Raw genomic sequence first — 230686 nt, 5'->3', positions numbered from 1 at the left:
TTTTTCAGCCCTTATGTGATGTCGGTTTATGTTGCGCTAAGTGAAAAGGGGCTGCCTTTCACCATGAAGAGCGTGGACCTGACGAAGGCGGAGCACCGGCAGCAGGCATACGCGAAGGTATCGCTGACGCGTCGCGTGCCGACGCTGGCGGTGGACAACTTCCTGCTGTCGGAATCCTCCGCGATGGCGGAGTATCTGGAGGATCGCTTTCCGGCGCCGGACTATGAGCGTCTCTATCCCCGCGATATTGAAAAACGCGCCAGGGCGCGTGAGATACAGGCGTGGCTGCGCAGCGATTTTATACCCATCCGTCAACAGCGCCCAACGGAAGTGCTGTTTGCCGACGGGCGCTTTGCGCCGCTGGATGAAGCCGCAAGACGCGATGTCGCCAGGCTGATTGAGGCTGTCGACCGCCTGCTGCCCGCAGAGCAGCAAAACCTGTTTGGCGAGTGGTCAATTGCCGATACCGATCTCGCCGTGATGCTAAACCGCCTGGCGTTACACGGCGATCCCTTACCACAGCGCCTGGTCGACTACGCTCATTTTCAGTGGCAGCGTGCCTCGGTACAGCGCTGGCTGGCCGAATCGTTGCGTGTCGACCGCGAATAGCGCACAAATTGGAGATTGCTTCGAACGCGGTTAAACATTAATTTAGTGCGGCTCGCGCCATCAGGCGCGAAGACAAGTGATTCAACTCAGCGCCAGGCGCCAGAACAAAAAAAAGGGTTACGGATGGTGGAGCAAGATCAGGGCACGGAGTGGGTGGACATCGTTAACGACGACAACGAGGTGATTGCACAATCCAGCCGTGCACAGATGCGGGCACAGTGTTTGCGCCATCGCGCAACTTACATCGTGGTTCACGACGGCATGGGTAAAATTCTGGTACAGCGTCGTACTGAAATTAAAGACTTTATGCCGGGTATGCTGGATGCCACGGCGGGTGGCGTGGTGCAGAGCGGCGAAGAGATGCTGGCATCGGCGCGGCGCGAAGCGGAAGAAGAGCTGGGTATTGCGGCGGTGCCGTTTGCTGAGCACGGCCAATTCTATTTTGAAGATGAGCACTGCCGCGTGTGGGGCGGGTTATTCAGCTGCGTCTCCCACGGCCCGTTTTCCATGCAGGAAGAAGAGGTGGATGAAATTTTCTGGATGACGCCGGAAGAGATCACCGCCCGTTGTGATGAGTTTACCGCCGACTCGCTGAAAGCGCTGTCGCTGTGGCTGACGCGCAATAACGAGTCAGGACGGGCTGCGCAAGAGTAACCATTAGCGATGGTGCCACGAGCGCGCACCATCGCTGTTTCACCGCATTCCCCCGTGAATGAGTTAATGTGCCGGTGCTGACTGGCGCATCTTTTCGCCACGGCGGCGCAATATCTCCATCACGATCAGCAGAATCAGCGAGGCCCCGATCATCAGGCTGGCAGCGGCGGCGATGGTGGGGTCAAGGTTTTCGCGGATACCGGCAAACATCTGGATCGGCAGCGTGCGCTGGCTCGGGCTGGCGAGGAACAGCGTCACCACCACTTCGTCGAAAGAGGCCGCGAAGGCAAACAGCGCGCCGGAAAACACCCCGGGAGCAATCAGCGGCAGCGTCACCTTACGAAATACCACCAGCGGCGAAGCCCCAAGGCTGGCAGCGGCACGTGACAGATTAGTATCATAGCTTTTTAACACCGCCACCACGGTGATCACTACAAAGGGCACGCCGAGCAGCGCGTGGGCCAGCACCAGCCCAAGATAGCTGTTAAGCAGTGAGAGCCTGGCGAAAAAGAAGAACATGCCAACAGCAATAATCACCACCGGAGCGACCATCGGCGAGATGATAATTGCCATCACCACCCCTTTGCCTCGAAACTCACCGCGCACCAGCCCCATCGCTGCCAGCACCCCGAGCGCCGTTGCCAGCAGGGTAGCCAGCGGCGCAATCAGCAGACTGTTCCCCAGCGCACCCAGCCACTCCTGCGAATGGAAGAAGGTGTGATACCAGCGCAATGAGAAACCGCTGAGCGGATAGCTGAGAAACGAGCTGGCGTTAAACGACAGCGGCACGATGGTCAGCACCGGTACAATCAGAAACAGTAATACCGCCGCCGCATAGAAGTTAAACAGGCCTTTCCACAGGCGCAGGATCAGAGTGCCTTGTTGTCGCATCATTATCTCCTTAATGGGCTGCCGCTTCGGCAGAGGTACGGGTTACGCGCACATAGACGATATACAGCAGCAGCACGATAACCAGCAGCTGGCTCCCCAGCGCGGCGGCCATTCCCCAGTTCATCGTACTGTTAGTAAAGAAGGCGACGAAATAGCTCACCATCTGGTCATCCGGCCCGCCCAGCAGGGCAGGGGTCACGTAGTAGCCAATCGCCATCATAAACACCAGCAGCGCACCAGCGGCGATACCGGCATAAGTTTGCGGCACGTAGACGCGCCAGAAAGCGACAAACGGATGTGCGCCCAGCGAGACGGCGGCGCGCACATAGCTGGGCGAAATACCTTTCATCACCGCATAAAGCGGCAGCACGATAAACGGCAGCAGAATATGGGTCATGGAGATAAACACACCGATGCGGTTAAACACCAGCGTCAGGGGATGGTCGATGATGCCGATCGCCATCAGGGTGCGATTGATCAGGCCGCCGGATTGCAACAGGACGATCCAACTGGCGGTACGCACGATCAGCGAGGTCCAGAAGGGCAGCAGCACCAGGATCATCAGCAGATTGGCGCGGTTGGAGGGTTGTTTCGCCAGCCACCATGCCAGCGGGTAGCCGATGCCGACACAGAGCAGCGTCACCACCGTTGCCATCCACAGGGTGCGCAGCAGCACATTAACATACAGAGCCTGGTCCGCTGGCAGCGGCCGCTCGACGCCGGTTTTCGCATCCACTTTACGGTCGAACACCGACAGCAGGTAGTAGCTGGTGACCGGACTAGCCACGCGCTTCAGGGTTTGCCAGGTGCTCAGTTCACCCCATAACGGCTGCCCGGCGATCAATGCCGCTTTCACCCCGCTACCGGAGGCGGAAACCAGTCGTGGTGCGGTGACAATCAGGCGGCGGTAGCTGGCGTCTTCATAGCTCAGACGTTTGGCGATAACGGCCAGTCGACCGTCTTTACGGGCGGCGATAAGCTCCTCGCCGAGGACAGCGAACAGCGCCTCGTCCGGCAGGGTTTTGCCCGACCACCGTTGCAGCGCAGCGCTGGTCTGCGGCAGATTGTCATGAAATTCCGGGTTGGCAACGCTTTTACTCAAAATAGAGACGATGGGAAACAGAAAACAGACCACCACGAAGACCAGCAGCGGGGCAATCAGCAGCAGGGAACGCCGGGTTTTTACCCCGTCGGCCTGGCGCAGGCGCTGATGGAGGTCGGGCAATGCCGCCCCGTCAGCCGGTGACACAGGGGATTCCATCACGAGGTTTTGACTCATAGCTGCTTCCTTATCGGTTTGATGGCCGCTATCACCCGGCCAGGGCTACCCTGATGGTGTTTATCTGGCGGCCCAGGCATTGAAGCGCTGTTCCAGATCTTCGCCATGTTCCAGCCAGAAGCTGCTGTTGACCTGCAATGAGACGGCGAGGTTTTCCGGCGCGGTGGGCAGCTTGCTCAGGCGCTGTGGGGAGAGCAATGCGCTGGTGTTGATATTGGTCGGGCCATAGGGAATATTTTCGGCATACACTTTCTGGTTTTCCGCCCGGTTGCTGAAGGCAATAAACTGTTCCGCCAGCGCCTTATGTTTTGAGCCTTTGACGATCGCCCAGTTATCGAGGTCATACAGCGCACCGTCCCAGACAATGTTGAAGTTATGGCCCTCATCCTGCGCTGCGCCGATGCGGCCGTTGTAGGCTGAACTCATCACCACATCGCCGGAAACCAGCCACTGCAACGGCTGTGCGCCCGATTCCCACCACTGGATATTGGGCTTCAGCTGGTCGAGTTTTTTAAATGCGCGTTCGACTCCGGCAGGTGTCGCCAGCACGCTGTAAACCTCTTCGCGTTTAACGCCGTCGGCCAGCAGCGCGATTTCCAGCGTATACTTCGCGCTTTTTCGCAGCGCGCGTTTGCCAGGGAACGTCTTAACATCCCAGAAGTCGGCCCAGCTTTTCGGGCCTGTTTTCAGCTTGCTGGCGTCATAAGTCAGGGCGGTGGACCAGACGAAGATCCCGGCACCGCACTCGCTGACCGCCGCAGGGATAAAATCGGCTTTATTGCCCAGCCTGCTCCAGTCTAGCGGCTCCAGCAGCCCCTCTTCGCAGCCGCGTTGCAGCTCGGGGGTTTCCATCTCCACCAGGTCCCAGCCAACCTGACCGGTTTCAACCATCGCGCGCAAACGTGCCATTTCGCCGTTGTATTCGCCCGCTTCAATGGTGCCTTTGCCTGCTGCCATAAACGGCTTGTAAAACGCCTTCTCCTGGGCGTCTTTATTGGTGCCGCCAAAGGAAATGACCGTCAGACTCTCGGCCTGTGCCTGTAAAGCAAACATGGCAATCGTCGCTGCTGCCAGTGTCTTAATCATACTAACCTCCTGATTAGTTTATATTTATTAATGCAGCTTTCGTGCCATTGTTATGGCATCAGGCGCGTAGCAGTGAATCAAGCAGGTTGAGGGCCGCTTTAAACTGCACCTCGGGGATGGTCAGTGGATAGAGAAAGCGAATGACGTTGCCGTGTACGCCACAGGTCAGCAGAATTAATCCCTGCTCCAGCGCGCGCTGTTGAATGCGGCGCGCAATGGCGGAAGAGGGCTTGCCGGTGGTCGGGTCGTTAAATTCTGCCGCCACCATTGAGCCGCGTGCGCGCACTTCTGCCAGCGCCGCGCAGCCGCTGGAGTTCAGGGTTTCTACCAACTCTGCGCCGAGGCGTAAGGCACGGGCGCACAGCTGCTCCTCTTCAATCACTTCCAGCACCGCTAGCGCGGCGGCGATCGCCAGCGGATTACCGGCGTAAGTGCCCCCCAGTCCGCCAGGCTCAGGCGCATCCATCAGTTCGGCGCGGCCGCTTACCGCAGAAATCGGCAGGCCGCCTCCGAGGCTTTTCGCCATCGTCATCAGGTCGGGGCGGGCATCCGGGTAGTATTCACTGGCAAAAAGTTTGCCGGTACGCGCAAAGCCGGTCTGAATTTCATCGGCAATTAACAGGATACCGTGCTGGTCACAGAGTTTGCGCAGCGCGCTGACGAACGCTTCAGGCGCAATATTAAAGCCGCCTTCGCCCTGAATCGGCTCATAGATAATGGCAGCAACCTGTTGAGGACTGATATCGCATTTGAACAGGGTTTCCAGGCTTTCCAGCGCATCCTCCACGCTGTAACCATGCAGTGCATTCGGGTAGCGCGCGTGAAAAACCGATGCCGGGAAGGGGCCGAAACCGGTTTTGTACGGCGTCACTTTGCCGGTCAGACCCATCGTCAGTAGCGTGCGGCCGTGGAAGGCCCCGCTAAAGGCGATGACCCCAGGACGACCGGTGGCGGCGCGGGCGATTTTCACCGCGTTTTCCACCGCTTCGGCTCCGCTGGAGAAGAACGTGGTCTTACAGGGCCCGTCGATGGGAACCCGTTGGTTAAGCTGTTCGGCGAGACGGATGTAATTCTCGTAAGGGATCACCTGGTAAGCGGTATGGGTGAAACACTCCAGCTGAGCGCTGACCGCCGCCATCACTTTCGGGTGACGATGGCCGGTGTTGAGCACGGCGATACCGGCGGTAAAATCGGTGTACTCGCGTCCCCGCTCATCCCACAGCGTGGCGTTTTCCGCTTTGGTGGCATAGAAATCGCACATCACGCCTACGCCACGCGGGGTGGCATTCAGACGACGTTGGTCTGTTTCACGGTTGTTCATGGCTTATCCCTTATCAACATTCGACGCGTGCGCTACGCCCCGATGCCATCTCAATGATCGGGGATATTCACGCCACGCACTCTCGGCTCTCCTTGCTTTTTAGCCTCTTAGGGGTTTTATAATCCAGAGCCAGTTTTTAAAATTTCAAGGAACCAATTTTGCTAACCTTACTCGGTGACCTGCTCGCGCATCGCCTGGCCCAGAATCTCAACGGTACGCTGGGCAAACGTTTGTATGATGCATTGCAGTGCGCCATCCAGGATGGCTCCATCGCCACCGGTAGCCGCCTACCCGCTTCCCGTGACCTGGCAAAGGATCTGTCGGTATCACGTAATACGGTACTGACCGCCTACGAGCAGCTACAGTCTGAGGGTTATCTGCAAACCCGCACCGGCAGTGGCACCTTCGTCAGTGATCCCCTGCCGGAGAGCGTTCCTGACATCGGCAGCCGGCCGCCAGCCGCTGGCCGGGCGTTTAACTTTGTCCGGTTCTCCAGCCGTGGCTCGCGTCTGCTGGCGCGCAGCGGGGCGGGGCCGCATCAGTGGGGGGCGTTTATGCCCGGCGTGCCGGACGTCAGCCATATGCCGCACGATATCTGGCGCAAAATTCATCTGCGTCTGAGCCGCCGCATGCCGGTGGAGGCGCTAAGCTACTCCGGTCACGGCGGATGCCAGCAGCTACAGCAGGCGCTGGCGGATCATCTGCGCGTAATTCGATCGGTCAACTGCACGCCGGAACAGATCCTGATCACCGCTGGAACCCATCAGTCGCTGGATCTGCTGGCGAAAATGCTCTGCGATCCGGGTGACCGGGCATGGGTTGAGGAGCCTGGCTATTGGGGGATTCGTAACGTGCTGGCGGTCAACGGCGTTGAGCTGCTGCCAACCGAGGTGGACGAACAGGGCCTGACGCTGCCCGATTTACGTGGCGAAGCGCGGCCGCCGCGTTTAATCTGCGTCACGCCTTCGCATCAGTACCCGCTGGGTTCGGTGATGAGCCTGCAACGTCGCCAGCAGCTGCTGGCGCTGGCAAAAAGCGTTGACAGCTGGGTGGTAGAGGATGACTACGACGGCGAGTTTCGCTTTGCCGAAACACCTATCCCGGCGTTGCAGGGGCTGGCACCTGATGCCCCGGTGATCTACCTCGGTACCTTCAGCAAAACCCTTTACCCCGGCCTGCGTCTGAGCTACATGGTGGTGCCTAAGCCGCTGGCGGCGCGTATGAAGATGGCCCATTCAGAGCTGTACCGGGGCGGTAACGGTCTGGAGCAGTTGACCCTGGCCGAGTTTATTCGTGAAGGACATTACGCGGCGCACGTCCGGCGCATGCGCCAGTTGTACAGCCGCCGCCGTGCCGCCCTGGTGCACATTATCCGGGAAAATCTGGGGGAAAGTTTTATTGCTCAGCAGAGTAACGCCGGGCTGCATCTGATCCTGGCGCTGCCCGATAACATTGATGACGTGGCGCTCAGCGCCGAGCTGGAACAGAATGGCGTACTGACGCGCCCGTTGTCGGCCTACTACCTGTTGGGTACCGCGCGGCGCGGGCTGTTACTGGGCTATGCCTGCGTTGACGAGGAGCAGATGGCGGAAAAGTTTGCGCCGATCCTCGCCTGCCTGGCGCGTCGCCTGCAACGTTAGGCGCTGCGCACTACGCTGGTGCAGGTTGCTGAAATTGCCTGATTGTACATGGCTTTTTTGTGATGCATTTTAGTGCATGACTAAAAAGATGATATAAAACAATATCCTGAGAGTTCTCGCCTTCAGGGTTTATTTTTACGAATTTGGTAAATTCCGCTTGTCGAAAGGAAATTTGTTGTGGTAGAGCTAAAAAAGAGCCGCCCGACAGATGCGCCCGGTGTCAGTGATGCACAACGCGTGCCCGGGATATTTTCCCCCGATTGACGAGAGAATGCGATGAGATCACTGGTGAGTTTTAAAAATATTAAAAAGAGCTATGACGGCGAAAAGCTGGTGGTTCGCAATCTGAATCTGGATGTGCAGGAAGGGGAGTTTCTTACCCTGTTAGGGCCTTCCGGGTCTGGAAAAACCACCAGCCTGATGATGCTGGCCGGTTTTGAAACCCCGACCGATGGCGAAATTTTTCTGCGCGACAGGCCGCTGCACATTCTGCCCCCGCACCAGCGCGATATCGGCATGGTGTTTCAGAATTATGCCCTGTTTCCCCATATGACGGTGGCGGAAAACCTCGCGTTTCCGCTCTCTATCCGTCGCATGAGCAAGTTCGACATTAAGCAGCGCGTGGCGCGTATTCTCGATATGGTCAAACTGACCTCGCTGGCCGATCGTTATCCGGCGCAGATGTCCGGCGGCCAGCAGCAGCGCGTGGCGCTGGCACGGGCGCTGGTGTTTGAACCCAAGCTGGTGCTGATGGATGAACCCCTTGGCGCACTGGATAAGCAGCTGCGCGAACATATGCAGCTGGAGATTAAACAGCTGCATGAGCTGCTCGGACTGACCATAGTCTATGTGACGCACGATCAGAGTGAAGCGATGACCCTGTCAGACCGGGTGGCGGTATTCAACGATGGCGTGATCCAACAAATGGACAGTCCGGGCAAGCTCTACGAGCAGCCAGCTAACGCCTTTGTTTCGCAGTTTATCGGCGAAAATAACAGCTTGCTGGCCACGCAAGTTTCTGCGAATGGCGACTATTATCGCGTGCGGCTGGATGACGGCAGTGAGCTGGATGCGCTAAAGGTGCGGCCAAGTTCGCCGGGTAAAAAAATTCAGCTCAGCATTCGCCCGGAACGGATTAATGTCAATGCGCCACTGCAGGGCGATGGGCAGATTAAAGCGCGTATTCAACAGTTTATTTACCTGGGCGATCACGTACGTATGCTGACCGAGGTGGCGGGACAGGGCAACTTTATGGTGAAACTGTCACCGGATAAAATGGACAGCCGCTGGCAGGCGGGCAGTGAAGTGATGCTGTCGTGGCAGCCGCAGTACCTGCGCGCGCTGGATGTGGTGCTGCAATAGATAAAAAAAGCGGGCCTTGTGTCTGGCCCGCGTCAACGCGTTCGGATAAATATCCTGCAGCGGTTGGGCGACGACGTGCATCGCCCGTGAGGGTTTATGCTTCAGCCTGCTTCGACTGAATCGCCGTCAGGGCGATGGTGTAGACGATATCGTCAACCAGCGCACCGCGCGACAGGTCGTTAACCGGTTTGCGCATGCCCTGTAGCATTGGCCCGATGGAGATCAGATCGGCAGAGCGCTGCACCGCTTTGTAGGTGGTGTTACCGGTGTTCAGATCCGGGAAGATAAACACGGTAGCGCGGCCTGCCACCGGTGAATTTGGCGCTTTTGATTTCGCCACGTCGGCCATAATGGCTGCGTCGTACTGCAACGGGCCATCGATAACCAAGTCGGGGCGTTTTTCCTGGGCGATACGCGTGGCTTCACGCACTTTTTCCACGTCGCTACCGGCTCCCGAGTTGCCGGTGGAGTAGGAGATCATCGCCACGCGTGGTTCGATACCAAATGCCAGCGCTGAATCCGCAGACTGAATGGCGATTTCGGCCAGCTGCTCCGGGTTCGGATCTGGGTTGATGGCGCAGTCGCCGTAAACCAGCACCTGTTCAGGCAGCAGCATAAAGAACACCGAGGAGACCAGCGAACTGTTTGGCGCGGTTTTGATCAGCTGCAACGGCGGACGGATGGTATTTGCCGTGGTGTGTACCGCACCGGAGACCAGTCCATCCACTTCGCCGCGCTCCAGCATCATGGTGCCAAGCATCACGTTATCCTCCAGCTGCTCCTGCGCCACCACTTCGGTCATGCCTTTGCTCTTGCGCAGCTCAACCAGACGCGCCACGTAGTTTTCGCGTGCGCTGGCCGGATCGACGATTTCAATACCTTTGCCGAGCTCAACGCCCTGAGCCGCCGCAACGCGCTGGATCTCTTCCGGGTTGCCCAGCAGGATACAGGTGGCGATACCGCGTTCGGCACAGATAGCCGCCGCTTTAACGGTGCGTGGTTCGTCACCTTCCGGCAGTACGATGCGCTTGCCGGCTTTGCGCGCCAGCTCGGTCAGCTGGTAGCGGAATGCCGGTGGGGAGAGGCGACGGCTGCGCTCGGAGGTGGCGGTCAGGGATTCGATCCACTCGGCATCGATGTGGCTGGCCACATACTCCTGAACGCGTTCAATACGCTGGGTATCATCGCTCGGCACTTCCAGGTTGAAGCTTTGCAGGCTGAGTGACGTCTGCCAGGTATTGGTATCCACCCGGAATACCGGCAGGCCGGTCTGGAAGGCGCGTTCGCACAGTTTCTGAATCGGTGCATCAATGGCGTAGCCGCCGGTCAGCAGGATGGCACCAATCTCGACTCCGTTCATCGCGGCCAGGCAGGCAGCGACCAGCACATCAGGGCGATCGGCAGAGGTGACCAGCAGGGAGCCAGGGCGGAAATGTTCCAGCATATTGGGCAGGCTGCGCGCGCAGAAAGTCACCGATTTCACGCGGCGTGTCGCAATTTCACCCTCGTTAATCACGCTGGCGTTCAGGTGGCGGCACATATCGATAGCACGGGTGGCGATCAGCTCAAAGCTCCACGGCACGCAGCCCAGTATCGGCAGCGGGCTGTTGGCGAACAGCTGTTTCGGGTCGATATTGGCCACGTTGGCTTTGCTGGAATCATCGAAAATCTCGGACAGATCGGGACGGGTACGACCCTGTTCGTCGACCGGGGCATTGAGTTTATTAATGATAACGCCGGTAATGCTTTTGTTCTTGCTGCCGCCAAAGCTGGCCTGCGTCAGTTCAATGCGCTCTTTCAGCTGGTCTGCCGAGTCATTACCCAGCGCCGTCACAAAGACGATTTCTGCATTGAGCGTTTTGGCAATTTCATAGTTCAGCGCGGAGGCGAACTGGTGCTTACGCGTAGGCACCAGGCCTTCTACCAATACCACTTCAGCCTCTTTGGTATTTTCATGGTAGCTGGCGATAATCTCTTCCATCAGCACATCCTGCTGATTGGAACCGAGCAGGGACTCGACGCGGCTCATCGCCAGCGGTGTAGCGGCGGGAATGTTGGAGTGCTTGCGGATGATGGTGGTGGTCTGATCCGGGCTGTCGCCACCCGTGCGTGGCTGGGCGATGGGCTTGAACACGCTAAGACGTACGCCTTTACGTTCCATAGCACGAATAACGCCGAGGCTGACGCTGGTCAGGCCGACACTGGTGCCGGTAGGGATCAACATAATAGTTCGGGACACGATAAGTTCTCCTTTAGCCTGGTCATCCGCGCCGCGTGTGGTTCATTCCGATGATACTACCTAAGGATGAACCTCAAGACTGGGGCTGTGCAATCGGGCAGTCATCTTCAGGTGACGCTGTTGCCGATTTCCGCCACGAAAACGCGGTTGGCCAGATAAAACGTGGTGCCAGAAACAGCTCCGCCAGCCTGAGCTGGCGGAGACAAAGTGATTATGCGGTCAGACGGTTGGCGTCCTGAGCGATAACTAACTCTTCATTGGTTGGCAATACCAGCACCGGACGGGTGCCTTCTTTATTGATAAAGCCTGATTTGCCGAAACGGGCGGCGAGGTTGCGCTCGGCATCGACTTCAATACCCAGCAGAGCCAGTTTATTTAGCGTCAGTTCACGCACCATCGAGGAGTTTTCGCCGATACCGCCGGTGAAAATAACCGCATCCAGGCGGCCATCCATCTGTGCGCAGTAGGAGCCGATATATTTGGCCAGGCGGTGGCAATAAACATCCATCGCACGTTTGGCATCGGCTTTGCTGTCGTAGTTATCTTCAACATAGCGGCAGTCGCTGGTCACTTCGGTCAGACCCAGCAGGCCAGACTCTTTGGTCAACATGATATTGATAGCGTCGACGCTCATGCCCAGCGTGTCGTGCAGGAAGAAAATGATGGCCGGGTCGAGATCGCCGCTGCGAGTGCCCATAACCAGACCTTCCAGCGGGGTCAGACCCATTGAGGTGTCCACACATTCGCCGTTACGGATGGCCGAAACGGAGCCGCCATTGCCGAGGTGGCAGGTGATGATATTGAGTTCGGACACGGGCTTGTTGAGGACTTTAGCCGCTTCCTGGGTCACATAGTAATGGCTGGTACCGTGTGCGCCATAGCGACGTACGCCGTGCTCTTTATACAGCTTGTAAGGCAGGGCGTAGAGATAAGACTCTTCCGGCATTGTCTGATGGAACGCGGTGTCAAAAACGGCGACATTTTTATCTGACAGGTGAGGGAAGTTTTTCAGCGCTTCATCGATACCGATCAGGTGCGCCGGGTTATGCAGCGGTGCGAAAGATGAGGCGTCTTTAATGCCCTGGATAACGGACTCGTCGATCACCACTGAGTGAGTCAGCTTTTCGCCACCATGAACGATGCGATGACCGATTGCAGCAATTTGTGCCGACAGTTCTGGTTTTTGTGCCAAAATAGTTGTAACCATGAAGTTCAGTGCTTCGCTGTGTGCAGCACCGGCACCCAGAGCCGCTTCTTGTTTAGCGCCATCCAGTTTCCATTTGATGCGGGCTTCCGGCAGATGGAAGCATTCAGCTAAACCTGACAGGTATTCGTCACCATTCGCTGGATCGATGATGGCAAATTTCAGGGAAGAACTACCGCAGTTCAGAACCAGTACTAACTTACTCGACATGGAAGGTCCTATTTGTTTAAGGTGGCGAAATAAAATTCAATCAGACTTTCAGCTTCGCGCATGAAAGCTGGTACATTAATGTCGGATATCTGGCTTTTAAAAGCCTTGTCCGAAAGCAAAAAATTTTGGAATTATTATGGACAGAATTCTGTCGCTTTATGTGTTTGCACCTTGAGCCAGGCAGCATGCCGCCGCTGTATGGGGTGACAAGTGCGCACAGGATAACCAGGGTCACTCGCAAAAACAAAATATTTTGATTTCTTTAAGGTACAGTTGGTGTGTTGCGTGTTTTTTTTAAAATTTATCTCTGAAGTTGAGGTTTACCATGGCTAATGAATCCGGCTCCGTGGGTTGGTTTAAACTGTTCCAGCATGGGCAACACTATATGAAAACATGGCCTGTCGATAAGCGTCTTGCGCCCATGTTTCCTGAAAACAGAGTGACGCGCGCGACGCGTTTTGCCATCCGCTTTATGCCGCCGCTGGCGGTCTTTTGCCTGAGCTGGCAAATTGCGCTTGGTGGACAGCTGGGTCCTGCTATTGCCACCGCTCTGTTCGCCTGTAGCCTGCCGATGCAGGGGCTGTGGTGGCTGGGGAAACGCTCGGTGACACCACTGCCACCCAGTCTGCTGGGCTGGTTCAGTGAAGTGCGTGAAAAGTTGCAGGCTGCCGGTCAGGCGGTTGCGCCGATTGAAGGTAAACCGACCTACCAGTCGCTGGCAGATGTCCTCAAGCGCGCATTTAAGCAGCTGGATAAAACCTTTCTTGACGATCTTTAAACGCTGTGCGGGTTTTCTTCGCTAACAGCGCTCCGGTGCGCACCATAATGTGCGCATCATCTCTACCAAAAAGGAAGAAACGGTGAAGTGTAAAGGTTTTCTGTTTGATCTGGATGGCACTCTGGTCGACTCCCTTGCGGTGGTTGAGCGTGCCTGGAAAAGCTGGGGTGAGCGCCATGGCATAGCCACTGACGAAGTGCTGAGCTTTATCCACGGCAAGCAGGCCATTACCTCATTGCGCCACTTTATGGCGGGAGCAACTGCTGAGGAGATCCAGCGGGAGTTTGTCGCGCTGGAAGAGCTGGAAGCGGGCGATACCGAGGGCATTCTGGCTCTGCCGGGCGCGCTCCAGCTGCTGGCGACGTTGGATGAATTATCGATTCCCTGGGCTATTGTCACCTCCGGTTCGGTGCCGGTTGCCAGCGCCCGACATGCTGCGGCAGGGTTACCCGCCCCGGCAGTATTTGTCACCGCTGAACGCGTAGAGCGTGGCAAACCGGAACCCGACGCGTATTTACTCGGTGCCCAGCTGCTCGACCTGGAACCCGAAGAGTGCGTGGTGGTGGAAGATGCTGCTGCTGGCATCCTCTCAGGGCTGGCCGCAGGTTGCCATGTGATTGCCGTCAATCCCCCAGCGGATGCTCAACGGCTGGAGGATGTCGATATGGTGCTTGGCTCGCTAGAAGAGTTAATCATTCATAAAAATGCTGATGAAAGCATCAATGTTTACCGCAGACATTAATGCTGTCTGATTCCATATCAACGCCGGGGGGACTCTTCCCGGCGTTGACTATCCCCCCCTCTTTATCTCCATCTTGATGACCTGAACAGATGCCTCGCCCCTGCGGACAGAAGCATCGTTAACACGGAGATACATTTATTTTTCAGTGGGTATAGCTTGGGAAAGGCTCATAAGAAATGACAAAAATTACAAAATACGCCACTAAAGAGTGGCCACCTTGATAATAAAGTTGTAATGGCCGCAAGGTGCTGGAATAGTGTCAGGGATGGTCATAATTATTTGACTAGGGGCAATGACTTCATAGCACCAGGCGTGCTGATATTTTTTTTTAATATGTCTTGTAAATTTTTCTTTGAGAGTGAAGGATCTAGTAAGCAAGGAGTGCTGGATAATCCCAACCGTCCAGGAACAGGATTGCCTTTTATTTCAAGCTGGTATTATCGATGATTCCCGCCAGGCGTGAATTTCGTTGGCCCGATAAAAGATCAACCTGCAGCAATATATTTTCGCGACTCACATAAACGCTGAGGGTTTATTCCTTCTTAGTGTCAATAACCCGTTCCCGCCGTTTAAACCCATTTGAATAAAATGGATGCCCCATGCGTCAGGAGGGCTGCAATCTCCATAAGGAATGCTGGGGCGGGATTAGCCAACGCTGAAAATCATGACATTACCCTGTTATTTTCAATAAAAGCTTCTGCATGGAAAGTGTGGAGGGGTTTTTATTGCATTATCGACTCAGTAATGTAAGGGTTTGTTGTGAATTCGACATTTAATATAAATGGATATTATTAATGCGAGATATTAAACAGGTTTCCGTCGCAAGCGATCGGACTTCTTTGCTCAATGTCACTTCAGAAAGCCTCAAGGAGGATGTTGGCTGCGGCGTTCGGAAACTCACACCGAATATTACCTCTCTATCAAATTTTGCTGATGAAAACAGTTCGCCATGCGTTTTTTCTCCCGGCCAGCCCTTAAAATCAGTGCCCAGTTTTTTGAGCAAATTTCTGCCGTGGAGCGATAAAGATCGTGAATCTTCTGTAGATATTGAATTACAGGAAATTTGCACTACAGGAAGAGAACTGCAACGGCTAGCCGATGGCTATGCCCATGTCCGACCGCAACCTGATTCATGTCTAACCCCAGCTTTTCGCATTAACGGAAAATTAGGATGGTTTTCTGCCGCAGCTTTACTCACGACTGGCATCGGAGCCTTCGCATACAGCCGAGAGCTATTTGGTACAGGTAATCAGGACAGCCCGTTGACTGACCCAACCCATACCCACAGCACATCTGCAATGCGAGGAGTCACTTCGTTGCCAGAGCCTTTACCCATAGCTGCCCCAATCTGGGTACCCAGAGAGAGCACCACCACTAGCGAAATGCCCGACGATGTTAAGATTGTGATGAAGGATTTCTCTTGTATTAAAGAAAGAGAAACCCTGACGGCAGTAGATATCTTTCGCAAGATAGGGAGTACGCTGTTAAGTCCGGTTGAGGAATTAGCCAGAGAGTCCCAGGTTATTAATTATCTGAATAATATAGGACATTGTCCTAATGAAGAAGAGATGAAATTTCTCTCGGAAATTACAAGCAAAGTAGATCAGGTTATCAATGCGGTTATATCTCTCATTCCTGGTGCGATGTCGGTAGTGATTATAAAAAGAGTAGGTGGGAATTTATTCAAAATGTTTGCGGACAATATGGAAGGTAAACCCGTTGATTTTTATAATGCTTATGCATTAAATGATCAGGTCCTGATGATGGCGAAAATGATCGCTGACTTTTCACCCAAGGATGAAAATGGGCAACTTATCAATGATAAATTAGCATTGCCTGAAGATACTTATCTTGAAGATGGTGATATGACTACATGGATTGATACGGCTAAATACATAATAATCAATAAAAAGGGTGATTTTATTGCACGTGGTAACGACGGTGAATTTCCCACTCGTTATTCTAACCAAAAAAAGTCTTGGTATCTGGTGAGGGATAAGAATGATTTGGCATATCTGCCTTTGTCACCATTGCAAGATGCAAACCCAATTATAATCCCTTACCCGGCCATTGCTGATTTTGAAATAGCCGATGCTTTGAAAGATGTCCGGCCACTTGATGCTAACCTTTTCAGCGCGTCACGACCAAATGATAAAGGCATATATAGATGCCCTAAGGAACAAAACAGATCGGCAATGCAGGCTGTTAAGCTTAACGGCATGTTTTATCGTGTCAGTGCGGGGACGACTAAAAAGAGGATGGCTATTTATGAAAAAACAGAGTCAGAAATAATCATGTACGACGGAACATGGTACCTTGCCACTAAGGATAAGCGCGCCGAGGTTAAATCTGTTCCCTGTAGAGTAAAAAGATCGCCCTATTCATTATGTATGAGTTACTCGCAAGATCTGAATGAAGTCCTTACGGCTAATCGTGATTACGCCTCAAGCCCACTGACTTTTAGCTGGTTAAGAAGTGATAAGGATAATCCTGCCATTTTGGTGTCCGAAAATAACAAAAAATATATACAGCATAATGGTGCCGTTTTTAAAATTAAAGTCGTTTCACCTATCAATTCTGATGTCATGGGTAGCAGCGAAATACGTATCTTTGGTAAGAAAAGAACGGGGTTGTTTAAGAGAAAAAATGACTTTTATATCACCAGTGCTTATTTTAGTGAGTTAAAAGGGAATGGTTATCTATATAGTAAGATTGAAAATGTCATGGAAACGCTTTATTTGCCCAGATCGATAGCAGAAGCCTACCAGTCAGTTAAAGATTTCGAACGTGCTAAGGGACAAATCACATCAGAAGAATATGCCAGTATTAGAGCGTACGGCGGGGTAAGTTATCGTGATATAAATGATTTTATCTATAATGGAAGACTAAATGATTATACTGATTCTGAACGTAAAGCCACGGTGATTTCACATATAAAAAATATCCGAACGCTGTTAAAAAAATTACCGAGTATTGATGGTGTAGTATACAGGGGAAGCCAGCTTACTACCCTGGGAGCTAAAGCTTTTTCCGAGCTCAAAGCCGAAGATATTATTTCAAGTCGTAAGTTTATTTCTGCCTCAATGGATCGGGCGGTGGCAAATATTTTCGCAGCCGGACCTAATGCTATTCGTTATACTATCCACGTTAAAAAATCCGCTCATCCTATATTAACTTTTACAGGGAAACTTAGGGAAGCCGAAGTAATAATTGAGGATAATGTCCTGTTCAGGTGTGTTTATGTCTATGGCAGGGACGTTGTTCTGGAAGAAATCGTGAATCCATCTACTCACGACATGAGAAGATTAAAAAATGTCTATATATGATTTTCATATACCATTTTGACTAATGAAACTACGGTGATGAATAATTTAGTTTTTAATAATGGCGATCGGAAGAAGTACTTGGCATCATCTTTATATCGCCCCGGAAGTTTATCTAAATCTATTTTTGACAAACTTTATTGCAACCACATTATCGATAATCTTTTAGCTATTGAAAATCCATGAGGGTAATTTCTAATTTTAAAGGGTTTTAATCATGCCACATATTACATATGCAGCCATAGCTGTTGCTCAAAATTCTGTGCTAACTGCGTCCCAGGAAGAAAGCGGCGGTAGTCATGACTATGCCAGTCGGGGGCTTATCCCAAGTGTTATCTCTGTTTCAGATTCGGCTATTGAAATGACTTCGTCTCCTGTATCGTCTTTCTGTCAATGCAGGAAAAATGTTTTCAAATGGTTTTGTGATTGTAAATCAGAAGAAAAGTTGGCAAAGGATACGCAGTGGCAGGAAGTTCTGCTTAAAGGAAGAGAATTAAAACGGCTTGCAGAAGACGGTGTCCGAATCATGCAGCAACAGGATTCACCGCCTGTTTATAGTTTTAAACTGAACAGGAAATTCATGTGGTTTGCTGGTGCTGCGCTGGTTACTACAGGGCTGGGGACTTTCACATACGGCCGACAGCTATTCGGTGCGGGTCTTTCATCCTCCGACCAGCACAATACCGGCAGCACAGCCGCGATGGGCAGCAGGGAGGCCTTTTTGTCTCCAGAGCCTTTACCCACGGCTGCTCCAATGTTAGCACCCCGAGAGAGCACCACCCACAAAAAGCCGGAGGACATTAAGCGTGTGAAGATGGATTTCTCTTGCATTGAAGAGAGAGAAACCCTGACGGCAGCAGACATTTTACGCAAGATAGGCAATACGCTGTTAAGCCCGGTTGAGGAGTTAGCAAGAGAGTCCCAGGTCATTGATTATATGGATAATATGCGACGTTGTCCCAATGATGAAGAGATAAAATCTCTGTCGGTAATCACCCGTAAAGTGGATCAGGTTGTCAATGCGGTTGTATCTCTGATCCCCGGTGCGATGCCAACGGTGATTGTGCAAAGAATTGGTGGGACCTTATTCAAAATGTTTGCTGACAATCTGAATGGGAAAACCGTCAATGTGCAAAACGTCGTTGAGTTAAATAATCAGGTTCTGATGGTGGCAAAGATGATTGCTGATTTTTCAACAAAAAATATAAATGGTCAGCCGGTGGATAAGCAAGTCGGTCTTCCAGAGCAAACGTATATGAATAAAAACCTCGTGCATATTTATATTAAGGGTGATGAATATCTTTTATCTCATCAGGGGAATAAATATATTGCTACCAGAGGTGAAAAAGAACTGGAGGTCAGCTATTCGAATAAAAATAAGATCTGGTTCCCAGTTGAAGAAACTTTGGCTATAAAAGATACTATCCTGAACAGACATGAGAATCTACCGGGAAAGATGATATCTCACGCTGATGTTATCGATCTTAAAATGGCGCGCACTTTGCAGGATGTCCCGCAACTTAACGCTAAACGTTTTATCCGAACCCAGCCAAATAATAAAGGGATTTATCGATATTCTATATCGGGTAAAAAAAATAATAAAATGGCTGTAAAGCTCAATGGACAATTCTATTGCGTGCGCAAGGGGACGGCACAACCGTATCTGACGCTTGATAGTCGACCGGATATTGAAATAGTTAACTATTACGGTAAATATTATCTTACCAGTCAGGAGGAAGGCGTCGGCGTAGCCTATTCGCCCTGTCGCGTAACAAGATCTCCTGTTTTACCCTGCCTGGCATTTTCTGGAGATGTAGAGAGAATACTCAAAAATAATCTTGATGCAGGGATGAGTCCAGACAAAGTGGGGGAGTTAAGTGCTGGTAAGAAATTCCCTACTATTCTTGTGTCCGGCAACGGGAAAAACTATATCAAGCATAATTCGCTACTGTTCAGGGTAAAAATAGTCCAGGAGGGGTCGGCCCGTTATAACAAGGAGACAGAAGTTCGTATTTTTGCCAGAAGACGCAGTGGTTTTTTAAAGAGAAAAAAAGAATTTTATATTGGTAGCGGCTATTTTAGTCCGGTTGCAGGGGACGGAGTTTTAACCACTAAAATTGAAAGTACTATGGAAGTTTTTAAATTTACCAGGCCAACAGCGGAAGCTTACCATTTACTTCAGGACTTCGATAATAAAAACGGAGGAATAACCTCAGGTGAATATGAAAGTATTCGCGTGTACGGAGGTGCCAGTTATACCACTATCAATGGCTTTCTGTTGGACGATATGCCTGAAGAGTACATCAGTCCCCATATAAGAGAAAGTGCATTTCAGCATGTTACAAACATCAGAAAAATGTTGAAAAAACTGCCGGTCATCCACGGTATGGTTTACCGGGGATGTATACCCGGTAAACAGGGGATGAAGGCATTCGCTGAACTAAAACCCGGTGATATCATTTCAAGTAAAAAGTTTATATCTGCTTCTACTGAGCAGCAGGTTGCCAGAAATTTCGCAGCTGCTGCCAATGGCGTGCGTTATAAAATAGCCGTTGAAAAAGCGGCACACCCGGTCATGCTTTATACGGGTAAACTTACTGAGGCAGAAGTATTGATTGAAGATAATACCATCTTCAGATGCAAGGCCATTAGCTGCAGGGATATCGAACTGGAAGAGGTGGTGAATCCGTCAGGCGATGAATTAGCGAGGTTAAAATATATCTTTATCTAATTTTATCGTTATTCACTTTTGATGCAGGCCTGACCAGCTTATTCATACCAACCCGTTTTTCTGGCCAGCCGTTATAGGGGTGAGTTACAACGATTCCTTACTGATTTCGTCCAGTGACAGGCTGAAGCTGGGAACAAACACCTGCATAAAATAATCCATCTCTGGGCTGTGGCGTTGTGACAGGGTTTTCTCCAAACGTGCCTTTGCCATCAGAAATTCATTGTTACCGGCAGACAGCTCCTCCAGACATTTCAGATAGGCACAAAGCGCATCAGCCTGCTTGACAATGGCCGTCTCCGCCTCGCTGTGCTGATGTTCGTCGATCAGTGGCGCGTAGGCTGAGCGAAGCTCTTCAGGCAGCATCTCAATCAGCTTGTCCCGCGCAATTTTCTCAATTTTTTTGTACTCATGGGCAATCTGCGCATTGTAATACTTTACCGGAGTGGGCAGATCGCCGGTAAGCACCTCGCTGGCGTCATGATAGATCGCCATCAGGGCAATACGTTCTGCATTCAGGCTGCCAGCGAAACGGGCGTTTTTAATCAGCGCCAGCGCATGGGCGACCATAGCGACCTGTAGACTGTGTTCCGAGACATTCTCCGTGCGCACATTGCGCATCAGCGGCCAGCGGTTTATCAGTTTCAGACGGGAGAGGTGAGCAAAGAAGTGGCTGTGGAGCATGGTGAATTTTCCCTTACAGCATAATACGAGGGGCGACGCGAACCGCCCCCGAAGAGAAGCCCTAAAGCTGACGATAGCCGCTCAGGAATCGGCCAAACTTGCCGATAGCCATTTCCAGTTCATCGACACGCGGCAGGGTAACGATACGCACATGGTCGGGCCACGGCCAGTTAAATGCGCTGCCCTGTACCAGCAAGACTTTTTCCTGTAGCAGGAAATCCAGCACCATTTTCTGGTCGTCATGAATGTTGAATTTCTTACTGTCGATTTTAGGGAACATGTACAAAGCGCCATCGGGCTTGACGCAGCTGACGCCTGGGATCTCGTTAATCAGCTCCCATGCGCGGTTGCGCTGCTCGAACAGTCGGCCACCGGGCTGGATAAACTCACTGATGCTTTGATAGCCGCCAAGCGCCGTTTGGATGGCGTGCTGTGCCGGTACGTTAGCGCACAAACGCATGGAAGCCAGCATCTCCAGCCCCTCAATATAGCCTTTGGCATGCTTCTTCGGCCCGTTCAGCACCATCCAGCCCTGACGGAAACCCGCCACGCGGTAGGTTTTCGATAAACCGTTAAAGGTGATGGTAAGCAGGTCCGGTGCCAGAGCGGCAATGGAGTGGTGTTGAGCGGCGTCGTACAGGATCTTGTCGTAAATTTCGTCAGCAAAAATGATCAGATTATGCTGGCGCGCCAGTTCAACAATCTCCAACAGCAGCTCTTTGCTGTAGACAGCGCCGGTTGGGTTATTTGGGTTAATAATCACGATACCACGCGTGCGCGGGGTGATTTTGCTGCGTATATCGTCCAAATCCGGGAACCAACCCGCGGACTCATCGCACAGATAGTGCACCGCTCTACCGCTGGATAGCGAAACGGCCGCTGTCCACAGCGGATAATCAGGGGCGGGTACCAGCATTTCATCGCCGCTATTGAGCAATGCCTGCATGGATTGCAAGATCAGCTCGGATACCCCATTACCGATGTAGATAACTTCTACCGTGATATCGCGCATGCCTCGGGCCTGATAGTGCTGCATGATCGCTTTACGTGCCGAATATAGCCCTTTTGAATCGCAGTATCCCTGGGCGCTTGGCAGATTGCGGATCACATCAACCAGAATTTCGTCAGGGGCTTCGAATCCAAATGGGGCTGGATTACCGATATTCAGCTTGAGGACTTTGTTACCTTCTTCTTCGAGGCGCTTAGCTTCTTTTAACACCGGACCGCGAATGTCGTAACACACGTTGTCCAGCTTGTCGGATTTCTCAATTGGGGTCATTTTTGTTGCCTTAACTGGCGGAACCGCGTTCCTGCCGTGGAAAACTTAACATGGCACAATGTACTCCTCTCCTCACTGGTTTTGAAGGGGAGCAGAGGGCTTCGGAGGGTTTAAGGCGGTTTTTTTCTTCTGCTGGTAACGGGAGGTATCCAGCACACATATCTGAATGACTCTGCTGTTATTTGAGTTTAGTGCGATATTTTGACCTGGTCAGGTATTTTAGGGTGTGACGTACCGATGACGATTCCTGACAAGGCCTGCTGGCTCAGAAAATGATTAATTATCTATATATTAATGCGAATCGAAACTGTCAAGATTAGCTTATTTGTTAGTGCGTTTTACGAGCTGTAGAAGAGACCGACTGACATGAAAGGAGCTGCCCTCTCTCATGATATCTTCTGCTGATAATTGTGTTGAAATGTGACTTATAGATGGTTTTTATGATGCATAGCGCTGTATAGCGTGTGATAGCCTCTGAAATCTTACTTTAGTGAAGAGAATAATCAGGTTTGGGCTTAAAAAGTGAACGGCAGTATGTCAGGATAATGTTCAGAGGACTTGGCACCTGATGCACGAGGCCCTGAAGGAATAAAAATAACATTTTTATTCCGTATATTGATAAGTAAATCTTAATATTTACGCTGCGATCCAGCGTGCTGGCAATTTAATTTTCAATGGTTGTTTTAGACTAACAGCACTGCAACTCATCTCCTGTTGAGTTTTGTCGGTGTGAATTAACTATAACGACGCGGCTTCCTGCAACTTATGGGTTTGTGCGGCGTGCATGAGTGATGTATCAGATGAAGGAATCTTTTCGCAGCAATCTGTTCGGCATCAGTCGAGTAGAGTGACCAGAGTAAAGAATACTTATTTGTCTGCGAGTCAGGTAATGCAACAGAGTAATTTTTTTGATTGCTAAACACTTTAACCATTATGCAATTGTTACAAGTTTATCTCATTGATAAACAGAGTAATAACACCAGGGTAGCTGTTTGTAAAAACTTATAAAAGTGAAGATATAACATGACTAGTGCAAATCGTCCGATACTCAATCTTGACCTTGATCTGCTAAGAACTTTTGTTGCCGTTGCCGATCTGAATACATTTGCCGCGGCTGCGGCAGCGGTGTGCAGAACGCAGTCGGCAGTGAGTCAGCAAATGCAGCGCCTTGAACAATTGGTTGGCAAAGAATTGTTCGCCAGACATGGACGTAATAAATTATTGACTGAACACGGTATTCAGCTGCTTGGCTACGCCAGAAAGATACTTCGCTTCAATGATGAAGCCTGTACCTCACTGATGTACAGCAATATTCAGGGGGTTCTGTCCATTGGTGCCTCTGATGATACATCAGACACGATTTTGCCGTTTATGCTGAACCGGGTGACCTCGCTTTATCCTAAGCTGGCGATCGATGTTCGCGTTCAACGCAATCCGTTCATGATGGAAATGCTCAATCAGGGCGAGGTTGATCTGGTTGTCACCACTTCCAGCCCGATGAATTTCATCTGGCAGGTGCTGCGCACGTCACCCACTCTGTGGTATTGCGCGGCGGATTACATGTTCCAGCGTGGCGAAGCGATTCCTTTAGTTCTGTTGGATGAGCCAAGCCCTTATCGCGATCTGGCGATAGACCATCTTAATCAGGCCGGTATTCCGTGGCGTATCTCATATGTCGCATCGACGCTTGCTGCGGTTCGTGCGGCGGTGAAAGCGGGTCTGGGCGTTACCGCTCGTCCGGTCGAGATGATGAGTCCCGAGCTGCGCGTCATGGGGGCTGCCGAAGGTCTGCCAATGCTGCCAGATACCGAGTACCTGCTGTGCCGCAACCCGGATAGCAACAACGAGCTGGCGCTGACGATTTTCAATGCAATGGAGTCCGGCAACGATCCGTACCACCTGCGTGCGGGTTCTCAGGACGGTTCGGCATTTGCGGATGAAGAAGAGTAATTTTTTTAACGAAAACGAGTATCCTTTTCATTAAAAACTGATTTTTCCCTTTTACTCCATAAAAAAAGCCCTTTGGTCAGCATTTTGACTGAAGGGCTTTTTTATTGATAAAAAACCTATCCGTTTTATGCCTTAATGACTCTAAAAATTTATTCATACCTCAAGCTATTTACCTTGGGCTCAAAAAAAACTTTCCCGGAACTTCCCGCATTCCGTTTTCACCAGAAGGGCATTTTGACGGTCAAAATCTGCCTGTTTTTTTATCATAAACCCTTAAACTGTGTGCTGGATCAAAAAAATAGCTTCTGGAAGGGGAAGGAAAAAAAGATTATTCCTGCCAAAATAGGCCAGAATAAATACCGACATTCTGCAGGGTTTTGCCCGCTACGCTCGTCAACGCATGTTGTGACTGACTCGATTTAGCTCGCTAAAAGCGCATCATGTGTTAATTTAATGTTCTCAATGTAAAATAATGTGCTGATTGTTTTGTCAAAGTTGACAAAAGGTAAGGTAAAGGAGTAAAAACCACATAAAACTACTGGCTTATTGATGAAACCAGTATAAATTGTATGGTTTTTACATTGTTCCCTTGAATCGATGTGGTGTGTGAGCTGCCATTTATTAGAGCAGGACGCGTAGCGCCACTTTTGGTGAGTAAGTCAGAGTATGTCAACAACCACAGAAGTCGTCGCCCATCACTGGGCATTTGCTGTTTTCCTGATCGTCTCAATAGGTCTTTGCTGCCTGATGTTGGCGGGAGCATGGTTTTTAGGCGGAAAAGCCCGTGGAAGGCACACAAATACACCTTTTGAATCCGGTATTGCTTCCGTTGGCACTGCGAAATTGCGTCTGTCCGCCAAGTTCTATCTGGTCGCCATGTTCTTCGTCATCTTCGACGTTGAAGCGCTCTATCTCTATGCATGGTCGACCGCCATCCGCGAAAGCGGCTGGGTTGGCTTTGTCGAAGCCGCTATTTTCATTTTGGTCCTGCTTGCTGGTTTGTTTTATCTGGTTCGCATTGGCGCGCTGGATTGGGCTCCTGCCCGTCGTCAGTTTGACGTCAAACCAACCACCATCTCGCACGCCAACCGTCACAAGCAGTAACAGCGAGGCAAAAACACATGGACTATACGCTCACCCGCATAGACCCGAACGGTGAGAATGACCGTTATCCCCTGCAAAAACAGGAGATTGTTACCGATCCCCTGGAAAAGCACGTTCATCAAAATGTCTATATGGGCAAGTTAGAACATGCTCTGCACGATATGGTGAACTGGGGGCGTAAGAACTCCCTTTGGCCGTTTAACTTCGGTCTTTCCTGCTGCTATGTCGAAATGACCACCTCGTTTACTGCGGTGCACGATGTGGCGCGCTTTGGCTCGGAAGTGATTCGTGCTTCGCCGCGCCAGGCTGACTTTATGGTGGTGGCGGGAACCTGTTTCACCAAGATGGCCCCGGTGATACAGCGCTTGTATGACCAGATGCTGGAACCGAAATGGGTGATCTCAATGGGAGCCTGTGCCAACTCCGGCGGTATGTACGATATCTATTCCGTGGTGCAGGGCGTTGATAAGTTCCTGCCGGTAGACGTCTATATTCCTGGCTGTCCACCGCGCCCCGAAGCCTATATGCAGGCACTGCTGCTATTGCAAGAGTCGATCGGTAAAGAACGACGTCCATTATCATGGGTGGTCAACGATCAGGGCGTCTATCGCGCCAATATGCAGTCCGAGCGCGACAGGAAAAACGCAGAGCGTATTGCCGTGACTAATCTGCGTACCCCTGACGAAATTTAACCCAGCAGTTGATGGATGTGGTCAGAAAAAGCGCAATAAAAACATAACGTAATATGCGCTGACCCCCTTGACGCCAACACTGAGCGCCTGTCCGTCAGGCCAGAATGGTGAACAACTTATGACAGATTTAACCACGCAAGATCTCGCTCAGCCGTTATGGCAAACCCGCGATCACCAGGATGACCCGGCGATCGGCGAGCTGCGTAATCGTTTTGGGCCTGATGCCTTTACCGTGCAAGCAACCCGTACCGGCGTGCCGGTAGTCTGGGTGAAACGTGAGCAGTTGTTAGAGATCGTCGAATTCCTGCGCAAGCTGCCAAAACCCTATGTGATGCTGTATGACCTGCATGGTATGGATGAGCGCCTGCGCACCCATCGTGCCGGGTTACCGGCGGCGGATTTTTCCGTTTTCTACCACTTCATCTCCATTGAGCGTAACCGCGATATCATGCTCAAGGTGGCGCTGTCAGAAAACGATCTGCATGTGCCGACCCTGACGAAAATTTTCCCCAATGCTAACTGGTATGAGCGGGAAACCTGGGAGATGTTTGGTATTAATGTGGTCGGCCACCCGCACCTGACGCGCATTATGATGCCGCAGAGTTGGGAAGGGCACCCGTTACGTAAAGATTATCCGGCGCGCGCCACTGAATTCGATCCTTTCGAGCTGACCAAGCAGAAAGAAGATCTGGAAATGGAATCCCTGACCTTCAAGCCTGAAGACTGGGGCATGAAGCGCTCTACCGCCAATGAGGACTTTATGTTCCTCAACCTCGGCCCTAACCATCCATCGGCGCACGGGGCATTCCGCATTATATTACAGCTGGACGGTGAAGAGATCGTCGACTGCGTGCCGGATATCGGTTATCACCATCGCGGTGCCGAAAAGATGGGTGAGCGCCAGTCCTGGCACAGCTACATTCCCTATACCGACCGTATCGAATACCTCGGCGGCTGCGTCAATGAAATGCCGTACGTGCTGGCGGTAGAGAAGCTGGCCGGCATTAAAGTGCCGGAACGCGTGGATGTGATCCGCGTGATGCTATCAGAGCTGTTCCGTATCAACAGCCACCTGCTGTACATCTCCACCTTTATTCAGGACGTTGGTGCCATGTCACCGGTGTTCTTTGCCTTTACCGATCGCCAGAAAATTTATGATGTGGTGGAAGCCATTACCGGTTTCCGTATGCATCCGGCCTGGTTCCGCATCGGCGGCGTGGCGCATGACCTGCCGAAAGGCTGGGAACGTCTGCTGCGCGAGTTCCTTGACTGGATGCCAAAACGCCTGAAAGCCTATGAGCAAACCGCGCTGAAAAACTCGGTGCTGATTGGCCGTGCCAAAGGGGTTTCTGCCTACAACATGGAAGAAGCGCTGGCATGGGGAACCACCGGTGCCGGGCTACGCGCCACCGGGCTGGATTTTGACGTGCGTAAATGGCGTCCTTACTCCGGCTATGAAAACTTCGACTTTGAAGTGCCGATTGGTGACGGCGTCAGCTGTGCATACAGCCGTGTGATGCTGAAGATGGAAGAGATGCGCCAGAGTATGCGCATCCTGGAACAGTGCCTGAACAATATGCCGGCCGGGCCGTTTAAAGCCGATCATCCGCTGACCACGCCGCCGCCGAAAGAGCGCACGTTGCAGCATATCGAAACCCTGATCACCCACTTCCTACAGGTTTCCTGGGGCCCGGTGATGCCAGCCAACGAATCCTTCCAGATGATTGAGGCGACCAAAGGGATCAATAGCTACTACCTGACCAGCGATGGCAGCACCATGAGCTACCGCACCCGCGTGCGCACGCCCAGCTTCCCGCACCTGCAGCAGATCCCTTCAGTGATCAACGGCAGCCTGGTATCCGACCTGATCGTATACCTCGGTAGTATCGATTTTGTTATGTCAGACGTGGACCGCTAATTATGCACGATCAAAGAATTGCGATCGAAACGATCGATGAATCCGGTGCTTTTGTGCTGAGTGCGGCAGAACGTGACGCCATCGAGCATGAAAAGCATCACTATGAAGACGCGCGTGCTGCCTCGATTGAAGCGCTGAAAATCGTACAGAAGCAGCGCGGCTGGGTACCCGACGGCGCGATTGGCGCCATTGCAGAGGTGCTGGCTATTCCAGCCAGCGATGTGGAAGGGGTGGCAACGTTCTACAGCCAGATCTTCCGCACGCCGGTGGGTCGCCATGTGATCCGCTACTGTGACAGCGTGGTGTGCCATATCACCGGCTATCAGGGCATTCAGACCGCGCTGGAAGCAAACCTCAACATCAAGCCGGGACAAACCACGGCGGATGGGCGCTTCACGCTGCTGCCAACCTGCTGCCTCGGTAACTGCGACAAGGGGCCGACGATGATGGTGGATGAAGATACTCACGTCCATCTGACGCCGGAAAATATCGCCAACTTACTGGAGCAGTATCAATGAGACAGATTGTGCGTACTGCCGAAATGCATCCGCTCACCTGGCGCATGCGTGAAGATAAGCAGCCGGTATTTCTTGAGGAATACCGCAGTAAGAACGGCTATGCCGGGGCGGAGAAAGCGCTGAAAAGCATGGCACCGGATGACATCGTTAGCCTGGTGAAAGACTCTGGCCTGAAGGGGCGCGGCGGTGCCGGTTTCTCCACCGGGCTGAAGTGGAGCCTGATGCCGAAAGATGCGTCGATGAACATCCGTTATCTGCTGTGTAACGCGGATGAGATGGAGCCGGGCACTTACAAAGACCGCCTGCTGATGGAGCAAATGCCGCATCAGCTGGTGGAAGGCATGCTGATCAGCGCCTTTGCCCTGAAGGCTTACCGTGGCTATATCTTCCTGCGCGGTGAATACATTGAGGCCGCCGTTAACTTGCGCCGGGCGATTGCTGAAGCCACCGAAGCGGGTCTGCTGGGCAAAAATATTCTCGGCACCGGCTTTGATTTCGAACTGATCGTGCATACCGGCGCGGGCCGCTATATCTGTGGTGAAGAAACTGCGCTGATTAACTCGCTGGAGGGTCGCCGCGCTAATCCGCGTTCCAAACCGCCTTTCCCTGCATCTGCTGGCGTCTGGGGCAAGCCAACCTGCGTCAACAATGTTGAAACTCTGTCGAACGTGCCCGCTATCCTCGCCAATGGCGTTGACTGGTACAAAGGCATCTCCAACAGCGAAGATGCCGGCACCAAGATGATGGGCTTCTCCGGCCGGGTGAAAAACCCGGGCGTTTGGGAGCTGCCGTTCGGGACGACCGCGCGCGAAATTCTCGAAGAGTATGCCGGTGGCATGCGTGACGGGCTTAAATTCAAGGCGTGGCAGCCGGGCGGGGCGGGGACTGACTTCCTCACCGAACAACACCTCGATCTGCCTATGGAATTTGCCAGCATCGGTAAAGCCGGTAGCCGTTTGGGAACCGCGCTGGCGATGGCGGTAGACCACGAGATCAATATGGTGTCGCTGGTGCGCAACCTGGAAGAGTTCTTTTCCCGTGAATCCTGCGGCTGGTGTACCCCATGTCGTGATGGCCTGCCGTGGAGCGTGAAAATTCTGCGCGCGCTGGAACAAAAGCAGGGGCAGCCGGGGGATATCGAAACCTTGCTACAGCTCTGCCGCCAGCTTGGCCCGGGCAAAACCTTCTGTGCACATGCGCCGGGTGCCGTAGAGCCACTGCAAAGCGCCATTAAATACTTCCGCGAAGAGTTTGAAGCGGGTATGGCACCCCAGGTATACAGCAACGCACACGCGATTAGCGGCATCCAGCCCAACCTGTTAAAGGCGCGCTGGTAAGCAAAGTTTAACGCTCGTGCCAGCACGAGCCTTATGGAAGCATGTTCACTATGGCTACAATCCATGTAGACGGTAAAGAATATGATGTTGATGGTGCCGACAACCTGTTACAGGCCTGTCTGTCCCTCGGCCTCGATATTCCTTATTTCTGCTGGCATCCGGCGCTCGGTAGCGTCGGTGCCTGCCGCCAGTGTGCGGTAAAGCAATTTCAAAATGCCGAAGATACCCGTGGTCGCCTGGTTATGTCCTGCATGACTCCGGCGTCTGACGGCACCTTTATTTCGATTGATGACGGCGAAGCGAAAGAGTTCCGCGAAAGCGTGGTGGAGTGGTTGATGACCAACCATCCGCACGACTGCCCGGTGTGTGAAGAGGGCGGTAACTGTCATTTGCAGGATATGACGGTGATGACCGGTCACAGCTTCCGCCGTTACCGTTTCACCAAGCGTACCCACCGTAATCAGGATCTGGGGCCGTTCATTTCCCATGAGATGAACCGCTGCATCGCCTGCTACCGCTGCGTGCGTTACTACAAAGATTATGCCGACGGCACCGATCTCGGCGTCTACGGTGCCCATGATAACGTCTACTTTGGTCGTACCGAAGATGGCGTACTGGAAAGTGAGTTTTCCGGCAACCTGGTAGAAATCTGCCCGACCGGCGTATTTACCGATAAAACCCACTCCGAACGCTACAACCGCAAGTGGGATATGCAGTTTGCCCCCAGCATCTGCCAGCAGTGCAGCATCGGTTGTAACACCAGCCCGGGGGAGCGCTATGGCGAACTGCGCCGTATCGAAAACCGCTATAACGGCACGGTTAACCACTATTTCCTCTGTGACCGTGGCCGCTTTGGCTATGGCTACGTTAACCTTAAAGATCGTCCACGCCAGCCGATGCAGCGCCGTGGCGACGACTGGATCGCGCTGAACGCTGACCAGGCGATGCAGGGGGCGGCCGACGTGCTGCGTCAGGCGAAGAAGGTGATTGGTATTGGTTCACCGCGCGCCAGCGTGGAGAGCAACTTTGCGCTGCGCCAGCTGGTGGGCGCAGAAAACTTCTCTACCGGTATCGCGGCTGGCGAGCAGGCGCGGCTGGAGCTGATGCTACAGGTGCTGCGCGACGGCGGTATTCATACCCCGGCGCTGCGTGAAATCGAAAGCTATGATGCGGTGCTGGTGCTGGGTGAAGATCTGACCCAGACCGGTGCGCGCGTGGCGCTGTCGGTGCGCCAGGCGGTAAAAGGCAAAGCGCGTGAGATGGCGGCGGCACAGAAGGTGGCCGACTGGCAGATCGCGGCGATCCTGAATATTGGTCAGAACGCCAAGTATCCGCTGTTTGTCACCAACGTTGATGAAACCCGGCTCGATGATATCGCCGCCTGGAGCTACCGCGCGCCGGTGGAAGACCAGGCGCGTCTCGGCTTTGCCATTGCCCATGAGCTGGACGCCAGCGCACCGGCGGTGAGCGACCTTGATAAAGCGCTGGCCGCTAAAATTGACGTCATCGTTCAGGCGCTGGCCGGGGCGAGAAAACCGTTGATTATCTCCGGCACCCATGCGGGTAGCGAGGCGATGATTCAGGCGGCGGCCAATGTGGCTAAAGCGCTGAAAGGTCGCGGAGCCGATGTGGGGATCACCCTGCTGGCGGCAGCGACCAACAGCGTTGGCCTGGGGCTGATCGGTGGGCATTCCCTGGATACGGCGCTGGCCGAACTGACCAGCGGTACCGCCGATGCGGCGATTATCCTCGAAAACGATCTTTATCGTCACCTGCCAAAAGCCACCGTCGATGCGGCGCTGAGCAACACGCAAAACGTGATTGTGCTCGACCATCAGCGCACCGCGACCACGGAAAAAGCCGGCCTGATCCTCTCCAGCGCCAGCTTTGCTGAAAGTGATGGCACGGTGGTCAGCCAGGAAGGTCGCGCCCAGCGTTTCTTCCAGGTTTACGATCCGGCTTACTACGACGAAAAAGTCCAGATGCTGGAAAGCTGGCGCTGGCTGCACTCGCTTCAAAGCACCATCAACAGCCGCGAAGTGGACTGGAGCCAGCTCGATCATGTGATTGATGCCTGCATCGTGGCCCTGCCACAGCTGGCGGGGATCAAGCAGGCCGCGCCGGATGCCAGCTTCCGCATTCGTGGTCAGAAGCTGTCACGCTCTCCGCACCGCGCCAGTGGACGCACGGCGATGCGCGCCAATATCAGCGTGCACGAGCCGCGCCAGCCGCAGGACAAAGACAGCATGTTTGCTTTCTCTATGGAAGGGAACAACCAGCCGGGCGCGGCCCGCTCACAGATCCCGTTTGCCTGGGCGCCAGGCTGGAACTCACCGCAGGCATGGAACAAGTTCCAGGCCGAAGTCGGCGGCCAGCTGCGCAACGGCGATCCGGGCGTGCGCCTGATCGAAGCGGGTAGCGCGCAGCTGAGCTGGTTTGAAAATATTCCCGCTGCTTTTGCGGGGGCGAATAACAGCTGGCGCGTAGCGCCGTATTTCCATCTGTTTGGCAGTGAAGAGATGACCCAGCGCTCCCCGGTGATCCAGCAGCGTATGCCAGATGCTTACCTGATGGTGAACCCGCAAGATGCGGCGAAACTCGGCGTTAACGCGGGGACGACCCTGGCGTTTAACTGTCAGGGTGAAACCCTGCGTCTGCCGGTTCGCTTTTCCAGCACGCTACAGGCAGGGCAGGTGGGTTTACCGCTCGGTCTGCCCGGTATTCCGCCGTTCCTGTCCGGGGCAAATGTTGACAATCTGCAGGAGGCGGCACAATGAGCTGGCTGACACCGGAAGTTATCGACGTCATTATCGCCGTGGTTAAAGCCTTAGTGATCCTGTTTGTGGTGGTCGGTTGCGGTGCGTTTATGAGCTTCGGCGAACGCCGTCTGCTTGGCCTGTTCCAGAACCGTTACGGGCCTAACCGTGTCGGCTGGGGCGGTTCGTTACAGCTGGTCGCCGACATGATCAAGATGTTCTTTAAAGAGGACTGGATCCCGCCATTTACCGACCGCGTTATCTTTACCCTGGCACCGATGATTGCCTTTACCTCGCTGCTGCTGGCGATGGCAATCGTACCGGTCACCTCCACCTGGATGGGCGCTGACCTGAATATCGGCCTGCTGTTCTTCCTGATGATGGCGGGGTTGGCGGTGTATGCGGTGCTGTTTGCCGGCTGGTCGAGCAACAACAAGTACTCGCTGCTCGGCGCGATGCGCGCCTCGGCACAGACTCTGAGCTACGAAGTGTTCCTCGGTCTGTCGCTGATGGGCGTGGTGGCGCAGGCGGGTTCGTTCAATATGGTTGATATTGTTAACAGCCAGGCGCACCTGTGGAACGTGATCCCGCAGTTCTTAGGCTTCCTCACCTTCTGCATCGCTGGAGTGGCGGTGTGTCACCGCCATCCGTTCGACCAGCCGGAAGCCGAGCAGGAACTGGCCGATGGTTACCACATTGAATATGCCGGCATGAAGTTTGGCCTGTTCTTTGTCGGTGAATATGTTGGCATCGTCACGGTTTCCGCACTGATCGTCACGCTGTTCTTCGGCGGCTGGCAGGGGCCGTGGCTGCCACCGATTATCTGGTTCGCGCTGAAAACAGCCTTCTTTATGATGATGTTTATTCTGATCCGTGCTGCGTTACCGCGCCCGCGCTATGACCAGGTGATGTCGTTCGGCTGGAAAGTTTGTCTGCCGTTGACGCTGCTGAATCTGCTGGCGACTGCCGCAGTGATTCTCTACACGGCGCAGTAAGGGGTTAAGAACATGACGTTAAAAGACATTGTCGTTGGATTTGGTACCACGGTTCGCAGTATCTGGCTGATAGGTATGAACGCCTTCGCCAAACGCGAAACCCTGATGTACCCGGAAGAGCCGGTCTATCTGCCGCCGCGTTATCGTGGGCGCATTGTGCTGACGCGTGACCCGGACGGCCAGGAACGCTGCGTGGCCTGTAACCTTTGCGCGGTGGCCTGCCCGGTGGGCTGCATCTCCTTGCAGAAAGCCGAGACGACTGACGGCCGCTGGTACCCGGAATTCTTCCGCATTAACTTCTCGCGCTGCATTTTCTGTGGCCTGTGTGAAGAGGCTTGCCCGACCACTGCGATTCAGCTTACCCCGGACTTTGAGCTGGGTGAGTTTAAGCGTCAGGATCTGGTGTATGAAAAAGAAAACCTGCTGATTTCCGGCCCGGGTAAATACCCGGAATACAATTTTTACCGGATGGCGGGTATGGCGATCGACGGCAAAGATAAAGGCGACGCTGAAAACGAAGCCAAACCCATCGACGTCAAGGGCTTGTTACCTTAAGGAGCCAGGCATGGAATTTGCGTTTTATCTTTGCGGACTGGTCGCGGTGCTGGCGACATTGCGCGTTATCACCCATACCAATCCGGTACATGCGTTGCTGTACCTGATCATCTCATTGCTGGCGGTGTCCGGGGTGTTCTTCTCACTCGGGGCCTATTTTGCCGGTGCGCTGGAAATTATCGTCTATGCCGGTGCCATCATGGTGCTGTTTGTCTTCGTGGTGATGATGCTGAATCTCGGCGGTGCCGAAGTGCAGCAGGAGAAAGACTGGCTGAAACCGGGCATGTGGATTGGCCCGGGGCTGCTGTCTCTGCTGCTGCTGCTCACCATCGTCTATGCCATTCTGTCGATCAACGATCAGGGCATTGACGGCACCATGATTGACGGCAAACAGGTTGGTATCAGCCTGTTCGGGCCTTACGTGCTGGCGGTCGAACTGGCTTCGATGCTGCTGCTGGCCGGGCTGGTGGTGGCGTTCCACATTGGGCGCGAACAGCGTGCCGGTGAGGTTCTGGCTAACCGTCCAGCGGATGCGGCGAAAAGTAAGAAGGAGGAGCGGGCATGATCCCTTTGCAGCATGGACTTATTCTGGCGGCCATCCTGTTTGTCCTCGGGCTGACGGGCGTGATGATCCGCCGCAATCTGCTGTTTATGTTGATTGGTCTGGAAATCATGATTAACGCCGCCGCGCTGGCGTTCGTGGTGGCGGGCAGCTACTGGGGGCAGGCCGACGGTCAGGTGATGTTTATCCTGGCGATCAGCCTCGCCGCGGCAGAGGCCAGTATTGGCCTGGCGCTGCTGTTGCAGCTGCATCGTCGCAGTCAGAACCTCAACATTGATAAAGTGAGCGAGATGCGCGGATGAACCTTCTCTATTTAACCATTCTGTTTCCGCTGATCGGCTTTTTATTACTGGCGTTTTCACGCGGTCGCTGGTCAGAAAACCTGTCTGCCGCCGTCGGCATGGGCTCGGTGGGGCTGGCAGCGCTGGTCACGGCGTATGCCGGGCTTGACTTCTTTCATAACGGGCAACAGGTGTTTAACCAGGCGCTGTGGACCTGGATGCATGTGGGCAATTTCAGGATTGACGTCAACCTGACGCTCGACGGCCTGTCGTTGACCATGCTGTCGGTGGTGACCGGCGTTGGCTTCTTGATCCATATGTTCGCCTCTTGGTATATGCGCGGCGAGGAGGGCTATTCCCGCTTCTTCGCCTATACCAACCTGTTTATCGCCAGCATGGTGGTTCTGGTGCTGGCCGATAACCTGATGCTGATGTATCTCGGCTGGGAAGGCGTCGGTCTTTGCTCTTACCTGTTGATCGGTTTCTACTACAGCCATCCGGCCAACGGTGCGGCGGCGATGAAAGCCTTTATCATCACCCGCGTCGGTGACGTGTTCCTCGCACTGGCGTTGTTTATCCTCTACAACGAGCTGGGAACGCTGAACTTCCGCGAAATGATGGCGCTGGCTCCGGCACACTTCGCTGCCGATAATCATATGCTGCAATGGGCCACCCTGATGCTATTAGGCGGTGCGGTCGGTAAATCTGCCCAGCTGCCGTTGCAGACCTGGCTGGCCGATGCGATGGCGGGTCCAACCCCGGTCTCCGCATTGATCCACGCCGCGACGATGGTGACCGCCGGTGTCTATCTGATTGCCCGTACTCACGGCCTGTTCCTGATGACGCCGGAAGTGCTGCATCTGGTGGGGATTGTCGGCGCGGTGACGCTGGTGCTGGCAGGCTTTGCGGCGCTGGTGCAAACCGATATCAAGCGCGTGCTGGCTTACTCAACCATGAGCCAGATCGGCTATATGTTCCTCGCGCTTGGCGTGCAGGCCTGGGATGCGGCGATCTTCCATCTGATGACCCATGCCTTCTTTAAGGCACTGCTGTTCCTCTCTTCCGGTTCGGTGATCCTCGCCTGCCACCACGAGCAGAACATCTTCAAAATGGGCGGACTGCGTAAGAGCATCCCGTTGGTGTATGTCTGCTTCCTGGTCGGCGGCGCGGCGCTGTCGGCGCTGCCGATGATCACCGCAGGCTTCTTCAGTAAGGATGAGATCCTTGCCGGGGCGCTGGCCAACGGCCATCTGAACCTGATGATTGCCGGGCTGGCCGGGGCGTTTATGACCTCCCTGTACACCTTCCGCATGATCTTTATTGCTTTCCACGGTAAAGAACAAATTCATGCGCATGCCGGCAAGGGCATCACCCATCATCTGCCGCTGCTGGTGCTGTTAATTCTCTCGACCTTTATCGGTGCCATGATCGTGCCGCCGCTGCGTGGCGTACTGCCGGAGACCAGCGAACTGGCGCACGGCAGCGTGCTGACGCTGGAAATCGCCTCTGGCGTGGTGGCGATTGTCGGTATTCTGCTGGCGGCCGCGCTGTGGCTGGGCAAACGCACGCTGGTGACTGCTGTGGCTAACAGCGCGCCGGGGCGTTTCTTCTCCACCTGGTGGTTTGCCGCCTGGGGCTTTGACTGGCTGTACGACAAAGTCTTTGTTAAGCCATACCTGTTTGTGGCCCGGCTGCTGTCGCGCGATCCGTTGAATTCCCTGATGAATATCCCGGCTCTGCTGGCACGCGGTGGTAACAAAGGGCTGGCGTTCAGCGAAAACGGCTATCTGCGCTGGTATCTCGCCTCAATGAGCATCGGTGCCGTCGTGGTGCTGGCGCTGCTGATGGTGATGTAAAGGTGAGTGAGTGGGGTGGCATATTGTTGCCGCACCGGAAAGAAAAAATCGAAAATTTCTCCTGAATGATGGGCGTTATCGGCGAAGGGAGTTTGTTTCCGAGCCGCTTAGCAAGCGGAGCATACTTGAGTATGTGAGCATTGCGAGCACTGCCGGGAAGCAAAATACCGAGCAAGATAGCCCAAACAAAGGACACAATAGGGAACAAATTGCCATGTTACTACCTTGGCTTATTATACTACCCTTCGTCGGCGGCCTGCTGTGCTGGCAGTTGGAGCGTTTTGGCACGAAACTGCCGCGCTGGATTGCCCTGATCGCAATGGGACTGACGTTGGCGCTCTCGTTGCAGCTATGGCTACAGGGCGGCTATTCACTGTCACAGGCCGAAGGCGGCCCGCAGTGGCAGGCTGAGTTCTCCGTGCCGTGGATCCCGCGTTTCGGCATTGCTTTCCATCTGGCGCTTGATGGCCTGTCGTTACTGATGGTGGTGCTCACCGGCCTGCTGGGCGTGATGGCGATCCTCTGTTCGTGGAACGAAATCGAGAAGTGGCAGGGCTTTTTCCATCTTAACCTGCTGTGGATCCTCGGCGGCGTGATCGGCGTGTTCCTTGCCATCGACCTGTTCCTGTTCTTCTTCTTCTGGGAGATGATGCTGGTGCCGATGTACTTCCTGATCGCGCTATGGGGCCATAAAGCCTCCGACGGGAAGACGCGTATTACCGCCGCAACCAAGTTCTTTATCTACACCCAGGCCAGCGGTCTGGTGATGCTGATCGCCATTCTGGCGCTGGTGTTTGTGCACTATAACGCCACCGGCGTGTGGACCTTCAGCTATGAACAGCTGCTGAAAACCCCGATGTCGCACGGCGTTGAATACCTGCTGATGCTTGGCTTCTTTATCGCCTTTGCGGTGAAAATGCCGGTGGTGCCGCTGCATGGCTGGCTGCCGGACGCGCACAGTCAGGCGCCGACCGCTGGTTCAGTTGACCTGGCCGGTATTCTGTTGAAAACAGCCGCCTATGGCCTGCTGCGTTTTGCGCTGCCGCTGTTCCCTAACGCCTCCGCCGAGTTTGCCCCGATTGCCATGTGGCTGGGCATTATCGGTATTTTCTACGGCGCGTGGATGGCGTTCTCGCAGTACGATATCAAGCGTCTGATTGCCTACACCTCGATTTCCCATATGGGCTTTGTGCTGATTGCTATCTACACCGGCAGCCAGCTGGCGTACCAAGGGGCGGTGATCCAGATGATCGCACACGGTCTTTCGGCTGCGGCACTGTTTATCCTGTGTGGTCAGCTGTATGAACGTTTGCATACCCGTGATATGCGTCAGATGGGTGGCCTGTGGTCACGCATCAAATGGCTGCCTGGTCTGTCGCTGTTCTTCGCGGTAGCCAACCTGGGGATGCCGGGCACCGGTAACTTCGTCGGTGAGTTTATGATCCTGACCGGCAGTTTCCACAGCGTCCCGATGATTATCATCATTGCCACCTTTGGTCTGGTATTTGCCTCGGTTTACTCGCTGGTAATGATGCAACGGGCTTACTACGGCCCGGCAAAATCAGAAACGCCGCTGCGCGGCATGTCAGCGCGTGAGTTCCTGATGATCATGGTGCTGGTGGTGCTGCTGGTGCTGCTGGGGGTTTATCCGCAGCCGATTCTGGATACCTCTCACGCTGCGATGAGCAATATTCAGCAGTGGTTTACTGCTTCAATTTCAACTACAAGGCCGTAATTCGCCATGACAATAACTCCTCAACAATTGATCGCGCTTCTGCCGCTGCTGATCGTCGGATTGACGGTGGTAGTTGTGATGCTGTCCATTGCGTGGCGACGCAACCACTTCGTCAACGCCACGCTTGCCGTCGTCGGTCTTAACCTGGCGCTGTTTTCTCTCTATTTTGTCGGTCAGGCTGGGCCAATGGACGTCACCCCGCTGCTGCGGGTTGATGCATACTCGATGTTCTATACCGGGCTGGTCATCCTGGCAAGCCTTGCGACCTGTACCTTTGCCTATCCGTGGCTGGCAACCTACCCGGATAACCGCGAAGAGTTCTACCTGCTGGTGTTGATTGCGGCACTGGGCGGCGTGGTGCTGGCCAGTGCCACTCATCTGGCGTCGCTGTTTATCGGGATTGAGCTAATTTCGCTGCCGCTGTTCGGCCTGGTGGGCTATGCCTTCCAGCAGAAGCGCTCGCTGGAAGCGGCGATCAAGTACACCATTCTGTCCGCCGCCGCCTCTTCCTTCCTGCTGTTTGGTATGGCGCTGGTGTATGCAGACTCCGGTAACCTGGGCTTTATGGCGCTCGGCCGCAACCTGAATGACGGTTTGATCCACCAGCCGCTGCTGCTGGCCGGTCTGGGTCTGATGATTGTCGGCTTCGGCTTTAAGCTGTCGCTGGTGCCGTTCCACCTGTGGACGCCAGATGTTTACCAAGGGGCGCCTGCCCCGGTCTCCACCTTCCTCGCTACCGCCAGCAAAATCGCTATTTTCGGCGTGCTGATGCGTCTGTTTATGTACGCGCCAATGGCCAACAGTGAAGGGGTGCGTACCGTACTGGGTATTATCGCCGTGGCATCGATGCTGTTCGGCAACCTGATGGCCATCTCGCAGAGTAACATCAAGCGCCTGCTGGGCTATTCGTCCATTGCCCATCTTGGCTATCTGCTGGTGGCGCTGATTGCGGTGCAATCCCATCAGCTGTCGCTGGAGACGGTCGGTGTTTATCTGGCAGGTTACCTGTTCAGCAGTCTCGGTGCTTTCGGCGTGGTTAGCCTGATGTCCAGCCCGTACCGTGGCCCGGATGCTGAATCGCTTTACTCCTATCGCGGTCTGTTCTGGCATCGCCCAATCCTTGCGGCGGTAATGACGGTGATGATGCTTTCACTGGCGGGGATCCCGATGACGCTGGGCTTTATCGGTAAGTTCTATGTGATTGCGGTCGGCGTCAGTGCGCATCTGTGGTGGCTGACCGGGGCGGTGGTGCTGGGCAGCGCCATTGGCCTTTACTACTACCTGCGTATGACCGTCAGCCTATATCTGTCGCCACCTGAGCTGATGCAGCGCGACTCCCCGGCGAACTGGGCATTTACTGCCGGTGGCGTGGTGGTGCTGATCTCGGCAATCCTGGTGCTGATACTGGGGGTATACCCGCAGCCGCTGATCTCGCTGGTTAATCTGGCACAGCCATTGCTTTAAGCTAAAAGCTTTTACCAAGCGTCATTAATCGGGCTCCCAGGAGCCCGATTTTTTTCGCGTTTACCGGAGATTTATTGTCGATTAATTCGCCGTGTTTAAGCATGCGTTAAGTTTTAAGGCGTATTTTAGGGGAAATTTATAACGGTTAGTAAACGACATCGCAAAGCCCGCCGGATGCTGGAACGAAATCTTATGGTCACACTCTTCAGGTAAGAGATGGCCTTAATGATTTTTATGCTCTGCGATGCTGGAGGATCCCCTTGCTGAGATTGTTACTGTTGTTAGTGGGTGCCCGGGAGCTGAAATCGCGTTGGGTGCTGCTGGTGGTGTTGGGTTTTATATGGACAAGTTTTGGGGTGGCCATACTGACAGATATTGCATCGGACGGGACACTGTCATTCCCACTGCATATTTTGACCTGTGTGCTGCTGATAGAAGGCGTAGTGGAGCTGGTCACCGCATTTATTTCACCACAGCCATCGAGCCGGATGAACCTGGCTCGCAGCGGCTGTTTTATCGCCATTGCGCTGGTGGTATTTGGCTATCACGGTGATAACAACCTGCTGTCGCTGCTTTTTGCGACCGTTCTCCTGCTGGATGGTCTGTTCCGCATTATTTCGACCTGCCTGATACGCTGCCGCCTGTATGGCAAAAAGATCGGGTTTGGGCTGCTGCAACTGTTGCTAAGTTTGATGATCTTTTGCAACTGGCCGTGTCATCACCATATTGTGATCGTCGGCTGTTTTGCCGCAATGATGATGCATTCCGGCCTGTCGCTGCTGATATTTGCCCTACAGGTCTGGCTGCTGCCTGCAAACACGTCGGTAACCACTTTACCGATGTTTACCTCACACGGGCTGCGTCATCCTCATGGTACAGCCTACGTGCACCCGCCGTTTCCCCATGCAGAGCCAGAAGTGGCGATGCAGATTCTGGTCTGGACGCCGGTTGGCTCGGCGGTGGTGAAAGAGCGCCGTCTGGTTGTTGATCGCTACCTTGCCGCCATTGATGTTGAGCGCAATGTTTCCACGGGGCATACTGCGCTGGAGCTGCCTGACCAGTTATATATCAGCCACTACCCGCTGAATGATATTGACCGTGACTTTAGTAAGTTTCGCTCAATGGTGCGTGCCGGAGAAGAATACGATGTTGCTGGTCGCTTTGTCATGTCGTTACAGCAGGAGATCGATGAGTGGTGTAGCCCGGACAGACGGCTCACGCTACGCCACTATAATGCTGAAGCACTGCGTAATTACTGGCAGGTTTACTCCCCGGACAGTCGCTATAACCTGACATCGCGTAACTGTTCTACCACGGTAATCCAGGCATTAGATGTGGCGACAGAGGGCGCGCTGGGTGCGCGTGGTGTGGGTGTATTGGGGCTACTCGTTAACCCTGACTTCTGGCTGCTGTGGTTGGTGCGCAGCCGTGCCGAAGGCATGACATGGACGCCCGGTCTGCTGATGGATTATGTCTCTTTGCTGCAAAAAGTGCTGCAACCGACTCCCAGCCGCAGCTGGCGCAGGCGTATGCAAAATGCGTTGGCGCAGCGACGCCTTAGCCTGTTGGCGCTTCAGTTGCACAAAAAAGGGGTACGAACGCGCCGCTCTCTACTCTGAAACCAAACAGATGAACCCCACTGCAATCGATTCTGGAGGGCCATGCTGTTTATGGCTTGGGCGCACGGTCGATGGCGTTAAAACGGGCAGAGCAGGGTGACAGCACGCTGCCGGTTTGGTGTTAATGCCGGGTTGCAGCCGCTGGGGTGAAATAAACGCAGCTGTTGAAAAAACCGGCTGGAGCCATGAGGCCCCTGCCGGTGAGCATTGATTTATCCGGCGGTCATCACCCGATCATCAACATATTTGCGCTTATCCGGCGGCGGCGGGAAATATTGATACAGCCATGTTTCACTCAGCGTCTCATCCTTAGTGCGCAGGAACAGGCGCATATCCACCGGATGGATGGCATCGCTGTCAGGATACCAGTCAAACAGGATACGGTAGCCGTCAATCGGTTCAACGTAGAGGATCTCCACCTGCTTAATGGTACCTGATGACACGTTGATCACCGGCTCGATGCCTTTCGACGCGGCGGCTTTCAAATCTGCCCCGACGAAGTCCACCGCGAAACGGCGCGACCAGACGGCAGGGTAGTTTTCTCCGGGCGCCCAGCCTTCCGGGAATCCCCCCATGCCAGAGCGGGTTGCGTTAACGCGCGCCAGCCCGCTGCGAACAGGCGGCAGGCCGCTCCAGTAGAGCTTGTAGGAGAAACTGTGTTCGCTACCGGCTTTAATTGCCTGTGCAGGCTGCCAGCAGCAGACGATATTATCCAGGGTTTCTCCGGTGGTCGGGATCTCCATCAGGTTAATTGCCCCTTTACCCCACTGACCCACCGGCTCAACCCACAGGCTTGGACGTTTATTGTACCAGCCAATCACATCCTGGTAGCTGTCAAAGTCATGATTAAGCTGGAGCATGCCAAACCCGCGTGGATTTTCATCCTGATAGGCGTTATACGTCAGGCGCTGCGGGTTATTGAGCGGACGGCAGATCCATTCACCCTTTCCTGTCCACATCGCCAGACGATCCGAGTCGTGTATCTGTGGGTGGATGGTATCGCACATGCGGCGCTCAACGGTGCCACAGCTGAACATGGTGGTCATCGGTGCAATGCCTAGCTGCTGGATATCTTTACGGGCATAGATATGATTTTCCACCTCCATCACCACGCGTTTTTCTTCGCAGTGAATGGTGAATTTAAATGCGCCGGTGCAGCTTGGGCCATCCAGCAGGGTATAAACGACAAAGGTCGACTCATCCGCTTTTGGCGTTTCAAACCAGAAAGCGGTGAAGTCCGGGAACTCTTCTTTGCCATTGCTGAAGGTATCGATGGACACACCACGCGCAGACAGGCCGTACTGGAAGGTGTCATCTACCGCACGGAAGTAGCTGGCTCCGAGGAAAGAGACGATATCACGCTTGGCGAGTTCCGGTTTCTTAAACGCGCGGAATCCGGCAAAGCCGAGATCGGTTTTGCCTTCCAGCTGTTTGGTATCCACTTTGGCATCGTTGTAGTTGAACAGCTGCGGGCGGAAGTGGATCTCACGCGCCTCGCGGCTCTCCCCATCAACGGAGAACATACGGATACGGCGTTTGAAGCCCATGCCAACGTGGAAGAACTGAACATCAAGCTGGCGATTGTCGATGCCATTCCACAATGAGTGGTTAGCATCATACTGGATTTCGTTATAGGCCTGTGGGGTCAGCCTTGCCAGGGTTTCTGGTAACGGAGCGGGCATACCGCCCCAGGGTTTGCCCGCCATACTGGCGGCCAGGGTTTTAAAGCACGTCAAAATCAAATCGCTTTGCGCTGCCGTCGGCAATCCCGTCTTCAGCCCAGGCGGCCTGGGAAAATAACGTGGAAAGACCGGACATCCCACTTAAGGTCGCGAATGCCATTGACGCTTTCATAAACATTCTTCGATTCATGCCGGAAATCATTTCCTCTGGTAGAACGGAGTTTGAGTGGTCGTTACACCTTTCATCTCTCAGGTGGCTGGCTGGTTAGCCTTATCCGGAACCGGCTTATCGCCGCGATCCTGCACCCTGAAATCTGTCAGCATATTCCTATTCGCTCAACCGGATTTATCCCGGTTACAGGGAGTTACGACATTAAGCCTGATGAATAATTCGGTTCAGCCAAAATTTATCAGATTATTCTAATCCGCGCAGAAATTTCGACGGGAGATCCGGCAGCCTGTGGGCATTCTCCAGCGACCGCAGGCTGATTTTTGTTGGGGTTTACAGCCAATTGCTGGCCTTTGTCAGGCAGAACAGCAAAAGTTGTCTATAGTTAGTCGACATATCTTTATTTGCCCACGGAGGAACTAAATGGCTACGAAGACTGAATCACAAGATACCCGCCTTGATGACGATCTGGCCCTGCTGGCAGAAACGCTGGAGTCGGTACTGAAATCGTCTGGCGACTCGGCTGATGAGAAGTACGTTGAGCTGAAAGCGAAAGCGGAAAAGTCCCTTAACGAAGTCAAATCCCGCCTTGGCAGCGCTTCGGATTCATACTATGCCCGAGCCAAAGAAGTTGCATGTTGTGCGGATGATTATATTCACGACAAGCCGTGGCACGGTGTAGGCGTTGGCGCGACGTTGGGTCTGGTTGTCGGCCTGCTGCTGGCGCGTCGTTAATTCGGTTCGCGATAAGAAATGCCCTTGCGGGTCAAAACCGGTCTTAGCTGACCGGTTTTTTTTTGCATCCCGTGATGTCTGTCATGCGGTGGCTGGTGCAGCAATCAGAACTCTTTTTGCCCACCCAGCTCAATCACCCTGTTAGGGGGGATCATAAACTGTGCGTGGGCGCGTAACGCATTACGCTGAAGGAAATGAAAGATACCGCCGCTGAGGCGGGCCAGGCCCTTTCTTTTTTTCATGACCAGCGTGTCGTGCGAGGTGAAGAAGGAGGCTTCATTAAGCGTACATCCGAATCCTTCCAGCCCACAGAGGTGCAGAATATCCTGCATGGAAGGGACTTCCTGCCAGCCGTATGAGGCGATTATCTGCCAGAAAGAGGGTGACAGCTGGCGGATAACCAGACGTTGCTGATTGTGCACCCTTGGCGTGTCGCAGGTTCTGATATGCAGTAGAACAACACGTTCATGCAGTACCCGGTTGTGTTTCAGGTTGTGCAGCAGCGCCTGTGGAATTTCATGTTCATTCCTTGTCAGGAAGATGGCCGTGCCGGCAACGCGTTTTGGCGGTAATTTCTCTAAAGAGCTGACCATCGCCAGAAGGCCATCGGCGTTATTGCCCAGGCGTCGGATTAGCTTCGAACGCTCGGCGCTCCAGATAGACATCAACACCAGCATCATCAGCGCCATCAGAACGGGAACCCATCCGCCGGACAGCAGTTTATGCAGGTTAGCGCTGAAGAGCGGAACATCGATCGCCAGCATACCGAGGATAAAGGGTACCGAGGCGATAAAAGGCCACTTCCAGTTTTTCACCGCTACCACCCCAGCCAGGCAGGACGTCAACACCATTGTCCCCGTGACCACAATACCGTAAGCCGACGACAGGGCGGAAGAGTGTTGGAAAGTCAGAATGACGGCCGTCACAGCGGCAAACAGCAGCCAGTTCACTACCGGAATATAGATCTGGCCGGATTCTGTCGCGGAGGTAAATACAATGCGTACCGGAGGCAGAAAGCCCTGGCGTATTGCCTGCTGGGTCAGGGTGTAAATTCCGGTAATGATCGACTGGGCGGCAATCACGGTTGCCAGCGTTGACAGGATAATTAACGGGATCTGCGCCCAGTTCGGTGCCAGCAAATAGAAGGGGTTTTTAGCGGTAGCATGATCGGCCATTACCAAAGCACCCTGGCCAAAGTAATTCAATACCAGCGCTGGCATCGCCAGTACCAGCCAGGCGAGTCTGATTGGGCGCTTGCCGAGGTGCCCCATATCTGCGTATAGCGCTTCGGCACCGGTAACTGCCAGTACCACCATCCCCAACGCGGCGAGAGAGAGTGCCTTGTTGCTCAGCAGAAATTGCAGTGCATATGCAGGATTGAGCGCCTGTAATATGGCGGGATTGATCAGTATGCCTCTGATACCCATCGCGGCCAACGTGATAAACCAGACAATCATGATCGGCCCGAATACCCGGCTGACCTTCTCCGTTCCGTGCTTCTGGATGATAAACAGCAGGGCCAGGATGATAACCGACAGCGGAACGATATAGCGATCCAGAGTCGGAGCAACGATCTCTATGCCTTCAACGGCGGAAAGCACAGAGATAGCGGGGGTGATAATGCCGTCACCATAAAAGAAGGCACCGCCGGTCAACCCGGCGAGCACGATAACGCGCGCGGCCCGTGCACCCACTTTCTGTCTGGCAAGTGACATCAGAGTGAGAATTCCGCCTTCGCCGTCATGGTCTGCACGCATCACAAAACAGACGTATTTTATGGTTACGATAAGCGTAAGTCCCCAGAAGATCAGGGAGAGAAATCCTTTAATCGCCACTTCATTAATGCCGCCGGCCGGCAGAATGGAGAGACATTCTTTCAGCGTGTAAAGCGGGCTGGTTCCAATATCACCAAATACGATGCCCGCCGCCGCCAGCATGGCCGCAGGTAGGGGTTTTTTTTCCGAAGTTTTCATTTATCGATCTTATTTGCGATTAAGTATGACGACATTTGCCTCTCAACGGGCGTTGACTGTACGCCAGATTGCTGCCGAAAAATCAGCTATCCGCGTTCAGAGCAGGGCCGTGAAATGCTGTAAGAGCATTCATAAGTACAATATTATTTACCTAATTTATAGACGGATGGCGTGATTTTTACGACATTTTTATACCGGTTGCTGTCTGAATAACGGTACTGATAATTGCGGTGGGATTACGTGGGAGGGCTATGACAGCTTACTTTAACGGCGTATGCAGAACGCTGAAAGCAGCCAGGTGCCGCAGATCACGAGAGTGGCGCAGTTGTCATTTTCCGGTCATAAATCGCGGCGAAATGTGAAAATGACGTTGTGTTTCTTACATGTGCTTCATACAGTGTGAAAACTTGCCTATACCCGGAGATAAAAATGATAAGAGTGGAAATGCTCGCGACCGGCGATGAAGTGCTGCACGGGCAGATCGTCGATACCAATGCGGCTTGGCTGGCCGCGCTGCTGATGGAACAAGGTCTGGCAATGACGCGTCGTCAGACGGTGGGTGACAGCCTGGAAGAGCTGGTCGCGGTACTGACCGAGCGCAGCGAAATGGCTGATGTCCTGATCGTCAACGGCGGTCTGGGGCCAACCAGTGACGATTTGAGTGCGCTGGCGGCAGCAACGGCCGCAGGTGTGCCGCTGGAAATTCAACCTGAGTGGCTGAGCAAAATGGAGGCATTTTTTGCCAGCCGTGGCAAAGTCATGGCGGCCAGCAACCGCAAGCAGGCTGAAATTCCACGGGGGGCCGAGATGATCGATAACCCGGTTGGCACCGCCTGTGGCTTTGCCATGCAGTTAAATCGTTGCTGGATATTCTTTACGCCAGGCGTGCCGTCCGAATATAAGCTGATGGTAACAGAGCAAATCCTGCCGCGTCTTAAAGCCCGTTTTACGCTGCCGCAACCCCCGCTCTGTTTACGCATGACCACTTTCGGTCGTGGCGAGAGTGACCTGGCATCAGCCATTGAAACGCTACCGCTGCCGGAGGGCGTGGTGATGGGCTATCGCGCTTCCATGCCCATCATCGAGCTGAAGCTGAATGGCCCGGCGGAAAAGCACGCGCAAATGGAACAGTTTTGGCAGCAGGTGCGTGAAATCGCTGGCGACAGCGTCATTTTTGAAGGGTTGGAGACCTTACCTGAACAGCTGGCGCGGCGCTTAAAAGAACACAAGCTATCGCTGTCGGTCAGTGAGCAGTTCAGCGCCGGGCTGCTACAGTGGCAGCTCAATGCCGCCGGAGCCAGGCTGGTTGCGGGCAATGTCCTGCCAGCACAGGGGGAGACGCTCGGCTTACTGGCGGCGCGCAGTCAGCAACTTGCCTCCAAGCATCATGCCCATCTGGCGCTGGTTGTCGGAGCCATGGAAGACGAGCGTTTAGGCTTTGCGCTGCATACGCCGGAAGGCACTTTTGCGCAAAAAGTGAAATTTAGCGTTAATCGTCACGGACTGAAAGCACGTCAGGATATGGTGGCGATGCTGGCAATGAATATGCTGCGCCGCTGGCTTAATGGTCAGACGGTGACCGGCGGGCACGGCTGGATTGAGGTAGTGGAAACCTTGTAATACCTAAGGTTTTAACGAGGCAGTTTATGGCCAGGTGAGCGCGCTTGCCCAGGCTGGCTCTTAAAGCTCGATCTCAATATCACCACTGGCCAGACAGCAGCAGGGTAGAATTTCACCCGGTTGCACAAAGGCCAGCGGTGTTGCGCTGTAGCTGACTTCACCCTTCAGCAGGCGGGTGCGGCAGGAGCCACAATAGCCTTCACGGCACTGGTATTCCACACACACGCTGTGCGCCTCCAGAGCGGCAAGCAGGGAAGGGTGTTGGTCATGGCATTCAAGCTGCGTACCGGAAGCACGCAGCGTAATGGTCGAACGTGCCACTGTTACAGCTGGAAATCGCTGAGGTCATCAGCGTTCACTTCGGAGTCAATCTGCCCGACCAGGTAAGAACTGACCTCCACTTCCTGTGGGGCGACCTGCACGTTATCTGAAACCAGCCAGGAGTTAATCCACGGGATGGGGTTCGAGCGCGTTTTGAACGGCAGATCCAGGCCCACGGCATTCATGCGGATATTGGTAATATATTCAATGTACTGACACAGAATGTCTTTATTCAGGCCAATCATCGAACCGCCGCTGAACAGGTATTCTGCCCACTCTTTTTCCTGCTCGGCCGCCAGCACAAACAGGTCATAACACTCCTGACGACACTCTTTGGCGATTTCGGCCATCTCCGGGTCATCTGTGCCGCTGCGCAACAGGTTCAGCATATGCTGAGTGCCGGTCAGATGCAGAGCCTCATCGCGCGCGATGAGCTTAATGATTTTTGCGTTACCTTCCATCAACTCGCGCTCGGCAAAGGCAAAGGAGCAGGCGAAACTGACATAAAAGCGGATCGCTTCCAGCGCATTCACGCTCATCAGGCAGATATAGAGCTGCTTTTTCAGCGCGCGCAGATTAACGGTGATGGTTTTGCCATTGACCTGATGCGTTCCTTCACCCAGCAGATGCCAGTAGCTGGTCATTTCAATCAGATCGTCGTAGTAGCCGGAGATATCTTTTGCGCGCGACAGGATCTGTTCGTTAGTGACGATATCGTCAAACACCAGCGCCGGATCGTTCACGATATTGCGGATGATATGGGTATATGAACGTGAGTGAATGGTTTCTGAGAACGCCCAGGTTTCAATCCACGTTTCCAGTTCAGGAATGGAGATCAGCGGCAGCAGCGCCACGTTCGGGCTGCGCCCCTGAATGGAGTCCAGCAGCGTCTGATATTTCAGGTTACTGATAAAAATGTGTTTTTCGTGTTCCGGCAGCGCCTGATAGTCAATGCGATCGCGGGATACGTCAACCTCTTCCGGACGCCAGAAAAAGGAGAGCTGCTTTTCGATCAGTTTTTCGAAGATGTCATATTTTTGCTGGTCGAAGCGCGCGACGTTAACCGGCTGTCCGAAGAACATCGGCTCCAGCAACTGGTCATTTTTATTCTGCGAAAAGGTTGTGTAGGCCATGATTCATTCCAAAAAACGGGGGGCAAACGCGTCTGCCCCCGGGGATAAAGGTTAGATTTTGCAGGCACCGCTTTCGCAGCCGTCATCCTGAATGGACGGTGCGAGGTCGTCCTGTGAATCTTCTGCTCCGTCACGGGTGTTCTGGTAGTAGAGCGTTTTGACACCAAATTTATAGGCGGTCAGCAAATCTTTCAGTAGTTGTTTCATCGGCACGCGACCGTTAGCGAAGCGGGTCGGATCGTAGTTGGTGTTCGACGAAATGGCCTGGTCGACAAACTTCTGCATAACGCCAACCAGCTGCAAATAGCCGTCATTATTTGGCATATCCCACAGCAGCTCATAGCTATCTTTCAGGCGCTCATATTCCGGCACCACCTGACGCAGGATACCGTCTTTCGATGCTTTAATGCTGATATGACCGCGCGGCGGTTCAATGCCGTTGGTGGCGTTAGAAATCTGTGAAGACGTTTCAGAAGGCATCAGCGCCGACAGAGTCGAGTTACGCAGGCCGTGAGTTTTCACAGACTCGCGCAGACCTTCCCAGTCGAGCAGTAGCGGGGTATTACAGATAGTATCCAGATCTTTTTTGTAGGTATCGATTGGCATTATGCCCTGCGCGTAGGTGGTCTCTGCAAACCACGGGCAGGCACCCTGCTCAATAGCCAGTTCGTTGGATGCTCTGAGCAACCAGTACTGAATGGCTTCAAAGGTCTGATGCGTCAGATTGTTGGCACTGCCGTCAGAGTAACGCACGCCATGCTTAGCCAGATAATAGGCGAAGTTGATCACGCCGATACCCAAGGTACGACGTCCCATCGCACCGCGTTTAGCCGCCGGGATAGGATAATCCTGGTAGTCAAGCAGCGCATCCAGAGCACGAACTGCCAGCGTTGCCAGCTCCTGCAAATCGTCCAGGCTTTCAATCGCGCCGAGGTTGAATGCCGACAGGGTACAAAGCGCAATTTCGCCGCTTTCGTCGTTAACATCCTGCATCGGCTTGGTCGGCAACGCAATTTCCAGGCACAGGTTAGACTGGCGCACCGGCGCGATAGCCGGGTCAAACGGGCTGTGAGTATTGCAGTGGTCAACGTTTTGAATATAGATACGACCGGTCGAAGCCCGTTCCTGCATCATCAGTGAGAACAGATCGACGGCCTTCACGCGCTGTTTACGAATGCTGTCATCTTTCTCATATTTCGTATACAGGCGTTCAAACTCATCCTGATTAGCGAAGAAAGCATCATACAGGCCCGGTACATCTGACGGGCTGAAAAGGGTGATATCTTCGCCCTTCAGCAGGCGCTGATACATCAGCTTGTTAATCTGTACCCCGTAGTCCATATGGCGTACGCGGTTACCTTCGACACCACGGTTGTTCTTCAGTACCAGCAGGCTTTCCACTTCCATATGCCACATTGGGTAGAACAGCGTAGCCGCACCACCGCGAACGCCGCCCTGAGAGCAGGACTTTACCGCCGTCTGGAAGTGCTTGTAGAACGGAATACAGCCGGTATGGAATGCTTCACCGCCACGGATCGGGCTGCCCAGGGCGCGAATACGGCCAGCGTTAATGCCAATGCCGGCACGCTGGGAAACGTACTTCACAATGGCGCTGGAAGTGGCATTGATGGAGTCCAGGCTGTCGCCGCACTCAATCAGAACACAGGAGCTGAACTGACGCGTAGGGGTACGAACGCCGGACATAATCGGCGTTGGCAACGAAATTTTGAAGGTTGAAATCGCGTCATAGAAGCGTTTAACGTAGTCCAGACGAGTGGCGCGCGGATAGCCTGAGAACAGGCAGGCAGCCACCAGGATATACAGGAACTGTGCGCTTTCGTAGATATCACCGCTAACACGGTTCTGCGCCAGATATTTTCCTTCCAGCTGCTTCACGGCAGCATACGAGAAGTTCATATCGCGCCAGTGGTCAATAAAGCCGTCCATCTGCTCAAACTCTTCGGCGCTGTAGTCCGTCAGAAGATGAGCATCGTATTTACCCATTTCGACCATGCGCGTCACCTGGTCAATAAGCTTCGGTGGCTCAAACTGGCCATAGGCTTTTTTGCGCAGATGGAAAATGGCCAGGCGTGCGGCCATGTATTGATAATCAGGTGCATCGCGTGAGATCAGGTCAGCGGCTGACTTGATGATGGTTTCATGGATATCAGAAGTGCGGATACCTTCGTAGAACTGGATATGGGAACGCAGTTCAACCTGGGAGACGGAGACATTTTGCAGACCTTCGGCAGCCCAGTCGAGAACACGGTGGATTTTATCGAGATCGATACGTTCGGTGCGGCCATCGCGTTTGGTTACAAGCAGACTCTGATTCATGTCGCGTTTTACCTGTCCTTAACAAATAATCCCCACGCTTATGCACAGGTAGCTCTTTGTGAGTAACTCTGTGGATAAACACTACATATAGGGGGTGATAGAAGTTTCAACAACAATATAATGAGTATTCTAGTAACTTCTGCGCGGTTAACAAGGCTTGATTTTCGCAGAAAAATGGGAGTGCCTGACTGGCTTTTTTCCTAAGTCCTCGTTTCTCAAGGCCCTGGGTAATTGTCAATGGGTAAAGATTTTTTTTAGTTTTTTGACCAGTAGCAGGTTTCTTGTCCAGCCAGCCAATTAAGGGCTTTTTGTTAGCGGAAAATACGTGTAATAAAACGCCACTACATGACCAGAAGCATAAAAAATTGGGCCAGGACGGATCGTGGTGGGCGGCGTCAGTCGAAAGCGATGCAATATAAGCCCGACGTTAAGAGGGGCTTAAAGTACCAAGAATCAAAGCTGCATCCGCTTGTGCCAGGGCAAACTAGTCAGTGATGGTGCGGTGAGTATGTACCATATAGTTGACGTCGACGCCGGGTGCCAGCTTGAAACGGTTGGTCAGTGGATTATAGTGCAGGCCAATGATATGACGTTCACGCAGCGGCGTTTCATCCACCCAGTTGAGCAGTTCGCCCGGACGAATAAACTTTTTAATGTCATGAGTGCCGCGTGGCACCATACGCAGTATGTATTCAGCACCAATAATCGCCATCAGCCAGGATTTGCTGTTGCGGTTGAGGGTGGAGAAAAACACCTCGCCGCCGGGTTTGACCAGCTTGGCACAAGCATGAACCACAGAGCGGGGATCGGGAACGTGTTCCAGCATTTCCATACAGGTGACCACGTCATATTGCCCGGCAAACTGCCCGGCATGTTCTTCTACCGTTTGCTGGACATAATCGATGTTCACGCCGCTTTCCAGCGCGTGCAGACGCGCCACCTGCAACGGCTCCGCACCCATATCCAGCCCGGTCACGTTTGCACCTTCACGCGCCATGCTTTCCGAAAGAATGCCGCCGCCGCAGCCGACATCCAGCACCTTTTTGCCAAACAGACCATTGGCATGTTGCGCAATCCATCCGAGACGCAGCGGATTAATTCTGTGCAGCGGCTTAAATTCACCTTCCAGATCCCACCAGCGCGAAGCGACCGCTTCAAATTTGGCGATTTCACCCCGATCAACGTTATGTGTGTCTGTGTTTTGTTCTGCTTTCATTAGGACAGGACTCCAGCCAAAGTTTGCTGCAGTATACATCGTTACCTGCCACGATGGGCAGCGCTTCGGCATACGCGTCTTACAGAAAGCGATTAAGCGCTTACAGCAACGCTTTCCATTCACCACCAGGACGCAGTGTGATATACTTTCGCACCCTTGAATCCGGGATTAAATAGTAAGGAAAGCGCGTCCATGAGCGACCTCGCCCGCGAAATTACACCGGTCAATATCGAAGAAGAGTTGAAGAACTCCTATCTGGATTATGCAATGTCGGTCATCGTTGGCCGTGCGCTGCCAGATGTCCGTGATGGCTTAAAGCCGGTTCACCGCCGTGTGCTTTACGCTATGAACGTGCTCGGTAACGACTGGAACAAAGCTTATAAAAAATCCGCCCGTGTCGTCGGCGATGTCATCGGTAAATATCACCCTCACGGCGACAGCGCCGTCTATGACACCATCGTACGTATGGCGCAGCCATTCTCACTGCGCTATATGCTGGTCGATGGGCAGGGCAACTTCGGCTCCGTCGACGGCGACTCTGCGGCAGCGATGCGTTACACCGAAGTGCGCATGTCAAAGATCGCTCACGAACTGCTGGCGGATCTGGAAAAAGAGACCGTTGATTTTGTGCCCAACTATGATGGCACTGAACAGATCCCAGAAGTGATGCCGACCCGCATCCCGAACCTGTTAATCAACGGTTCTTCGGGCATTGCTGTGGGGATGGCCACCAACATTCCTCCTCACAATATCACCGAGGTGATCAACGGTTGCCTGGCCTACATTGACGACGAGAATATTACCGTCGAAGGCCTGATGGAGCACATCCCTGGCCCGGACTTCCCGACTGCGGCTATCATCAATGGCCGTCGCGGCATTGAGGAAGCCTACCGTACCGGACGCGGTAAGATTTATATCCGCGCCCGTGGCGAAGTCGAAGTGGATGCCAAAACCGGCCGCGAAACCATCATCGTGCACGAAATACCTTATCAGGTGAACAAAGCACGCCTGATTGAGAAAATGGCCGAGCTGGTGAAAGAGAAACGTCTGGAAGGCATCAGCGCCCTGCGTGATGAGTCCGATAAAGACGGTATGCGCATCGTGATTGAAGTGAAACGCGATGCGGTGGGTGAGGTAGTGCTGAACAACCTTTACTCGCTGACGCAGCTACAAACCTCTTTCGGCATCAATATGGTGGCACTGCATCAGGGCCAGCCAAAAATCATGCCGCTGAAGGATATTCTCGAAGCCTTCGTGCGTCACCGTCGGGAAGTGATTACCCGTCGTACCATTTTCGAACTGCGCAAAGCGCGCGACCGTGCTCATATCCTTGAGGCGCTGGCCGTGGCGCTGGCTAACATCGACCCGATTATCGAGTTGATCCGTGCAGCCCCGACACCGGCAGAAGCGAAAGCGGGGCTGATTTCCCGCCCGTGGGCGCTGGGTAATGTTTCTGCCATGCTGGAGCGTGCGGGTGATAACGCCGCTCGTCCGGAGTGGCTGGAAGAGCAGTATGGTATCCGCGACGGTCAGTACCATCTGACCGAGCAGCAGGCTCAGGCGATCCTCGATTTACGCCTGCAAAAACTGACCGGGCTTGAGCACGAAAAACTGCTTGATGAGTATAAAGATCTGCTGGCGCAGATTGCTGAACTGCTGCGTATTCTCGGTAGCTCAGAGCGTCTGATGGAAGTGATCCGTGAAGAGCTGGAGCTGATCCGCGATCAGTTCGGCGACAAGCGCCGTACCGAAATCACCGCCAATAGTGCCGATATCAACATCGAAGACCTGATCAACCAGGAAGATGTGGTGGTCACCCTGTCGCACCAGGGCTACGTTAAGTATCAGCCATTGTCTGATTACGAAGCGCAGCGCCGTGGCGGTAAAGGAAAATCGGCGGCGCGTATTAAAGAAGAAGACTTTATTGATCGCCTGCTGGTGGCCAACACTCACGATACGATTCTGTGCTTCTCAAGCCGGGGTCGTCTGTACTGGATGAAGGTTTACCAGCTGCCGGAAGCCAGTCGTGGTGCGCGTGGACGTCCAATCGTCAACCTGCTACCGCTGGAAGCCAATGAACGTATTACCGCTATTCTGCCGGTGCGTGAATATGCCGAAGGCTGGAATATCTTTATGGCCACCGCCAGCGGAACCGTGAAGAAAACCGCACTGACCGAGTTCAGCCGTCCACGCAGCGCCGGTATTATCGCCGTCAATCTGCGTGATGATGATGAACTGATCGGCGTGTCGCTGACTAACGGTAGCGATGAGGCGATGCTGTTCTCTGCCGCCGGTAAAGTGGTGCGATTCGCGGAGAGCGCGGTGCGTGCGATGGGCCGTACCGCCTCCGGCGTTCGTGGCATCAAGCTGGCTGAAGGCGACCGCGTGGTATCACTGATCGTGCCGCGAGATGATGGCGCTATCATGACCGTGACCCAGAACGGCTACGGCAAACGTACGGCTAACGCCGAATACCCGACCAAGTCGCGCGCGACCCAGGGGGTTATCTCGATCAAGGTGACCGAGCGTAACGGGCCGGTCATCGGTGCGGTACAGGTGGTCGACGGCGATCAGATTATGATGATCACTGATGCCGGTACGCTGGTACGTACCCGCGTGTCCGAGGTCAGTGTCGTGGGGCGTAATACCCAGGGCGTTATCCTGATCCGCACTGCCGAAGATGAAAACGTGGTGGGCCTGCAACGTGTGGCAGAGCCGGTTGCCGAGGAAGAACTCGACGCCATCGATGGCAGCCTTGCTGAAGGGGACGAAGATATTGCCCCGGAAGTGGACAGCGATGATGAAGCGGCAGAACCCGATGACGAATAATCGCTAAACGTCAGTCTGTAAAATAAAGCCGGTTTGCCTGAATCGGCTTAGTCCGCTGACAAACCCCGTGTTTTTACATGGGGTTTGTCTTTTGTAGCGGCCTGAAGTCACGATAGCAATATTTTCAGTGCCACTTCGTTACCCATTTTCCTGTCCTTACATGCCCACATGCCGCCAGAGCAAGCCTTCACGAACGTTGTCAGGCTAAAAAATAGCGCCAGCAGCGCTATCAGATTGATGACATAGGCAGATCAAATCATAATCTCGCCCATTAAATGATAATTATTATCATTTAATGGGGTTGTTTGTTAATATGCCGCCCGTTATAAATAGAAAGACATCAATATTAACAGCTATTGAAGGCTACCTCCGGGCAAAAGATATGCGTAAACAATTGTTTTTTATATCTTTGATAGTGCTAGCCAACTTGGGCCTCTGCGCCTGCAACCAAAGCACTCATACTCTCGCGTACGGTCAGGCCGCCATAACTTATGGGCAAATCATTGATTTGCATAGCGGGCAAATGCTAACCGATCGGCAACTGCTGGTTAAGCTCGCCAGCGCTCCCCGACTTATCGTCGGAGAAAAACACGATAATGCCGAACATCATCAGATTGAACTCTGGCTAATCCAAAATCTGTCGCTGGAACGTCCGCAGGGCAGCGTGTTACTGGAGATGCTGACAGCGAGCCAGCAACCACGCGTCACTCAGGTAAAAAACTGGCTGAAAGAGGACCCGCTAGTACGGGATAGCCGTATTCAGGAACGCCTTAGCTGGCAAAAAGGCTGGCCGTGGGCAATGTACGGAGGTGTCGTCAGCGGGGTATTGCGCGCGTCTTACCCTTTGCTGAATGCTAATATCAATCGTGACCAGGTCATGAGTCTTTATAAAAACCCTCGTTTCCCGGAAGGAAAAAACTCCACCGCGCCAGCAGTACATGCTGCGCTGAAGGAGACTATTGTTGTCATGCACGAAGGTAATATCGAAGGCCAACAGTTGACTTCGATGCTGGCAATTCAGCAACAGCGTGACCGCTATATGGCGCAACAGTTGCTCAGTGCGCCCCCTCCCGCGCTGCTGATTGCTGGCGGTTACCATGCGTCCAAAAGCATCGGTGTTCCTTTGCATATGAAGGATCTCTCTCCTTCATCAAAGCCGGTCGTGCTGATGCTGGCAGAGAAAGGCATGAACATCACTGTGCAACAGGCTGATTACCTGTGGTTTATCGCCCCGGCCACAGAAAAACGGTAAACCGGAGATGACAGAGATTCTTTACGCACCTCAGGCTGGCGGAAGCAGCGTCTGGTTTAACGTTTCTCTGCTCCTGCATGGCCTGATGTTTTTGGCGTTTGGCAAGCGACCGACGTGCAGCCTGTCTTACAGCCTGCGCCCGCCGTCATGCTGCAATGGTCGAACAATACCGTGGTGCCATTATCACCAGTGCCGCTTCCTGTCGGCATTGCACAACAGGGATCTGCGGCCACCGAAGAAAAGCAGCAGACCAAAGACAAGCAACAACAACCGTCGCCGGAGGCGGCGGGCATTTTGCTTTCTGGATAATCCGTTTAACCCTGTTCAAAATTCGGGTATCTTCTTCTCAAAGATCAGGTCATCATTAATTTTAACCTGACGATGGTCAAGAAAAATTAAAACTTTCCCATAACCATCAACATCAGCCCAATGTCTGTAGAATTGATTAACAGTATAATTTATCATGCCCCATGCAGGATCATAGAGTTGCACTATGCCCTTATCAATACCATTAAAAACAACAAAGTGGTCTTTACCAAATCGGTTCAGATACAGAACGGCAGGAGAGTGAATTCTGCTCAGTTGAACCAGGGTTATTTTCACGCCGGAAGTTTTTATAGAAAAAATTTTGGCCAGCCTTGCCAGATCCAGAAAGGAATACTCTGTCTTTACTCCTGCTGTTAATATAAGTTCATCTTCAGAGATTTCTTTATTGTAGTGCTCGGAAAAGATATAAACTAGCGAAGCCAGCCCGCAGGTATTATCACTGACTTGCTTTTTAACTTTCCCAAAGCGCATTTCCACCCAGGTGTTATTTGCATAAGATTGACTAATAGAGAGGAGCATAACAATCACCCATCCTCTGAAAGCTCTTCTCAAACTCTCCCTCCATTTCAATTCCATCAGCTTATCATTCGGGTAACAGTACTGATAAGCGAAATCATCGGCAGAAGAAAAACAATCTCACGCGCTCGAGGGAATTGATGTACTTTTATCCTGAAAATGAAAAGTAATATATTAATGATGACGGCGGACAGAGTATAGATCGTTGAGAAGTTATTGAAACTCAAAGACCAGCAGAACATAAAAATCATAAATGCTGTCGAGAAAATCGCGAAGTTCCGCTTCTTCTCAAATATTTTTCTGCCGGTGATGATATACAGAACCACTAATGCAATACTTAATATTATATTCATGGTTTCGAAATCGCATGGCATGTCTGGCATTCCGAATTTCCACCACCACCCAGCATTGCCTGTGTCGCGCCATATGCACTCAAGCCAAAAGCTGATGCTGCAACAGGTCCCGTGAAAGTATTTAGCCCTCCTGCGACAAAACCACCGACTCCTTGCGCTATGACTTCTGAAGTGTTTGGAGAATTATTGGGTGCGGATGCATAGGCGTTAGCAATCGCAGTACCTGCCCCTGCAGCAGCTTGACCAGCGATCACAAGAGCAGGTCCTACCTTACCTTTTGTATCAGCCATTTCCTCCCGATCCATGACTCTGAACTCATCGTAGTTGAGATGCGAGAGACGATTCTGTTGCTGATTAAGCTTCTCGCTTTTTATCGCATAAGCAACTATTGATACCGGAGTGATTAAAAAAACAGAAGTCACTGCAAACATCATTCTAAAATTCATAATCATTTCCCTATATTTTATAACTCAAACCTACAGATATTACGGAACTTTTATTTCCTCCAACCCCACCTTTATGGCTGATATTTCCGGCTAAATCTTTCATTAGATTAACATTGACTCCAACCAGCATTGAGGTATTGCTGCCCCATTCATTATCATCACCATAAGCTGTTCTTGCATTGATGAAATCTTTTGACAGGCCCCAATTAAGGCTCACTTCTGGATTCACTGCAAAAATAACCTTACCTGTGGTTGTACAGGCGGTAAAATCATTAGAAAACCTCTCTTTTGATATGCCATCCAGATACCCCATTGAAAAACTTAACACAAGAGGATCATAAATCCAGTTAAGTGATGCGCCCAATACATAGCTTCCGACGCTGCCATCTTTAGCATTAACACCGCCAAAAAAAACGGTGTAATCAGACAGTCTATAGAGTTGGTAACTTAACCCAACGCCCAAGCCGTTAAATTTATACTCCGACTGGCTGGAGCTGGAATTATTTTGAGTGGAGTACTTTGTATTTATCCACTGACCATTAAGCGTTGCAGATAAACTAAGATGAGAAGTCACCCCGTACATACCCGACAGATATGCTGATGCACCATTATTTTCCTTTCTATAAGGAGCATTCGTTCGGTCCAGAATGTATTGACCCGGGCTTATCTGATTGATGTGGTATCCGGGCTGGCTGCCTTCACTGCTACTATTGAGAATATTTACCCCAGAGCTCACGGTCCATTTTTGACGTTCAGGTAGGAAATCTTCTATTTTCAAGATTGACTTTGGTGAGTCACTGGCGCTGGGTTTAGTTTCAGCCAATATGGTAGCCGGGCTTAAAACGATGAGACATAGTAAATAGTTAAAGCGACACATAAAATCCCTGTCTTGATAATTACTTCCTTTAGTAAAGGATAATTACTAAAAATTCTATGTCAATAAACTGTTACTAAACTCTTCACGACAACTCGGCGTTAGCAGACTGTCACCATCCGTGGTTAGGAGATTGAATCGAGTCTTTTGAGATTCTAGTGGTCAGGCAAATCTGGCCACGACTTTAGGATTTTCCCATAATAATCGTTCTGAAAATATCACATAGTATTTGCGCCTAAATACCGGGGGCAGGTGTTCTATGGAGAAAAGCATCGGGCGATAGGTGGCATATTAAGAAAGCTGGGTGAGTGGAAAAATGTGAAGATTCTGGGGGCGGAATGTTGTGCGGATCACATTCATATGCTTTTGGAAATCCGGCCCAAAACAGGCGCATATGAAACCTCCGGCTATGCCGGAGGATATTTTTTGTTGGTGCTGACCCGTCCTGAATCGCCTCCTTTAGCCTTCTGTTAATGGCCCGGTGGCGTTGCCGCCATTGAGTTGTGCCATATAAACCTTCTGATGGCAGCGACCGTCTGTTGATGAATAGCTTCACGCTGTGACCGGGGCGTTTGGCAAATAAACGCTTCACCTTCCTGTGCCAGGATTTTCTCTGCATCCGGCTGGCACAGGGGGAGAAAATCGAAATGGCCCGCCTGTGGCAGCGAAAGCCTGGGTAAAGGCAACCGGTTCACGCCCAGATTGATAGGCGGCTGGTCATGGATATAGTAGCCAGCAGCGATCGTCAATACAGGAATGTGTATTCCCCGCAGGCTGACGGGGGTGAACGCGTAGCTCATACCTGGATCGATTGCGACAACAAAACTCACGCGCGGATCGGTAAAGTCGCCGGCCAGATCGGCAGCATCCCATTTTTCCGGCGGCAGATGACCGCGCCGATAAAACGTGCAGTCGGGCATTTGAGGCATCATGCGGCAGTAGTTAACCAAACGCTGTTTGGTTATCTGCCCTCCTGCCAGCGCCAATACGCTGTATCCCCCTTTTGAGTGGCCTATTGCACCGACTGTTCGTGGGTCGATAGCTTTCCGCCATTTCTCATCCTGCAAAAAATGCGTTAACAGAAATGAAAGATCGCGTGTCTGAAGGGTGATACGGGTATCAGGTCTGGAATCACCGGTTGTACTGCCGGGGTGGTTAGCGGCGATCACAATCGCCCCGCTGGCAGCCAGAGGAACCGCCAGCCACGCCAGGCTGGTATTATTGCCGCCGCTGCCGTGACTGAGCAGTATCAGGGGAAATTTACCTTGCGCCACTGGCGCATCGGCCAGCGCGTTAAATCCCTCAAAGACGTGATTATCCCCCTCTCTGTGTGGACGCGCTTCGCTGCTGCTGGGGTAGAAGAGACGTACCTTCAGCTTACGCTGCTGTGGGTTATCTTGCAGGATGAGCTGCTGGCTCCCTACTGAATACCCCCAGCCTGGTAAAGCGATCAATAGCAGTATCAGGGCAAAAAGATGACGCATTTTATTCACTCCTCACAGATAAAAAGCGTAGTATCAGCGCATTATCTGCTGCTGGCGTCCTCGATCGCGATACAGTCCCATGTTAATACCCATCAATTTTTTACTCAGCCTTGTCTGTCTCCTGTTGCTGGCACAAAGACGTGATGCAGGCAGGGTGTTTCAAATACTGCTGTTGTTGTGTCTGCTTCATACTCTGGTTGCCGGAATGGCGATGCTGTCCGCGCAGCCTGTATGGCACAAGCTGCAACCTATTACCGCTTGCACGCTGCCGCTGATATGTCGGGTTGCGCTTTGCCAGGCGCAGGGGCAGCCGATACGCTACGGTTGGAGTTTGACAAGTCTGGGAATGATGATTGTCAGCGTGCTGTTACTACCGCAGTTGATTGACTGGTTACTGCCCGCAATCTGGCTTGGTTGCGCTGGCGCAATGCAGCTGCAACTTCGTTCTGGCAGAGAGAGCTTTCACCAAGTGGCCTTACAGCACGGCGACTTGACGTTGAGGGGCTGGCAAGTCACTGTGCTGCTGCTGATTGGAATAGCCGTATTGGATGTCATCGCCACGCTGCTGATCGCCTTCACTCACGGTAACGGACTACCCGTTCTGCTGCTGCTGGGAAATGTGCTGGTCTGTGCCGTACTGTCGCTGGCTTTATCGCTGACGCCGATAAAGCCGCTGATGGAACCGATAGCGGAAAAAAAACGGCAGGTGACACGACATCAGGCAGGCGAGCAAGAGCAAGAAAACGTGATGGTGAAGGTAGAGGCGTTAATGCGCGGAGGCTTATATCGCGAGCCTGACCTCAGCCTGGCTCGACTGGCGCGTAAAGCAGGGACCCCGGGACGGCAAATCTCGGCGGCCGTTAATGCGTTGAACCAGCAGAATGTTTCACAGTATGTTAATGGCTGGCGCATTCGGGAAGCTTGTGAACAGCTACGCTGCGGTCAGCAATCGGTGATCGAGGTAATGGAAAGCGTTGGCTTTCAGACAAAATCTAACTTTAACCGCGAGTTCCGCCGCGTCACGGGCAAAACACCTTCACAGTGGCGTCAGGCGACAGAGGAGGAGTGAAATCAGGATAATCCTGGCGGGGAACGGTCGGGATAACTGGCTTTTTCCGCAGCCTGGCGCTACTGTATCGGCACATATTTTTTCTTTTGTCCGCTATGGCTGCCAGTGGGTTACGCTTGAAATATCCTGTCTCTTTCCGCACGACGTTAAAGATCTCCCGCTATCTGTTCCGCGCACTGGCGCTGATGCTATGGACGCTGGGAGCGTTACTGGCCGCATTTTATATTCTCAGTGTGTTACGTGAAAGAGAAACTCAGGTTCGGCATGATTTCGCCACCAGCTACCAGCAGGCTGAATGGTATGTTCGCCACTCGTATGATGTGATGCGTGAGTTAAAATTTATTGCTGAAAACCATCTGAATACATCAGGCGACAGCGTCATTCAGTCAGACAGTGAACAGCATACGGGCACTCTGTTACAGCCACAGTTCAGCAAGTTTTACCCCTCATCTGACTGTAACTACATGCGTAACACGTTACATAACTCTCTGGGATCATTCAGTTATTTTCTCAACTATTGGAGAGATAACTTCGCTACGGCCGCCCGACTGAACAGGGTTTTCTTTATAGGCGGGGAAAATCAATGCCTGGCAAACTTCGATCTGGTGCCCACGCCTGCTGAACATAACCGGATGATGAAAGTATTGCGTGAGCGGATCTCCGCCTATCGCAATGGGACTGAAGAAGAGCGCAAGAATAACCTTTCCTGGATTGCTCCTGCGGTGCAGCCCGGTGTCGGATACTACTATATGATTATCCCGGTCTACGTGACGGATAAGGTCACTGCGCTAATGGGTATCGAGCAGAATATTCGTATAGACGATCTCATGGCGGCAGGCGGGCTGCCTATGACGATAACGCTGCTGGATCAGAATAACAGGCGCGTACTCACTTCAGAGCGGGGAGAGGCGCAATTTTCAACAGACGATCTGCCTGATGAACCCGCGTGGTTTGGTTATATTTCGGGTTACAGTCGGTTGATTATGAAAAAGAACCTGCCATCCTCCTCACTCAGCGTGGTGTATACCGTCGCCACCAGTGCGATAATTGAGCGGCTAAAAATGCTGATCGTTAACGCCATTTTACTTAACCTGATTAGCGCCATCATCCTGTTCACTTTTGCCCGACTGTTTGAGCGGCGAATGTTTCTGCCTGCGGAAGATAACGCTTATCGCCTGGAAGAGCAGGAGCAGTTCAATCGAAAAATCGTGGCGTCTGCGCCGGTCGGGATCTGTATTCTGCGCACCAGCGATGGAACCAATATACTCAGCAACGAGTTGGCGCATAACTATCTGACCTTACTGACCCAGGAAGACAGGCTGCGTTTGACCGAGATGATCTGCGGTCAGCAGGTCAATTTTGTCGACGTACTGACCGGAAGCAATACCAACCTGCAAATCAGCTTTGTGCATTCCCGCTACCGCAATGAAAATGTGGCGATTTGCGTGTTGGTTGACGTCAGCGCTCGTGTGAAAATGGAACAGTCCCTGCATGAGATTGCTAAAGAGGCAGAACAGGCCAGTCAGTCTAAATCGATGTTTCTGGCGACCGTCAGCCATGAGTTACGCACCCCGTTATACGGGATTATTGGTAACCTTGATTTATTACAAACAAAAGCGCTGCCTGCTGGAGCTGAGTCGCTGGTGACGGCGATGAACAACTCTTCCAGCCTGCTGCTGAAGATTATTAGCGATATTCTCGACTTCTCCAAAATTGAGTCGGAGCAGCTTCAGATAGAGCCGCGTGAGTTTTCCCCTCGCGAAGTCATTGCTCATATCACCGCAAATTACCTGGCTATGGTCGTCAAAAAGCGCCTGACGTTGTGGTGTTTTATCGACAGTGATGTGCCGGTGTTACTGGATGGAGACCCGATGCGGTTGCAGCAGGTTATTTCAAACCTGCTGAATAACGCCATCAAATTTACCCACACTGGCGGCATTATTCTGCAGGTCTATGTCAAAGGCGATTACCTGGCTTTCCGCGTGCGCGACAGCGGGGTAGGGATACCGGCGAAGGAACTGACGCGTCTGTTTGATCCCTTCGTTCAGGTTGGCAGCGGCGTGCAGCGTCATTTTCAGGGAACCGGACTGGGGCTGGCGATCTGCGAAAAGCTGATGAATATGATGGATGGGGACATTGAGGTGGACTCTGAACCGGGTATGGGCAGTCAGTTTATTGTCCGTATTCCGCTGTATAACAGTCAGGTGATGAAGCTGGAACCTTGTGATGGACTCCAGGGCAAGCAGTGTTGGCTGCAGTTGCGTAATGAGACCTTAGCCACTTTTCTTATCAGACTACTGCATGAACATGGCATGCAGGTTCAGCACTATGAAGGTGAGGCAGCGGCTGACGATATCATGATTACCGATCATGAGTTTCAACCGCCGGAGATCGTGCGGGCGGTGATTCGTTTCGACGGGCGTCATAATGACGCACCCAGAGAGCTGGCGACCGGGCGCTGGATCTGTGCAACCACTACCCCTAACGAACTGCCTCTGTTACTGGGACGCATCTATCGCGTTGAGGTTGCGGTGCCGCAAGGTACGCCAGCGTTAATGACTAAGGTCGGGGAAAACGTCAATAACGACGATATCCTGATTCTGGTGGTAGACGATCATCCAATCAACCGCATGCTGCTGTCCGATCAGCTTGGATCGCTGGGCTATCGGGTGAAAACCGCTCAGGATGGCGTTGATGCCCTCAACGTCATTAGTCGCAATGAGATAGATATTGTGCTGACAGACGTCAACATGCCGAACATGGATGGCTATCGCCTTACCCAGCGTCTGCGGGAACTGGGGCAAACTTTCCCCGTCATTGGCGTTACGGCCAATGCGCTAGCAGAAGAGAAACAACGCTGTATGGAAGCGGGCATGGATAATTGTCTGTCCAAACCGGTCACGATGGACACATTGCAGCAGGCACTCTCCTTTTATGCTGGACGGATAAGAAAGAGCCGGAAGAGCGTTTGACGCCAGCGCAGCGGATTGATGGTTAAGTGTCAATCCGCCGGTTAACGGCGGAATATCGTCAAAAAAGGGCCGAACATTTACGCTGTTCGGCCCTGAGAGAGAAGAGGGACAGGTTTTTGACCGGGTTGCCGCGAAAAATTAACGCGAACCAGACCTTATTTTTCTACGGGCGTCATGCTGACCGATGACAGGTAGTTAAGCAGAGCAATATCGTTATCTACACCTAATTTCATCATCGCTGACTTTTTTTGGCTGCTAATGGTTTTAATACTGCGGTTGAGTTTCTTGGCTATTTCGGTGACCAGGAAGCCTTCGGCAAACAGACGCAATACTTCGCTCTCTTTCGGTGACAGACGTTTATCGCCGTAGCCACCCGCGCTGATTTTCTCCAACAGTTTCGCTACGCTGTCCGGGGTATACTTCTTACCTTTCTGCAGGGCAGCCAGGGCCTTAGGCAGGTCGGTTGGCGCGCCCTGTTTTAGAACGATACCTTCGATGTCGAGATCCAGCACGGCGCTCAGAATAGCTGGGTTATTATTCATGGTCAGAACAATAATCGACAAATCGGGGTAATGGCGCTTGATATATTTGATTAGCGTGATGCCGTCGCCATATTTTTCGCCAGGCATTGAGAGGTCAGTGACCAGAACATTAGCGTCAAGTTTGGACAGGCTGTTAATTAATGCCGTCGAATCTTCAAACTCGCCAACCACGTTGACCCACTCAATTTGTTCGAGTGACTTACGAATGCCGAACAGAACAATAGGATGGTCGTCGGCAATAATGACATTCAGATTATTCATATTATTGGTTACCTTGCTGCAGGAGATCTTTGACGTAAGTGTCAACTTCACTGGTGGTATTTTTAATGTTAGCTTCATCACGATGTTGAATGTGACGCTCTAATGTTTCACAAAGCTGTTTACCCGGTGATAAATTCAACATGGCAAACACGCCTTTCAGCCGATGTGCGGTCTGCGCCAGCGTACTATAATCTCTGTTTGCCGTTTCATTATACAGTCTCTTGATATCATCTGGTACTGTCTCTATAAAAAGCTGCAGGTAGCCGCTGGCGAACAGCTGAGCCGTGTCCTGCTGCTCAGCGCCATCGTCAGCCAGCTCGTCCTGCGCCAGCTGTTGTTCGATCAGCATCAGTAACGCATCCTGCATCGCGCTACTGATATTGAAATTTACCCGGTACTGGTTGCCGGCTATTGGGGTAAAACCGGGGTCATCATCCGTGACCAGCAGTGACCAGGATGTTAGATGTTCGGGTTCGTCAGTAATGAGAACATCGTGTTGTTGGCCAGAGAAGCGTTCATCTGGCGTGATGCAGCTGGCTCCCCAGTTTTCTAACTGGCGAACGACGATTTTACGCACGTCCTCAACGGTAATATCAATCAGTGCATTCACCCCTTCTAGCAGCTTCTCTTCATGTCCTGGCTGTGGTTCAGGCGGAGCATGAAGTTCAATACTGTAGCGCGTGCCAATGTCCTGGAGAGCGCTAATGTCCAGGTGTCCTCCCAACTGTTTACACAGCTGTTTACACAGGAAAAAGGCCATTCCCGATGCCTGACCGTAGCGATCCTGATGAGTCTCACCAAGAAATGGAAATTCTGTATTGGCCATTTCATCTGCGGACAGTCCCGCCCCGGTATCAACAATCTCAATGGATAGCCTGTCCTTGCTATCTTTCGGTGAAGTGACGGTGAGACTGATACGCCCCCAGGTGGTGGTGGTGACGGCATAGTGCAACAAAGTAGAGAGAATTTTTGCTAAGGCCCTGCGATCGCTAAAACGCACCTCATCGCTGTTAAGATGATTGGCAATCGTTAGCGACAATCCTTTACGCCGCATCATCGGCAGGATTTCACCCACCAGCTCATCCAGCAGGGACTGTAGCTTGAACGGGCAGGCGTCCGGTGCCCAATCAAGGGTTTCCAGCTGGTTAAGCAAAACGATATCGTCGACCAGACGGCTCAGGGCCTGGGAAGCTTCCAGGGATGCATTAACTTGCTCAAGATCGTGCTCATTGCCAAGTCGCTGCAAACTGGCAATAACACCGTGTAACGGGCGCTGTAACGCCTGGCCGAGATTCTGTAACAGTTGCTGGCGCGCCTGGTGATTTTTATCTAACACCTGCTGTGCTTTATGCAGTTTTTTGTTTACCAATAATTCACGATCCTGATCGCGCATCATAAACAGCTGGGTATGAGGTGACAGTTCGCTGCGCGCATGTCGGATTTCATACACCTCGTTATTCACCGTAGCTTGCAAAACGCCCTGATGCTGATCGGACATATTAATGATTTTTTGCAGGTTAAGATGTGGCAGCAGATGGTCGGCAATTTTATTACTAATAATAGTGCGGTTATTGACAAAATCGTACACCAGTAGCCCGAGTGGTAATCTGCCGACGATTTCTTCGTTTAGCAGACGCGCCGCTTCCAGTTCGACACTCAGATTTTCACTTGGGCGTAAAGATTGCTGGCGCAACAGTATTAACCCCGCCAGTGACAGCAACAGCAGTCCGAGATTAGCCAGCAGTGGCCAAAGCAAATTATGCAGGGTATCCACCACCAGACCGGTGATCGGCACCCGATAGATGAGTTGAAGTGGGGTGCCGGGCAGGGTGGCCGTCACCGCGATATCTGGATTCATCCAGGTGACATAGGTACTGCTTCCCTGATCATCGCTCTCTGTAGGGGGCGGGGTCGCATCCTGCTTTAGCTGGAAATTATCCAGCGGCATATTGCGCTGAATGATGTCATTCACCGGGAGGTCAAAAGCGACAACGGTAGCCAGATGACCCGGCTGATTGAAGGTGGTGCGTACGGTAAAATAGCGATCGTTTTGCCAGGTAAAGCGGCGTAACGGTGAAAAACTTTCGCGCTCATCCAGCGCATTGGCCATCTGCAACATCTCCGCGCGCCGTGCCTCAACGATATTGCTGATGGCATTGTCTTTATCGCGTGCGGTCATATCTTTCAGCGGAAGGGTAGAAATCAGGATCAGGCTATTATCCTGACCATTGAGAAAGTACATTGACCAGGTGCTGTTTTCCGCGCCCCACAGGGTATCGAGATAACTGGACATGCGGCTTGTCATATCCAGTGCAGTTCTCTCATGTGGGCCAAAAATCAGCGCCTCAGTTTTCCGCCGGGTTTTTTCCACATAATAGATATCCGGCTGCAACGGCATTTCCTGTAGATTGCTGGGCGCTGTATTGCCGGCAGCATCGGCAGCCAGATTCTCATATATCTGCCAGGCGGCTAAACGATAGGTATCAATGCGTTTCTGCATGGCATGAGAAATATCTTCCATCGCGAAGCGCTTTTCCGTCAACCAGGCGTTAACCGCGTTATGGATCATAAACCCGGTGGCTAGCAGCAGCACCAGGATAAACACCACAAAAAAGCGTGTGACATTGCCGGAAGTTAGCGGAAATTTATATGGCAACATGCAGTAAAACCCCAATTACCTTGTAAACAGCCGGGCGCAGGTCGCCATAACTGAAAGCAGCCTCGCCGTGGCTCTGTACGCCAGGATGATGCTGGAAAAAAGTGAGATAAATCCGGCCAAAAGCAGGGCACTCAGAATACCCTTATCTACTGGGGTTGTAATGTGCGAAATGACGAAATCTGACGATATCTTCTCCGGCCGCCTCGCCGTATTCAACCATATGGGGATAAGGTGGGTGGCACTTTGCGGAGCAAGATTTTTGGCATAAAGTCCCTGAGTGTTCCGTGAGACCATGCCAATAGCCACGGTGGGGAACACCGTGCGAATTGCATGCCGGATTGTCGGTAAGTCTATGAAGCAGACCTGCACGTCCATTTTGCTCATGTTATCCCTGTTGCATTTCGTGTAAACAGTGCCAACTTCTATCACAAGTACGACCAGTTAATAAAGTAAATCCCGAAGTTGAAGAGTGGTTAGCGCAATTTTGCAAGATATTCGAGCTTAATAACCTAAATAATCCTGAATGTTTATCAGAATATTCCTTTAAATAAAATTTCCTCTCTGTTTTCTTAACATAAAATTGACAGTAATATTCTGTAAGTCACTTATAAAAAACAGTTTTTTTCATTAATGATTTCAAAAGATGATGGACGGTGCGCTCCGGGGAGCAGAGGCCTTACACAGACGAGTTCCCGCTTGGGGTGAAGCAATAATATCCGGATTATCCCGTGAGTCTCTGGGAGTGATGGTGTCATTAAACGGCGTAAAAGCGACGTCAGTCCCGATCTTTGGTCAAGCTGTCGGGCTTTGCCAGGAGGCAATTCATGATCCGCACATGACGAAATATCATCCGCTTCTGTCTTAATAAAGATCAGTGCTTTCCCTGTCATAATTTAATGACTGTTGTTGATAATTGTCGTTGTTTAACGATAAACAGGCAAAAAAACGCCAGGCATAATGCCTGGCGGGAATACTAAGTCTTGCGGTTCATTCCGTGAAATGAAGATAATAATAAAAATGATGATAGCGTGTGGATAATACCTTTTAGTTAGGAATGATTTTTATCATTCAGTGCGTATGATCTTACGTTTAACTAACAATATGAATTTAGTGGTTTTTATTATTTCTTATCATTGCGTGCCTTAATTGGTTTTTTGCATTCCAGTCGGAGGTTTCCTGTAACTACACATGTGGAAATATATTGTCGCTTCACTGAAACACTTTTGGGAAATTAGTAGCATTTTCCTGATGGATTATTACCCTTCTCACCTTACTATAGCACTAAGTGCTTAATTTTGATGTTTAGCACGCGGTGGCAATATAAAACTAATAATTCAGAGGTATTAAAATGAAACTTCGTGCTCTTTCCCTGATGGTTCCGGCACTACTGGCCGCTGGCTCAGCGGGTGCGGCTGAAATTTATAATAAAGACGGAAACAAGCTCGACCTGTTTGGTAAAGTGGATGGTCTGCACTATTTTTCCAACAGTTCTGATTCAGACGGTGACCAGTCGTATATGCGTCTGGGTTTCAAAGGCGAAACGCAGATTTCTGACCAGTTAACCGGTTACGGCCAGTGGGAGTATCAGGCGGCGTTAAACACGGCAGAAGCCCAGGGTACGGCTAACAGCTTCACGCGTGTTGGTTTTGCCGGGCTGAAGTTCGGCGATGCGGGTTCCTTTGATTATGGACGTAATTACGGCGTGCTGTACGACATCGGGGCCTGGACTGACGTGCTGCCGGAGTTTGGTGGGGATACCTATGGCGCTGACAACTATATGTTCCAGCGTGGTAACGGCCTGGCAACCTACCGTAATAACAATTTCTTTGGTCTGGTTGATGGCTTGAATTTTGCCATTCAGTATCAGGGCAAGAATGATAGCAACGCTGAAACTGCCGGTAACCGCAGTGCGGTTGCGCAGAATGGTGACGGCTATGGTCTTTCTGCCTCTTACGATTTTGGGGCGGGTTTCAGCGCAGGAGCGGCAATGTTTTCATCCGACCGGACTGATAGCCAGAACCGGGGGACGTTGTTAGGTCAGGGTGACAAAGCAGAAGCCTATTCCGGTGGTCTGAAATATGATGCAAACAATATCTACCTGGCTGCCATGTACACCCAGTCTTATAACGCAACGCGGTTCGGCAGCAGCGATAACCTGGCCGCCTACGGTTTTGCGGATAAAGCGCAAAACTGGGAGCTGGTAGCGCAGTACCAGTTCGACTTTGGCCTGCGTCCTTCTCTGGCCTACGTCACTTCGCGCGGTACTGATATTCAGAACTGGGGAACCCAGAACCTGAAGCAGTATGTCGACGTGGGTGCAACGTATTACTTCAACAAAAATATGTCTGCCTACGTTGATTACCAGATCAACCTGCTGGACAAAAATGACTTCACCGAAGCGGCCGGTATCAATACCGATAATGTGGTGGCAACCGGTCTGGTTTATCAGTTCTAAGCTGCGCTGATACATCAGTAGAAGTGACAAAACGCCCGCTGCATTACAGCGGGCGTTTTGTCATCAAACCCTTTCTTTATCTTATGCCTGGAAACCACCCGCCGTTTTTTTTGCAGGCTTTTGCGCCGTCATCGATAAATAGCTACCTTCAAGGCCGACTCCGCCTAGCGTAAAGGATGAGAAACGTAGTAGTCGCAGCCGTTTCAGGTTCGCTTTCAACAGATTTTTACCATACATCGCTCAATCCCCCATTAATCACTGTAACAGGAGAGAAGCATGAAACGTGCCAGGTGAAAAAAGAGCTGATTGAGGGGATTGTCAGGTGACTTGTGGCACATTATTGCGTCAGTCAGGTGCAGTATGCGTCAAAGTGGTGCCGGAAGGCGTTAATACCGGGCCAGCCGATAAGAGCAGCCCGGCGCTAGCGCTGATAGGGGCCGTGCAGCTTTTTCATACGGGCCTGCTTGTAATGCTTATAGCCCGCAAAGATAATCGCTGCCGCGAATATGGTCAGCAACGCGCAGTAAATCATTTTGGCTCTCCTGTAATGTGCTTCTGCATGTCCCCCATTCTGGTGAGCAAATAAGTGGAGATCAAGGTGCTGGATCCCGTTTTTTTCGCCGGTACAGCTCGGCTCGTACCAATTTTTAATCAAGGTTGCAGATAAAAAATGAACAATATTTGGCGGTACTTTACAGGTTTCATCGTGGTTTGCCTGCTGGCAGCCTGTGACGATCATCAGCTTCCGACAGGATCTGAAGGAATGGTGTTGCAAGGTCACACTATGGGAACAATCTGGCGGGTAAGTCTGGCGGGAGTCGATCCGGCAAGGCAAAAAACGCTGCAAAATGCGATCCAGCAGCGTCTTGATAACGACGATTATCAGTTGTCCACCTGGAAAAGTGACTCGGTTCTGTCACGTTTTAATCAATATCGTGGCAGCGAACCACAGCCCGTCAGCGCGGAGATGGCCGATGTCGTTACCCAGTCGTTGCGTATCGGCCAGCAGACCGGCGGTGCAATGGATATTACCATTGGACCGCTGGTGAATCTGTGGGGATTCGGCCCGGATAAGCAGCCGCTGAAAACCCCGACACAGCCGCAGATTGATGCCGCACGCAAGATAACCGGTTTGTCCCATTTGCAGGTGGTCAATCGTGCAGGCCAGTCATATCTGCAAAAGGATCTGCCGGAGCTGTACGTTGACCTCTCCACCGTAGGCGAGGGGTTTGCCACCGACCACCTTGCACGGCTGATGGAGCAGGAAGGCGTTAATCACTATCTTGTCTCGGTCGGCGGCGCGGTGTTAACTCGGGGGCAAAATGCGCAGGGCAAGGCCTGGCAGGTTGCGATCCAGAAACCCACCGATCGTGAAAATGCGGTACAGGCCATCGTTGATTTACAGGGACACGGTATCAGCACCTCCGGCAGCTATCGCAACTACTATGAACTGGACGGCAAACGCATTTCTCACGTCATTGACCCGGTAACAGGGCGGCCGATTCAGCATAATCTGGTCTCTGCCACAGTGATCGCCACTACCGCACTCGAGGCCGACGGCTGGGATACCGGGCTGATGGTATTAGGCCCGGAAAAGGCCAAAGCGCTGGCGCTGCGTGAAAAGCTGGCGGTCTATCTGATTTATAAGCAGGGTGATACATTTACCAGCTGGATGTCGCCTCAGTTTGCCGCCTTCATTCAGCCCACTTCCCCGTAAGGATAGTTAAGGAGTCAATATGCTCGATCTGTTTGCGGAAGACGAACCCTGGCAGGAGCCGCTGGCAGAGGGTGCGCTGATCCTGCGCCGCCGTGCGCGCGATATCACGCGGCAGCTGATGGCACAGGTCGAACAGATTGCCGCCCGCAATCCGTTTTACCACCGTATCACGCCGGGAGGACATCGTATGTCGGTGGCGATGACCCACTGCGGCGATTTGGGCTGGTCTACCGATTCACGCGGTTACCAATACAGTGTGCAGGATGAGTCCAGCGACCATCGCTGGCCAGCGATGCCGCAAACATTTCGCCAGCTGGCGGAAGAATGCGCCCACGAAGCGGGATTCAGTGGTTTTAACCCTGATGCCTGCCTGATTAATCGCTATGAACCCGGCGCGAAACTCACTCTGCATCAGGATAAAGACGAGCGCGATCTGCGTCAGCCGATTGTCTCGGTATCGCTTGGGCTGCCTGCGATATTTTTATTCGGCGGGTTTGAACGGGGCGATGCCACACAACGTGTGCTGTTAGAACATGGCGATGTGGTGGTGTGGGGAGGGCCATCGCGTCTGCGCTATCACGGTATTCTGCCGCTTAAAGCGGGAATTCATCCATTGACCGGGGCATTTCGCTTCAATCTGACTTTTCGCCGTGCGCACTAGCACACGGCGGCAGGGATCGCGGATGAGAATTGTTATTGATCTCATGTCAGTTGTAATTACACTGCGGGTTGCTACCTACCTGCCGGAATGTCCTGATGGATCTGCTTCACATCGTTTATAAACAGTATCGCTGGCCGTTTATTCTGGTCATCGTGCTGAGTCTGCTCAGTGCCGCGCTCGGCATTGGCCTGATCGCCTTTATCAATCGCGAACTGATCGTTACCCTTGATGCCTCACTGATGGTGTTGCCGCAGTTTCTCGGATTACTGCTACTGCTGCTGGCAGTCACGCTTGGCGCACAGCTTGCCCTGACTCTGCTCGGGCATCATTTTGTCTATCGCCTGCGTGGCGAATTTATTAAACGCATCCTTGATACCCGGATCGAGCGCATTGAACAGATTGGCAGCGCCAGCCTGCTGGCGGCACTGACCAGCGACGTGCGCACGATAACTTTTGCCTTTGTGCGCCTGCCCGAGCTGATTCAGGGAATTATCCTGACCGTTGCTTCGGCGGCTTATCTGGGCTGGCTGTCACCGAAAATGCTGATGGTGACTGCCATATGGGTGGCGCTCACGATTATCGGCGGCTGGCTGCTGGTGGCACGCGTCTATCGGCATATGGCGACGCTGCGCGATACTGAAGATCGCCTTTATGCTGATTTCCAGACCATCATTGAAGGGCGCAAAGAGCTGGCGCTGAATCGCCAGCGCGCGCAGCAGATCTTTGACAACGTATATGGTGAAGATGCGAAAACGTACCGTCATCACATCGTGCGCGCCGACACCTTTCATCTCAGCGCGGTGAACTGGTCGAACATCATGATGCTGGGGGCCATCGGGTTGGCTTTCTGGCTGGCAAACGGTCTCGGCTGGGCGGATACCGCCGTGGCGGCCACTTACTCCCTGACCCTGCTTTTTTTGCGTACCCCGATGCTGTCGGCGGTGGGGGCATTGCCCACGTTGTTGAGTGCCCAGGTGGCGTTTAACAAACTCAATACGCTTAAGCTGGCTGATTACAAGGCTGATTTCCCTCAGGCTGCTGCGGCGAAAAACTGGCAAACCCTGGAGCTGCGCAATTTGTCGTTTCACTACGGTGAGGACGGTTTTAAGGTCGGGCCGATTAACATGACGCTAAATCGCGGCGAACTGGTGTTTCTGATTGGCGGCAACGGCAGCGGCAAGTCGACGCTGGCGATGCTGCTTACCGGGCTTTATCAGCCGGTATCTGGTGACATCCTGCTTGATGGGCAGGTCGTGCATCACTCATCAATGGATAGCTATCGTCGGCTGTTTTCGGCGGTTTTCACCGACGTGCATCTGTTTGACCGCCTGACCGACGATGACGGACAGCCCGCCGATCCGGTGCTGGTGCGGAGCTGGCTGGAACGCCTGCACATGCAGAATAAAATTGAACTGGAGGGCAACCGCGTCCTGAACCTCAATTTATCCAAAGGTCAGACCAAGCGGCTGGCGCTGCTGCTGGCTATCGCCGGCCAGCGCGATATTCTGCTGCTGGATGAGTGGGCAGCGGATCAGGACCCGCATTTTCGGCGCATCTTCTACCGCGAGCTGCTGCCGTGGCTACGCGAGATGGGCAAAACGGTCTTTGCCATCAGCCATGACGACCACTATTTTCTGCATGCCGATCGGCTGCTGGAGATGCGGGCCGGGGTTCTGACTGAATTGACCGGCATTGAGCGTGAGCAGGCGACGCTGGATGCGGTGCAACGTACCGAGACGGCCGGTAAATGAGGCGGTTCCGGGGGATTGTCCCCCGGGTAGCTATTTCTTACAGGACTTTGGCGAGAAAACGGCGGGTACGCGGATGCTGCGGATCGTTCAATACCTTGCGCGCGCTGCCCTGTTCAACGATTTGACCTTCAACCATAAATACTACCCGGTCGGCCACTTCGCGGGCGAACCCTATTTCGTGCGTCACCACCACCAGCGTCGTACCTGAACGTGCCAGCTGCCTGATGCTATCCAACACTTCCCCAACCAGCTCCGGATCGAGCGCTGAAGTCGGCTCATCAAACAGGATAACCTTAGGATTAAGCGCCAGCGCACGGGCAATAGCCACACGCTGCTGCTGCCCGCCGGACAGATGGCGCGGCCAGGCATGGGCCTTATGGCCTAATCCGACCGATTCCAGCAGCTGCCCTGCACGCGCCTCGGCGGCGGCACGCGTCATGCGCCGGTGTGCCAGCGGTGCTTCAATGATATTTTCCAGTACCGTCAGGTGGGGAAACAGATTGAAGTTTTGAAAGACATATCCCACATCGGCGCGCTGTTTAAGAATCGCTTTCTCTTTCAACTCGTAAAGTTTATCCCCTTTGAGGCGGTAACCAATGTAATCACCGTCAATACGAATAAGGCCCTGATCAACGCGCTCCAGATGATTAATGGCGCGCAGCAGCGTAGATTTCCCCGAACCCGATGGGCCGAGGATCACCGTGACTGAACCGGGCGCTACCTCCAGTGAAACATTATCCAGCGCCTTAAAACGACCGTAGCTTTTGCTCACGCCGGTAATCGAAATATGGCCGGGTAGTGGTGCACGGTTCAGATCGATAGCTTCAGACATGATTAGCTCCTGATTGGGGTGATGGCACCACGCTGTGGTGAAACAGACCGTTGACTGCCGGATTGACGCGTGGTGCCCCGCGCAAGCCAGCGTTCGACATAGTGCTGAATCACGGACAGCAGGGTAGTGATCAGCAAATACCAGATGGCGGCGACCATCAGCAGCGGGATCACCTGTTGTGTGCGGTTGTAAACCATCTGGATGGTGTAAAACAGTTCCGGCATCGCCAGCACGTATACCATTGCGGTACCTTTTGCCAGACTGATAATTTCGTTAAAAGCACTGGGAATAATTGCGCGTAGCGCCTGTGGCAGGATAATACGCAGGATGCGGCGCGATGACGGCAGTCCGAGGGCGGCGGCGGCTTCAAACTGTCCGTGATCGACCCCAGTGATGCCACCCCGCACGATCTCGGCGGTGTAGGCCGCCTGCACCAGCGTCAGCCCTGTGACGGCGGTGCTGAACTGACCGAGTACGTCGATGGTGTTAAAGGTCGCCAGGGTTAACGGGGTAAAGGGAATGCCCAGTGACAGCCGATCGTAGAGATAAGAGAAGTTGTAGAGAATAATCAGCACCACGATCAGCGGCAGCGAGCGAAACAGCCAGATATAGCTGAACGCCAGTCCGGACAGCAGCCACGACGGAGAGAGTCGGGCCAGTGCCAGTATCACGCCAAGCAACACGCTAAGCACGCTGGCTATCAGCGTCAGCAGCAGGGTCTGGCCCAGCCCGGACAGGATAGCTGGCGCAAAGAACCAGTGGGTAAATACCGACCACTCCCAGCGTGGGTTAAACGCGACCGACTGCACCACGGCGGCAAGAATAAATAGCGCGATGGCCGCACCGACCAGCCGCAGCGGGTAGCGTGCGGGCACCACGCGCAAGGTTTCATTGGGTTTCATTGGCGGCTCCGGTCGTGACGGTTTGATACAGCGATTTCGTAAAGCGCAGACGACCATCGAACGGCGGCTTGCTGTACTCTTCCGTATCGCGCGCGGTGTCGAACTGGGGCTGATAGCCGTATGACAGATATAATCGTACCGCTTCCGGCTGGCGGAAGCCGGTGGTCAGGTAGATATGGCGATAGCCAGCGCGTTGCGCCCGCTGTTCCAGCTCCACCAGCACCTTCTGCGCCAGCCCCTGTCTGCGCAGGTCGCTGCGCGTCCAGATCCGTTTCAGCTCTGCGGTCTGTGCATCAAATGCCTTGTAAGCGCCCATTGCAATAATTTCTCCGTCCCGTTCCAGCACCACAAACATCCCCTGTGGCGGCAAATACCATTCGGTCAGTTCAATTTCAGCATCCCGTGCGAAGAAGTCGCCATAGCGCGCGCTGTATTCGCCAAACAGCCCGGCAATAATCGGCTCCAGCTCAGGCGCTTCCGGGGAGAGCTGGCGGAAATTTTCCTGGCTCATATCTATCTCCGTCTCCATCAATCGCCCAGCCCGGCCGGGTTAATTTCAGAATGATCGAGGCGCTCAATGCCTTCCCCCCAGCGGTTTAGCACCGTATCGTATTCGCCTCCTTTCATCACACCGTTCAGCGCGGCGTTAACCGCCGTCACTAGCCCGCTGTCTTTCTTCAGCGTCACGGCAATATGTGCCGCCTTTGGCCAGCCTCCGTCCACGGTGCCTACCCGCTTAGTCTTGCCGGTCAGTGCCGCTTTCCAGGCACCAATCACGTTGGGGCCAAAATAGGCATCGGCGCGGCCGGACTGTAGCGCCAGCGTTTGCGCAGCATCGTCTTTAACGTAACTGGGAATAAACGGCTTCAGCCCTTTCTTCTGATTTTGCTCATCCCACGCCAGCAGGATTGCTTCCTGATTAGTGCCGGAACCGACAATAATCCGCAGGCCGGCTATATCTTCAGCTTTGGCTATCGCGGCGATCTTGCTGTCAGACTTGACGTAGAAACCGAGGGAGTCACGGCGATAGGTGGCGAAGTCGAATTTCTCTTTGCGCGCTTTAGTCACCGTGACGTTGGTGATGGCCGCGTCATATTTACCGGAACTGACGCCAAGCGGCCAGTCTTCCCATGAAGTCGGCACTACGTTCAATTGCAGGCCAAGGCTGTCTGCCACCAGACGGGCAATATCGACTTCGCTGCCCAGCAGGGTTTTGTTGTCATCGGAAAATAGCGTCAGCGGTGGGGAGTTAAGGGCGGCAACGGCGACGGTAAATTTACCCGGCACCGCCAGATTGAGGTTTTTTGGCAGCAGGGCCACGGCCTGTGGGTTGAGCGGGGCGTGAACGGGGGCGCTGTTGGCCTCCACGCTGATGCCGGTGCCGTTTATCTTCACGGTCTCTGCGTTTGCCATTGTTGCGATCAACAATGAGGTGGCCAGCAGGGCGAGTAATGGCGATGATTTTTTCATAGTGACCTACGCTGAGATAAGTGAACAGGCAAATGAGCAGGGCAGCGGTGCTGTCCGTCAGGCGATATCGTGCAGTGCGGCTTCCGCCAGCTGGCTGAAATAGTGCGCTGCCGGGTAGAGCAGGGCTTCATCCGGGTTAAATCCGGGATGGTGCAGCCCAAACTCGCTGGCGCTGCCGATGCTGACGAAGGCGCCCGGGGTGTGATGCAGATAAAATGCAAAATCCTCGCCCCCCATTTGCAGCTCGGCGTGCTGAACCTCATAGTCCTGGCGTGCTGCCACCCCCTTGCTGAACTCTGCCCAGCGTTCGCTGTTGATCAGGGCAGGCGGGCCGGGATGCCAGCTCAGCTCAGCGCGCGCACCCAGGCCGCTGGCGATGCCCGTTATCAGTTGACGCAGACGCTGCGGCAGCTCGCTGCGGATCTCTGTGTTATAGGTGCGCACCGTCCCTTCCAGCAGCACCTTTTGCGGCAGCACGTTCCAGGTATTGCCACCTTCAATACGCGTGACGCTGACCACTACCGTTTCCAGCGGGCTGTAGCTGCGGCTGACTAACGTCTGAAGTGCGCCAACAATCTGGCTGGCGATAACAATGGCATCAATGCCTTCCTGTGGACGTGCGGCGTGTGCGCCTTTGCCGATGACCTCAATAGCAAAACGGTCGACGTTGGCATAGAACGGGCCGCCGCGTGTGGCAAAAGTGCCCACGGGAAGCTCCGGGGCGTTATGCATGCCGAAAATGGCGCTAACGTCCTTGAGAGCGCCTGCCTCGATCAGGGTTTTGGCCCCGCCGAAGCGCTCTTCTGCCGGTTGAAACAGCAGACGAACGCGCCCAGGCAAGGTTTTCTCACGTGCTTTCAACAACCGCGCCGCGCCAAGCATCACCGATGTATGCAGGTCATGACCGCAGGCATGCATCACCCCCTGATGCTGCGAGCGGAACGCCACCGCAGCCACTTCCTCAATCGGCAGGGCATCGATATCCGCACGCAGAGCGATAAGGGGTTCACCCTGACCGATCTCGGCCACCACGCCGGTGGTGAGATCCCAGGGCAGTGGGGTGATGTCGGCTTCATTCAGCCAGCTTTTGATACGTGCGGTGGTAGCAAATTCCTGATGGGACAGCTCGGGAAACTGATGCAGTTCACGACGCCAGGCAATCAGCTGCTGTTCAAGAGAATGGCTCATGGTGATGGACTCCTTACGCGGCGACGCGCAGACGGTTGGCCAGTAACTGCAAGGATTTAAGACGCGGCGTGCCGCTGGCGATTGGCGTATCGATGATGAATTCCTCCACGCCAAAGCGTTGGTGAAGCCGCTCCAGCTCGTCATGTACCTGTACGGCAGTCCCTTTCAGCACGGTGGCCTCGCGCGGTTCAATGCGATACTCAGTGGCATCAGACTGGCGGACATAAGCCTCTGCCTGGGCGAGGCTACCGACGGTAACGCTTTGGTCATGAGCGATGTGCACGCGATAGTGCTGCAAATCCGCTGCCAGCAGTGCCGCCTGTTCCGCCGTATCAGCGACAATCACCTGTACGGCCAGCAGCGCACTCTGACCACCGCTGTGAGAGCGAAAGAGATCCAACGCTCGCGCCATCTCCTGCCTGTCACCGTTAATATGTGCGGCAAAGACAAACTGCCAGCCATGATCTGCCGCCAGGCGGGCGCTCGCTTCGCTGGCACCGAGCAGAAAACGGCTGGCGGGAAGGGGGGGAAGTGGCGTTGCCAGTAGCCGATCTTCACGCTGTTCAGTCGACGGCGCGGGATTAAGCCAGCCGCCCAACGCCGCCAGCTGGCTGGCAAAATCGCCTTTTTCCTCCGCGTGGACGCCAGCCTGTAACGCCTTTGTCGACAGCGGCAGGCCGCCGGGTGCTTTGCCAACGCCAAGATCAACACGGCCTGGGGCCAGCGCGGCCAGCAGATTGAAGTTTTCGGCCACTTTATAGGGACTGTAGTGCTGTAACATCACGCCGCCGGAGCCAACGCGGATGCGGCGTGTATGCGCCAGAATCCAGGCGATTAACACCTCAGGTGACGGGCTGGCCAGCGCCGGACTGTTGTGATGTTCAGCCAGCCAGAAGCGGTGATATCCCTGCTCCTCTGCCCGTTGCGCCAGCGTCAGCGTTCGTGCCAGCGCCGCCGCCGCGTCTTCGCCCTCAGCCAGCGGGCTTTTATCCAGCAAGCTCAATCGGTAGGCCATCATGTCTCCTTAACAGGTTCAGATGCTGGCAATTATTGGCGGCGGGAGCTACGGCTGTAAAACAACATATCCGGCTTAAATCAGTCGCTAAATGGGATTGTGCGCTATTGCCAGAAAGCGGCAAAGGCTGTGCAAAATGCGTATTTCATCCGGGGGGAGAATTCGGGTTAACTGGAGGTTCACTCTACAGAGGAGCACACGGATGAACGGTATTTGGCTGCACTTTATGCGTTATTTTCAGGCACCTTCTGGCATGGCGACTCTGGACAGCTGTCGCATCGTCGAGGCGCTGATACCAATGGCGGAGCTATACGGCGGAGATTTGCAACAGCTATGGGTCAACGACCCACGTGTTGAGGATGAAACCCACTGATTCAGCGCGGCTGCGGTTCGACGACCCAGGTCAAAACCCGGTCGGATTGCAGCACGGCCCTGCCTGCAAACACCCTGCCAGCCTGCATTTCAGCGGAAAACGTCTGCGTTAAACGTAGGCTGACCTGCCGCATATCGCCACTGCAATCCACCACTTCAGCCGCACTGAAATCCATAAACTGCTTCAGGTGCGGATAGAGCGCCTTGTACAGACTCTCCTTTAAGGAAAAAACTATCGTCAGTGCGGTATTAAACGGTATCGAGCATTGCTCCAGCCGCTCTCTTTCTTGCTGATTAATCAGCATAGTTTGCGTTTCATTGGCGACTGACTGCGCCATCATTTGTTCACAGTCAATTCCCAGCAGCAGATGGCGATCGCGCGTCAGCAAAGCGCATACCTGCTGCTGGGTGTGTGACAGTGAGCCGCTTATTCCCTGTGGCCAGATGGGTGCGCGATCCGCAGCATTACCCAGCACAAAACCGTCAATGCCAAAGCTGGCCAACGCCTGTTGCAGGCTGTAACGGCTGGCCAGATATTCCGCTCGGCGCTTACTGACCGCGCGGTCCAGATGCACAGGCATGGGGATCTCAAGCGTACTGAATAGCGACGGCGTGAAATGCTCGGCATCAAAACGCACATCGAGCAGTTTTACGGACGGGTAGCCATCAAGCGGTTGCAGGGAGGCATAAGTGATAAACGGCGGCAGCAAAGGAATAATCGGGACGGACATAGCGACTTACCGGCGATGAAAAGAGAAATAGTTAAGCAGGTTAGCGGGCATCGTGTCAAAACGGATGTAGGAACTCTAAAAAGCTGAGCGGTTTCCCACTCAACTTTTTACTACGATTAAATCAGCATTTAATATTACTGAACTTTATAACCAATGTATTATTGATGTCGTACAGGTTGTAATCTTTAGTCGAAGAGAATGGCTTGCTGCCGCACAGTTGAGAAACTCTGTCACCTTCAATGAAGTTATATTTCAGATTCAGACCGTAATGATTTAGAAGTTCTGCACCCCAAAGCCAGTCGTAATTCAGATAAACAGGAATAAGTCTCGATAGTAATGGAAGTTTACTTTGAGCAAGAACTGATTGTTTTGATTCTGGCATCCTCCCTATAATGTTAACGAGTTCAAATTCTTTATTATAGTGAGCGACATCTGAGTAGATTGAAGATGAAATAAGAGTGTCTGTCATTTGTTGAGCTGATGACGAATTTGAAAATGAGTAGCTATAACATAAACACAGCCATATCATCGGAAGCGCTAAAATGCTCTGGACTATTTTGTTTTTTATTGAACTGAAAGTTAAAAATGCCATAAAAAACATGGTGCCGCCGAATGATATTAAGACTCTGGGCGAAAAAACTGGCTGTTTTAACATCAATAAATGAATGAAAGAGAAAGTGAAAACTAGAATGGGTGAAAGAGCTACGATTATTATTGCCAAGAGGTTTTTTTTAATTCCATCAGTCACTTGAGAGTGAATGAGTTTAGCTATGGTCACAAAAGATATGACGGAGTAAGCAATCCATATCAGTTTCGGCATGCTGGCAATAAATGATTCAAAGTACCATAAGATATTTTCAAAGTTCGACTTGAATATCGTTAATGATTCTCTGGTCAAAGACAATGTTTCAGAGTGAGTTATATTATACTCACCATTTACAAATCGTGATGATACGAATTTTTTATATAAAAAGAAACCTAGTAATAGAGATATTGCTCGCTGCAATAACAATAATAAGACTTCGCCATTACCTGCTCTCGCTTTTTTTTTCACAATCTCAAAAACTGTTAGGATCATAAACAAGCCTATTGAGGCTTGGTAAAGAGAAAGAGAACAAACAATCAATATTATTGAAATAAGTATCGTTGAGTTACTTCTTGTATTAAGACAAAAAGGTACGATCAACGCAGCAAGACTCACGGACATGGGGAGTGAGTCAAATTTATAAGAAAGGTTTTCAATATAAAAAGGGCTAGCAATAAAAAAGAAAACACAGCACGATACTGCTACGGGTGATAAACTATTTAAGTTTTTCCTTGAGTAACAAAAAAGTACGGCTAGCAACATAAGTATACTGATTATTTGATTTAATGGAGATATGTCTAATAACACACCACCAAAACTCATAAACAACATAATAGCATCAGCTAAAGGCCGACCATTTGCACTCCACCCACTGGACCCGTAAAGCATCCTCCCCAAATCATCTATGTATGGCCTGTCAAGCATAACTATTGGTAGGCAGTATAGTAAAACCGCAATTAATGAGAGGGAAATAATATAATAATCCCTTCTCTCAAAGTTTATCTTTAACATAGTAAATACCCTGTTTTTTGACTTGACTTTTTCCATTTCTTAAATATTCACCTGCTTTACTTGCTAATTTGAGAGTTTTCAATAGTGGGCATAATTTATCTAAGTAAATTATGTGATTATTATAGCAGGTGTCCTGGTTTCAGAACACCCGTAACCGATCTATGCCAGCTGTCAGCGCAGAAACCACAAACAGTACCCAAAGGTTATATATCTACCTGTTATTGTCAGAAATATCCCGAAGGCAATAATAAGGAGTGATGTCGATTTTTGAAGTTTTCGTCAATTCAAATTTTTTATTCTCGTCACTTTTGGTGTAGATCCCAATGGCCATTTAATGTTGCTCAATTGAGCATGGAAAGCGGAGTATTTTGCCAGCCGGACGTTTTCCATCAATAACTCGATGACTGACGAATATCAAGGTGAGACCATTACGCCGCATATCAATTTTCACACTTCTGATTAAATCAGTATATAAAGATTATTACATTGCATTGAACGGCTGACTTTGCGCGTCATTGGCATCTACCCTGCATCAAAATGTAGAACGGCCGGATGCGCCTCGGGCTTGTAGCCCGGCGTGAGTCATCAACGGCAGCAGCAGAGGATTGTCGTAACGGACATAGCCGATCGTCCGTAATGAAAAGAGAAACGGTTAAGCAGGTTAGCGGACAGAGATCAAAAAAAACGCTTGATTTCAGTCATTGGGTGGGATGGTGAAACCCTTCAACGACACGACAAAATGTCGATCGCTCTTAGAGATGGTTGCCCCACGCTGGCACCATTGGCAGGCAAGACGAAAGAAGTCGTCGCTGTTGATATCATAAGCCAGCGCCACTTTGTTGATACCTGAAGAAAGCAGTTCTTGCGCATCTTTTAAGTTTTTAGCTTTGATGACTGCCATTGGGAGGGTTCCATATTGAGGTAGCCGACAAAGCATAGTCGTTGCGTATGATAGTGGTATGACAGATTAGTGGCAGAGGATAGTGTGAAACAACTGCCCCTCCGTAAGGGGGCAGTCATTGGTCTGATATGCCGGTGACGTCGCTGGGGTATTCACCTTTGTTCACGGACGGCATGACATAGGCTAAGCCTGGCTGATAGCTAACTCCGTCGTGGCCCCGGCAAGTGCGGTAATCCGTTGATAATTATTTTCGCGCAGATCTTGCGCAGTCGCCAGCCATGATCCCCCGACGCAAACGACATTAGGCAGCGCCAGATAATGACCGGCGTTTTGCGGCGTGATGCCGCCGGTCGGGCAAAATCTGACGGAGGGAAACGGGGAAGCCAGCGCTTTAAGCGCCTGTGTGCCACCATTCGCCTCGGCCGGGAAAAATTTGAATTCGTTAAGCCCGGCATCTTTGCCCATCATCAGCTCTGAAACGGTACTGATCCCGGGGATGAAGGGAACATCAGAACCACTGGCGTAGTTCAGCAGCGAGTCGGTCAGGCCCGGACTGATAATGAATTTTGCGCCTGCCGCTTCGGCTTCATTGAACTGCTGAATATTCGTCACCGTCCCGGCCCCGATCATCGCTTCCGGGACTTCTTTCGCTATCCTGGATATGGCTTCCAGTGCACATGCCGTCCGCAGGGTCACTTCCAGTACACGCACGCCACCTTGCAGAAGCGCCCTTGCTAAAGGGACGGCCTGCTCGGCATTATCAATCACCAAAACAGGGATCACCGGGCCCGTTTGTAAAACCTGTAGTGCGCTCAATTGAGAATTGTTCATGATATTCCTTGCAAGGTGGTTATTCAGGCATAGCGGTTAAGGGAACAATCGCCCCCGGATATTGGATAACCCGGCTTGCCAGGCGATGACCCTGTTGGGCCGAGGCGATAACCGTATAGCCCCGCAGGCGGGCAGCGATATACCCGGCGCATGGGTACTCCATGTTATCGGTTTGTTTTGATAACGATGATTTATTTCATTTCTATGCTCAGGTTAATATAAAAATTAACGATATTGAGCAAGATAAACGTTCCTAAAATGGAATCATTATGGACAACTACTGGGACAGGAACAGACATTCAAATTACTTTCTGACAATGGGAAGCCTTGAGGCCAGTCAGTTAGTGGATGTGGCTACATCACTCTCGCAGTTTTATCTTAAGGATGCCCTTATGAGGGTGAGGTTTCAGGATGAAGTGAGTGAGTGTAGTGACACAGTAAATATGGCTACCTGAACAGAAGTGTGATATTAACCGCGATTAGTGGACATGCGGCTAACTAAGTAAACTCTCGGCCAGAAGTGACTCATATCACAAAATCAGCATCAATTAGCAAGAAGCCCCACAAGCAGCATATGCCTGAATTTCGGTATGAAGCTCTGAAACTGGCAGAGCGGATTAGTGCCGCTGCCGCTGCCCGTGAACTCAGCCCGTACGACTCAAACAGTATGCCGATCCGAAATTGGCGGCATGCAATAAATCGTTTTATCATCGGTTCCGCCGACCGCATGAGCAACCGCCTTTAATTCTTTAGCAGTTACACAGGATGATGGACAGGCCGCGTGAAGTATCAGATTCGCATAATTTTATACTAATGCCGTATAAAATAGGCTCCGACTAAAACAGTCTTATTTTGTCCGACAGTTTGATCCAGTATTCAGACACCACCATGCAGCTTGTCAGCAACGCGATACACGAGATACGCGGCGAAAAATCCTCTGCTTTTACACAGTCATTTCACATCACCCAAATCCCAGACATAAAAAAACCAACCGCTAAGGGTTGGTTTTTAAGGGATTTTTTGGTCGGCACGAGAGGATTTGAACCTCCGACCCCCGACACCCCATGACGGTGCGCTACCAAGCTGCGCTACGTGCCGACAGATGCCACTATCTTACTCAACCAGAGGCGGAATGCAAGCCGCTAACGCGTTGACTGCTTTAGATTTATACAGCTAATTTGCGATAAAGCGCTTTTCGTCTGTTAACACCTGTAGCAGCAGCGCGAGTTGGGGTTTACGATCCTTCAGCAGATTGCCCTGCAAATCCCACGCGGAATAGTTGCCGTTATTATCCAGCGCCAGCGTCTCTTCTGGCGTGGTGATCAGTAATTGACTGGTTCTGCTGGTCACCCAGTTACGATGGCGTTGAGCGGCAAACAAATCTTCGCCCTGTGAGTAGTCAGCCGCTGATGTACTGACATGCAACAGGCGCTGCATCAGGGTAGTCATAATGTCCTGATGGTCAGTGAGTTTACTCACCGTTTGTGCCGGGGTCGCTGGCCAGTGCACCACCAGCGGAACCTGTAGCATCGCGCGATTGCCATCATGAGCATCACCATCCAGTACCACTCCATGCTGCGCCGTAATCACTACCACGGTATTTGCCAGCAGGCCTTTTTGCTCCAGCGTATTGAGCACATTCTGTATCTGCTCATCGACGTCAGCCGCAGCACGCTGGTAGCGGCGTGCATCGGGTTGCCGTGCCTTACCGTTAGCGTCGGAGGTCGACAGGGACAGATAAGAGAACCAGGGAGCGGCCTCGTTATTATGCCCGTTCAGCCAGTGCTGCCACTGAAGCGTCGTTGCCGCATTAGACTGGATATGACCCGCAGGCAGTGAGAAATCTGACAGCAGGGCCTGGCGATAGAGAGGAGAAGAAAATCCGTCGCTGGCAAACAGACCAAACTGATAGCCACGTTGCCCAAGTGCATTAATCAGCGCCGACGGCGTGCGCGAAGAGAGAACGCCGTCCATATAGCTTGGCGAAATACCGTAAAACAGACCGAACAAGCCGGTATCATCGCTGGTTCCGGCACTAAAGTGCTGGCTGAAGCGTACATTGCTTTCGGCAAAGCGCGTCAAATTGGGTAAGGTTTGCGTCATCGAGCTTTGATTAAGGCCATCAACCGTAATCACCAACAAATTGTTACGTGTGGCGCTATCGCTGAAGGTAAGCGGACTGAGCGGGTAAGCAACCGACAGCGCCTCCGGGCTACCCTGTTGTACCAGCCGACGCTGATATTCCTGCGCATCCAGTAGACCGTGCTTCTCAAGGAAGCGTCGGGCAGTCATGGGGTAGGAGAGGGGCAGATTGGAGCGTTGCATGGTAATTGGCCGGTAGAAGTTAGCATCCGCCCAGATATACATCAGATGGCTGGCAAAGAAGGCGCTGATAAACAGTCCGGCTAGCGGTTTGCCAAAGCTACGGCGGTTCAGGCTGCGTAACTTCTGCCAGCTCCAGGTGGCAAACAGCATCTCAACGAGGAAAATAACCGGCACGCTGATAAACATCAGCTGCCAGTCGCGCGCCATCTCGCTCTGGTCGGGGTTAACCACCAGTTCCCATACCACCGGATTAAGATGGAGGTGAAAACGGTCGAAGACAGCACTGTCGACCAGAATAAGCGTTAATCCTGTCGTGGCTATAATGGCTGACAGGAAGCGCAGCAGTCGTTGTGACATCACCACGAAGGTGAGGGGGAATACGATCAGCAGATAGGCGGCAAAGACGATAAAACTGAAGTGCCCGATCCAGCTGCTGAAGGAATAGATACGTCCGGCCAGCGAAGCTGGCCAGTCTGAAATAAACAGGTAGCGACTACCCAGAATAACGGCAAAGATGATATTAAACAGGGCGAACCAGTGCCCCCAGCCGATCATCTGGGAGACTTTTTCACGGTAGCGCTGTTGGTTAGTTACCATAATGGAATCAGTATCATCTCATCAGTGGGATGGGTCATCGCGCACCGAGGCCTGTAGCGCGTCGGCAAACGAGCGCGCCATTGCCTGGCGTTGAGCCGGCGCAACGCTGGTGTTAAGTAAGTTGGTCACCATATTTCCCAGAACCATCAGGGAAAGATCGGTAGGGGTCTGGTTTTTCTCCAGGACCTGAACCATTTCTGCGAGGATCTTCTCCACGCGTTCGTTGCTGTAGCGGGATGATTGTGCCATGAGGTCAATTTTACTAAGGTTTAAAAGGCGCTATCTTACCGTAAGAGCGCGCTTTTTTCTGCTTTTTTATCGTAATCAGCCACGAATGAATCGCGCACTGTTGTTGCAGTTGATCGTAAAGACGCACAGTGTTTGAATACGCGCCTGTGCCTAAAGGAGAGTTTACCATGAGTCTGGATATCGATCAGATTGCCCTTCATCAGATGATTAAGCACGATGAACAATCGCTGGAGCTGGTTCTGCGCGACTCATTGCTGCCGTCTAACCCAACCGTCACGGCGATGATGGAAGAGCTGCATCGTGTTTACAGCGCCAAAAGCAAAGCCTATGGCCTGTTCAATGAAGAGAGCGAGCTGGCCGATGCGTTGCGCAACTGCCGCAAAGGTGAGGATGATTTCCTTGCTTTCAGCCGCGCTGCCAGCGCGCGTTTACGCGACGAGTTGGGAAAATACCCCTTCGCCGAGGGCGGGGTAGTGCTGTTTGGTCATTATCGCTATCTGGCGGTTGAGTATTTGTTGATTGCGGTGTTGAGTAGCCAGAACAGTATGCGCGTTAACGAAGAGCTGGATATCAGCAGCACGCATTATCTCGATATCAACCATGCGGATATCGTTGCGCGCATCGATCTGACTGAATGGGAAACCAACCCGGACTCGACGCGTTATCTGACCTTCCTGCGCGGGCGCGTAGGGCGCAAAGTCGCCGATTTCTTTATGGATTTTCTCGGTGCCAGCGTAGGACTGGACACGAAAGCGCAAAACCGTGGCCTGCTACAGGCGGTTGATGATTACTGTGCACAAGCCAGCCTGGATAAAAATGAGCGGCAGGATTACCGTCAGCAGGTTTACAGCTACTGTAATGAGCAGTTGCAGGCGGGTGAAGAGATCGAAATGCAGGATCTTTCGAACGAGCTGGCGCCGCTGGGCGAGAAAACCTTTCAGGCGTTTACCCAGGAGCAGGGCTATGAGCTGGAAGAGAGTTTCCCGGCAGATCGCAGTACGCTGCGCCAGCTGACGAAATTCGCCGGCAGCGGTGGCGGTCTGACGCTGAACTTTGACGCGCTGCTGTTAGGCGAACGTATCTTCTGGGATCCGGCTACGGATACCTTAACCATCAAGGGGACTCCACCAAATCTGCGCGACCAGTTACAGCGCCGCACCGGCGCGAAATAAGTGACGTATCTCTGGCGAAGCCCGACTCGCTGAATATGACGCAAAAAAAACGCCGCATTAAGCGGCGTTTTTTCACATCAGTAACGGTCGGGCGATTAAGCGCGAACGAAGTCGATGTGGTGCAGTTTTGGCTTGAACGGATGACGCTGTACAGCCTGCACTTTTACTTTGGTTTCTTTACCATCTACAACCAGAGTCAGCACTTCTTCGTAGAAACCAGGCTTAGATTGCAGGTTCATTACGGAGTCGTGGTCCAGTTCGATAGCAACAGCTGCTTCGTTCCCGCCATAGATGATAGCCGGGAATTTGTTAGCTGTACGCAGGCGGCGGCTCGCACCCTTGCCCTGCTCTTTACGGGTTTCAACATTAATAGTGAACATTTTAAGTCTCTTCAAGTTTTATTCCTGCTACAGGCGACCCAGCAGCAGGTAGTATTGTTCAGCTTTTGCATAGCAAAAGCGGGCGGCATTATAACGATGTTTGCCGCAGCGGGCAACGTATTAACGTTAGCGCAGCTCATTTGCCCGGCGGTAACGGCCCTGGTAGTCAAAGACTTTTTCGCGCACTGCCCAGAAATGACGCTGTTTGCGCGCGACAATAAAGTCGGGATGGCGCAGGAGCGGCTGGAGTGCGACGATATCCGCTGCGTTTTTCCAGCCGAGCGGCAGACCGGGCGCGCGCTGATGCGGGCGCAGGAAAAGCTGCTCAAATGCGGTGCGTTGCGCGGGGGTTTTCAGGCGGAAGCGCTCGCTGACTTCGGTCGCGTCCTCGTCATAGTAGCGTGCCTTCAGCCATTCACCATGTTCGTCACTGCCGCTCTCCAGCACCATTGCCGCGCAGCGTAGCACCAGCGCATCTTTCAGCTTCAGCGCCGCTTTCAGCATATCGTCCGGGTCAACCAAGATGGCGTTACACTCACGACAGCGGCGTGCGGCAATGTCATTCTCGGCGTTGCAGTGTGGGCAGTTTTTGAAGCGAAAACGGTAATCGCACTGTTCACGCTGGCCCTCATCATCTTCCAATACCCCCTGACAGCGACGGCCAAAATGTTCAAGTATGGTGCCGTCATGGGTGGTTTTACCCCAGAAGGTGTTGGCAAAGCCGCAGCCGGGGCAAAACACCTGCACCGGCTGGTTATCGCTCTTGCCCTTAGGTGCGCCCACTTCCGGCGTGAACAAATCGTGAGGATTACCTGCGTAGTCGAGGATCAGGCAGTCGCTTTTTCCCGGACTCAGGCGCAGCCCACGTCCAACAATCTGCTGATACAGACTGACCGATTCGGTAGGGCGTAATATGGCGATCAGATCAACGTGCGGCGCATCAAAGCCGGTGGTCAGCACCGCAACGTTGACCATATAGAGCAGTTCGCGTGCTTTGAAGGCGTTAATCAGCGCATCGCGCTCGGCGGCGGGCGTGGCAGCAGAGATCAGCGCCTTACTGCCCGGTAGCAGGCCGAGGATCTCGCGTGCATGCTCTACCGTTGCGGCGAAGATCATCACGCCTTCACGATGCTGCGCGAATTCAACAATCTGCTGAATGATATGTGGCGTAATACGCTGCTGCTGTTTCAACTCGTGGTTGAGATCGGCCTCACTGAACAGCCCGTTTTCCTGTGCCTGTAACCGGCTGAAATCGTACTGCACCACCGGCATATCCAGCCGTTCTGGCGGTACCAGAAAGCCATGTTTAATCATGTAGCGCAGAGGCAGTTCGTAAATGCAGTCGCGGAACAGGGCGTTTTCAGCGCCTCTCACCATGCCGTGATAGTGAAATTGATAAATCCAGCCTTTGCCCAGTCGGTAAGGCGTGGCGGTCAGGCCTAGCAGGCGTAGCGCAGGGTTATGCTGGCGGAGCCTGCTGATAATTTGCTGATACTGGCTGTCGTCTGAATCACTGATGCGATGGCATTCATCGACAATCAGCAATGAAAACGATGAGTTGAACAGCTCAAGGTTACGCGCCACCGACTGCACGCTGCCAAAAACCACTTTCGCCTGGCTCTCTTTGCGCTGTAGTCCAGCGGCGAAGATGTCTGCCTCCAGCCCGTACGCGAGGTATTTGGCATGGTTCTGCGCCACCAGCTCCTTGACGTGGGCCAGTACCAGTACGCGGCCACGCGCGACGCGCGCCAGTTCGGCAATCACCAGACTTTTTCCCGCACCGGTGGGCAAAACAATAACGGCGGGTTGGGTGAAGCGGCGAAAGTGGCTGATGGTGGCATCCACCGCTTCCTGCTGATAGGGGCGTAGAGTAAATGACATGAATACTCAAAAAAAAACCAACGATAGCTTATTATGCCATGAAAGCACCAGTAAGTGCGTTTTCCCCTAGGGTCTTCCAGGATGCTGCGGCTATAATGCCGTTTCCATTCAGGATGAGCGCTATGTGTCCCATCATCCTATGTTTGGTGTCAGTTTTTACTTCAAACCAATTACAGGCAGTGCAGAGTTAATGCGACTTGATAAATTTCTATCCCAGCAGCTGGAATTCAGCCGTGCCATCGCCGCGCGCGAACTACGCGCAAAAAAAGTCACCGTCGATGGTGAGGTGGTGCGCGATGGCTCATATAAATTAAGCGCCGACAGCGCGGTAGAATATGACGGTAACGCGCTGCAACAGCAGTTGGGGCCGCGCTACTTTATGCTTAACAAGCCGGTGGGTTACGTCTGTTCAACTGACGATCCGGATCATCCAACGATACTGTACTTCCTGGAAGAGCCGAGTGCCTACCGGCTTCACGCAGCCGGTCGTCTGGACATCGATACCACCGGACTGGTGCTGATGACCGACGATGGTCAGTGGTCGCACCGTATTACCTCCCCGCGCCATCACTGCGAGAAAACCTATCTGGTCACGCTGGAATCGCCTGTTGGTGACGATACCGCGCAGCAGTTTGCCGACGGCGTTCAGCTGCATAATGAAAAAACGCTGACCAAACCGGCAGCGCTGGAAGTGATCGAACCGAATCTGGTGCGCCTGACCATCAGCGAAGGGCGCTATCACCAAGTAAAACGAATGTTTGCCGCAGTAGGAAATCGCGTGGTGGCGCTGCACCGTGAACGTATCGGTGCCATTCGGCTCGATGCCGGGATGCAGCCAGGCGAATATCGCCCGTTAAGCGATGAAGAAATTGCCAGCGTTGGGCTGGTGCGCTAAAAAAGCAGGGGCGAATGACTGAAGTGGCAAAGGAAAAGAACTCTTCCACTGGGCTGGTGGTGATCCTTGGTCTGCTGGCGATGTTAATGCCGCTGTCAATCGATATGTATCTGCCGGCTTTACCGCAGATCGCGCGGGAGTTCTCGGTGTCTGCGGGCAGCGTCCAGATGACGCTGAACCTGTATATCCTCGGCTTTTCCCTCGGGCAGTTGATTTATGGCCCGCTGGCCGACAGCTTTGGCCGCAAGCCGGTCATTGCGCTGGGTAGCTTTCTGTTCGCCATCGCGGCGGCTGCCTGCGCCCTGGCGCAAACCATCGACCAGCTGATCCATATGCGCTTTCTGCACGGCCTGTCGGCAGCGGCGGGTAGCGTGGTGATCAGCGCTCTGATGCGCGACAGCTACTCGAAGGAAGAGTTTTCCCGCATGATGTCCTTTGTGCTGCTGGTCACCACCGTCGCACCGCTGTTGGCCCCGATTGTTGGCGGCTGGGTGCTACTGATCTGGAGCTGGCACGCTATTTTCTGGATTATCTCTGCGGCGGCGATTATTACCACGCTGCTGGTGGTGACTCAGATTAAAGAGACGTTGCCAAAGGAAAAACGACAAAAGTTCAGCTTGCGCACCACTCTGCATAATTTCCTCTCGCTGTTTCGTCATAAGCGGGTATTCAGCTACATGCTGGCGAGCGGCTTCTCCTTTGCCGGACTGTTTGCTTTTATTAATAGCGGGCCGTTTGTTTATATTGAGCTGAACCACATCTCCCCGCAGGATTTTGGTTACTATTTTGCCCTGAATATCGTGTTTTTATTCCTGATGACGCTGCTCAATAGCCGTTGCGTGCGCCGTTTCGGCCCGGTAGTGATGTGCCGTTTGGGTCTGCTGATACAGTTTGGCATGGGCATCTGGCTGGTGGTGGTCAGTGCGCTGAACCTCGGTTTTCTTCCGCTGGTGTTTGGCGTGGCGCTGTTTATTGGCTGTGTGGCGATGGTATCCTCAAACGCGATGGCGGTGATTCTGGAAGAGTTCCCGCATATGGCAGGTACGGCGTCGTCACTGGCAGGTACCCTACGTTTTGGCGTTGGGGCACTGGTCGGCGCGATACTGTCCACTATCGACTTTATCAGCGCCTGGCCGATGATCGGCGCTATCTTTATCTGCTCCACGCTATCGATATGTCTATTTTTGTATGCTTCTCGTCCGGTTACTACTCCATCGGCGTAAGCTGCCCAATCCTGACTCTCACATAAAAGCACCCGTATATATCGCCTTTCGCCTGGATTTTAACCAGAATACGCGCGTAATTACTCCGGAATGTTAATTTTCTGTATGCGACAGCCTGCAAAAAAGTAGCTCATTTGCAGCATTTATGGTTGTTATCCTCAGCCGTTCGCGGTAAGAATACCCAATTAATGAGATATATCTCACAAATAAACAGCTTCAGGCTACTTTTATTCGCTGAACAGGTAAAAGAAAAAATAAAAAATCGTTGCCGGTCAGTTGGTTAAATTCTTTTACCTAATTGACGATTTACCTTGTGAATCATTTGTGAAATTATTGTTTAAAATTTGCTCTGGGGGAACTATGTTAAATACGCTGCAAAATTCAGTGGTACATCGTTTACCGCAAAGTTATCGTTGGTGTACTGGCCATGTGGGCCTGGCCCTTGAGCCTCTGGCGCTCAACCGGCTGAACAGTGATGACGATCTTATTGGCTTGCGTTTGCTTAGTCACAATGGTGCGGGTGCATGGGAGATCATGCAGAAAATTGAAGCAACGCTGGCAGAAATCCAGCTGATGTGTTCAGTGGTCGAATGGGAAGGGGAGCCTTGCCTGTTTGTTCATCGCGCCGATGAAAGCGCGACCACCTGCCGTCTGAAGAATTTTGGTGTGGGTATTGCCGAACCGTTCTTATCTGAGCGTCCGGCCCGGTTATGACCAGGCCAGTGCCAGTAGCTCTTGTGTGTAGCGCTGGCTGGCCGCATTAAATATCGTTTCGCTCCGCCCCTGCTCCACCACTTCCCCCTGACGTAGCACGACAACCTGATGACACAATGAGCGAACCACCTGCAGGTCGTGGCTGATAAGTATATAGGCCAACCTGTGTTGCTGCTGGAGTTTTTTCAGCAGGGCCAGGATCTGTTTCTGCACAGTGCGGTCAAGGGATGAGGTGGGTTCATCCAGAATAATTAACTGCGGCTGTAGAATGAGCGCCCTGGCAATGGCAATACGCTGTCGCTGCCCCCCGGAGAACTCAGAGGGATAGCGCTGTCGTGTTGCCGGATCGAGTCCGACTTCTTCCATAGCGGTAATCACCTGCGCTTCACGCTCGGCGGCATTCAGCTGCGGATGGTGCACCTGTAGGCCCTCGGCGATAATCTGCAACGCGTTCAGACGGGGATTAAGCGCAGAATTAGGATCCTGAAACACCACCTGGATCTGTCGACGCACGGGCAGCAGTTGTTTTCGGCCCCACAGGTGCAGCGGTGAGTCATTGAACCAGATCTCACCCTGTGAGCGGATAAGGCGCAGCAGTGCCAGGCCGGTGGTACTTTTACCGGAACCGGATTCACCCACCAGCCCGAGGCTTTCCCCCGGGTGCAGCGTAAAACTGAGTGATTTAAGCGCATGATGGAAGCCCACGGTGCGTTTCATCAGCCCTTGCCTGATGGGAAAAGCGACCTGCAAGTTTTCAACGCGTAGCAGGGGCGCTGCCTGCTCGTCAGCCGGATCGGGATAACCTTCCGGCTCGGAATTCAACAGCTGTCGGGTCCAGCTATGCTGCGGGGCGCTGAACAGCAGCCGGGTGGCATTTTGTTCCACCGCCCGGCCGTGGCGCATAACGGTAACGTTATCGGCGATTTTGCGCACGATATTCAGGTTATGAGTGATAAATAGCAGCCCCATATTCAGCTCCTGCTTCAGCTCTTTGAGCAGGGTGAGGATCTGTGCCTGCACGGTAACATCCAGCGCGGTGGTGGGTTCATCGGCAATCAGCAGGTCAGGCTGTGTCAGCAAGGCCATGGCAATCATCACGCGCTGCCGTTCTCCGCCGGAGAGTTGATGTGGATAATCATTCAGGCGTTTTGCTGCCTGACGGATGCCAACCCGCTCCAGGCAGTTCAGCATCTCACCGCGCGCCGCTTCACGCCGCATTCCACGATGCAGAGACAGTACTTCATACAGCTGCTTCTCAATATTGTGCAGCGGATTCAGTGACACCATCGGTTCCTGGAAGATCATCGCCATGCGATTGCCACGTAGCCCGCGCAGAGTGCGCTCATCGGCGTGCAGCACGCTCTGCCCGGCGAACAAAATATCACCTTGCGGATAAACCACCGGAGGCGTTGGCAGCAGGCGCATTACCGACAGGGCGGTCACGCTTTTACCACTACCAGACTCACCGACCAGTGCAAGCGTTTCTCCGGCATCCACCGACAGTGACAGCCCGTCAACCACCTGGCGCTGCTCTCCCTGTTGGCGGAAAGCGATGCTAAGATCCTGAATAGTCAGAAGTGCCATATCAATTCACCTTGCTCGGGTCAAAGGCGTCGCGTACCGCTTCACCAATAAAGATTAACAGCGACAGCAGGATCGCCAGCGTGAAGAAAGCGCTCAGACCCAGCCAGGGTGCCTGTAGATTATTTTTGCCCTGTAGTAGTAGCTCACCGAGTGAAGGTGAACCCAGCGGCAGCCCAAAGCCAAGAAAGTCCAGCGACGTCAGGGTGGTGATGGAACCGCAAAGAATAAACGGCAGATACGTCAGGGTGGCTACCATTGCATTCGGCAACATATGGCGGGAAATAATGCGCCAGTCACTCACGCCCATCGCCTGTGCGGCGCGAATATAATCAAAATTGCGCGTGCGCAGAAATTCGGCGCGCACCACGCCGACCAGGCTCATCCAACCAAAGAGCAGGGTGATGGCCAACAGCCACCAGAAACCGGGCTGGATCACGCTGGAAAGCAGGATAATTAAGAATAGCGTCGGCGTGCCTGACCACACCTCAATAAAACGCTGCCCCCACAGATCCACACGGCCACCAAAGTAGCCCTGCACCGCCCCGGCAAAGACACCAATCACGCTGGAGGAGAGGGTTAGCATCAGGCCGAACAGCAGTGAGATACGCGTACCGTAAAGAATACGCGCCAGCACATCGCCCCCGTTATCGTCGGTACCCAGCCAGTTTTGTGTGGAAGGCGGGGAAGGGAAGGCGGTGCGGGTAGCAAAGTTAATCGTGTCATCGCTGAAGCGGATGGGGGCCCAGATAGCCCACCCGTTCTGTGCGAGACGCGATTGTAGCCAGGGGTCCTGATAATCCGCAGGCGTTGCCAGCGGGCCGCCGAAGTCACTCTCCTGATAGTTCACCAGCAGTGGGAACCAGGTGCTCCCCTGATAGCGCATCACCAGCGGTTTGTCATTGGCCAGAAGCTCTGCGCCGAGGCAGAGAATAAACAGCACGGCAAAGATCCACAGGGACCAGTAACCGCGACGGTTATGTTTAAATCGCGCCCAGCGCGCCTGATTAATCGGGTTTAAACGGCTCATTGACGGCCCTCAAAATCAATGCGGGGATCGACCAGCGTATAAGTCATGTCGCTCAGGATATTCAGCAGCAGACCCACCAGGGTGAAAATATACAGCGTGGCGAACATGACCGGATAATCGCGCTGAATAGTGGCGTCGTAACCCAGTAATCCCAAGCCGTTCAGTGAGAATATCACTTCGATCAGTAGCGAGCCGCTGAAAAACATGCTGATAAAGGTGGCCGGGAAACCGGCGATCACCAGCAGCATGGCGTTACGAAAGACGTGACGATAGAGGATTTTCTTTTCGTCCAGCCCTTTGGCGCGTGCGGTCACCACGTACTGTTTACGCACTTCATCCATAAACGAATTCTTAGTCAACATCGTCAAGGTGGCAAAGCCGCCGATGGTGGTGGCCAGCACCGGCAGGCAGATATGCCACAGATAGTCGGTTATTTTGCCGTACCAGGGTAGGCTGTCGAATTGCGGGGAGGTCAATCCGCGCAGGGGGAACCAGTCCAGATAGCTGCTGCCAGCAAATATCACGATCAAGATATTGGCGAACAGGAATGCCGGGATCGCGTAGCCGATAATAATCAGCGTGCTGCTCCAGATATCAAAGGCGCTGCCGTTACGTACCGCTTTTTTGATCCCCAACGGGATGGAAACCAGGTAAATAATCAGCGTGCTCCACAGCCCCAGTGAAACCGACACCGGCAGGCTTTCTTTGATCAGCTGGATGACTGAACTGCTGCGAAACAGGCTGTCGCCAAAGTCAAAACGCAGGTAATTCCACAGCATAGTAAAGTAGCGCTCATGCAGCGGTTTATCGAAGCCATAGCGTTTGGTTATCTCAGCAATCACTTCCGGGTCAAGCCCGCGCGATCCCCGGTACTGGCTGTCGCCCTGCTGGGCGTTCAGGGCGCTACGACCGTGCGCCGGACTTTCGCCGCCACTGCCCGCTAGCCCGGTATTTTGACCGAACTGGATGTTGGCCAGCGCCTGGTCTACCGGCCCTCCGGGCGCGACCTGCACAATAAAAAAGTTAATGGTAATAATTGCCCACAGCGTTGGAATGACCAGTAATAAGCGACGAATTAAATAAGCACCCACAGTCAGTCTCCTTTACGACGTTGCGCCGACAACCGTGCGGCTTTATTGACATCAAACCACCAGTTATCAATACCTTGTGCATAGGTTGGCCGTATATCCGGCATGGAAAACTTATTCCAGTAGGCGTAGCGATCGTTAGCGGTGTACCACAGCGGGATCATATAGTTATTCCACAACAGCACGCGGTCAAGAACCCGGCCAAGCGTCAATAACGCGTTTTTATCACCCTGATGCTGAGCGATTTGCTCGATCAGATTATCGACCAGTGGACTGGATACGCCTGGGGTATTCCACGTCGAATTAATATAGGCCGATGCCCAGACAATCTTTAAGTTAGTATCGGGGGTGGCGAAAGGGAGATAACGCGTTGGTGTCATATCGAAGTCGCGTTTGCGCAGGCGCGCCAGATACTGTGAGCTGTCCACCTGACGCAGATCCATCGTGATGCCGATGCGTGCGAGATTATGCTGGAAGGGAAGCACCCACGAAGTGCTGCCCCCACTGGGCAACAACAGTTCGAAGCGAAATGGCTGACCGCTTTTCAGATTAACCAGCCGCTGATTTTTCAGCGCCCATCCTGCCTGTTTCAACAGATCCAGCGCCTGTAGCAGCTTTTCACGATCGTAGCCTGAACCCTCAGTCTTAGGCGGCTGATAAATTTTGTCGAGCACTTCCGCCGGATACTGACCTTTTAACGGCGCCAGAACGGCCAGCTCTTTCGCATCGGGATAATCGCGCGCCGCATATTCTGTATTCTGAAAATAGCTGTCCACGCGTTTATAGGCGTTATAAAAGAGCGCTTTGTTCATCCACTCGAAATCAAACAGCAATGAGAACGCTTCACGCACGCGTCTGTCGGTAAACTGGTTTTTTTGGATATTAAACGCCAGCCATCGAGTATCTGTGGCAACGGAGTTGGGCTGCTCGGCTTTGACGATATGCCCGTTAGCGAAATTGCTGCCGGTATACTGGGTGGCCCATTTTTTGGTGGAACCTTCGCTGCGGTAATCGAAGGCTCCCGTCTTAAATGCTTCAAAGGCAACGTTATCATCGAGATAGTAGTCGTAGCGGATGCTGTCAAAGTTATAGCGGCCTTTATTCACCGGGAGGTTGGCCGCCCAATAGTTCTTTACACGCGTATAGGTGATTGACTGTCCCATTTTCCAGGCGCTAATCCGCCAGGGCCCACTTGATGGTGGGGGAGCAGACAGTGGGTCTGCAAGATTATGGTCCTTCCAAAAACTTTGCGGATATACCGACGAGGAGAGCAGCGACAGTATCATGTCACGATCGGAGCTCGGCAGATCAAAACGCACTATCCGTGGAGAGACCGTTTTAGCCGTCACGCCTTTATAGTTCACGCGGAACTGAGGGACGCCCTGAGTCATGAACATATTAAAGGTGAAGGTGACATCTTCAGCGGTAATCGGAGATCCGTCGTGAAAGCGGGCCTGCGAATTAAGGGTGATTTCTACCCAGCGATAGTTGTCCGGGTAACGGGCAGATGTCGCGATCAGCGGATACAAGCTACCTGTCTCATCATCAGATGAGACAAACAGACGGTCATACAGCATGTCCGTACCGATGCCGGGGTTACCGCGCATTGCCGCACGGTTAAAGTTATCGAAAGTCCCTATTGCGGAGAGCGTCACCGCGCCGCCTTTAGGTGCCGCCGGATTGGTATAATCAAAGTGGGTGAACCCAGTCTGGTATTTTGGCGTACCAAGCTGGGTAAAGCTGTCGCTTTGAATGATTTTTTCCGCCCGGGAACCGCTGGCGGACAGAATGAGTAAGATAAGAGCTGCAATACGCACGGTCATGGTCTGACGGCTCCAGGCATTGACGAATTCGCGTTAAGGGCCAGCCGATAACATTGCGCTGGCGAGTAGATGATCTTAAAAGTTATTTACCTGATTTGACAGAGATGATGGCCCTCTGTCTGCACAGCATGCAGAAGCTGCCTGTGACTCACTGAAGTATTTAGCGAGCTGTGGGACGCTGAGGGGGCGGCTGTAAAAGTATCCTTGCAGATGGGTGACACCGCGATTAATTAACCATTGTGCCTGCGCACTGGTTTCGACCCCCTCCGCAACGGTTTTCAATTTCAGCTCTTTCGCCAACGTAAGTACCGTTTCAAGCACCGGAGAAGTCACCGTCTTCATACCTATACTCTGTACGAAACCGCGATCTATCTTGAGATAATCAAAATGAAACTTTTCCAGATAGAGCAGGGCGCTATGACCGGTCCCAAAGTCATCAATGGCAATTTTGATATTTTGTTCATGTATCCAGTCAAACATTTCATCGGCGTTGCTTTCCGAAACCATACTACGTTCAGTAATTTCAAAAACATACTCAAAATGGCCGACGGGCATCATTGCCAGCCATTGACACACGTCTTTACGAAAGTCTGGGTTGAGCAGGTGAATGGGCGAGAGATTAAGCCCTAATTTAGTCCCGACTGGCACCACCTTGCACAGCTGATGAGCATCACGGGCAATCAGGGTAAACAGATGGCGTGTGAGAGGCACAATCAAGTTTTGCCCTTCAGCATAGCTGATAAATGCATCGGCTGGCACACGACCCTCGGTTGGATGAACCCAGCGCAACAGGGCTTCAAGCCCGTATGCCGTACCGCTGCTGGTTGCGATAATAGGCTGGTATTCGATGTGAAACTCTCCGCGTCTGATCCCCTGAATAATTTCTTTACCCGGGCGCAGTTGCAGCCTGAAAATCAGGTAGCAGCCGCAGGCAATCACAATTCCTAGCAACAGGCCGGCCAGTATAATGATATGCAGGTCGCGCTTAGTCAGTATGTCACCGTAAAAGTACAGCGTCATTGGATAACCGGGGATCGCAATACGCCGTAGCGGATTTGGCGGCAGCGCGCGGATGCTCATCACCTGTTCATTCCATGTCGTGATGGCTCTATCCCCGGTCACTATGGCCATACCGGTATTTTCGCCTTGCCGCGACGCCAGCAGCAGGTACGGAGTCATATTTAAATTAAGGGTAGTCAGGATCCCGCTGTCGGGCACGTTAGTGTTTTTCAGCCACAAAACCATAGCCGGTTTACCTCGCAGCATCGGCGTGCCGTAAACCAGACGAATATCCATCGCTTTATTGTCATTGGTAAAAGGGGATATTTGATGGATATCCACGTTCATCGGGCCGGTTGCCGAAGAGCAGAAAGCAATGTTGTTATTGACCAGCAGAATGTAGCGGATATTGGGAGTCGATGCCGCCTGTTCAGCCAGATTGTCACGTACCTGGTCGCAGTGGACAAAAGTGCCCGCTTGTAAAGGGAGCAGGATTTGTTTGAGTTCATCCATTATATGAATGACGTAACTTTGAGTCTGGCTAATCAGTTGGTTTTGAGCTTCGCTGCGTTGATGACAGGTGACGACGATGGAGATGAAGATAAAAAGGAGAAATGAGATAAAGCTAATAATCGCGCTCAGCAACACAACTCTGCGCTGCTGGGTGCTAAACCGTCTGACGGTGCTAGATAATAGCATATCGTTATCTCTCTCGTTTTAGCCTGTATCGGAGCAAACTGCTTTCGCGAGCGTCAGTTAACGAGGATATAACGGCGAGAGGGGTTTGTCTCTAACTTATTGAAATATTTCAACACCTTTAATCTTCTCTTACATAAGGAATATCCGGTGTGATGAGGAGAAGGTAAATCGTGCCGTCAGACGAATGCGCGGCGTGGGGAGTGACAAAACAACAAAAATCTATAAATTAAACGCTGCCGAAGGCAGCGTTTATTATCTCTGTTTCACCGAACTCAAGGGGCTTAAATCAACTTTGCGTTCGGCTCAGTACCCGGCGAGCTTCACGAAAACGGCTTTTCCAATAAGAGTCATTCAGATTGGAGATCATCACGCCGCTGCTGGTAGACGCGTGAACAAAGTTGTCATTAGTAAGATAAATACCAATATGACGCCCGGTGGAACCTGCATGGAACACCACTAAATCACCGGGGCGCAGCTTAGTGCGCTGGATACTTTTGCCGGTATCCTTCTGCTGCGAGGTCGAGCGAGGCAGTTCAAGACCGAACTGGTCGCGGAAAGTGGTTTGGACAAATGCAGAACAGTCAATGCCACGCTTACTGGTGCCGCCGAGACGATAACGTACACCTTTCCAGCTGGCATATTGATCCATCAGGCGGGATTTAATATCCACGTTCTGAACCATTTGTTCGAACTCATCCTGAGACGCTTGCAGTAAAAAACCATTTTGGCTTTTAACTGCATGAGTATCAGTTTGTACGTTATGTCCGCTGTTCGAACTACATGCTGACAACAGTGCTGCTAATGCAACGGCGGGGAGAGCCCGCAGGATATATCTCAGAACAGGTTGAGACGTGACCATTGTGTGTGTGATCCCTTGAAGTCCTTAACGACGGAGTCGCTAGAAAGGTGCGAAACAAAACGAGATTAAATGAGTACATAGTGGTTAGACAATTCGGAAAGCGTTAAAAAGTGTTAATAGGCACAATTCAAAATGTAAGTTACCGAAATAATTTAACGCCTATTGTCTCACCGAATTCGAGGTTACCCGATTACAGGCCACATGGCGAGAGCTTTTAAGTACTTTCTTAGAGGTTTTTTCCGTGAGATCGCCATGAATTAATTGGTGATAACAGCCCAGGAAGCAGTGCGCTCTGTTTGGCCCGAGCAAATTTGTTGCGGTGATGACCAATCCCGGAAAAATCAGTCTGTTAAGGAAGACCGGTGGTTAGGTACTGGGCAGACCATATATTACCTCTGACAGACGGGGGCTGCGTTTGACGTAGATGAAGGTAAAGGTGACAGCGGGCGGTAAACACAATTGTGCCTGCTGTCGTTAGTTTATTGCACCGGTTTATATTTCCCCGGTAAATGGCGATATAGCCAGTTCACCAGATAATCACTGGCCGGGGTTAGCAACCACCAGCTCATACCAACTAACGCAATTGAGACGGAACCCACGGCAATATCGGTGAACCAGTGTGCACCAATCATCACGCGCGGCATGGCAAAGACCAGCACAATGAGCGCCGCGACGGCAAATGCGCCACGAGTGAAATAGCGCAGCATAAAGCTGGCGAAAACAATCAGCATTAATCCGTGGTCGCCGGGGAAGCTGTCAGCGGAAGAATCTTTGGTGGGAATGCCGGTGAGCTGTGCAACGTGGTTCACCTGCGGGAAAACCAGGGTAGGGCTGGGGTGTGAAACCGGGATCAGATGGCCGAGTTGGTTTAAACCAACGGCGCTGATAAGCATGGTGATGCCGATGGCGAACATCCTGCGGCGTCCTTCTGGCGTTTCTCTTTGCCAGAACCAAAGATAGAGCCCCCCCATTGCCAGCAGCGAAACGCCGTCGAAGGCTCGGAAATTGGTGATTGCCACCAGCCACAGCAGCGTCTGGCTGGTGAGGATGTGTTGGTTAAACCAATAGAAGAGTGTTTTATCAATGATAAACCACTGTCCATGCTCGGTCGGCAGGTACCAGGAAAAAAACAGCACTAAGCCGAGCACATTTAGCAGCAGGATCAGTAATAAGCGTTTAAAAGTCATATCTGTAAGGGATCTTCATAACAAGCGGCAAGTGAATAATGCGCGGGATTATAAACTAAGAATGCACTGAGGATTTGGCAAAACACTTCATTTTCTCTGGCGTGCGTTGGGTTGTTTAAATTGCCTTGCCTGGGGCTTATCGTTGGCCTGCAACATAAGCCCTCGCGACCTTTTCTGCCCGCTTGCGCAACGTATGGGCAGTAGTCTGGTGTTTAAAGTTGTGCTTTCTAGCGCCGATAATCAGTGGCGCTACAGGCTCGTTGTAGTGAAAAAGTCCGGCTGGGTTTCAGTGCTAAGATAAGTTGTTACAGGACAATTATTCTTATCCGCTCTGACATCAGTACAGATTTATCTATCACTGGTTTGAAAAAAATGGGGTTAGCATGAAGAACATATTAGCGGCTTTGGCCATCATGTTATTCGCCTCATGGACGAGCATATCACTGGCGGGGAGTCGCCAAACAGGAAATTCTTCCGGAACGATTACCTTTGTAGGAGCCGTGGTCGAAACGCTTTGTGACACGGATATACAGCAGAAACAAGTAGATGTTTCCTGTACTAAGGCCGGTCAGCAAAATATAAAAACGTTGGCACTGGACAACACGTTATGGCAAAACTTGCCTAATAATGTCGGCAATGCGCGAATATCCTGGCTGGATGACCAGCATCGGCGCGGTACGGTCACTATCAACTATCAATAATACCTTGCGGATTATCCGGACGTATTCTGGCACCATCGCATGATGGCGCCTTTACTCTTCACTAGTCAGCGCGGCTCATATAACGACGTTCCGGAATATGAATGCGGATTTTATCCCCGTTACTGAGATATTCAGGCACCTGTATCACCAGCCCGGTGCTCATGGCGGCGGGTTTGGTGCGTGCGCTGGCTGAAGCCCCTTTTATCCCTGGAGTCGTTTCAACAATGACCATATCTACCGTCTGGGGCAGTTCCAGTGCCAGAATTTGTCCATCCATCGTTAAAACCTGAATCCCCGGAATGCCCCCTTCTGGCAGGAACAGCAGTTCATCTTCAATCTGCTCACGCTTGAAGTTATACGGCGTATAGTCCTCATCATCCATAAACACGTACTCGTCACCATCAATGTAAGAGAAGGTCACCTGACGGCGGCTGAGAGAAATGGTGTCGATGATCTCGTCGCCTTTAAAACGCTCTTCGACCTTCAGCCCGGTTCGAATATCGGTAAAGCGCATTTTGTACAGCGTAGACGCGCCTCTGGCGCTCGGACTTTGAACGTCAATATCTTTCACTAACAGCAACTTGCCGTTAAGGTTGACGGCCATGCCCTTTTTAATTTCGTTAGCTCTTGGCATAAAACAGGTCTCGCGGGTAGATAAGGGAACAATCCATCGCGACACGTTACTCGCGCACGCGTCGCCAGGCAAGATCTGCCTGCGTTAGCCAAGGGAGAAGAGGCGTTGCCCGGTGCTTATAAGCATAGTATTCGACACGGTGGCCTGCTATTGTCGCGCTTTGCTGACGGGAGAACGCGATGGAGTGTCGAGCCGCATGTGGGGCCTGTTGTACGGCTCCGTCTATTTCATCACCTATACCGGGTATGCCGCACGGCAAACCGGCGAATACGCCATGTATACAGCTGGACGCTCAGCGACGCTGCATGATTTTTGGCTCCCCGCTGCGGCCAAAAGTGTGTGCCGGATTACAACCCCACCAGGAAATGTGTGGTCGAAACCGCGAGCAGGCGATGATATTTTTGTTGGATCTGGAAGCGCAAACGGCTCCCCAGGCCGGTATGTGAATCTTCATCATCATCATCATTATTATTTCGCTCAGCGGATGGACTTCAGCATCTGCTTCAGCTAATGCTCTCACCGACGCATTTTTCCGAAAACCTGAGACAAAGTGTGCTGGCTGTCAAAAATCTGCTATGCCGTTTGCGGTAAAACTTGCAACGGATCTGTGAACCATCACAAAATCATTGAAACGTTTCAGCGCTGTCTCTTCAGGTTGTTACTGTGGCGGTTGCGCTTTTTTTCTCAAATAAGCTGAAACGATTCAAATCAGCAACAGGGAGAACTATGTTCCAACTAGAACTCAATGCCATCAAGCCTGGAGCACGGGCTGGCGACAAACAGGATGCGATTCGTCAAGTCGCTGCGGCATTAACCGCAGCCGGGAACGTTGGCGCAGGCTACGTAGAAGGCATGCTGGCGCGCGAGCAGCAAACGTCAACCTACCTGGGTAATGGCATTGCTATTCCGCACGGCACAACCGATACCCGCGATCTGGTGCTGAAAACCGGCGTACAGGTTTTCCAGTTCCCGCAGGGGATCGCCTGGGGTGAAGACCAGACGGCCTATGTGGTGATCGGTATCGCGGCAAAATCTGACGAGCACCTGGCGCTTCTGCGTCAGCTGACGCATGTGCTAAGCGATGACAGCGTGGCGGAGCAGCTTAAAAATACCGATTCAGCTGAAACTCTGCGCAGCATCCTGATGGGTGAAAAGCTGGCCGCTGAATTCAAGTTTGATACTTCGCTGATTGCTACCGAGGTTGCCGCCAACGATCTGATGACCTTACAGGCGCTTAACGCCGGACGCCTGCAACACACGGGTGCGGTAGATGCCTCTTTCGTGACGGGCGTTATTTCAGGCAAACCGCTCAATCTCGGCCAGGGTATCTGGCTGAGCGACAACCCGGATGGCAACCTGACCAGCGCGGTTGCGGTCAGTCGTGCGGCTAAACCCTTCGATGCAGAAGGTGAAACGGCAGCCCTGCTGATCACGGTTTCCGTTGCCGATGACCAGCCTTTAACCGTATTAAACTATTTAAGCGATCTGCTGATTAAACAGCAGGCCGACCGCCTGTTAAGTGCAGACGCAGCCGGTATTCTGGCATTACTGACCAGCGAAGTGTCCGAACAGGCTGACGTGGTGACCGAAGAGTTCACCATCCGTAACGAGCACGGTCTGCATGCCCGTCCGGGCACCGCATTGGTCAGTGTGATCAAGCAGTTTAACTGTGAGGTCAGCGTGATTAACCTCGATGGCAGCGGTAAACCGGCCAACGGTCGCAGCCTGATGAAGGTGGTGGCGCTCGGCGTGAAAAAAGGCCATCGTCTGCGCTTTACCGCCAGCGGTGAAGATGCACGTCGTGCGCTGGATGCGGTCGGTGAAGCCATCACCGCAGGTCTGGGCGAGGGGGCAGCATGAGCAGACGTGTAGCCACTATCACCCTTAATCCTGCCTATGACCTGGTGGGATATACCCCGGAAATCGAGCGCGGCGAAGTCAACCTGGTGAAAACCACCGGGCTACATGCGGCAGGAAAGGGAATTAACGTCGCCAAAGTGCTGAAAGATTTGGGAATTGATGTCACCGTTGGCGGCTTCCTCGGCAAAGAAAACCAGGACGGTTTTCAGCTGCTGTTCAGCGAGTTGGGTATCGCCAATCGTTTCCAGGTGGTGGAAGGACGCACCCGTATCAACGTCAAACTGACCGAGCAGGACGGTGATGTGACCGATCTGAACTTCTCCGGATTTGAAGTGACGGCGCAGGACTGGGAACGTTTTACCACCGACTCACTGACCTGGCTTGGCCAGTTCGACATGGTTTGCGTCAGCGGTAGCCTACCGGCAGGGGTGGAACCCGAAGCCTTTACCGAGTGGATGGCCCAGCTGCGCAGCCACTGCCCGTGCATTATTTTCGACAGCAGCCGCGAGGCGTTGGTTGCCGGACTGAAGGCCGCACCGTGGCTGGTTAAACCTAACCGTCGTGAATTGGAAATCTGGGCAGGGCGAAAATTACCGACTTTACAGGATGTGATCGCCGCCGCTCATGCGCTGCGTGAGCAGGGCATCGCACATGTGGTGATTTCACTTGGAGCCGAAGGGGCGCTATGGGTGAATGCCTCCGGCGAATGGATGGCGAAGCCACCAGCCTGTGAGGTGGTGAGTACCGTTGGGGCGGGTGATTCTATGGTAGGCGGTCTGATTTACGGACTGCTTATGCGCGAATCCAGCGAGCACACGCTGCGCCTTGCTACCGCAGTGGCGGCGCTGGCCGTCAGCCAGAGCAATGTGGGCGTGACCGATCGCACACAGCTGGCCGCGATGATGGCGCGTGTCGATTTACATCCTATTAACCACTGACAGCAGGAGACGCATAATGAAAACGCTGCTGATAATTGATTCTTCACTGGGACTGGCTACCGGCTATCTGGCCAAAAAAATGACTGCGGCAGCAGCAGCCAGCGGCAACATCACTCTGACCGAAAACCCGGCAGAAGCCGATCTGGCGATCGTTGCAGGTAAAAATATTCCGGCCGACGCTGCGCTCAACGGTAAAGCTGTCTACCTCGCGGACGTCGCGCAGCTGCTGCGTCAACCGGCGCAGGTGCTGGCGCAAGCGCAAACCGATGCCCAAACTTATAGCGCACCACCTGCTGCTGCCGTTGCCCCAACAGCCGCAGAAAGTGGGCCAAAACGTGTATTAGCGGTGACCGCCTGCCCAACCGGCGTGGCGCACACCTTTATGGCGGCTGAAGCCATTAACACCGAGGCGAAAAAACGCGGCTGGTGGGTTAAGGTGGAAACCCGTGGTTCAGTCGGTGCCGGTAATGTCATCACCGCTGAAGAGGTGGCGGCGGCCGATCTGGTGATTGTCGCTGCGGATATTGAAGTGGATCTGGCGAAGTTTGCCGGAAAGCCGATGTACCGCACCTCAACCGGCCTGGCGCTGAAGAAAACCGTGCAGGAGCTGGACAAGGCGGTGGCGGAAGCCAAGCCCTGGCAGCCCCAGGGGGGGGAGCAGAGCGCTCAGCCAGAGAAGAAGGAGAAAGCAGGGGCCTACCGTCACCTGCTGACCGGCGTTTCTTACATGCTGCCGATGGTGGTGGCGGGTGGTTTGATTACCGCCCTGTCATTTGCTTTTGGTATCACCGCCTTTAAAGAGCCCGGCACGCTGGCTGCCGCACTGATGCAGATTGGCGGCGGCACTGCCCTGGCGCTGATGGTGCCAGTACTAGCCGGATTTATTGCTTTCTCCATTGCCGACCGTCCTGGTCTGGCACCGGGCCTGGTCGGCGGAATGTTGGCGACCAGTATTAATGCTGGTTTTCTTGGCGGGATTATCGCCGGTTTTATTGCCGGTTATGCCGCGAAATTCCTCAGTTCGAAACTGAAGCTGCCGACCAGTATGGAAGCGCTGAAGCCCATCCTGATCATCCCGCTGATTTCCAGCCTGGTCACTGGATTGCTGATGATCTACGTGGTGGGTAAACCGGTTGCTGGCATCATGTCTGGTCTGACAGCCTGGTTGGCGAATATGGGAACGGCCAATGCCGTGGTGCTGGGCGCAATCCTCGGCGGCATGATGTGTCTGGACATGGGCGGGCCGCTGAACAAAGTCGCGTATGCTTTCGGCGTGGGGCTGCTCAGTTCGCAAACCTATGCGCCAATGGCGGCGATTATGGCAGCGGGTATGGTTCCACCGTTGGCGATGGGTGTGGCAACGGTGGTCGCGCGTAGCAAATTCAGTAAAAGTCAGCAGGAAGGCGGCAAGGCGGCGCTGGTGCTGGGGATGTGCTTTATCTCTGAAGGCGCCATCCCGTTTGCTGCCCGTGATCCAATGCGTGTCCTTCCATGCTGCGTGATTGGTGGTGCAGTGACGGGAGCCATCTCAATGACTATCGGCGCCAAGCTGATGGCACCACACGGTGGCCTGTTCGTGTTGCTGATCCCCGGCGCAATCACGCCGGTGGTGGGTTACCTGCTGGCGATTATCGCCGGTACGCTGGTGGCAGGACTGTCTTATGCGCTGCTGAAACGTCCTGAAGCGGAACTGGCTCAGGCTTGATGACAGCGTTAAAAAAGGGCTGTCTGTGTAAAGTCCATCCTTAATACAGGCATAAGCCCGATCGGGACGGAGCGAATAAACGCTCCGTCCTTTGTTATTTCTGTTCTGACTTCAACCACGCAATCTCATCTTTCCAGATATCCGGATTGATCGTTTCCAGAATCAACGGGATACCGTCAAAGCGGTTATCTTTCATCAGCCAACTAAATGCTGCTTTACCGATATTGCCTTCGCCCAGACTGTGGTGTCGGTCGACACGACTGTTAAATTCACTTTTAGCATCGTTAAGATGCATACCGCGCAGGTATTGGAAACCCACGATGCGCTCGAATTCGGCAAAGGTATTAACGCACGCCTCTTCGCTACGCAGATCATAACCTCCGGCGAAGGCGTGGCAGGTATCAATACACACGCCAACGCGAGATTTATCCTCAACGCCATCAATAATCGCCGCCAGATGCTCAAAGCTAAATCCGAGATTGCTGCCCTGACCGGCGGTGTTTTCAATCACTGCGGTGACGCCAGCGGTTTTATCCAGCACCCTATTGATCGACTCGGCGATGCGCTTCAGGCACTCATCTTCCGTAATCTGCTGCAAATGACTGCCCGGATGGAAATTGAGCAGCGTCAGGCCGAGCTGCTGGCAACGGTTCATCTCATCAAGAAACGCGTCGCGTGATTTTTCCAGCGCCTCAGCCTCCGGATGGCCCAGATTAATCAGAAAGCTGTCATGGGGCAGGATCTGCGCCGGAGTATAGCGGTATTTTTCACAGGCAAGGCGAAAGGCGGAAATCACTTCATCAGTGAGCGGAGCCGCGCGCCACTGGCGCTGGTTCTTAGTAAATAGGGCGAAAGCCGTTGCTTCCAACTCTGAGGCGCGTTCTACCGCCCGATCCACGCCGCCCGCTGCGCTGACGTGGGCACCGATATATTTCATGCCGTTCTCCTGTTAATGACCTGCTTAATGGCAGGCAGGTCATGATAACCGGAAAGAGGGGGAAATTATGCCATCAAATGCTGTACCAGCAGATTGATTGCCCCGCCACCAACCATGAGCCAGATAAACAGGAACAGCCCCAGCAGCAGCGGTTTAATACCGGCACGTTTCAGCGCGTTGATACGCGTGGTGAGCCCCAGCGCAGCCATCGCGGTTGCCAACAGCAGATTATCCAGCTGATTAATCTGTGCGATCCAGCGCGCTGGCAGCAGATGCAGTGAGTTAAATAAGGTGACGCCGATAAACAAAAGGGCAAACCACGGGAAGGCAATCGGGCCGCTGCGGCCGGGGCCATCGCTGCGCTGTACCCGTGCCGCCAGCAGTAGCAGGAAGGGGGCCAGCAGCATCACGCGCAGCAGTTTGGCAATCACCGCAGAGTTCTCCACATCGGGGCCAACCGCGTGCCCTGCGGCGACCACTTGTGCCACTTCATGCATCGTTGATCCAATATACACACCATATTCACTGGCGCTCACCATCGGTAACAGATGACTGACCAGAGGCCACATCAGCGGATAGATAAATATCGCCAGCGTGCCAAAAATCACCACGGTAGCGATAGCCACCGCCACCTTGGCCGTATCGGCTTTGATCATCGGTTCGGTCGCAAGAATGGCGGCGGCGCCGCAGATGCTGCTACCGGCACCAATCAGCCAGCTGGTATCGCGGTCGAGCCCAAGCAGGCGTTGACCGAGCCAGCAGGCGAGAATAAAGGTCGAACCCAGCGTCAGGACATCGATAATCACGCCGCTTATCCCGACATCGGTAAGCTGCTGTATCGTCAGGCGAAAGCCATACAGCACGATACCGGTGCGTAACAGCTGCTGTTTCGCCAGCTGCGTCCCGCTGTCACAGTGCGATGCCAGACGTGAATAAAAGATGTTACCAATGATGATGCCGCCAATAATCGCCAGCGTTAACGATCCCAGCCCCAGTGCGGCAACGCGTGGCAGATTGCCAAGTGAGGTGGCCAGCGCGGCGATAGCCACAGCCAGCACCAGGCCGGGTAGGTGGCGGGCGGGATTCTGTGTGGGCAGGGCCGTTGTCGTTAAGCTCATGATGCTTCTCCTGTAGCAATACCCTCATCATGAGCGCCGCTGGCTTAAAAGAGAAATTGATTATATATTTATAACCAACCACTCTAAGCGATATAGCGGCGTACGCAGCGGCAGACGATAAAAGGACAGGCAATGCACATTACTTTGCGCCAGCTGGAAGTGTTCAGCGAAGTGCTGAAAAATGGCTCAACCACTCAGGCGTCACAGGTGCTGGCGTTATCACAGTCTGCGGTCAGCGCAGCGCTGGCGGATCTGGAAAGCCAGCTCGGCGTGCAGCTATTTGACCGGGTAGGCAAACGACTGGTGATTAATGAACATGGTCGTTTGCTCTACCCACGGGCAGTGGCGCTGTTGGAGCAGGCGCTGGAAATTGAGCAGCTGTTCCGTGAAGACAATGGTGCGCTGCGCCTCTCGGCCAGCAGCACCATTGGTAACTACCTGCTGCCGGGCATGATTGCCCGCTACCGTCGTGATTATCCCAGTCTGCCGCTCGAACTGAATGTAGGCAACAGTCAGGAGGTGATCGCCGCCGTCGCCGATTTCCGCGTCGATATCGGTCTGATTGAGGGGCCTTGTCACCGGCCGGAGCTGGTCAGTGAGCCTTGGCTGGAAGATGAACTGGTGGTTTTTGCCGCGCCGGGAGCCGATATTCTCAGCCATCCGCCTTCGCTACAAAGCCTGGCCGCTGCGCCGTGGATCCTGCGTGAACAGGGGTCAGGTACGCGTGAAATTGTGGATTATCTGCTGCTGTCGCATCTGCCCCAGTTTACGCTGGCGCTGGAGTTAGGGAATTCAGAGGCGATCAAAAACGCGGTACGCCACGGGATGGGCATCAGCTGCCTGTCGCGCCGGGCGATTGCCGAACAGCTGGCGCTGGGGACGCTGGTTGAAGTGGCTATCCCGTTACCTGAACTGAAACGCACGTTGTACCGCATTCACCATCGTCAAAAACATATATCCAAAGCCCTCAGCCGCTTTCTTAGCTATTGCACGCAAGAGACGAATTAGTCCGCATTGTGGCGATGAATTTCCGCAGCGGCAGCTGGAACTTCTAATAATCGTCAGCCGATCATGAAGCAAACTTATAAAACGGTGTTAGCGCTATACCACCGGCGGTAGGTTGCTATAATCGCGCCTCATTTTGCTAGAGCGCAGCGTTAAAACATGGATCATGACACGAAAACGACACAACAGCCTGGATTAAGGCGTGAGCTGAAAGCTCGTCATTTAACGATGATCGCCATCGGCGGTTCAATTGGTACCGGTCTTTTTGTCGCCTCTGGCGCAACCATTTCACAGGCAGGGCCGGGCGGCGCGTTGCTGTCGTACGCACTGATCGGCCTGATGGTCTACTTTCTGATGACCAGCCTCGGTGAGCTGGCGGCGTTTATGCCGGTCTCCGGCTCTTTTGCCACCTACGGGGCTAAATACGTCGAAGAAGGATTTGGCTTCGCGCTAGGCTGGAACTACTGGTACAACTGGGCGGTGACTATCGCTGTTGACCTGGTGGCATCGCAGCTGGTGATGAACTGGTGGTTCCCGGATACCCCCGGCTGGATCTGGAGCGCTCTGTTCCTCTCACTGATCTTCCTGCTGAATTACATCTCGGTGAAAGGTTTCGGTGAAGCAGAATACTGGTTCTCGCTGATTAAAGTGGTCACGGTTGTGGTGTTTATCGTTGTTGGCGTGATGATGATCGCAGGCATCCTGCGCGGCGCCGAAAGTGCCGGCTGGCAAAACTGGCAGATCGGCGATGCGCCGTTCTCCGGCGGCTTTTCCGCTATGATCGGTGTGGCGATGATCGTCGGCTTCTCGTTCCAGGGGACTGAACTGATTGGTATCGCCGCCGGTGAATCTAAAGACCCGGCGAAAAATATTCCACGCGCGGTTCGTCAGGTGTTCTGGCGCATTTTGCTGTTCTACGTGTTCGCCATTCTGGTGATCAGTCTGATTATCCCCTATACCGATCCCAGCCTGCTGCGTACCGATATTAAAGATATCAGCGTCAGTCCGTTTACGCTGGTATTCCAGCACGCTGGCCTGCTGTCAGCGGCGGCGGTGATGAATGCGGTTATCCTGACGGCGGTTCTGTCGGCGGGTAACTCGGGTATGTACGCCTCTACGCGTATGCTTTACACCCTGGCCTCCGAGGGCAAAGCCCCGCGTATTTTCGCCAGGCTGTCAAAAGGCGGCGTGCCGCGCAACGCACTGTATGCTACTACCGTGGTTGCGGGCCTGTGCTTCCTGACCTCGATGTTTGGCAATCAGACCGTTTATCTGTGGTTGCTGAACACCTCGGGAATGACCGGGTTTATCGCCTGGCTGGGCATTGCCATCAGTCATTACCGCTTTCGCAAAGGTTATATGATGCAGGGGGGCGATCTGTCTGGACTGCCTTACCGTTCCGGTTTCTTCCCGTTCGGGCCTGTCTTCGCCTTTGTGCTCTGCCTGATGATTACCCTCGGACAGAATTACCAGGCATTCCTTGCCGATCGCATTGACTGGTACGGCGTGGCCGCCACTTACATCGGTATTCCGCTGTTCCTGCTGATCTGGCTGGGTTTCCGACTGTCGCGCAAAAGCCGTTTTGTGAAATACGGTGAGATGGAGTTCCCGACGTCAAACCCGTAGCAGACTGACAACGTAAAAAAAAAGGCGCCTATTAAGCGCCTTTTTTTTGCTGCATGATTCAATATGACAAATAGCACTGATAAGTATTATCATTTGCCCTCTTTTCACCATTATTCACCAGGCTGAACAGGTATTGATAATGAGTTTAACTGACCAGGTTGTACAGCAGTCAGGCAATGTGCCGCCGCAGGGAGTGATGGGACGCTACCATGCGTTACTGCGCCACCGTGTACTGTTGATGGCCGTGTTGATCGCGGCGATTGTGGCTTCACTGGTGCTCGACTTTACTCTCGGCCCTTCCGGGCTGTCTTTACACACGCTATGGCAGACGCTGCTGTCGCCAGAAACGTCGGACCCTGGTACACGGGTGATCGTCTGGGATATTCGTCTGCCCTATGCGCTGATGGCGGTGGTGGTCGGCCTGGGCCTCGGCCTTGCGGGGGCAGAAATGCAGACCATCCTCAATAACCCTCTCGCCAGTCCCTTTACCCTCGGCGTCTCTTCCGCTGCGGCTTTCGGCGCGGCGCTGGCGATTGTGCTTGGGATCGGTATTCCGGGCATTCCCGATCAGTGGTTTATTTCGGCTAACGCCTTTGTTTTTGCGCTGTTGGCCGCGTTGATGCTGGATGCGGTCACGCGCTGGACTCAGGTGTCCACCTCCGGCGTGGTGCTGTTTGGTATTGCACTGGTATTTACCTTCAACGCGCTGGTGTCGATGATGCAGTTTATCGCTAACGAAGATACCTTGCAGGGGCTGGTTTTCTGGACAATGGGCAGCCTGGCGCGTGCATCATGGGAGAAGCTGGCGGTGCTGTGCGGCGCACTGCTGCTGTTGGTGCCGTTCTCAATGATGAGCGCCTGGAAGCTGACCGCGCTGCGTCTGGGTGAAGATCGCGCCGTCAGTTTTGGTATTGACGTGCGCCGTCTGCGCCTGGTGACGCTGCTGCGTATCAGTATTATCTCTGCCCTGGCGGTAGCATTTGTTGGGCCGATTGGCTTTATCGGCCTGGTTGCACCGCATATCGCGCGTATGATTTTCGGTGAAGATCACCGCTTCTATCTGCCAGCCAGCGCGTTGACGGGCGCGCTGGTGTTATCTATGGCCTCGGTGGTGTCAAAAAATCTGATCCCCGGCGTCATCATTCCGGTTGGCATTGTCACCTCACTGGTCGGCGTGCCGTTCTTTCTGAGCATTATCATGCGCCATCGGGGGAGTGTCTGATGCAGGGGCTGAAAATCAGCGGCTTTAAAGCCGGTTATACGAAGCGTCAGGTGATCGACAACCTCAATGTTGAGCGACTACCGCGTGGTAAAATCACCGTGCTGCTGGGGCCGAACGGCTGCGGTAAATCGACGCTGCTGCGTTCTCTGGCCGGGCTGAATCAGGCGCAAGGCGAGCTGTGGCTCAACGGCGAAGAGCTGACGGCGTTGCCGTTTGCCCGTCGGGCTTCACGCGTGGTGTACCTGCCGCAGTCTTTACCTGCCGGGGTGCATCTGCATGTGTTGGAGTCAATTATCGTGGCGCAGCGAGCCAGCGGCGGGCGCAGCAGCGCGGCCAGCGAAGCCGAAGTGATGGCGCTGTTGCAACAGCTGGGCATCGCGCACCTGGCGCTAAGCTATCTTGATCAGCTTTCTGGCGGGCAGAAGCAGCTGGTCGGCCTGGCGCAGTCGCTGATCCGTCGCCCGGAACTGCTGTTACTTGATGAGCCCTTGAGCGCGCTCGATTTGAACTATCAGTTTCATGTGATGGATTTGGTACGGCGCGAAACGCGTCTGCGCAATATTGTTACCGTGGTGGTGGTACACGATATCAATATCGCGTTGCGCCACGCGGAGCATGTGCTGATGCTGCAAAACGGTGAGCTAATCGCCGATGGTCGGCCAGAAGAGGTGATCACGCCTGAAAGCCTTGCGCGGGTATATGGTGTACAAGGGCGCATTGAACGCTGTTCGCAGGGGGTTCCGCAGGTGTTAATTGATGGGTTGGTGGCGGCTCCGGCGTTTTAGCGTCGGGCTTTTTTTGGGTTATAGCACCTCACGGTCGGTGAAATTAAGCGTATTAAGAGTGTTTAATTTCATCAAGTTACAGTCTCCTTTATAAACTGTTTACTCCTTATTGACGATGTAAACTGGAAAGAAATGAAGAAGAAACTGTTATATACCATGATGGCTCTCTGTTCGGCTAACGCAGCAGCCACCGTCGACTTCTATGCTGGAGAAGGGGTTGATTATAGTGCGGTAGTGGTAAAATTTAGCGAAAAGGGCATGAGAGCGCTGAATCTGAATGATGTGCAGCCTGACAATAATAAAAATATTCGTCTGAGCAACAGCTATGGCATGCAGCTGCATATGAATAAGCTGTTTGACGATGTTCCCCGCTCTTCACGGCTCGGTGTTAACAGCAACAAAAACGGGCTGAATCGGTATTTTGAAATAAAATTGCCGGAAAATCAGAAGCGGAATATTGATTATATTAATGACATTATCAATTCCATCGAAAAAGAGCATGATGTTGAGGCGGTTTATCCGGACTCCAAACCTGTACCCCTTGATCATTTTTCCGATGAAAACGGAGTGACAGGGCGCTTATCCGCGACCGGTGAGGCACCCCCGCAGGGGGCTGATGCAGCAATTCCCTCCTTTGTTGACCTGCAATACTATATGAAAGCACCGGACGACAAAGGAACCGGTTACGCGCTGGGCGGGATCAATGCGGATGCGGCCCACAAAAAATATCCCAGCAGCGCGGGTAAAGGCATCACCGTGCTTTCTACTGAAATCAATCGCTGGGATCATGACCACCTTGACCTTCCCAAACCCATATTCTCATTGACCCACTCTCCAGAGATAATCAGCGCGCACGACACCCAGTCAGTCGGCATTATGGCGGGCAAAGATAATGGTTTTGGTGTTACCGGCATTGCCAACCAGGCCAGCTTTGCCTATTCCGATTCGCCTAATGAACTGTTTGTTAAGGCGATTAAACGGCTAAAGCCGGGAGATGTGGTACAGCTCGGTATCCATTTACGCATTACCAGCATGCCGGGCTGTACCAATAGTTGTTATGCCCCTGTGGAGTATAATCGGTCCTGGTTTGATGCGATAAAAACGGCAACTGATAGTGGTATCCACGTTATTGCTGCGGCGGGAAATGGCAATATCGATCTCGATCATCCGAGTTTTAAAGGGAAGTTCGACCGCAATAAGCGTGATTCAGGCTCTATCCTTGCCGGAGCGGTGGATGCGAAAACGGGTAAGAGGTCCTGGTTTAGTGATTATGGCTCTGCGGTAAGCAGTGCTTCCTGGGGCGACTACGTGACCACCACTTATGCTAATGGAGCGGGTGCTGATTTGTGGAACGCCCCTAATGCGCAATATACCGATAGCTTCTCCGGCACCTCTTCAGCCAACCCGATTATTGCCGGCGCGGTGGCGGGTTTATCGGGAATAGCGAAACAACATGGCATAACGGTATCCCCGAAAGAGATGCGTGAACTGTTAACGGAAACCGGCACACCGCTGAGCAGCCCTGGCAAGTACATTGGTACGCAGCCTGATATGCTGAGAGCGGCAGAAAAACTGTTGGGTGCTGAAACACCTGTGGAAGACGTGGTTGTGTCCGATTTGAAGGCAGGCACCATCTCAGAACAGTCATCAACCCTGAGTTTTAAAGTTAAAGCGACGGGGAAACTGAAGCTGGATGCTAAAGTCGTTGACAGTAAGGGTGTAAAAAAAGGCTCGGCAAATAAACAGCTCAACGATAACAGTATGAGCATCAAGATCCCGCTCTCATCCGTTACTCCGGGTGAATATTCCCTGCACTATACGGCAACCAATACCCAGGGTGCGCTGATTAAGCAGGGCAAGTTGACGTTTACGCTAAACGGCGGCACGACGGCTCCGAAATGGGATGCCAAAAAGACCTATGACAAGGCCTGTACCGAAGTGAGCTGGGAAGGCAAGGTATGGCTAAACGGCTGGTGGGTGAATGGGACGAAGCCTGGCAGTGAGGGTGAGTGGGGCGCATGGCGTGTAAAGGGCGCAAAAAACATGCACGCGGGTTGCTAAACGGTCGACAAGATATGGCGGCTATTGAGCGGTAAACTGCTCAGATAGCCGCTAAAACCCGATCGGACATCACCTGTGTCTGAGTTGTTTATTTCTGCAACGGAGAGTTCAAACTCATGTGTCATTCCAGAAGGAGGAATGACACATGTCTTCGCGTAATGGGTTACGACACCAACAGATGCCGGGCATGGAAGCGCAGGTGATCTTCGATAAAACTGGCGATAAAGAAGTAACTATGGTCATAACCTGGCTGTATACGCAAGGTTAGCGGATAGCCCAGTTCGTGCGCCGTTGCCTCCAGCTGTTCAGGCCGGAGCTGATCGGCAAGGAACTGATCGCTGTCCCCCTGGTCGACCAACATCGGAAGTACCGCACCGCCGTTACGCATCAGCCAGCAACTGTCATACTGCTGCCAGGCGCTGATATCCTCACCCAGATAGGCGCTAAAGGCCTTTTTTCCCCACGGAACCTCCATCGGATTCACGATCGGCGCAAAAGCGGACACCGAGCTAAATTTTCCCGGATTGCGCAGCGCCAGCATTAACGCGCCATGCCCACCCATCGAATGCCCCATCATCGCCTGACGATCGCTGATGTTGAAGTTCCCGGCGATCAGCGCCGGAAGTTCGCTGTTGATGTAATCGTACATGCGAAAATGACTGGCCCACGGCGTTTCGCTGGCATTGAGATAGAAGCTCGCCCCTTGCCCTAGATCGTAACCGTCGTCATCAGCAACCTGTTCTCCCCGTGGACCGGTATCCGGCATCACCAGCACCAGCCCCAGTTCTGCCGCTACGCGCTGCGCCCCGGACTTGACGCTGAAGTTTTCATCGCTACAGGTCAGCCCGGCAAGGAACCAGACCACCGGCGGCGGCGTACTGCTTTTCGGGCCGGGTAAAAAGATGCTGAAGGTCATCGCGCAGTTCATGCTGGCGGAATGATGGCGATAACGCTGCTGCCAGCCACCAAACAGGCGATGTTCTTCTAAAAGCTCCAGTGAAGATGACATCCTTTTCTTCCTTATGATTTCGCGAAATGCACCACGGTACGGATAGATTTACCTTCATGCATCAGATCAAAGGCTTCGTTGATCTCTTCCAGCGGCAGATTGTGGGTAATAAAGTCGTTTAGCTGGAACTCTCCCCCCATGTAACGCTCAACCAGACCCGGCAGCTGCGTGCGGCCCTTTACGCCGCCAAAGGCGGAACCGCGCCATACCCGGCCGGTGACCAGCTGAAACGGACGGGTGGCGATCTCTTCGCCCGCGCCGGCCACGCCGATGATGACCGATTCGCCCCAGCCCTTGTGGCAGCACTCCAGCGCAGACCGCATCACGTTGACGTTACCGATGCACTCGAAGGAGAAATCAACGCCGCCGTCGGTCATCTCAACGATGACATCCTGAATCGGCTTGTCGAAGTCTTTGGGGTTAATCAGGTCGGTGGCCCCGAGCTTACGCGCCAGATCGTACTTGCTGGTATTGATATCAATACCGATGATGCGTCCGGCCTTCGCCATTTTCGCGCCAATAATCGCCGACAGGCCGATACCGCCCAGGCCGAAGATGGCAACGGTATCCCCTTCCTTCACTTTGGCGGTATTCAGTACCGCCCCCATGCCGGTGGTGACGCCACAGCCCAGCAGGCACACTTCTTCCAGCGGCGCTTCTTTGCTGATTTTCGCCAGTGATATTTCCGGCACCACGGTGTATTCAGAAAAGGTTGAGGTGCCCATATAGTGGTAAATCGGCTGGCCGTCTTTGAAGAAGCGGGTGGTGCCGTCCGGCATCAGGCCCTTACCCTGAGTGGTGCGGATGGCCTGGCACAGGTTAGTTTTGCCGGAAAGGCAGAATTTACACTGGCGGCATTCCGGGGTGTACAGCGGAATAACATGGTCACCGACCGCCACGCTGGTGACGCCTTCACCCACGGCTTCCACCACGCCGCCGCCTTCATGGCCGAGCACCGCCGGGAACACGCCCTCCGGGTCTTTACCGGAAAGGGTATAGGCATCGGTATGGCACACGCCGGTAGCCACGATGCGCACCAACACTTCACCTTTCTGCGGCGGCATCAGATCCAGTTCTTCAATTTTCAGTGGTTCACCGGCAGCCCATGCTACGGCGGCACGCGTTTTAATCATCTGCATATGTTGCTCCTGTCAGGGACTCCGCGCCGGGATTAATCGGTCTGGAGCAGAAAGTGTGGTTAAGCGTCACCCGGATTGAGGAAAAGCGCCTCTAATCGTCAGGATTAGCCTCAAATTGTTCAATAATCAGGTATTTCAGCGCTTCAATATTGGCGGTGAAGGCATCGCGCCGCCATATCAGCAGGGTATCGGTATCACGGATGGCGGGCGGCAGCGAGTGCTGGCGCACGCGCTCGTGCCCCGGCAACTGCGCCAAAACCGCAGCGGGCAGCAGCGCCAGCCCGCCACCGCTGGCGACGCAGGCGAGCATCGCATGATAGGACTGGATCTCCATCACATTGCCCGGCTGGACGCCGGCGGCACGAAACCAGTTTTCGAAACGAACGCGGTAGGAACAGCTGGGACGGAAGGCAAACAGGGTGCTGCCCGCAGCCTCTGCCGGACGACTGATGGCGCTGTGATCCAGACTTGAGATCAGCACCATCTCCTCGTGAAACGCCACGCAGCCGTTAAGTTCCTCAACGTTGATCGGGCCATCTACCAGCGCGGCGGCGAGGGTTCCGACGCGTACCCGTTCAATTAATTCGCCTGATGTGCCGGTAACCAGCGCCAGGGTAACCGCCGGATAGCGCTGATGAAACTCGGCCAGCAGCAAAGGCAGGCGCGTGGCCGCCGTGCTCTCCATTGAGCCTAAGGCGAAGTGTCCGCCTGGCTGACCCGCGTGGGTCATATTCAGCGCTTCTTCACTGAGTACCAGAATGCGCTGCGCATAACAGAGGAAGTTGTGCCCCATCGGCGACAGTCGCAGCCGCTGTTTTTCGCGAATAAACAGGTCGCAACCCAGCTCTTCTTCCAGCTGTCGCAGGCGGGTGGTGAGGTTTGAGGGCACGCGATGCAGCTGCTGTGCCGCTCGCGCCATCGAGCCGCAGTCAGCCACCGCACAGAACATTTTTAGCTGGGTCAGATCCATGTATTCACTTATCGTAATCAACTTGTTTAGTATTATTCACTTTTCGTCATTCTATCCTTAGTGCATTCTGATGGCAAACGCTAATCCAGTCGGGAGTAATTATGGCAGTTCGTGTGGCGTTCAGCGCTTTTCTGGCGCTGGTGGTGGCAATGGGGATAGGGCGCTTTGCGTTTACCCCACAGGTGCCGTTAATGATAGCAGAGCACCAGCTGTCGCTGACCAGCGCGGCGGTGGTAGCGGCATGTAATTACCTGGGTTATTTGTGCGGTTCGTTTAACGCCATGCGCGCGACCCGACGCGTGGAGTGGCGTTTACGCGCTGGCGTCTGGGGGGCGGTTGTGCTGACGTTGCTGTCAGCGGTTCTCTCTGCACCCTGGCAGCACGCGCTGGTGCGCTTCCTGATTGGCTGGGCCAGCGGCTGGGCGATGGTGCTGATCGCCGCCTGGAGCAACGAACAGCTGCTCCGGCACCAGCGACCGGGGCTGAGCGCGGCGGTATTTGCCGGGCCAGGCACCGGCATATTCATCAGCGGCATACTGGCGGTGGTGCTGCACGGCTATCAGGCGAGCGCGGGCTGGGCGTGGGCTGCCTATGGCGGGCTGGCTCTGCTGTTGGTACTGCTGATTGCGCGCGCCTTGCCGCGCACCGGAGAGCTGCACCGCCCGGACACGCCAGCGCCGCCATTGCGCCTGACCAGCGGGCTGAAGCGGCTGGTGTGGAGCTACAGCCTGGCCGGATTTGGCTATATCCTGCCTGCCACTTTTTTATCGCAGATGGCTACCACGCGTTTTCCCGGCGTGATAAGCCAGTTTGTCTGGCCGGTATTCGGCGCGGCGGCGGTGCTGGGTATCGTCATCGGCATTGTGACACGGCGTTTCGGCCAGGCAAATCGACGGCTGGCACTGGTACTGTGGCTCCAGGCGATGGGCGTCTTTGCCGCTGATATCGTTCCCGGCATTGGCGGTCTGCTGCTGGGGGCCGGGCTGGTTGGCGGCGGTTTTCTCTGCGTGGTACAGCTGTCGTTGCAGTATGGTCGCGAGCTGGCACCGCAGCACGCCCGCTATCTTGCCGGTCTATTGACCACCGGCTATGCGCTTGGTCAGCTGGCGGGGCCACTGCTGTCTGCCATCTCAACCTCTTTAACCCAGCGGCTGGAACCAGCGCTGTATGTCGCCGGGGGCGCTTTGCTGATTGCCGGTATGCTGGTGTGGCGGCGTGCGGCGGTGACTGAATGACGCCGTTTCATTGTCGATTATAGGGATTCGCTGGATTACGCGCTGAATGTGTTCCAAAATAGCGCTCACGAAATTTCGCCGGGACTGTCACCGTAACCTCAATTTTACGCGACAGACCCGCTACTGCCGGAGAAGATTAAACACATGGCAACGTTGAGTCAGGAAGCCACACTCGTTCATCAGGCACTGGTTGCCCGTGGTCTGGAAACCCCGCTGCGCGCGCCGGTACGTGAAATGGATGATGATACCCGTAAACAGCTGATTGCCGGACATATGACCGAAATCATGCAGCTGCTGAATCTCGATCTGGAAGATGATAGCCTGGCGGAGACACCGCAGCGTATTGCCAAAATGTACGTCAATGAAGTGTTTTCCGGCCTGGACTATGCCAACTTCCCGAAAATCACCGTGATCGAAAATAAGATGAAGGTTGATGAGATGGTGACGGTGCGTGATATCACGCTGACCAGCACCTGTGAGCATCACTTTGTGATTATTGATGGTCAGGCCACCGTGGCCTATATCCCGAAAGACAAGGTGATTGGCCTGTCTAAAATCAACCGCATCGTGCAGTTCTTCTCGTCGCGCCCGCAGGTGCAGGAGAGACTGACGCAGCAGATCCTCGTGGCGTTGCAAACGCTGCTCGGCACCAGCAATGTGGCGGTTTCGATTGATGCGGTGCACTACTGCGTGAAAGCGCGTGGTATTCGTGATGCGACCAGTGCCACGACAACCACTTCACTGGGCGGACTGTTTAAGTCCAGTCAGAATACCCGTCAGGAGTTTCTGCGCTCGGTGCGCCATCGTTAATTGACGCTCTGTCGCCAGCGGGCGTTTTCTTCCAGGCGCCCGTGAATAACCGTAAACAGGGCGCTGAAACAGACACATCGCCCCCTGCGTGGAACCTGCTATGCCCCGTATTCTTCCGTTGGATTTTGTGCGTGGAGTGGCGATCCTCGGCATTCTGTTGCTCAATATTACCGCCTTTGGTCTACCGAAAGCCGCCTATCTCAATCCTGCCTGGCATGGCATGCCTTCCTCCGGTGATTTTTGGGTGTGGGCCACGCTGGATCTGCTGGCGCAGGCCAAGTTCCTGACGCTGTTTGCCATCCTGTTTGGTGCCGGGCTGCAAATGCTGCTGCCGAGGGGGAAGCGCTGGATACAGTCGCGTCTCTCCTGGCTAGTGATTTTCGGTTTTCTGCACGCGCTCTTACTGTGGGAAGGCGATATCCTGCTGGCCTGGGGGCTAACTGGTCTGATTGCATGGCGCATGATCCGTGATGTTCCCGGCAGCCGACAGCTGTTTCACACCGGCGTGATGCTTTATCTGGTTGGCTGCGCGGTACTGGTGGTGCTCGGGTTAGCGTCCGGATCGCACGCCAGCAGCTCCTGGCTGCCGAATGTGGCCGAGGTGCAGTACGAAACCTTCTGGCGGACAAACGGCGGCTGGGAAGCCATAACCAATCGGCTGGGTATGTTGGGATCGACGCTGATGGCGCTGGCGGTGCAGTATGGCTGGCAGCTGGCGGGATTAATGCTGCTGGGTGCGGCCCTGATGCGCACGGGCTGGCTACGTGGCGACTGGAGCCTGCAACACTACCGCCGTCGCGGCGTGTTGCTTATCCTTACCGGAATAGTGATCGAAATCCCCTCCATTGTTTTGCAGTGGTACAGCCAATGGGATTTCCGCTGGGCCGGTTTTTTCCTACAGTTACCGCGTGAAGTCAGTGCACCGTTCCAGGCGCTGGGCTATGCCGCGCTGTGCTTTGGCTGGTGGCCTCAATTACAGCGTCTGCGTCTTACCTCGGCCATCAGTGCCGTCGGGCGCATGGCGCTAAGCAATTATCTGTTACAGACGCTTATCTGCACCATGCTGTTTAATCACTTCGCGTTGTTCAATCACTTTAACCGACTGCAGCTGCTGGCGCTGGTGCCCGCGATCTGGCTAGTGAACGTGCTGTTTTCTGTCTTCTGGCTGCGTTTTTTCCGTCAGGGGCCGGTGGAATGGCTATGGCGTCGTTTAACCGCATTTGGCCTTAGTGCTGAGGACAGGCCGCCAGGAAGATGATTTGGCTCACAAAGCGTTAAAATGATGATGTAACCGCTTTCATCGTTGTGATGTTTCTCACGCAGTCTGCCGTCAATGCCTGACAAAATAGGCGGCAGAATATCCTTATGTCAGGAACAACCATGCACAATCCATCTATCGGCGGCGACCGGCCATGTTGACGATACGCGATGTGGCCCGCGAGGCGGGCGTCTCTGTTGCCACCGTCTCGCGGGTGCTGAACAACAGCGCGGCCGTTTCCGCCGATACACGCGCTATGGTGATGAAAACTATCGAACGTTTGGACTACCGTCCTGATGCCAACGCGCAGGCGCTGGCTAACCGCCTCAGTGACACCATCGGCGTGGTGGTGATGGATGTCTCCGATCCCTTCTTTGGTGCGCTGGTCAAGGCGGTGGACACCGTTGCCCAGTCGCTGCAAAAACAGGTGCTGATTATTAACTCATGGCATCATGCCGATAAAGAGCGACACGCCATCGAAGTGCTGATCCGTCAGCGCTGTCATGCCCTGATTGTGCATGCAAAAGCTCTGTGCGATCGGGAACTTGCCGCACTGATGCAGCAGGTGCCGGGCATGGTGTTGATCAATCGGGTCGTGCCGGGTTTCGCCCACCGCTGTGTCAGCCTTGATAACGTCAGCGGTGCGTTGATGGCGATGCGCATGCTGTTACAACATGGTCATCAGCGCATTGCCTATCTCGGTTCCATCCATCAGATTGAAGACAACGTACAGCGGCGCGCCGGCTGGCATCAGGCGCTGAGCGAGCAGGGCATTACTCCGGCTGAAAGCTGGTGTGCCGAGGGCGAGCCTGATTTACAGGGGGGTGAGCAGGCGATGGTGGAGCTGCTGGGGCGCAATCTGCAACTGACGGCGGTCTTTGCCTATAACGACAGTATGGCGGCCGGTGCGCTGGCGGCGCTGAAAGATAACGGTATTGCGGTGCCGCAGCAGCTTTCACTGGTGGGATTCGACGATATTCCCTTTGCGCGCTATACCGATCCGCAGCTCAGTACGGTGCGTTATCCGATTGTATCGATGGCAAAACTGGCCAGTGAACTGGCATTGAAGGCCGCAGCCGGGCAGCTCAATCTCCATGAGCAGCACTGTTTCATGCCTACCCTCGTCAGGCGACATTCGGTAGCGACACGACAAACTGTGGCGGTGGTCACTAACCCGGGTGATTCTGCACTGTAACCGCTTTCAATCTGTGAGTAAATTCACAGTTAATTAACATTCATTTATCTAAGATGGCAGCGTTCAACAGGTACGCAAACACCATCGAATGGTGAAACTGGCGCATCTCACGCTCTTCGTGCCACCTGTGAAATATTTTTACACTCTACACATGGCAAGCATTGCCCGGTCAATATGGGCGGATCAACCGCTGCTGAAAACGTGTCATCTATTGGTCTTTATTAACCCGCATCCTGTCGCCTTTTTTGATCGACTGGCTGCGTGAAGTCATACCCTACAAAAACCGGAGATAATATGAATAAGAAGGTTTTCACGCTCAGTTTCCTGTTGGTCAGTATGATGTCAGGCGCGGCGGCTCAGGCCGCAGATACGCGCATTGGCGTCACCATCTATAAATATGACGACAACTTTATGTCAGTGGTGCGCAAGGATATTGAGAAAGAAGCGAAAAACAGCCCGGGCGTCCAGCTGCTGATGAATGACTCGCAGAACAGCCAGTCGACGCAAAATGACCAGGTAGACGTGCTGTTAGCAAAAGGGGTGAAGGCGCTGGCGATCAATCTTGTCGATCCGGCTGCGGCAGCGGTGGTGATTGCTAAAGCGAAAGCGAACGATGTCCCGGTGGTATTTTTCAATAAAGAACCCAGCGCCAAAGCGCTGGCAAGTTACGACAAGGCCTATTACGTCGGGACGGATTCTAAAGAGTCAGGCGTGAAGCAGGGCGAGCTGATAGAGAAACACTGGAAGGCTAACCCGGCATGGGATTTGAATAAAGACGGTCAGATGCAGTTCGTACTGCTGAAGGGCGAACCGGGCCATCCTGATGCAGAAGCGCGAACCAAATACGTGATTGAGACGCTGAACAAAGATGGCGTGAAAACTCAGCAGCTTCATCTGGATACCGCCATGTGGGATACCGCCCAAGCGAAAGACAAGATGGACGCATGGCTGTCGGGGCCAAACGGTAACAAAATCGAAGCGATTATCGCCAATAACGACGCGATGGCGATGGGTGCTGTCGAGGCGTTGAAAGCGCATAACCGATCTTCCGTACCGGTATTCGGCGTTGATGCGCTGCCCGAAGCGCTGGCGATGGTGAAATCTGGTGCAATGGCCGGAACGGTACTGAACGATGCGAATAATCAGGCAAAAGCGACCCTGGATATGGCCAAAAACCTGGCGGCAGGCAAACCGGCTACCGAAGGAACTCAGTATAAACTGGATGGCAAAGTGGTGCGCGTTGCCTACATCCCGGTAGATAAAGACAACCTGTCTCAGCTGCCGCAATAAGCCTTTCCTGATGCGGCCAGCCAGCCGCATCAGCCTAATCAGCCAGGTAAAAATATGGGCAGTAATAGCGTGCAAGCAGATCGCGAATATTTACTGGAGATGACCGCTGTCTGTAAGTCATTCCCCGGGGTTAAAGCGCTTGATAATGTCAATTTAAACGTTCGTCCTCATACTATTCATGCTCTTATGGGAGAGAACGGTGCCGGTAAATCAACGTTGCTAAAATGCCTGTTTGGTATTTACGGTAAAGACAGCGGCAGCATTATATTCCAGGGTAAAGAAGTGGATTATAAAAGCGCCAAAGAGGCGCTGGAAAATGGTGTGTCGATGGTGCATCAGGAGTTAAACCTGGTACTTCAGCGTAGCGTTATGGACAATATGTGGCTCGGACGCTATCCGAAAAAAGGGCTATTTGTCGATCAGGATAAAATGTATCGCGAAACTAAAGCCATTTTCGACGAGCTGGATATAGATATTGATCCACGTGAAAAAGTGGTCACTCTGTCGGTTTCGCAAATGCAGATGGTCGAAATTGCTAAAGCGTTTTCCTACGATGCCAAAATTGTCATTATGGATGAGCCGACCTCCTCACTGTCGGAAAAAGAGGTCAATCATCTTTTTACGATTATTCGTAAACTGAAGGATCGTGGCTGCGGTATTATTTACATCTCCCACAAAATGGAAGAGATATTTCAGCTTTGCGACGAGATCACCATTTTGCGCGACGGCCAGTGGATCACGACTCAACCCCTTGATGGGCTGGATATGGACAAAATCATCGCCATGATGGTGGGACGTTCGCTTAATCAGCGTTTTCCCGATAAAACCAACGTGCCCGGTGAAACCATTCTTGAGGTGCGTAACCTGACCTCGCTGCGCCAGCCGTCGATACGAGACGTCTCTTTCGATCTCCGTCAGGGGGAAATTCTTGGCATTGCCGGGCTGGTTGGGGCAAAACGTACCGATATTGTCGAGACCCTGTTTGGCATTCGTGAGAAGTCTGCTGGCACTATCCGCCTGCACGGTAAGGCGATTAACAATCACAGTGCCAATGAAGCCATTAATCATGGCTTTGCTCTGGTGACCGAAGAGCGTCGCTCAACCGGAATTTATGCTTATCTGGATATTGGCTTCAACTCGCTAATTTCTAATATTGCAAAATATAAAAACCGTCTCGGGCTGCTGGATAATGGCCGTATGAAGAGTGATACCCAATGGGTCATTGACGCGATGCGGGTAAAAACGCCGGGGCATTATACGGCCATTGGTTCGTTATCGGGCGGTAATCAGCAAAAAGTTATCATTGGCCGCTGGCTACTTACCCAGCCGGAAATTCTGATGCTGGATGAACCGACGCGCGGAATTGACGTGGGGGCGAAATTTGAAATTTATCAGCTTATTTCGGAGCTGGCGAAGAAAGGTAAGGGCATTGTGATTATCTCCTCTGAAATGCCAGAGTTATTGGGTATTACTGACAGGATCCTGGTGATGAGTAATGGCCTGGTGGCAGGGATTGTCGAGACAAAAACAACGACGCAAAATGAAATATTGCGTTTGGCTTCATTGCACCTTTAATCATTCACGGGTTGTTGACTATGAAAGCGGTAAATAAAAAAAGCGCGCTCACCTGGCTTAAAGAGGGTGGGATTTACGTGGTGCTGCTGGTATTACTGGCCATCATTATTATCCAGGACCCCACATTTTTAAGTTTAATGAACCTGAGTAATATTCTGACTCAATCCTCGGTACGCGTGATCATTGCGCTCGGCGTGGCCGGACTGATTGTGACCCAGGGAACCGACCTGTCTGCCGGGCGTCAGGTTGGTCTGGCCGCCGTGGTGGCCGCCACGCTGTTACAGTCGATGGATAACGCCAACAAGGTCTTTCCGCAGCTGGAAACGCTGCCTATTGCGCTGGTTGTGGTGATCGTCTGTGCTATCGGCGCGCTGATTGGGCTAATTAACGGCCTGATTATTGCCTACCTGAAGGTGACGCCGTTTATCACCACGCTGGGCACCATGATTATCGTTTACGGGGTTAACTCTCTCTATTACGATCATGTGGGTGCATCACCGGTCGCTGGTTTTGACGAGAAGTTTTCCACCTTTGCTCAGGGGTTCTTGCGCTTCGGTGACTTCAAACTCTCCTATATCACCTTCTACGCGCTGATTGCCGTGTTTATGGTGTGGATCCTGTGGAACAAAACGCGCTTTGGTAAAAACATCTTTGCCATCGGCGGCAACCCGGAGGCCGCACGCGTCTCTGGCGTTAACGTGCCCTTTAACCTGATTCTGGTATACGCGCTGTCCGGGGTGTTCTACGCCTTCGGCGGCATGTTGGAAGCGGGGCGTATCGGTTCGGCCACCAACAATCTTGGCTTTATGTATGAACTGGATGCGATTGCTGCTTGCGTGGTCGGCGGCGTATCCTTTGCTGGCGGCGTCGGAACGGTGGCTGGCGTGGTGACCGGGGTAATTATCTTTACGGTGATCAACTACGGTTTGACTTATATCGGCGTCAACCCTTACTGGCAGTACATTATTAAAGGCGGCATTATTATCTTCGCCGTCGCGCTGGACTCACTGAAATACGCACGTAAGAAATAGTGATGTTAAGTGTTTATGCTGTGCCAGAGGCTGACCATCGCGTCAGCCTTTTTACTTCTTCTGCTGCGACTCCAGCAGCTGCTCCGCGCTGACTGCCGGGTAACTTTGCGCATCCTCCGGCACTTCGTGGCGGGCTGGGATCGGCACCAGCGGGCCGAGGAAACGCGGCTCGCGCTTCATCACGTACAGGTCGACCAGCGCCCCGAGACGCGCAGCCACTTCGCGCAGCCGTACACTCATCATATTTTTTGGCGACGGCACCGCGTAGCACTGGGCCTGAATTCCCATATGCAGCGCGATCAATAATGCGCGTTCGCAGTGGAAACGCTGGGTGATAATAATAAAATCGTTAGTATCAAAAACTTTGCGCGTGCGCACGATAGAATCGAGCGTACGAAAACCGGCATAGTCGAGCACGATATCAGAAGGTTCCACGCCAGCGGCGATCAGGTCGCGGCGCATGGTCATCGGCTCGTTGTAGCTCTGTTGGGCATTGTCGCCGCTTAGCAGCAGGTAATTCACCTTTCCGCTGTTATAGGCGTTCAGCGCACCCTGCATACGGTAAAGGTAATACTGATTGATCACCCCGGTGCGATAAAACTTGGCGGTTCCCAGTACCACGCCAACCTGACGATGCGGCAGCGCTTTGAGATCGTCATATACGTAGGGTGCAGTTTTCCAGCTGATCCAGCGATCGAGGCCGAGTGCGGTCGCTGCTATCAAAGTAATAATGATAATCAGACCATAAATCAGGCGCTTCATCATAATGAATGACACTCGGGTTGGCAGGAAAACAGGACTAAGGCTACTTGAGGCCGGGAGGTGAAGCAAGCCACAGTGTGCCAGGTGAGGGTTTTCCAGGCAAATATCCCCTTTATTGCCAGCAATAAAGGGGATAACCACTATCAGATCGACGTACGACGATAGTTACGGTACTGCGGCAGCCAGAAGTTGTCGGCAATGGCCTTCGACAGGACATCCTCAGAGCTTACGACCGCCACGCCAGCCAGCTGGGCAGCTTTACCTACTGCCATTGCGATCACTTTCGATACGCCCTGAATATCTTTAACTTCCGGTAGCACCGGGCCTTCACCGTCGTTCACCAGCGGTGAGCAGTCTGCCAGCGCACGGCTGGCCGCCATCAGCATGCTGTCGGTGACGCGGCTGGCTCCGGAAGCAATGACGCCGAGGCCAATGCCGGGGAAGATATAGGAGTTATTGCACTGGGCGATAGGATAAGTTTTGTCTTTCCAGCTTACCGGAGAGAACGGGCTACCGGTTGCCACCAGCGCGCAGCCATCGGTCCAGGCCATGATGTCCTGTGGTGTGGCTTCCACCCGCGAGGTTGGGTTGGATAGCGGCATGATGATAGGGCGCGTACAGTGCTTGTGCATCTCGCGCACGATCTCTTCACTAAACAGCCCCGGCTGACCGGATACGCCGATCATAATGTCAGGTTTAGCGTTACGTACCACGTCCAGCAGCGAGAGTGAGTCGCTGGTGCTGTCCCAGTCTGACAGGCGCTCACTTTTTTGCACCAGCCTGCTTTGGAAGTTCAGCAGATTAGGCAGCTTGTCGGTCAGCAAGCCAAAGCGATCGACCATAAATACCCGTGCGCGCGCTTCCTCGTCGCTCAGACCTTCTGATTTCATCTGGGCGATGATCTGCTCGGCGATACCGCAACCGGCGGAACCTGCTCCGAGGAATACCACCTTTTGTTCGCACAGTTTGCTGCCTGCGGCGCGGCTTGCGGCGATCAACGTCCCCAGCGTTACGGCGGCGGTACCCTGAATATCATCATTAAAGCAGCACACCTCGTCACGGTAACGCTCAAGCAGCGGCATGGCGTTTTTCTGCGCGAAGTCTTCAAACTGCAACAGCACGTTTGGCCAGCGGCTCTTCACCGCGTGGATAAATTCATTAACGAAACGATCATACTCTTCGCCGGTGATACGCGGGTGACGCCAGCCCATGTACAGCGGATCGTTCAGCAGCTGCTGGTTATTGGTACCCACATCAAGTACCACTGGCAGGGTATATGCCGGGCTGATGCCGCCACAGGCGGTGTACAGGGAGAGTTTGCCAATTGGGATGCCCATGCCGCCAATGCCCTGATCGCCGAGACCGAGGATACGCTCGCCGTCGGTCACCACGATCACTTTGACGTTTTGCTTGGTGGCATTCTGCAACATATCTTCGATGTTGGCGCGATTCGGATAGGAGATAAACAGACCGCGTGCGCGGCGGTAAATCTCTGAAAAGTGTTCGCACGCCGCACCCACGGTCGGGGTGTAGATAATTGGCATCATCTCTTCAAGATGATTGTCCAGCAGGCGATAGAACAGGGTTTCGTTGGTGTCCTGGATATTGCGCAGGTAGACGTGTTTATCGTTATTGTTTTTAAAGTCCTGGAACTGACGCCACGCGCGTTCTGCCTGTTCCTCAATGCTTTCTACCGTTTCTGGCAGCAGACCGTTGAGGTTAAAATCATTACGCTCCTCAATGGAGAAGGCGCTGCCTTTATTCAGCAGAGGAAATTCCAGCAAGATAGGGCCGGCATAGGGGATATACAGCGATCGTTTACTTTCGTATTCGAGTTCCATGTCATTCTTACTCTTTCAGGATCGGGATGTTGTGGCGCCAATCCTAAAATAATTCATCCGAAAGTACAGCTTTTGTTAACAGCTGATAACAAAAGCGCTCCTTTTTTTTCCTTAAAACATGTTTACGACGTTTTCATTAGCGGGATGGTGGTGAAGTCGTGGCATCCCAGCGCGGCAAGGGTTGTGGCACTGGCGCTTTGCTGGCTTAACTTTGCCCCTGATGCTTCGGCCAGCACCGCCCTTTGGATGTTACTCACATCTTCTCCGGCCAGATTGAGTAAATTCAAAGCGCTCTGCAACGGCGGCAGGCTGGGGTTAAAGGCGGCATTCTCCGCATAGCGCCCGGAAAAGATCGCTCCGCTGCGGGTTTGCAGCGCGATGCCGGAGCACGCGCCACTGTAAGGAGCATGGCAGCGGTTGGCGGCAGCCAGCGCCGCCTGCTCCAGTTTATCGCCCCAGGGCGCGATCCCGTGGTCGACATCGTCCATCAGCAGGGCGGTGATGGCCAGGTCGCGTGGCCCGAAGGAGTCTGGCAGATAGTGACCTAAAGTGGCGCTGTCCCGGCCCGGTAGCTCAATGGTCAGATCGGTGCCGCTGTTCAGCTCGTTCATAAATTGACGGCAGTGGCCGCACGGCGTGTAGTTAACGGTGATGCTTGCCAGCGCGTTCTCCCCGCGCAGCCAGGCGTGTGTCACTGCACTCTGCTCGGCGTGAACCGTTTGCTGCATCGTGGTGCCGACAAACTCCATATTGGCCCCAAACCACAGCGTGCCGCTTTTGCCTCGGGCGATGGCACCAACGTTAAAATCAGACAGCGGCGCGACGGCGCAGGCTGCTGCCAGCGGCAGCAGAGCAAAGGCCAGCTTGCTGTCATCAAGGCCGCACTGCTGTTTTAAAGCGCCAGCCTGTTGCGCGCTGATAAACCCGGCAAAATCAGTAGCGGATAATATCGGGCGCATAGCGTGTTGTAACAGGGGAGAAAGTGTGGCAAATACCGTCTGAAAACGCGGGTGCATAGTGGGCCTCGTGCGCTAAATGCAAGCCCATATCAACGGGCGGCAGCCAGTTATATGTGATCTAAGTCTCTTCATCAATGCAATATGTGAAACACAACGCCAAAATGAGAGACTTATCGCAAGTTTTAACCGTAAAACTTTAGCAGTAGCGGGAAAATAAACGGTGCCAGCAGTGAGGTGATAATTCCACACAGCACCAGTGCCAGAGAGCTGAACGCCCCTTCCTGATAATCAACCTCGGCAGCACGGGCGGTGCCGAGCGCGTGTGAAGCGCTGCCCATCGCCAGCCCACGCGCAGATTTGCTGCGTACCCGCAACAGATTAAGCAGCATATGGCCGAATACCGCGCCCAGCACGCCCGCTATCAGCACGCAGATGGCGCTGATGGCAGGTATGCCGCCGAGCGTGGCGGAGACCGCCATCGCAATGGGGGTGGTCACTGATTTGGGTAACAGGGTGGCGGCAATTTGTGGCGACGCGCCCAGCCATAATGCGATGGCAGTACCGGAAAGCATCGCCGTCAGGCTGCCTATAAAACAGATGCTGATAATCGATTTCCAGCGCGCACGGATCTGGTGCATTTGCTCGTAAAGCGGCAGCGCCAGCGCCACGACCGCCGGTTGCAGAAGTTGGTTAAGCAACGCGCTGCCCTGGAAATAGCGGGCATAGGGCATTTGCAGCAGCAGTAACAGCGGGATAATCACCGCCACCGCAATCAGCAACGGATTGCAGATGGAGATCCTGACCCTGGCTGCCAGTTTGCGCGCGGCCAAAAAAACCAGCACGGTTAACGGCAGTGACCACCAGATATCACTCATCTTTGCCTCCCCGGCGTATGTTATGACGATTGTCCAAACGTTGCGCCATCACGCCGGTGGTTATCAGTACGACCAGCGTGCCGACGGTGCAGGAAATCACAATCGGAGCAAACTGAGCGCTGAGGATATCCGTATGGTCCATGATGCCAACGCTGATGGGAACAAACAGCAGCGCCATATAGCGGATAAGCAGATGGCAGCCCGGCTTGACCCAGCTTAGAGGGAGAAGATTGGCACTGAGCAGGATAAACAGCAGCAGCATGCCGATAATGCTGCCGGGGATAGCGATGGGCAGCAGGCCCGCAATGCTGCGACCGGCGTACAGACAGAGCCAGATGATTAAAAAGGCGCGCAGATATTGCCAGATAACGTGCAGTACGGAACGCATGTCAACTCCAGAGCCTGTCAGGGGCGGCGCTGTTGCAGCCGCCCCGGTACACAATCGATTACTTAACCTGCTGTCCTGGCTGTGCGCCGCTGTCCGGGCTGAGCAGGAAAATATCTTTCCCGCCAGGCCCTGCCGCCATCACCATGCCTTCTGAAAGGCCGAAGCGCATTTTACGTGGAGCCAGATTAGCGACCATCATCGTCAGACGGCCCACCAGCAGCGTCGGATCGGGGTAGGCGGCGCGAATGCCGGAGAAGACAGTGCGTTTTTCGCCGCCAATATCCAGCGTCAGGCGCAGCAGCTTGTCAGAACCTTCAACTAATTCGGCATTTTCGATCAGCGCAATGCGCATATCCACTTTGGCGAAGTCGTCGAAGCTGATGGTCTCCTGCAACGGATCGTCTGCCAGCGGGCCGGTCACGGCCGGTTGGGCGGCGGCGGCATCTTCCTTCGAGGCGGCGATCAGGCCGTTTACCTTATCCATCTCAATACGGCTGTACAGCGCTTTAAACGCGGCGATATTGTGATCCAGCAGCGGCTGTTCAATGCCGTCCCAGGTCAGCGGCTGATTAAGGAACGCTTCAGCGCGTTCGGCGAGGGATGGCATCACCGGCTTCAGCCAGGTCATCAACACGCGGAACAGGTTGATACCCATTGAGCAGATAGCCTGTAGGTCAGCGTCACGGCCTTCCTGTTTTGCCACCACCCACGGGGCCTGTTCATCCACGTAGCGGTTAGCGGCATCGGCTAACGCCATGATTTCGCGTACTGCGCGGCTGAACTCACGGCTGGCCCAAGCTTGCGCGATGCTGTTGGATGCATCGACAAAGGTCTGATACAGCGCCGGATCGGCGAGTTCAGCAGACAGCTGTCCTGCAAAGCGTTTGTTGATAAAACCGGCGTTGCGCGAGGCCAGGTTCACCACCTTGTTCACGATATCGGCATTCACGCGCTGCACGAAATCTTCCAGATTCAGGTCGATATCGTCGATGCGCGAAGAGAGCTTGGCGGCATAGTAGTAGCGCAGGCTGTCGGCGTCGAGATGCTGTAACCAGGTGCTGGCCTTAATAAAGGTGCCGCGTGATTTCGACATTTTTGCACCGTTAACCGTGACATAGCCATGCACAAACAGGTTAGTCGGCTTACGGAACTGGCTGCCTTCCAGCATCGCTGGCCAGAACAGGCTGTGGAAGTAGACGATATCTTTACCGATAAAGTGGTAAAGCTCGGCGTCCGAATCCTTCTGCCAGAAGGCATCAAAGTCGATATCACCGCGCTTATCACACAGATTCTTAAAGGAACCCATATAGCCGATTGGCGCATCCAGCCAGACGTAGAAATATTTACCCGGTGCGTCTGGGATTTCGAAACCGAAATAGGGCGCGTCGCGCGAGATATCCCACTGTTGCAGGCCGGAGTCGAACCACTCCTGCATTTTATTGGCTACCTGCTCCTGCAATGCGCCGGAACGGGTCCAAGCCTGGAGCATGGCGCTGAATTCTGGCAGGTCGAAGAAGAAGTGTTCTGAATCACGCAGCACCGGGGTGGCGCCGGACACCACCGACTTTGGATCGATTAGCTCGGTCGGGCTGTAGGTGGCAGAACAGACCTCACAGTTATCGCCGTACTGGTCCGGTGATTTACAGTTCGGGCAGGTGCCTTTAACAAAACGGTCCGGCAGGAACATGCCCTTTTCCGGATCGTAGAGTTGAGAAATGGTGCGGTTCTTGATAAACCCATTCTCTTTCAGTCGGGTATAGATAAGCTCGGACAGTTCACGGTTCTCTTCGCTGTGCGTAGAGTGGTAGTTGTCATAGCTGATATTAAATCCGGCAAAGTCGGTCTGATGTTCCTGACTCATGTCCGCAATCATCTGCTCCGGTGCAATCCCCATCTGCTGGGCTTTCAGCATGATCGGGGTGCCGTGTGCGTCATCAGCACAGATGAAGTAAACCTGGTTGCCGCGCATGCGCTGGTAACGGACCCAAATATCTGCCTGGATATGCTCGAGCATGTGGCCGAGATGAATGGAGCCATTAGCGTACGGCAGGGCGCACGTTACCAATATTTTTTTCGCGACTTGAGTCATAGTAAGACTTAGCTCATACCTGTTAAAAAAGGGCTTTAGATGGTAACCGATTGCCTGTCCCTGCGTAAACAAGGGGTTCAATTGGCGGTGGATTTTTCCTTACGGCTACGTGAGAGCAAGCCAGATCTGATATGCTTAACCGCAGAGTCGCAGCTGAACAACCCGTGAGAGCAAGGAAACCCGATGACGTTATCCTCCCGGCATCCCCATACACCTGAAGCGCTTCGCGCTATCGTTATCAATGTGCTGGCCACATTTGAACACGCCAGCCTGCAGCATAATCTCACTACGCTAAAAGCCTTGCGCCATTGTGCGCTGATCGACAACCGCCTGCATATCGAACTGAGTATGCCGTTTGTCTGGCAAAGCCCGTTTGAACAGTTGAAAGAGACGGTCAGTGCCGAGCTACTGCGTCTGACGGGCGCGACAGAGATTAGCTGGCGCTTAACGTTGAATGTGGCAACGCTACAGCGGGCAAAACACCGTCCCGGCGTTAACGGAGTGAAAAATATCATTGCCGTCAGCTCCGGCAAAGGGGGAGTGGGCAAATCCACCACCGCCGTCAATTTAGCGCTGGCGCTGGCTGCTGAAGGGGCGAAGGTTGGCCTGCTGGATGCGGATATTTACGGCCCGTCGATCCCGGATATGTTAGGCACGGACGATCTGCGCCCGACCTCGCCGGACGGCACCCATATGGCACCGATTATCGCACACGGGCTGGCGACGAACTCCATTGGCTATCTGGTGACGGAAGATAACGCGATGGTCTGGCGCGGCCCGATGGCCAGTAAAGCCTTGATGCAGCTACTGAATGAGACCTTATGGCCGGAACTGGACTACCTGGTGCTGGATATGCCGCCGGGAACCGGAGATATCCAGCTGACGCTGGCGCAAAACGTGCCGGTGACCGGGGCGCTGGTGGTCACCACGCCGCAGGACATTGCGCTGATTGATGCGCGCAAGGGCATGGTGATGTTTGAGAAGGTCAGCGTGCCGGTGCTTGGAGTGGTGGAGAATATGAGCATGCATATTTGCAGCCAGTGCGGTCACCATGAATCGATATTTGGCAGCGGCGGTGCGGAAAAACTGGCGCAGCAATATCACACCCGTCTGCTGAGTCAACTGCCGTTGCATATCAGCCTGCGAGAAGACCTGGATGACGGCGAACCAACGGTCATTCGCCGCCCGGATAGCGAATTTACCGGGTTGTATCGGCAGCTGGCGATTAACGTTGCGGCCCAGCTTTACTGGCAGGGTGAGGTGATTCCGGAAGATATTGCCTTCCGCGCACTCTAAACGACGTTTTCACGCGGCCTGCCGATGTTTATCTTCACGGCCGCTAAACCAGGCGTACCCTTCGCTGTTGAAAACCGTCCACCATTGAGTAGTCGTAATCAATCTTTCCGGCGTCGAACAGCTGACTGAGCAGAGTAAAATCATTATCTGGCGTCACGTTGCAGCGATGATTGAGCAGGGTATCCTGAATGGTAAATGTGCTATCGCCGCGAGCAATACGCTGCAAATATTGCAGCATTTCCCAAGCGGTTTTACTGACCCCGGCCTGCTCATTAGGCGCTCTGTTCATCTTCAACACTTCCTTCTTTTTAAATCGACGAGCTATTAAAGCACATAGTGCATCAACAGATATTCGCCCTGATCGCTTTGCCCCTGAGCCACAACGCGCCAGCCATGCTTTTTATAAAAACTTTGTGCACGCAAATTCTCCGTCTGACACTTCAGTGCGCCCGTCGAGGTAAAGCTATTTTGCACCGCCTGTAGCAGCGCACTGCCAGCACCGCTGCCCTGATAATCGGGGTCGATAAACAGGCTGTGCAGGAAATTATCATTCTCCAGCACGGCGGCAAACCCAACGCGGTGGCCTTTTTCCTCTGCCACCAGTATCCGTTCACCCAGCGTGACGCGATCAAAGTCCTCCAGCTGCCATTCGCTATCATCGCGCCATGTCCAGTTGGCTTTGCGCGCAGCGAGAAACAGCGTGCGCAGAAACGGGCGATCGGTTTCAGTAAAAGGGCGGATTTCCAAAGCGGTACTCCTGTCAACAATACGCCGTATGGCAACGGCGCAAAGTTTATCGCAAAACCGGCTAAGCCGAAGAAGAAAATAGCGTGCGATCGTGAGAGAGTTTATTTTAGCGCCGCGCAGCGGGGGAGATCGGAGCCGCTGCGGGGAAGCACTGCCGCCGCCGACATAGGGTGCAGTGATGATGTCATTCGCTATCAAAGCTCAACCCAACGGTTAACAATCGCTGGTGCTGAGGGATGTCGATGCGCATTGTTATCAAATTCTGCTGCTTCATCAGCCAAATGTCCTGGTCAGCACGTTGAAATCACTCTGGCTATAAGAGGCTGTGTAGCGCCCATGTCATATCTCGCGCAACCCTTTTTTGTGTTTATCTTTATTATTTAATTAACTGCAACATAGCTGATGTTATTTCGCTTAACAGGACAGGTTAATGACCACAAACAGCCGTTTTTACTACTAACAGCTTACTTTTAGTAAAGAATCGGTTTTTGTTATGGCTATTTATGCTATTTAATTAAGTTTTCCGTCAGTCGTGAGTAATATATTCTTGCCGTTGCATCTTGGAGGGGGATAGACTGCCGGCTAAAATGCTTTCCTCTGATTAATTTTCCTCGTTGTTAATCAAATCCCTTTATTGGCAATCTCGTCAAACTAAAGAGAGCGGGTTTCCCCGCTCTTGCATTACTTACGTTCTTTGTTGGCTTGAGAAAGAACAGAGCCTGCAAGCTTTTTCGTTAATTCGTCAGAGTTTGGGTCATGAAGTGCAGCCGATGCTTTATGTTCCATCGCGCCGCTGGTCTGATTTGCAGAACCTGACTGTGATAATGCAGAACCCGCCAGAGCCTTCTGTAAATCAGACGCATTAGGGTCGTGAAGAGTTTTAGCTGCCACTGAAGCCAGACTACCACTCGTTTTCTTTGAATTATGACTCATGATAAAATCCTTTTAGATGTGAATGCATTTATACACGCAGTAAATTTCATTGAAATTCATTAAATGTCTGCATGCAGTCGTTATGCTAAATATATAATTAATCAATGGCAATGTGCTTTTATGTCGAATATATATCCACTGGCAGTGAATATATCTGGATGTGCTGCCACCTGTGATAAACTACCGGATTAAAATTCCTTTAATTTATCTCTTTGCTAAATAAGGCTTGTTTTTATGGTGAGTAGTATCTTGCTGGTTTTGGATTGGAATAAAATGAGCAGCAGGCACTGTGGTATTTTCAAATAATCCCTGTCGACAATCGATAGCGCTTTCCTGTTTAACTTAATGCCTCTTGAGGAGAGATAATGTTGGTAAATTAGCCCGGTTCATGAGGTCGTACCTTGAACAAAGAATGAAAGTCACCTCAATAACGGGCTCAATATGAACTTTAGGATAAGTATGCTTTATGCATTTAATAAGTTCTGGTAACACCTCATTGCAGTCAGTTCCGTAACTCCTGACTTTAGCTGGCTTAACAGGGTTTTTGGGGCACTGATAGCGTCAAGCATCGCATTGCTTCGCGCACGATTTCCTCACAATATTTAACGACTTCTCTCCCTTTCTCCGTAAGTCGGGCGAATGCTTGCCATAGTCCAGCCACTTCCCTATGCTGATGTGGTTAAAAGCGTGACCAATGACTCGGGGTGCCGTTTCTGAACAAGAATCGGCTGAGAATCACCCGTTGAACCTGAACTGGATAATGCCAGCGGAGGGAAGTCAGATGCCCCAGCTGGCATCGCCTTCTTGAACGCCGGTTGGGAGCTAAAATGATCCAACCTCAAGCCTTTAGCCACGTCGAAGTGGCCCACTCACTGACCCTGTTTCGCCAGCAGTCATCCTCGATCCACCGTATGGCCAATAATGTGGTGCAGACCTTCACGCAGAAAACGGGGGCTTGGCGATGAAACGCATCAATGCCATGACCATTGCCGGAACCGATCCAAGCGGTGGAGCCGGAATTCAGGCCGATCTGAAAGCCTTCTCCGCGCTGGCGGCCTACGGCACCAGCGTGATAACCGCCCTGGTGGCGCAGAACACCACCGGCGTGCAGTCAGTCAGGCGCATTGATGCGGATTTCGTCGGGGCGCAGCTGGATTCGGTGCTGTCAGACGTGCGTATCGACACGATTAAAATTGGCATGCTGGCGGACAGTGACATTGTTGAGGTGGTCGCGCAGCGGTTGAAAAATGCCAGCGCGCCCTGGGTGGTATTGGATACGGTGATGTTGGCGAAAAGCGGCGACGCGCTACTCAACCCCAAAGCCATTGGCATGTTGCGCACACGGCTACTGCCGCAGGTCTCCTTGATAACGCCGAATTTACCAGAAGCGGCGGCGCTACTCGATTGCGCCCCGGCGGGCGATGAAACAGCCATGCGTGAACAGGGCAGGGCGCTGCTGGCGCTGGGTTGCCGTGCGGTGCTGATGAAAGGCGGTCATCTTAGCCAGTCGGAAAGCCCTGACTGGCTGTTTACGGCTGAAGGTGAGCAGCGCTTTAGCGCGCCTCGCATCGCCACGCGCAATACGCACGGCACCGGCTGTTCGCTGTCTGCGGCGCTGGCGGCGCTGCGCCCGCGTTATGCTAACTGGGCTGACACCGTGCAGGCAGCGAAAGGGTGGTTACAGGGCGCACTGGCGCAGGCGGATTCACTGGAGGTTGGCCACGGACAGGGGCCGGTGCATCATTTTTACCAATGGTGGTAATTTGTCTGTCAGATAAGCCAGCAGCGCAGCCGCAGGCTTATCCTTGTATCTGATTAAGCCAGCAGTTCGCAGGATGGCGGCAAGCGGCACTCCAGCGCGTCCGGCAGCACCTCAATATGGAATTCTTTGCCGCTCAGCGGTTCGCCGTCGAGATTAAATGTCATCTCATGGGGCGCACGGATGGTCAGCCACGGTAAAGAGGCGGTAACCAGATTCGGGTTTTTGTCCTCAGCGCTGGTCAGTTTGTGCATCAGCGTGGGCAACAGGTCTTGTGACGGGGCGATACTTAACTCCAGTTTACCGTCGTTGATCAGCGCGGTCGGACACAGGAGCTGACCGCCTCCGGCCTGGCGGCCATTACCAATGCCAATGACCAGTGCATCTCCCTGCCAGTGGAAATCAGGGCCTTCCAGCGTACAGCTGTCCGCTTTCAGGGTATCCATGCGCGTCAGACCGTGAATCAGATAGGAGATGCCACCGAGAGCCGATTTCAGCTTTTCCGGCGTTTCGCTGGTGATCCGCGTGCCGAATCCGCCGGTCGCCATATTAATAAAGTAGCGATCCTGGTTAACCCGGGCGAGATCAATCGGCGTTGCTTTGCCGAGTATGGCCAGGCGCAGGGCGTTCTCCATCTCCATCGGAATGCCGCAGCTGCTGGCGAAATCGTTGGCGGTACCCAGCGGTACCAGTCCCAGCACCGGACGATGTGCTGGCGTGATACCCGCCAGCGCGGTGGCTATCTCATTAATAGTGCCATCGCCACCGGCAGCAATCACCGTGGTGGCGTTCAGTTTTACCGCCTCATGGACGTAGCGTTCGCCATCGCCATGTTCCCACGTAACGCGTACTTCCAGCTTAAATCCCTCTTCACGCAGAGTGGAAATGGCCTGGCGCAGTTCTTCGTTACCGGCACTTTTGCCGTTCAAAATCGCCAGCGTGACTGAATCTGTTTCCATTTTTTTTCCCTGAAGGCATCACAGTTTGCATCAATCTATAGCATAACTTGTCGCAGATGAGTAACCCAGGGGGATAAAGTGGAAAGTTTTCTGAAAAGGGATGCATAGTTGCCGATGGTTTAACTGGCGTTATAAAAAGAAGCGACCCGCAGGGAGGAGCCATGTGGGTCGAATAGGTTAAGACCATTATTCATCCTGCATGTCTTTGCCGACACGAATGAGAACAGATGGTTATGCCGTTTGAATTTAATCGTTTGGAGCCAGAAGATTTTGGCAGTAAACACAATCTGTTACTGTGATCGTATTCTAAAATTAATCACCTTATGAAAGTTTTTTTGCGGCCGTTGCCCGGGTCTGGCGTGTATCGTCCCCTGAAAGGTTACGTATCAGGAGTGCCCAGCTCAAATCAACCTCTTCCGGCAGCAGCAGCCATACCAGATGACCATTCCCGGGGGCCACTTCTGTCTGTTGCGCTTTACCGTTCTCCATTCGATCCAGTATAAAACGGATATTCCCCGTCGGCGTCATCAGTTCCAGACTGTCACCGACGCTAAATTTATTTTTTACGTCCACCTGTGCCAGCGGGCCACGGCGCAGGCCGGTGAATTCCCCGACAAACTGCTGGCGTTCAGAAACGGAATAGCCGCTCTCGTAGTTCTGGTGGCTGTCATGCGTATGGCGGCGCAAAAAACCTTCGGTATAGCCACGGTGGGCCAGTCCTTCCAGCGTGGTTGACAGGTCGGGGTCAAACGGTTTTCCTGCGGCGGCATCGTCGATGGCTCGGCGATAAACCTGAGCGGTGCGCGCGCAGTAATAGTGAGATTTTGTTCGCCCTTCAATCTTCAATGAATGGATGCCCATTTGCGTCAGGCGCTCGACGTGGGCGACGGCACGCAGATCCTTTGAGTTCATGATATAGGTGCCGTGTTGGTCTTCAAAAGCGGTCATATATTCGCCTGGCCGCATCGCTTCCTCGAGCATAAATACGCTGTCGGTGGGTTGGCCGACGCCGAGAGTGGGGTCAACCTGCTGCACCGCGATCGGCTGCTGGCGGTGTACAATATTTCCGATCTCGTCCTCCTTGCCTTCCTGAACGCGATATTCCCAGCGGCAGGCATTGGTACAGGTCCCCTGATTGGGATCGCGCTTGTTGATATAGCCGGAGAGCAGACAGCGGCCGGAGTAAGCCATGCACAGCGCGCCGTGGACAAAAATCTCCAGCTCCATCTCCGGCACCTGCTGGCGAATTTCGGCAATCTCTTCCAGCGACAGCTCGCGTGACAGGATCACCCGGCTCAGCCCCATCTGCTGCCAGAACTTCACCGTTGCCCAGTTAACCGTATTAGCCTGCACCGAGAGATGAATCGCCATCTGTGGAAAAGCCTCGCGCACCAGCATAATCAGGCCGGGATCGGACATGATCAGCGCATCGGGCTGCATGGCGACCACCGGCTCCAGGTCGCGGAGAAAGGTTTTCAGCTTGGCGTTATGCGGCGCAATATTAACCACCACATAGAATTTTTTACCGAGCGCGTGTGCTTCGTTGATCCCGATCGCCAGGTTCTGATGGTTGAATTCGTTATTGCGCACGCGCAGGCTGTAGCGAGGCTGACCGGCATACACGGCGTCTGCGCCATACGCGAACGCGTAACGCATATTTTTCAGTGTCCCGGCCGGAGAAAGCAGTTCCGGTTTAAACATAATCTCTCAGTCTGATATCAGGTCAGAAACGGTGATGATGGACAGGCGTCGCAACGAAATGGGATACGGCCGTGACCGGCAAGCCATTTCCGTGCGCCTGCCTGTCCGAATGCGCGGAATTGTAGAGCGGTGGTTAAGTGGAAAAGTTGATCTAAATCAAACGACAGCTATCTGATTCCCAGCGATAGCCGATGCCGTAGACCGCGCGGATAAACGGTTGTTCGGCGTCCAGCGACTCCAGCTTACGGCGCAAATTTTTAATATGGCTGTCAATGGTGCGGTCGGTCACGACCCGATAGTCATCATACAGATGGTTTAGCAGCTGTTCGCGGGAAAACACTTTGCCGGGCTGTTGTGACAGCGTTTTCAGCAAACGAAACTCGGCCGGAGTCAGATCGAGCGGTTTATCATCCCAGCTGGCCTTGAAACATGTTTCATCGATCATCAGCGGCGAAACCGCGTGCGGTTCTTGCGGACCACGCTGGCAGCGTTTGAGGATAGTTTTCACCCGTGCCACCATTTCACGCGGGCTGAAGGGTTTGCAGATATAGTCATCCGCGCCGATCTCCAACCCGAGCAGTCGGTCAATCTCTTCGATTTTCGCGGTAACCATGACCACCGGGAGCTCGGAAAAGCCGCGCAGCTCGCGGCACACTGACAGCCCGTCTAGCCCCGGCAGCATCAGATCCAGCAGCACCAAATCCGGCGTGTGCTGCTTGACCCAATCCACCGCCTCATCACCGCGCAGCAGGTGATGAGTGCGGTAATTAGCCGCCTGCAAATAGTCAATCATCAGCTGACCAAGTTTCGGCTCGTCTTCGACGATCAAAATTAGCGGGGTGGTGGGAGCCTGGTTCATATCATCAGCCTGGGTCAGTGGATTTTATTCGGCAAGTGTATCGTAATTCTCACGCCTCCGGCGGCGGCGTGATCGGCGACGATGGTGCCGTCATGGGCTTCGACAATATTCTGACAGATAGCCAACCCGAGCCCCGAGCCGCCGCTGGCGCGGTTGCGTGAAGCGTCCGCCCGGTAGAAACGGTCAAAAATATGTTCCCGCTGCGGGTCGCTGATCCCTGGCGCACTGTCATCAAAGTGCAGTAGGTTGCCATTGGAACATGACAACAGCGTAATATGCAGAGTGCCGCCGGGATCGGTATAGCGCAGGCTGTTTTCGAACAAATTGGTAAACAGCTGGATCAGGCGGTCCGGGTCGCCAAACTGCACGGCTTTTGGCGGTAGGCTAAGTGTCAGGGTTAACGGATGCTGAACAAAACGCGCGTGAAAACTGCCCGATACCAGCTCCAGCAGCGGGACGAGATCGGTCTGGCTTTTACGATAGGCGAGCGCACCTTCATCCGATAAGGACAGCTGATGCACATCATCAACCAGCTTAGTTAAGGTTGCGACCTCGCCCTGTAAGGAAATAATCGACTGTGGGGTGAGTTTGCGTACGCCGTCCTGGATTGCCTCCAGCTCGCCGCGCAGAATGGCCAGTGGGGTACGCAGCTCGTGGGAAATATCGGCCATAAAGGCGCGCCTCATACTTTCATTTTTTTCCAGCGTGCTGGCCAGGCGGTTAAAGTCCTGCGCCAGTCTGCCCAGTTCGTCACGGCTGGAAGCTTCAACCCGGCTGGTGAAATCGCCTCTGGCAAGATGATGGGTCCCCTCGACCAGTCGTTTGACCGGAGCCAGCAGCCCGCGAGACATTAGCCAGGTGACCAGCGCCGCCAGCAGCATCGTCAGGCCGACAATCATCCAGCTGGTGCGTCTTTGCTGCTGGTCAAAGTTAATATCGGCGCTGCGCGTCAGCCGTTCCGCAGGGGAGCCGATCACCCAGCCCACCACCGTGCCATCACGGCTGGTAATACTTCGTCGTGAGCCTTCCGGCGGCAGCGGCGTGCGCGGCCCGATCATCACAGTGGATTGCAGATCGATAACCCAGAATGGCGTGCGCCAACCGTGGGGCGGCAGCTGTGAGTTAGCGTCTGGATTCTGCTCCAGCGAGTGCAAAATGTTATAGACCAGCTTGTTGTTATTCCGCAGGAAATCCCAGCTTCCGTGCTGCTGGTATTCGTCGCTCAGTGCATCGGCAAGCAAAATCAGCCGCTGCTCGTTGCCGTGTTTAATATAGTCAACAAAGCCGTGCTCGAAACTAAGCCGTACCCCCCAGTGCATGGTAATCAGCACCAGCATGCAGGTAGATAAGATGCCGGCGAACAGCTTGGCGGTGATGCCGATACGTAATTTTGCCAACATTAATGCTTACTCCCACTCGTCATCAGCGCATTAGCGGCGGTATCTGCCGGGCGATGATATGCGCGATACAGAACCCGGCAGCCATGCGCTTAGCTTTTTTCCTCTATGGGCTGCCAGCGCGGTTTACGTCGCAGTTTATCCATATACAGATAGACTACCGGCGTGGTGAACAGCGTCAGCAGTTGGCTCATCACCAGCCCACCGACAATGGTAATACCCAGCGGCTGGCGCAGTTCAGCACCGTCGCCGCTGCCGATCACCAACGGCAGGGCACCAAGCAGAGCCGCCAGCGTGGTCATGATAATCGGACGGAAGCGCAGCAGGCTGGCCTGGAAAATGGCCTCGCGTGCCGTCATATCACCCTGGCGTTGCGCCTGAAGGGCGAAATCGACCATCATGATGGCGTTCTTCTTCACGATGCCGATCAGCAGCAGAATGCCAATCAGTGCAATCAGGCTGAACGGTGCGTCAAACAGCTCCAGCGCCAGCAGCGCACCCACGCCTGCCGAGGGCAGGGTGGAGAGGATAGTCAGCGGATGGACGTAGCTCTCATACAGGATACCCAGCACGATATAGACCGTGGCGATCGCCGCGAGGATCAGCCACAGCTGGCTGCTCTGCGTCTTTTCGAATACCGCCGCCGTGCCGGAAAAGCTGCCGCGCACGCTGGCAGGCACGCCAAGTGAGGTGACGCTGCGTTCAATGGCGGCTGAAGCCTGAGATAGCGAGACCCCTTCCGGCAGGTTAAACGAGATGGTCGATGCGGCCGATAAGCCTTCGTGCTCGACCGACAGCGGGGCGTTAGCCGGTTGCCATTTGGCAAAAGCCGACAGCGGTATCGAGTGACCTTCATTATTAATCACGTACATCTGATTCAGAGCGCTGATATCCTGGCTGTAGCGCGGGTCCACTCCCATCACCACCTTGTACTGATTAAGCGGCTGATAGATGGTAGAAATCTGGCGCTGACCAAAGGCGTTGTTCAGCAGGCCATTGACGTCGGCGACATCAATGCCTAGCCGTGCCATGCTGGTGCGGTCATAGGTCAGAGCCATCTCGGAACCTTTATCCTGCTGGTCAGAGTTGACGTCTACCAGCTCGGGAAGGGTGGAGAAAGCGCGGCGGATTTTCGGCTCCCACTGGCGCAAATCGTCCAGGCTGTCGGAGAGCAGCGAGTACTGATAGCCCGCATTGGACTGGCGCGCGCCGATACGAATATCCTGCACCGCCATCAGCCAGAGGCTGGCACCCGGCTCTTTCGCCAGCTTTTCTCGCAGACGGGAAATGACCTGCTGCGCGTTATCGCTGCGTTCGGATAGGGGTTTCAGCGCAATAAACATCGATCCGCTGTTGGTATCCCCTCCGCCGGTAAAGCCCACCACGCTCCCCACCGCCGGATCGTTACGAACGATGCGCATAAAGGTTTCCAGCTTGCCGCGCATCGCCTGGAAAGAGATGCTCTGGTCGGCCTGAATAAAGCCCATCAGGCGTCCGGTATCCTGTTCCGGCATAAAGGTTTTTGGAATAGAAACATAGAGATATACCGTCAGCCCGAGGGTGGCAACAAAGGCCAGCAGACCCCAGCGGGCATGATCCAGCACCCAGTGCAGCCCACGGCCATAGCCCTGCTGGAGTGCCATCAGTATCCGGCCAAAGCCACGCAGGCGCTGCTGCTGGTGCGGCGCTTTGCTGCGCAACAGCCTGGCGCACATCATCGGCGTCAGCGTCAGTGAAATCACCAGTGAGATAGCAATCGCTACCGACAGCGTAATGGCAAACTCTTTGAAAAAGCGCCCGATTAGCCCGTCCAGCAGCAGCAGCGGAAGAAATACCGCCACCAGCGAGATGCTCATGGAGATCACCGTGAAGCCCACTTCACGTACACCCTGCTGCGCCGCCTGCAGAGGTTTCATGCCCGCTTCGACGTGGCGCGAGATATTTTCCAGTACCACAATCGCATCATCGACGACAAAGCCGGTCGCCACGGTCAGCGCCATCAGCGAGAGGTTATTGAGGCTGAATCCGCACAGGTACATGGCGGCAAACGTGCCGATCAGCGAAACCGGCACCGCAACGGCCGGGATAAGCGTGGCGCGGCCTGAGCGCAGAAAGGCGAACACCACCAGCACAACCAGCCCGACGGAAATTGCCAGCGATTGCTCCACCTCATGCAGCGAAGCGCGAATGGTTCGTGAGCTGTCCTGGGCGATGTCCAACTGGATGGCCGCCGGAATGGTTTTACGCAGTTCAGGCACTTCACCGCGTATACGGTCGACGGTATCGATGATATTAGCCTGCGGCGATTTGCGAATAACCAACAGGACTGCCGGACGGGCATTGGACATCCCGGCGTTGCGCACATCCTGTACCGAATCGGTGACGGTCGCCACATCCTGCAAGCGTACCGCCGCGCCGTTGCGATAATGGATCACTAACGGCCGATATTCGGCGGCGGTATGCAGCTCATCATTGGTTTTTAGCCACCAGCGCAGCTGATGATCCTCCACGGCACCCTGCGGTTTACGCACGTTGGCATCAGCGATAGCGGTGCGCACGGCATCCAGCGAAACGCCCTGATTAAACAGCGCCTGCGGATTAAGATCGACGCGCACCGCAGGCAGTGAACTGCCCCCTACGGTGACATCGCCGACGCCGTCGATCTGCGCCAGCCGTTGCGCCAGCTGCGTAGAAGCATAGTCATAAAGCTGTCCGGGGGAATGCGTATCCGAAGTCAGCGTCATAATCATAATGGGTGCATCGGACGGATTGACCTTGCGATAGCTAGGGCGACTCGGCATACCGCTGGGCAGCAGGCTCTGGGCGGCGTTGATCGCTCCCTGAACATCGCGCGCTGCACCGTTGATATCGCGATCGAAGTCAAACAGCAGGATCACATGAGTGCTACCCAGCGAACTGCTGGACGTCATTTCACTGACGCCAGCAATACGCCCCAGCGCTCGCTCCAGCGGCGTGGCCACCGAGGAGGCCATGATCTCCGGCGAAGCGCCGGGCAGCGAGGCGGTGACGACGATCACCGGATAATCCACCTGCGGCAGCGGTGCAACCGGCAGCAGGCGAAAGCCGAGGAACCCGGCCAGCACAATCGCCAGCGTTAGCAGCCAGGTGGCCACCGGGCGATGAATAAACAGCGAGAAAAAAGTCACTCAGCCTCCCGCGCGACCGGTCGACGGCGGATGGCATGAGCCAGGCGATCGAACAGCAGATAAATCACCGGCGTGGTAAACAGCGTCAGTATCTGACTGACCACCAGTCCGCCAACCATTGCGGTGCCAAGTGGACGACGTAGCTCGGCACCGACGCCTTGGCTCAGCATCAACGGCAGTGCGCCAAACAGTGCCGCCAGGGTGGTCATCAGAATCGGACGGAAGCGCAGCAGGCAGGCCTGATAAATGGCTTCATACGGCGTCATCCCCTGTTCACGCTCGGCGGCCAGCGCGAAGTCAATCATCATGATGGCGTTCTTCTTCACGATGCCAATCAGCAAAATAATGCCGATAATGGCGATCACGTCCAGCTCGCTGCCGCTTATCATCAGCGCCAGCAGGGCACCGACGCCAGCGGTGGGTAAAGTAGAAAGAATAGTGACCGGATGAATAAAGCTTTCATACAGCACGCCGAGCACAATATACATCGCCACAATAGCGGCAACGATCAGCCACACAGTATTGGAAAGCGCTGCCTGAAAGGCGAGGGTGCTGCCCTGGAACTGGGTGATGATATCCGCAGGCATCGCCAGCTCCTGCTGCGCCGTGCTGATGGCATTCACCGCCTGTTCCAGCGAATAGTTGTCGCTCACGTTAAATGAAAAGCTGGTGGACGGAAACTGGTCGAGGTGATTAATGCTCAATGCGCCATGACGCTGTTCGACGCTGGCAATGGCTCCGAGCGGAACGCTACCGCCGTCGCTGCTCTTCAGGCGGATGCTCTGTAGCGCCGCCAGCCCAGGCGTGGCCGCCGTATCGTGCTCCAGTACCACGCGATACTGGTTAGCTTGGGTATAAATGGTCGATACCAGCCGTTGACCGAACGCGTTGTAAAGCGCGTTGTCCACGTCGGCCAGTGAAATACCGAGGCGGCTGGCATTGTCACGGTCAACGCGAATATAGGCTTCCAGCCCCTGATCCTGCCAGTCGCTACTGACGTCGCGTATTTCAGGCAAGGCGTGCAGCGAGGTCAGCAACTTAGGCACCCACAGGCTGAGGGCATCAAGCGAACCTGCCTGTAAGGTGAACTGGTACTGGGTGCGGCTGGCCTGGGTATCAATGGTCAGATCCTGCACCGGTTGCAGATAGAGCGTGACGCCAGGCAGCTGTGCAACCTGCTGTTGCAGGCGGGCTATCACCTCAGGGATACGGTCGGCGCGTTCGTCCAGCGGCTTCAGATTGATTTGCAGTCGGCCGCTATTGATCGCCTGGTTGCTGCCGTCGACGCCAACAAAGGAGGCCAGGCTTTGTACCGCCGGATCTTTCATAATCACCGAGGCCACCGCTTGCTGGCGCTGCGCCATACTGGCGTATGAAACCGATTGTGGAGCCTGTACCGTCCCCTGAATAATGCCGTTATCCTGCAACGGGAAGAAGCCTTTTGGGATCGCAACCCACAGCAACACGGCGATCGCCATCGTGCTGAGCGCCACGCCGAGCGTCAGCCAGGGATGGTTCAGCACCCGTTGCAACAGGCGACCATAGCCAGCAATGATGCGATCAAACAGCGCTTCGCTGGCGCGCGAGAAACGATTTTTCTGACGCAGAGACTCGGCGTTCAACAGTCGCGCACACATCATCGGCGTCAGCGTCAGGGAGACAACGGCCGAGATCAGGATGGCCACGGCAAGGGTGAGAGCAAATTCACGGAACAGGCGGCCAACGATATCGCCCATAAACAGCAGCGGGATCAGCACCGCAATCAGTGAGAAGGTGAGGGATATAATGGTGAAACCGATTTCACCCGCCCCTTTTAGCGCCGCCGTCAGCGGCTTTTCGCCTTTTTCAATATAGCGCGAGATATTTTCCACCACCACGATGGCGTCATCGACGACGAAACCTGTGGCAATAGTCAGTGCCATCAGCGTCAGGTTGTTAATTGAGAAGCCGAGAAAATACATTGCGGCAAAGGTGCCGATCAGCGACAGAGGCACCGCTACGGCTGGGATCAGGGTGGCCGCCGCGTTGCGCAGAAACAGATAGATAATCATCACCACCAGCGCCAGCGCCAGGAGCAGCTCGAACTGCACGTCATCTACCGAGGCGCGGATATTGGTGGTGCGGTCGCTCAACAGCTGAACGTCTACTGATTTCGGCAGCGAGGCGGTCAGTGACGGCAGCATGCGGCGAATATTATCGGCGGTTTCAATAATATTGGCTCCCGGCTGGCGTTGCACGTTCAGCACGATGGCCGGCTGGCGGTTGGCCCAGGCCCCGAGCCAGCTGTTTTCTGCCCCCTGTTCCACCGTTGCCACGTCGCCGAGACGAACCGGTGCGCCGTTTTGATAGCTGATAATCAGCTGGCGGTAGCCTTCGACGGTTTTGATCTGATCGTTGGCAGAGAGAGTAATCGAGCGGTCGGGGCCATCAAGGCTGCCTTTCGCCGAATTGACGTTGGCACTGCTAATCGCGCTGCGCACCGTTTCGCTGGTGATGCCCAGCGCGGCCAGCGCCTGTGCGTTAAGTTTCACCCGCACCGCCGGGCGTTGCCCGCCGGAAAGGGTGACCAGACCGACGCCGGAGACCTGGGAAATTTTTTGCGCCACGCGGGTTTCTACCATATCGGTAACCTGCGTCATCGGCATACTGGTGGTGGTGACGGCCAGGGTCATAATCGGCGGATCGGCCGGGTTCACCTTGCTGTAAACCGGCGGGTTAGGCAGATCGGCGGGCAGCAGGTTAGTGGCGGCGTTAATCGCCGCCTGCACTTCCTGCTCGGCAACATCCAGCGGTAATGCCAGCTGGAATTGCAGGTTGACCACCGAAGCGCCCCCCGAGCTTTGTGAGGCCATCTGTTTCAGACCGGACATCTGCCCGAACTGGCGTTCCAGCGGGGCGGTAATTGCCGAGGTCACTACGTCCGGGCTGGCACCCGGATAGAGCGTGACCACCTGGATGGTGGGATAGTCCACTTCCGGCAGGGCGGAAACCGGCAGGGCGCGATAGCCCATGATCCCGGCCAGTAAAATGGCGATCATCAACAGTGTGGTGGCGACCGGGCGCAAAATAAACTGGCGGGATGGCCCGCCGCCGGGCGTTGGAGGCATGACCTGCATCAGTCGCTGGCTCCTTTCGCGGGTTGGATAATTTTGCCGGAGGTGAGCGGCGTGGCCTGCGCGGGCACCACTTCCACCTTCGCACCATCGGTCAGGCGGTCAATACCGTCGGTCACCACTTTCTCACCGGCTTCCAGACCGGCACCGATCACCACTTTTTCGCTATCCTGGAGGCCGGGCGCCACGATTTTTTTGCTGACCTTATCATCGCTGTTAATCACCCAAACAAAGCTGCCTTCGTTGCCCATCTGCAATGCGGCTGCCGGGATAACAATGGCATTTTCCAGCGTGCCAATCTTCAGCCGGGCGTTAACAAACTGGTTGGGAAACAGGCTGTCGTCCTGATTATCAAAGCGCGCTTTCAGCTTGACGGTACCGGTGGTGCTGTCTATCTGGTTGTCCATGCTGAGCAACATGCCCTGCGTCAGCAAGGTTTTGTTACTGCGATCCCAGGCTTCTACCGGCAGCTTGCCGTTTTTTTGCGCGCTAAGGATGCTGGCAATATTGCTTTCCGGCAGGCTGAAGACCAGATCGATAGGATGAGTCTGGGCAATCACCACAATGCCGTTGGTATCGCCGCTGCTGACATAGTTGCCGACATCGACCTGCTTCAGGCCAACCCGGCCCGCTATCGGGGCTGTGACGCGGCTGTAGCTAAGATTGAGTTTGGCGCTCGCCACGCTGCCTTCATCAGCCTTAATCGTTCCCAGCGTTTCACTTACGCTTGCGCGCTGGGTGTCCAGCTCTTGGGCGGATACCAGATGGGTTTGCGCCAGCTTTTCATAGCGTGCAAGGTCGCGGCGTGCATTGGCCAGCGTTGCCCGATCTTTTGCCAGCTGTCCCTCGGCCTGCATCAATGCCACCTCATACGGGCGCGGGTCGATCTCCGCCAGTAACTGTCCGGCTTCAACCTCTTCGCCTTCGCTAAAATGCAGAGCAATCAGGTCGCCATCGACCCGGCTGCGGAGCGTCACGGTATTGGCAGCGGTGACGGTGCCCAGCCCGGAGAGATACTGCGGCACGCTTTGACGCACGGCATTAGCCGCCTGCACCGGCGGCAGGGCATCGCCTCGACGGTTTTTTGCACCCTGCTGGCCGTGTGCCGTTGAGGACGTACTATGGCTGTGCCACACGTAAATTGCGGCAACGGCCAATACGGTGACGATCGTCAGGGCAATAAGCGGAAATCGGCGGGGTATATTCATGCTGTGTTTTCTCTCCGTGAAACGAAAGCGAAGTCCGGGCGGGACAAACCAGTATCCCGAATCGAAGTAGAATAGCGAATTTCAGGCGCTGAAAAATGAAAAAATTAAGAATATCGGGTTAGTTAGCGACTGTCGCGCAGAGAAAATTCAAGTTCTGCAAATAGTTTGCTACAAATTGTCCAACATACTCATCGATATTTGCCAGACTTATCAACTGCGCTATCGACTGCTAATCAGGAGAATCATGATGAGTCATTCAGAACTACGTCAACTGGGTCGTTCCGCCATTCGGGTACCCAGGTTGACCTTTGGTGGCAATGTGTTTGGCTGGACTATCGACGAAAAAACGTCGTTTTCCCTGCTCGACGCGCTGCTGGAAAAAGGGTTGAATTTTATCGACACGGCTGATGTCTATTCGCGCTGGGCGCCGGGCAATGAAGGGGGCGAGTCAGAAACGATAATCGGTAACTGGTTAAAGCACAGCGGTAAGCGCGATAAGATTGTCCTCGCCACCAAAGTCGGTATGGATTTGGGTAACGGTAAAACCGGACTGGCGGCGAAATACATTCGTCAGGCGGTGGAAGCGTCACTCAAGCGCCTGCAAACTGACTATATCGACCTGTACCAGGCGCACCGTGACGATGAAGATACGCCGTTGCAGGAGTCTTTAAGCGCGTTTGATGCGCTGATTAAAGAGGGTAAAGTGCGCGCTATCGGCGCTTCTAACTACTCGGCTGCGCGCCTGACAGAGGCGCTGAAGCTCAGTGCCGATAGTGGGCTGGCGCGTTATGAAACTTTGCAGCCTGAATATAATCTCTACGATCGAGCCGGTTATGAGAGTGGTCTGGAGCAGGTGGCACGGGAACATGGGCTGGGGGTGATTAACTACTACTCCCTCGCCAGCGGTTTCCTGAGCGGTAAATATCGCAGTAAAGAGGATGCCGCGAAGAGTGCCCGTGGTCAGGGGGTGGTCGATAAATACCTGAATGAACGCGGGCTGAAAATTGTTGATGCGTTAGTGCAGGTAGCCGAAGCGCATCACGCATCGCCGACCCAGGTTGCGCTGGCATGGCAGATTGCGCGTCCGGGGATCACCGCGCCTATCGTTAGCGCCACCTCGCTGGCCCAGGTGGATGAGCTGGCGAAGGCGACCGGGCTGAAACTGAATGATGACGAGCTGCGTCTACTGTCGGAAGTGAGTCGCTATTAAATGGCTTTGGGCGGCCGCAGTGAAGGCCGCCCGTGCAGCATCATCTGAACATCACCTGTGCCCAGCGCGCCAGACCGGCGGTCACCGATCCGAAGTCGTCGCCGCTGGCTAACGGAATATCCGGCAGCTGCTGTTGCAGCGCCGCACGCAGCACCGGAGATTTGGCGCTGCCACCGGTCAGGTAAACGACATCCGGACGGGTGCCGCTGGTGTTCAACGCCAGAGTCACCTGCTCCTGGATACGCTCCAGAGGCTGGCTGATAGCCGCCTCAAGCCCCGCGACGCGAATACCGGTTTCCAGCCCACTATCGATAAAGTCCAGCCTGGTCAGCACCTCGTCACGTTGTGACAGGGCGATTTTGCTCTCTTCTGCCGAGCGTACCAGGCGGTAGCCGAGACGTTGTTGCCATACTTTCAGCAGTCGCTGCACTTTCTGCGGTTCGGCGGCATCGCGGATCAAATCCTGTAACAGTTTGCGCGACGCGGTGGCATAGAAGTCGCTTTGTGCCGGAACATCGTTGATCGCCACGGCATTCCACCACGGCAGGGCCGGTAGCCCGGTGCCTTTGACCGTTTCACCGCCGAGACCGAGCAGCGGCATCAGCTCCTTAAACGCCAGCATGATATCCAAATCGTTACCGCCGACGCGGCAGCCGCTGTGCCCAAGCAGGCTGTCGGCGCGGTCAACTTTGTCCTGCCACTGCGGGCCCATCAGCAACATGGAACAGTCGGTGGTTCCGCCGCCGATATCGACCACCAGTACGCGGGTCTCTTTATTCAGCGTCGCTTCAAACTCTAGCCCCGCCGCTACCGGCTCGAACTGGAAAATGACTTCCTTAAAACCGGCACGGTTGGCGGCGCGTGCCAGAATGCCTTCCGCCTGGCGGTTGGCCTCATCGCCTCCCAGCCCCTGGAAGTTGACCGGGCGACCAATCACCGCCTGGGTGACGTTTTGGCGTAGAGTACTTTCTGCCGTCTGACGAATATGCAGCATCATGGCGCAGACCAGGTCTTCAAAAAAGGCCACCTGCTGTGGCTTCAGGCCGCTGGCACCAAGGAAGGATTTAGGTGATTTAACAAACCACACCTCTTCCGGGTCATCCATATACTGTGCCAGTGAATCCAGACCAAATTTGACGCTGCCCGGCAGGACGTCAATATCTTCTTCACGGTTGAAGGCCAGAGCGCGGCGCAGCAGCGCCTGATTTTCTGCCTGCGGAGTCGGCACCTGATGGTGGCGGAACAGCCATTCACTCACCGCATCGCGCGTTGGCGCACACAGCATAGAAGGTAACCAGGGCGAGTTCTGCTCTAACGGTAGCAGCCTGGGTGCACCGTTTTCCATGATGGCAATGGAGCAGTTTGCCGTACCGTAGTCGAAACCGATAAACATCGTTTCCTCCGCTGAGTGTGAAAAAAGGGGAGGACTTTAGCTTGAGAGCGCAAGCGGCGCAAGCTGCAGCACCCGGTTTGCGCGATAAGCGCGGCAAAATCCACCGGTTAGCGCAATGATGCCTGGCGAGAAAGGAGAGGAGCGTGACGATTAATGGGGGCTGTCAGGAGGATGGCTTTTGCCAGGGACAGCCCGTTGGTGGACGCCAGCCTTGAGCTGCTGGCGGCATTAATACACGCAGAGCTGACCACGCCCGCTGTGTTTGGCTTGATAACAGGCACGATCTGCCTGTGCCATCAGTTCGGTGATGCTGGCGTTATCGGCGCTGATATGTGTCAGTCCGGCACTGGCACCGATACGATGTTCACGGCCTTCCCACAAGAAATGATAGCTGTTCACCGCATCGACAACAGAGCCGACAATCTTACAGCCCTCTTCTGGGGAGCACTCCGGCAGCAGTACCCCAAACTCATCTCCCCCGAGACGCGCGAGGACATCATTAGCGCGTAGCATCTGCTGCATGATGTGTGAAATTTCGCACAGCAGTCGGTCGCCGGCCGCATGTCCGGCGCTATCGTTCACCGCTTTAAAACGGTCAAGGTCAATAAATACCAGCATATGCTGTTGCTGCTGTTCAACGCTTGATTTGACCAGCAGTTTCAACTGACGCTCAAAGTTGACGCGGTTGGGCAGGCGGGTCAGCATATCGTGGGACGCGTTGTAACTCAGGCGTCTCATCATTTCACGCGCTTCGCTGACGTCCTGAATGACCATCACGCTGCCGATATTTTCCCCCGTCAGGGTTTTCAACGGCGAAAGGCTGTAGTTGACGGCAAACTGATTGCCGGAACGGTTATGCAGCACCAGCCCGGCATCAAGGTCATCCGATTTTTTTTGCTGGGCGAGATTGCAGCTAAACAGGTTCTCGGCCGCCGAACTTGAGCTGCCGTGGGTAATACGCAGAATGTCGTTTAGCGATTTACCTGAAGCCTGATGTTGCAGCCAGCCGCTCATTTTTTCCGCCACCGGGTTCATAAAAGTCACGCGCATCTTTTCATCGGTGCTGATTACCGCCTCACCGATGGCATCAAGCGTAATATGTATTCGCTCTTTTTCCTGGTACAGCGCATCGGTCAGTAGCCGCACCGCAGAAATATCCTGATTGATGCCGAGTATGCGTTCAACCTGGCCTTTTTCATCGCACAGGATATTAGACTGGCTGCGAATATGGCGCACGCCGCTTCCGATCTGTATGCGGAATTCAACATCTACCGACGTGGCATTCTTTATCGCATTATTGAAGGTGTTAATCGCCCTCTCCCGATCGGCCGGGTGCAGTTTGTCGACCCAGCCCTGATAGGTTGCCTGTGAATCTATCGGCAGCTGATAGATTTGCAGCATGCGTTCATCCCAGCTCATGATCCCGGTTGATATATCCCACTCCCATACGCCGATACCCCCGGCTACGTTGGCGAGAGTGATACGCTCCATCAGCCGTTTGTTGATATTTTCGCTGCGCTTTAGCTCAGTAATATCTTTGATCTGCGCGATAAAATAGAGCGGTTGCTGCTCACTGTCGCGAACCAGCGATACGGCCAGCAGTGTCCAGACGGTTTCTCCATCCCTACGGTTATAGCGTTTTTCCAGACTGTAGGTCTCAATCTCTCCGGCCAGCAAAGCGCGCGCTTGCGCCACTCCTTTATCCAAATCGTCCGGATGGCTAAGCTGTTGGGCCGTAAGTCCGCAGAGTTCCTCGGGGGTGTAGCCAAACAGTTTCGCCAGCGACTGGTTTACCTTTATCCACTGCCCGCTGGTGGATACCAGCGCCATACCAATGGCCGAGTATTCCATCGCGTGGCGGAAACGGGTTTCACTTTCAGAAATATGTTTGCGCTCTTCGCGAAATGAGTGCATCACCAGCGTCATCATATGGCTGGGGATCAGCGCTAACAGGAACGGCACCCAAGGCATGGCGATGAGCTGCTGTAAGCTGGAAGTATCATGGGCGATCAGCTGAAAAGCCAGCATCAATGACATCATTGAGATGGTGGCCAGATAGACAACGAAGGCTTCAAAGCGCGGCAGGCGCACCGCGCTGTAAAATAAAATCACCACTACAAAGGTAAACGGCGAAGGGGCATAGCGCAGCGTCAGCCAGCAGAGAGTCAGCGTGGCCATTAACGTCAGCAGTGTTTCCAAAAGGACACTCTGGCGCAGATGACGACGGACATAATCCGTCTGCCACAGCAGACCGACCGGGCCCAATGCCAACATGCCAATCACTTCAGATACGCACCAGGTGGCATAAAAATGTAGCGCAGCGTGACCGGTTAATTTTAATAGCCAGCACGCAATAACCCCGCCGAGCAGCGAGGTAAAAAGGCCGGTGACCATCACCATTTTAACCCAGCTAAGCAGTGAGTTAAGTGGGGCATCAGGTTCCAGCAGTAAACGCAGCAGCGCGCCACCTAGCAGCGCCTGCATCAGGTTGATCAGCGGAAAGACCAGGCTATAAAATGACACGCCGTTAAAGAAAATATTTGCGCCGATCAGACCCAGTACGCAGCCAGCCAGCAGAACGGGTAGGGCGCGCGCGGGATGGCGGAACACAACGACGGTCATCAGCGCGGTGGAAAACCACAGCGGGGAGATCTGCCCACTGACTTTAATCAGCTCAAGGCAGTAACAGGTGAGCACAAAGCTTAAACACGCAAACAGCAGCGCATTAAACCACTGTGGGCGCCATTGTTGTACCAGCCTTACATTTTCTATCGTCATCGCACTCCGGCACAGTACTAGTCTGGGCACAATCTGAAACACTCTCGCCATGCTAGCATAAGAAATAAATGCCACAGCGGCAAAATCTCAACGATCCGCTGTTCAGAAGATAAATTTAATGTTTGGGTTCAGCAGAGTGTGTACTTACTGGCGTAGTTTAAGCAATTGTTCACGCGTCCATGCGTGCTCAATACCGGCAATTTTTGCCGAAAGCTGTTGAAGAAATTGCTGAGTGGTGGCAATTCGTCCCTGGCCAATCAGCAGGATGGGGATTAAAAAAATAAGACAAAACTGTCGTGGGGAAAAAACGGGCGGGATCCGGTGGCGCTGACTTACCAGGAAGAAGCTGCTTAGCGTATAGCCGAGCAACAGCCCGCTGATGACTTCGCTGTTTGAATGATAGTGAAGCACCAGACGTGAAGTACCAACGCACAGGGGAATCAGATAGCCGATGATAACAGCAACATTGCGCCACTGACTGGACAGTCGGCCGCTCATTAACCATAACATCACCGGCCACAGGGTCGCGGACATGGCGCTATGGCCACTGAAACCGGTGAAGTTGAAGCTGGCGCTGCCAATACCAAATCCCATAAAGGCAATTTTCGACAGACTGACGATGGCGCCGGTTGCGCAGAATGTCAGAATCCAGTAACCGGCGCTGCGTTTATCATCGCTTTTGCAGAGAAGTGCTAGCGCTATGATCAGGGCGGTGGGGATCAGCAACATGCTGTCGCCAAAGTAAGTGAGGAAGTGGATAATATGCCAGAACACTCTAATTCCTTATAGCTGTTTTCTGCCGCCCAGTTTAGCGGTCAAAGCCTTCGCTACCTAAGGGTAAAGTCCGAAAAGACGGCAGGCGCTTTTTTCTGGCATCAGAAGGGGTTACTCCTTATAATTGCGCCGCTATGCCCTTCATATTTCACTCTGCGGTGTGTTGGTTACCTTCATTTTTCCGGTCACCTGACTTAACAATGTTCATGTGAACTGGCCTGATGAGGCCACTCTGTATCTTGAAATCGACAGGGCATACTTACCCTTTATACTGTCTCAGAATCAGGTCTTTAAAATATGGCTGACAAGTCGCATCAGTGCGTCATCGTAGGTATCGCAGGCGCATCCGCCTCGGGAAAAAGTCTTATTGCCAGTACGCTTTATCGTGAAGTTCGCGAGCGTGTCGGTGATGAAAATATTGGTGTGATCCCCGAGGATGCCTATTATAAAGATCAGAGTCATCTGACCATGGAAGAGCGGGTCAAAACCAATTACGACCACCCAAGCGCGATGGATCACAGTCTGCTCCTACAGCATCTGCAAATGTTGAAAGCCGGGAAGGCTATCGACCTGCCGGTTTACAGCTATGTTGAGCATACCCGCACCCAGCAAACCATTCGGCTTGAACCCAAGAAAGTCATCATCCTCGAAGGGATCCTGTTACTGACTGATGCCCGGTTGCGCCAGGAAATGAATTTCTCTATCTTCGTCGATACGCCACTCGATATCTGCCTGATGCGCCGTATGAAGCGTGATGTCAACGAGCGCGGGCGCTCGATGGATTCTGTGATGGCGCAATACCAGAAAACGGTGCGGCCGATGTTCCTGCAATTTATCGAACCTTCCAAACAATACGCCGATATTATCGTGCCGCGCGGTGGTAAAAATCGTATTGCCATTGATATTCTGAAAGCGAAAATTAATCAGTTCTTCGAATAATCGAAGCGCAAGCCGGAGTTCCTGAATGAGATTATGTGACCGCGACATAGAAGCCTGGCTCGACAATGGCAAGCTGGGTATCGATCCGCGCCCGCCCGTAGAGCGTATTAATGGCGCGACCGTTGATGTGCGTCTGGGTAACCAGTTTCGTACGTTCCGTGGCCATACTGCCGCTTTTATCGATTTGAGTGGCCCTAAAGCTGAGGTCAGCGCTGCGTTAGATCGCGTGATGAGCGATGAGATTGTGCTGCCGGAGGGCGATGCGTTCTTTCTGCATCCGGGCGAACTGGCGCTGGCAGTGACCCTTGAATCTGTGACGCTGCCTGACGATCTGGTCGGCTGGCTGGATGGGCGCTCCTCTCTGGCCCGTCTTGGCCTGATGGTTCATGTTACCGCCCACCGTATCGATCCTGGCTGGCAGGGGCGCATCGTGCTGGAGTTCTATAATTCAGGTAAGCTGCCGCTGGCACTGCGTCCCGGTATGTTGATTGGCGCGCTAAGCTTTGAACCGCTCTCTGGCCCAGCAGCCCGCCCTTATAACAGCCGACAGGATGCCAAGTACAAAGGCCAGCAGGGCGCGGTTGCCAGTCGTATTGATAAGGACTAAACGAGCGCATGTGGAATCGGTGAGTTAAGATTGCAGAAGGTGGCAGCTTGGTGCAACCCCTGTTGTTTAGCCTGATGAGGGGCAGCCGTCCCTCATCAGTGGCAAGATGAAGAGTTAAGGAGCAGGCATGAAAAGGTTTATTACCACACTTGCGATACTTCTGGTGGTGGTGGTTTCCGGAATGACCGCGCTGGTGATGCTGGTGAATCCAAACGATTTTCGCGCCTATATGGTTCAGCAGGTGGAGCAGCGTAGCGGCTATCGTCTGGCGCTCAACGGCGATCTGAGATGGCACGTCTGGCCTCAGCTTAGCATCCTGTCTGGCCCGGTCACCGTGACGGCTCCTGGTGCGCAACAGCCGGTGGTGAGTGCTGCCAATATGCGCCTTGACGTCAACCTTTTGCCGCTGCTCTCGCATCAGCTCTCGGTAAAACAGATCATGCTGAAAGGGGCGGTCATTCGCCTGACGCAGGACAGTGAAAGCCAGCCTGCTGCCGATGCACCTGTGGGCCCCCCCGGTAGCCGTTCCTCTTCGCCTGCGGATGATGTGGCGCGTGGCTGGAAATTCGATATTTCCCATCTGCGTGTTGCGGACAGTCTGCTGGTGTGGCAACAACGCAACGGTGAACAGCTTAATCTACGCGATCTGAATCTGGCGCTTGACCAAACCCAGCCGCGTCAGGTGCATATTGAAATCAGCAGCCGCGTCAGCCGCGATCAGCGCGAGCTACAGTTAAATGCAAGCAGCGATCTGGATATCACTAACTATCCACAGCAGGTCAATGCATTAATCCAGTCCCTTGATTATCAGCTCAAGGGGGTTGGTTTACCCCCCGCCGGGATTCAGGGCAAGGCACAAATGAAAGCGCATTGGGATAACCTGGCGCAGCGTTTCAGCCTTGACGATATTCTCCTCAGTGCCAACGATAGCCAGCTTAGTGGAACCTTGTCAGGAACGCTTGGAGAGCGGCCACACCTGCTGGCAAATTTGCGTGCCCACAGTCTCGATCTTGATTCTTTGTTCGGCCTGGGAGGCATTGGCGATAATGTCCCGAATGCTGGCGGACAGCGCAGCGGCTTCGCGCCGGTGATCGCCAGCGTACCGGTGACGGATAATGCCCATAGTCTGCTTAATGCGCTGGATGGACAACTGACGCTGGCAGTGGAGCAACTTCGCTGGCGAAAAATGCAAATGAATAATGTGCAATTGCATGCTGCGAGCCAACAGGGTTTGCTCACCGTGGATACCCTCAATGGAACGGGAGAGGGCGGAAGTTTCTCTCTGCCGGGTACGGTGGATGTGCGCAGTGCGCAGACCAAAGTGACCCTGGCCCCGGAACTGAAGCAGATTGCGATGACTCCGTTATTGAAAGGATTTGAGCTACCGGAGGCCGTCAGTGGCTCACTGTCACTGCGGGGACATTTTAGCGGATTTGGCCTGAATCTTGCCGCATTCAAGCATCAGTGGCAGGGACAGGCTGAACTGAGTCTTGATAATGCGCAGTATGCAGGATTGAATCTGATGCAAATGGTTCAGCGGGCCGTTGAAAACAGCAGTGATAAGGTGCATGGAAAGGGCGGCGATGGCACGCCAAACCCACAACGTTTACAGGGCAGCGCGACGCTGAACAATGGCGTTGTTTCCTTTGTCCGGCTTGATGCCAGTTCGGCGTTGCTTAACTACAGTGCCAGCGGCAGCATTGATTTAGTCAAGCGAGAGCTGGATGTGCTGTTTGGTGTCACCATCACCGGGGGCTGGAGCGGTGACAGCGCGTTGGTAGAGCGTTTGCAGCAACTTCCAGTGCCTTTGAGGGTCTATGGGCCGTGGTCGGCGGTAAATTACAATCTTAAAGTGGACCAGCTGTTGCGTCAGCAGTTGCGCGATGAAGTGCGGCAGCGGCTGGATAAATGGACGAAAAGTCATCCAGACAAAGCCAACAACGACGTTAAAAAGTTGATAGGCGATTTGTGATGCTGGGCGGCCGTCAATCGATGACGGCCGCCGTGATGTTGCTTACCTTTGCGATGGGATGCGGCCACGCGCATTATGCGATTTCACAGCGAAGCCTGAAGCGGTTGCGGAATAATCTTCACCTTCTGTACTCTATGACTGGCAACCTGTAGCGTGCGGAACAGATAGCCCCCAACCTCTATCTCCTCGCCTTCCAGCGGCACATGTTGCAGTTGCTCCATCAATAATCCTGCCACCGTGTGATAGTCACGCTTCTTGTCCAGTTGCAGCGGCAAATACATCATCAGATCTTCCAGCGGCATATGACCATTTGCGATCCAGCTGCCGTCGTCATGCTGTTGGATATCATGGCGTGGATCGGTTTTCTCACTCTCATTAGGCAGGTAACCTGCAATCGTTTCCATGACATCACTCAGGGTAACAACGCCCTCTACCGAGCCAAACTCATCGACAACAAAAGCAAAATGGGTGCGTGCGTGCCGAAATTGCTCCAGCGCAGGCAGCAGAGACAGTTTTTCAGGAAAGATCGGCGGCTGGCGTACCAGCGTGCGCAGGTCGATAGGGTTGCCACCTAGCGCCTGTTTAAGCAGGTCAATCACGTTTACCACCCCCAGCGGTTCATCGCTGTTTTCAGTAATCAGCATGCGCGTATGCTGATTAACGTCCAGCTGCGCCATAATTTTCTCCGGCGAGTCAGCCAGATCGATATGTTGAATATCGTGGCGAGTGGTCATGATGCTATTTACGCTTCGCTGGCTCATTGCCAGTACGCGAGCGATCATCATACGTTCCTGCTTATTGAAAATGGCCTTACGCCCGCCTTTGTCGGCGACCAGTGAGGAGGTTTCTGCATCAAAGTCCGCCTGGTCATGGTGCCCACGCAAAAGCCGCAGCACGGCTTGCGCCGTTCGTTTCCGCAGCGATAATTGCGCCGACAAATAGCGGCGACGATTAAATCGGGCCAGCTGATTAAGTGCTTCGATAATCACAGAGAAACCGATCGCTGCGTACAGATACCCTTTAGGGACGGCATAACCAAAGCCGTCAGCCACCAGGCTAAATCCAATCATCAACAGAAAGCTCAGGCACAAAATAATAATGGTTGGATGAGCGTTAACGAAAGTAGTTAACGGCTTGCTGGCTGAGAGCATCAGTAAAATGGCGATGATAACTGCTGCCATCATGACTGCCAGCTGGTCAACCATGCCAACGGCGGTGATCACGGAGTCGAGTGAGAATACCGCATCAAGCACCACGATTTGCGCAACCACCGGCCAGAAGCGGGCACCGTCCTTTTGTGAACTGTCTTCCGCATCTTTACCTTCAAGGCGCTCATTCAACTCCATAGTGGCCTTAAAAAGCAGAAACAAGCCACCCATCAGCATGATCATGTCGCGTGCGCTAAAAGCATGTTCGCCCAGGCTAAACAGCGGCGCAGTCAGTGACGATAGCCAGGATACGCCAGCCAGCAGCAGCAGCCTCATGACTAATGCCAGTAACAAACCGGTTATACGCGCGCGGTCACGCAGGACTGGGGGCAGTTTTTCCGCCAATATGGCGATGAAGACCAGGTTGTCCATGCCTAGCACCAGTTCCAGCACCACTAAAGTGACCAGACCGGCCCAAATTGAAGGATCGACAAACCATTCGAGCATTATTCCACCTTAGAGATATTTTTTATAAACCAGGACAGATATGGCACTTTCACCCAATAATTGAGCGTATCTCAAATGCAATTAACCTGTTAACAGAGGCAAGAAACAGGGTTGGCGTCGCGCGAGTCATTCTTACGTAATTTGTCATTTTTTCACCATTACTGGTCTGTTTGTTAATAGGAATAATCGCATCTTATCGAATTTATTTATGCGTGATGCCTATTTTAAAATGAAATAATAGTGAGAAAAATCTTAATTTGGTAAAGCGAAAGTGAATAATAAGATGTGCTCACACGGCAGGGGAGTAGTCTTATTCCTAAAAGGAGTAGCAAGGGCAGTGAGGCTCTTGTAAAGGGACCATTTATAACTAGTATAGCAACGTATTAGTGAATGTCTGCGTTGATATTACATTTAACGCAGAACAGTGGGGGGAATGTCGATTTTTGTGAGGAAGCACTCAATCCACTAATAAATGTTAGCGGCTGGCGTCAGAGATGATGGGCTTATAACGGTAAGCGGCAACATTTACAGCGTATTGGTAGCTACAAGCCAGGGGCGGTAGCGTGTCCTGATGAGGATACTCAGGATAAACCCGTGGATCCTGCGCGTTTAAGTTGATTATATGGCCAAGTTTTGTGGTTGCAGTGCCAGCGATGATGACCTTTTAGCCGTATTCCCTGGATAAGGCCCCTGTGTAATAACGAACGATGTGTATGAAATATCCCTCACCACCGCTTCGATACCAATAAATCACAGGCTCCCTGAGATAAAATTAAGAGTTAACTATGCGCGAAATTGAATTCACCTTTAAAGGGTTGTTAATAAGATTATCATTGGCCCTGTCAGACCTCATCTTTTTCAATGCAGCGCTGGCACTCGCCATTGTGCTGGTGAATGGATTTTCAGGTGATATTCTGGCAGATATTCCAGCACGCGAATTAAACTTAAAAATAGTGACACACATGGTGCTGTCGCTGGTCTGTGTTGGATGGTTCTGGGTAAGGTTACGTCACTACACTTATCGAAAGCCCTTTTGGTTCGAGCTTAAAGAAGTATTCAGAACAATCTTAATATTTTCTATTGTGGATCTCTCTGTCAGTGCATTATCAAAATGGGAGCTTTCTCGCTGGATCTGGATGCTTACCTGGCTACTGGCGATGGCGATGGTTCCAGCGGGACGTTCCTTTGTGAAACGGATGCTGAATCGTAAAAAGCTGTGGAAGAGGCAGTCAATCATCATTGGCAGCGGCAAAAATGCCCAGGAAGCTTGGCAGGCGCTACAAAGCGAAGAGATGATGGGTTTCGATGTGGTCGCCTTCTATGACGTTGACGCCAGCCAGACCGCTCTTGAACTGTTCGGCATTCCCGTCTTGAAAGAGGAAACGCAGCTGTGGTCGATGGTAGATAGCGACACGCAGTTTATCGTGGCGGTCGAGTATGAGCAGAGCCAGTCGCGTGACTGGTGGTTAAAAAATCTCGCCAAGCACCATTGCCGCTCGGTTTCGGTCATTCCTTCTTTGCGCGGCGTCCCCCTGTATGGCACGGATATGGCCTATATCTTTAGCCATGAAGTGATGATCCTGCGCGTGAACAATAATCTTGCCAAACACAGTTCACGCTTTCTTAAACGTATCTTTGATCTTGTTGGCGCGCTGGGGATTATCACCATGCTGCTGCCAGTCTTAGTCGTATTGATTTTTATGGTTTCACGCGACGGCGGCGCGCCAATTTATGGTCATGAGCGCGTCGGGCGTGATGGTCGTAAATTTAAGTGTCTGAAATTCCGCTCAATGGTGGTGAATTCAAAAGAGGTACTGGAAGAAGTGCTGCGTAACGATCCGGTTGCTCGCGCTGAGTGGGATGAAGACTTCAAGCTTAAAAACGATCCGCGTATTACCCGAATCGGTCATTTTATTCGTAAAACCAGCCTTGATGAACTTCCGCAGTTGTGGAACGTGGTTCGCGGAGAGATGAGTCTGGTCGGGCCAAGACCGGTGATAGAAGCCGAGCTTGAACGCTATGCGGGTGATGTTGATTACTATTTTATGGCTAAGCCAGGAATGACCGGATTGTGGCAGGTAAGTGGGCGCAATGATGTGAGTTATGAAACCCGCGTTTACTTCGACTCATGGTACGTAAAGAACTGGTCACTGTGGAACGATATCGCCATTTTGTTCAAAACGATCGGTGTGGTTCTGAAACGTGATGGCGCTTACTAATCAACGAGAGAGCGAAGGACAATGATAAAGAGTCACCAAGCCTGATTTGATCAACTGACGACTTCCAGGCGCATACAGCGGCGGCCTAGCCTCTGTCATTCACATTACTGATAGCGATGAACCAGATGATTCTAATCAAAACTAAATTGATACCTCTGATGGTATCGGCGGCACTTCTGTCCGGCTGTACCATTGTGCCAGGTAACCATCTTTCGACAACGGGTAAAGATGTTGTCGAGCAGCAGGACAGCGATTTTGACATCGATAAATATGTCAATGTTTTCCCGTTGACCCCGAGCCTGGTCGAGCGCATGAGGCCTAAGCCGGTCGTGGCTCAGGCTAACGCCTCTTTGCAACGTGAACTGCAAAATTATGAATATCGCATTGGCGTGGGCGACGTATTGACGGTAACGGTCTGGGACCATCCCGAATTAACGACGCCAGCGGGGCAATACCGCAGCGCCAGTGATACGGGTAACTGGGTTCATTCTGACGGCACCATCTTCTATCCCTATATCGGTAGAGTGCGCGTATCGGGTCATACCGTTCAGCAAGTTCGCGATGAAATTTCCGGTCGCCTGGCGAAGTACGTGGAAAGCCCACAGGTTGATGTCAGCGTTGCCTCGTTTAAATCGCAAAAAACCTACGTGACCGGTGAAGTCACGACTTCAGGCCAGCAGTCGATCACCAACGTTCCCCTGACTATCCTTGATGCGATTAACGCGGCTGGCGGCCTGACCGCCACCGCAGACTGGCGCAATGTGGTACTGACGCATGACGGACGTGAACAGCCAGTCTCTCTCCAGGCGCTAATGCAAAATGGTGACCTGTCACAAAATCATCTTTTATACCCTGGTGATATTCTCTACGTACCGCGCAATGACGATCTCAAAGTGTTCGTCATGGGAGAAGTCAAGCAGCAGGCGACGCTGAAAATGGACCGCAGTGGGATGACGCTTTCAGAAGCGCTGGGCAGTGCACAGGGAATGGATCAAAGTGTAGCGGATGCCACCGGCGTTTTCGTTATTCGTCCTGTTAAGGGGACAAACCGCAGTAAAATTGCCAACATCTATCAGCTTAATACCAAAGATGCTGCCGCAATGGTGATGGGAACCGAATTCCGTTTAGAACCTTATGACATTGTTTATGTCACCTCCACGCCACTCACCCGTTGGAATCGCGTGATTTCGCAGCTGGTCCCAACCATTAGCGGTGTCTACGATGCGACACGTAACGTACAGACCATTCATAACTGGTAAACGGCGGCAGAATTTATGATCAATTCAATCTTAGTGGTGTGTATCGGCAATATCTGCCGCTCTCCTACCGGTGAGCGGCTGCTGAAGTCAGCATTACCAGAGAAGAAGATCGCTTCAGCCGGATTGAAGGCGATGGTAGGAAGCCCGGCGGATGATACGGCCAGCGGTGTGGCTGATGCACACGGGCTGTCGCTGGAGAAGCACGTGGCACAACAACTCACTGCGGATATGTGTCGGGACAACGATCTTATTCTGGTGATGGAAAAAAAACATATCGACCTTGTTTGTCGTATTAATCCGTCAGTACGTGGCAAAACCATGCTGTTTGGACACTGGATCAATCAGCAAGAGATTGCGGATCCCTACAAAAAAAGCCGGGATGCCTTTGAGGCCGTGTACGGAGTTCTTGAAACCGCTGCCCAGAAATGGGTCAACGCATTAAGCCGATAGTTGGGATTTTCAATGAAAACAGAAATTAAGCAACCGTCAGCGAACGGTGGCGAGGCGCTCAGATTCGAACTGGCGCACCTTGTGGGACAGCTTCTTGATCATCGCTGGATGATTCTGGCGGTGACGATACTGTTTACGTTGATGGGTACGCTATACAGTTTGTTTGCTACGCCGATTTACAGTGCGGACGCGATGGTGCAGGTTGAGCAGAAAAATGCCAACACGGTACTGAATGACATATCGCAAATGATGCCAAACGCACAGCCCGCTTCTGCCGCCGAAATTGAAATTATTACCTCGCGTATGGTTCTCGGGAAAACGGTGGGCGACCTGGGCCTCGACGTGATGGTACAGCAGGATCATTTCCCGCTGATAGGGGCTGGTCTATCGCGTATTTTGGGTCAAAAAGCGCAGCAGATAGCCGTTTCACGTCTTAAAGTGCCGAGTTTCTGGGACAAGCGTGAACTGAGCATTGAAGTCGACGGGCCGGATAGCTACATCGTCAGTAAAGAGGGTAACGAGCTATTCAAAGGGAAAGTGGGCCAGTTCGAGCAGCACGGTGATGTCACCCTACTGGTTAGTCATATTGAGGCTGAAGCGGGCACTCACTTCACCGTCAGCAAGCTAAGCACTTTGCAGGCGATTAAAATGATCGGCAACAATCTGGTTGTGGCCGATATGGGTAAAGATACCGGCGTTTTAGGATTGACCCTCAGTGGTGAGGACCCGGTGCAAATCAGTCGGGTACTGGATCAGGTTATCAACAACTATCTCTACCAGAACATCGCGCGCAAATCTGAAGAAGCTGAGAAAAGCATCCAGTTTCTTGCTCAACAGCTGCCGGAAGTACGCGGTAATCTGGATCATGCGGAAGATAAACTGAATACCTTCCGCCGTCAGCATGATTCGGTCGATATGTCACTGGAGGCTAAATCTGCTCTCGATTCAGCCGTCAGTATTCAAACGCAGCTGAATGAGTTGACCTTCCGTGAAGCGGAAGTTTCACAGTTATTTAAAAAGGATCATCCCACCTACCGCGCGCTGCTGGAAAAACGTGGGACTCTGGAAAACCAGCAGAAACAGCTGAATGGTAAAATCAGCCAGATGCCGCAAACCCAGCAGGAAATTGTTCGTTTAACGCGTGATGTGCAGGCAGGGCAAGAGATATATATGCAGCTGTTGAGTCGTCAGCAGGAGCTAAATATCAGCAAGGCCAGCACGGTTGGTGATGTGCGTATCATCGATCATGCTGAAACCGCTCCCAAGCCCGTTGCACCGAAAAAAATATTAATTGCCGCTATCAGTTTGATTGCAGGCCTGATGGTTTCTGTCGGACTCGTCCTCTTGAAAGCGCTCTTCCATCATGGGATTGATAATCCAGAACAGCTGGAAGAGCTGGGTCTGAGCGTCTATGCCAGCGTGCCGCTTTCTGAGTGGCAGCGCAAAAAAGATCGCGAAGCGCTTCTAAAACGAAAACTCCGTGCCAAAATTGACCCGCATAACCGACTGCTGGCATTGGGCAACCCGACTGACCTGTCCATTGAAGCGATTCGTAGTCTGCGAACCAGTTTGCACTTTGCGATGATGGACGCGCCAAATAACATTCTGATGATCACCGGCGCCAGCCCGGGGATTGGTAAGACCTTTATCTGTGCCAACCTGGCGACGCTGGTGGCGAAAACCGGTGAAAAGGTTCTGTTTATCGATGGTGATATGCGACGTGGCTACACGCATGAGCTGCTTGGCGCGGAGAGCAAAACCGGCTTGTCGGACATTCTGTCAGCGAAACTCCCGTTCAGCAGAGACCTGGTGCAGCGCGGAGAGTACGGTTTTGATTTTATCGCGCGTGGTCAGGTACCGCCCAATCCCTCTGAACTGTTGATGAACACCCGCATGAATGAGTTGGTCGAGTGGGCCAGTCAGAATTACGACCTGGTACTGATTGATACACCACCGGTACTGGCGGTTACAGATGCCTCGATTATCGGCAAGTTGGCGGGGACTTCACTGATGGTGGCGCGCTTTGAAAGCAACACCGTTAAGGAAGTTGAAATCAGTTACAAACGCTTTATTCAGAACGGCATCGAAATTAAAGGGGTTATCCTTAATGCCGTCGTGCGTAAGTCAGCCAATGGTTATGGCTATGGTTATGACTACTACGACTACAGCTACCAGCAGGGTGAGAAAAGCTAATTGCCGTGCGGAACCTTTTACAGCCTGTTGAAAGGTTCCGCTGTTCTGGCAAGGGTCAGTTTGTGAATGTTTAATAAGGTGCCTGGTAATGAAGGATATTTCCTTTTCCATTGTCATACCTGCATATAATGCATCAGAATCAATTGTCACCACACTTGATTGTCTGAAAGAGCAAAGCTACAAAAAATTTGATGTCATTATTGTCGATGACAAATCTGACGATGCGGAAAAGCTTGCCCAAGTCGTGAAGAGTGAACGCTACAGCGGGTTGAACATTAATCTCGTCCTGTCGGAGAGAAAGCTAAATGGCGCAGGTGCCAGAAACCGGGGCATCGATCTGGCCACCGGAGACTATGTCTGTTTTCTCGACGCCGACGATGAATGGCATAAAGATAAACTGCAACAGAACCTGGCGCTGATTGAACAGCTGGAAGGTCAGGGCGAGCGGCGTTTTATTATTTATAGCCAGGTCAACATCATTCAGGATGGCAGCTTCCTTAAAGTGATGCCGCTAAAGCCAGTCGGTGAAGATGAATCGGTAGCCGAATATCTTTTTGGCTGCTACGGGTTTATCCAGACCAGCACGATAGTACTGAAACGCGAAGATGCGGCAGAAATTAAATTTGATGAGCGATTTATCCGCCATCAGGATTACGATTTATGTATTCGCGCCGACAAAGCAGGATTTAAGTTTGTGATGATTGCTCAGCCACTGGCAAATTATCATATGGTTACTCGGTTTGGTTCTCAGCATAAAGGTGAATCGGTTAAGTACTCTCTGTTCTGGCTGGACGCAATGAAGCCGTATCTCACCCGACGCGACGTTCATACCTACAAAGCCTATAAGTTACCGCTGCGCTATAAGATGGACGGTAAATCATTGCAGGCCAGCCTCAGCTTTGCCCGCTACTTTTTCTTGACTCATAAAGATAACCGCACCGACTTCCTTAAACGCCTCAAGAATAAATTAAGGGCGCGTTTGGGCGGAAAGTAGCGGTCGCAGCAGGGTAATAACGGGTAAATATATGGCTATATATTGGATAGTTAGCTACAGCATTCTCCTTTTTTGTTTTTTCGAACTGGCGATGATTAATCAGTCCGGTGAAGTTAAAACGAAACTTTTAATTAACTATTTCTGCCTGATAGCGGTGTTTGCGCTCATTTTGTTCGCCGGAATGAGAGGGCCAAATTCCGGCATGGATGATTCGCAGTATATTGGTTTTTTCCATGATTTCTCCCGTCAGAGCGGGATGGCTGGCTATCAGGCGATAGCGGATATTTACCGATATGAGAATTTTTTCATGCTGCTGGCCTGGTTAGCATCGTGCTTCACCCATGAGAGCTACTTCTTTTTGCTGTTTATCAGCTTTATCGCGGTGTCGACCAATGCCTGGGTTTATAAAAAATATTCGCCGTTGATCCTGTGCTCTCTATGCCTTTATTCTGCGCACCTGTTTATCAACAAGGATATGAATCAGATTCGCTTCGGGTTATGTAGTGCGTTTGCGATTGCCTTTATTTGTAGTTTGGTGGCGCGCAATTATTTACTCGCTTTGCTTTTTGTCATCCTGAGTACCCAATCTCACTCCACTGGCTACACCATTGTGATGATCCTTCCCTTCTTTTTTATCAGGGAGCGCAAATACTTACCCCTTTTGCTGGTTATTGCCTCTCTTCCGTTAGGCATTATCGGTGGCAAAAAACTATTCCTTGACTCGCTCGGAATAGTCCCCGTATTAGGGGAGCGTGCGGCAAGCTACAGCGGTACTAACTTTGATACATCTTCTCCAGTATTTGGATTGGCAAACCTGAAAAATATTGCGTTTATTGCTGCTTTCACGCTCTATTACTTCCGCAACGGCATCATGAAGGAAGATCGTTTTGTCTATATTCTCCTCGCTGCTTACAGCATCGGGGCGGCGGTCCGCATAACGTTTTCCGATTTCAGTATTTTTGGTGGCCGAGTAGGTAACCTTTTTCTCCATACGGAACCGCTGCTATTTGCCTTCCTGATGATACGTATACGTAATTTATTGCTGAACTTCTTTATGCTATTTTCCATTACGACCTATTATCTTGCATATAATACGGTGCTTTCAGCTCAGTCGATTATGGGGTACAACATTGCCCCCTTATTCAAAATCTTTGGCTGACCCTGGCATATCTATTTGCATGACATATAGAGCAATACTGCCAGCCTGATGCAGGCTTTACAAATTGAGCGCTGCCTCTCTTCCTGCTGACGTTGTTTCAGTGCTTTTATGCCTGGCAAGTGATTTACCTGTCGTTCGGGCTGAAATTATTAACAGGATGCTTACATGTACAAGTTGTTAATCCTTATCGATGGCATTTCCAATAGTGGTGGTACTGACCGGGTGGCCAGTACCCTGGCGAGTTTATTGAGTCATCATGATTATGACGTCACGCTGTTTTCATTAACGCCTGGCGATCCTTACTATCCTGTTGATGATAAAGTTACTATTTGCTATCCGAAAACCTCGGTGCGTGTATTAAAGCTGTTTGAGTTTATCCGTTATACTAAAAATACACGCCCCGACGGCGTGATGATTATCTCAATGGGTAAGCTGTCTGTTCAGGCACTGCTGCTGTTGACGTTATTTCGTGTTAAATCAAAGCTAATTTGTTGCGATCACGTTTCGGTTGAAACGTTCAGTGCTGCCGTGCGGAAGCTGAAGGTATTCTGTTATGGCTTGGCGGACAAAGTGGCGGTACTTACCGAGCACGATAAAAATTATCTTACCTCAGAGTTTGCGGTAAAAAATGTGCATGTTGTGAGGAATATTTCACCTTTCCATCATGAAAACAGCCTTAACCACTTTGATGACGTTTTCGGCCACAAGCAGAAAAGAGTACTGGCAATAGGTCGCTTAACGTACCAAAAAAACTTTGGTCGTCTGCTCGATATTTGGAGAAATGTGCATAAGCAGGGGTGGAAGTTACTGATTGTTGGTGATGGTGAAGAGAAAGGCGCACTGCTGGAAAAAATAAAAAAATATCACCTTGAAGAGAGTGTGGAAATAATAGGATCAAGCAAAAATATCAGTGAATACTATCGTTCGGCCGGAGTCATTGCTATGACGTCACGCTACGAAGGTTTGCCGATGGTATTAATTGAAGCTAAGAATTATGCGTTACCTGCGATAGCTTTCGACTGTAAAACAGGGCCTGCAGAGATCATTAAAGATGATGGCTTTGTCATTAATTATGACAGTGATAATGCCTTTACCGAACGGTTAAATCAGCTTATTGATGATGATGCACTCAGAATGACCTTCGCTCAGGCCGCCTGGCGCAATGCTGCCGAATATGGCCCTGAATTAATATTAAAAAAATGGAATGAAATCCTGAACTAAAAAGAAGGTGATATGTTTTCAGTACTTATTTCACTCTACAATAAAGAGACACCAGAAAATCTCGAGCAATGCCTTGAGAGCTTATATCAACAAACGTTGCCTGCTGATGAAATTGTCCTGGTCTATGATGGCCCGGTTAACGAGTCTTTAAAGGCGGTTGTGACCCAATGGGCTGTTTTATTGCCGCTGGTGACGGTTGCGCTGGAGAAAAACGTGGGGCTCGGTAAGGCATTAAATGCCGGGCTGGCGTGTTGTTCACACAATCTCGTGGCGCGCATGGATACAGATGATATCTGCCTGCCCGAGCGCTTTGAGAAACAAATCTCCTATATGCAATCGCATCCTGACATCGTTTTGTCAGGTGCCGCCGTCATTGAATTTGATGAGTATGGCAAAGAGCGCCTGAAGCGCCTGCCTCTTGGCAATAATGACATTCATCAATTCGCCAAAATGAAAAACCCTTTCAACCATATGTGTGTCGTATTCCGTAAGGATAAAGTGATTGCTGCCGGAAGCTATCAGCATCATCTGTTTATGGAAGATTACAACCTTTGGTTGCGTATGATGTCGCTCGGCTACCCGGTGGCTAATTTGCCTGACATTCTGATGAAGGTCCGTGCAGGCAGCGAAATGGTGAATAAAAGGCGCGGTTGGGTTTATATCAAAAGTGAGATCCAGCTTTACCGCCTGAAAAGAAAGCTTCATCAAATCGGATTTATCCGTGGTGTGCTTTATTTTTTGATTCGTACCATGACGCGTTTAATGCCGGCAAAAGTGATGCAGTTTCTTTATGAAAAAGACCGCAAATAATAAAAATTAATCAGGCGGCATAGATAAGAGATAACTCTGGGTGAATGAACAATGAAACCACGACGTAATCACGGGAATTTTTATGAAACGCAGAGAGTTAATACGAACGGCATTTTCAACTATCGTCGCCACGGCGGCGCTCGGTTCTATTCCTGCTCGGGCGCGAAGCGAAGACCTGAATGCATTGACGCTTAAAAATGTGCCAGCAGATGCTATTCCTAAAACGGATGTTCCAATATTTTCACCTGATGATGTCTTTACCATGCCTGAACAGTTCTGGCGTGATTTCAAAGGTAAACTTTACATTGGTAAAGTGGGGAGCGATCCAACCCAGCCGCAAAATGGGGTTGATGTCTTTGTCAAAAATGCCAATGGCAGCGTTGCTCTACTCGCCCAACCGATTGTTCTGAATAGTGAGACATTGAAAACCTTTGTCATGGCCAAAGGCGCGCTGTGGTCAGAAAGTGAATATTCTATGGCGCTGCATAATGATAATGACGAACAGCTTTTCTACGTTCCTGACGTCAAAAACAATGGCGTTTCAGAGTTTAGCCGCCGCCTGTCTCAACCCGGTGGATACCAGTTAATTGGTGAGATTTCCTCTTTTGCCTCCCTGCGTCAAACGCGTCCCCTGTTCTCGGGAGCAAAAGTTCGTCTTAAAGGCTGGCATGAGGGTTCCGAAGTAGGAGGCGGTGCCTTTATTGGCGAACTGACTGCGGCAGATGACGATGGCGGCTATATTGCCTCCTCGGGGCAAAATTTCCACTGGCGGCGCGTGAGCGATGATATGAATCGCATCACTCTGTTTGATTTCGGTGCCGTAGCTGATGGAAAAACAGACTCTCTTCCGGCCGTGATAGCGATGTATCACTGGGCGCAGAACAATAACCAAAAGCTGTCAATCCAGTTTCCTGCCGGACGCTTTTTCATTTCATCCTTTGATATTTCGGCTAAATATATTCGTTTTCTGCGCCTGGCAGGCGCGCCGGTGAATTTTGGCTATTTTCCTGCGACCACGTTGCTCTCAGACGGTAAATCAGATTTCCTGTTTAAGGTGAATGCCCGCTGGGTTGAGCTAAGCAATATCAGTTTTGAAGGCCAGATCGAACATTCTGCAAACGGCCAGGGATTCTTTCATAATACCTGTCCGGCAGGGCAATATTTCCGTGGATCTTGTCTGCGATTTATCGGCGTTGGTGGTGTTTCTCTGAGTCTGATCGATACGCTCGATTGTAAAATCGATCAATGGTACGCCAATAAATGTACCGGAGATGTTATTCGGGGCACATGGTCATTCACTAAAAAAGGGAACTGGGACCATAATACGGCCATTGAGTTATCCAATTTCAACGTGCAGCACTGTCGTCAGGGTAAAGTGCTTAATTTACCCCGCTGTACCCAGTCTATTATCCACAACGGCTGGATTGAGCATTGTGAATATCCCGGGGATCTCTCTAACGGCCAGTGGATTGTTGATGCCCTGAGTCTTGAAGCTTGTAAGAATCCACTGATAGCCCATTGTTCACGTCTGAATATGCGCCAGACCAATTTACAGTCCGGCAGTTGGATTGATAATTCATTAGGTGAAGATGAGTGGCTGAGTGCTTACGAGCGCGGCTCAACGCGCGTGGAGTCGTATGGTATCGCCGTTGATGGCAGCATGAATTACAACTATCTGACTTCGCGTTTCCGCATAGAAAATCACACTGGGCAAGAAAAGTGGTTTGAGCTGGGTAATATTCATACTCCCGATGTCGGGGATAGCTGGGAAATCGACCTTTTCGGTCAGTCGCAGTTCAGTAATGGCTCAGGCACAAAGGCGTTAATGAACATGACTGGCGATCGCCATACCGGGGGTAAGGCGATCATCAGTCTACAGCGTAAAGTACATGGTTTTGAAGCCAGCTGGTGTGTCGAAGGCAGCAGCCCCATCTCCGATGTGGTTTATACCACCGTGCAGGACAGCGACACGCGGGTATTTGTCAAACTTGCGGCATGGTTAGGTTCTGCGGGCGTGATGATGAAAACCACCGCGAAGGATCGTTTCGCCACGGGACAATGTGCGCGTTTTGACAGCCTGATGAAGCTTGCTGAACCGCCAAAAGGGGAAAAAGTCCATTCGGCTGTACGCCGCTTCTCTCTTCATAACGGATTGGCAGGTATTGGTGCTAACGAGCAGGGTGATTTACTGGTTAAATCGCGCCATCTTGATGCCTCTAAGGTCGAAACCTCCGTGGCCCAGGGATATATTTCACTGGTTATTAACGGCCAGCAGGTTGCAGTACCCTATTTTGCACTAAAACAGAATACCTGATGCATAGCGGATTGACTCCGCCACATTGATGCGCGGGTAAGCAACGCGTTGCGCGCTGGCTTATCCGTTATTTTCGGATAACTCCATGCCGCTATTGGTTTATTATCGAAAAAAATATTTTAAGATTACAAAAAACCGTGGGGTGTTATGAAGATTTTGTTGGTTGGCAATCACACATGCGGAAACCGTGGTGATGGTGCTATTTTACGTGGAATAATTGATTCCCTTTACCTCGCAAATAACGATATTCATATCGATGTAGTCAGTCGCTTTCCAACCTGCTCCAGCTATCTGCTGCAACAGGATATTCTACCCGATGAGCTGTTTCTTGAAACCAAAAAATCGAACACGCTGATAACGAAAGTTAAGCGTCGTCTGATGCCAAAAATTATGATGGCGCATATTCGCGGTAGCGGTTTTTTTAAAAATTTCGCCATACCGGAATATTTGCAGAAGTTTACCGATAAATTAAAGCAGTATGATGCGGTTATTCAAGTCGGAGGTTCTTTCTTCGTTGATCTCTACGGCCCATTACAATTTGAACACTCGCTTTGTGCCCTACTGGCGAAAAAACCCGTTTATATGATTGGTCACAGCGTGGGGCCGTTCCAGAAGGAAAGATTTAACAAGATCGCTAACTTTGTTTTTTCTCGCGTTAATAGTCTGGTGCTGCGTGAAAGTGTCAGTCTTGAAATGATGGAAAAAGCGGGTATCACTACGCAAAAAGTGATCTCAGGGGCCGATACGGCTTTCCTGGTACGCTCACGCACGCTGGAGACGCCAGGCCACAACCTGATCCATTGGCAGAAACAGATAGCCGCAACAAAAACCATCGCCATTACGGTTCGCGAACTTGCCCCGTTCGACAAGCGCCTGGGCGTGACGCAGCAGGAATATGAAATAGCTTTTGGTCAGGTAATTAATGCCATGATCGACAAGGGTTATCAGGTGGTTGCCCTGTCGACCTGTACCGGCATTGATAGCTATCACAGAGATGACCGCATGGTAGCAATAACCCTGCGTGATCACGTAAAAGATAAAGATAAGTATCGCGTCATTATGGATGAGTTTAACGACCTTGAACTCGGTATCCTGCTGGGTGAGTGCCATTTGACCATTGGTACGCGTTTGCATTCGGCCATCATATCGATGAATTTTGGTACCCCGGCCGTGGCGATCAATTACGAGCACAAATCTTTAGGCGTAATGAAACAGCTTGGTCTGCCTGAGATGGCAAGTGATGTACAAAGCCTGATGGATGGCAGCATCATTAGCAAGGTTAACGGCGTACTGGATAACTACGAGGCTGTAGAGCAGCAGGTTGCACGGGCGGTGGAGCAGGAAAGGGTCCTCGGCAATAAAATCACAGCAGACTTTATCAAAAGTTTAGGGTGATCCAATGAAACTCACATTCTTCACCATGCAGTTTCCTGTCTCTTCTGAAACATTTGTGCTGAACCAGGTGACACATTTTATTGATATCGGCTATGACGTTGAGATTATAGCCGTTTTTCCTGGCGATTTGGTTAACCGTCATGCCGCTTTTGATCATTATAATCTGGCCGCCAAAACGCATTATCTGCTGCCAGATGATAAGGCTGGCAAGGTCGGTAAGCTGGCCCAACGTCTGAAAATCATATTGCCGAAAATCTTCAAACCCGACACGCTGAAATCATTCAATATCGGGCGTTATGGCGACCAATCCAGCAAGCTGCTGCTCCCGGCAATTGTGGCCGCCAACAAAAAGCCTTTTTTAGCAGATATTTTTCTTGTCCATTTTGGTTATGCCGGTGCTTTGGCTAATAAGCTGCGTGAGCTGAACGTGCTGAAGGGCAAACAGGTGACGGTATTTCACGGTGCCGACATTTCACGTCGCCATATTCTGGAAGAGCACAGGGAGGACTATCCCAGGCTTTTCGCTCAAAACGAACTGCTGTTACCGATCAGCCGTCTGTGGGAGCACAAACTGATAGCCCTGGGCTGCCCGGCGGAGAAAATTAACGTCACGCGCATGGGTATTGAGCCAGAGAAATTTAATCTCAAGCTACGCGAAGTGCTGCATCAGCCGCTGCGCATTCTCTCCGTAGCGCGCCTGACCGAAAAGAAAGGGTTAGCTGTGGCCATTGAGGCCTGCAAAATTTTGAAAGAGCAGGGCGGGAATTTTGAGTACACCATCGTAGGTTACGGCGATCTTGAGGAGCAGCTGAAGACCGCAATCGTCGACGGCCATCTTGAAGACTGCGTCAGCCTGGTGGGATTTAAGCCGCAGGAAGAGATTAAACGCTATCTGGATGAGGCAGATATTTTCCTTCTGCCGTCACTCACTGCGGCCGATGGAGATATGGAAGGCATCCCGGTGGCACTGATGGAAGCGATGGCCGTTGGGTTGCCGGTTGTATCAACCCGACACAGCGGTATACCCGAACTGATTGAACACAATGTATCGGGCTGGCTGGCTCCTGAAGGCGATGCACCGGCTCTGGCGGCTATTTTGCTGCAGCTGTCACGCGGGGAAGCTGACGTTGCCCCGGTCGTGCAGGCGGCACGCGCAAAGGTGGAAACCGAATTTAATCAGCATATCGCGTATCGTCAGCTGGCAGAAATTTTGGAGCGCATAGCGTGAGTAGCTTAAAAAACCAGGCCATCTGGCTGTTCGGGGCTACCTGCTTTGCTGCCGTACTACAGGTTGTTCAGCTTGGCGTGCTGGCACGCAAACTGGAAGCACACGAGTTAGGTATTCTTGCCATCATTAACGCTATTCTTGCGGTGGCAATGGTACTGCAGGATATGGGAATGAGCAGTTATATTGTGCATCGGCAGAATATAACCCGCAAAGAGCAGAGCACCATATACTGGGTAAACGTTTTACTCAGCCTTTTGACCGGCCTGCTGCTGGTCGCTATTGCCTGGCCAATCTCCTGGTTTTATCACCTTCCGCAGCTTGCCGGGCTGATTATGCTGACCAGCCTCAACTTTCTGGTACTCGGTTCGCTATCGCAATATCAGGCGCACTTTATTAAAGCCAAACGGATGATATTGTTGGCGAAAATTGAGATGGTGACCAAGTTTATTGCCTTTGCGTTCACGGTCATATTGCTTTATTACTCTTCGCTCAGCGTTGCGGCGGTCATTCTCGGTCTTTTCGCCAATGCGGCTATGCGCATCGGGTGCATGATCTGGTTCGGGGAGAAATCGTGGCGGCCCACGTTCGAATTTGATAAAGCCACGTTTTACAGCTCGCTCAAATATGGCATTTATCAGCTGGGTTCGCAGACCATCAATCAGCTGCGTACGCAGGCGGACTCACTGATCGTCGGCAAAGTGATGGGTGCAGAATTGCTCGGGGTTTATTCACTGGCCAAAGAGCTGATACTTCAGCCGCTCAAGCTGGTGACACCAGTGATTAATCGACTGGCCCTGCCGCGTTTCGCCGAGAAGCAACACGATCCTGTTCGGCTACAGCAGCTGTTTCTCAAGGGCACGTTTGTCATTATGCTGTTTAGCGCAGTCATGTACCTGGCGATCGGCATTCTTTCGCCGGTGATTGTACGCGTGCTTTATGGGCCGGGGCACGCAGCGGTAGGGCAACTGATCCCGCTCATGTTACTGTTTGGCATGTTGCGGCCAATGGGAGGCCTGACCGGCGCGATCTCGCAGGCGAATGGTCGTACTAATGTCGAATTTTACTGGAACGTTGTGGCGAGTGTCATTGTCGTCATGGTGCTGGCTACGGTGTGGATCTGGCCTGATGTCAGGTATGTCGCCTTAACGTTGTCCATTTCTCAGGTACTAATATCCACCTTTGCACATCCGTTCTTTATCAAACCGGTGATAGGAATCCGATTCTTGCCTTATGCACGCCAGTGGATTTCAGTTTCCGCGATGTTTGTCGGGATTATTGCGGTGGTTAGTCACTATAACTTATTTATTATGCCCGAATGGTTTAGCCGCTGGCTCTAGACAGAGATGACTAAAAAGGGTCACCTTCGGGTGGCCTTTTTTATGATTAAACCCCTCTGTATTTTTTTCAGATTAAGATTATACTTGCGAATCATCTCTTTAATGCATAATGAATGTGTGTTTTCTACATCATTCATATGGAAAAATTATGACCAAGCTTAAAGCAGTTATCCCCGTTGCGGGTCTCGGAATGCATATGCTCCCTGCAACAAAAGCTATTCCTAAAGAGATGCTGCCCGTAGTCGATAAGCCTATGATTCAGTACATCATTGATGAGTGCGTGGCAGCGGGTATTAAGGAAATTGTTCTGGTCACCCACGCCTCCAAGAATGCGGTTGAAAACCATTTTGATACTTCTTACGAACTTGAAGCACTGCTTGAAGCTCGCGTTAAACGCTCTCTTTTGAGTGAAGTAAAATCCATCTGCCCGCCGGGTGTGACCATTATGAACGTGCGACAGCCGCAGCCGCAGGGGCTGGCTAATGCTCTGCTGTGCGCTCGTCCTATGCTGCATGATGAGGCGTTTGTAGTGGTACTGCCGGACGTGCTGCTGGATAATGCCAGCGCCGACCCATTGCGCTACAACCTGGCGGCAATGGTCGCCCGCTTTGAGGAAACTGGCCGTAGTCAGGTGCTGGCGCATCATATGCCGGATGCCGATCTCTCCGAGTATTCAGTGATTACCACTGAAGAAGCGCTGGACTTCCCGGGCAAAGTCAGTCCGATTATCGATTTCGTTGAGAAGCCAGATAGCCCACAGTCGTTAAACTCCGATCTCGCCGCAGTAGGGCGCTATGTGCTTTCTGCCGATATCTGGCCGGAGCTGGAAAAATTGGAGCCTGGGGCATGGGGACGTTATCAATTAACGGACGCTATTGCCAATTTGAATAAGAAAACGCCTGTGGATGCCCATCTGCTCAGCGGCGACAGCTTTGATTGCGGTCGTAAACTGGGTTATATGAAAGCTTTCGTCACCTGGGGGCTGCGTAACCATACCCAGGGACGTGAGTTTCGTGAAGAAATTCAAAAGATTCTGGCAAAGTGAACGCAATTTGACGATGGTCGCGCCGCTTGTGTGATCTGAAGGAGTTAACATGTCTATTTTAGTTACCGGCGGAGCCGGTTATATCGGTTCCCATACCGTTCTAGCTCTACTTGAGCGCGGTGATGAAGTTGTGGTGCTGGATAACCTGAGCAATGCATCAAGCGAGTCGATCGCCCGTGTGGAAAAGCTCGCCGGCAGGTCGGCAGCTTTTTATGAAGGAGACATCCTCGATCGCGCCTGTTTACGTAAAGTCTTCAAGGCTCATGACATTAGCGCTGTGATCCACTTTGCCGGACTCAAGGCGGTAGGGGAGTCCAGCCGTAAGCCACTGGAGTATTATCAGAATAATGTGTCGGGTACGCTGGTGCTGCTGGAAGAGATGCGCAGTGCCGGAGTTAATCAATTTATCTTTAGCTCCTCTGCAACCGTCTACGGTGCTGATGCCCCTGTGCCTTATGTTGAGACGACGCCGATCGGTGGCACAACCAGCCCATACGGCACGTCCAAACTGATGGTTGAGCAGATTTTAAGTGATTATGCGAAAGCCACTCCCGAATTCAAAACGATTGCGTTACGCTATTTCAACCCGGTCGGCGCGCATGAATCTGGACTGATTGGTGAAGATCCCAACGGTATTCCTAATAATCTGCTGCCGTATATTGCACAGGTCGCCATCGGTCGTCTCGAAAAACTGGGTATCTTCGGCGATGACTACCCGACGAAAGATGGTACTGGCGTACGTGATTATATCCATGTGATGGATTTGGCTGAAGGTCATCTGAAAGCGCTGGATCATCTCTCTGCCATTGAAGGTTACAAAGCCTACAACCTTGGTGCTGGCGAAGGTTACTCAGTGCTGGAAATGGTGACGGCGTTCGAGAAGGCATCCGGCCGCAAAGTGCCATATCAGATCTCACCACGTCGTAACGGCGATCTGGCGGCTTTCTGGGCCGATGCATCGCTTGCCGATAAAGAGCTGAACTGGCGCGTGACTCGTGGGATTGATGAAATGATGCGTGATACGTGGAACTGGCAGAGTAAGAATCCACAAGGCTACAGCTAAATCGGAGTCTTTATGCATGCAAGACCCAGCGGTAGCTGGGTTTTTTTGTTATTGAACCAGATAGATAAAGTGACTTGGCTGAAATTAAAAAAACATTTTGTTACTACTGCATCAACGATTACATCAGACTAAAGCTGCCGAGGGATTTTACCCAGTTAGATTTATCGATGATGCCGTCGTCGCACCATTTTAGTTAGTTTTAAGAAAGTGCGAATGTTATAGTACCTGTCAGAAAAATTCATGCTTGCATACGCCAGCATGCAGCTGTTTATAACAGACAACTTCGGATGCATTCAGCACGCTGAGAGCTGTAACTCAGGGGCGGTAGCGTGTCTTTTTCTACCCATAATCACGACTTATCTGCTTCAGGAATCTGTGTGTCTTCAGATAAAACACACTAGCAGGAGAGTCTTGATTGCCAGTGTTACTGACATCCCTGGTTCAGCAATTGAATGCTATATCATCAATAATATTGATGAGGCACCCCCGGGTGTCAATGGATTAATCTGCATGGGCAATCTGGGATGACTGTGAACGGTCAGTGCGAGTCCCCGCATAGCTTTTCCAAACCTGATAATTGTGATTTAGATGAGTGTTTGTTAAATATTTACTAATGGCATAAGTTACTTCTACAAGATCTAATATGCAATGACGATTTATTCCCCCTTTATGTTGGCTGGAAATCGGTCGATTTCTAGTGTAATAAATCTAAAAACGTATGGTTGGGACGTACTTCGTGACTATAGTTGAGTAAAGAAAATTTATATTAATGAGTGTCAGCAATCTGACAATCATCAGATTTTTTTAAATTTATGTGATTTTTAATCTGTGCATTTTCCGAAAGTAATTTATCAACGAGAATTGTATGAAGCTTAGTATAGGTTATATTTATGATCTGGTAACGGTCATAACTCAAAAAGAACTCAAGGTCAGATATAAAAGTAGCTTCTTTGGTTATCTGTGGTCTATAGCAAACCCTTTATTATTCGCTATGATTTATTTTTTTATATTCAAACTTGTCATGCGAGTACAAATACCAAACTATACAGTTTTCATCATCACTGGTTTATTTCCCTGGCAGTGGTTTGCCAGCTCGGCCGGAAACTCACTTTTTTCTTTCCTGTCGAATGCTCAAATCATAAAAAAGACAGTATTCCCACGCTCAGTAATACCATTTAGTAATGTGTTAATGGAGTGTCTACACTTCCTTTGTACAATACCCGTTATTATAGTTTTTCTTTATGTCTATGACATGCGTCCCTCTCTGGTTTGGCTTTGGGGTATCCCATTGATAGGACTGGCACAAATTATATTGATGTTTGGTATCTCTTTAATGTTTTCGACACTCAATCTCTTTTTCCGTGATTTGGAGAGGTTTGTGACTTTGGGTATCATGCTGTTGTTTTATTGTACGCCGATTTTATATTCTGCGGAGATGATCCCGCAGCAATATAGTTGGTTAGTTGAATATAACCCCTTCGCATCGATGATAATGAGTTGGCGTGAGTTGTTTATGCAAAACACACTTAACTATACCTTAGTGGGAGAGCTCTATGCCTATTCTGCAATTTTCCTACTTATCGGTAGCTTCATATTTAACAAGCTTAAACACAGATTCGCAGAGATTTTATAATGAGTGTAGTGATCGAATTTGCTAACGTAACCAAGAAATATCCCCTTTATCATCATATAGGATCTGGCATCAAAGAACTTCTGTTTAACCCTCGCAGAGCGTTGAGTTTATTGAGTGGACGGACCTACCTGGCTATAGAAAATATCAATTTCAAGATTGAAAAAGGTGAATCTGTTGCTTTGATCGGCAGAAACGGGGCGGGGAAAAGTACTTCGCTTGGGTTGGTTGCTGGTGTAATGAAACCGACAACGGGAGAAGTTAACGTTGTGGGACGCGTGGCATCGATGTTAGAGCTTGGTGGTGGGTTTCATCCCGAGCTAACCGGGAGAGAAAATATTCTTCTGAATGCAACCCTTTTGGGATTACGACGTAAAGAGCTAAAATCTCGTCTTAACAAAATTATAGAATTCTCTGAGCTGGGTGAATTCATTGATGAGCCAATACGTGTATATTCAAGTGGTATGCTGGCTAAACTTGGTTTTTCAGTTATTTCGCAGGTTGATCCTGAGATTTTAATTATCGATGAAGTCATGGCTGTCGGTGACCTTGCGTTTCAAAGGAAATGTATTAAGACCATTAACGAATTTAAAAGCAAAGGCGTTACCATTCTTTTTGTTAGTCACAACTTATCCGACGTAGAAAAAGTGTGTGATCGAGTCATATGGATCGAAAATCACCATTTAAAAATGATCGGCAATTCGCACGAAGTTATTAATGCCTACAAAGTTGCAATGTCTTAAAAGATCATCAAGAGTATATGCAAAAATGAATATTTCCATCTATACTTCCCATCATAAACCTAGTGCCTTTCTGAGTTCTTCAGTAATTAAACCGCTTCATGTAGGTAAAGCCAATTCTTTTGATGAGATATGTTGCCAAGGGGATAATACTGGAGATAATATTTCATTCAAAAATCCCTTTTACTGTGAGTTGACTGCACATTATTGGGTGTGGAAGAACACTGAAATATCAGATTATGTCGGTTTTATGCATTACAGAAGACATTTCAACTTTTCTGAAGATCAATATAAAGATGAAGATATATGGGGCGTAGTCAACTGCCCCGAAATAAATACTGATTATGAAAACGAATTTGGTCTAGATGAAGAGTCGATAAGAAAGTGCATCGGTGATGCTGACTTGCTTGTACCCAAAAAGTGGTCTGTTAAAGCAGCTGGCAACTCAAATAACTATGAGCATTATAAACTTTCTGATCATCTGCACATTGAAGACTATCAAAACGTACTTAATATTTTAATAAAAAAATATCCAGAGTACAAAATTGCCACAACTGAATTTAATAATGCGCATAATGGTTACTACACCAATATGTTTGTTATGAAGAAAGAACTCTTTATCGAATATTCGGAATGGTTGTTTTCTATCCTAAGCGAACTTGAAGGGCATTTAGCCTTCAAGAACTATTCGCAACAAGAGAAAAGGGTCTTTGGTCATTTATCTGAAAGGCTTTTTAATATTTTTATTATTAAAAAGACAAGTGAATCAGAAATAAAACTAAAAGAGTTACAGCGTACATTTATCCAAAAAGAAACTTTTAATAGCTATATTACAGCTCGATACGAAAAAAACTTGGTTCCCGTTGTTATTTGTTCTGACGATAATTTTTCGATAGCATCAGGTGGATTGATCAAATCAATAATTAATCATTCTAGCAATGAAAAAAATTACGATATTGTTATTTTAGATAGTGGGATTTCTAATAAAAACAAATCCCGTATGCTGTCATTGATTAAAGATAAAAATAATTTTAGCATTCGCTTTTTTAGCATCCATGCATTTGATGAGCTGAAAGGTGCTTATATCAGGCCACCTTTTACCTTGGCAACATACTCCAGGCTGTTTATTCCTCGTCTTTTCAGAAATTTCGATAAGGTATTGTTTATCGATGCTGATACAGTAGTGGAGAGTGATCTTGCTGAACTAATGGATATTTCAGTCGGCAATAATTTTGTAGCTGCTGTACAGGATATTGTTATGGAAGGCTTTGTAAAGTTCGGCAATATCGCAGAGTCTGATGCTGGTATTCAAACGGCAGATGAATATCTCAAGACTACGCTTGCGCTCAGCAAACCAGAGGAGTATTTCCAGGCCGGAATTATGGTTTTCAATATTGCAGAGATGAATAAAGAGGACATTTTTGGGAGGCTAATGAGCGAGTTAAAGGGGAGAAGCTTCTGGTTCCTTGATCAGGATATTATGAACAAGGTTTTCCACGGGCGCGTTCACTTCCTACCTATGGAGTGGAATGTCTATCATGGTAACGGGCATACAGAGACCTTCTATCCAAATCTCACATTCTCTACCTACAGTCGTTATCTGCAAGCTCGTAAAAATCCCAAAATGATTCATTTTGCAGGGGAAAACAAACCTTGGAAAACCGATAAAGTTGACTATTACGATAACTTTATAAAAAATATTCAGGGTACACCTTGGGAGCTGGAGGTCTACTCCAGATTACTCCAACTCTCTACGCCGACTGCCTCGACACAAGCGGATACTATCAAGGTTGAACTATTCCAGACAACGATAAAAAGAAAACTGCTGCCGTATTTAGATAAAGTTGCACCACGAGGTACGCAGCGCCGAAGCGATATAGCACGTATATACTATAAAATTAGACGTAATTTTTTAGGTTAGGATCTAAAATGAATAAAAATATATTAATCGTGGGTGCAGGTTTTTCTGGTGTAGTTATCGCACGCAAACTTGCCGAGTCTGGGCACAAAATTCGCATTATCGATCGTCGTGATCACATTGCTGGTAATTGTTATGATGCTCGAGACGAAGAAACGAGTGTTATGGTGCATACTTATGGCCCACATATTTTTCATACTGATAACAAGGAAGTATGGGACTTTGTGAGTCAATTCTCGGTAATGATGCCTTATACTAATAGAGTAAAAGCAACATATAATGGGAAAGTTTTTTCTTTACCTATAAATTTGCATACCATCAACCAGTTTTTCAACAAAACATTTAGCCCTGATCAAGCAAAAGAATTCATTGAAAGTAAAGGGGATAGCACGATTAAATCTCCTGTGACGTTCGAACAACAGGCACTTAGATTTGTTGGTAAAGAGTTATATGAAGCCTTCTTCAAGGGATACACCATAAAACAGTGGGGGATGGAACCAGCTGAACTACCGGCATCCATTTTAAAACGTTTGCCTGTTCGCTTTAATTATGACGATAACTATTTTAATCATAAGTATCAGGGGATGCCTCAAAGCGGGTATACAACAATGGTTGAAAATATCGCGGATCATCCTAATGTAACAATTGAACTCAATGTTGATTACAATAATGAAGAGCGAAGCTCATACGACCATGTTTTTTATAGTGGTGCGCTAGATGAATTTTACCAGAATAAATTTGGCCGATTGGGCTATCGAACTTTGGATTTTGAACGCTTTAAATATGATGGTGATTATCAGGGTTGTGCCGTGATGAATTACTGTGAACAAGATGTTCCATTCACACGTATTACAGAGCACAAGTATTTTTCTCCTTGGGAAAGTCATGACCAATCTATTTGCTATAAAGAATTTAGTCGTGCTTGTGAAGATGGTGACATTCCTTACTACCCCATCCGTCAGCCGGGAGAGATGAAGCTGCTACATAAATATCTCGGTCTGGCTGAAAAAGAAGAAAATATTACTTTTATAGGTCGTCTAGGAACTTATCGTTACCTCGACATGGATGTGACTATTGCTGAGGCGTTACAGACAGCTGAAAAATATTTGCATTCGCTGCGAAATCAAGAGAGCAAAATGCCCGTATTTACGGTGAATGTCAGATGAGATCGGTAGCTTTGATTGTTACTTTTAACCGCCTTGAAAAACTGAAACTTTGCTGGGCTTCTACGGCCCAGCAGTCGTTTGACGATATTGTGATAGTCAACAATACGTCAACCGACGGGACAAAAGAGTGGTTAGATTCGATCGTCGACTCAAGACTGCATCGGTTGCATCTTATGTCAAACTCCGGTGGTGCCGGTGGGTTTAAACAGGGGGCGGCGTTTATAAGAGACAATATCAAAGCAGATTGGGTGTTCATCTATGATGATGATGCCTATCCCCAGGATAATATTGTCGAAAATTTCACTGATGAAGCCGAGTCAACCAAGTTTGATGCATATGCGACAAAGGTTGTTGATGCAGCAGGTGCAGTTTGTAAAATGAACTTACCATGGAAGAAATATCCAACCACTTTCATTGATAATATTTCCTATCTTAGAGAACCCTCTTTATATTGTGTAAATGGACAGTTTGCAGAAGATATTATATCTTTCTCATTCGTTGGGTTGATCATTAAAAGAGATCTTTTATCAAAAACGACGGATTTTATACATGATGATCTCTTTATCTATTATGATGATGTCTATTATGCGCATCATCTTAAAATCAGTGGTGCTCGTATGCGCTACCTGCCAGGAATAAATTTCATACACGATATAAATCAAAATTCTAAAACTATCAGCCCAGTATGGAAAGTATATTACCTCACTAGAAACCTACTGCTAGCAAAGTCATATTTCGGCGCTGAATCTCCTTATTCCTCATGTTTTGTTTCTATGCGCCTTCTTAAATATATTGCTATTTCCATTAAACAGTCCACTCCTCTAAGATATACTAAGTACGTTATCAAGGGCTTGATCGATGGGTGTGTCATGAGAACGGGGCGACGGCATTAGGCGGTGTTTTCATGCGTATAATTTGCTATTTTGTCAATTCAGACTGGTATTTTGATTTACATTGGTTAGAGAGAGCGTTATCTGCTAAGGATGATGGCTATGAGATTCACGTTATCTGTAATTTTGATGATGAATCTGTTTTTGATAAATTCAAAACCTTAGGTTTTCAGTGCCATAAGCTAAATGTCCGTTCGCAGTCTCTTAATCCATTACAATTTTTAAGAAGCATTTTTAATTTTTCGTCTATTTTGAAAGAAATAGAACCTGACATATTACATTGCATTACAGTTAAACCTATTATTATTGGTGGTCTGTATGCTTTCTTCAAAAATAAATCCATTGTCCTTAGTTTTGTAGGATTAGGGCGACTTTTTGATTCAAGTAGTTTTCTTTTTAATCTTTTAAAAAAAATAACCACCTTTATTTATAAAATTATACTTAAAAACCCCAGGGCGTTACTCGTTTTCGAGCATAAACTTGATAGAGATAAGCTGCTGGAGCTTAGTAACGCTTCTTTGTCGCAAACGGTCGTTATCGATGGAGCTGGTGTCAATACAGATTTATTTTGTTATCACCCTGAACCTCTCAATGATGTTCCTATTGTTTTATTTGCCAGCCGATTGATATGGTCTAAAGGCCTTTATGATTTAATCCAGGTAAAACTTAAACTCAGGGAGCAGGGTACCAACTTCAGAATACTTGTAGCTGGTATTACTGTGAAGGGTGATAAAGATGCCATCCCCGAGTCCCTCGTTCAGGAATGGGCTGCAAAAGGCTGGATCGAATGGTTAGGCAGGTCTGGTGATGTTGCTCAACTAATCCGTGAAGCAAACCTCGTGGTTCTCCCTTCTGTTTATAATGAAGGTATTCCGAGAATACTTCTTGAATCATGTGCGATTGGCCGTGCCTGTATTTGTTATGACAGTGGTGGTTGCAGAAGTCTTATTACCGACGACGAAAATGGTTTTTTAGTGGGTAAAAAAGATATTTGCTCTCTTGCGGAACGTATTCATTATCTCCTTAAGCGTCCTTTAACCAGAGCAGAAATGGGCAAGCGGGGGGCAAAGATTATTACCGAGAGGTTTTCTTCTGAAATCGTTATTGCAAGTACGCTTGCTGTCTATAAACGACTGACAGCAAGCCGGAAATAATGCTTCATCCTTTAACCACATCTCCCTTTCAATTTTTATTCCCAATTCAAAATTTATTTAACGTAAAGTCCTTTTTATCACTTTAAGTATGTTCTCCGATGCATTATCAATATGCAGTAGTTTATTTAAGGTTGCTTTACGTTTTTCTTCATGGGTATCTTCCGATCTCACTATCAGATTTTGGAACGTTTCCTTCACACCATCAAAGTCCATTACCCTGTAAACACCGCTAGCAATTATTTCACCAATTTCTAAAAACGGCAGGTGATCCTCTCTTTCTAGAAATACCACGGGTTTATTCAACAGTTGGTATTCCAGCAACCAACTTATGCCATCTATAATGAGTGCGTCTGAAGCTTTGAAAATCTCACTGTAAGTATTATTTTGAAAAATTGCTGTATTTGGCAACTCATCCCATTCTTTGAGGAAAAGATCGGTGCTTTGTCTGACATGTTCATATTTCTCGCTTTGTAATATTGTTAGCAAAGCAGGGTGTGGGCTAAAAACAACATCAATATCAGGGTTACTTTTAGCCCACTCAAGCATTTTTGGGTAAAGTGTCAAAAATGTACCGAAATTAGACCATTTGTCATCAATGCTGTGATGCGCTCCCCATAGGACGCGGTAATTCTTTCTCCCATCCGGCCAGTGAATAGGCCAGTTACCCTCTGATGAAAGTAACTTCTCTACTTTAGGATGACCGGTTATGAAGATACGGTCTTCGTTTATCCCAGAGTTTTCCTTAAACGAATCATATGCATATTTATTCGCCACGAATAGCATAGAGCAGTGCTGATGGAAAGGGCTGTTTTCAATATTGGGATCGACATTCGCCAAGAAGTTCATTATTTCGTAGGGGACGAAGGCAAGATTAGAGAATTTTAATTCTTCTGTGGAGAATGCAGGAGGAATATCAGGGTCCCATTGTGACTGTCTGAAAATAACGTCTGGTTTGAGCGCTTTGATAATCTCAAGATCTTCGTATGAGTTTTCTGATTTGAGCCGGATATGTTTTATATTTTCGCTAGTCAAATAATTATTAACAGCTTCTTCCCCAGTAAAGCTCACTTCGCCAGGAAATTTTTTATTGATACTCATAACGACAGGTTCAAAGTCATCATCATTCAGCATAGCATGATACACCGGGCTAAGGCTGTCCCATGCGCTGATATTATGTACCAAAAAAAGGCAAGATACCCTATCTCTAACAGCATTTACTTTTTGAGATAGCGTTTCAACTTGCTGCGTCATCATCGAATGTTGATCTTTCAATTGAATATTTTGTTCATTAATTGTACTAATGATGCGTTGATAGTTTTTGTCGCATATGAGTTCATTTTTTTTATTTATCTCATCTTTTTGATAGTCAATGTATATCTTTAGCTTTTCTAATCTATGAAATATTTCATCATGCTTTTGCATGATCTCCTCTTGCTTCTGCAAACTCATATCCTGCCTTCTGTAAAAGTAAGGATATAAAAAAGACTTTATTCTTTTTATTAGCATTTTATTTCCTTTTGTAACGGATTTCTTTTCATTAAAACTGGTTTCGCATAGGATTTATCAGTATTTCTTTCAAGTCAATCATTTCGGCCTGAAACAGAACAACTTGTCAAATAATTGGGATTATGCTTAAGACTTTTCGTGGACTTTAATTTATTATTGGTTGTTTTTTGTCCATCCTTGACCGTTTCAGTTCTATCTCGCCTTTTAATACTTTTTTCTACCTATCCCATCTATCGCTTTATGCATGTGTTCTATTTAAGTTATTATCAAAACATCCATATGTGAGGTGTATCACACCTCGCTCACACTTCCTGACAGGAGTATGTAATGTCCAAGCAACAGATCGGCGTTGTAGGTATGGCGGTAATGGGCCGTAATCTGGCTCTCAACATTGAGAGCCGCGGCTACTCAGTCTCTATCTTCAACCGCTCACGCGAAAAAACCGATGAAGTCGTCGCAGAGAATTCCGGTAAGAAGCTGGTACCACATTACACCGTTGAAGAGTTTGTTAGCTCTCTGGAAAAACCACGCCGTATCCTGCTGATGGTGCAGGCGGGTGAAGCGACCGACAAAACAATTGCATCTCTGACCCCCCATCTTGATAAAGGCGATATCCTGATTGATGGGGGTAATACCTTCTATAAAGATACCATTCGTCGTAACCGCGAGCTGTCTGCGCAGGGCTTCAATTTCATCGGTACCGGTGTTTCCGGTGGCGAAGAGGGCGCACTGAAAGGCCCTTCAATCATGCCTGGCGGTCAGAAAGAAGCTTACCAGCTGGTTGCGCCAATCCTAACCGAGATTGCGGCCGTTGCAGAAGGTGAGCCGTGCGTCGCTTATATGGGACCGGACGGTGCGGGTCACTATGTTAAAATGGTGCACAATGGCATTGAATACGGCGATATGCAGCTGATTGCTGAAGCCTATTCTCTGTTGAAAGGCGCGCTGAACCTGAGCAATGAAGATCTGGCTAAGACCTTCAGCGAGTGGAACGAAGGCGAGCTGAGCAGCTATCTGATTGACATCACCAAAGATATCTTCACCAAGAAAGACGAAGAGGGTAACTACCTGGTTGATGTGATTCTGGATGAAGCGGCGAACAAAGGCACCGGTAAGTGGACCAGCCAGAGCTCGTTGGATCTTGGCGAACCGCTGTCACTGATCACTGAATCCGTGTTTGCCCGTTACCTCTCCTCGTTGAAAACCCAGCGCGTTGCGGCTTCTAAGGTGCTGTCCGGCCCTTCAGTGCAGACCTTCAGCGGTGATAAAGCCGAGTTCGTCGAGAAAGTGCGTCGTGCGCTCTATCTTGGCAAAATCGTTTCTTACGCTCAGGGCTTCTCACAGTTGAAAGCCGCCTCAACTGAGAACAACTGGGATCTCAACTACGGCGAAATCGCCAAGATTTTCCGTGCCGGTTGTATCATCCGTGCTCAGTTCCTGCAGAAAATCACCGATGCTTACGAAGATAATGCCGAGATTGCGAACCTGCTGTTGGCTCCTTACTTCAAAAACATCGCCGATGAGTACCAGCAGGCGCTGCGTGACGTGGTGGCTTATGCGGTGCAGAACGGTATCCCGACGCCGACCTTCTCTGCGGCTATCGCGTACTATGACAGCTACCGTTCAGCGGTACTGCCTGCGAACCTGATTCAGGCGCAGCGCGACTACTTCGGTGCTCACACCTACAAGCGCACCGACAAAGACGGCGTGTTCCACACGGAATGGCTGGATTAATTTCTGCTGCATGACATACAAAAGGCTTCCTTCGGGAAGCCTTTTTTGCGTCAGGGCACCAGTAAGTTTCCGCTTCTGCTGGCCTCATTCCCTGCCAGCCTGCTCACCAGCATCCCCGCCGTGGCGAATCGTACCCAGTGGCGTGCATACAGCCTGCCGCCAAATTCTGCCACCAGCGGCGTCATCCGATCGTCGATCGGGTCGAGAATATCAGCCACCACTTCTCCGGGATTGATCCATTCTCCTATATCACGACGATGGAGTATCACTCCGGCATGGGGAGCGCTAAGGTATTCGCAACCTGCCAGCGGAACGGCTGGGTTTAATAGCGGTGGAAGAGGAGCAGGGGGAATGGACAGATAGCCAGCCTGTGCCAATGAGTGAATAATCGCATCTGCATCCTGCTCTGCCTGCTGATGGCTTACATCTCGTACTCCGCGCAGCTCCAGTGTAACCGGCTGAAGCCCCTGAGGCAGCGGGAAACTTGCGCCCAGTTCATGCTGTAGAACGTTCCAGGGTTCTCGGCAGGCTTCGTCAAAGGGTTCACCGCCAGAGACGTCAGCGATTAGCTGTACCTCACTGCCCAGATAACGCGCCAGCGGTTCAATCGCCGGCCAGGCCTGCGGTGTGGTGTAGAGGTGCGTTAGCGCCTCCCAGTCACAGTGAAGGTCAATCATCAGATCGGCCTGGCACGCCATCTCCATCAGGATGTAACGCTGCGACTGGAGTTCAGTGGTTGCACACTGTCGGGTAAACCAGTCGCTGATGGCCCGGCGGATAATCCGCAGATTATGCTGCACGTCCTGCGTCAGCAGTGGAGCCACGGTATCGGCCAGCGGCTGGCCGATCGCCGGGAACTGGCGGTTAAAATCCTGCCCGGAAGCCGTATCAAAACGTCCAAGATGGGTGCCGTGCCAATGCTGGCCGAGAGCAATCGGATTCGCCACCGGCACCAGGGTGATTTGAGAACAGACACGATCTGCGGCTTCCAGTGCCCTTAATTTATTTTTCAGATACCAAGCGACCGCCATGCCGGGCAGTTCATCGCCGTGCAGTGCGGCCTGGATGTAAACCTGACGTGAAGATTCTGGACCAAAATGATAGCTGGTGATCTCTCGTCGGGTGCCCGGCGAAGCGCTCAACAAAGGATGATGGCGTTGTTGCATGATGGACTCACCGTCTGCAAAGGGAGAACGGCCGTACCGACAGGTACGGCCGGGAAGTTACTGCTTAATGGAAATATCCGTGGCGAAATATTTCTTCTGGATACGATCAAAGGTGCCGTTCTTCTTGATATCGACAAAGGCGTTATCAAGTGCGGATTTTAGCTCTTCATCCCCCTTGCGCAGGCCAATTGCCGTGCCCGGTCCAATAATCGGATCTTCTACTATCGGGCCAGCCAGTTCGAAGTCCTGCCCCTGTGGGCGTTTCAGGAAGCCAATTGCTGCCTGGGCCGCATCGGTAAATACCACGTCGAGGCGGCCTGAAACCAGATCGTTTTCGACCAGGGCCTGGTCGCCATACGCGACCACGTTAACGCCGTGCGGCTGCCATTTTGCCAGCGCGTAGCGTTCTTGTACCGTACCCTGCTGCACACCCACGTTTTTGCCTTTCAGCGATGCTGCGGTGGGCAGCAGGCCGGAGCCTTTACGCGCGATCAGCTGGGTGTGAGTATCGTACAGCGGCACGGTAAAGTTAATCTGCTTCAGGCGCTCTTCGGTAATGCCCATATCGGAGAGGATCGCGTCAAATTTGCGCGCTTTAAGCGCCGGGATCATGCCATCAAACTGGCTTTCCACCCAGACGCATTTAGCCTGCATCTGCGTGCACAACGCATTGCCGAGGTCGATATCAAATCCGACCAGCTCGCCCTTAGGCGTTTTAGATTCAAACGGTGGATAGGTCGGGTCCACGGCGAAACGCACCTGTTCAATTTTTGCCTGGGCAGCCAGACTACAGCCTGCCATCAGCGCCAGCGCGGCCAGCTTACAGAAAGTTGCCAGATTATTTTTTTTCATTAGTCCCTTCATTTTATTATTTCAACGAGTGCAAAAAGTTACCTTCTCCAGGTGGGGATGTGAAGTGGCAAAGCGCTAGCGGGTAAAATCAACCAGTCGTGGCGTGCTGATACGCCGGTAATCGTCAGTATCGAGTATCATCGATTTTTCCAGCAGTCCGGCATTGAACGCCAGTTCCTGATAGCGGCTGAACAGGCTGGGATCGGCCACCAGCAACAGATGAGGATGAAAACTGAAAGGGGGGATAGCACCAAACACGCAGCCGGTTAAGTTATCGACTTCAGCCGGGCTGGCCAGCGAGGCTCGGGTACCGCCCAGCGCCTGGGCCAGCTGGGCAAGATTAGCCTGCTTATCAGCCGGCAGTACCGCCAGCACATGCTGTTTCACCCCGTTTCCCTTGACATGGCACACCAACGCTTTCGCTCCCTGACCCAGCTCGGTGCCACGGATTGCCGCCACCTCGTCACATTTTCCCGTGGCTTGATGTTCCATCACCTGATAACGCGCCTGATGCTGGTCGAGCAGGGCGGTCAGTTTTTCAAATGTGCTCATGGTGGCTCCTGAATGCAAAAAGGCCGGATAACCGGCCTGAGATAAGTGACGTTGGCTATTTATGGCGCTGACGCAGATTATCGATCACCGCCGACAGATTCAGGTTTTGATCCTGTAACAGCACCAGAAGATGATAGACCAGATCGGCGGCTTCATTGGTGAGCTCCTCGCGGTCGTTAACCGTGGCTGCCAGCGCGGTTTCTACCCCTTCTTCGCCCACTTTCTGCGCGATGCGCTTGGTCCCGCTGGCATACAGGCGGGCGGTGTAGGAACTCTCCGGATCGGCATGCTTACGCTCTGCCAGAATCTGTTCCAGTTGATAGAGGAACGTCCAGTCGGCTGCCGCCGGTGAGAAGCAGCTCGACGTGCCGAGATGGCAGGTTGCACCCGCCGGTTGCGCCAGTATTAGCAGCGTATCGTTGTCACAGTCCGGGGTGATACTGACCACATGCAAAAAATGTTGCGAGGTTTCTCCCTTAGTCCACAGACGCTGTTTGGTGCGCGACCAGAAAGTGACCTTACCGCTGGTCAGCGTGGTGGTCAGCGCCTGCTGATTCATATAGCCGTGCATCAATACTTCGCCAGAAACGGCGTGTTGCACAATGGCCGGCATCATGCCGTCAGTTTTTTCCCAGTCCAGCTGGGACAGCTGTTGTTCTGTTAACACACGCGGATCTCCACACCTTTTTCAATGAGGAACTTTTTCAGTTCGCCAATATTCACTATCTGCTTATGAAATACCGAAGCGGCCAGTGCACCGTCGACGTCTGCATCACGGAAGGCTTCATGGAAATGTTCCATCGTGCCTGCTCCGCCGGAAGCAATCAGCGGCACTTTACAGGCGGCGCGAACTTTTTGCAGCTGTATCAGGTCATAACCATTGCGCACGCCGTCCTGATTCATCATATTCAGTACGATTTCACCGGCACCGCGCTGCTGGACTTCCCTGACCCAGTCGAGGGTTTCCCAGCTGGTGACGCGGGTGCGGTGCTCATCGCCAGTGTACTGGTTAACATGATATTTATCGCTGTCGCTGTCATACCAGGTATCAATGCCAACCACAATGCACTGCACGCCAAAGCGGTCCGCCAGGCGGGTAATCAGCTCCGGGTTGGCCAGCGCCGGGGAGTTAATTGAAATTTTGTCCGCGCCATATGAGAGAAGTAGCGCAGCGTCCTCAACGGATTTAATGCCACCCGCTACGCAGAAGGGAATATCGATCACCTCTGCTACCCGCGAGATCCAGCTTTTGTCCACCACACGGCCGTCCGACGACGCGGTGATATCATAAAACACCAACTCATCAGCCCCTTCCTCAGCATAACGCTGCGCCAGCGGCACGATATCGCCAATGATTTCGTGGTTGCGGAACTGCACGCCTTTCACTACCTGACCATCACGTACGTCAAGGCAGGGGATTATCCGTTTTGCCAGCATGAAATCGCCTCCGATACGGTGAATTTATTTTCAAGCAGGGCGCGACCGACGATCACCCCCTGCGCACCGCTGCCGCGCAGGGCGCTAATGTCTTCCAGTGAGCCAATGCCGCCGGAAGACTGGAAAGCAATCTGCGGATAACGTTCCGACACTTCGCGATACAGATTGACGTTGGAACCCGCCAGCGTGCCATCGCGTGAGATATCGGTGCACAGCACATGCTTCAGGCCATAGGGCAGGAACTGCTCGATGGCCTCTTCCAGCGTGATGCCAGCGGCCTCCTGCCAGCCGCTGATCGCCACTTCTTTGCGATTCGCGGCGTCGATACGCACATCCAGCGCCAGCACAATGGCATCTGCGCCGTACTGTCTGAACCACTGCTGCACGTCCTCAGGCTGTTTCACGGCGGTAGAGCCAACCACCACGCGCGTTGCACCCGCCTGTAGCAGGGCATCCACATCGTTCTGATGACGAATACCGCCACCGACCTGTACTGGAACGTTCACGCCAGCCAGCAGTCGGGACAGCAGAGGGATCTGACGTGCTGCCGGATCTTTCGCGCCGGTCAAATCGACCAGGTGCAGGACTTGCGCGCCCTGGTCCTGATAATCCTGTAAGCGCGGCAGGGCATCGCTGCCGTAGTCGCGCTGCTGGCCGTAATCGCCCTGATGCAGGCGTACCACTTTGCCATCAATCAAATCTAACGCCGGGATAATCATCCGCTTACATCTCCAGAAAGTTTTTCAGCAGCTGCGCTCCGGCGGCACCGGAACGCTCAGGGTGAAACTGCACGCCGAAGAAATTGTCTTTATGCACGGCGGCGGTAAATGGCTCACCGTAATTGCATTGGGCAATGGTGAACTCATTAACCGGCATCGCAAAGCTGTGCACGAAGTAGAACCAGGCGCCGTCTTCAATGCCGCGAAACAGGTGGTTGCCAGCCTGCGCAGTGATCTGGTTCCAGCCCATATGCGGCAGTGGCAGACCATGATCGGTCATACGCTGAACCGGCTGGTCGATAATATTGAGCGTTGGCACGCCGCCGCTTTCGTCACTGACGCTGCCCAGCAGCTGCATCCCCAGGCAGATACCCAATACCGGCTGGGTACAGGCTTTGATCAGGTCAACAAGTTCGCGCTCACGCAGCTGGTCCATCGCCGCCTGTGCGGTGCCCACTCCCGGTAAAAAAAGCTTATCGGCATTGAGCACGACATCCGCTTCTTTGCTCACCACGGGCTGATAGCCAAGCCGCTGAACCGCCCATTTCACCGACGACAGATTGGCACAGCCGGTATCAAGGATGACGATATCCATCACAGCACTCCTTTCGAGCTGGGTAAGGTATTGCCTTCAACGCGGATCGCCTGACGCAGCGTACGGCCAAAGGCTTTGAACAGGCTTTCTACCCGGTGATGATCGTTTTTGCCTTTGGTGCGCAGATGCAGGGTACTGGCCATGGTGTAAGAGAGTGAGCGGAAGAAATGTTCAACCATTTCGGTACTCAGGTCACCCACACGCTGATAGCTGAACTCGGCTTTATATTCGAGGTGCGGACGACCGGAGATATCCAGCGCGCACCGCGCCAGGCATTCGTCCATCGGCAGGACAAAGCCGAAACGGCCAATACCGCGCTTATCACCCAACGCCTTGAGCAGCGCTTCGCCCAGCGCCAGGCCGGTGTCTTCAACGGTGTGATGATCGTCAATATAGAGATCGCCTTTTACGTCGATATTCATGCGGAAAGCGCCGTGAGTGCATATCTGGTCAAGCATATGGTCGAAGAACCCGACCCCGGTATTAATTTTGCTCTCACCTTCACGGTCCAGCCAAACTTCGACTTTAATCTGCGTCTCTTTGGTGCTGCGTTCCACCAGCGCGTAGCGGTCGCGCCGGGTCAGCTGCTCTTCGATCGCGGCCCAGTTAAGCCCTTCTCTGGCGTACAACAGGCCGTTAATGCCCATATTGCTTGCCAGCTGCACGTCAGTGGTTCGGTCGCCAATCACATAGCTGTTAGCGCAGTCCAGCGCGCCTTCTGCCAGCCATGCTGTAACCATTTTTGTTTTTGGCTTGCGGCACGCGCAGTCATCTTCCGGCGTGTGCGGGCAGATCAGCACATCGCTGAAGATGACGCCCTGGGAGCTGAAAATCTGCATCATCAGCTGATGCGGGCCGTCAAAGTCTTCCTGTGGGAAGCTGCTGGTACCCAGACCATCCTGATTAGTGATCATCACCAGCTCGAAGCCTGCTTTTTGCAATGACAGCAGGGCGGGGATCACTCCTGGCTCGAAGGCCAGCTTATCTAACCTGTCCACCTGAAAATCTTGCGGTGGTTCCGAAATAAGCGTGCCATCGCGATCGATAAAAAGGACTTTCTGACTCATGCTTGCTCCTGAGGTACACGGAAACCGGGTAATGATTTTAATGCCGCAATGGTGCGCTCGCACTCATCACGCGTGCCGATAGAGATGCGCAGGCAGCCTGCCAGGCCCGGCTGTTTGTTCTGGTCACGCAAAATAATGCCCTGTTGCCACAAGGTTTTAAATACCCGGCTGGAGTCGGTGAAGCGCGCCAGAATATAGTTTGTCTCACTGTTGTACACCTGCTCAACGCAGGCACAGTCTCGCAGGTTGGCAATCAGCCATTCTCGGGTAGCAATCAGTTCACTGACGTGCTGGCGCATCAGGGCAATCCCCTCATCGCTGAGCGCCTGTCCGGCGATATCCGCAACCGGCGTGGAGAGAGGATAAGGTGCGATGACTTTCATCAGTAATGCGATCACCTCGGCGTTGGCAAGGGTAAAGCCGCAGCGCAGACCGGCGAGCGCAAAGGCTTTGGACAGCGTGCGCAGTATCACCAGATGCGGATAATCTTTTAACCAGCCTGCGAGAGAGGCCTGCGGGCAAAATTCAATATAGGCTTCATCGGCCACCACCAGCGCTTTACCGCGCGTCATCTCCAACAGCTGGCGCAGATCGTCGCGATCGATCAGGTTGCCGGTCGGGTTATTCGGGCTACAGACATAGACCAGCTTGACGCCGTCCAGCCGGTCGGCAATGGCTGGCAGGTTGAGCTGCCAGTTATCACCGGCTGCTACCGTACGGTACTCGATGCCGATCGTTTCTGCGCTGACGCTGTACATGCCGTAGGTGGGCGGACAGAACAACACGGCATCTTTACCCGGTTCGCAGAAGGCGCGCATCAGTAACTCGATACCCTCATCGGCTCCGCGACTGACCAGCACCCGATCTGCTGCCAGACCGGCGTAGGCGGCATACCGTGCGATTACCTGCTTTGGCTGGCATTCCGGGTAGCGATTCAGCGTCTGCTGGCTTAGCTCAAACGGCACCGCCAACGGATACTCATTGGCGTTCAGCCATACGTCACCGTTGCCGCCGAGTCTGCGTGCCGACTGGTAGGGCGTCAGCGCACGCACATTGGCCCGCGCCAGGTTTTCGATGCTGTTGCTCATGGCTTCTCCTTCAGGGCGGCAACGCGTAGCGTCACGGCATTTTTGTGTGCAGTGAGCTGTTCGGCGGCGGCCAGGGTTTCAATCGTTGCCGCCAGCCCCATAAAGCCTTGCGGGGTCAGTTCCTGCACCGTCATCCTTTTCTGGAAGTCGGCCAGCCCGAGGCTGGAACAGGTGGAAGTATAGCCGTAGGTGGGCAGGACGTGATTGGTGCCCGAAGCGTAATCACCGGCAGATTCCGGTGACCAGTCACCGAGAAACACCGATCCGGCGCTGGTGATGCTATCAACCAGATCACGCGCCTGACGGGTCTGAATAATCAGATGTTCAGGCCCGTAGCGGTTGCTAATCTCCACGCACTGTTGCAAATCGCGGGTGACAATCAGGCGGCTGCTGGCAAGTGCCTGAGCGGCAGTAGCCGCACGCGGCAGTTCAGCCAGCTGGCGCTGTATGGCTTGCGCGACATCGCTGGCAACTTTTGCGGATGGCGTTAGCAGGATCACCTGTGAGTCGGGGCCGTGTTCCGCCTGCGACAACAAATCAGAGGCGACGAAATCCGCAGTGGCGCCTTCGTCAGCAATTACCAGCACTTCCGAAGGCCCCGCTGGCATATCGATTGCCGCGCCGTCAAGGCGTTGACTGACCTGGCGCTTCGCTTCGGTCACCCATGCATTGCCCGGCCCGAAAATTTTGTCCACTTTAGGCACCGACTCGGTGCCGAGGGCGAGGGCGGCAATCGCCTGAGCACCGCCAACCTGGAACACTTCTTTCACGCCACACAGCTGGGCAGCATAGAGAATTTCATCGGCAATCGGCGGCGGCGAACAGAGCACGACACGACCACATCCGGCGATGCGTGCCGGTGTCGCCAACATTAATACCGTTGAGAACAGCGGGGCAGAACCACCGGGGATGTATAATCCCACGGACGCGACCGGGCGGGTGAGCTGCTGGCAGCGCACGCCCGGCTGGGTCTCGATATCGACCGCAGGCAACCGTTGGGCAAGGTGGAACTTATCAATATTGGCGACCGCCACGGCCATCGCCTGTTTGATCTCATCGTCCAGCCTCTCAGCCGCTTCGGCAATTTGCTGCTCGCTGATACGCAGCGCGCCAACCTGCACGTTATCGAAAGCGGCGCTGTAGTCACGCAGTGCCTGGTCGCCTTCGGCCTTTACCTTGTCGAGAATGCCACGCACGGTGGCGCTGATGCTGGCAGAAGCTTCAACTGCCGGGCGTGTCAGTAGCGCCTGCTGCTGCTGCGGGCTGCACTCCGTCCAGACTATCGGGGTCATTGCGGTCGCCATCGTCTTACTCCATCATCTTCTCAATAGGCAGCACCAGAATGGAGCTGGCACCCAGCGCCTTGAGTTTTTCCATGGTTTCCCAGAACAGCGTCTCGCTGCTGACCATGTGCATAGCGACGCGGCTCTTGTCACCGGCCAGCGGCAGCACGGTAGGACGTTCTGCACCCGGCAGCAGGGTGATGATCTCTTCCAGACGTTCGCTGGGGGCGTGCAGCATGATGTATTTGGATTCACGCGCCTGAATAACCCCCTGGATACGCGTCAACAGCTTGTCAATCAGCAGCTGCTTATTCGCCGGCATTTCGCCATCACGCTGGATCAGACAGGCTTTCGAACGATAAATCACCTCCACTTCGCGCAGGCCGTTGGCTTCCAGCGTGGCACCGGTCGAGACCAGATCACAGATGGCGTCGGCCAGCCCGGCACGCGGTGCGACCTCAACGGAACCGTTCAGCAGGCAGGACTTGAAGCTGACACGCTGTTCATCAAGATACTTTTTCAGCAGGTGCGGATACGAGGTGGCAATGCGCGCATTTTGTAAACACTGTGGGCCGCTGTATTCATCGTCTACGGACATTGCCAGCGACAGGCGGCAGCCGCCAAAATCGAGGCGACGCAGCGTCTGGTAGCGCGGGTCTTCGCCTTGGGCGCGGCGGGTCAGCAGTTCTTCTTCCAGCACGTTTTCACCGATAATCCCCAGATCAACCACGCCGTCCATGACCAGCCCCGGAATATCGTCATCGCGCACCCGTAAAATATCAATCGGCATGTTTTCAGCAAAGGCGATAAGACGCTGCTGTTGGAGGTTGATCTTGATACCGCAGCGTGCGAGCAATTCGCGTGACTCATCGCTTAAACGGCCTGATTTCTGCATAGCTATGCGTAAACGGGTATTATCTAACATCGGTGGTCAATCCTCTTTTCCTGTCTGCGTTTATCGTTATAAGCCAGCGTTGTTCATCTATCAGGGCCAAAAAAAAGCCCCCGGAAGGCGATCTTCCGGGGGCTGAGTTTGCGTTCTGCACCGCTGGAAGATCCTGAACGTCTTCCAGCACACATCGCCTGAAAGACTAGCCAGGGTGATGGTGGTGATGATGGTTGAACTGAACGCGTGTCATAAAATTCTCTTGGATGAATGGATATTCATATCGTAAGAAATAACCTAACCGGGTTGAGCGTGGCGCGCAACCCTTTTTTGTCAATGTTGAAAGATTCTCTTATCAACGGGCGGTTGTCTCTGGTCTGAGCCTGACGTAGCCTTGAAAGATTAACGGCTGTATTGACGGGAGCTAAAGCATGAAACGAGTCGCCATTGTTGGACTGGGATGGTTGGGAATGCCGCTGGCGATGTCGCTAACGGCGGCAGGGTGGCGGGTCACCGGCAGTAAAACCAGCCGGGATGGGGTCGATGCGGCGAGAATGAGCGGCATCGACGGATATTTACTCAATCTGACGCCGGAACTGGAATGTGAGGCTGAAGATCTTGAGGCGTTACTTGACGTGGATGCGCTGGTGATAACCTTACCTGCCAGCCGTACTGCCACAGGGGGAGGGAACTACCTGAGTGCCGTGCAGCAGCTGGTGGACAGTGCGCTGGCGTATCACATACCGCGTATGATCTTCACCAGTTCGACATCAGTATACGGTGACCACTCCGGCAATACCTGTGAGAGCACGCCGCTGGCACCGGTCAGCGTGGCGGGACGCACATTAGAGGAGCTGGAGTGCTGGCTGCATAATCTGCCTGGCACAGCGGTTGATATTCTGCGCCTGTCCGGTCTGGTTGGCCCTAAACGCCATCCGGGACGCTTCCTTGCCGGTAAAACCGATCTGGCTAACGGGTTTCAGGGCGTGAACCTGGTGCATCTTGACGATGTGATCGCTGCAATAACCCTGTTGTTGCAGACGCCGGAGGGGGGGCATATCTATAACCTGAGCGCTCCACAACATCCGGCGCGCAATCAGTTCTATCCGCAGGTGGCTAATCAGCTGGGGCTGACGCCGCCGACCTTCCTCGCCGATGACAGCCAAAATCAGGGTAAGCTCATCGACGGCAGCAAAATTTGTCGTGAGCTGGGATTTGCCTATCGCTATCCGGATCCGGCGCGGATGCCGCTGTCGTGAAAGCATGTCATTAGATACTCAAACAGACCCTCTACCCAGTTCGCCGTGTAGCGAAGAGCGAAGCTCTGGTCGCACGGCGAATGCATTATCTGGCTTGCATTCTTGTGCCAATGCTAATGCCAATGAAACCCCCGGCGTCAAGATATTCTCCTTTTTGACCGCATATGACCTGAGTTATTTCGATAAATAAATTATCTTTTCTCATTCCCCCTGCTGCTTACGCTAACTGTCTGACATCTCTTTTATTAATTGTCTTTAAATAAGATTTGATGCGTTAATTATTTATATTGTGAGGTTAGCATAAGAGAGAAATAAAAATAACGCCCTGTTATGAATTAAATATCGAAAAAAATTCGTTGTTACATTTTAAAAAAAATAAAATAAAAAATGGCTTGAAGCGACCGGGATATTGCTCTAGTTTTGATTTAAACACTTTAGGAGTGATCCTATTCAATCCGGGATCTAGTCGTTTTATCAGTGCCTTTACGTATAATTAGAGTGCTCTTTTTGCATGGTTTACTTAATGCTCTGACTTCCTTTTTTAGACAGGAGGCGTGTCTGTCATTATCTTTTTTTTAGTAGCAGCGATAGAAAAATTATAATTTATTCATTTGTCTCGATGAGATAGATTTTTACATCTTTAGCCTACGAAGACATATCTTTTTTTGGGAGAGCGAGTGAGCTACCCGAAGAAGATGAATGAAATTTCACGTATTTTAATTAGACGGGCAAGCACATGGCATATTTAAACGAGATATCCCCTAAGGAAGAGACGGGAGATGGCATTTATAGTAACACCACGGGAACGCTTATGATGAATTTAAAACGTTCAGGTTTAGTTGATGTGGACGTTTTAGCGCAAGAAATGGATAGTCTTCGTCATAAGCAAATTGCGGCCGGTATATTCAGTTTTGACACCTTTACCTGTAGCGGAAGTGACGCATTAACAACGGTAGCGACGGAGTTGGGTGAAGCATCCAGGGAGTGTTCCGTATGGTCAACAAATTTATATCTTGGTCTGAACAGACACCCGAAAGTCATAGAGAGCGTGGTTGAAGCCGTTCGCCATTTTGGTACGGGGTGCGGCACTTCTGCTGTCTCAGGTGGCATGAATATTCTGCATCGAAAAATTGAAAATAAAATCAGTCAATGGTTGGGTAAAGAAGCCACGATGTTATTCCCCACGGGCTACACGGCCAATATGGGAACGCTTGCAGCACTATGCGCAAAAGACGATCACATTATTATTGACGATGAAAGCCATGCATCAATCAGGGACGGGATCAAACTGTCATCAGCGCGAAAATGGATCTCCTTTGCTCATAACTCGATAGAAGACCTGAAAAGAAAACTTGAGTTCTCAAAAGAAAATTGTCGGGGAAAAGTGGTCGTTGTGGTCGAGTCAGCCTACTCAATGAGCGGTGATATCTGCCCTCTGGCAGAAATTGTCAAATTGAAAGAACGTTTCGACTTTTTGCTTTTTGTTGATGAAGCACACTCATTCGGTATTTACGGCGATGGCGGGCGTGGTTTGTGTTACCGCGAGAGCGTAACAGATAAAGTTGATTTCATTACGTCTACGTTTTCAAAAGCAACCGCCTCTTTAGGCGGCTTCGTCGCCATGTCCCGGCGCTATAGTTCCTATTTTCAGTGGAGTGCAAATGCGTATGCGTTTCAGGCTTGCTTCACTCCCCCGGATGCAGCGGCGGTGCTCGCTTCACTAGAGATCATTGAGACCAATCCTGATGTGATTAGCGTGCTGCATCAAAAGAAAGCCTATATGCGCGAGCGCTTAATTAAGTCAGGGTTTGATTTAAGAAATAGCGAAACGCCGATAATACCGATCTATATTAATGACACGAAGAAATTACTTAATATATGTTTTGAACTCTACAAAAGAGGCATTTTCTCTGTGCCTGTCTCCTATCCTATGGTGCCTGAAAACGACGGCCGCATACGATTTATTGTCAATGCGCGGCATACATACCAACAGATTGACGATACGGTCGATAACCTTGCGCAGCTGGCAAAAAAGTACGATTTATTCTGAATAACACCCACACAAGAAGGCCATTAAGATGGAAAATTTCGATGCCATTATTATCGGTGCCAGCGTGGCAGGATCATCGGCAGCTGCCCACCTCGCATCACAGGGTCACCACGTGTTAGTGATAGATCAAAGTGTTTTTCCTCGTGACAGATTATCCACTCATTTTTTGTGGCCGAGGGGCGTGTCCTATTTAAACCGGCTTGGCGTTGCTGGCGAGATATTAAAGAAAACCCCGAATTATCGTAGGATGAATATCTATATTGAGGGGGTTAAGTTGTCAGGTTCTATCCCCCTAGACGACATACGGAAAAGATTTCTGAAGGTTCACAATGACTGTCATCACGCTACAGATATCTATTGTGGCCCCAGAAGACTGCTGCTGGATTATGAATTACTCAAGGCGGCGGAGTTGGCAGGCGCTGAAATCAGACAGAATGTGAAGTTTTCATCTCTGCTGACTGAGAATGGTGCCGTCACGGGCATCAGTGCCACTACGGGAAATGGCAATACCTTCCAGGCAAAAGCGAAAATTGTTATTGGTGCTGATGGTCGTCACTCCTCATTTGCTGATGCGGTACAAGCGGAAGTTTACGATCGACGCGAAGATTCTACCTTCGCTTTTTTTGGCTACTACTCCGGGCTAAATAAAGAAGAGCTGACAATCAGTAATCGGGGCAGGCTGGGATCGGCGATCTTCCCTACGTCTGACGGCACGCATATGGCGTTAGCCTACGGGCCGGCCAGTTGGTGGAAAGATTTCAGTCGCCATGCCGAAAATAATTTCTTTAAAACATTCGATTTTTGCGATGAGGAAACCGCTGCCCTGATCCGTGAAGGTAAAAGGGAAAAATCCTTTAAAGGATGCGAGAAAATGGTGGCTTTTCAAAGGAAAAGCATTGGTCCGGGGTGGGCTTTAATCGGCGATGCTGGCAGCTTCAAGGACCAGGTGACGGCGATGGGCATGACTCATGCGCTGCGTGATTCTGAATTAATTAGCGGATACCTGGGCCGCGCTTTATCCGGGCTCATGTCGGTTAACAGAGCCTTAGAAGAGTATGAGCATGCACGGGCAAATGATTATGAAAATTATTTTAATTTTGTTTGCGATGTCGCCAGATTACCCATCCGCAGTGAGGATGATATTCAGCATATAACGAATATCAGTCAGTCTCAGGAAGATACGAACCACTTTTTATCGCAGTTTGGCGACACCAGACCGCTAAATGAAAGTCAGGGGACTGGAGATAAAGCAGGAGCGGTCACAAAGGTTGCAGGCTATGACGTTCAACGTGATGGTTATCTTTACTCTCTTTATGGCTGAAAGATAGCGGGTTTGTTAGCCGCGTTTACGCGGGTATGGGTAAGCCCGTTAACGTTCAGTATTGTTTACTTTCCGTACCATAAAGAATTTTCTTATCATGGCCCGTATGACTTGCCACTGTGCCTTTGTATGGTGCAGAATACGGCCCCTGCAATAGCCCTTTATACTTCAAGCTGCATGCGCGTTTGCCGCTTTACGGCAATTTGAGTTAATGGGTTTATAGATTAAACAACCGATGCTGGTTACACCGGCAGCGGTTTTTTTGTCTTTTGCACGCGGTATTAACTTCGTCTTTTAAGAGGCCGGTCCAGAACCGGATAGATAAACGCTTTTAAATACACAGTAATGTGTTTATTGAGGATACAAACATGGGGCTACACTATCTCACTCCGGCTGGCGCTGGAATCCGCCAGCGCGACGACTACGGCGCCGTGGCAGGGAATACCTTTACTCCTGCCCGCACACTCCTTAATCCTCTTTCGAAAAGCTATCGCATTACGCGAAGTTTCCCTGTGGATCAACCCAGAAAGGTTGACGCTATGGGGAGGCTGAATCATGGCGCATAATACCGCAACCCCAGCCGCACAGCCGCGTGCAAAATTGAAAAAAACACTGACGTTATTACCCGTTGTTATGATGGGATTGGCTTATATGCAGCCAATGACGCTGTTTGATACCTTCGGCATCGTTTCTGGCCTGACTGACGGCCACGTTGCCACCGCATACGCATTTGCGCTGATTGCTATTCTGTTCACCGCGCTGAGTTATGGTCAGCTGGTACGCCGCTTCCCTTCAGCGGGATCGGCGTATACCTACGCACAGAAAGCGATCAGCCCGCACGTCGGTTTTATGGTCGGCTGGTCTTCGCTACTTGATTATCTGTTTATGCCGATGATCAACATTCTGCTGGCGAAAATATATTGGGAAGCGCTGGTACCCGGTGTCCCTTCGTGGATCTTTGTGGTGTTGCTGGTGGGCTTTATGACCCTCTCTAACCTCAAAGGCATCAAAACCGTGGCCAACTTCAACAGCGTCATTGTTGTGCTTCAGGTGGTGGTGATGGTTTCCATCATGGGAATGGTAGTTTGGGGCGTGGCGCACGGTGTAGGACAAGGCACCTTAGTCAGCAGTAAGCCGTTCTGGTCGGAAAATGCCCATGTGGTGCCGATGATTACCGGGGCAACCATACTCTGCTTCTCTTTCCTCGGGTTTGACGGTATCAGTTCTCTGTCGGAAGAGACCAAAGATGCTGAGCGGGTGATCCCGAAAGCCATCTTCCTGACTGCATTGATTGGCGGCCTAATCTTTATCGTGGTGTCTTATTTCCTGCAACTGTACTTCCCGGACATCTCGCGCTTTAAAGATCCGGACGCGTCGCAGCCGGAAATCATGCTGTATGTGGCGGGCAAAGCCTTCCAGTTCGGCATTCTGATTTTCTCCTGCGTGACGGTACTGGCTTCCGGTATGGCGGCACATGCGGGCGTATCACGGTTAATGTATGTGATGGGCCGCGATGGCGTGTTCCCAGTGCGTTTCTTCGGCTATATCCACCCTAAGTGGCGTACCCCGGCGTTAAACGTGCTGCTGGTTGGCGTGATCGCGCTGTCATCAATCAGCTTCGACCTGGTGACCGCCACGGCGCTGATTAACTTTGGTGCGCTGGTGGCGTTCACCTTCGTGAATCTGTCGGTGATTTCTCAATTCTGGATCCGCGAGCGCCGTAATAAAACGCTGAAGGATAACTTCACCTTCCTGGTGCTGCCGCTATTGGGTGCCCTGACCGTGGGTGCTCTGTGGGTGAATCTGGAGGAGAGTTCAATGGTACTTGGGCTGGTATGGGCGGCTATTGGCCTGCTGTATCTGACTTTCGTCACCCGCAGCTTCCGTAATCCGGTTCCGCAGTGCAGTGAAGATATGATGTAAAAAAACGGGGCAACCACCATTAAGGGTTGCCCCTATTATTCATGCTGCGCGTGGATAACCCGCTATGACACCAGTTCCTGCATATAGGCAAACAGCGCTTTGAGCTGCCCCTGCTTAGCCTGATCCCCCTCGTACTGATTAAACAGCATCTCCAGTTCCTGCACGTACCCTTGCACACGTTCGGGGTTCAGCATCTCGCGCCGGTGCTGCAACCAGCTGTGCTGTTCCGCATCGTTTAGTGTGCCGGGAAAGTTGCGTGCCCGGAAGCGGAACAGCAGTTTTTCGATGCGCGCATCGTTAAAGGTGAGATCCAGCGCCGGCAGGTTCTCTACCGCCGTCTGGCGCACAATATTCATCGCGTTGCGGTCAGCATCGCTAAAGAAACCGTTGTAGAGCTGGGCATCCACATCGTCTGATGAGATAAAGGGCTGCGCGTCGGCAAACAGCGTCACCACTTTTTCACGTACTTCGGGATGCTGGCGCAGCAGGGCGAGATTATCAAGGCAGTGCTGACGATCGATGCCGATACGTTCGGCATCTTCCGGGCGCAGGGTATTAGCCGGTGCGACCACCGGGCATTTATTGATATGCACCAGCTTGAGCGGCACCGGGGAAGCCCCATCCAGATCTTCACGGCGTGTGTAAAGCCGCTCTCGTAGCGCGTCAGCGTCCAGTTCCAATAGCGGGGCCATATCGCCACCGAGATCGCAGGTTATCAGCGCGTTACGGTTATCCGGGTGCCACGCCAGCGGCGCGATCCAGCTGGTATTCCCCCTTGCTGCACCGAACATGCCGGAGATATGTACCAGCGGTTTCATCTGCGGGATATCAATCAGCGCGCTGATTTTCTGCTTATTGCGGTGAGCGTAGAGGAAATCATACAGGCGCGGCTGTTTCTCCTTCACGAGTTTTGCCATAGCGATAGTGGCATACACGTCTGACATCGCATCATGGGCATTCTCATGAGCTACGCCGTTCGCCTTAGTCAGATGTTCAAGACGGAAACTGGGGAAGCCGTCATCATTTTCGGGCCAAATGATACCCTCCGGGCGCAGCGCGTAGCAGGCGCGCATGACATCCAGCAGATCCCAGCGGCTGTTTCCGTGTTGCCAGCTCCAGGCGTAAGGATCGTAAAAGTTACGGTAGAAAAGATTGCGGCTGACTTCATCGTCAAAACGCACGTTGTTATAGCCCACCACACAGGTATTCGGTGCGCTGAACAGTTGATGAATACGTTGGGTAAATTCCGCCTCGTTAACCCCGCGAGCACGGGCAATCTGCGGGGTAATACCGGTTACCATCACTGCCTCAGGCTGCGGCAAATAGTCATCTGCCGGGCGGCAGTAAAACACTTCCGGCTCGCCGATAAGGTTAAAATCCATGTCGGTACGGATAGCGGCGAACTGCGCAGGGCGGTCGAGAGACGGGCTTATACCGAATGTCTCGTAGTCGTGGAACAGGAAAGTGGGCTGGGCTGGCTTATCTTTCACGGTATAGGGTTGCCTGTGGTTGATGTTATAGGTTTCTTTTCAGGTTTTATTCTAGGCAGCAGCGATGTTGCTTCTGTTTTTTCCGGCATGTTAGCGGACGCTTCCCCGATCGCGGGTGAATGGCGTCAATCAGCACATAATCTATGAATACGGTTTGTGCCTGCGACCCGATGACATGTTCGTGACTGAGGTTATGGTAAACCATATTCACCCTGGACTGAAATATCGGATGCGTCAGGCATGGCGGGAAGTTGTTTGCATTTTGTTCAGTGGATCGAGAGTAGACTAACGGCGATTTTCACATAAAGGGATTTACATCATGAAGTTATCGATCCTCATGCTATTCACTTTTTTTCTATCCGGCTGTACCCGTACTTATCCCGGCGAGGTAAAGATTGAGCGTAGCCCTGTCTGCCAAGGGTTTGGCTGCAAAAAGGGGCCGGGAACGTTCCCCAATAATGCCGCCACGCACAAGCCAACAAAAGATGAGAAGATCCGCGTCCGGCAGGGGCTGCCACCGAACTTTGGGTCAGAGGACATCACAATAAGCGCTCCCATCCATTTTTAGCTGGCAGCATAAGCGCGAGTGGCGGGCAGGCCGCTTATCTTCAGCACATTCACCTTTCTGATTATGCTCATTACCTGAAATTTTATATTTTCTTGCAATTTAGTTACACAATGCAGCAACAGATCCCGTACAACATGCGCACTTTTCACCTGTACCTGGAGGATCTCCTGTTGAAGAAGTGCCTGCCCACACGTTTTACTTTGCTGATTGCCCTGTGCGGAGCCGCCCATGCCGCCGATCTCACCCCTGTTAACGGCCTGTCCTTGCCGATGACGCCTCCTGCCATTGATGCTGCTTCCTGGGTGCTTATGGATGCGACCACCGGGCAGATCCTCACCTCCGGTCAACCTGACGAGCGCCGTAACCCGGCCAGCCTGACCAAGCTGATGACCGGATATGTGGTCGATCGGGCCATCGATCAAAAACGTATCACCCGTGACGATATGGTGACGGTAGGTAAGGATGCCTGGGCTGCCGGAAATCCGCTGTTTAAAGGCTCTTCACTGATGTTCCTCAAACCTGGTGAAAAGGTTTCCGTGCGCGATCTCAGCCGTGGCGTCATTATTGATTCGGGTAACGATGCCTGCGTGGCACTGGCAGATTATGTTGCAGGCAGCCAGAATAACTTTGTCACCATGATGAATCACTACGTGGAAAAATTGGCATTGAGCAATACCCATTTTGAGACCGTACATGGCCTCGATGCCCCGGGGCAGTTCACCACCGCGCGTGATTTAGCAATCTTATCCCGTGCCATCATCAGCGGCGAACCTGACTTCTATCAGATGTACAGTGAAAAATCCCTTACCTGGAACGGTATCACCCAGCAGAATCGCAACGGCCTGCTGTGGGACAAAGAGCTTCATGTCGACGGCCTGAAAACCGGCCATACCGAAAGCGCGGGCTTCAACATTATCGCCTCAAGTCTGGACGGTCAGCGTCGTCTGATTGCGGTGGTCATGGGCGGCAAAAGCCCCAAAGGGCGCGAAGAGCAGGCGCACAAGCTGCTGGTATGGGGACAACGTCATTTCGATACCGTGCAGCTGTTCCATGCGGGTAAAGAGATCGGCCACGAAAATGTCTGGTATGGTAATCCGCACCGTATTGCTTTAGGCAGCGATAAAGATCTCTTTTTTACGCTACCGCGTGATGAGGTGCAGCACGTCAAGGCCAAATACGTTATTGAGCGTAAAGATCTGGAAGCCCCCATCAAGCTGCATGAGCAGGTCGGCGTTATCCAGTTGATGCAGGGAGATAAACAGCTTGCCAGCTATCCTCTGGTTGCTTTGCAGTCGGTGGCGGAAGCGGGATTAATTACGCGCATAACAGACTACATCAAGTTGAAGTTTTAAAACTCAGCGGCAGGAACAGGTTAAGCCAGGTCTATTTTTCTGCTTATCGCGCCGGGATTAAGCACAAAGCTCACACAGAAATTGACTTCATCGCCTGTTCCCCGCACCTGCTTAGGGTATGATGTCGCGCTATTCACTCCATTCTGCTTTCGGAGCCACTCTTGCGACTGGATATGCCGCTGACCGCTTTTCAATTCAGCCTTTACCGTCATTACCGCATTGTGCACGGCGTGCGTATCGCGCTGGCATTTATTCTGACTTTTCTGCTGGTGCGGCTGCTGGAGATCCCGGAAGGCAGCTGGCCGCTGATCACGCTGGTGGTGGTGATGGGGCCTGTTTCTTCCTGGGGCAACGTTTTTCCGCGTGCGTTACAACGTATTGGCGGCACGCTATTCGGCTCGATAGCCGGGTTGATTGCTATCCGGCTGGAGCTTTACTCACTACCCTTTATGCTGGTGTGGTGTGCAATAGTGATGTTTATCAGCGGCTTTCTCACCCTCGGGAAACATCCGTATATGGCGCTGTTGATTGGCATCACCCTCGGCGTTGTCTGCGGCGGCGTGCCCGGAGATATGACCACCGCTCTCTGGCGTGGTGGGGATGTGATACTGGGCTCGTTGCTGGCACTGCTGTTCACCAGCATTTGGCCGCAAAAAGCCTATACCCACTGGCGTATTCAGTTTTCTGACATGCTGCTGGAAACAGCGCGCGTTTATCGTGCCGGATTATCGCCTAATCTGGTGGAAAAACCGCGCCTTGCACGTCCACTCCATCGCCTGCTGGGTAATGTGATTAAAATGCGAGCCCTGATCGACCCCTCCAGCAAAGAGACCCGCACGCCACGCTCCGTTTTTGAAGCGATCCAGACGCTGAATCGCAATCTGGTTTGTACCCTTGAGCTGCAACTCAATGCGTGGTGGGCATCACGTCAAAGCCATCTGATTATGCTCAATGCTCCGGCACTACGCCGGGCGCAGCAGATGACGGAAAGCACCCTGCGTGCTCTGTCCCTGGCGGTGGTGGAGGGGAGTGGCGATAACATCGCGGCCCATAGCGCTGAATTAGCGGAAATCAGTCGAGAACTGAGGCTGCTGATTGCCGAATCAAACAGTCATGAACGGGTAGAAACGCCGATACATGGCTACGTCTGGCTGAGTCTGGAAATGGCCCGCCAGCTGGAAAGATTGTCCGATCTCACCCGTCTCGCGTTGCGAAAATAGAATGATTCAGCAACAACTTACTGCGATAAAGTCGGCTTCAGGGTAAGATAGGAACTATCCGGTTATGCAAGTTAAAATTGCCATCGGCGGCGGTGCGCCGCTAAGCTGATAGCCACGACAATGATGCCTGTAAGTGCAGGCCAAAATGAAAGGTGTCTTCATGGAAAATGCAAAGCAATCATTCCACGACGTGCTTGAGTTCGTACGTCTGTTCCGTCGTAAGAACAAACTGCAGCGTGAAATTCACGATAACGAAAAGAAAATCCGTGACAACCAGAAGCGTGTGCTGCTGCTTGATAACCTGAGTGAGTACATCAAGCCGGGTATGAGCATTGAGGCTATCCAGGAAATCATTACCAGTATGCGCAGCGATTATGAAGATCGTGTTGATGAATACATCATCAAAGTAGCCGATCTGTCAAAAGAACGCCGCGATTTGTCGAAAAAACTGAAAACGTTGGGCGAAGTAAAGGGGTAGTTGACCTCTAGCTGGGACCCTCTGCTAACCGCGTAAAGCCGGGCTGGAAACAGCCCGGCTTTTTCATGTCTTCTGTCCCTGTGAAAAATCCGTAAAGTAGGGCGTTACGGCCGATCATGATGCAGGGGAAATGCTATAAAAAAGATAAATATCAGCACGATAAAATTATTCAGCTTTTTAAGCCGCAATTTGAAACATAAAAGACTTTGCATAATGATAGCGGCTTTACCATGATAAAAATTGCCCCTTTTCTTGGTGATAACTGGACTCATCTTGCAAAAATTCAGCTTTTCTGTCGCGCAGGCAGTCAAAGGTAGTGCGTGGTATCCGAAAAGGCGTTCCTGGCGGGTATTATTCTGGCGTGAAATTACGCCGCTGGCAGTGCCGATATTTTTTGAGAACCTGTGCGTCCTTTTGATGGGGGTCTTAAGCACTTTTCTTGTCAGCTGGATCGGAAAAGAGGCGATGGCCGGAGTCGGCCTGGCAGACAGCTTTAATATGGTGGTGATCTCCTTTTTTGCCGCTATTGACCTGGGAACCACGGTGGTGGTGGCTTTCAGTCTCGGCAAGCTCAACCGGGAGCGTGCGGTTGCGGCAGCGCGACAGTCGCTGATTATTATGACCGGATTCGCCGTCGTTCTGGCGTTGGCGATTGAATTTATCGGCCCGCAAATCATCGACCTGGTGGCGGGTCAGGCAGAGCCGCAGGTAAAAGAGCTGGCACTCTCTTATCTACAGGTCACCGCCTGGAGCTATCCGGCTGCGGCCATTGCGCTTATCGGCTGTGGCGCTTTGCGTGGAGCCGGTAATACCAAAATCCCGATGTTGATTAACGGCGGGATGAATATCCTGAATATCGCCATCAGCAGCGTGCTGATCTATGGCTGTTTTTCGTGGCACGGGCTGGGTTTTGTCGGTGCAGGTCTGGGATTAACCCTCTCACGTTATATCGGCGCTGCGGCGGTGCTTTATGTGCTGGTCATCGGCTTTGTTCCGGTGCTGAAAATCTCGCTAAAAAGTTATTTCACCCGGCTGAATATCGGCATCCTGCGCGAAGTCCTCGGTATTGGTGTCCCGGCGAGTATTGAATCGGTGCTGTTTAACGGTGGCAAATTACTGACCCAGGTGTTTGTAGCCGGTATGGGTACCGACGTGATCGCGGGTAATTTTATTGCTTTCTCCATTGCGTCACTGATTAACCTGCCGGGGAACGCGCTGGGATCGACGGCGACGATTATTGTCGGCACGCGACTTGGCCGTGGTCAGCTGGGACAGCCAGAACGGCTATTGCGTTATATCTTCTGGCTGTCGAGCATCGTGGTATTCACTCTTGCGCTGTTGACCGTTCCACTCGCCGGGACGCTGGCGCGGTTTTACACTCAGGATGAATCGGTTGTTCACGTAGTGAAAATGTTGGTATGGCTAAACGCCGCTTTTATGCCGTTCTGGGCCGCATCCTGGGTGCTGCCTGCCGGACTAAAAGGCGCACGCGATGCGCGTTTTACCATGTGGATATCACTGCTTAGTATGTGGGGAGGGCGAATTGTTGCCGGTTATCTATTGGGTATTGTGCTCGGGTTCGGCGTGATAGGCATTTGGCTGGGAATGGTGCTGGACTGGATGATACGTGGTCTTTTCTTCTACCGACGTATGGACAGTGGGCGCTGGCTATGGAAGTACCGACCGCAGGTGCAAGAGGTTAACGCAAAAAATAATCAGGATTGATTGGCGGGGATCCGTCAGTTTGCTTGCGATTAAGATATATCATAGATATATTTTAATCATCGTAACAGTGATTTCCACTGTTAAACCTGATAGCAAGGAGATGGATGTTGAACAGCCTGACGCAAGCCCACCGAGCGCCACAGCGCATTCGTAACCCGCTGCGCTTTCGCCAGCTAACGGTCAATGGAAAAACCAAAGTGGCCGACAGCTTCTGGCGCATTGATTTTAGCGGCGCAGACCTTGCCGGGTTTATCTCTCCCGGCTTCGACGATCATATTAAAGTCTTCTTTCCGGCCCCGGACAGTGGCCAGCTGATTATGCCTGAGGTGACAGAAGACGGAGTGGTGTGGCCAGAGGGCGCACGCCCGGTTTCTCGCGACTATACGCCGTTGTTCTTTAATGGCGAGGCCCAAACCCTGACTCTGGACTTCTATATTCACGACGGCGGCGTGGCCAGCAACTGGGCGGCGCAGGCACAGGTGGGGGATGCGTTGGCAATAGGAGGCCCGCGTGGTTCACTGGTGGTTCCTGAAAATTATGCCTTCCAGCTGTATGTGTGTGACGAAAGCGGACTGCCTGCCTTTAAGCGCAGGCAGCAAACGATGAGCGGTCCGCAACTAAAACTGTATGCCTGTGTCGATGAGTCCTGTGGGAAAGCGTATCTGCCGGACCTGAACGGGGTAGAGGCCAGCTGGCTGGGTAACGGTGCGATAACGAATAAAGATTTTGCTGCTCTGACCGCTGCCTTTGATCAAATTTCTCTGCCGCCAGAGGATTACTTTATCTGGCTAACCGGAGAAGGAGAGTTTGTTAAGCAGCTTAGCGATTACTTTATTGACGGGCGAGGCTGCGATGCCACCTTCGTGCGCGCCGTTGCCTACTGGCATCAGAAATAGCGTGAAAAACCCGTCGGATTTATGGCAAGCCCGTGGCGACATGCACGCCGTTGGGCGCAGAAAGCGCCGTGAAAAAGTGCTCGATGCCAGCGATCTTCGCCTGCTGGTGCTGCATTTTCTCAGCCGCAACCCGGCCCACGGCTATGAGCTGATCAAAGCGGTAGAAGAGCTGTCGAAGGGGGAGTACACGCCAAGCCCGGGTATTATCTATCCCAATCTGACCTGGCTGGAAGAGAGTGATTATATTGCGGTGGTGAATGCTCAGGCAGCACGCAAAGCGTATCGGCTGGAGCCGCTGGGACGGGAGTTTTTGCAGCAAAATCAGCCCGTACTCACGGCGATTATTCAGCGCCTGTCGACGCTTGCCGCGCTGGTCAATAACCGCAGTCACCCTGACGTAGAGCGCGCTATCCATAATATGAAAACTGCCTTAAACCTGCGCCTGGCGCAGGAGGCTATTTCGCAACGGGCGCTTTACGATATTATTGACGCGCTGGATGAGGCGGCGAAGAAAATTACCCGCAGTTAATCTGGATCTGAAATCCGCACGGTAGCTGATTCACTCTTCCCGTGCGGATATTCATTCACATCAGCAACTATTCACCTAAGCGATAACGCTCCAGCCAGTGCGCATAGGGTGCTGGCAATACCCAGGAAGGACGCTCTACCTTGAGCTGTTTCGCCAGATGGTATGAATAGTTTGGGTTAGCAAGATGCGCACGACCAATCATCACCAAATCCATTTGCTGTTCCGCTATCACGCGTTCAGCCACCGCAGGGGCTTCAACTCCCCATGAGGCTGCCACCGGCAGTCCGGTTGCGCGGCGTACACGTTCTGATACCGGGGCAAGGAAGCCAGGACCCCACGGGATATTGGTTTCAGCTACGGTGAAGCCAATACTCACGTTAAGCAGATCCAGACCGTTATTGCGCAACAGTTTGGTCAGTTCAATCGATTCGTCCAGCGTCTCTTCATCACGCCCGTCATATTCAATCACGCCAAGACGCGCCGTCAGCGGCAGATTTTCTGGCCACACTTCACGTACCGCCGCGAGCGTTTCCAGCAGGAAGCGACTACGACCGGCGAAACTACCGCCATACTGGTCGGTGCGCTGATTCGTATGCGGTGAGAAAAAGCTCTGCCCGAGATAGCCATGAGCAAAATGTAGCTCAAGCCATTCGAAACCCGCATCGCGGGCGCGACGTGCAGCGGCGACATAGTCATTTTTAACCCGATTAATTTGTTCCAGCGTCATCGCCTGCGGCACCTTAGGCAGATGATGACCGAAAGCCAGGGCGGACGGGGCAATGGTATCCCAGCCTCGGCTGTCACCGGCGGCGATATGGTCGTCGCCTTCCCACGGGCGGTTGGCGCTGGCTTTACGTCCGGCGTGAGCCAGCTGAATTCCGGCAACTGCGCCAGCGGCTTTAATGGAGGTGGCGATCTGCGCCATGCCTTGCGCCTGCTGATCATTCCATAGCCCGGTGCAGCCGGGAGTGATGCGTCCTTCAGGTGAAACCGCCGTGGCTTCTACAATAACCAGTCCTGCGCCCCCACGAGCCAGCGATGCATAGTGCACCTGGTGCCAGTCGTTGGTCAGACCGTCATCGGCGCTGTACTGGCACATTGGCGGCACGGCAATACGGTTACGCAAGGTGACATCTTTCAGTGTAAACGGGGTAAAAAGTGCGGACATAGCTAACCTCAAGGATGAAACAGTCAGGACATAGGCTACCTACATTAGGCTACCTATATTGCCGGTAATTAACCGTGAGTGCTTTCATCAGTTACTTAGCGTGTCGAGCAGTAGCGCCCGTAGCCATCTGTGGCCGGGATCTCGGTGGCTGCGCTCGTGCCAGACCAGGGTCTTACTGAATCCGGCTATCACCAGCGGGGGATCCATTCGGGTCAGTCCGACGGCAAGGTTCGCCAGTCGTTCTGGCACCACGGCCATCAAATCACTTGCGTTGAGGATTTGCGGTAGTACCAGAAAGCTATTGACCGCCAGCGTGACACGGCGCTGGCGACCTATTGCCGCCAGAGCGATGTCCGTGACGCCGGTAAACTGCGTGCCGCTGTGCGAAACCAGGGCATGATCGAGGGCGCAAAACCGATCGAGGGACATGGTGCCGCTGGCGGCAGCAGGATGCCCTTTACGCAGCAGACAAATATACTGTTCGTCAAACAGGTGACGGCTGTGTAATCCAGGCGGAGTGATTTCCGGGGTGACCAGCGCCATATCGACTTCACCGTCTGCCATTTGCCGTTCCAGCCGTTGGTTTTCCACCGGCTGGACGCTGACGCGCACCCCCGGAGCCTGCTGACGCAGCGCCGTCATAAATGGCAGCACCACGGCGCTTAGGGCATAGTCGGTGGCGGCGATGCGCAGCGACATCTGCACCGTGGCGGCTTCGAACGCCTTAGGTTGCAGCAGTTGAGAAACTTCAGAAAGGATCTGTTTGACCGGTGCCGCCAGCTCCAGAGCCCGTAGGGTCGGAGAAATGCCGTGACGGGTTCGGGTAAACAACGGATCGTCGAAGCACTCGCGTAGCCGGGTCAGCATAGCGCTGACGGCAGGCTGAGTCAGGGACATACGGCTGGCGGCACGCGTGACGCTGCGTTCATCCAGCAGTGCATCCAGTGCTTTCAACAGGTTGATATCCAGCGATCTGATATCGGTAATCATGTTTAGCGTCCAGGATTGAGATATTAATAATGATGATATTTTAAATCATAAATGGCGATTGGTGTTATGTCTCCGGCGAGCGCAGTATGGCGATCCTTCCACCCAGTGAGCAATGGCTCAGGAGACTTGATATGAATACGATTATCTGGCCAGCGGGCTATATCCCGGGATTCAGCGACAACTTTGCCTCAAATGAGATGATCATTACTGACGTCAGCGTTGCGGCATTATGGGATCAGCTGATTGATACTGCCGCATGGCCCGGTTACTACGATAACGCCAGCGACATCCGTTTTCATGATGGCAGCGGTCCACGTCTTAGCGAGGGGGCGCGTTTCTGTTTCACCACTTTTGGCTTTCCGGTTGAAGCTGAAGTGATTGAATTTATACCGCCTGTACCTGGTGGGGCGGCGCGTATCGCCTGGCACGGCTGGAGTGGAACCGGTAGCGTCGACCGCCTTGATGTTCATCACGCCTGGCTGATAGAGGCCCTACCGGGCGGTTGCGTGCGTCTGCTGACGCAGGAAACCCAGAACGGCCAGCCGGCCAGGGAGCTGGCGCTGACGCGGCCGAACCCGATGATTAACGGACATCAGGCCTGGCTTGATGGCCTGATCGCAGCGGCGAAAAAGGCACGATAATGTCAGTGATTGCTGCGGGTTATATAAGGATTATTTTTATTTAATCCTTATTGATACCGTGGCAGGGTTCCGCTCATTTTATTGATTTGCTTTCTAGGGCCAATCACCCTTTTTACTCGTTAAAGAGGGTGCTGCAAGCATTTTTAACGGAAGTAAGGAGAGGTTGAGAAGGAAACAACCAACTGATAAAAAGCAAAAAGCCAGATGCCCAAAGGCATCTGGCTTTTTTAATTTGGCTCCTCTGACTGGACTCGAACCAGTGACATACGGATTAACAGTCCGCCGTTCTACCGACTGAACTACAGAGGAATTGTTAGAACGGGGCGCATCATATCCAGCAGGCCGGGGGATGTCAAAGCCTGATTGCATCCCTGGGTATCAACTGCTGAATAAACCATCATTTGCGCTGCTGCCGACGGGAGATAAGCCGCCGTAAATACCCGGCGTATGCGCCTGAAAGATTTTTATTTTGTCACAATTAACTGTATGATAATAATACTCATTTACAATTAAGCCGATAAATATGAAAAAAATTTTCTCCTTCCCGCTGCTGTGCGCGGTGCTGGTGGCTGCTGCCATCATCTTTGTTCTGACTATCCGCAGCTGTACTACCCGGCCATCGGCAGCATTGTCAGCCAGCGTGCAGCATGGCAGCGTGGGGAGTGACACCATAGATAATCACCCTGCGCACGGCTGGCCGCGCACCCTGCAAACGCCAAAAGGGCCGTTGACTTTGCAGCAGGCGCCTCGGCGCATTGTCTCCACCAGCGTGACGCTAACCGGAACGCTGTTGGCGATTAATGCACCGCTGGTTGGCTCTGGGGCGACCAGTCGTAACAGCACCGTTTCCGACGACAGGGGTTTTTTCACCCAGTGGAGCGAGGCGGCGAAACGGGCGCAGCTTGAGCCGCTTTACATCACGGAACCCAATGCGGAGGCGATTGCCGCAGCCGCGCCGGACCTGATCATTATTGCCGCCACCGGCGGTGATTCGGCGCTGAAGCTCTACGACCAGCTTTCCGCCATCGCCCCAACGCTGGTGATTGATTACGGCGATAAAAGTTGGCAGCAGCTGGCGATCCAGCTGGGGGATATCACCGGACATGAACAGGATGCGCAGTCGGTCATCGATCGCTTTGAACAGCGAGTGCAGGAAGTTAAGCAGGCGATGACATTGCCGCCGCAGCCGGTATCGGCGCTGGTTTATTATGAGGATGGACGTGGCGTCAATCTGTGGACGCCGGCTTCGGCACAGGGAAAACTGTTGGCGGAGCTGGGCTTTACTCTCGCCATGCCGCCAGAGAATGTGCACCGCGATACCAGCATGGGTAAACGCAGCGATATTTTGCAGCTATCGGGGGAGAATATGGCGTCAGGACTGAGCGGAAAAACGATGCTGTTGTTTGCCGCAGATGATGACACGGTAGCCAGGGTGATGGCGAATCCGTTTCTCGAACATCTGGAGCCGGTCAGTGACAGGCGGGTTTATGCTATGGGGCCGGATACGTTCCGTCTTGATTACTACAGTGCCAGTAATATGCTGAACAACATTGAGCGCCAATTTAAAAACCGCTAATTGATTGCGGCTGGTAAGCGCGGGTTGTTATCCCACATTGCAGCTGGAGGATAACAACCCGCAACACGATAACTTTGGCATCAGCACCGCGTAAAGCACCCGACGCTTTATGCCGTGGTCAGGGGTGAGCCGTCGCTTCGCTGACCTCTTCCTCTGGCTGTTTCGCGGGATTCAGCGTAGCACGGCGCAACGTACTGACACAGCCTGCCAGCACCAGTGCCACCCCCGCCGCCGCCGCGCCAAACGACAGCACGCCCACCAGCGGAGTCAACAGTTTCCCCAACACGCCTAACCCTAATGCCCCGACAGAATCGCCGGTCACATCCTGTGCGCTGCCCAGGCTGTTAACCCGACCGAGCAGGTGGTCGGGCGTGTGGTGTTGTATCAGCATATATTGCAACAGCGAGGCGATAGCGTTGCAGTAGCCATATATCACCAGCGCCAGCAGTGCAGGGATAAAGTGGCTGTACAGTCCGAGGGAAGCGATAGCAAGGAAAGCACAGATGGCACTCAGCAGCACCAGTATGCCGGGCTTCGAGTGACGTGGCACCCAGCCGCTGGTGAATGCACCGATCATTGCCCCCAGCGGCACGGCAGAGTACATCAGGCCGATTGCTGAAGCATTGGCATGATAGCTGGCGGCCAGCGCCGGAAAAAGAATACGCACCGCGCCGACGATGCTGACCAGCATACCGAGCACGATCACCGATCCGACCACTTTTTGTTGGCAGACAAATTGCAGCCCGCTGGCCAGCGCACGCAGCGGATGCTCCGGCTCCCGCACCTCCGGCCTGAGTGACGGCAGACGCACCAGTGGGATAAGGGGCGCCAGCGTGCCCGCCGCCGCCACGGCAAACGCCCAGCCGACGCCGCCGGAAACAATAATCACTCCACCCAGCGCCGGAGAGAGGATCGCGCCCAGCCTGACCGTCACCATGCTTAACGCGCCGGCAGCACCGAGGTTCTCGCGGCCGACCAGCAGCGGGATCACCGCCATCAGCGCCGTCATGCCCAGCGCGCCGAAGAAGCCGTCCCAGAATGCCAGCAGATACAGCGCCCACAGAAAGGGATCGGGCAGAAAGGCATTCAGGCTGAGGGCCGCGAAGCCCACGCCGCAGGTGCCGCGTGCGAACAGGATCAGCTTGCGCCGGTCGAAACGGTCGGCAAGGATGCCACCCAGCATCAGGCCGATAAACATGCCGATCCCGTCCAGCATCACCGCCACGCCGACCTGTAGGGTAGAGCCGGTCATAGCCTGGATCTGAATCGGCACGCCAACCACCAACATGCCAAGGGAGAAGACCGACAGCATACGGGCAAAAAAGATGGCGCGAAAATGGGCATTATTTTTCAGTAAGCTGAAATCAAGCAGGAAAGAGGACTTGGCCATGATTTTCCATATGGTTGATTGAACAGGGTGTGGCGACCGCAAAGCGTGCGTTGACGGTCATCGTTTTTTAGCGTGGCGCATGGTAACATAGTTGATTACTAAGATTAATGATAATAATTATCATATTCATTATCATATAAGTGAGGTTGTCAGGGATGCCACTTCCGCAAACCCTCCCAGGTACAATGCACGTTGCCGCCGGGCCGCAAGGATTGTCTCACCTCGGGGGGATAATGCTTTGTCTGTTATTGTTGCTCCTGGTGAGTCTGGCCAGCCTGATGCTCGGCGCGAAGTCCATCCCTCCGGCTGTCGTGTGGCAAAGTCTTTGCGGCCAGCTGGACAATGCCGACAGCATTATTATCCTCAATGCGCGCCTGCCGCGTACCCTGGCTGGCCTGCTGGTAGGGGTGGCGCTGGGAGGGGGCGGTGCGGTTATTCAGGCGTTGACGCGCAATCCGCTCGCCGATCCCGGTATTTTGGGCGTCAATGCCGGGGCCAGCTTTGCCATTGTCATGGGTATTACCCTGTTTGGCGTCAGCAGCATGGCAGGCTGGCTGGTTTTTGCCTGGGGCGGTTCGCTGCTGGCCAGTATGGCGGTATGGGCCATCGGCATGCTGGGTGCCGGGAGGATGAACCCATTGCGCCTGACGCTGGCCGGAGTGGCGCTCAGTGCGGTGCTCGGCGGCCTGACCTCGTCACTTTCCCTGCTTAATCCACAAACCCTCGACCAGCTGCGATTCTGGCAGGCGGGTACACTCGATATTCGTTCACTGCCAAACCTGCTGCTGGTCACTCCGGCGATTGTTGGCGGAGCGTTGCTGGCGCTGGTGGCGTCGCGCTCGTTAAACAGTCTGAGCATGGGCGAAGAGATCGCTGCGGCCCTCGGCACCCGGGTGGTGCTGGTGCGTCTGCTGTCACTGCTGGCGGTGATGCTGTTGTGCGGATCGGCCACCGCGCTGGTGGGGCCGATCGGCTTTGTCGGGCTGATGGTGCCGCATATGGCGCGCTGGTGGGTCGGGAGCGATCGTCGCTGGATCCTGCTGTATTCATTTTTGATGGCTCCGCTGCTGCTGCTGACGGCAGATATCGCCGGGCGTTTTTTGGTACCGGGCGAGTTGCGGGTGTCCATCGTCACGGCATTAATCGGCGCTCCGGTGCTTATCTGGCTGGTACGCCAGCGTAAAAATTAAGGAACACCGCGTGTTGAGCAGAACCCTGATGATTGGCCGGTGCGACGGCTGGTTTAACCTGCGCCTCTCTGCCAGAGTGCTGGTGACGAATCTGCTGCTGATGCTGCTGGCCGCGCTGCTGGCGCTGTTCGCGCTCTGTTACGGCACGCTGAATATCACTCCGTTGCAGGTCTGGCAGGCACTTTGGCACCAGGGGCCGCCGGGCTTTATCACTGTTATCAGCCAGTGGCGTGCGCCGCGAGTGGTGATGGCGCTGCTGCTGGGGGCCGGGCTGGGCGTTAGCGGGGCCATTTTTCAGTCGGCGATGCGCAATCCGCTGGGCAGCCCGGACGTAGTGGGGTTTAACACCGGAGCGTACAGCGGCGTGCTGATGGTCATTATCTGGCTGGGGGGCGGCAACTATCAAATAGCGGCGGGTGCACTCGTCGGCGGTGTTGCTTCGGCGTCGCTGGTCTATCTGCTGGCATGGCGTCAGGGCATAGTCGGATTCCGGCTGATCATTGTTGGTATTGGCGTGAGTGCGATGCTGCTGGCGCTGAACAACTGGTTAATTATTAGCGCCTCGCTGGATAATGCCATGAGTGCGGCATTGTGGGGCGCGGGTTCACTGAACGGCATCACCTGGTCAAAAGGCCTGCCCGCGCTGCTGCTGATCCCCCTGACGATCATGGCCGCCCTGTTGACCGGTCGGCGTTTGCAGCTGATGGAGATGGGCGATGACAGCGCACGCGCGCTGGGGGTGAGTGCGGAAAGCAGCCGCCTGTGGCTGATGCTGTGCGGCGTTATTCTGACCGCTATTGCCACCGCCAGCGCCGGGCCGATCGCCTTTATCGCGCTGTCTGCGCCGCAGATTGCCCGCCGCCTGATTGGATCGAGTGCCGTTCCGCTGTTTTCCGCCGCCACCACTGGGGCGCTGTTACTGCTGACGGCGGACGTTATCGCCCAACACGTTTTTAGCGGCATACAGCTGCCGGTGGGAGCGGTCACCGTCAGTCTGGGCGGGGTGTATCTTATTGGATTGCTTATCAGGGAGTCACGTCGTTCATGATGAATACGCTTTTATCCCCATGCTTACAGGCCGAGGGTTTGACGCTCGCCTACGATCGTAAGGTAGTAGCCAGCCAGCTGAACGTGCGCATCCCCGAACGTCAGTTTACGGTGATTATCGGGCCGAATGCCTGCGGCAAATCCACGCTGCTGCGGGCGCTTTGCCGCCTGCTGAAACCAGAGAGCGGCCAGGTGCTGCTTGACGGGAAGGATATTCACCAGATGGGCAGCAAAGCGCTGGCACGCCAGCTTGGCCTGCTGCCGCAACATGCCACGGTGCCGGAAGGCATCAGCGTTGCCGACCTGGTGGCGCGTGGTCGTTATCCGCATCAGAGCTTACTCAGGCAGTGGAGCCGTGCGGATCGTGATGCGGTAGCCGCAGCCATGCAGGCCACCGATATCAGCAGCCTGGCGCAGTGCAGCGTTGACGAACTTTCAGGTGGTCAGCGGCAGCGCGTGTGGGTGGCGATGGTGCTGGCGCAGCAGACGCCGCTGCTGCTGCTGGACGAACCGACAACCTGGCTGGATATCGCTCATCAGATTGAGCTGCTGGATCTGTTTCGTCAGCTCAATCAGGAGCGCGGGCATACCCTGGTCGCGGTGCTGCATGATTTAAACCAGGCCTGTCGTTACGCCGATAATCTGATTGTGATGCGTGCGGGGCAAATTGTCGCTCAGGGCAAACCGGGGGATATTGTCACGGCGGCGCTGGTACAGCAGGTGTTTGGCATGGCGAACATGGTGATTGACGATCCGGTATCGCATACGCCGCTGGTGGTGCCCTGCGGGCGCTACCATCAGCCATAAGAAGGGCGACCGCGATGGTCGCCCCTGAAAAAACGTTATCAGACTCAGGGGACGAAGCCTGTTACAGCTCCGCCCCTTGTGTTACATCAGTTCCTGACAGTTATCCAGCAGCTGCGCCAGCAGTGGGCCGAGCGTCACCAGCGTTTCCGGTGTCAGAATATCCATATGCTCACAGTCCAGCTGATGCATCACTAACTTATCAAGGTAAGGCGACCAGCAGGCCTGCACATCCATTTCCGGCGGCAGGGTTTTCATGGCGATAAACAGCGTGACTTCCCCGGCGTAATGGGGAGTGGTGGCGCAGGCGAGACGTTCAACCGCATGCTTATAGTTAGCCACGATGGCGCTGAACATCGCGGCTTTCTCCTCCTGTAGCAGCGCGTCATCATCGTTGGTTGCCATAAATTCGGCCTCCTCACGAGCCAACTCCGCTTGCGCATCTTCCTCTGACGGTGTAGTCCAGTCCTGGCCCTCTGGTGGGTAAGTATCCAGCATGCCGAGGAACTTCACCTGCTCACCCTGCTGCTGCAAGCGGGTGGCAATGCCGTGGGCGAGGGTGCCGCCAAGCGAGTAGCCTAGCAGATGGTAAGGCCCCTGTGGCTGGACGCTGCGCAGGGTTGCCAGGTGGCGATCGCACATTTCGTCCACGCTGGCGCAGTCGGCGATAACCCCGTTCGGGCGCGGCGATTGCAGGCCGATAACCGGGAAGCTGCCGCGCAGATGGCGCATCATGCCAGAATACTGCCAGGCAAATCCGGATGCAGGATGGATGCAGAAAAGCGCCGGGCCGCTGCCGCTTCGCAAGGTCAGCGTTTCATCGTGTGGTCGTCCGGCAGCACCAATATCCTGTGCGCCGTCGTCCAGCAGACGAGCCATGTTCTCCACGCTGCGCGCTGCCATGATCTGTGCTATAGAGAGCGGATGTTCAAGGCGACGACGCAGTTCGGCGGCGAGGCGCATCGCCAGCAGCGAATGGCCGCCGAGGGCGAAGAAATCATCGTCGGCGTACACCGTTTCTCGTGACAGCAGGCTGGCAAACAGCGCTGCCAGCAGCTGCTGGTGGTGCCCCTGTGGCGGCTGGCCGATGCGCGGTGCGGTCTGTGGCAACGGCAGCGCTTTGCGGTCCAGCTTACCGTTGGCGCTGAGCGGGAAGCTCTCTGTCAGCATATAGCTCACCGGCAGCATATGGGCCGGCAAGCGCCGTGCCAGCTGTTGATGCAACTCGGCCGTGTCCGGCAGCGCCCCCGGCTGGGGGATAATCCATGCCACCAGCTGGCGCGCATCGGCACCGGGGCTGCTTACATTGCCCAGCTCGCGGGCGGCCACCACGCATTGCGTCACGCCATCGATGGACAGCAGCGCCTGCTCAATTTCACCCAGCTCAATGCGCTGACCACGGATCTTCAGCTGATCGTCGCTACGCCCGAGGTACTCCACCGCGCCGTTCTCCAGCCAGCGTGCGATATCGCCGGTGCGATACATCCGTTCGCCGTCGGCCTGTGGATCGGCAACAAAGCGTTGCGCGGTGAGATCGGCGCGATACAGATAGCCGTCAGCCAGCTGCACGCCGCACAGGTAGAGATCGCCAGCCACGCCAACAGGCACCGGACGCAGCAGCGCATCGAGGATACGCAGCCGGGTGTTCCATACCGGATAGCCGATAGGCACACCGGAACCGCTGCACTGGCGTAAACTTTCCCCGGACGCCGGGTACCAGGTGACATCCACCGCCGCTTCGGTCGGGCCGTAGAGGTTATGTAACGGCGCATTGATCAGCGACTGGTAGCGGGAAGCCAGCTCGCAGGAAAGTGCTTCACCGCTACAGAATACCCGCCGCAGGCTGCGGCAGCCTTTATCCGCTGCGAGGCGCATTTCCAGCGCAGTGACCCACGCCGCCAGCATTGACGGCACGAAGTGCAGAGTGGTGACGGCGTGATCTTCAATCAGCTGCACCAGCGCTTCCGCATCGCGATGCGCTTCCGGCGGTGCCATCAGCAGCTTCGCGCCAACCATCAGCGGCCAGAAGAACTCCCACACCGAGACGTCAAAGCTGCACGGCGTTTTTTGCAGCACTACGTCATCGGCGCTCAGCGGGTATTTATCCTGCATCCATCGCAGGCGGTTGACGATCGCCGGCTGGCCGACCACCACGCCTTTCGGTCTCCCGGTCGAGCCGGAGGTATACAACACATAGGCCGCACGCGGGTTATCGGCGGGCGGCAGCGGGTGCTGTGGCTGGCGGTCGGCGTCTTCCAGTTGGTCAAAGGTTAAAATTGGCCCCAGATCGGCGAAACGGCTGAGCAGCGCGTTTTCGCTGATGGTCAGCCGTGGACGGGCATCGCTCACCATCAGTTTGAGGCGCTCGTCCGGGTAGCCGGTATCCAGCGGTAGCCAAGCGGCACCGGCATACAGGATCGCGCTCAGTGCCAGGCTCAGACGCACCGAACGCGGCAGGGCAACGGCGACGATATCACCGGGTTGAACCCCGGCGGCAATCAGCCGATCGGCCAGCAGGCGGGTTTGACGCTGCATCTGGCGATAGCTTAGACGATGTTCGCTATCCAGCAGCGCCAGCGCGTCCGGCGTGCGGGCCACCTGCTCATCAATGGCGCCCTGCAAGGTGGTGGCGGCGAGCGGATAAGCGGTGTTATTGCTACGCGCGATCAGCGCCTGCTCGTCTGGGGTTTGTAACTGCCAGCGCGCCAGCGGCAGATCCGGCTGCGCGACCAGCTGGGCCAGCAGCATCATTAAGCGTGCGGCAAAGCGCTCAGGGTGCGGCACCGCATCGCGGTACTCCATCAGCAGGTGCAGGCGTTCACCCGGCAGCACCAGCAGCGTAAGGGGATAATGGGTGTAGCCACGGTTGCTGATATGGGTACAGCGCAGACCGTCATGCTCCTGTAGCAAATCGGTGTTGTCCGGGTAGTTTTCCACCACCAGCAGGGTATCGAACAGCGTTCCGCTGCCCGCCAGCTGCTGGATCTCCCCGAGGCCGAGACAGTCATGCTCAATCAGCTGGATCTGCTGTGCCTGATGGTCGGCCAGCTGATCCAGCAGCGGGCGCTGGCTGTCAAAGCGCAGGCGCACCGGCAGCGTGTTGCTGAATAGTCCGACCAGCTGCTGCTGGCCCTCGATCTGGCCGAATCGCCCGGAGACCGGCGAGCCAAACACCACATCCTGCTGGCCGCTTTCCATCGCCAGCTGCATGCCCCAGATCCCCTGCATGATGCTGTTCAGCGTCAGGC

Annotated in this window: 184 protein-coding genes, 2 tRNA genes, 6 pseudogenes, 1 riboswitch and 1 other annotated feature (2 of these 194 cut by a window edge); of the genes and pseudogenes, 101 read left to right on the top strand and 91 right to left on the bottom strand. The window is 52.7% G+C overall.

The window, feature by feature from the left end:
* Positions 1-609, top strand: partial view of a glutathione transferase gene (gene yfcF / locus EPIR_RS11755; RefSeq protein ID WP_023655629.1) — the 3' portion only. 39 nt of this gene lie to the left of the window's left edge; only the last 609 of its 648 coding nucleotides appear in the window; the start codon falls outside the window, past its left edge; its stop codon occupies positions 607-609.
* A gap of 123 nt (positions 610-732) precedes the next feature.
* Positions 733-1263, top strand: a complete 531-nt coding sequence (gene yfcD / locus EPIR_RS11750; RefSeq protein ID WP_023655628.1) for an NUDIX hydrolase YfcD — start codon at positions 733-735, stop codon at positions 1261-1263.
* A 63-nt stretch (positions 1264-1326) separates the two neighbouring features.
* Here yfcD and EPIR_RS11745 read toward each other — a convergent pair whose 3' ends face one another.
* The 4 genes from EPIR_RS11745 to EPIR_RS11730 are packed head-to-tail and all read right to left on the bottom strand — an operon-like array spanning position 1327 to position 5840.
* Complete coding sequence (locus EPIR_RS11745) at positions 1327-2154, bottom strand: ABC transporter permease (protein WP_023655627.1); 828 nt, start codon at positions 2152-2154, stop codon at positions 1327-1329.
* 10 nt (positions 2155-2164) lie between these two features.
* Complete coding sequence (locus EPIR_RS11740; protein ID WP_023655626.1) at positions 2165-3433, bottom strand: ABC transporter permease; 1269 nt, start codon at positions 3431-3433, stop codon at positions 2165-2167.
* Positions 3434-3493: 60 nt separating this feature from the next.
* Positions 3494-4519 (bottom strand): ABC transporter substrate-binding protein, encoded by a 1026-nt coding sequence (locus EPIR_RS11735; protein ID WP_023655625.1) that lies wholly within the window; start codon positions 4517-4519, stop codon positions 3494-3496.
* 58 nt (positions 4520-4577) lie between these two features.
* Positions 4578-5840, bottom strand: coding sequence for a 4-aminobutyrate--2-oxoglutarate transaminase (locus EPIR_RS11730; protein ID WP_023655624.1), 1263 nt, complete (start codon positions 5838-5840; stop codon positions 4578-4580).
* 158 nt (positions 5841-5998) lie between these two features.
* Here EPIR_RS11730 and pdxR point away from each other — a divergent pair, with 158 nt between their 5' ends.
* A complete protein-coding gene (gene pdxR / locus EPIR_RS11725) occupies positions 5999-7480 on the top strand; it encodes a MocR-like pyridoxine biosynthesis transcription factor PdxR (RefSeq protein ID WP_023655623.1) in 1482 nt (493 codons plus the stop codon).
* Between the two features lie 276 nt (positions 7481-7756).
* Positions 7757-8842, top strand: a complete 1086-nt coding sequence (locus EPIR_RS11720) for an ABC transporter ATP-binding protein (RefSeq protein WP_023655622.1) — start codon at positions 7757-7759, stop codon at positions 8840-8842.
* Positions 8843-8936: 94 nt separating this feature from the next.
* On the opposite strand, the gene pta is transcribed toward EPIR_RS11720, so the two are convergent.
* The gene (gene pta / locus EPIR_RS11715) at positions 8937-11081 is read right to left on the bottom strand and encodes a phosphate acetyltransferase (RefSeq protein WP_023655621.1); all 2145 of its coding nucleotides are present in this window, start codon (positions 11079-11081) and stop codon (positions 8937-8939) included.
* Between the two features lie 211 nt (positions 11082-11292).
* The gene (gene ackA, locus EPIR_RS11710) at positions 11293-12495 is read right to left on the bottom strand and encodes an acetate kinase (RefSeq protein ID WP_023655618.1); all 1203 of its coding nucleotides are present in this window, start codon (positions 12493-12495) and stop codon (positions 11293-11295) included.
* 325 nt (positions 12496-12820) lie between these two features.
* On the opposite strand from ackA, the gene yfbV reads away from it, so the two are divergent.
* The 4 genes from yfbV (at position 12821) to EPIR_RS11690 (ending at position 20069) form a co-directional block, all read left to right on the top strand.
* The gene (gene yfbV, locus EPIR_RS11705; RefSeq protein WP_023655617.1) at positions 12821-13273 is read left to right on the top strand and encodes a terminus macrodomain insulation protein YfbV; all 453 of its coding nucleotides are present in this window, start codon (positions 12821-12823) and stop codon (positions 13271-13273) included.
* 82 nt (positions 13274-13355) lie between these two features.
* On the top strand, positions 13356-14015 hold the full coding sequence (locus EPIR_RS11700; RefSeq protein ID WP_023655616.1) for a sugar phosphatase: 660 nt from the start codon (positions 13356-13358) through the stop codon (positions 14013-14015).
* A 794-nt stretch (positions 14016-14809) separates the two neighbouring features.
* Positions 14810-17341 carry an ADP-ribosyltransferase gene (locus EPIR_RS18295; RefSeq protein WP_023655615.1) on the top strand — a complete coding sequence of 844 codons (2532 nt, stop codon included), beginning with the start codon at positions 14810-14812 and terminating at the stop codon, positions 17339-17341.
* A 214-nt stretch (positions 17342-17555) separates the two neighbouring features.
* Positions 17556-20069, top strand: a complete 2514-nt coding sequence (locus EPIR_RS11690; protein ID WP_023655614.1) for an ADP-ribosyltransferase — start codon at positions 17556-17558, stop codon at positions 20067-20069.
* Positions 20070-20153: 84 nt separating this feature from the next.
* Here the strand turns inward: EPIR_RS11690 and yfbR are convergent, their stop codons facing one another.
* Both yfbR and EPIR_RS11680 read right to left on the bottom strand, forming a co-directional pair.
* On the bottom strand, positions 20154-20750 hold the full coding sequence (gene yfbR / locus EPIR_RS11685) for a 5'-deoxynucleotidase (protein WP_023655613.1): 597 nt from the start codon (positions 20748-20750) through the stop codon (positions 20154-20156).
* A gap of 61 nt (positions 20751-20811) precedes the next feature.
* A complete protein-coding gene (locus tag EPIR_RS11680; protein WP_023655612.1) occupies positions 20812-22029 on the bottom strand; it encodes a pyridoxal phosphate-dependent aminotransferase in 1218 nt (405 codons plus the stop codon).
* Positions 22030-23052: 1023 nt separating this feature from the next.
* Between EPIR_RS11680 and lrhA the strand changes: the two genes are divergently transcribed.
* The 15 genes and pseudogenes from lrhA to EPIR_RS11605 all read left to right on the top strand — a co-directional run bounded on the left by lrhA (position 23053) and on the right by EPIR_RS11605 (position 41371).
* Positions 23053-23979, top strand: coding sequence for a transcriptional regulator LrhA (lrhA, locus tag EPIR_RS11675; protein ID WP_023655611.1), 927 nt, complete (start codon positions 23053-23055; stop codon positions 23977-23979).
* 666 nt (positions 23980-24645) lie between these two features.
* The gene (gene nuoA, locus EPIR_RS11670) at positions 24646-25083 is read left to right on the top strand and encodes an NADH-quinone oxidoreductase subunit NuoA (RefSeq protein ID WP_004158614.1); all 438 of its coding nucleotides are present in this window, start codon (positions 24646-24648) and stop codon (positions 25081-25083) included.
* 17 nt (positions 25084-25100) lie between these two features.
* Positions 25101-25775 carry a NuoB/complex I 20 kDa subunit family protein gene (locus tag EPIR_RS11665; protein WP_012667593.1) on the top strand — a complete coding sequence of 225 codons (675 nt, stop codon included), beginning with the start codon at positions 25101-25103 and terminating at the stop codon, positions 25773-25775.
* A 104-nt stretch (positions 25776-25879) separates the two neighbouring features.
* Positions 25880-27693, top strand: a pseudogene (nuoC, locus tag EPIR_RS11660) (NADH-quinone oxidoreductase subunit C/D).
* Between the two features lie 2 nt (positions 27694-27695).
* Positions 27696-28211, top strand: coding sequence for an NADH-quinone oxidoreductase subunit NuoE (nuoE, locus tag EPIR_RS11655; RefSeq protein WP_023655609.1), 516 nt, complete (start codon positions 27696-27698; stop codon positions 28209-28211).
* Positions 28208-29548 carry an NADH-quinone oxidoreductase subunit NuoF gene (gene nuoF / locus EPIR_RS11650; protein WP_023655608.1) on the top strand — a complete coding sequence of 447 codons (1341 nt, stop codon included), beginning with the start codon at positions 28208-28210 and terminating at the stop codon, positions 29546-29548. The genes nuoE and nuoF overlap by 4 nt, the downstream gene beginning before the upstream one ends.
* A gap of 50 nt (positions 29549-29598) precedes the next feature.
* Positions 29599-32325, top strand: coding sequence for an NADH-quinone oxidoreductase subunit NuoG (gene nuoG, locus EPIR_RS11645; RefSeq protein ID WP_048697425.1), 2727 nt, complete (start codon positions 29599-29601; stop codon positions 32323-32325).
* On the top strand, positions 32322-33299 hold the full coding sequence (nuoH, locus tag EPIR_RS11640; RefSeq protein WP_023655606.1) for an NADH-quinone oxidoreductase subunit NuoH: 978 nt from the start codon (positions 32322-32324) through the stop codon (positions 33297-33299). Before nuoG ends, nuoH begins: the two co-directional genes overlap by 4 nt.
* Positions 33300-33311: 12 nt before the next feature.
* Positions 33312-33854, top strand: coding sequence for an NADH-quinone oxidoreductase subunit NuoI (gene nuoI / locus EPIR_RS11635; RefSeq protein ID WP_023655605.1), 543 nt, complete (start codon positions 33312-33314; stop codon positions 33852-33854).
* Between the two features lie 10 nt (positions 33855-33864).
* Complete coding sequence (nuoJ, locus tag EPIR_RS11630; protein WP_023655604.1) at positions 33865-34419, top strand: NADH-quinone oxidoreductase subunit J; 555 nt, start codon at positions 33865-33867, stop codon at positions 34417-34419.
* Positions 34416-34718 carry an NADH-quinone oxidoreductase subunit NuoK gene (gene nuoK / locus EPIR_RS11625; protein ID WP_004158589.1) on the top strand — a complete coding sequence of 101 codons (303 nt, stop codon included), beginning with the start codon at positions 34416-34418 and terminating at the stop codon, positions 34716-34718. Before nuoJ ends, nuoK begins: the two co-directional genes overlap by 4 nt.
* The gene (gene nuoL / locus EPIR_RS11620; RefSeq protein WP_023655603.1) at positions 34715-36553 is read left to right on the top strand and encodes an NADH-quinone oxidoreductase subunit L; all 1839 of its coding nucleotides are present in this window, start codon (positions 34715-34717) and stop codon (positions 36551-36553) included. The genes nuoK and nuoL overlap by 4 nt, the downstream gene beginning before the upstream one ends.
* Positions 36554-36767: 214 nt before the next feature.
* Complete coding sequence (nuoM, locus tag EPIR_RS11615; protein WP_023655602.1) at positions 36768-38288, top strand: NADH-quinone oxidoreductase subunit M; 1521 nt, start codon at positions 36768-36770, stop codon at positions 38286-38288.
* A gap of 6 nt (positions 38289-38294) precedes the next feature.
* Positions 38295-39752 (top strand): NADH-quinone oxidoreductase subunit NuoN, encoded by a 1458-nt coding sequence (nuoN, locus tag EPIR_RS11610; protein WP_023655601.1) that lies wholly within the window; start codon positions 38295-38297, stop codon positions 39750-39752.
* 260 nt (positions 39753-40012) lie between these two features.
* Positions 40013-41371: a hypothetical protein gene (locus tag EPIR_RS11605; RefSeq protein WP_023655600.1), complete on the top strand. Its 1359-nt coding sequence runs from the start codon at positions 40013-40015 to the stop codon at positions 41369-41371.
* Between the two features lie 212 nt (positions 41372-41583).
* Here the strand turns inward: EPIR_RS11605 and EPIR_RS11600 are convergent.
* Positions 41584-43243: pseudogene (locus EPIR_RS11600) on the bottom strand (glucan biosynthesis protein D).
* A gap of 402 nt (positions 43244-43645) precedes the next feature.
* On the opposite strand from EPIR_RS11600, the gene elaB reads away from it, so the two are divergent.
* Positions 43646-43957 (top strand): stress response protein ElaB, encoded by a 312-nt coding sequence (gene elaB, locus EPIR_RS11595; protein ID WP_023655595.1) that lies wholly within the window; start codon positions 43646-43648, stop codon positions 43955-43957.
* 104 nt (positions 43958-44061) lie between these two features.
* Here elaB and kup read toward each other — a convergent pair whose 3' ends face one another.
* Positions 44062-45930, bottom strand: a complete 1869-nt coding sequence (gene kup / locus EPIR_RS11590; RefSeq protein WP_023655594.1) for a low affinity potassium transporter Kup — start codon at positions 45928-45930, stop codon at positions 44062-44064.
* Between the two features lie 429 nt (positions 45931-46359).
* On the opposite strand from kup, the gene EPIR_RS11585 reads away from it, so the two are divergent.
* Positions 46360-47550 (top strand): nicotinamide mononucleotide deamidase-related protein YfaY, encoded by a 1191-nt coding sequence (locus EPIR_RS11585; RefSeq protein ID WP_023655593.1) that lies wholly within the window; start codon positions 46360-46362, stop codon positions 47548-47550.
* A 60-nt stretch (positions 47551-47610) separates the two neighbouring features.
* Here EPIR_RS11585 and yfaE read toward each other — a convergent pair whose 3' ends face one another.
* The 4 genes from yfaE to ubiG form a co-directional block, all read right to left on the bottom strand.
* Entirely contained in the window at positions 47611-47871 is a 261-nt protein-coding gene (yfaE, locus tag EPIR_RS11580) for a class I ribonucleotide reductase maintenance protein YfaE (protein WP_023655592.1), read from the bottom strand.
* 2 nt (positions 47872-47873) lie between these two features.
* On the bottom strand, positions 47874-49004 hold the full coding sequence (gene nrdB, locus EPIR_RS11575; protein ID WP_023655591.1) for a class Ia ribonucleoside-diphosphate reductase subunit beta: 1131 nt from the start codon (positions 49002-49004) through the stop codon (positions 47874-47876).
* Between the two features lie 51 nt (positions 49005-49055).
* Positions 49056-51341 (bottom strand): class 1a ribonucleoside-diphosphate reductase subunit alpha, encoded by a 2286-nt coding sequence (gene nrdA, locus EPIR_RS11570; protein WP_023655590.1) that lies wholly within the window; start codon positions 51339-51341, stop codon positions 49056-49058.
* 484 nt (positions 51342-51825) lie between these two features.
* Positions 51826-52557 carry a bifunctional 2-polyprenyl-6-hydroxyphenol methylase/3-demethylubiquinol 3-O-methyltransferase UbiG gene (ubiG, locus tag EPIR_RS11565; protein WP_023655589.1) on the bottom strand — a complete coding sequence of 244 codons (732 nt, stop codon included), beginning with the start codon at positions 52555-52557 and terminating at the stop codon, positions 51826-51828.
* 192 nt (positions 52558-52749) lie between these two features.
* Here ubiG and gyrA point away from each other — a divergent pair, with 192 nt between their 5' ends.
* From gyrA to EPIR_RS17865, 3 genes are all read left to right on the top strand, one after another.
* A complete protein-coding gene (gyrA, locus tag EPIR_RS11560) occupies positions 52750-55386 on the top strand; it encodes a DNA topoisomerase (ATP-hydrolyzing) subunit A (protein ID WP_023655588.1) in 2637 nt (878 codons plus the stop codon).
* A gap of 382 nt (positions 55387-55768) precedes the next feature.
* Positions 55769-56638 carry a ChaN family lipoprotein gene (locus tag EPIR_RS11555; RefSeq protein WP_048697418.1) on the top strand — a complete coding sequence of 290 codons (870 nt, stop codon included), beginning with the start codon at positions 55769-55771 and terminating at the stop codon, positions 56636-56638.
* Between the two features lie 114 nt (positions 56639-56752).
* Complete coding sequence (locus EPIR_RS17865; RefSeq protein WP_053083509.1) at positions 56753-56947, top strand: hypothetical protein; 195 nt, start codon at positions 56753-56755, stop codon at positions 56945-56947.
* Between the two features lie 15 nt (positions 56948-56962).
* On the opposite strand, the gene EPIR_RS11545 is transcribed toward EPIR_RS17865, so the two are convergent.
* From EPIR_RS11545 to EPIR_RS11530, 3 genes are all read right to left on the bottom strand, one after another.
* Positions 56963-57541, bottom strand: coding sequence for a C39 family peptidase (locus EPIR_RS11545; protein ID WP_048697415.1), 579 nt, complete (start codon positions 57539-57541; stop codon positions 56963-56965).
* A 289-nt stretch (positions 57542-57830) separates the two neighbouring features.
* A complete protein-coding gene (locus EPIR_RS11535; protein ID WP_023655584.1) occupies positions 57831-58280 on the bottom strand; it encodes a hypothetical protein in 450 nt (149 codons plus the stop codon).
* 10 nt (positions 58281-58290) lie between these two features.
* Positions 58291-59103, bottom strand: a complete 813-nt coding sequence (locus tag EPIR_RS11530; protein WP_240987358.1) for a hypothetical protein — start codon at positions 59101-59103, stop codon at positions 58291-58293.
* A 273-nt stretch (positions 59104-59376) separates the two neighbouring features.
* Between EPIR_RS11530 and EPIR_RS18290 the strand changes: the two are divergent.
* Positions 59377-59592: pseudogene (locus EPIR_RS18290) on the top strand (transposase); the annotation flags it as partial.
* Positions 59593-59624: 32 nt separating this feature from the next.
* Here the strand turns inward: EPIR_RS18290 and EPIR_RS11525 are convergent.
* The gene (locus EPIR_RS11525) at positions 59625-60638 is read right to left on the bottom strand and encodes an alpha/beta hydrolase family protein (RefSeq protein WP_023655581.1); all 1014 of its coding nucleotides are present in this window, start codon (positions 60636-60638) and stop codon (positions 59625-59627) included.
* Positions 60639-60792: 154 nt separating this feature from the next.
* On the opposite strand from EPIR_RS11525, the gene EPIR_RS11520 reads away from it, so the two are divergent.
* A complete protein-coding gene (locus tag EPIR_RS11520) occupies positions 60793-61707 on the top strand; it encodes a helix-turn-helix domain-containing protein (protein WP_167337186.1) in 915 nt (304 codons plus the stop codon).
* A 116-nt stretch (positions 61708-61823) separates the two neighbouring features.
* A complete protein-coding gene (gene rcsC, locus EPIR_RS11515) occupies positions 61824-64679 on the top strand; it encodes a two-component system sensor histidine kinase RcsC (protein ID WP_048697520.1) in 2856 nt (951 codons plus the stop codon).
* Positions 64680-64834: 155 nt separating this feature from the next.
* On the opposite strand, the gene rcsB is transcribed toward rcsC, so the two are convergent.
* The 3 genes from rcsB to EPIR_RS11500 are packed head-to-tail and all read right to left on the bottom strand — an operon-like array spanning position 64835 to position 68525.
* Complete coding sequence (gene rcsB, locus EPIR_RS11510) at positions 64835-65482, bottom strand: response regulator transcription factor RcsB (RefSeq protein WP_012440971.1); 648 nt, start codon at positions 65480-65482, stop codon at positions 64835-64837.
* A gap of 1 nt (position 65483) precedes the next feature.
* Positions 65484-68141 (bottom strand): phosphotransferase RcsD, encoded by a 2658-nt coding sequence (rcsD, locus tag EPIR_RS11505; RefSeq protein ID WP_023655578.1) that lies wholly within the window; start codon positions 68139-68141, stop codon positions 65484-65486.
* 15 nt (positions 68142-68156) lie between these two features.
* Positions 68157-68525 carry a hypothetical protein gene (locus EPIR_RS11500; RefSeq protein ID WP_048697407.1) on the bottom strand — a complete coding sequence of 123 codons (369 nt, stop codon included), beginning with the start codon at positions 68523-68525 and terminating at the stop codon, positions 68157-68159.
* A gap of 964 nt (positions 68526-69489) precedes the next feature.
* Between EPIR_RS11500 and ompC the strand changes: the two genes are divergently transcribed.
* Positions 69490-70596: a porin OmpC gene (gene ompC, locus EPIR_RS11495; RefSeq protein WP_023655577.1), complete on the top strand. Its 1107-nt coding sequence runs from the start codon at positions 69490-69492 to the stop codon at positions 70594-70596.
* Between the two features lie 81 nt (positions 70597-70677).
* Here ompC and EPIR_RS18910 read toward each other — a convergent pair whose 3' ends face one another.
* Together EPIR_RS18910 and EPIR_RS18905 are read right to left on the bottom strand one after the other, a co-directional pair.
* Positions 70678-70833 (bottom strand): hypothetical protein, encoded by a 156-nt coding sequence (locus EPIR_RS18910; RefSeq protein ID WP_023655576.1) that lies wholly within the window; start codon positions 70831-70833, stop codon positions 70678-70680.
* A 184-nt stretch (positions 70834-71017) separates the two neighbouring features.
* Positions 71018-71335: a hypothetical protein gene (locus EPIR_RS18905; RefSeq protein WP_167337185.1), complete on the bottom strand. Its 318-nt coding sequence runs from the start codon at positions 71333-71335 to the stop codon at positions 71018-71020.
* On the opposite strand from EPIR_RS18905, the gene apbE reads away from it, so the two are divergent.
* The 3 genes from apbE to EPIR_RS11480 all read left to right on the top strand — a co-directional run bounded on the left by apbE (position 71267) and on the right by EPIR_RS11480 (position 74725).
* Entirely contained in the window at positions 71267-72313 is a 1047-nt protein-coding gene (apbE, locus tag EPIR_RS11490) for an FAD:protein FMN transferase ApbE (RefSeq protein ID WP_048697404.1), read from the top strand. The two genes, EPIR_RS18905 and apbE, sit on opposite strands and share 69 nt — an antisense overlap.
* A 19-nt stretch (positions 72314-72332) precedes the next feature.
* Positions 72333-72974 (top strand): DNA oxidative demethylase AlkB, encoded by a 642-nt coding sequence (gene alkB / locus EPIR_RS11485; protein WP_023655574.1) that lies wholly within the window; start codon positions 72333-72335, stop codon positions 72972-72974.
* A gap of 95 nt (positions 72975-73069) precedes the next feature.
* Entirely contained in the window at positions 73070-74725 is a 1656-nt protein-coding gene (locus EPIR_RS11480; RefSeq protein WP_023655573.1) for a multidrug ABC transporter permease/ATP-binding protein, read from the top strand.
* A gap of 37 nt (positions 74726-74762) precedes the next feature.
* On the opposite strand, the gene EPIR_RS11475 is transcribed toward EPIR_RS11480, so the two are convergent.
* The 6 genes and pseudogenes from EPIR_RS11475 to EPIR_RS11450 form a co-directional block, all read right to left on the bottom strand.
* On the bottom strand, positions 74763-75557 hold the full coding sequence (locus EPIR_RS11475; protein WP_023655572.1) for an amino acid ABC transporter ATP-binding protein: 795 nt from the start codon (positions 75555-75557) through the stop codon (positions 74763-74765).
* 2 nt (positions 75558-75559) lie between these two features.
* The gene (locus tag EPIR_RS11470) at positions 75560-76459 is read right to left on the bottom strand and encodes an amino acid ABC transporter permease (RefSeq protein WP_023655571.1); all 900 of its coding nucleotides are present in this window, start codon (positions 76457-76459) and stop codon (positions 75560-75562) included.
* Positions 76446-76970: a GNAT family N-acetyltransferase gene (locus EPIR_RS11465; RefSeq protein ID WP_023655570.1), complete on the bottom strand. Its 525-nt coding sequence runs from the start codon at positions 76968-76970 to the stop codon at positions 76446-76448. Before EPIR_RS11465 ends, EPIR_RS11470 begins: the two co-directional genes overlap by 14 nt.
* Positions 76971-76987: 17 nt before the next feature.
* A pseudogene (locus EPIR_RS11460) lies at positions 76988-77902 on the bottom strand (ABC transporter substrate-binding protein); the annotation flags it as partial.
* A gap of 84 nt (positions 77903-77986) precedes the next feature.
* Positions 77987-79117 (bottom strand): M20 peptidase aminoacylase family protein, encoded by a 1131-nt coding sequence (locus tag EPIR_RS11455; RefSeq protein ID WP_023655568.1) that lies wholly within the window; start codon positions 79115-79117, stop codon positions 77987-77989.
* Positions 79118-79130: 13 nt separating this feature from the next.
* Entirely contained in the window at positions 79131-80132 is a 1002-nt protein-coding gene (locus tag EPIR_RS11450) for an MsnO8 family LLM class oxidoreductase (RefSeq protein WP_023655567.1), read from the bottom strand.
* A gap of 202 nt (positions 80133-80334) precedes the next feature.
* Here EPIR_RS11450 and EPIR_RS18900 point away from each other — a divergent pair, with 202 nt between their 5' ends.
* Positions 80335-80505: a hypothetical protein gene (locus EPIR_RS18900; protein ID WP_023655566.1), complete on the top strand. Its 171-nt coding sequence runs from the start codon at positions 80335-80337 to the stop codon at positions 80503-80505.
* Between the two features lies 1 nt (position 80506).
* On the opposite strand, the gene EPIR_RS11445 is transcribed toward EPIR_RS18900, so the two are convergent.
* From EPIR_RS11445 to EPIR_RS11430, 4 genes are all read right to left on the bottom strand, one after another.
* Positions 80507-81235, bottom strand: coding sequence for a 4'-phosphopantetheinyl transferase family protein (locus EPIR_RS11445; protein WP_023655565.1), 729 nt, complete (start codon positions 81233-81235; stop codon positions 80507-80509).
* A gap of 121 nt (positions 81236-81356) precedes the next feature.
* The gene (locus EPIR_RS11440) at positions 81357-82832 is read right to left on the bottom strand and encodes a glucosyltransferase domain-containing protein (protein ID WP_023655564.1); all 1476 of its coding nucleotides are present in this window, start codon (positions 82830-82832) and stop codon (positions 81357-81359) included.
* Positions 82833-83526: 694 nt separating this feature from the next.
* A complete protein-coding gene (locus tag EPIR_RS11435) occupies positions 83527-83733 on the bottom strand; it encodes a hypothetical protein (protein ID WP_048697398.1) in 207 nt (68 codons plus the stop codon).
* 183 nt (positions 83734-83916) lie between these two features.
* Complete coding sequence (locus tag EPIR_RS11430; RefSeq protein ID WP_023655561.1) at positions 83917-84564, bottom strand: bifunctional 4-hydroxy-2-oxoglutarate aldolase/2-dehydro-3-deoxy-phosphogluconate aldolase; 648 nt, start codon at positions 84562-84564, stop codon at positions 83917-83919.
* A gap of 529 nt (positions 84565-85093) precedes the next feature.
* Between EPIR_RS11430 and EPIR_RS18735 the strand changes: the two are divergent.
* A pseudogene (locus tag EPIR_RS18735) lies at positions 85094-85252 on the top strand (IS3 family transposase); the annotation flags it as partial.
* Between the two features lie 293 nt (positions 85253-85545).
* Here EPIR_RS18735 and EPIR_RS19290 read toward each other — a convergent pair.
* From EPIR_RS19290 to EPIR_RS11410, 4 genes and pseudogenes are all read right to left on the bottom strand, one after another.
* Positions 85546-85630: pseudogene (locus EPIR_RS19290) on the bottom strand (hypothetical protein); the annotation flags it as partial.
* Positions 85586-85662 (bottom strand) — tRNA-Pro (locus tag EPIR_RS11420). The pseudogene EPIR_RS19290 and the gene EPIR_RS11420, both read right to left, overlap by 45 nt.
* A 75-nt stretch (positions 85663-85737) precedes the next feature.
* The gene (gene yejM, locus EPIR_RS11415; protein WP_023655556.1) at positions 85738-87486 is read right to left on the bottom strand and encodes an LPS biosynthesis-modulating metalloenzyme YejM; all 1749 of its coding nucleotides are present in this window, start codon (positions 87484-87486) and stop codon (positions 85738-85740) included.
* A gap of 21 nt (positions 87487-87507) precedes the next feature.
* On the bottom strand, positions 87508-87735 hold the full coding sequence (locus EPIR_RS11410) for a YejL family protein (protein WP_012440998.1): 228 nt from the start codon (positions 87733-87735) through the stop codon (positions 87508-87510).
* A 167-nt stretch (positions 87736-87902) separates the two neighbouring features.
* Here EPIR_RS11410 and yejK point away from each other — a divergent pair, with 167 nt between their 5' ends.
* Positions 87903-88907 carry a nucleoid-associated protein YejK gene (gene yejK, locus EPIR_RS11405; protein ID WP_023655555.1) on the top strand — a complete coding sequence of 335 codons (1005 nt, stop codon included), beginning with the start codon at positions 87903-87905 and terminating at the stop codon, positions 88905-88907.
* Positions 88908-89002: 95 nt separating this feature from the next.
* On the opposite strand, the gene rplY is transcribed toward yejK, so the two are convergent.
* On the bottom strand, positions 89003-89287 hold the full coding sequence (gene rplY / locus EPIR_RS11400) for a 50S ribosomal protein L25 (RefSeq protein WP_004170278.1): 285 nt from the start codon (positions 89285-89287) through the stop codon (positions 89003-89005).
* A gap of 126 nt (positions 89288-89413) precedes the next feature.
* Positions 89414-91168 (bottom strand): DNA repair helicase RadD, encoded by a 1755-nt coding sequence (radD, locus tag EPIR_RS11395; RefSeq protein WP_023655554.1) that lies wholly within the window; start codon positions 91166-91168, stop codon positions 89414-89416.
* Between the two features lie 190 nt (positions 91169-91358).
* Between radD and rsuA the strand changes: the two genes are divergently transcribed.
* The 3 genes from rsuA (at position 91359) to EPIR_RS11380 (ending at position 94000) form a co-directional block, all read left to right on the top strand.
* A complete protein-coding gene (gene rsuA, locus EPIR_RS11390) occupies positions 91359-92063 on the top strand; it encodes a 16S rRNA pseudouridine(516) synthase RsuA (protein ID WP_048697518.1) in 705 nt (234 codons plus the stop codon).
* A gap of 23 nt (positions 92064-92086) precedes the next feature.
* Positions 92087-93286, top strand: coding sequence for a Bcr/CflA family multidrug efflux MFS transporter (locus EPIR_RS11385; RefSeq protein ID WP_023655552.1), 1200 nt, complete (start codon positions 92087-92089; stop codon positions 93284-93286).
* Positions 93287-93646: 360 nt separating this feature from the next.
* Complete coding sequence (locus tag EPIR_RS11380) at positions 93647-94000, top strand: YejG family protein (RefSeq protein ID WP_023655551.1); 354 nt, start codon at positions 93647-93649, stop codon at positions 93998-94000.
* Here EPIR_RS11380 and yejF read toward each other — a convergent pair.
* The 7 genes from yejF to EPIR_RS11345 all read right to left on the bottom strand — a co-directional run bounded on the left by yejF (position 93995) and on the right by EPIR_RS11345 (position 103266).
* A complete protein-coding gene (gene yejF, locus EPIR_RS11375; protein WP_023655550.1) occupies positions 93995-95584 on the bottom strand; it encodes a microcin C ABC transporter ATP-binding protein YejF in 1590 nt (529 codons plus the stop codon). The two genes, EPIR_RS11380 and yejF, sit on opposite strands and share 6 nt — an antisense overlap.
* A gap of 1 nt (position 95585) precedes the next feature.
* Positions 95586-96611 (bottom strand): ABC transporter permease, encoded by a 1026-nt coding sequence (locus EPIR_RS11370; protein WP_023655549.1) that lies wholly within the window; start codon positions 96609-96611, stop codon positions 95586-95588.
* Positions 96608-97702 carry a microcin C ABC transporter permease YejB gene (locus EPIR_RS11365; RefSeq protein WP_023655548.1) on the bottom strand — a complete coding sequence of 365 codons (1095 nt, stop codon included), beginning with the start codon at positions 97700-97702 and terminating at the stop codon, positions 96608-96610. The genes EPIR_RS11370 and EPIR_RS11365 overlap by 4 nt, the downstream gene beginning before the upstream one ends.
* 2 nt (positions 97703-97704) lie before the next feature.
* Positions 97705-99522: an extracellular solute-binding protein gene (locus EPIR_RS11360; protein WP_023655547.1), complete on the bottom strand. Its 1818-nt coding sequence runs from the start codon at positions 99520-99522 to the stop codon at positions 97705-97707.
* Positions 99523-99597: 75 nt separating this feature from the next.
* On the bottom strand, positions 99598-101220 hold the full coding sequence (locus EPIR_RS11355) for a cyclic di-GMP phosphodiesterase (RefSeq protein ID WP_023655546.1): 1623 nt from the start codon (positions 101218-101220) through the stop codon (positions 99598-99600).
* A 286-nt stretch (positions 101221-101506) separates the two neighbouring features.
* The gene (gene mepS / locus EPIR_RS11350; protein ID WP_023655545.1) at positions 101507-102079 is read right to left on the bottom strand and encodes a bifunctional murein DD-endopeptidase/murein LD-carboxypeptidase; all 573 of its coding nucleotides are present in this window, start codon (positions 102077-102079) and stop codon (positions 101507-101509) included.
* A gap of 479 nt (positions 102080-102558) precedes the next feature.
* Positions 102559-103266 (bottom strand): phosphatase PAP2 family protein, encoded by a 708-nt coding sequence (locus tag EPIR_RS11345; RefSeq protein ID WP_023655544.1) that lies wholly within the window; start codon positions 103264-103266, stop codon positions 102559-102561.
* A 383-nt stretch (positions 103267-103649) separates the two neighbouring features.
* On the opposite strand from EPIR_RS11345, the gene EPIR_RS11340 reads away from it, so the two are divergent.
* Complete coding sequence (locus tag EPIR_RS11340; protein ID WP_048697391.1) at positions 103650-103967, top strand: hypothetical protein; 318 nt, start codon at positions 103650-103652, stop codon at positions 103965-103967.
* Between the two features lie 61 nt (positions 103968-104028).
* Here EPIR_RS11340 and yeiP read toward each other — a convergent pair whose 3' ends face one another.
* On the bottom strand, positions 104029-104601 hold the full coding sequence (gene yeiP / locus EPIR_RS11335) for an elongation factor P-like protein YeiP (RefSeq protein ID WP_023655542.1): 573 nt from the start codon (positions 104599-104601) through the stop codon (positions 104029-104031).
* A gap of 179 nt (positions 104602-104780) precedes the next feature.
* Between yeiP and EPIR_RS11330 the strand changes: the two genes are divergently transcribed.
* From EPIR_RS11330 to fruA, 4 genes are all read left to right on the top strand, one after another.
* Entirely contained in the window at positions 104781-105047 is a 267-nt protein-coding gene (locus EPIR_RS11330) for a YkgJ family cysteine cluster protein (RefSeq protein ID WP_023655541.1), read from the top strand.
* A gap of 280 nt (positions 105048-105327) precedes the next feature.
* Entirely contained in the window at positions 105328-106461 is a 1134-nt protein-coding gene (fruB, locus tag EPIR_RS11325) for a fused PTS fructose transporter subunit IIA/HPr protein (protein WP_023655540.1), read from the top strand.
* Complete coding sequence (gene fruK / locus EPIR_RS11320) at positions 106458-107399, top strand: 1-phosphofructokinase (protein ID WP_023655539.1); 942 nt, start codon at positions 106458-106460, stop codon at positions 107397-107399. Before fruB ends, fruK begins: the two co-directional genes overlap by 4 nt.
* Before the next feature lie 16 nt (positions 107400-107415).
* Positions 107416-109104 carry a PTS fructose transporter subunit IIBC gene (gene fruA, locus EPIR_RS11315; RefSeq protein ID WP_023655538.1) on the top strand — a complete coding sequence of 563 codons (1689 nt, stop codon included), beginning with the start codon at positions 107416-107418 and terminating at the stop codon, positions 109102-109104.
* Positions 109105-109198: 94 nt separating this feature from the next.
* On the opposite strand, the gene nfo is transcribed toward fruA, so the two are convergent.
* Entirely contained in the window at positions 109199-110041 is an 843-nt protein-coding gene (nfo, locus tag EPIR_RS11310; RefSeq protein WP_023655537.1) for a deoxyribonuclease IV, read from the bottom strand.
* 65 nt (positions 110042-110106) lie between these two features.
* Positions 110107-111159 (bottom strand): YeiH family putative sulfate export transporter, encoded by a 1053-nt coding sequence (locus tag EPIR_RS11305; protein WP_023655536.1) that lies wholly within the window; start codon positions 111157-111159, stop codon positions 110107-110109.
* Between the two features lie 132 nt (positions 111160-111291).
* On the opposite strand from EPIR_RS11305, the gene yieE reads away from it, so the two are divergent.
* The 5 genes from yieE (at position 111292) to EPIR_RS11280 (ending at position 117858) form a co-directional block, all read left to right on the top strand.
* Entirely contained in the window at positions 111292-112167 is an 876-nt protein-coding gene (gene yieE / locus EPIR_RS11300) for a DNA-binding transcriptional regulator YeiE (protein WP_023655535.1), read from the top strand.
* Positions 112168-112323: 156 nt separating this feature from the next.
* Positions 112324-113790: an amino acid permease gene (locus EPIR_RS11295; RefSeq protein ID WP_023655534.1), complete on the top strand. Its 1467-nt coding sequence runs from the start codon at positions 112324-112326 to the stop codon at positions 113788-113790.
* A 139-nt stretch (positions 113791-113929) separates the two neighbouring features.
* Positions 113930-115012 carry a FecCD family ABC transporter permease gene (locus EPIR_RS11290; protein ID WP_023655533.1) on the top strand — a complete coding sequence of 361 codons (1083 nt, stop codon included), beginning with the start codon at positions 113930-113932 and terminating at the stop codon, positions 115010-115012.
* Positions 115012-115797 (top strand): ABC transporter ATP-binding protein, encoded by a 786-nt coding sequence (locus EPIR_RS11285; RefSeq protein ID WP_023655532.1) that lies wholly within the window; start codon positions 115012-115014, stop codon positions 115795-115797. Before EPIR_RS11290 ends, EPIR_RS11285 begins: the two co-directional genes overlap by 1 nt.
* Before the next feature lie 132 nt (positions 115798-115929).
* A complete protein-coding gene (locus tag EPIR_RS11280) occupies positions 115930-117858 on the top strand; it encodes a S8 family serine peptidase (protein ID WP_023655531.1) in 1929 nt (642 codons plus the stop codon).
* A gap of 163 nt (positions 117859-118021) precedes the next feature.
* Here EPIR_RS11280 and fghA read toward each other — a convergent pair whose 3' ends face one another.
* From fghA to ptrR, 3 genes are all read right to left on the bottom strand, one after another.
* Positions 118022-118867 (bottom strand): S-formylglutathione hydrolase, encoded by an 846-nt coding sequence (gene fghA, locus EPIR_RS11275; protein ID WP_023655530.1) that lies wholly within the window; start codon positions 118865-118867, stop codon positions 118022-118024.
* Between the two features lie 11 nt (positions 118868-118878).
* A complete protein-coding gene (locus tag EPIR_RS11270; RefSeq protein ID WP_023655529.1) occupies positions 118879-120006 on the bottom strand; it encodes an S-(hydroxymethyl)glutathione dehydrogenase/class III alcohol dehydrogenase in 1128 nt (375 codons plus the stop codon).
* A 91-nt stretch (positions 120007-120097) separates the two neighbouring features.
* Positions 120098-120976, bottom strand: a complete 879-nt coding sequence (gene ptrR, locus EPIR_RS11265) for a putrescine utilization regulator PtrR (RefSeq protein ID WP_023655528.1) — start codon at positions 120974-120976, stop codon at positions 120098-120100.
* Between the two features lie 101 nt (positions 120977-121077).
* Here ptrR and EPIR_RS11260 point away from each other — a divergent pair, with 101 nt between their 5' ends.
* The 7 genes from EPIR_RS11260 to mglC all read left to right on the top strand — a co-directional run bounded on the left by EPIR_RS11260 (position 121078) and on the right by mglC (position 129370).
* Positions 121078-122211: a YbfB/YjiJ family MFS transporter gene (locus tag EPIR_RS11260; protein WP_023655527.1), complete on the top strand. Its 1134-nt coding sequence runs from the start codon at positions 121078-121080 to the stop codon at positions 122209-122211.
* 144 nt (positions 122212-122355) lie between these two features.
* Positions 122356-123021, top strand: a complete 666-nt coding sequence (gene folE / locus EPIR_RS11255; RefSeq protein WP_023655526.1) for a GTP cyclohydrolase I FolE — start codon at positions 122356-122358, stop codon at positions 123019-123021.
* Between the two features lie 100 nt (positions 123022-123121).
* On the top strand, positions 123122-124279 hold the full coding sequence (gene yeiB, locus EPIR_RS11250) for a DUF418 domain-containing protein YeiB (RefSeq protein ID WP_023655525.1): 1158 nt from the start codon (positions 123122-123124) through the stop codon (positions 124277-124279).
* A 154-nt stretch (positions 124280-124433) separates the two neighbouring features.
* Positions 124434-125474 carry an HTH-type transcriptional regulator GalS gene (galS, locus tag EPIR_RS11245; protein ID WP_023655524.1) on the top strand — a complete coding sequence of 347 codons (1041 nt, stop codon included), beginning with the start codon at positions 124434-124436 and terminating at the stop codon, positions 125472-125474.
* 294 nt (positions 125475-125768) lie between these two features.
* On the top strand, positions 125769-126764 hold the full coding sequence (gene mglB, locus EPIR_RS11240) for a galactose/glucose ABC transporter substrate-binding protein MglB (RefSeq protein WP_023655523.1): 996 nt from the start codon (positions 125769-125771) through the stop codon (positions 126762-126764).
* 54 nt (positions 126765-126818) lie between these two features.
* Positions 126819-128339, top strand: a complete 1521-nt coding sequence (gene mglA, locus EPIR_RS11235; RefSeq protein ID WP_023655522.1) for a galactose/methyl galactoside ABC transporter ATP-binding protein MglA — start codon at positions 126819-126821, stop codon at positions 128337-128339.
* A 20-nt stretch (positions 128340-128359) separates the two neighbouring features.
* Entirely contained in the window at positions 128360-129370 is a 1011-nt protein-coding gene (gene mglC / locus EPIR_RS11230) for a galactose/methyl galactoside ABC transporter permease MglC (protein ID WP_023655521.1), read from the top strand.
* A gap of 51 nt (positions 129371-129421) precedes the next feature.
* Here mglC and sanA read toward each other — a convergent pair whose 3' ends face one another.
* The 6 genes from sanA to metG form a co-directional block, all read right to left on the bottom strand.
* Entirely contained in the window at positions 129422-130135 is a 714-nt protein-coding gene (sanA, locus tag EPIR_RS11225; protein ID WP_023655520.1) for an outer membrane permeability protein SanA, read from the bottom strand.
* Positions 130136-130275: 140 nt separating this feature from the next.
* The gene (locus tag EPIR_RS11220) at positions 130276-131973 is read right to left on the bottom strand and encodes an NAD-dependent malic enzyme (protein WP_023655519.1); all 1698 of its coding nucleotides are present in this window, start codon (positions 131971-131973) and stop codon (positions 130276-130278) included.
* 122 nt (positions 131974-132095) lie between these two features.
* The gene (gene cdd, locus EPIR_RS11215) at positions 132096-132989 is read right to left on the bottom strand and encodes a cytidine deaminase (RefSeq protein ID WP_023655518.1); all 894 of its coding nucleotides are present in this window, start codon (positions 132987-132989) and stop codon (positions 132096-132098) included.
* A 125-nt stretch (positions 132990-133114) separates the two neighbouring features.
* Positions 133115-133807 carry a CidB/LrgB family autolysis modulator gene (locus tag EPIR_RS11210; RefSeq protein ID WP_023655517.1) on the bottom strand — a complete coding sequence of 231 codons (693 nt, stop codon included), beginning with the start codon at positions 133805-133807 and terminating at the stop codon, positions 133115-133117.
* On the bottom strand, positions 133800-134195 hold the full coding sequence (locus EPIR_RS11205; protein ID WP_023655516.1) for a CidA/LrgA family protein: 396 nt from the start codon (positions 134193-134195) through the stop codon (positions 133800-133802). Before EPIR_RS11205 ends, EPIR_RS11210 begins: the two co-directional genes overlap by 8 nt.
* 58 nt (positions 134196-134253) lie before the next feature.
* Positions 134254-136335, bottom strand: coding sequence for a methionine--tRNA ligase (gene metG, locus EPIR_RS11200; RefSeq protein ID WP_277302531.1), 2082 nt, complete (start codon positions 136333-136335; stop codon positions 134254-134256).
* A gap of 132 nt (positions 136336-136467) precedes the next feature.
* On the opposite strand from metG, the gene apbC reads away from it, so the two are divergent.
* On the top strand, positions 136468-137580 hold the full coding sequence (gene apbC, locus EPIR_RS11195) for an iron-sulfur cluster carrier protein ApbC (protein WP_023655514.1): 1113 nt from the start codon (positions 136468-136470) through the stop codon (positions 137578-137580).
* 43 nt (positions 137581-137623) lie between these two features.
* On the opposite strand, the gene EPIR_RS11190 is transcribed toward apbC, so the two are convergent.
* The 3 genes from EPIR_RS11190 to EPIR_RS11180 all read right to left on the bottom strand — a co-directional run bounded on the left by EPIR_RS11190 (position 137624) and on the right by EPIR_RS11180 (position 139260).
* Positions 137624-137869 carry a hypothetical protein gene (locus EPIR_RS11190; protein WP_023655513.1) on the bottom strand — a complete coding sequence of 82 codons (246 nt, stop codon included), beginning with the start codon at positions 137867-137869 and terminating at the stop codon, positions 137624-137626.
* A gap of 35 nt (positions 137870-137904) precedes the next feature.
* Positions 137905-138327 carry a GNAT family N-acetyltransferase gene (locus EPIR_RS11185; protein ID WP_023655512.1) on the bottom strand — a complete coding sequence of 141 codons (423 nt, stop codon included), beginning with the start codon at positions 138325-138327 and terminating at the stop codon, positions 137905-137907.
* A gap of 681 nt (positions 138328-139008) precedes the next feature.
* A complete protein-coding gene (locus tag EPIR_RS11180) occupies positions 139009-139260 on the bottom strand; it encodes a hypothetical protein (RefSeq protein WP_023655510.1) in 252 nt (83 codons plus the stop codon).
* Between the two features lie 690 nt (positions 139261-139950).
* A riboswitch (TPP riboswitch) is annotated at positions 139951-140052 on the top strand.
* A gap of 35 nt (positions 140053-140087) precedes the next feature.
* On the opposite strand from EPIR_RS11180, the gene EPIR_RS18730 reads away from it, so the two are divergent.
* Both EPIR_RS18730 and thiD read left to right on the top strand, forming a co-directional pair.
* Positions 140088-140225 (top strand): hypothetical protein, encoded by a 138-nt coding sequence (locus tag EPIR_RS18730; RefSeq protein ID WP_157037521.1) that lies wholly within the window; start codon positions 140088-140090, stop codon positions 140223-140225.
* Positions 140222-141022, top strand: coding sequence for a bifunctional hydroxymethylpyrimidine kinase/phosphomethylpyrimidine kinase (gene thiD, locus EPIR_RS11175; RefSeq protein WP_023655508.1), 801 nt, complete (start codon positions 140222-140224; stop codon positions 141020-141022). Before EPIR_RS18730 ends, thiD begins: the two co-directional genes overlap by 4 nt.
* 53 nt (positions 141023-141075) lie before the next feature.
* Here the strand turns inward: thiD and yegS are convergent, their stop codons facing one another.
* From yegS to EPIR_RS11140, 7 genes are all read right to left on the bottom strand, one after another.
* A complete protein-coding gene (gene yegS / locus EPIR_RS11170) occupies positions 141076-141978 on the bottom strand; it encodes a lipid kinase YegS (protein WP_023655507.1) in 903 nt (300 codons plus the stop codon).
* A gap of 321 nt (positions 141979-142299) precedes the next feature.
* Positions 142300-143679, bottom strand: coding sequence for a prephenate-dependent tRNA uridine(34) hydroxylase TrhP (gene trhP, locus EPIR_RS11165; protein WP_023655506.1), 1380 nt, complete (start codon positions 143677-143679; stop codon positions 142300-142302).
* A 151-nt stretch (positions 143680-143830) separates the two neighbouring features.
* Entirely contained in the window at positions 143831-144538 is a 708-nt protein-coding gene (gene baeR, locus EPIR_RS11160; protein ID WP_023655505.1) for an envelope stress response regulator BaeR, read from the bottom strand.
* Positions 144539-144552: 14 nt separating this feature from the next.
* Positions 144553-145938, bottom strand: coding sequence for an envelope stress sensor histidine kinase BaeS (gene baeS, locus EPIR_RS11155; protein ID WP_023655504.1), 1386 nt, complete (start codon positions 145936-145938; stop codon positions 144553-144555).
* An 89-nt stretch (positions 145939-146027) separates the two neighbouring features.
* Positions 146028-149102: a multidrug efflux RND transporter permease subunit MdtC gene (gene mdtC / locus EPIR_RS11150; protein WP_023655503.1), complete on the bottom strand. Its 3075-nt coding sequence runs from the start codon at positions 149100-149102 to the stop codon at positions 146028-146030.
* Complete coding sequence (locus EPIR_RS11145; protein WP_023655502.1) at positions 149099-152218, bottom strand: MdtB/MuxB family multidrug efflux RND transporter permease subunit; 3120 nt, start codon at positions 152216-152218, stop codon at positions 149099-149101. Before EPIR_RS11145 ends, mdtC begins: the two co-directional genes overlap by 4 nt.
* Positions 152218-153423: an MdtA/MuxA family multidrug efflux RND transporter periplasmic adaptor subunit gene (locus tag EPIR_RS11140; RefSeq protein ID WP_023655501.1), complete on the bottom strand. Its 1206-nt coding sequence runs from the start codon at positions 153421-153423 to the stop codon at positions 152218-152220. The genes EPIR_RS11145 and EPIR_RS11140 overlap by 1 nt, the downstream gene beginning before the upstream one ends.
* 247 nt (positions 153424-153670) lie before the next feature.
* On the opposite strand from EPIR_RS11140, the gene EPIR_RS11135 reads away from it, so the two are divergent.
* Positions 153671-154633 carry an aldo/keto reductase gene (locus EPIR_RS11135; RefSeq protein WP_048697386.1) on the top strand — a complete coding sequence of 321 codons (963 nt, stop codon included), beginning with the start codon at positions 153671-153673 and terminating at the stop codon, positions 154631-154633.
* Positions 154634-154673: 40 nt separating this feature from the next.
* Here EPIR_RS11135 and yegD read toward each other — a convergent pair whose 3' ends face one another.
* The 3 genes from yegD to EPIR_RS11120 form a co-directional block, all read right to left on the bottom strand.
* Positions 154674-156026: a molecular chaperone gene (gene yegD / locus EPIR_RS11130; protein WP_023655499.1), complete on the bottom strand. Its 1353-nt coding sequence runs from the start codon at positions 156024-156026 to the stop codon at positions 154674-154676.
* 228 nt (positions 156027-156254) lie between these two features.
* Complete coding sequence (locus EPIR_RS11125) at positions 156255-158804, bottom strand: diguanylate cyclase (protein ID WP_023655498.1); 2550 nt, start codon at positions 158802-158804, stop codon at positions 156255-156257.
* A 144-nt stretch (positions 158805-158948) separates the two neighbouring features.
* Positions 158949-159578, bottom strand: a complete 630-nt coding sequence (locus tag EPIR_RS11120; protein WP_023655497.1) for a phosphatase PAP2 family protein — start codon at positions 159576-159578, stop codon at positions 158949-158951.
* A 297-nt stretch (positions 159579-159875) separates the two neighbouring features.
* Here EPIR_RS11120 and udk point away from each other — a divergent pair, with 297 nt between their 5' ends.
* The 3 genes from udk to asmA all read left to right on the top strand — a co-directional run bounded on the left by udk (position 159876) and on the right by asmA (position 163096).
* Entirely contained in the window at positions 159876-160517 is a 642-nt protein-coding gene (gene udk, locus EPIR_RS11115; protein ID WP_023655496.1) for a uridine kinase, read from the top strand.
* A 25-nt stretch (positions 160518-160542) separates the two neighbouring features.
* Positions 160543-161124: a dCTP deaminase gene (dcd, locus tag EPIR_RS11110; RefSeq protein WP_012441058.1), complete on the top strand. Its 582-nt coding sequence runs from the start codon at positions 160543-160545 to the stop codon at positions 161122-161124.
* Between the two features lie 127 nt (positions 161125-161251).
* Positions 161252-163096 (top strand): outer membrane assembly protein AsmA, encoded by a 1845-nt coding sequence (asmA, locus tag EPIR_RS11105; protein WP_023655495.1) that lies wholly within the window; start codon positions 161252-161254, stop codon positions 163094-163096.
* An 83-nt stretch (positions 163097-163179) separates the two neighbouring features.
* Here the strand turns inward: asmA and EPIR_RS11100 are convergent, their stop codons facing one another.
* Positions 163180-164751: a TerC family protein gene (locus EPIR_RS11100; RefSeq protein WP_023655494.1), complete on the bottom strand. Its 1572-nt coding sequence runs from the start codon at positions 164749-164751 to the stop codon at positions 163180-163182.
* A gap of 785 nt (positions 164752-165536) precedes the next feature.
* Here EPIR_RS11100 and wbaP point away from each other — a divergent pair.
* The 20 genes from wbaP (at position 165537) to EPIR_RS10995 (ending at position 190936) form a co-directional block, all read left to right on the top strand.
* On the top strand, positions 165537-166970 hold the full coding sequence (gene wbaP, locus EPIR_RS11095) for an undecaprenyl-phosphate galactose phosphotransferase WbaP (RefSeq protein ID WP_023655493.1): 1434 nt from the start codon (positions 165537-165539) through the stop codon (positions 166968-166970).
* A 125-nt stretch (positions 166971-167095) separates the two neighbouring features.
* Positions 167096-168229, top strand: a complete 1134-nt coding sequence (locus tag EPIR_RS11090) for a polysaccharide export protein (protein WP_193387544.1) — start codon at positions 167096-167098, stop codon at positions 168227-168229.
* 15 nt (positions 168230-168244) lie between these two features.
* Positions 168245-168679: an arsenate reductase/protein-tyrosine-phosphatase family protein gene (locus tag EPIR_RS11085; protein WP_023655491.1), complete on the top strand. Its 435-nt coding sequence runs from the start codon at positions 168245-168247 to the stop codon at positions 168677-168679.
* 12 nt (positions 168680-168691) lie between these two features.
* Complete coding sequence (locus tag EPIR_RS11080) at positions 168692-170872, top strand: polysaccharide biosynthesis tyrosine autokinase (protein ID WP_023655490.1); 2181 nt, start codon at positions 168692-168694, stop codon at positions 170870-170872.
* An 88-nt stretch (positions 170873-170960) separates the two neighbouring features.
* Positions 170961-171866, top strand: a complete 906-nt coding sequence (locus tag EPIR_RS11075; RefSeq protein WP_023655489.1) for a glycosyltransferase family 2 protein — start codon at positions 170961-170963, stop codon at positions 171864-171866.
* A gap of 31 nt (positions 171867-171897) precedes the next feature.
* A complete protein-coding gene (locus EPIR_RS11070) occupies positions 171898-173025 on the top strand; it encodes an EpsG family protein (protein WP_023655488.1) in 1128 nt (375 codons plus the stop codon).
* A 165-nt stretch (positions 173026-173190) separates the two neighbouring features.
* Entirely contained in the window at positions 173191-174246 is a 1056-nt protein-coding gene (locus tag EPIR_RS11065) for a glycosyltransferase family 4 protein (RefSeq protein WP_023655486.1), read from the top strand.
* 12 nt (positions 174247-174258) lie between these two features.
* A complete protein-coding gene (locus tag EPIR_RS11060; RefSeq protein WP_023655485.1) occupies positions 174259-175056 on the top strand; it encodes a glycosyltransferase family 2 protein in 798 nt (265 codons plus the stop codon).
* An 82-nt stretch (positions 175057-175138) separates the two neighbouring features.
* Positions 175139-177370 (top strand): phage tailspike protein, encoded by a 2232-nt coding sequence (locus tag EPIR_RS11055; protein WP_023655484.1) that lies wholly within the window; start codon positions 175139-175141, stop codon positions 177368-177370.
* Between the two features lie 147 nt (positions 177371-177517).
* Positions 177518-178765, top strand: coding sequence for a colanic acid biosynthesis pyruvyl transferase WcaK (wcaK, locus tag EPIR_RS11050; RefSeq protein WP_023655483.1), 1248 nt, complete (start codon positions 177518-177520; stop codon positions 178763-178765).
* Between the two features lie 4 nt (positions 178766-178769).
* Positions 178770-179993, top strand: coding sequence for a glycosyltransferase (locus EPIR_RS11045; RefSeq protein WP_023655482.1), 1224 nt, complete (start codon positions 178770-178772; stop codon positions 179991-179993).
* The gene (locus EPIR_RS11040) at positions 179990-181330 is read left to right on the top strand and encodes a lipopolysaccharide biosynthesis protein (RefSeq protein WP_023655481.1); all 1341 of its coding nucleotides are present in this window, start codon (positions 179990-179992) and stop codon (positions 181328-181330) included. Before EPIR_RS11045 ends, EPIR_RS11040 begins: the two co-directional genes overlap by 4 nt.
* Positions 181331-181478: 148 nt before the next feature.
* Positions 181479-182375: a UTP--glucose-1-phosphate uridylyltransferase GalF gene (gene galF / locus EPIR_RS11035; protein ID WP_048697382.1), complete on the top strand. Its 897-nt coding sequence runs from the start codon at positions 181479-181481 to the stop codon at positions 182373-182375.
* Positions 182376-182424: 49 nt separating this feature from the next.
* Complete coding sequence (gene galE, locus EPIR_RS11030; RefSeq protein WP_023655479.1) at positions 182425-183438, top strand: UDP-glucose 4-epimerase GalE; 1014 nt, start codon at positions 182425-182427, stop codon at positions 183436-183438.
* Positions 183439-184303: 865 nt separating this feature from the next.
* Positions 184304-185071, top strand: coding sequence for an ABC transporter permease (locus EPIR_RS11020; RefSeq protein ID WP_023655478.1), 768 nt, complete (start codon positions 184304-184306; stop codon positions 185069-185071).
* Positions 185071-185811, top strand: a complete 741-nt coding sequence (locus EPIR_RS11015) for an ABC transporter ATP-binding protein (protein ID WP_023655477.1) — start codon at positions 185071-185073, stop codon at positions 185809-185811. The genes EPIR_RS11020 and EPIR_RS11015 overlap by 1 nt, the downstream gene beginning before the upstream one ends.
* 25 nt (positions 185812-185836) lie before the next feature.
* A complete protein-coding gene (locus tag EPIR_RS11010; RefSeq protein WP_048697376.1) occupies positions 185837-187729 on the top strand; it encodes a DUF4422 domain-containing protein in 1893 nt (630 codons plus the stop codon).
* 8 nt (positions 187730-187737) lie between these two features.
* On the top strand, positions 187738-188892 hold the full coding sequence (glf, locus tag EPIR_RS11005; RefSeq protein WP_023655475.1) for a UDP-galactopyranose mutase: 1155 nt from the start codon (positions 187738-187740) through the stop codon (positions 188890-188892).
* Positions 188889-189785, top strand: coding sequence for a glycosyltransferase (locus EPIR_RS11000; protein ID WP_023655474.1), 897 nt, complete (start codon positions 188889-188891; stop codon positions 189783-189785). Before glf ends, EPIR_RS11000 begins: the two co-directional genes overlap by 4 nt.
* An 11-nt stretch (positions 189786-189796) precedes the next feature.
* Entirely contained in the window at positions 189797-190936 is a 1140-nt protein-coding gene (locus EPIR_RS10995; RefSeq protein WP_023655473.1) for a glycosyltransferase family 4 protein, read from the top strand.
* Between the two features lie 57 nt (positions 190937-190993).
* On the opposite strand, the gene EPIR_RS10990 is transcribed toward EPIR_RS10995, so the two are convergent.
* Positions 190994-192442 carry a CDP-glycerol glycerophosphotransferase family protein gene (locus EPIR_RS10990; protein ID WP_023655472.1) on the bottom strand — a complete coding sequence of 483 codons (1449 nt, stop codon included), beginning with the start codon at positions 192440-192442 and terminating at the stop codon, positions 190994-190996.
* A gap of 327 nt (positions 192443-192769) precedes the next feature.
* Between EPIR_RS10990 and gndA the strand changes: the two genes are divergently transcribed.
* On the top strand, positions 192770-194176 hold the full coding sequence (gndA, locus tag EPIR_RS10985) for an NADP-dependent phosphogluconate dehydrogenase (protein WP_023655471.1): 1407 nt from the start codon (positions 192770-192772) through the stop codon (positions 194174-194176).
* A 50-nt stretch (positions 194177-194226) separates the two neighbouring features.
* Here gndA and EPIR_RS10980 read toward each other — a convergent pair whose 3' ends face one another.
* The 12 genes from EPIR_RS10980 to hisL form a co-directional block, all read right to left on the bottom strand.
* On the bottom strand, positions 194227-195342 hold the full coding sequence (locus EPIR_RS10980; RefSeq protein ID WP_023655470.1) for a succinylglutamate desuccinylase/aspartoacylase family protein: 1116 nt from the start codon (positions 195340-195342) through the stop codon (positions 194227-194229).
* A 57-nt stretch (positions 195343-195399) separates the two neighbouring features.
* The gene (locus EPIR_RS10975) at positions 195400-196194 is read right to left on the bottom strand and encodes an ABC transporter substrate-binding protein (RefSeq protein WP_023655469.1); all 795 of its coding nucleotides are present in this window, start codon (positions 196192-196194) and stop codon (positions 195400-195402) included.
* 75 nt (positions 196195-196269) lie between these two features.
* On the bottom strand, positions 196270-196746 hold the full coding sequence (locus EPIR_RS10970) for a YbaK/prolyl-tRNA synthetase associated domain-containing protein (protein ID WP_023655468.1): 477 nt from the start codon (positions 196744-196746) through the stop codon (positions 196270-196272).
* Positions 196747-196801: 55 nt separating this feature from the next.
* Positions 196802-197413, bottom strand: a complete 612-nt coding sequence (gene hisIE, locus EPIR_RS10965; protein WP_023655467.1) for a bifunctional phosphoribosyl-AMP cyclohydrolase/phosphoribosyl-ATP diphosphatase HisIE — start codon at positions 197411-197413, stop codon at positions 196802-196804.
* Positions 197407-198183 carry an imidazole glycerol phosphate synthase subunit HisF gene (gene hisF / locus EPIR_RS10960; protein WP_023655466.1) on the bottom strand — a complete coding sequence of 259 codons (777 nt, stop codon included), beginning with the start codon at positions 198181-198183 and terminating at the stop codon, positions 197407-197409. Before hisF ends, hisIE begins: the two co-directional genes overlap by 7 nt.
* Complete coding sequence (gene hisA / locus EPIR_RS10955; protein ID WP_023655465.1) at positions 198165-198902, bottom strand: 1-(5-phosphoribosyl)-5-[(5-phosphoribosylamino)methylideneamino]imidazole-4-carboxamide isomerase; 738 nt, start codon at positions 198900-198902, stop codon at positions 198165-198167. The genes hisF and hisA overlap by 19 nt, the downstream gene beginning before the upstream one ends.
* 4 nt (positions 198903-198906) lie before the next feature.
* Entirely contained in the window at positions 198907-199497 is a 591-nt protein-coding gene (gene hisH / locus EPIR_RS10950) for an imidazole glycerol phosphate synthase subunit HisH (RefSeq protein WP_023655464.1), read from the bottom strand.
* A complete protein-coding gene (hisB, locus tag EPIR_RS10945; protein ID WP_023655463.1) occupies positions 199497-200564 on the bottom strand; it encodes a bifunctional histidinol-phosphatase/imidazoleglycerol-phosphate dehydratase HisB in 1068 nt (355 codons plus the stop codon). The genes hisH and hisB overlap by 1 nt, the downstream gene beginning before the upstream one ends.
* Positions 200561-201652, bottom strand: coding sequence for a histidinol-phosphate transaminase (hisC, locus tag EPIR_RS10940; RefSeq protein WP_023655462.1), 1092 nt, complete (start codon positions 201650-201652; stop codon positions 200561-200563). The genes hisB and hisC overlap by 4 nt, the downstream gene beginning before the upstream one ends.
* The gene (hisD, locus tag EPIR_RS10935) at positions 201649-202956 is read right to left on the bottom strand and encodes a histidinol dehydrogenase (protein ID WP_023655461.1); all 1308 of its coding nucleotides are present in this window, start codon (positions 202954-202956) and stop codon (positions 201649-201651) included. The genes hisC and hisD overlap by 4 nt, the downstream gene beginning before the upstream one ends.
* 4 nt (positions 202957-202960) lie before the next feature.
* A complete protein-coding gene (gene hisG, locus EPIR_RS10930; protein WP_023655460.1) occupies positions 202961-203860 on the bottom strand; it encodes an ATP phosphoribosyltransferase in 900 nt (299 codons plus the stop codon).
* Positions 203861-203928: 68 nt separating this feature from the next.
* Positions 203929-204051: a sequence feature (His leader region), on the bottom strand.
* The gene (gene hisL / locus EPIR_RS18725) at positions 204027-204074 is read right to left on the bottom strand and encodes a his operon leader peptide (protein WP_157037529.1); all 48 of its coding nucleotides are present in this window, start codon (positions 204072-204074) and stop codon (positions 204027-204029) included. It overlaps the preceding feature by 25 nt.
* 178 nt (positions 204075-204252) lie before the next feature.
* Between hisL and EPIR_RS10925 the strand changes: the two genes are divergently transcribed.
* The 4 genes from EPIR_RS10925 (at position 204253) to EPIR_RS10905 (ending at position 210374) form a co-directional block, all read left to right on the top strand.
* Positions 204253-205080 carry an SDR family oxidoreductase gene (locus EPIR_RS10925; protein WP_023655458.1) on the top strand — a complete coding sequence of 276 codons (828 nt, stop codon included), beginning with the start codon at positions 204253-204255 and terminating at the stop codon, positions 205078-205080.
* An 811-nt stretch (positions 205081-205891) separates the two neighbouring features.
* Positions 205892-207130 (top strand): aminotransferase class I/II-fold pyridoxal phosphate-dependent enzyme, encoded by a 1239-nt coding sequence (locus EPIR_RS10920; protein ID WP_023655457.1) that lies wholly within the window; start codon positions 205892-205894, stop codon positions 207128-207130.
* 28 nt (positions 207131-207158) lie between these two features.
* A complete protein-coding gene (locus EPIR_RS10915; RefSeq protein ID WP_023655456.1) occupies positions 207159-208451 on the top strand; it encodes an NAD(P)/FAD-dependent oxidoreductase in 1293 nt (430 codons plus the stop codon).
* Positions 208452-209006: 555 nt separating this feature from the next.
* Positions 209007-210374, top strand: coding sequence for an APC family permease (locus EPIR_RS10905; protein WP_023655455.1), 1368 nt, complete (start codon positions 209007-209009; stop codon positions 210372-210374).
* Between the two features lie 62 nt (positions 210375-210436).
* Here the strand turns inward: EPIR_RS10905 and sbcB are convergent, their stop codons facing one another.
* Positions 210437-211864 (bottom strand): exodeoxyribonuclease I, encoded by a 1428-nt coding sequence (sbcB, locus tag EPIR_RS10900; RefSeq protein WP_023655454.1) that lies wholly within the window; start codon positions 211862-211864, stop codon positions 210437-210439.
* 738 nt (positions 211865-212602) lie between these two features.
* Between sbcB and dacD the strand changes: the two genes are divergently transcribed.
* The 6 genes from dacD to EPIR_RS10865 all read left to right on the top strand — a co-directional run bounded on the left by dacD (position 212603) and on the right by EPIR_RS10865 (position 218632).
* Positions 212603-213784 (top strand): serine-type D-Ala-D-Ala carboxypeptidase DacD, encoded by a 1182-nt coding sequence (dacD, locus tag EPIR_RS10890; protein WP_277302530.1) that lies wholly within the window; start codon positions 212603-212605, stop codon positions 213782-213784.
* 161 nt (positions 213785-213945) lie between these two features.
* Positions 213946-215004 (top strand): FUSC family protein, encoded by a 1059-nt coding sequence (locus EPIR_RS10885; RefSeq protein ID WP_023655451.1) that lies wholly within the window; start codon positions 213946-213948, stop codon positions 215002-215004.
* A gap of 160 nt (positions 215005-215164) precedes the next feature.
* Positions 215165-215482, top strand: coding sequence for a PTS system regulator TmaR (gene tmaR / locus EPIR_RS10880; protein WP_023655450.1), 318 nt, complete (start codon positions 215165-215167; stop codon positions 215480-215482).
* A 255-nt stretch (positions 215483-215737) separates the two neighbouring features.
* Positions 215738-217207, top strand: a complete 1470-nt coding sequence (locus EPIR_RS10875; RefSeq protein WP_023655449.1) for an EmmdR/YeeO family multidrug/toxin efflux MATE transporter — start codon at positions 215738-215740, stop codon at positions 217205-217207.
* A 104-nt stretch (positions 217208-217311) separates the two neighbouring features.
* Positions 217312-218103: a siderophore-interacting protein gene (locus EPIR_RS10870; RefSeq protein WP_023655448.1), complete on the top strand. Its 792-nt coding sequence runs from the start codon at positions 217312-217314 to the stop codon at positions 218101-218103.
* A 40-nt stretch (positions 218104-218143) separates the two neighbouring features.
* Positions 218144-218632 (top strand): PadR family transcriptional regulator, encoded by a 489-nt coding sequence (locus EPIR_RS10865; protein ID WP_048697511.1) that lies wholly within the window; start codon positions 218144-218146, stop codon positions 218630-218632.
* A gap of 67 nt (positions 218633-218699) precedes the next feature.
* Here the strand turns inward: EPIR_RS10865 and EPIR_RS10860 are convergent, their stop codons facing one another.
* Both EPIR_RS10860 and EPIR_RS10855 read right to left on the bottom strand, forming a co-directional pair.
* Positions 218700-219800, bottom strand: a complete 1101-nt coding sequence (locus EPIR_RS10860; RefSeq protein ID WP_023655446.1) for an NADH:flavin oxidoreductase/NADH oxidase — start codon at positions 219798-219800, stop codon at positions 218700-218702.
* Between the two features lie 87 nt (positions 219801-219887).
* Positions 219888-220790: a LysR family transcriptional regulator gene (locus EPIR_RS10855; RefSeq protein WP_023655445.1), complete on the bottom strand. Its 903-nt coding sequence runs from the start codon at positions 220788-220790 to the stop codon at positions 219888-219890.
* A 131-nt stretch (positions 220791-220921) separates the two neighbouring features.
* Here EPIR_RS10855 and EPIR_RS10850 point away from each other — a divergent pair, with 131 nt between their 5' ends.
* The gene (locus EPIR_RS10850) at positions 220922-221431 is read left to right on the top strand and encodes an SRPBCC family protein (protein ID WP_023655444.1); all 510 of its coding nucleotides are present in this window, start codon (positions 220922-220924) and stop codon (positions 221429-221431) included.
* A 233-nt stretch (positions 221432-221664) separates the two neighbouring features.
* Here the strand turns inward: EPIR_RS10850 and EPIR_RS10845 are convergent.
* Positions 221665-221740: transfer RNA gene (locus tag EPIR_RS10845), tRNA-Asn, on the bottom strand.
* A gap of 214 nt (positions 221741-221954) precedes the next feature.
* Between EPIR_RS10845 and fepB the strand changes: the two genes are divergently transcribed.
* Positions 221955-223007 (top strand): Fe2+-enterobactin ABC transporter substrate-binding protein, encoded by a 1053-nt coding sequence (fepB, locus tag EPIR_RS10840; RefSeq protein WP_023655443.1) that lies wholly within the window; start codon positions 221955-221957, stop codon positions 223005-223007.
* A gap of 118 nt (positions 223008-223125) precedes the next feature.
* Here the strand turns inward: fepB and entS are convergent, their stop codons facing one another.
* A complete protein-coding gene (gene entS, locus EPIR_RS10835; protein WP_023655442.1) occupies positions 223126-224397 on the bottom strand; it encodes an enterobactin transporter EntS in 1272 nt (423 codons plus the stop codon).
* 185 nt (positions 224398-224582) lie between these two features.
* On the opposite strand from entS, the gene fepD reads away from it, so the two are divergent.
* From fepD to EPIR_RS10820, 3 genes are read left to right on the top strand one after another with little or no spacing between them, the layout of a single operon-like run.
* Positions 224583-225587, top strand: a complete 1005-nt coding sequence (gene fepD / locus EPIR_RS10830; protein WP_048697368.1) for a Fe(3+)-siderophore ABC transporter permease — start codon at positions 224583-224585, stop codon at positions 225585-225587.
* Positions 225588-225597: 10 nt separating this feature from the next.
* Positions 225598-226635 carry an iron-enterobactin ABC transporter permease gene (fepG, locus tag EPIR_RS10825; protein WP_023655440.1) on the top strand — a complete coding sequence of 346 codons (1038 nt, stop codon included), beginning with the start codon at positions 225598-225600 and terminating at the stop codon, positions 226633-226635.
* Entirely contained in the window at positions 226632-227441 is an 810-nt protein-coding gene (locus tag EPIR_RS10820) for an ABC transporter ATP-binding protein (RefSeq protein WP_023655439.1), read from the top strand. The genes fepG and EPIR_RS10820 overlap by 4 nt, the downstream gene beginning before the upstream one ends.
* Before the next feature lie 81 nt (positions 227442-227522).
* On the opposite strand, the gene EPIR_RS10815 is transcribed toward EPIR_RS10820, so the two are convergent.
* Positions 227523-230686, bottom strand: partial view of a non-ribosomal peptide synthetase gene (locus EPIR_RS10815; RefSeq protein ID WP_048697367.1) — the 3' portion only. 5377 nt of this gene lie beyond the right edge of the window; the window shows 3164 of its 8541 coding nt (coding positions 5378-8541); its start codon lies off the right edge, out of view; the stop codon is at positions 227523-227525.

The organism is Erwinia piriflorinigrans CFBP 5888, assembly GCF_001050515.1.
Lineage (GTDB): Bacteria > Pseudomonadota > Gammaproteobacteria > Enterobacterales > Enterobacteriaceae > Erwinia > Erwinia piriflorinigrans.
The sequence above is the reverse complement of the archived record's forward strand: the minus strand, read 5'-3'. Positions and strand labels throughout refer to the sequence as shown.

Excerpts from the sequence above, each read along its gene's own strand:
- yfcD (WP_023655628.1), top strand. The coding sequence starts at position 733 with ATGGTGGAGCAAGATCAGGGCACGGAGTGGGTGGACATCGTTAACGAC.
- EPIR_RS11745 (WP_023655627.1), bottom strand. The coding sequence starts at position 2,154 with ATGCGACAACAAGGCACTCTGATCCTGCGCCTGTGGAAAGGCCTGTTT.
- EPIR_RS11740 (WP_023655626.1), bottom strand. The coding sequence starts at position 3,433 with ATGAGTCAAAACCTCGTGATGGAATCCCCTGTGTCACCGGCTGACGGG.
- EPIR_RS11735 (WP_023655625.1), bottom strand. The coding sequence starts at position 4,519 with ATGATTAAGACACTGGCAGCAGCGACGATTGCCATGTTTGCTTTACAG.
- EPIR_RS11730 (WP_023655624.1), bottom strand. The coding sequence starts at position 5,840 with ATGAACAACCGTGAAACAGACCAACGTCGTCTGAATGCCACCCCGCGT.
- EPIR_RS11720 (WP_023655622.1), top strand. The coding sequence starts at position 7,757 with ATGAGATCACTGGTGAGTTTTAAAAATATTAAAAAGAGCTATGACGGC.
- ackA (WP_023655618.1), bottom strand. The coding sequence starts at position 12,495 with ATGTCGAGTAAGTTAGTACTGGTTCTGAACTGCGGTAGTTCTTCCCTG.
- yfbV (WP_023655617.1), top strand. The coding sequence starts at position 12,821 with ATGGCTAATGAATCCGGCTCCGTGGGTTGGTTTAAACTGTTCCAGCAT.
- EPIR_RS18295 (WP_023655615.1), top strand. The coding sequence starts at position 14,810 with ATGCGAGATATTAAACAGGTTTCCGTCGCAAGCGATCGGACTTCTTTG.
- EPIR_RS11690 (WP_023655614.1), top strand. The coding sequence starts at position 17,556 with ATGCCACATATTACATATGCAGCCATAGCTGTTGCTCAAAATTCTGTG.
- yfbR (WP_023655613.1), bottom strand. The coding sequence starts at position 20,750 with ATGCTCCACAGCCACTTCTTTGCTCACCTCTCCCGTCTGAAACTGATA.
- EPIR_RS11680 (WP_023655612.1), bottom strand. The coding sequence starts at position 22,029 with ATGACCCCAATTGAGAAATCCGACAAGCTGGACAACGTGTGTTACGAC.
- lrhA (WP_023655611.1), top strand. The coding sequence starts at position 23,053 with ATGACTAGTGCAAATCGTCCGATACTCAATCTTGACCTTGATCTGCTA.
- nuoA (WP_004158614.1), top strand. The coding sequence starts at position 24,646 with ATGTCAACAACCACAGAAGTCGTCGCCCATCACTGGGCATTTGCTGTT.
- EPIR_RS11665 (WP_012667593.1), top strand. The coding sequence starts at position 25,101 with ATGGACTATACGCTCACCCGCATAGACCCGAACGGTGAGAATGACCGT.
- nuoE (WP_023655609.1), top strand. The coding sequence starts at position 27,696 with ATGCACGATCAAAGAATTGCGATCGAAACGATCGATGAATCCGGTGCT.
- nuoF (WP_023655608.1), top strand. The coding sequence starts at position 28,208 with ATGAGACAGATTGTGCGTACTGCCGAAATGCATCCGCTCACCTGGCGC.
- nuoG (WP_048697425.1), top strand. The coding sequence starts at position 29,599 with ATGGCTACAATCCATGTAGACGGTAAAGAATATGATGTTGATGGTGCC.
- nuoH (WP_023655606.1), top strand. The coding sequence starts at position 32,322 with ATGAGCTGGCTGACACCGGAAGTTATCGACGTCATTATCGCCGTGGTT.
- nuoI (WP_023655605.1), top strand. The coding sequence starts at position 33,312 with ATGACGTTAAAAGACATTGTCGTTGGATTTGGTACCACGGTTCGCAGT.
- nuoJ (WP_023655604.1), top strand. The coding sequence starts at position 33,865 with ATGGAATTTGCGTTTTATCTTTGCGGACTGGTCGCGGTGCTGGCGACA.
- nuoK (WP_004158589.1), top strand. The coding sequence starts at position 34,416 with ATGATCCCTTTGCAGCATGGACTTATTCTGGCGGCCATCCTGTTTGTC.
- nuoL (WP_023655603.1), top strand. The coding sequence starts at position 34,715 with ATGAACCTTCTCTATTTAACCATTCTGTTTCCGCTGATCGGCTTTTTA.
- nuoM (WP_023655602.1), top strand. The coding sequence starts at position 36,768 with ATGTTACTACCTTGGCTTATTATACTACCCTTCGTCGGCGGCCTGCTG.
- nuoN (WP_023655601.1), top strand. The coding sequence starts at position 38,295 with ATGACAATAACTCCTCAACAATTGATCGCGCTTCTGCCGCTGCTGATC.
- elaB (WP_023655595.1), top strand. The coding sequence starts at position 43,646 with ATGGCTACGAAGACTGAATCACAAGATACCCGCCTTGATGACGATCTG.
- kup (WP_023655594.1), bottom strand. The coding sequence starts at position 45,930 with ATGAAAACTTCGGAAAAAAAACCCCTACCTGCGGCCATGCTGGCGGCG.
- EPIR_RS11585 (WP_023655593.1), top strand. The coding sequence starts at position 46,360 with ATGATAAGAGTGGAAATGCTCGCGACCGGCGATGAAGTGCTGCACGGG.
- nrdB (WP_023655591.1), bottom strand. The coding sequence starts at position 49,004 with ATGGCCTACACAACCTTTTCGCAGAATAAAAATGACCAGTTGCTGGAG.
- nrdA (WP_023655590.1), bottom strand. The coding sequence starts at position 51,341 with ATGAATCAGAGTCTGCTTGTAACCAAACGCGATGGCCGCACCGAACGT.
- ubiG (WP_023655589.1), bottom strand. The coding sequence starts at position 52,557 with ATGAAAGCAGAACAAAACACAGACACACATAACGTTGATCGGGGTGAA.
- gyrA (WP_023655588.1), top strand. The coding sequence starts at position 52,750 with ATGAGCGACCTCGCCCGCGAAATTACACCGGTCAATATCGAAGAAGAG.
- EPIR_RS11555 (WP_048697418.1), top strand. The coding sequence starts at position 55,769 with ATGCGTAAACAATTGTTTTTTATATCTTTGATAGTGCTAGCCAACTTG.
- EPIR_RS11545 (WP_048697415.1), bottom strand. The coding sequence starts at position 57,541 with ATGGAATTGAAATGGAGGGAGAGTTTGAGAAGAGCTTTCAGAGGATGG.
- EPIR_RS11535 (WP_023655584.1), bottom strand. The coding sequence starts at position 58,280 with ATGAATTTTAGAATGATGTTTGCAGTGACTTCTGTTTTTTTAATCACT.
- EPIR_RS11525 (WP_023655581.1), bottom strand. The coding sequence starts at position 60,638 with ATGCGTCATCTTTTTGCCCTGATACTGCTATTGATCGCTTTACCAGGC.
- rcsB (WP_012440971.1), bottom strand. The coding sequence starts at position 65,482 with ATGAATAATCTGAATGTCATTATTGCCGACGACCATCCTATTGTTCTG.
- rcsD (WP_023655578.1), bottom strand. The coding sequence starts at position 68,141 with ATGTTGCCATATAAATTTCCGCTAACTTCCGGCAATGTCACACGCTTT.
- EPIR_RS11500 (WP_048697407.1), bottom strand. The coding sequence starts at position 68,525 with ATGAGCAAAATGGACGTGCAGGTCTGCTTCATAGACTTACCGACAATC.
- ompC (WP_023655577.1), top strand. The coding sequence starts at position 69,490 with ATGAAACTTCGTGCTCTTTCCCTGATGGTTCCGGCACTACTGGCCGCT.
- EPIR_RS18910 (WP_023655576.1), bottom strand. The coding sequence starts at position 70,833 with ATGTATGGTAAAAATCTGTTGAAAGCGAACCTGAAACGGCTGCGACTA.
- apbE (WP_048697404.1), top strand. The coding sequence starts at position 71,267 with ATGAACAATATTTGGCGGTACTTTACAGGTTTCATCGTGGTTTGCCTG.
- EPIR_RS18905 (WP_167337185.1), bottom strand. The coding sequence starts at position 71,335 with ATGATCGTCACAGGCTGCCAGCAGGCAAACCACGATGAAACCTGTAAA.
- alkB (WP_023655574.1), top strand. The coding sequence starts at position 72,333 with ATGCTCGATCTGTTTGCGGAAGACGAACCCTGGCAGGAGCCGCTGGCA.
- EPIR_RS11480 (WP_023655573.1), top strand. The coding sequence starts at position 73,070 with ATGGATCTGCTTCACATCGTTTATAAACAGTATCGCTGGCCGTTTATT.
- EPIR_RS11475 (WP_023655572.1), bottom strand. The coding sequence starts at position 75,557 with ATGTCTGAAGCTATCGATCTGAACCGTGCACCACTACCCGGCCATATT.
- EPIR_RS11470 (WP_023655571.1), bottom strand. The coding sequence starts at position 76,459 with ATGAAACCCAATGAAACCTTGCGCGTGGTGCCCGCACGCTACCCGCTG.
- EPIR_RS11465 (WP_023655570.1), bottom strand. The coding sequence starts at position 76,970 with ATGAGCCAGGAAAATTTCCGCCAGCTCTCCCCGGAAGCGCCTGAGCTG.
- EPIR_RS11455 (WP_023655568.1), bottom strand. The coding sequence starts at position 79,117 with ATGAGCCATTCTCTTGAACAGCAGCTGATTGCCTGGCGTCGTGAACTG.
- EPIR_RS11450 (WP_023655567.1), bottom strand. The coding sequence starts at position 80,132 with ATGGCCTACCGATTGAGCTTGCTGGATAAAAGCCCGCTGGCTGAGGGC.
- EPIR_RS18900 (WP_023655566.1), top strand. The coding sequence starts at position 80,335 with ATGAACGGTATTTGGCTGCACTTTATGCGTTATTTTCAGGCACCTTCT.
- EPIR_RS11445 (WP_023655565.1), bottom strand. The coding sequence starts at position 81,235 with ATGTCCGTCCCGATTATTCCTTTGCTGCCGCCGTTTATCACTTATGCC.
- EPIR_RS11440 (WP_023655564.1), bottom strand. The coding sequence starts at position 82,832 with ATGTTAAAGATAAACTTTGAGAGAAGGGATTATTATATTATTTCCCTC.
- EPIR_RS11435 (WP_048697398.1), bottom strand. The coding sequence starts at position 83,733 with ATGGCAGTCATCAAAGCTAAAAACTTAAAAGATGCGCAAGAACTGCTT.
- EPIR_RS11430 (WP_023655561.1), bottom strand. The coding sequence starts at position 84,564 with ATGAACAATTCTCAATTGAGCGCACTACAGGTTTTACAAACGGGCCCG.
- yejM (WP_023655556.1), bottom strand. The coding sequence starts at position 87,486 with ATGGTAACTAACCAACAGCGCTACCGTGAAAAAGTCTCCCAGATGATC.
- EPIR_RS11410 (WP_012440998.1), bottom strand. The coding sequence starts at position 87,735 with ATGGCACAATCATCCCGCTACAGCAACGAACGCGTGGAGAAGATCCTC.
- yejK (WP_023655555.1), top strand. The coding sequence starts at position 87,903 with ATGAGTCTGGATATCGATCAGATTGCCCTTCATCAGATGATTAAGCAC.
- rplY (WP_004170278.1), bottom strand. The coding sequence starts at position 89,287 with ATGTTCACTATTAATGTTGAAACCCGTAAAGAGCAGGGCAAGGGTGCG.
- radD (WP_023655554.1), bottom strand. The coding sequence starts at position 91,168 with ATGTCATTTACTCTACGCCCCTATCAGCAGGAAGCGGTGGATGCCACC.
- rsuA (WP_048697518.1), top strand. The coding sequence starts at position 91,359 with ATGCGACTTGATAAATTTCTATCCCAGCAGCTGGAATTCAGCCGTGCC.
- EPIR_RS11380 (WP_023655551.1), top strand. The coding sequence starts at position 93,647 with ATGTTAAATACGCTGCAAAATTCAGTGGTACATCGTTTACCGCAAAGT.
- yejF (WP_023655550.1), bottom strand. The coding sequence starts at position 95,584 with ATGGCACTTCTGACTATTCAGGATCTTAGCATCGCTTTCCGCCAACAG.
- EPIR_RS11370 (WP_023655549.1), bottom strand. The coding sequence starts at position 96,611 with ATGAGCCGTTTAAACCCGATTAATCAGGCGCGCTGGGCGCGATTTAAA.
- EPIR_RS11360 (WP_023655547.1), bottom strand. The coding sequence starts at position 99,522 with ATGACCGTGCGTATTGCAGCTCTTATCTTACTCATTCTGTCCGCCAGC.
- EPIR_RS11355 (WP_023655546.1), bottom strand. The coding sequence starts at position 101,220 with ATGCTATTATCTAGCACCGTCAGACGGTTTAGCACCCAGCAGCGCAGA.
- mepS (WP_023655545.1), bottom strand. The coding sequence starts at position 102,079 with ATGGTCACGTCTCAACCTGTTCTGAGATATATCCTGCGGGCTCTCCCC.
- EPIR_RS11345 (WP_023655544.1), bottom strand. The coding sequence starts at position 103,266 with ATGACTTTTAAACGCTTATTACTGATCCTGCTGCTAAATGTGCTCGGC.
- EPIR_RS11340 (WP_048697391.1), top strand. The coding sequence starts at position 103,650 with ATGAAGAACATATTAGCGGCTTTGGCCATCATGTTATTCGCCTCATGG.
- yeiP (WP_023655542.1), bottom strand. The coding sequence starts at position 104,601 with ATGCCAAGAGCTAACGAAATTAAAAAGGGCATGGCCGTCAACCTTAAC.
- EPIR_RS11330 (WP_023655541.1), top strand. The coding sequence starts at position 104,781 with ATGGAGTGTCGAGCCGCATGTGGGGCCTGTTGTACGGCTCCGTCTATT.
- fruB (WP_023655540.1), top strand. The coding sequence starts at position 105,328 with ATGTTCCAACTAGAACTCAATGCCATCAAGCCTGGAGCACGGGCTGGC.
- fruK (WP_023655539.1), top strand. The coding sequence starts at position 106,458 with ATGAGCAGACGTGTAGCCACTATCACCCTTAATCCTGCCTATGACCTG.
- fruA (WP_023655538.1), top strand. The coding sequence starts at position 107,416 with ATGAAAACGCTGCTGATAATTGATTCTTCACTGGGACTGGCTACCGGC.
- nfo (WP_023655537.1), bottom strand. The coding sequence starts at position 110,041 with ATGAAATATATCGGTGCCCACGTCAGCGCAGCGGGCGGCGTGGATCGG.
- EPIR_RS11305 (WP_023655536.1), bottom strand. The coding sequence starts at position 111,159 with ATGAGCTTAACGACAACGGCCCTGCCCACACAGAATCCCGCCCGCCAC.
- yieE (WP_023655535.1), top strand. The coding sequence starts at position 111,292 with ATGCACATTACTTTGCGCCAGCTGGAAGTGTTCAGCGAAGTGCTGAAA.
- EPIR_RS11295 (WP_023655534.1), top strand. The coding sequence starts at position 112,324 with ATGGATCATGACACGAAAACGACACAACAGCCTGGATTAAGGCGTGAG.
- EPIR_RS11290 (WP_023655533.1), top strand. The coding sequence starts at position 113,930 with ATGAGTTTAACTGACCAGGTTGTACAGCAGTCAGGCAATGTGCCGCCG.
- EPIR_RS11285 (WP_023655532.1), top strand. The coding sequence starts at position 115,012 with ATGCAGGGGCTGAAAATCAGCGGCTTTAAAGCCGGTTATACGAAGCGT.
- EPIR_RS11280 (WP_023655531.1), top strand. The coding sequence starts at position 115,930 with ATGAAGAAGAAACTGTTATATACCATGATGGCTCTCTGTTCGGCTAAC.
- fghA (WP_023655530.1), bottom strand. The coding sequence starts at position 118,867 with ATGTCATCTTCACTGGAGCTTTTAGAAGAACATCGCCTGTTTGGTGGC.
- EPIR_RS11270 (WP_023655529.1), bottom strand. The coding sequence starts at position 120,006 with ATGCAGATGATTAAAACGCGTGCCGCCGTAGCATGGGCTGCCGGTGAA.
- ptrR (WP_023655528.1), bottom strand. The coding sequence starts at position 120,976 with ATGGATCTGACCCAGCTAAAAATGTTCTGTGCGGTGGCTGACTGCGGC.
- EPIR_RS11260 (WP_023655527.1), top strand. The coding sequence starts at position 121,078 with ATGGCAGTTCGTGTGGCGTTCAGCGCTTTTCTGGCGCTGGTGGTGGCA.
- folE (WP_023655526.1), top strand. The coding sequence starts at position 122,356 with ATGGCAACGTTGAGTCAGGAAGCCACACTCGTTCATCAGGCACTGGTT.
- yeiB (WP_023655525.1), top strand. The coding sequence starts at position 123,122 with ATGCCCCGTATTCTTCCGTTGGATTTTGTGCGTGGAGTGGCGATCCTC.
- galS (WP_023655524.1), top strand. The coding sequence starts at position 124,434 with ATGTTGACGATACGCGATGTGGCCCGCGAGGCGGGCGTCTCTGTTGCC.
- mglB (WP_023655523.1), top strand. The coding sequence starts at position 125,769 with ATGAATAAGAAGGTTTTCACGCTCAGTTTCCTGTTGGTCAGTATGATG.
- mglA (WP_023655522.1), top strand. The coding sequence starts at position 126,819 with ATGGGCAGTAATAGCGTGCAAGCAGATCGCGAATATTTACTGGAGATG.
- mglC (WP_023655521.1), top strand. The coding sequence starts at position 128,360 with ATGAAAGCGGTAAATAAAAAAAGCGCGCTCACCTGGCTTAAAGAGGGT.
- sanA (WP_023655520.1), bottom strand. The coding sequence starts at position 130,135 with ATGATGAAGCGCCTGATTTATGGTCTGATTATCATTATTACTTTGATA.
- EPIR_RS11220 (WP_023655519.1), bottom strand. The coding sequence starts at position 131,973 with ATGGAACTCGAATACGAAAGTAAACGATCGCTGTATATCCCCTATGCC.
- cdd (WP_023655518.1), bottom strand. The coding sequence starts at position 132,989 with ATGCACCCGCGTTTTCAGACGGTATTTGCCACACTTTCTCCCCTGTTA.
- EPIR_RS11210 (WP_023655517.1), bottom strand. The coding sequence starts at position 133,807 with ATGAGTGATATCTGGTGGTCACTGCCGTTAACCGTGCTGGTTTTTTTG.
- EPIR_RS11205 (WP_023655516.1), bottom strand. The coding sequence starts at position 134,195 with ATGCGTTCCGTACTGCACGTTATCTGGCAATATCTGCGCGCCTTTTTA.
- apbC (WP_023655514.1), top strand. The coding sequence starts at position 136,468 with ATGACGTTATCCTCCCGGCATCCCCATACACCTGAAGCGCTTCGCGCT.
- EPIR_RS11190 (WP_023655513.1), bottom strand. The coding sequence starts at position 137,869 with ATGAACAGAGCGCCTAATGAGCAGGCCGGGGTCAGTAAAACCGCTTGG.
- EPIR_RS11180 (WP_023655510.1), bottom strand. The coding sequence starts at position 139,260 with ATGAGTCATAATTCAAAGAAAACGAGTGGTAGTCTGGCTTCAGTGGCA.
- EPIR_RS18730 (WP_157037521.1), top strand. The coding sequence starts at position 140,088 with ATGATCCAACCTCAAGCCTTTAGCCACGTCGAAGTGGCCCACTCACTG.
- thiD (WP_023655508.1), top strand. The coding sequence starts at position 140,222 with ATGAAACGCATCAATGCCATGACCATTGCCGGAACCGATCCAAGCGGT.
- yegS (WP_023655507.1), bottom strand. The coding sequence starts at position 141,978 with ATGGAAACAGATTCAGTCACGCTGGCGATTTTGAACGGCAAAAGTGCC.
- trhP (WP_023655506.1), bottom strand. The coding sequence starts at position 143,679 with ATGTTTAAACCGGAACTGCTTTCTCCGGCCGGGACACTGAAAAATATG.
- baeR (WP_023655505.1), bottom strand. The coding sequence starts at position 144,538 with ATGAACCAGGCTCCCACCACCCCGCTAATTTTGATCGTCGAAGACGAG.
- baeS (WP_023655504.1), bottom strand. The coding sequence starts at position 145,938 with ATGTTGGCAAAATTACGTATCGGCATCACCGCCAAGCTGTTCGCCGGC.
- EPIR_RS11145 (WP_023655502.1), bottom strand. The coding sequence starts at position 152,218 with ATGCAGGTCATGCCTCCAACGCCCGGCGGCGGGCCATCCCGCCAGTTT.
- EPIR_RS11140 (WP_023655501.1), bottom strand. The coding sequence starts at position 153,423 with ATGAATATACCCCGCCGATTTCCGCTTATTGCCCTGACGATCGTCACC.
- EPIR_RS11135 (WP_048697386.1), top strand. The coding sequence starts at position 153,671 with ATGAGTCATTCAGAACTACGTCAACTGGGTCGTTCCGCCATTCGGGTA.
- yegD (WP_023655499.1), bottom strand. The coding sequence starts at position 156,026 with ATGTTTATCGGTTTCGACTACGGTACGGCAAACTGCTCCATTGCCATC.
- EPIR_RS11125 (WP_023655498.1), bottom strand. The coding sequence starts at position 158,804 with ATGACGATAGAAAATGTAAGGCTGGTACAACAATGGCGCCCACAGTGG.
- udk (WP_023655496.1), top strand. The coding sequence starts at position 159,876 with ATGGCTGACAAGTCGCATCAGTGCGTCATCGTAGGTATCGCAGGCGCA.
- dcd (WP_012441058.1), top strand. The coding sequence starts at position 160,543 with ATGAGATTATGTGACCGCGACATAGAAGCCTGGCTCGACAATGGCAAG.
- asmA (WP_023655495.1), top strand. The coding sequence starts at position 161,252 with ATGAAAAGGTTTATTACCACACTTGCGATACTTCTGGTGGTGGTGGTT.
- EPIR_RS11100 (WP_023655494.1), bottom strand. The coding sequence starts at position 164,751 with ATGCTCGAATGGTTTGTCGATCCTTCAATTTGGGCCGGTCTGGTCACT.
- wbaP (WP_023655493.1), top strand. The coding sequence starts at position 165,537 with ATGCGCGAAATTGAATTCACCTTTAAAGGGTTGTTAATAAGATTATCA.
- EPIR_RS11090 (WP_193387544.1), top strand. The coding sequence starts at position 167,096 with ATGATTCTAATCAAAACTAAATTGATACCTCTGATGGTATCGGCGGCA.
- EPIR_RS11085 (WP_023655491.1), top strand. The coding sequence starts at position 168,245 with ATGATCAATTCAATCTTAGTGGTGTGTATCGGCAATATCTGCCGCTCT.
- EPIR_RS11080 (WP_023655490.1), top strand. The coding sequence starts at position 168,692 with ATGAAAACAGAAATTAAGCAACCGTCAGCGAACGGTGGCGAGGCGCTC.
- EPIR_RS11075 (WP_023655489.1), top strand. The coding sequence starts at position 170,961 with ATGAAGGATATTTCCTTTTCCATTGTCATACCTGCATATAATGCATCA.
- EPIR_RS11070 (WP_023655488.1), top strand. The coding sequence starts at position 171,898 with ATGGCTATATATTGGATAGTTAGCTACAGCATTCTCCTTTTTTGTTTT.
- EPIR_RS11065 (WP_023655486.1), top strand. The coding sequence starts at position 173,191 with ATGTACAAGTTGTTAATCCTTATCGATGGCATTTCCAATAGTGGTGGT.
- EPIR_RS11060 (WP_023655485.1), top strand. The coding sequence starts at position 174,259 with ATGTTTTCAGTACTTATTTCACTCTACAATAAAGAGACACCAGAAAAT.
- EPIR_RS11055 (WP_023655484.1), top strand. The coding sequence starts at position 175,139 with ATGAAACGCAGAGAGTTAATACGAACGGCATTTTCAACTATCGTCGCC.
- wcaK (WP_023655483.1), top strand. The coding sequence starts at position 177,518 with ATGAAGATTTTGTTGGTTGGCAATCACACATGCGGAAACCGTGGTGAT.
- EPIR_RS11045 (WP_023655482.1), top strand. The coding sequence starts at position 178,770 with ATGAAACTCACATTCTTCACCATGCAGTTTCCTGTCTCTTCTGAAACA.
- galF (WP_048697382.1), top strand. The coding sequence starts at position 181,479 with ATGACCAAGCTTAAAGCAGTTATCCCCGTTGCGGGTCTCGGAATGCAT.
- galE (WP_023655479.1), top strand. The coding sequence starts at position 182,425 with ATGTCTATTTTAGTTACCGGCGGAGCCGGTTATATCGGTTCCCATACC.
- EPIR_RS11020 (WP_023655478.1), top strand. The coding sequence starts at position 184,304 with ATGAAGCTTAGTATAGGTTATATTTATGATCTGGTAACGGTCATAACT.
- EPIR_RS11015 (WP_023655477.1), top strand. The coding sequence starts at position 185,071 with ATGAGTGTAGTGATCGAATTTGCTAACGTAACCAAGAAATATCCCCTT.
- EPIR_RS11010 (WP_048697376.1), top strand. The coding sequence starts at position 185,837 with ATGAATATTTCCATCTATACTTCCCATCATAAACCTAGTGCCTTTCTG.
- glf (WP_023655475.1), top strand. The coding sequence starts at position 187,738 with ATGAATAAAAATATATTAATCGTGGGTGCAGGTTTTTCTGGTGTAGTT.
- EPIR_RS11000 (WP_023655474.1), top strand. The coding sequence starts at position 188,889 with ATGAGATCGGTAGCTTTGATTGTTACTTTTAACCGCCTTGAAAAACTG.
- EPIR_RS10995 (WP_023655473.1), top strand. The coding sequence starts at position 189,797 with ATGCGTATAATTTGCTATTTTGTCAATTCAGACTGGTATTTTGATTTA.
- EPIR_RS10990 (WP_023655472.1), bottom strand. The coding sequence starts at position 192,442 with ATGCTAATAAAAAGAATAAAGTCTTTTTTATATCCTTACTTTTACAGA.
- gndA (WP_023655471.1), top strand. The coding sequence starts at position 192,770 with ATGTCCAAGCAACAGATCGGCGTTGTAGGTATGGCGGTAATGGGCCGT.
- EPIR_RS10980 (WP_023655470.1), bottom strand. The coding sequence starts at position 195,342 with ATGCAACAACGCCATCATCCTTTGTTGAGCGCTTCGCCGGGCACCCGA.
- EPIR_RS10975 (WP_023655469.1), bottom strand. The coding sequence starts at position 196,194 with ATGAAAAAAAATAATCTGGCAACTTTCTGTAAGCTGGCCGCGCTGGCG.
- EPIR_RS10970 (WP_023655468.1), bottom strand. The coding sequence starts at position 196,746 with ATGAGCACATTTGAAAAACTGACCGCCCTGCTCGACCAGCATCAGGCG.
- hisF (WP_023655466.1), bottom strand. The coding sequence starts at position 198,183 with ATGCTGGCAAAACGGATAATCCCCTGCCTTGACGTACGTGATGGTCAG.
- hisA (WP_023655465.1), bottom strand. The coding sequence starts at position 198,902 with ATGATTATCCCGGCGTTAGATTTGATTGATGGCAAAGTGGTACGCCTG.
- hisH (WP_023655464.1), bottom strand. The coding sequence starts at position 199,497 with ATGGATATCGTCATCCTTGATACCGGCTGTGCCAATCTGTCGTCGGTG.
- hisB (WP_023655463.1), bottom strand. The coding sequence starts at position 200,564 with ATGAGTCAGAAAGTCCTTTTTATCGATCGCGATGGCACGCTTATTTCG.
- hisC (WP_023655462.1), bottom strand. The coding sequence starts at position 201,652 with ATGAGCAACAGCATCGAAAACCTGGCGCGGGCCAATGTGCGTGCGCTG.
- hisD (WP_023655461.1), bottom strand. The coding sequence starts at position 202,956 with ATGGCGACCGCAATGACCCCGATAGTCTGGACGGAGTGCAGCCCGCAG.
- hisG (WP_023655460.1), bottom strand. The coding sequence starts at position 203,860 with ATGTTAGATAATACCCGTTTACGCATAGCTATGCAGAAATCAGGCCGT.
- EPIR_RS10925 (WP_023655458.1), top strand. The coding sequence starts at position 204,253 with ATGAAACGAGTCGCCATTGTTGGACTGGGATGGTTGGGAATGCCGCTG.
- EPIR_RS10920 (WP_023655457.1), top strand. The coding sequence starts at position 205,892 with ATGATGAATTTAAAACGTTCAGGTTTAGTTGATGTGGACGTTTTAGCG.
- EPIR_RS10915 (WP_023655456.1), top strand. The coding sequence starts at position 207,159 with ATGGAAAATTTCGATGCCATTATTATCGGTGCCAGCGTGGCAGGATCA.
- EPIR_RS10905 (WP_023655455.1), top strand. The coding sequence starts at position 209,007 with ATGGCGCATAATACCGCAACCCCAGCCGCACAGCCGCGTGCAAAATTG.
- tmaR (WP_023655450.1), top strand. The coding sequence starts at position 215,165 with ATGGAAAATGCAAAGCAATCATTCCACGACGTGCTTGAGTTCGTACGT.
- EPIR_RS10870 (WP_023655448.1), top strand. The coding sequence starts at position 217,312 with ATGTTGAACAGCCTGACGCAAGCCCACCGAGCGCCACAGCGCATTCGT.
- EPIR_RS10865 (WP_048697511.1), top strand. The coding sequence starts at position 218,144 with ATGCACGCCGTTGGGCGCAGAAAGCGCCGTGAAAAAGTGCTCGATGCC.
- EPIR_RS10860 (WP_023655446.1), bottom strand. The coding sequence starts at position 219,800 with ATGTCCGCACTTTTTACCCCGTTTACACTGAAAGATGTCACCTTGCGT.
- EPIR_RS10855 (WP_023655445.1), bottom strand. The coding sequence starts at position 220,790 with ATGATTACCGATATCAGATCGCTGGATATCAACCTGTTGAAAGCACTG.
- EPIR_RS10850 (WP_023655444.1), top strand. The coding sequence starts at position 220,922 with ATGAATACGATTATCTGGCCAGCGGGCTATATCCCGGGATTCAGCGAC.
- fepB (WP_023655443.1), top strand. The coding sequence starts at position 221,955 with ATGAAAAAAATTTTCTCCTTCCCGCTGCTGTGCGCGGTGCTGGTGGCT.
- entS (WP_023655442.1), bottom strand. The coding sequence starts at position 224,397 with ATGGCCAAGTCCTCTTTCCTGCTTGATTTCAGCTTACTGAAAAATAAT.
- fepD (WP_048697368.1), top strand. The coding sequence starts at position 224,583 with ATGCACGTTGCCGCCGGGCCGCAAGGATTGTCTCACCTCGGGGGGATA.
- EPIR_RS10820 (WP_023655439.1), top strand. The coding sequence starts at position 226,632 with ATGATGAATACGCTTTTATCCCCATGCTTACAGGCCGAGGGTTTGACG.